Genomic DNA, 230,686 nt, shown 5'->3' with positions numbered 1-230,686 from the left:
TCCATGCTCTGGCCGAAACGGTCCATTTCCTCGCCAAATTGATCCATGTTCTGGTCGATGTAGATGCGGCCGTTTTCATATTGTTGATTCAATTCTGCTGCCACATATTCATCAAGGTGGATCAGCTTGCCGATCGCTCCCGTCAACAGCACCAGCCCGAAAACGATCAGGGCGTAGCCCCAGCTTTTATGCAGTTTCATCGTACTCCACTCCTCCGCTTCTTTCCGTTTGTCTCTATAGACGACGCCCGGCGGAGATACCCTTCATTTTTATGAAAAAAGTTTATCGCCCAGCAAAAACCAAAAACCCTCCGGATCAACCGGAGGGCGGAATGATTTCTTCAACACCGATGTGCTTGGCGATCAGATCCCAGACTTCTTGCTTACCGAGCCCCGTGTCCGCAGAGGTGAGGATGATCTGCGTGCCGGGCAAGACCTTCAGCGTGTCCCTGATGATCTTGATATGTTTCTGGTATTGGCCCCGCGCTACTTTGTCCGCCTTGGTGACGACGATCGCATGCGGGCGGGCGTAGTGGGCCAGGTACTGATACATCTCCACGTCCTCTTTCGACGGCGCATGGCGGATGTCGATCAGTTGCATGACCAGTTTTAAATTCTCCCGCTTGTCGAGGTAGGTGCCGATCATCTTGCCCCACTGGGCTTTGACATCTTTTGGCACCTTAGCAAACCCGTAGCCGGGCAGGTCGACAAAATACAGGTCTTCGTTCAGCAGGTAGTAGTTCAACTGCTGGGTTTTCCCCGGCGTCCCCGATGTGCGCGCCAAACCGCGGCGATGCAACAACCGGTTGATCAAGGAAGATTTCCCGACGTTGGAGCGGCCTGCCAGCGCTACCTCTGGCAGGTCGCCTTCCGGATATTGATCCGGCTTGACGGCGGAAATGATAAACTTGGCATCACGAATCATCATTTGTTTTGCACCAACGCTTCTTTCAACACTTCGTCCATATGTTCCACGAGCACAATCTGCAGCTCATTGCGGACCGTTTCCGGAATGTCTTCAATGTCTTTTTTGTTTTCGATCGGCAGGAGCACTTTCTTGATCCCTGCGCGATGGGCCGCCATGGACTTCTCTTTGACGCCGCCGATCGGCAGGACATGGCCGCGCAAGGTGATCTCGCCGGTCATCGCGACTTCGCGGGACACCGGAACGCCGGTCATCTGCGAGATCAGGGCGAGGCACATCGAGATGCCCGCCGACGGACCGTCTTTCGGAATCGCGCCTTCCGGGATGTGCAGATGGATGTCATTTTTCTCCAGGAAGTTCGGATCGACGCCCAAAGCTTCCGAACGCGAGCGGATGTACGAGAACGCCGCTTGCGCCGACTCTTTCATCACGTCACCGAGCTGGCCGGTCAAAGTCAGCTTGCCTTTGCCCGCATAGGTGGTCGCTTCGATGGAGAGCGTCTCCCCGCCGACAGCCGTCCACGCCAGTCCGGTCACGACGCCCACTTGGTCTTCCTTCTCCGCCAGGCCATGCCGGAAGCGCGCACCGCCGAGATAGTCGGGCAGGTTCTCCGGCGTGATCGTCACGTGTTCCGCTTCGCCGGACACGATCTGCTTCGCCGCTTTGCGGCACAGCGAAGCGATCTGACGCTCCAGGTTGCGCACACCCGCTTCGCGGGTGTAGCCGCGGATGACCGCATAGATCGTCTCGTCGGTGATCTCCACCTGCTCCGGCTGCAGACCGTGGTTCTCCAGCTGTTTGATCAGCAGGTGGTTCTTGACGATGTGCAGCTTCTCCACCTCTGTGTAGCCGGACAGCGAGATCACTTCCATCCGATCCATCAGCGGCTGCGGGATGTTGTGCAGCACGTTGGCGGTGGTGATGAACATGACCTTGGACAGGTCATAGGGAATTTCTATGTAATGATCGCTGAACGTGTTGTTTTGCTCCGGGTCGAGCACTTCGAGCAGCGCCGACGACGGGTCGCCGCGGAAGTCGGACGTCATCTTGTCGATCTCGTCGAGCAGGAAGAGCGGGTTGTTTTCGCCTGCCGTCTTCATGCCTTGAATCACACGGCCCGGCATCGCGCCGACGTATGTTCTTCTGTGCCCGCGAATCTCCGCTTCATCGCGCACGCCGCCGAGCGACACGCGGACGAATTTGCGGTTCAGCGCCTTGGCGATCGAGCGCGCCAGAGACGTTTTGCCCACTCCGGGCGGTCCGGCCAGACACAGGATCGGGCCTTTCAGCTTTTTGACCAGCTTCTGCACGGCCAAGTATTCGAGAATGCGCTCCTTGATCTTGTCGAGGCCGTAATGCTCCTCGTCGAGAATCTCTTCCGCGCGCATGATGTCGATGTCCTCTTCGCCTTCTTCTGTCCACGGCAGGGCCAGAATCCAGTCGATGTAGGTGCGGATCACGCCGCCTTCCGCCGAGGTGGTCGGCATTTTCTCCAGCCGGTCGATCTCCTTCTCGACTTTCTCGCGCACTTCATCGGGCAGATTTTTCTTGGCGGCCAGCTCGCGCAGCTCTTCCGCTTCACCGCCACGGCCTTCCTTATCGCCCAGTTCCTTCTGGATCGCTTTCATCTGTTCGCGCAGATAGTATTCCTTCTGCGTCTTCTCCATCTGCTTGCGGACGCGCTGGTTGATCTTGCGCTCCAGCTCCAGCACTTCGCGCTCGTCAGACAAGATCTTGAGCAGCCGCTCCAGACGCTCTTTCACATCGACCGCTTCCAGAATCTCCTGCTTGTCGTTGATCTTCAGCGTCAGGTGCGACGCGATGGCATCGGCCAGACGGCCCGGCTCGTCGATATCGGTGACGGCAGCCAGCGTCTCCTGCGTGATCTTCTTGGAGATCTTGATATATTGTTCAAACTGGTGCAGAACTGCGCGCATCAGCGCTTCCGTCTCCGGGTCGTTGTCGGCCGGCTCCGGCAGTTCCTCCACTTCGACGACATAGCATTCGTCCGTCTGCACATAACCGCCAACTTTGGCCCGGTTCAAGCCTTCGACGATGACGCGCATCGTGCCGTTGGGCAGCTTGAGCATTTGCTTGACTTTGGCGACAGTGCCGACATCAAACAGATCTTCCGGCTCCGGGTCATCAATATGAGTTTCTACCTGCGAGACGAGGAGGATCAGATTTTCGCCAACCATCGCCCGTTCCACCGCTTTGACCGATACTTCCCGACCCACGTCAAAGTGCATGACCATGGTGGGATAGACGATAAGTCCGCGCAGCGGCAACAGCGGAAGGGTGCGCTTCGTGCTGATACCCATCGTGTTCACCTCCATCACATGAAAAAGAAAAAAGTACCTGCTTTTGCTAGTATGCCAATTGTACCGTAAGGCATGTTGTTTGTCTAATCCTGACCATTAAAAAACCGTGCTTTGTTCCCTTGCATGCAAAAGCGGGGAGTTCAACAGCTCCCCACGTATGCATGTTGTGTATTCTATGGCGCTTGCTTCGACATGTTGACCGAAGGAACGGTGAGCAGATTGGCAGGCGCGGGAGCAGCAACCGCGCTTTTTTCCGAAAGCTCTTCCGGCATCAGCGACAGGTCGATCACCTGCTCGATGCGCTCGACCGGGATGATCTCGACGCCTTCAAACGTTTTGAAGATGTCCTGCCAATTGTCTTTCGGAATGACGACGCGCGTCGCTCCGGCCTGCTTCGCCGCTTCGACTTTGGCGATCACCCCGCCGATCGGCTTGACGAAGCCGCGAATCGAGACTTCGCCGGTCATCGCCACGCGGTTGTCGACCGGGATGCCTTTGATCGCCGAGTAGATCGCCGTCGCCATCGTGATGCCTGCCGACGGGCCGTCGACCGGGATGCCGCCCGGGAAGTTGACGTGCAGGTCATAGTCGAGCGGATCGACATCCAACGTCCGGCGCAACACGGTCATCACGTTTTCGACCGAGCCTTTGGCCATCGACTTGCGCCGGGTGCTGCGCGCGCCGCCGTTGGTCTGCTCCTCTTCGACGACGCCGGTGATGTTGATCGTGCCTTTGCCTTTTTCGGAAGCGTAAGTCGCGGTGACTTCGATCTCCAAGAGCATCCCCATGTTCGGACCGTAAACAGCAAGTCCATTGACAAAGCCGACCTGCGGCAGGTCCGGCACCTGTTTCTCCGGGCGCGGCGAGATCTGTGAACAGTTGATCACCCACTCCACATCGGCGGTGGCGATATGTTTGCGCGATTCGCCAAGCGCGATGCCGGCCGCCGTCTGCACCACGTTGACCGCTTCGCGGCCGTTGGTGGCGTATTTGGCGATCGTCTGTACAGCGCCTTCTTCGATGTCGAACAGAATCTTTTTGGCGGCGGTGGTGACGATCGATTTGATCTCCTCCGGCTTTAAGGCGCGGAAGAAGATCTCCACGCAGCGCGAGCGGATCGCCGGCGGAATCTCATCGGCCGTGCGCGTCGTCGCGCCGATCATGCGGAAGTCGGCCGGCAGACCGTTTTGGAAGATGTCGTGAATATGGCTGGGAATCTGGTTGTCTTCAGACGAGTAGTAGGCGCTCTCGAGGAACACTTTGCGGTCTTCGAGCACTTTTAACAGCTTGTTCATCTGAATCGGGTGCAGCTCCCCGATCTCGTCGATGAACAGCACGCCGCCATGCGCTTTTGTGACGGCCCCCGCCTTCGGCTGCGGTATGCCCGCCATCCCCATCGCCCCTGCCCCTTGGTAGATCGGGTCATGCACCGAGCCGATCAGCGGGTCGGCAATGCCCCGCTCGTCAAAGCGGGCGGTGGTGGCGTCCAGTTCGATAAACTTGGCGTCTTTGCCAAACGGCGACACCGTATTTTTTTTCGCTTCAGACAGCACGAGCCGCGCGGCAGCCGTCTTCCCGACGCCAGGCGGTCCATAGATGATGACGTGCTGCGGGTTCGGGCCACAAAGCGCGGCGCGCAATGCTTTAATCCCGTCAGCTTGCCCGACGATCTCTTCAAACTTGGCCGGGCGCGTCTTTTCGGCCAGCGGTTCGGTCAAAGCGATCGCCCGCAGCTTGCGCAGTTTCTCCAGCTCTTTTTTCGATTCGCTCTCAATGGCGGAGCGGTTGTTCTGCTGGGCTTTTAACTGGTTCCAAAAATAGAGCCCGATGACAACGGCAAAAAACACTTGCACCAGACTCAGGATCATGGTGAAACTCATCGTTTAGGTACCCCCCTCAACTTCACGATCCGTAGCATTGGATTTAGTATGTCCCCAGAAAAGCCAAGTAAAACCTTTGCCGACATGAAAAAGAACCGACTCCAAAGGCTGGAATCGGTTCTCGTGGAGCGGCCGTTTAGGCCGTTTCTTCTTGTTTGGTTTTGCCGTCTTGCGTGATCAAAGAGGGCGCAATGCCGTCGGTGATCGACTCTTTGGTGATCACGCATTTGACCACATCGTCGCGGGACGGCAGGTCGAACATCACGTCGAGCATCGTCGACTCGATGATCGCACGCAGGCCGCGCGCACCGGTCTTGCGCTTGATCGCTTCTTTCGCGATCTCTTCCAGCGCTTCGTCGGTGAACTCCAGTTCGACATTGTCCATCTGGAGCAGACGGTTGTACTGCTTGACGATCGCGTTCTTCGGCTCGGTCAAGATGCGCTTCAGCGCTTCGATGTCGAGCGGTTCGAGCGCGGTCAGCACCGGCAGACGTCCGACGAATTCCGGGATCAAGCCGTAGCGCTGGAGGTCTTCCGGCATCAGGCGGGCCAGCACGAACTCACGATCATCCTTCTTCTGGTCGGTCTGGCCAAAGCCGATCACCTTTTCGCCCATCCGGCGCTTGATGATCTGCTCCATGCCGTCGAATGCGCCGCCGCAGATGAACATGATGTCTTTCGTGTCGATCTGGATGAACTCCTGGTGCGGATGCTTGCGGCCCCCTTGCGGCGGCACGCTGGCCGTCGTGCCTTCCAGGATCTTGAGCAGCGCCTGCTGCACGCCTTCACCCGATACGTCACGCGTGATCGACGGGTTCTCCGACTTGCGGGCGATCTTGTCGATCTCGTCGATGTAGATGATGCCCTTTTGCGCTTTCTCCACATCGTAATCTGCCGCTTGAATCAGGCGCAACAGCACGTTTTCCACGTCTTCCCCGACATAGCCCGCCTCCGTCAGCGAGGTTGCGTCGGCGATGGCGAACGGAACGTTCAGGATGCGCGCCAACGTCTGAGCGAGCAAAGTCTTGCCGCTCCCGGTCGGGCCGATCAGCAGGATGTTCGATTTGGACAGCTCGACTTCTTCGTTCTTCGCTTGCGTGTTGATCCGCTTGTAGTGGTTATACACCGCAACTGCGAGCGCCTTTTTCGCCTGATCCTGGCCGATGACGTACTGATCAAGGATATCCCGAATCTCACCCGGCTTCGGGATGTCCTTCATCTCAAACTCTTCCTCTTCGCCAAGCTCCTCTTCGACGATTTCGTTGCATAGCTCGATGCATTCGTCACAAATATAAACACCTGGTCCGGCGACCAGTTTGCGCACTTGGTCTTGGGTCTTGCCGCAGAACGAACACTTCAGTTGCCCTTTGTCATCATTGAATTTGAACATTGTAACCCTCCCTTACGTAAAGTGCCCCGCGACACCCTGACAACTGCGATCAAGAACTCGCATTATGTATTTTGGAAAAACAAGGCACCTTTATGCAAAGTGCCTTGTTTCCTCCAGAACCTATTGGTACTTCGATATGTGGGAACTACTCAACTTTCGCAGATTCAACGAGTACTGCGATCGTCTTGCGAGTTTTGATATCGTTGTGCAGGTTGGACAGACCCGGATCACGCGCTTCGAGGATGCTCTTCACGCGCTCCACTTCCATCTTCGCGGAAGCAGCGATTTTCTCCAGCTCTGTATTGATTTCTTCTTCGGTCGCTTCGATTCCTTCTGCAGCGGTGATCGCTTCCAGAACCAGACCGGTGCGGACACGGTTAACCGCTTGACCGCGGAACTCGTCTTTCAGGCCTTCGGCAGTTGCGCCGGTGAACTGAACGTACGCGTCAAACGGAATGCCTTGCTGTTGCAGACGCTGTTTGAAGTCGTTCATCAGGAATTCGATCTCGTTGTCGATCATCGCTTCCGGAATCTCGATCGTCGCGTTCTCAACCGCTTGGTTGATCACCGCTTCTTCCACATACATCTTGGAGTCGTGCTCCGCTTTTTCTTTGAGTTTATTCTCGATGTCAGCCTTCAATTCGTCAAGGGTGTTGAACTCGGAGATGTCCTTGACAAACTCATCGTCGAGCGCCGGCAGCTGCTTGCGCTTGATCTCGTTCAAGGTCACTTTGAAGACAGCCGGCTGGCCAGCGAGGGTCGCGACATGGTACGCTTCCGGGAAGTTGACGTTGATCTCCTTCTCTTCGCCTTTCTTCATGCCGACGATCTGGTCTTCGAAGCCCGGGATGAAGGTGTTGGAGCCGATTTCGAGCTGGTAGTTGTCCGCTTCGCCGCCTTCGAAAGCTTCGCCGTTCACGAAACCTTTGAAGTCGATGCTGACGAGGTCGCCGTTTTCAACAGCAACGCCGTCTTCCGCTACGACGATGTCAGCGTGGGAACCTTGCAGGTTCGTGAGCTCCGCATCGATCGCATCAGCCGTTACGGTGAAGTCTTTCTTCTCGACGGACAGGCCTTTGAAAGCGCCCAGTTCAACTTCCGGCTTGACGATGACGGTCGCCTTGATCACAGCGGTCTCGCCTTTGCCGAATTGGACAACATCGATCTCCGGACGGTCAACCGGCGTAATGTTCGCTTCGTTGACTGCAGCCGTGTAGGCTTCCGGTAACAGGATGTCCAGCGCGTCTTGATATAATACCTCAACGCCAAAGCGGTTTTCGAAGATCTGGCGCGGCACTTTGCCTTTGCGGAAGCCCGGAACTGCTACGGTCTTCTGCGCTTTCTTGAATGCTTTGTCGAGCGCGGAGTCGACTTGCTCTGCGCCAACCTCGAATTCAAGAACGCCGACGTTCTTCTCTATTTTTTCCCAATTCTTAACTACTACTGCCATCTGTGAATCCTCCCTTGAATCAACCAATGCGGAAAACGCTGCCTTGTATGTAGTACTGTGGCTTGTCCACGCATGTTTTCAATGTAGATTGATACAACCACTACATTATATCACAAATGGAGATAAGTTCAAACACAAAAACACCCCCATCTTCGCGACGGGGGTGTCCTCTTTCTGGAAGTATACCGTTGGCTGGGGTGGAAGGGATCGAACCTTCGCATGACGGAGTCAAAGTCCGTTGCCTTACCGCTTGGCGACACCCCAACGGGAGCAAAAATAAAAAAATCAATGGGGCGACCGAGGGGAATCGAACCCCCGAATGCCAGAGCCACAATCTGGTGCGTTAACCACTTCGCCACGGCCGCCATTGATGGCGTCCCAGGAGGGATTCGAACCCCCGACCGACCGCTTAGAAGGCGGTTGCTCTATCCAACTGAGCTACTGAGACAAGAAGATATGGAGCGGGTGATGGGAATCGAACCCACGCGACCAGCTTGGAAGGCTGGAGTTCTACCATTGAACTACACCCGCGCATGTTGAAGAAAACGTGTCGCTCTTGCGGCGACGAAAGTTAGTATACAACAAAACGAATCGGAAAGTCAACACTTTGCACCAGGAAACTTACGGAAGAAAAAAGACCGCCGACGGGTGATGTCAGCGGTCCTATCGTATCGAAAAAACATGCTCCATGTCAAAGGCGGGAATCGGCGTGCCATCGAGCGTATAGAACGAAAATCGGCCCTGAATCCCCGCTTCTCCCGCGCAAAGTTCCAATACGGCATAGGTGCACACCGTATAGCCGCGCGGAACGGACAGGCTGCCCGGATTGAGAAACACGCAGCCGTCCTCGACAAACAGGACCGGCGTGTGCGTATGCCCGAACACGGCGAGCTGCACGCCCTGTTCTGCCGCCTTGTAGACGAGCTGAAGCGGCGACGTTTTGACGCTCACCGTGTGCCCGTGCAAAAGCAGGGCCGGCACGCCGTACAGGTCGAGCGCCTGTTCCTCCGCGGCACTGCCGTACGGATCGCAGTTGCCGCAGACGGTCACGGCATTGGGATACTTCCCGTCGAGCACATCCTCCGCATGGTCACCGGCGTGCAGGAGCAAGTCATAGCCGCCCAAGCGTGCCTGAACCTGCGCGATCACCTCGTCGATCCGGTCGGTTCGCCCATGCGAATCGGAGAGGATCAGCACACGGTAGGTTCCGCTCATTCGCCCGGCCCTTGCTCCGACTCGCTCACCGCGCCGTCATGCCCTTCCATCTTCAGCATCTCGATCATGCCGCGCAGCGCTTTCGCCCGGTGCGAGATGGAATTTTTTTCTTCCAATGAGAGTTCGGCCAGCGTCTTGCCGCGCTCGGGCAGCACGAACAACGGATCGTAGCCGAATCCTTGCGTGCCCCGCCCGGTGTGCAGAACTGCGCCTTCGAGCGTGCCAAACGACACCAGCGTCTCCTGCCCCGGTCGGGACAGCGCGATCGCCGAGACGAAACGGGCCGCCCGGCTGTCGTCCCCGATGCCGGTCAGCTCCTGCAAGAGTTTCGCGTTGTTTTGCTCGTCGGTCGCGTGTTCGCCGGCAAAGCGCGCCGAATAGACGCCGGGTCGACCTTGCAGCGCATCGACTTCCAGGCCGGAGTCATCGGCCAGCGCCGGCATATGATACGCTTTGGCGATCTCCTCAGCCTTCTTGATCGCATTGCCGGCAAAAGTATCCTTGTCCTCGACGACGTCGGGCGCGTCCTGCGGCACCGCTTCGACATGCCAGCCGAGCTCGGCGAAAAAGTGTTGAAACTCTTTGACTTTGCCTTGGTTCTTGGTGGCAAGAAGAAGTTTGGTTTGAATCTGTCCCATCTCTGACCTCCGATTGCTCCCCTATGTAAAAAGCCGCTTAGGCGTTTTGCAGCGCATTTTTGGCGATCAGACCGGTGATCTCTTCGCCCAGCACCTGCTTTTGCAGACTGATCCATTGTTCGTTGCCGATCTTGCCCAGCGCAAGCATCTGCTGCAGTTCATCCATCGAAAACGTCGCTTCTTCGCCCGTGCCTTGCAGCTCGACAAAGCGGCCGGCGCCGGTCATCACGATGTTCATGTCAACATTCGCCGCCGAGTCTTCCTGATAGTTCAAGTCGAGCACCGCCCGGTCGCCGACCATGCCCACCGAGACCGCCGCCAGAAAATCGGTGATCGGCAACGTGCTGAGCGACCCTTTTTCCACCTGCTTATATAACGCATCCGCCAGCGCGACAAACGCGCCGGTGATCGATGCGGTGCGGGTGCCGCCGTCCGCCTGAATCACGTCGCAGTCCAGCCACAAAGTCTTTTCGCCAAGCGCTTTCAAGTCGACGATGGCGCGCAACGCCCGTCCGATCAGACGCTGAATTTCCATCGTGCGTCCGCCGACTTTGCCTCGGGACGACTCGCGCTGGTTGCGGGTGCCGGTCGAGCGCGGCAGCATTCCGTACTCAGCGGTGATCCAGCCCGTGCCGGAGTTGCGCAGAAACGGCGGAACTTTGTCCTCCACAGTCGCCGTGCAGATCACTTTCGTGTCGCCGACAGAGATCAAGACCGATCCTTCAGCATGTTTGATGTAATTGCGTTCAATCGTAATCGTGCGGGTTTCGTTCGGTTGACGTCCGTCCACTCGCATTCCTTGAAGACCTCCCCTGGTTCCCATAAGATACTCTGATAGCATAACCTTATTTTCCCGTTTCCACTACCCCAAACTTTGGCAAACAAAAACCAACGAGACGCTGAGATCCCGTTGGTTTGTGAGGTTGCCCGGCTTACAGCTTCTGCTCGTTGATCGTCTTGGGGATCATCACCGGCTGGGTCAGGTCGAGCCCAACGCCTGCTTTCGGCGCTTTTTCGCCCACGGTGAATTTGACTTTGTCCACGTCGGCGTTCGCGGCCACCGACAGCGCGATCGAGTTGACGATTTTCTGCGTGCTGCCGCCGTCTGCCGCCAACTGCGAGGCGAAGTCGAGCGTCGCCGTCTTCTCCGCCACCGCCGACTTGTTCAGCTTGAGCTCCGGCGAGACGACCGGCTCCAGCGCGTCGCTGTTCGGCCCCTTGGCAAGCTCTGCGAGCGTCAGTTCGATCATGTTCTGATCGGCCGCTTTCGGCACCATCCGGGTGACCGGCACGAGGTAGGAGAAGTTGGAGTCATTGCTCTTGCCGGCAAAGTACAAGGTCAGCGCCGTGGCGTTCGACGGCGAGAGATTGGACGTCATCTGCAGGTTGATGCCGTTCGCACGCGAGATCGGGTCGCCGACCGGCGTGCCGTTTTTCATTGTGTTCACAACATGACCCTCGATCATGAACTGGACTTTGTTGATATTCTCCAGCCCGGTCAGGCTCCAGACCACCGCGTCGACCATCGCCTGCTCGTCGGCACCCGATTTCAGCTCATTGACCTCTTTGGTAAAATCGACGTTTGCCACGCCTTCGTTGATCGAGATGCCGCGGATCTTCGTGCCTTCGGGCAGCAAGTTGCGAAAGCCGGTGCCGACGAGCGCCGCATCGCCGCTGCCGCCGGCGATCATATGTTGCATCGTGGCGTGTGCCACTTGGTTGGTCTGTTCCATCTTGATGTTCAGCGGCACGACGAAGCCGTTCTGATCGGCGACATACACCGTCGTCGGCATCACCTTTTCCGCGACTTGACCTGCTCCTTGTGAAGCGCCCGGAGCCGAAGTTTTCTCCGGAGTTGCCGAACAACCCGTTGCCGCAGCGATCGTCACCGCGAGGACACCGACTAACGCCAGTTTACGTTTGCGCATATTTCTTTTGTCCTCCTCCAAAATGGATTCTTGATACATGTATACGAGCCCTTGGAGGAGATATGCTTGTATTTTGTCCAACCGGATCAGGGGCCTAAGACGATCCCCGACACTTCGATTTCCCGCTTCAGCCAGCGCGAGCCGACGCGCTGAAAATAGGCGGCGTCGCCGGTGGTGAAAAAGCGATGCTGCGGCGTCGGATTGTCATCGCTTAGCAAATGCTTGAGCTGCAGGATCGTGCTCGCTTCCCGCGCCGTCTCTTCGGCAGACGAGATCAGTTTCACCGATTCCCCCATCACTTCGCCGATCAGCGGCGCAAGCAGCGGATAGTGGGTGCAGCCGAGGATCAGCGTGTCGATCCCTTCCTGCTGCAGCGGAGCCAGATAGCTCGCCACCAGCTCGCGCGCTTCCGGCGCGTCGGTGCGGTCCTCTTCGACCAGATCAACAAACGGCGGACAGGACTGGTTGACCACATACAGACGCGGGTTGAGCCGGTGGATCTCGCGGCGGTAAGAATCGCTTTTGATCGTCACATCGGTGCCGATGACACCAACGCGCTCCGTCTGCGTCGCTGAGATCGCCGCCCGGCTGCCCGGCGCGATCACGCCGAGCACGGGGATGTTGTAGCGGGTGCGGGCTGCCTCCAGCCCGGCTGCCGTCGCCGTGTTGCAGGCGATGATGATCATCTTTACGTCCTGCTCGGCGAGAAAGTCCATGATTTGAAACAGGTAGCGCTTCACTTCTTCCGGCGCACGGGAGCCGTACGGACAGCGCAGGTTATCTCCGACGTAGACGATGTTCTCCTGCGGCAGTTGCCGCAGGACTTCCGAAGCCACCGTCAGTCCGCCAAATCCGGAATCGAGCAAGCCGATCGGTTGTTTTGAGGTCACGAAAATCTTCCCTTCCTGGTACCAGCTCGTTGCCGCAAATGAAAAAGCGCTTTCCAGGGCCGCATGATCTGGAAAACGCTCGACTTCTATGGTCAATCGCTGATATGATTATAGATTTCTTTTAACGAAGCCACGAGCGGCTGCAGGTCTTCCGCTTTCACAAATTGCAGCGCGTTGCCCAAATGCTCACGGCGCTTGGCCAGCACGCGCTCGATCAGGTCGGTGCCTTTCTCCATCATATGCAAGCGAACGACGCGACGGTCACTCTTGTCGCGCACCCGTTCCACCAGTTGGTTGCGTTCCATCCGGTCCACAAGGTCGGTCGTGGTGCTGTAAGCCAAATGAAGCTTGGAACTGAGTTCGCCGATCGTCAAGTCGCCGAATTCATGCAGGTAGACCAGCGCATCAAACTGCGGCGGCGTGATGTTAAAATCGGACAATAACTCTCGTCCTCTGCGTCGAACTTCTTTGGAAATCTGGCGCAGGACAAGCTCGATCTCATGAACGAGATCTGCATGGATCTTTTGCTCTGGCATCTATCGATCCTCCCGTGGATACTACTACCAACCTATTTTATCATAGAGCGTACAGAAATAAAACCCTGCGCAAATGCGCAAGGTCTATTCGGCAAAGTGGCAAACGCCCAACACATGGCCGTCCGGGTCGCGAAATTCAAACCAATCCACGTCATCATGAAACATCTCGCTCAACGTCACGCCGCCGTCTTTCAACTTCTGATACGCCGCTTGAATATCAGCCGCGTACAGGTTGAACACGCAGCGCGCAGACGGGCGCACATCTTCCCCTTCCGCCACGGCGCACAGCGTCAGCGGCGTCTCACCACCGGCGATGTCGAGCGCCGCATACCCGTTCACCTTCCAGCGCTGTTTCATCCCCAAATGCTCGGCATACCACGCGACAGATGCCTCCAGATCGCGCACCGGCAGAAAAACGGTATCGATGCGTTTGTACAACTCCGACATGCTGACAACCCCTCTCCTACAAGTTTCACTTCAATTGTCGTCTCGCGAACAGCACCACCCCGCCGAACAGCAGCGCGGCGAATCCGAACAGATCGCCGATCACCGTCATCGCCACGACCGAACCGGCTGCGAACCCCCCGCCTGCAGGGAGCGGAAGACCAGCAGCGCTTCAGTCGACGGAGCGAACGCACAGCCGAGCGAAGCCAGCAGATACAATAAGATTCCCGGCAGCAGCACATATCTCCTGCCTTTGTGGTCGGTCAACGGTCCTTAGATGATCTGCACCACCGGCAGAATCGGCGTGTAGATCGTCTGCGTAAACGGGCCGAGTAAAGCGGCCAACGCGACGAGATACAAGTTCACACGATGTTTCACCACATCCCGCCTTTTTTCGCCTGCAAATAAGAAAGCTCCCCGACATGTTCTCCGGGGAGCGAAAGATTAATGCTGTGTATCATTGTACACATCAATGACATGCTGCACCAGCGTGACACCTTGCGACATCGCCGCACCTCCGCCAAATGCGCCGCAAACGCCGATCGTCTCCAGCACCTCCTGCTCAGAGGCGCCGTTGGCCAGCGCGGCGTGCGTGTGGTACATGATGCAGTATTCATCCTGCGCGTTGACCGCGATGCCGAGGGCGATCAGATGCTTGTTCTTCTCGGAGACAGCCCCTTCCTGAAAGCAGGCGGAGGTGAACTCCATATAGGCGTGTCCCACTTCCGGCAATCTGTCGGCGAAGTGGCCCAGCCCCATTTTGTATTCGCGAATCGAATCGATGACGTAGGAGCGGTATTCATGTTCTTCCATGGACGGCTCACCCTTTCCTTTGGATCACGACGTTAGTGTGAGCCAAGATGCAGGAGGGTATCCCACTTCTCGTCACCGGGCACAACCGTCCAGGCCGCGACATTCTGCAGCCTCTGCTGCCACGCCTGCAGGCGCCCCGCGACGTCCGCATCGGGCACCTCTTCCAGCGTCACGCAGATCGAGGTGTAGGTGTTGCTTTGCCCGCTCCCGCCGATGATCCGGTCATGCGCGTCTTCCATAAAAGACTGATAAGCCGCCCGATCGCACCAAAGTCCGGCGATGTGCGCTTCCAGCCCCGCGTCCGTCTTCCAGCCGCCGAGCTGGCCGCAGAAACCCTCTGCGCCGCGCAACTGCGACCACGTTTCCTGCGCTTGCGAAAATGCGGCCTGCTGCTTCGGCTCAACCTGGCAGACCATCCACTTGATCAGCATGATTCCGCTTCCCTTCCACATGGCGTACCGCCAATAACGCGACGAGTCCGGTCAGGATCGTGCCGGTGCCGGCGATGGCAAACACACCGCCCGTGCCGATCCACTCGGCGACGACCGCTCCTAATGCAGGCGCTGCGAACATCGACAGGTTGGAGATCGAGTTCGCCGCTCCGGTCACCCGCCCGATGATGTTCGACGGCGTCTCTTTCTGCAAAACGAATCCGTACGGTACGGCCGAACCCGCTCCGATGAAGCCGACGGCGAAGAACAGCGCCACCCACATGGCCGGGTGGCTGGGGATCAGATGGAAGGAGCCGAGCGCCAGCGTGAGAATGGCGATCCCGCTGACCGCTCCGGTCACCGCCATCATCCGGATCGGCCTGGCGCTCCAGAAGCTCCACTGCCCGACGACCAGCGTCCCGAGCACCGTGCCGAGGCCGACCGCACCAAGGAAGATTCCGAAATACTCCTCCGGCATCCCAACCTCTTTACCCCACAAGACGAGCAGTCCGTCATAGAGGAAGATCAGGAAGAAGCGCACCGCCATCAGCGTGATCGCAGTCGCCAGCACGCGATTGGCACCGATGAAGCGCAGCCCTTCCCGGAACTGTTTCCAGAATGCCGACTCCTGCTGGCCTGCCTTCTCCTCCGACGCTTCTTCGCCAATCGCTTTTGGCATATGCGGCAAGCGCATGAGGAACAGCATTGAGCCGAGGAACAGCGCCGCTTCCAGCAGGAACACAAAAGACGGTGACGATGCGGCGATGATTACGCCGCCAAATACCGGTGCGGCGACTTTTGTCACGTTCAGGGACAGCTGCGACAGTGAGCTCGCCTGCAAGAGCACCGCTTCCGGCACCAGCGTGCGGATCGCCCCTTGGCGCGCCGGATCAAACATGGCGGAGAACAGCTCTTTTAAGAACACCAGTGCCAACAGCACATAGAGATTCGGCGCGACCACAAAGCCGAGCACGATCAGCATCCGCAGGAAATCGCAGAAGATCATCAGCCCTTTGCGGGGCAGCCGGTCTGCCCACACGGCGGCAAACGGCCCGATCACCACCCACGGCACCCCCATCACGATCGTCAGCGCCGCCAATTCGGCAGCGCCCATGTTCCAGGTGTACGCCACCAAAATGCCCAATGCCAACATGTCCAGCCAAGTGCCGAGGTCTGAAAAAAGTTGTCCCGCGAACAGCATCCGATACGGACGATGCTGCAGCGGGGCGAAGATCGAAGTTTTGCTCATACGCCGCCTCCTGCTACTTTCGATTAATAAACAGCGTACATGCCATCGATTGAATTCGTCAACATATTAAAACGCGGCCAGCAGCTCGGCGAGCACCTGCTGCGGTGTGAGCGACGACGGATGCGGCTGTGACGCTGTGTTCAGGAAGGACAGCACGACCGGGTAGTTGCGACCTGGGATCGTCGAGAACGGGGACAGTTCCTTGGCCAAGGTCCACGTGCCCGCCGCCTGTTCCTGCTCCTGCAGCCGCGCCACCGCCGCTTCCAGCGCCGGATGACCATAATAATAGCCGTTGGTGCTGCCGGCGAATCCGAAGCCCGGCGCGCGCCATCTCTGCTCCGTATCGGCCCACATGTAGCCCGGGTACCACAGGTCGTAATAATGCCCGTCTGCCGCTGCCGCCGAAACGAGGTGCACGGCGTCTGGGTCGAACTTGCAGCGCACCGCCGGCTGCAGCCAGACCGTGTCGGAGAGCGGCTCATTGAAGCCCGGCACCCGGAGCGCTTTTTCCAGATCGGCGGCGACGAGCGCGTGGGGCAGCGCGTAGTGCACCAGCCGCTCCGATACCTGCACCCGCTTGATCTCGCCCGCTTCGACGCGCGCGAGGGACGCCTGCAGCGCCGCCAGACCATCCTTTGTCTCGACCGCCTGCTCCGGCTGCTCGATCAATTGAATCACTTTTTCAAAGCAGCGCTCATAGATCGTGCGGATGTCTTCCTTCGCTTCGCGCAGCTGGTTCATATACAAGGTCAGCCCTTGGAACAAAATCTGCGCCGGACGCTCCCCATAGCCCCAGAAGTCGCCCATCTCCGCCGCCCGCACGATCGTCTCGCGGTGTCGCAGGGCAAACTCCGCATGCACCAGCACAAACACGGCCAGCACCCCGTCCGCATCGAGATGGTTGTTGATCGCCAAGTCCCAGCCGTCGGTCGACTGGCCGGCGACGAACTTCATGCAGATCTCCGTCGACGTATCGGCGCGGTATCGTTCTGGTGTGCGGTTCGGAATCCAGTGGCTCAGCTCCAGATCCACCCCGTCCCGGTACGTCTTGTCGGCCGATCCGTCGGCAAAGATCGTCTTGTTGCTGGACGGACGCTCCGTCTTGCTCCCAATGATAAAAAAGTTTGGAATCACCATGTTTCCCTCCCTGAATTTTCCTTGGTTTCATTATATAGCTCACTTAATATACATACAATACTTTTTGTATAATAAGTCCACAAAAAAAACCCGCCTCAGCGAGGGCGGGGTCGTTGTGCCTGCAAAAATCCGATCACCGTCGCCGCGAAACGCTCCGGCTCTTCGAAGCGCGGGACGTGCGAGCTGTCGGCAAAACAGGCCACCTGCGCATGCGGCACCGCCGCTTGAAACGCTTCCAACTGCTCCCCGCCGAACACCCGGTCATGCGCACCGCAGAGAAGCAGCGTCGGCTGCACGAGCTTCGGAAGCTGGGGCAGGAGCGATTGAAAAACGCGCCCCTCGGCCAACAACTGCGCTTCCACTTCCAAGCCGCGCTCCCAGAGCTCCGGGGACAGGAACGATTCGGCCCGCAGGCGGTGATAGTGGTGTTTGTCCGGGTGGTGCAGATACAGGGAATGTGCGCGTTTTCCGAGCGCGCGCAGCGCCTGCTGGCAGCCTTTCCACAGCTTGGCCGGGTCGGTCTCGCCGATCAGCTTCCGGCACTTGGCCGCCTGCGAACGTCTGCCCATTAGCTCCAATTCCAGCGCCGCTCCCTGCAGCAGGGAACGGGCCGTCAGACCTAGGTCGAACGTCGGACATTCCAGCAGCAGGCACTCCACCCGTTCCGGGTAGGTGATCGCATACAGCGCGGCCAGCCAGCCGCCAAAAGCATGCCCCAGCACCGACCAGCGGTCCAGTCCCAAGTGGACGCGCAAGTCTTCCATGTCCTGCAGCAGGCCCTGCACGGTGACCTGCTCGCCGGGACACAAGGGATCGGAGCGCAGCACGCCGCGCCGGTCGGGTGCGATCAGCCAGACTCCTTGCGACAAGCGCTCCCCCTGATCATGCACAAAATCATACGAGCCGGCGCCGCCCAGCCCTCCATGCAGATAGAGCAGAGGCGGCGCGTCGAGCGGTCCAACCATTTCCACGTAGAGGCCACTTCCGCGTAGTTGAACCTTTTCGTTCATCGATCATTCCTCCCGGTCGAATCCCACGCTGTCAAACCAGTTGCCCTGCCGGTAATTCTGCAAGGCTCTTCGCACATATGGAATGATATTGTCCGGCAAGTCGTCCCATGCAAACCAGCGCAGGTCGTCGCACTTGTCGGGCTCCATGTTGCGAATCTGACCCGTCCAGCGTTCTACCGCCACAAAAAAGTCGACCCGCTCGTCATTGGACAGCCGGTGCATCACGCCGACCACCTGCACGTCCTCGGGCACGATCTCCACGCCCGCTTCTTCCCGCGCCTCGCGGATCGCCGCCTGCCTGACCTCTTCCTTGCCGTCGATATGCCCTGCCACCACGCTGTAGTTGCCGTCTTCGTAGCCGGTGTTGGCCCGACGCAACAGCAGCACTTCCCCCTCGCGCACGAAAAAGATATGTACCGCCGGAATCAATGTGAATCGCTGCATAAGAACCCCCGCTCCACGTTCCAAGTCGTTGTGTCGATCACCGACAGATCGGGCAATTGGATCGACCGCCAGTCCTTTGGTCCCAGCCGCCGCCCGAGCAACCGGGAGTACAGCACCGTCAAGATCCGCCCATGTGAGACGATCGCCGTGTCCTGCCCGTTCGACCTGGCCACGATGTCCTGCACCGCATGCGCGATGCGCGCTTCTGCCTCGTGATAAGGTTCGAACGCGGGGTCTGCTGTCCCACCTTGAAAATAAGCCCCGACCCGCGACTGAAATTCCTCTTGGCTCAGATAACCAGCATCGAACGCCAGCTCGTGCAGGCCGGCATGCTCTTTCATCACCAGCCCGGCTTGTTCGGCGATCACGCGGGCGGTGCCGACCGCTTTCGGCTCCGGCGAGTGCCAGATCGTCCGCACCTTCGCCCATGACTCGCGGGCTGCCAACTCCCGGGTCGAATGTACTCCTGCTGAGGACAGTTGCCACAGATGAGCCGGGACTTTCGGGTCAATTTCTACTTGCGCGTGGCGCACGACGTACAATTTGCTCATGTCTTACCTCCTAAAGAAAAACCCTGCTCAAGCCACCGAGCAGGGCGTCAAAATAAAATCATGCAGGAGAGCGTCAGATTTGCAGTTCTCCGAGTCGTACCAACTCAACCACCGCTTGCGAACGACCTTTGACGTTGAGCTTTTTCATCACGTTGGAGATGTGGTTGCGTACCGTCTTCTCGCTGATAAACAGCTTCTCTGCGATGTCTTTTGTTGTTTTGTCCTGTACCAGCAGTTCAAATACTTCACGCTCACGGGTGGTAAGTAGGGATTTTCCTCGTGCGTCCTTGCCCGCTGTCACTCTCGATCCCTCCTTGCTCGGGTCATGAATACAAGGTCCAGGGATGTTGGGTTCGGTGCTGTTCCCAGCCCGATCAGAGGTTGGTGCAGTGTCTCGAACTATCCTATACAAATCAGGGCGGTTTGGTGAAACAAACCGCACGCTATGCGATCAATAATTTGATTTCTAAAATGCCCAGTTCTTGCAGTTCCAGAGGCACCATATAGGCGATCTCCTGCATCGGCTGCACAAGCGTTTCGCCCATCTGCACCTGCGGCGGGGTGATGTCGATCGCCATGCCGTTGTTGGAGAGCTGCATGCAGGCATTGCCGCTGATCATGTTCGCCAGTTCCGCGACGGCGCTTTGGCTCATCTCGTCAAATTGGCTCAATTCAAAGCCGCCCATCATCGCCGAAGCGATCTTCAGCGCCATCTCCGGCGCCAAACCGAAAGCGACTTGTCCATCGACATCGCCTTTTAAGTCGATGCGAATCCAGACGTGATGGGTATGCAGGTCCGGGGCTGCGGTCGCGACCGTTCCCGGCGTCAGCGCAACAGTGGTCATCATTTGCAAGACCTGCTGTGCAGATTCCAGAAAAGGCACAATGATCTGTCCATGCATGAAACAATCTCCCCTTTATATGGTGGGCTATGTCGTACTGGCTTTCAGCTCCGAATTTTAAATTCTCTAATTTTTACTATTATAAACTGTTAGACCCCTTTCGACAATCCCTGACTTCTTTAACGACAAAAAAAGACCACCCCGGAGGGTGGTCTTACCGCATGGTTTAGCGCTTCAGCCAAGACGAGATGGCGTGGCGGTTGACCGCCCCGTTCATCGCAGCGATCGACGTGGTCAGTGGAATGCCTTTCGGGCACACCTGCACGCAGTTTTGCGAGTTGCCGCACTCGTGAATGCCGCCGGTGCCCATCAGAGCTTCCAGACGGTCTTCCTTGTGCATTTCGCCGGTCGGATGCGTATTGAACAGGCGAACCTGCGAAATGGCAAACGGACCGATGAACGAGGTGCGCTCGTTGACGTTCGGACACGCCTCGACGCACGCGCCGCAAGTGAAGCACTTGGACAGCTCGTACGCCCATTGGCGGTCGCGTTCCGCCATGCGCGGACCCGGACCCAGGTCATACGTGCCGTCGATCGGCACCCATGCTTTGACTTTCTGCAGGGCTTTGAACATGCGGCTTCTGTCGATGACGAGGTCGCGGACGACCGGGAACGTGCGCGCCGGCTTCAGGCGGATCGGCTGCTCGAGCTGGTCGACCAGCGCCGAGCACGCTTGCCGCGGCTTGCCGTTGATGACCATCATGCACGCGCCGCAGATTTCTTCCAGACAGTTCGATTCCCAAGCGACCGGTGCGGACTGCTTCCCGTTCGTGTCGACCGGGTTGCGCTGGATCTCCATCAGGATTGCGATCACGTTCATGTTCGGACGGTACGGTATGCGGAATTCCTGCGTATACGGCTGGCTGTCCGCACGGTCTTGACGTTCGATGATGACTTGAATTTCTTTTTGGCTCATGCGAGTCTCCCCCTTTCGTCGCAGTATTAGTTCTTATCGACTGCGTAGTTGCGCAGACGCGGCGGAATCAGCGATACGTCGATGTCTTCGTACGAGATTTCCGGGCCGTTCGGCGTCCAGGTCGCAATGGTGGACTTGAGGAATTTCTCGTCATTGCGGTCCGGGAACTCCGGCTTGTAGTGCGCGCCGCGGGACTCGTCGCGCATCAGGGCGCCGACAGTCATCACGCGGGCCAGTTCGAGCATGTTCCAGAGCTGGCGGGTGAACGGTGCCATCATGTTCTCCCAGCGGGACTTGTCGGCCATGCCGATCTTGTGCCAGCGCTCCATCAGCTCTTGGATCTTCTCGTCGGTCTTCTTCAGACGGTCGTTGTGACGAACAACAGTTACGTTGTCGGTCATCCACTGGCCGAGTTCGCGATGCAGCGCATACGGGTTCTCGGTGCCTTCCATCTTGAGGATCGATTCGTATTTTTGCTCCTGCTTCTTCGCAGCCGTCTCGAAGATCGACTTGTTGACGTCAGCAGAAGACTTCTTCAGGCCTTTGATGTAGCGGACTGCGTTCGGGCCGGTCACCATGCCGCCGTAGATCGCGGAGAGCAGGGAGTTAGCGCCGAGGCGGTTCGCACCGTGGTACTGGTATTCACACTCGCCGGCTGCGAACAGGCCCGGGATGTTCGTCATCTGGTCGTAATCGACCCACATGCCGCCCATCGAGTAGTGAACGGCCGGGAAGATCTTCATCGGAACTTTGCGCGGGTCGTCACCGGCAAACTTTTCGTAGATCTCCATGATACCGCCAAGCTTTACGTCGAGCATTTCTTTCGGAATGTGCGAAACGTCGAGGTAGACCATATTTTCGCCGTCGATGCCGAGGCCAAGGTCGACGCAGACATGGAAGATCTCGCGGGTCGCGATGTCACGCGGCACGAGGTTGCCGTATGCCGGGTACTTTTCTTCGAGGAAGTACCACGGTTTGCCGTCTTTGTACGTCCAGACGCGGCCGCCTTCGCCGCGCGCCGACTCGGACATCAGGCGCAGCTTGTCGTCGCCCGGGATCGCGGTCGGGTGGATCTGGATGAACTCACCGTTGGCGTATTTTACACCTTGCTGGTACACAGCGGATGCTGCGGTGCCGGTGTTGATGATCGAGTTGGTGGAACGGCCGAACACGAGGCCCGGGCCGCCGGTCGCGAGGATGACAGCGTCACCCGTGAAGGAGTGCATCTCCATCGAGCGCAGGTCTTGTGCCACGATGCCGCGGCAAGTGCCTTCCTCATCGAGGATCGCCTGCACGAACTCCCAGCCTTCGTACTTCTGCACGAGGCCTTGGGACTCGAAGCGGCGCACCTGCTCGTCGAGCGCGTAGAGCAGCTGCTGGCCGGTGGTTGCGCCTGCGAATGCGGTGCGGTGATGCTTGGTGCCGCCGAAGCGGCGGAAGTCGAGCAGACCTTCCGGTGTGCGGTTGAACATGACGCCCATGCGGTCCATCAGGTGGATGATGCCCGGTGCCGCATCGCACATCGCCTTGACCGGAGGCTGGTTCGCGAGGAAGTCGCCGCCGTAGACGGTATCGTCAAAGTGTTCCCACGGCGAGTCGCCTTCACCTTTGGTGTTGACCGCGCCGTTGATGCCGCCTTGGGCACACACGGAGTGAGAACGTTTTACTGGTACTAACGAGAACAGATCGACCGGAATCCCGGCTTCGCAAACCTTGATGGTCGCCATCAGGCCCGCAAGGCCGCCGCCGACGATCACAACACGTTGGTTGCTCATTGCGTTTCCTCCCTTAGGCTAACTTACGCTACTGCGTCGCGGAAAGCGATCAGAGCAGATGTGCCGACTGCGGACAGCACGATGAACAGACCCATCAGCACATACGCGGAGACGCGTTGCGCGCGCGGGCCGACCGTGACGCCCCAGTGGATGAAGAAGCCCCACAGGCCGTTTGCCAAGTGGAACACTGCTGCGATCGTGCCGATGATCATGAACCAGAACCCGACCGGGGAGCTCACGATCTGCACGACCATGTCAAAGGACGGAGCATCGCCTGAGAAGCGGGTCGTCCACAGATGCCAGATCACAAAGATAAAAGTGAATACGCCGGACGTGCGCTGCAAGACAAACATGAGGTTGCGGCCCCAGGAATACTTGTTCGCGTTGTAGCCCGAAGTATATGCGACATACATGCCATAGACGCCGTGATAGATCAACGGCAGGAAAATGAAAACGAATTCAATAAACGGCAAAAACGGCATGGTCTCGAGCACGCCCACCTTGTCGTTAAATGCCTGCTCGCCTTTCGTGGCGAACGAGTTGATGGTCAGGTGCATCACCAGGAACAATGTGACCGGAATGACGCCGAGCAACGAGTGCAAGCGGCGAAATAAGAACTCTCGGCTAACTTGTTTGTTGGCCACTTGTCGATCCTCCTTCCAAGATACCTGTGAACGAACGAATTCACAGTCGGTGTTTTCTCTTTTCTCTCCGTACTCCCCTTATGACGATGCGATAAGGCGCCCCCCTTTGCTTCCTTTGACCGTCCCGTCCATGACCCGGAGGGGCTCGGGCGGCCGAATCAACGCAACATAAATTGTACTGTTTTAGTAGAAGTAATGTCAAGAAACTGTCAAATGCGACAAGTTCCTACGCAGTTGTCAACTCTCACCTATTCAGATTGCGCGATTCGGCCGGCTTTTACGCATAACGGGCGTTCGTTTCGTATCCCGAAGCTTCTGCCTCCCATTTTACACCTGTCTTGATTTCCCCTTCAACGTTCAAAAGAAGCGTCGACAGCGGCTCAGCGACGATTTGCGAGCTATATTCGACCGTACGGTGCACTTGCTCTTCCGTAACTCCCCCTAACAGCCACGCATGGTGCAGGCCATCGGCTGCAACGGCCGTGCGGTAGTCGGCGACCAGACCGCCCGCCGACTCGACCGCGCGCTGCACAGCCAGAGCCAGCTCCTGTGCCTGCTCGGGACAGGAAGTCAGGGACAGAAAGTAGCAGCCGGTCTGCTCCGGGCGTTTCGCGGCTGCGGCCAGCGGGCGCTTCCAGCTCGGGCGGCGGATGGTGTCTCCTTGGGTGAGCAGGGCGGTCAGGTCTTCGATCACCGCGCTCGCCGTGGGAAGCTCGCCCGCCCCGCGGCCGATCAGGGTCAGGTCGCCGACGACATCGGCGCGCAAGGTGACAGCGTTGAACACATCGCCTACGCGGGCCAGCGGATGAGCGGACGGCAGCAAGCGCGGTTTGACCGACAATTGCACCGCCCCGTCCTGCTCTTGCACATGGCCGATCAGCTTGACCGCATAGCCCATCCGCTCGGCGAGCAGCAGGTCGTGACCGGAGATCGCCGAAATGCCCTGGCGGTCGATCGCCTCGACCTCGACACAGGCGTCGTAGGCGAGGTTGGTCAGGATCGCCAACTTGTAGGCGGCGTCATATCCTTCGACGTCGGAGGTCGGGTCGGCTTCCGCATAGCCGAGCGCCTGCGCTTCGGCCAGCACCTCGGGGAAGCTGCGCCCCGTCTTCGTCATCTCGGTCAGAATGTAGTTGCTCGTGCCGTTCAAGATGCCGGAGATCTCATGCACGCGGTTGGCAGTCAGGTAGCCTTGCAGCATATGAATGACCGGAATGCCTCCGGCGACGCTCGCTTCGAACAGCAAATGGACGCCGTTTTGCTCAGCCAATCGCAGCAGCTGTGCGCCGTGTTTGGCCATCAGCTCTTTGTTGGCGGTGATCACATGGCGCTTACTGGTCAAGGCGGCTTCGATGATCTCTTTGGCGGGATGGATGCCGCCGATCACTTCAATATAAATGTCGATCTGCTCATCGCCGAGCAGCTCCTGCGGCTCCAAACACAGCACCTTGTCATCGATCACAAAGCCGCGCTCCTTCTCACGGTCGCGGACGAGGACGTTGACCACTTCCACGGCACAGCCGGTGCGCTCGAGGATCGTCACTCTGTTTTTCAGCAAAGTCTTATACACCCCGCCGCCTACCGTGCCCAGTCCCAGCAAACCTACTTTTACCTGTTTTTTCATGTCAATTCCCTCCCGTTTCCGCCAAGAATTCTTCGATCAGCGCGCTCAACTGCTCGCCTTCCACCAAAAAGGCGTCGTGTCCGTACTCCGAGTACAGCTCGCGATAGGTGACGTTTTTGCCCAGTCTGGCCAGGCGTCTCGCCCAAGACCTCTGCTCCTGCGGCGGATAGAGGTGGTCGGTGTCGATCCCGACCCACAGCACATCCGCTTCGATCCGCTTCAGCGCTTCGATCTCTCCGCCCCGCCCGCGTCCGATGTCGTGCAGGTTCATCGCTTGGAGCAGGCAAAGGTAGGAGCTTGCATCAAAACGCCCGAGCAGCTTTTGCCCCATGTGTTCGAGATAGCTTTCGATCTGAAACACCGTCTCGCCAAGCGGCGCTTGCGGATGTTTCACCTCGCGCCCGAAGCGCGCTTCGAACAGGTCAAAGGAACGGTAGGTGATCATGCCAATCTTGCGGGCCAGGGCAAAGCCGGCCGGGCCGCCGATCAGGATCGCTTCACGCATGACGTGGTTGTAAGCGATCGCCAGCGCCGAGAGCTTTGCAGACGCCGCGATCGGGGCACAGCGGCGCACGAACTTCGGATCGCTGACCGCCCATTCGATCGCCTGCAACCCGCCCATCGAGCCGCCGAGCACCAACTGCAGGCAACGCACGCCGAGCTGCTCCAGCAAGCGCTTCTGCGCCGCGACCATGTCGCGGATGGTCACCGTCGGGAACGCCGGGCGCGTCTTGGGCCCGGTCGAGCCTGCACAGCCGCCGAGCACGTTCGAACAGACCACATAATACCGATTGATGTCCAAGACCTTCCCCGGTCCGATCAGCGGCGCCCACCACTGGTCGGCCTGCGCATCTCCGGTCAAGGCGTGGCAGACGAGAATCGCATTGTCGCCGCGTTCGTTAAGCGTACCGTACGCCGCATACGCGATCTCCACATCGGGCAGCACCGCCCCGCTTTCCAATTCCACTGCGCCAATCTGCAGCACGCTCATCGTCCCGCTTCCTCCTTTGTTTCACCGATCCATGTGCCCGCTCCGGCATGGAACGAGGAGCGCACCGTGACCGGCACCCGATTCGCTTTCGCCGTCTCCACCGCCCGGGGATGGAGCACCACCGCGCCGCCGGTCGCCAGCTCCAGCATCTCTTCATAGCTCAGGCGATCGATCATGCGGGCGGTCGGCACGACGTTAGGATCGGCGGTGTAGACCCCATCCACATCGGTGCAGATCTCACACAGCTCCGCCTTCAAGGCGGCCGCCAGCGCCACCGCAGAAGTGTCCGAACCGCCGCGCCCGAGCGTCGTCGGGTCGCCGGCCGGGTTCACGCCTTGAAATCCGGTCACGATCACCACCCGGCCGGCCTGCAGCTCCGCCCGGATGCGGAGCGGGTCGATGCTCAGAATCTGCGCCTCCCCGTGCAAGTCTTCGGTGCGAATCCCCGCCATCGCACCGTTCAGGGACACGCTGGGCACGCCGAGCGCTTGCAAGGCCAAGGCGAGCAAGGCTGCCGAGACCTGCTCCCCGGTCACCAGCAGCATGTCGAGCTCGCGGCGACAAGGCTGATCGGTCAATTGCCCGGCCAGCCCGAGGAGTTGATCTGTCGTATGTCCCATCGCCGAGACCACAACGACCGCTTCATAGCCGTTGCGCACCGTCTCCTGCACGCGACAGGCTGCCTGCCGGATCTGCTCCGGCCCGGCAAGCGAGGTGCCACCAAATTTCTGTACGATCAATGCCACGCTGTGTTCACTCCGTTTCCTGTCACAGGGGCAAAACAAAAACCCCCGCTTCAAATTGAAGAGGGGGTTCCATTTATCGGACTCCGCACCTCTTATCTGTCAGACTCTAAAAGTCTGCTGGATTTAGCACCTCTTCGCTTGTGTCGGTACACAAACGAGGTTGCCGGGCTTCACAGGGCCAGTCCCTCCGCCGCTCTCGATAAGAGTTGATCTATTGAGTTGTCAAACAAGATTTTCTATATCTTACTATGCCAAAAAACGGCTGTCAATTCCTCTTTTACTCATTCCCGCTCAAGCCGGACACGATGGCCGTCTCGGCGCTGTCCAGACCGAACGTCGAGTGCAGCACCTGCACCGCTTCATGGGCGTGCGCTCTGTCGATGACGCAAGAGACTTTGATCTCCGACGTTGAGACCATCTTGATCCCGATACCCGCTTCCGCCAACGCGCCAAACATCTGCGCGGCAACGCCCGGATTGGAGATCATGCCGGCACCGACGATCGACACTTTCGCCAGATCTTCTTCCATTTCCAAACCGGCCCCGCCAAATTCAGGCAGCAGGCTCTCCAGCACCGGAACGGCCGTGTCCAAGTCGCCGTGCTCGATGGTGAAGGAGATGTCAGACACCCCTTCATGCGCCACCGACGTGACGATGATGTCGACGTTGACCGACGCTTCCGCCAGCGCGCGGAAGATTTGATGCAAGTTGCCGATGCGGCTCTTCACGCCGACGAGCGACACCTTGACCACGTTCATATCGTGGGCGATGCCACGCACGATCATTCCCTGTTCCATCTGAGCTTCCTCCTCGACCAGCGTCCCGGTGTTTTTGTTAAAGCTGGAGCGCACCATCAGCGCCACGTGATATTGTTTCGCAAACTCCACCGCCCGCGGATGCAGCACCCCGGCGCCGAGGTTGGCGAGTTCAAGCATTTCGTCATAGGAGATGCGGTCGAGCTTCTTCGCCGCCTTCACCACGCGCGGATCGGTCGTGTATACGCCGTCGACGTCGGTGTAGATCTCGCAGAGGTCGGCGCCGATCGCAGCGGCCAGCGCCACCGCCGTCGTATCCGATCCGCCGCGGCCAAGCGTCGTGATGTTGCCAAGCTCGCTCATCCCTTGGAATCCGGCAACGATCACCACCTGCCCCGCCTCCAGTTCACGGTGAATCCGCGCCGGGTCGATGCCGGTGATGCGCGCCTTGCCGTGCACCGCTTCGGTGCTGATGCCGGCCATGCCTCCGGTCAGCGAGACGCTTTGCAGTCCGAGCGTCTGCACCGCCATCGCCAGAAGAGCGATCGAGATCTGCTCGCCGGTGGTGAGCAGCATATCCATCTCGCGAGCCGACGGATTCCCGGTCAGCTGTGCGGCCAATCCAATCAGATCGTCGGTGGTGTCTCCCATCGCCGAAACGACGACCACCACTCGGTTGCCGGCTTGTGCAGTCTCCGCCACCCGGCTCGCCACGCGCTTGATGCGCTCCGGGTTGGCGACCGAAGAGCCGCCATATTTTTGTACGATCAACGCCACTGTTTCTCCACTCCCATTCTTGAATTTTCGGGAACTTCAGTCTCACAGGACGGAGAGTCACGCAAATAAAAACAGCCAGTAGAAGGATGTCCTTCTATGGCTGCGCATAGTCGTGGTGATCCCCTCTCTCCCCCGAAATGTGAGATAGTACTCCACACAGGCGTTGGGTCGCTCCTGTGTGACAGTTCTGCATCTCTTAAATGCAGACCCAGCCGTGCGCCTTCCGTGAACAGGCCCAGACTTCGGCGATGATCCCTTTCCCATAGCGGTTCCCAGAGCTTCTCGGGCTCTCCCCGCGGTACTGATGATGCAACGCGCCTCTACTCACCTCATAAGAGATGAGATTTGTAATCTTAAATTGTTTAACTGCCCCTCATTCTAACACAGGGTCTAAACTTGTGCAAGATAGGCAAGAATTTCTTTCGCCAACTTATCGCCAATGCCGATTTTGCGAAACTCTTCGACCGGCGCGTTTTTGATCGCCGGAAGCGACCCGAAATGCTTGAGCAGCTCTTTGCGGCGCTTTTCGCCGACGCCCGGGATGTCGTCGAGGATCGAGCGGATCGCATTCTTCCCGTGCTGCTGGCGATGGAAGGTGATCGCAAAGCGATGCACTTCCTCCTGCACGCGGGTCAGCAGATAAAACGCCTGCGAACTGCGGTCGATCGACACCGGCACAGGGTCGTGGCCGAGGAACAGCTGCGACGTGCGGTGCTTCTCGTCTTTGGCCAGGCCGCAGACCGGGATGTCGAGGCCGAGCTCGTCTTCGAGCACTTCCAGCGCGGCGTTGATGTGCCCTTTGCCGCCGTCGATGACGATCAGGTCGGGCAGCGGGGAATTTTCTTTGAGCAGACGGGTGTAGCGGCGGCGCACCACCTCTTGCATCGAGGCGTAGTCGTTCGGGCCTTCCACCGTCTTGATCTTGTATTTACGGTATTCCTTTTTGTTCGGACGTCCGTCGTCAAAAACGATCATCGCCGCCACCGCATCGGTGCCTTGGATGTTTGAGTTATCGAACGCTTCGATCCGGCGCGGCGTCGGAATCATCATCACTTCGCCGAGCTCTTCGATCGCTTTCACCGTGCGCGACGTGTCGCGGTCCATCAGCTTGAACCGCTCATCCAGCGCGATGCGGGCGTTTTCGTTCGCCATGTCGACGAGCTGCTTTTTCGAGCCGCGCTGCGGGTAGCGGACTTTGACCGAAGTCAGCCACTGGCCGATCAGCTCGGTGCCTTCGCCTTCGCGCGGCAGGAGGATCTCTTGGGGCAGGTCGTGGTTGTCGATGTAAAATTGGGCGACATACGAGAGGAAATCGTCCATCTCGTCGCCGTGGTAGTGGAAGATCTCCACCGCGCGCTCGATCATCTTGCCCTGGCGCATGTAGAAGACCTGCACGCACATGTATTCTTTATCGGCGTGATAGCCGAACACATCGCGGTCGACGTTGTCGTGCAAGTCGACCTTCTGCTTCTCCATCACGCGGTCGATCTGCGCGATCTGGTCGCGCAGCTCTTTGGCGCGCTCAAAATTCAGATTCTCCGCTTCCTGCATCATCTTGTCCTGCAGGTTCTTCTTGATCTCCTCATGGCCGCCGTTGAGGAATTTGGAGATCTCTTTGATCATGCCCGCATACGTCTCCGGCTCGACCGGATATTCGCATGGAGCGACACATTGGTTGATGTGATAATACAGGCAGACTTTGTCTTTCAAGGTCTTGCATTTGCGCAGCGGATACAGCCGGTCGAGCAGCTTTTTCGTCTCCGTCGCGGCGCTGGCGTTCGGGTACGGGCCGAAGTATTTGCCCTTGTCCTTTTGCACGCGGCGCGTGATCTCCAGCCGCGGATGCTCGTCGGCGGTGATCTTGATATACGGGTACGCCTTGTCGTCCTTCAGGTTGATGTTGTAGATCGGCAGGTGCTTTTTGATCAGCGTGCCTTCCAGCACCAGCGCCTCGACTTCCGTGTTGGTGACGATATATTCGAAATCGGCGATGTTCGAGACGAGCAACTGGGTCTTGCCGGAATGCGCGCCGTTGAAATAGGAGCGCACGCGGTTCTTCAAGACTTTGGCTTTCCCGACGTAAATGATCTCGCCGTCGTGGCTTTTCATCAGGTAGACGCCCGGTTTGTCGGGCAGAAGCTTCAGCTTTTCACGAATCTGTTCGCGAGTGTCCATAGACCTCCCCCCTCCTCATCCCTACATCATACCACAAAAAAAGCACCGCCTGTGCGCGATGCTTACAGATGCGGCCTGATCGTGTCGAGCAGGGCCTTTTTCGATTGGAAACCGTGGATTTTCTCCACCGGCTTGCCGTTTTTAAAGAGCACGATCAGCGGAATGCTCATCACCTGAAACCGCGCAGCGAGCTGTCCGTACTCGTCTACATTGACTTTCATGACCCGGAGCTTCGATCCGAGCTCCCGGTCCAGCTCATCGAGAACGGGGGCCAGCATCCGGCACGGGCCGCACCAGGGCGCCCAAAACTCCACAACTGCCGTTCCTTGCGCGATCAATTCGTTAAAATTCGAATCGGTGGCATTTTGAATCGCCATGAGGGTCCCCCCATCTCCATTCGCAAAAGCACGTATGTGCAGAATCGATTTGTATCCATACTATATGTGGTTCTCAACCATCATACCACAAACTTATTACAGCGAACCGACAGAGAGAGGAGTGGTGACATGAACCATTTTTTCCAAGAGCAGGTGCTGCCGATGCTGCACAAACTGCTGCCCTACGGCGAGCTCGGCCCGCGCGTGGAAGTGCGCCAGACCCCCAACCATGTCGTCGTGCTGGCGGAGGTCCCAGGACTCAGGCACCCGGAGCATCTCGATGTGCGCGTGCAGAGCACGATGATCACCATCCGCGGTGAAGTGACCCGCGAACTGCCGGAAAAGGAAGGAGATGACCTGTTTTACAGCGAGCGGATGTACGGCAAATTCTCCCGCTCCGTGCCGCTGCCGGTCGCCGTCGTGCCAGACCGGGTCGAGGCGAGCTATCAAGACGGCATGTTGCGCGTGAAGATGCCGAAAGACTCGCTGCAGCCGGGCACGCATGTGCCTGTCGATTTTTCTTAATTCTTCGCTCGTATCCATTTCTTTGAAACGAACAAAAATCCCTGCCCGAATTTACGGGGCAAGGATTTTTTTCTTGCGCTTCAGATCGGCGCGCTGGCGGATGCCGCCGATCTGCTCCGGGGAGAGCAGCCGTTCAAACGAGCGAAAGGCCGCCAGCTGGAAGCCGTGCTTGCGGGCCAGCGCATCGATCTCGCGCACCTGCTCCACGCCGATCGAGCGCCCGAGCGTAAAGCATTCATAGCGCCCTTCCAGCGCGAGGAGCATCGTCTCCGCCATGCAGGCGTAGACGATCCCGTGCGGGAGGCCAAACGAAAACGGCTTGCCCTCCCAGCCGCCCGGCACCTCGACGAGGCCGCCTTCGATGACCAGCACGTCGTCGCGCTCCGCCGCCACCCGCCGCGACACATCGCGGGGGCGCGCCACATCGCAGACCACCGCGCCCGGCTTCAAGTCTTCCGGATGGATCAGCTCTTCCGCCGCTGAGGACACGGCGAGCACGATGTCCGCTTCCCGCACCGCCTCGCGCAGGTCAGGCTGAATGTCGGCGAGCACGGCGGACTCGGAAAAAATCAGCCCGGCCAGCCCTTCCAGCTTCTCCTCGTTGCGTGCCGTCAAAATCAGCCGACCGACCGAGGCCGCCATCATCCGGGCGCAGACCGCGCCGATCGCCCCGGTTGCGCCGACGACGCAGAGATTGGCGCGACCGAGGTCGATGCCCATCAGTCCTGCCGCCTGACAGGTCGCCTGAATCGCCGTGGCGACCGTATAGGAATTGCCGGTCGTCACCGGGATCGACAACTGGCGGGCGACGCTGATGCCGGCGTCCCCGACGACCGAAGTTAAGGCGCCAAGGCCAATGATCTGCGCCCCTTGCCGCTCCGCTTTCTTGCAGGCGGCGATGATTTTGCGCAGCACAAACGGCACGGGCAGGTCGAGCAGCTGGCGGGAGGTCAAGGTGGTCGCGACCAGCCACCCTTCCGCTTCCGCCCCGCGCACGCGGATGTTCTGCATGTGCTGGGCGTTGATCGGCGGGGCGTGTTTCAGAAACGACTCCACCCACTCGCTGGAAAAACGGTCGACCAGCGGATATTTGCGCGCCACGTCACGGGTGTCAAACGGGTGAATCACAAAGCCGAACTTGCCCATCTACTTCCTCTCCGTTTCACAGCGCGACTTGATCGCGCGCAGCATCGCTTCCCCGTTTTGGCGCAGTTTCAAAGTCGCGACCGGGTTGAGCAGGGAGGACAGCATCGGCACACCAAAATCAAAATCGACGACGAGCGTCACTTTGCACTGCCCGTCCGCCTCTTCCACGCGCCACTCCCCTTCGAACCGCTTCAGGTCGCCGCTGACTTGGCGGTAGGTGATGCGGCCGTTGCCCGGGTCGAATTCATCGCGCTCCAGCCAGCGGAAATTCATGCCGGAGATCGAGGTGTCCCACGAGGTGACCGTCCAGCCCTCGCCTTTCTCGACGACCTCCAGCTTGTTCAGGGAAGGCATGAAGCGCGGATAGGATTCCATATCGGAGATCAGACCGTATACGCGGCTGCGCTCTCCGGCGATCAGTTCGCTCACTTCCACACTCGGCATGTCCCTTCACCCCTTTCTAACGAAATTTGCAGCTTTACGAGATTTGCAGCTGCTGAACCCCCGACTGCAGCGCCGCTTCCAGCACCTGCACGACCTGATCGATCTCGTGCTGCTCGATCACCAGCGGCGGCTCGATGCGGGTGACGCTGAGGTTGTTCAGCGCAAACGCCGTCAGCACGCCGCCGGCGATCATCTCGCTCAAGATCAGCCCGCCCAGCGCATCGGACGTGAACTCAAGCCCAATCAGCAAGCCGATGCCGCGCACCTCTTGGATCGTGCCCGGATAGCGCTCCTGCAGGCCGCGCAACTTGGTCAGCAGGTACTCGCCTTTCCACGCCGCCTGCTCCTCCAACTTTTCGGAGACCAGCACGTCCAGCGCGGCGTTGGCGGCCGCGCAGGCCAGCGGATTGCCGCCGAAGGTCGAGGTGTGCAAGAGCGGCGCCGCTGCATACTGCTCATAGAGCTCCGGGCGGGCGACCACCGCGCCGATCGGCATCACGCCGCCGCCGAGCGCTTTTGCCAAAACGAGGATATCCGGCACGACCCCGTCATGCTCGACGGCGAATCGTTTCCCCGTGCGGCCAAGCCCGGTCTGCACTTCATCGGCGATGAACAGCGCCCCGGACGCATCGCAGATCGCCCGCACTTGCTGCAGGTAGCCCGGCGGCGGCAGGATCACGCCCGCCTCGCCCTGCACCGGCTCCAAAATCACCGCCGCCGTCTCTGCATCGACCCGTTGGCGCAGCAGCTCGGCGTCGCCAAACGGCACATGCAAAAAGCCGTCCAACAGCGGCTGAAACGGTTCGCGGTACGTGTCTTTGCCAGAAGCGGACAGCGCGCCGAACGTCTTGCCGTGAAAACCGCCGATCGCGGCGACGATCTTCTTGCGCCCGGTGCTCAGGCGGGCCAGCTTCAGCGCCGCTTCCACCGCTTCCGCTCCCGAGTTGCAAAAGAAGCTGTAGCGCAGGTCGCCCGGCGTGAGCTGAGCCAGTTTTTCGGCCAGATCGGCCATCGGCTTGGACAGCAGCACTTTGCTCGCCAGCGGCATCCGGTGCAGCTGTGCGGAGACCGCTTCGAGAATTCTCTGGTTACGATGCCCAAAGGAATAGGCGCCATATCCGCCGACACAGTCAAGATAGGTCGTCCCGTCTGTGTCGCGCACGCGGGAGCCGCGCGCTTCGTCCTCCACCTGTGCCAGCCCCATTACGCGCAGCAGCCGGGCCAGGCCGGGGTTGATAAATTGTTCATACTGTTCGATCACGCGATCTCTCATCGGCGAACTCTCCTTTTACTTGCGGGTGTCGTCACGCGGGTGCAGGATCTTGGGACGCTTGGTGTTCCATTCGACAGGCGAGCGGAACAGCACGTGCACCAGCGCGTTCCAGTTGAACGGCACGAGCGGCCAGAAGTACGGCGTATCGAGCGACTTGGTACGAATGAGCAGGACCAGCCAGAGCACGATGCCGGCGATGAATCCAAAAAAACCGAAGATCCCGGTGATCACGAGCAGCCCCAGCCGCACGAGCTGGTTGGCCAGCGACAGTTCATAGCTCGGCGTGGCGAACGTGCCCATCGCAGCGATCGCCGTGAAGAGGATGACTTCGTTGGAGAAGAAGCCGATCTCGATCGCGACCTGCCCGATCATCAAGGCGGCGACGAGACCGAGCGCCGCGCCGAGCGGATTTGGCGTATGCACGGCGGCCATGCGCAGCATCGCCAGCCCGATCTCGGCGAAGATCAGCTGCCAGAACAGGGAGATCGCAAGTTGCTGCTCCGGAATCGTAAATTCGAAGAAACTCGGCATAAACGTCTGGTTCATCACCTGCCCCATCCAGAGCGGACTGAGCAGGATCGAGAACAGGATGGCGAGAAAGCGCAGCCAGCGCACATAGACGCCGATGATCGGCTTCTGGCGGAACTCCTCGGCGTGCTGCACATGATGGAAAAAGGTCGTCGGCGTGATCATCACGCTCGGCGAGGTGTCGACATAGATCAGGACATGCCCTTCGAGCAGATGCACCGCCGCCACGTCGGGGCGCTCCGTATAGCGCACCAGTGGATACGGGTTCCAGTTGCGGCCGAACATCAGCTCTTCGATCGTCTTTTCCGCCATCGGCAGACCGTCGATGATGATTTCTTGGAGCTTGTTTTTGATCAATTGGACAAGGTCGGGATTGGCGACGTCTTCAATGTAGGAGATGACGATATCCGTTTTCGAGCGCTTGCCGACCTGCACGTACTCCATGCGCAGCCCCGGGTCGCGGACGCGGCGGCGGGTCAGGGCGGTGTTGAAGATCATCGTCTCCACAAATCCGTCGCGGGAGCCGCGCACGACCCGTTCGAGATCCGGTTCGGCCGGACCGCGCGCCGGATAGGTGCGGGCGTCGATCGAGATCGCTTTCGTTTCCCCGTCGAGCAGAAAGACGAGCGGACCGGAGAGGACGGCCGTCTTGACCGCTTCCAGGTCCTCGACGATCTCGACTTCGAGGTAGCCGATCTGCGTTTCGAGCAGTTTTTTGATCACGTCGCTGGTCAGCGCATCTTGCGGAAGGTTGGCCAGATGCTCCATGATGCGGTTCATGATGTCGTCTTTGGCGAAACCGTCGACAAAATACAACGCGAACCGCTTGCCGCCGTATTGCAGCTCCCGGCAGATCATATCGAAACTTTTTTTCACGCCCAGCTCTTGGTTCAGAATGTCGATGTTTTGCTGAATCTCGGTGTTGAGGGCGCGCTTTTGCGGAGTTTCGACGATGTCAGGCACGGGCAGCACCTCCTTTGTGCTTTCCAATACCCACCAGTATGAACCTTGGATGAAGCGGTTCAAACATGGGAACGCTACTTTGCAGAATTGGAGGTGTAGATCATGGAAAAGAAAGGCAAGCGCAAATGGTTTCGCAACTATGAGCTGGAATATGTGCAGTCGGTGAGCAACACGCTGGTGCCGGAAGAGTTTCCGGAAGGGCCGTACGGCGCATCGGTGTTTAATGACCAGCCGCTCGGCAAATCCACGCCGTGGGAGCCGGGCCAGCAGACCAACAATCGCTTCTTCGACGAGAACCCGGCCTTCACCGACGAAATCGCCCATCCTGACAGCGCCGATCTTCCCGATCTGTAACAATAGAAACAGCCCTGCTCCGAAGCGAGCAGGGCTTTTAGAATGGCCTGTGGAATTGGGATCATCAAAACAAGCTCTGGCCTGTTGAGCGCCCGAGCTTGTGAGGATGATGCGGCTTACTTTTTCAGTTTTGCTTTCAGCGCTTCCAGTTCCGCATCGATCTCCGAAGTGTTGTTTTTGTTCAGCTCGGCGAACTCGCGGTCGAGGGACTTGCTGCCCGACACTTCATTCGAAGCTTCGGCTTCCGCTTCGAGCTGGAGCACTTTGTCTTCCATGCGGGAGAAGCCTGCCGCCGCGTTGTTGGAGCCGATGCCGGAGAGGGTCTGGTTGATCTGCTTTTGCGCCTTCGCCGCTTCTGCACGGGCTTTCAAGGTGTCTCGCTTGTTTTTCATTTCGCCGAGCTGCTCTTTCATCTCGCCGAGCTTGCCGCGCAGGCCGTCGGCCACCGTTTTCGCGCTCTCGTACTGCGCTTTGAAATCGGCCGCCTTTTCGGCCATCGCCTTTTTGTCGACCAGCGCGCGGCGCGCCAGGTCTTCATTGCCCGCTTCCAGCGCCTGCAGGGCTTGCGCTTCACGCTTCGTCGCGAGCTCTTCCGCTTCGAGGTACTGCTGCTGCAGCTTTTTCTCCACCGCAATCTGCTTGGCCACCGCCGACTCAGCGTCTTGGATGTCTTCTTCCATGTCGCGCAGATATTGATCGAGCATTTTCACCGGATCTTCCGCTTTGTCGAGCAATGCGTTGATGTTTGCCATCGTCAAATCGCGCAGTCGTTTAAAAAGGGCCATCTATTTCTACCTCCCAAGAGTATGGATACCTGCTTTTGCTATATAGTACGGATCAACCAGCTCCGTGGTTTCACCCATCTTGCAAATATTTTTCCAAAAGCGACTTGCAAAACAAAAAGCATCTCTGCCCAAGTACCGGCAGAGATGCTTTTTGGTGCGCTTAGTCTTCCATCGTCGACAGGTCGCCGGTCGGCAAGCCCAGTTCCCACGCTTTCAAGACGCGGCGCATGATCTTGCCGGAGCGCGTCTTCGGAAGCTTGTCGCGGAACTCGATCTCGCGGGGCGCGGCGTGGGCGGCGAGGCCTTTTTTGACGAAATCGCGGATCTCTTCGATCAGCGCGTCAGACGGCTCGTAGCCTTCGCGCAAGGCGACAAACGCTTTGATGATCTCGCCGCGCAGCGGGTCCGGCTTGCCGATGACGCCCGCTTCGGCGATCGCCGGGTGCTCGACGAGCTTCGATTCGACTTCGAACGGGCCGACGCGCTCACCCGACGTGTTGATCACATCGTCGATGCGGCCTTGGAACCAGAAGTACCCGTCTTCATCTTTGTACGCCGAGTCGCCGGAGATGTACCACGGCTGGAGTCGGAAATACTCTTCATACTTCGCCGGGTTGTTCCAGATGCGGCGCATCATCGACGGCCACGGCGCGCGAATCGCCAGGTTGCCCATCGTGTTCGCCGGCAGCTCGTTGCCCGCATCGTCGACGATCGCTGCGTAGATGCCCGGGAACGGCTTGCCCATCGAACCCGGCTTCATCGGCATCGACGGGTAGTTGGAGATCATCTGCCCGCCCGTCTCAGTCATCCACCAGTTGTCGTGGATGCGCTTGCCGTACACTTTCAAACCCCAGCGCACCACTTCTGCGTTCAACGGTTCGCCGACCGACAGGATGTGGCGGACGGAGGACAGGTCAAATTTTTTCACCAGATCATCGCCCGCGCCCATCAGCATGCGAAACGCCGTCGGAGCGGAATACCAGACCGAGACGTTGTAGCGCTGCAGGGTGTTGTACCAGTCTTCCGGCGAGAAGCGACCGCCGCGGATGACGTTCGTCACGCCGTGCAGCCACGGACCCCAGATGCCATATGCCGTGCCGGTCACCCAGCCCGGGTCGGCGGTGCACCAATAGATATCGCCGCGCTTTAAGTCCAAGACCCACTTTGCAGTCTGGAAGTGCTGAATCATCGCGTTATGTACATGCAGGACGCCTTTTGGCTTGCCGGTCGAACCGGACGTATAGTGCAGCACCAGCCCGTCTTCGCGGTCGACCCACGCGATCTCCAGCTGATCGGACGCCGCGTCCATCTCCTGCTGGAAATCCACTTCATGCGCCGCCAGCTCGCCTTCTGCTCCGACCAAAAACACGTGCTTCAGCGCCGGCAGCTCGGCAACCGGCACGCGGTCTTTCAATTTCGGCGTCGTGATGATCGCCACCGCTTCCGCATCTGCCAGGCGGTCTTTCACCGCCGCTTCCATAAAGGCTTCGAACAGCGGACCGACGATCGCTCCGATCTTCACCGCCCCCAGCAGCGCCGCATACAGTTCCGGGGAGCGCGGCATGAAGATAAAGACGCGGTCGCCTTGCTTCACGCCGTATTTTTTCAACACGTTGCCGAACTTGTTGGACAGCGCTTTCATTTGCGCGAATGTATAAGACTCATCGCGAACCGGATCGCTGTAATAGAGGGCGATGTCGTCGCCGCGTCCGCTTTCCACATGGCGGTCGATCGCTTCATAAGCAGCGTTGACGTTGCCGGTCGTGGACCAGCTGAACTCCTTCTCGACTTCTTTCCAATCAAAAGCGGCGTAGGCGTCCTCATAGTTTTGCAGGTTGTAGCCGGTCGTCATCACGTCGATCAGCTCTTGGTGTTGTGCATCAGACATCCTCCGATCCCTCCTTCGTCTCCAAAATATTCGAAATTCGCATTCATCTTGTTGCTACACATTGTAGCACAAGTTAACAAAGTGCCACAACGAATAGTTTTCCTCTTTCTAGTAGATTCTATGTAGATTGTATGTGCGGCTTCGACAAAAAATTATTGTATAATTGGAGACATCAACGGAGGTGAATCCTTCCATGGAACATCCCAAGACTTACTTCAGCAAGACGGTCGCCACTGCGGGCGGCGAACTGATCATCGAAGGTCCGGTCGAGCCGGAGCGGCTGGCCGCTTATGAGTTTCACGAGGGCCTGTCCGCCTTTCGCGTGCCGGAAAAACAAAAGCAGGCGGTGATCGGCATCGCCGGGCTGCCGGAAGGGCGAATCATCATCGCCCGGCATGGCTCGGTCGTCGCCGGCTATGTCACCTACCTCTACCCCGATCCGATGGAGCGCTGGGCGGAGGCGCAGATGGACAATCTGATCGAGCTTGGCGCGATCGAAGTCGCCGCACCGTACCGGGGCAGAAGCGTCGCCAAAGCGCTGCTCGACATCTCGTTTCGCGACGACGCGATGGATGATTATATTGTGATCTCAACCGAGTATTACTGGCACTGGGATTTGGAAACCACCGGACTGAGCGTCTGGGATTATAAAGAAGTGATGAAAAAGATCATGGGTTCGGTCGGGATGGAGATGTTTGCGACCGATGACCCGGAGATCACCTCCCATCCGGCGAACATGCTGATGGCCCGCATCGGATCGCGCATCGATCTCGATGCGATCGAGAAATTCAACGAGGTTCGCTTCAAGAACCGCTTCTTCTATTAAGCAAGTATTTCGCGAGTACTAGCGAGGGAGATGACAACATGCTCGTAGAACAGATCATGACTCGTGACGTGGTGACTCTTGCGCCCGACAACACCTTGCAGGAAGCGCTCGACATCTCGCGCCGCCACCGCTTGCGGCATCTGCCCGTGGTCAAGGACGGCTTTCTCGTCGGCCTGATCTCCGACCGCGACCTGCGCGCCGCCGCGCCGTCCAGTCTGGACCAGGCGGGCGATAACTCGATCCTCTGCGACGTGCGGGTCGAGCAGTTGATGGTCAACGAGGTGATCACGGCGCATCCGCTCGATTTTGCCGAAGACGCCGCGTCGCAGATTTACAAGCACTTCATCGGCTGCCTGCCGGTCGTCAGCCAAAACAAGCTGGTCGGCATCGTCACCGAGCGCGACGTGCTGCGCACCTTAGTCGAGATGATGGGGGTCAACGCTCCGACCTCGCGGATCGAAGTGGAAGTGCCCGACAAGTCGGGCATGCTCGCCCAGATCTCCGACCTGCTGCGCGCCCGGCGCATCAACACATCGGCCGTGATGGTCTTCCCCGGCGGAAAAGAAGGCTACAAGACGATCGTCTTCCGGATTCGGACGATGGACCCGCGCGGCTTCATCCAAGACATCGAAGCGGCCGGATACCGCGTCAAGATGCACCCGTGCGCGGTGACAGACGGCGAGGTGTAGCGCATGGCTGGAAACGGAAACAGCGCGTTTGTGTACAGCGACGCGTTTACCCGGTATAAATTTACGGAAGACCATCCGTTCAATCCGAAACGCTTGGAGATGACGCTCGATCTGATCCGCACGCTGGATCTGCTCGATCCCGGCCAGATCGTCACGCCGCGCCCGGCGACGTTTGAGGAGCTGGCCCGCGTGCATGACCCGCGCTATCTGGAGGCGGTGATCGCCGCATCGGCAGCCGATGCCGACCCGGACGATTTTGCCCGCTGGGGTCTGGGCACCGAGGATACGCCAATCTTCACCGGGATGCACGACGCCACATCGCTGATCGCCGGCGGAACGCTGGTTGCAGCCGAACTGGTGATGTCCGGCGCCGCTCGCCATGCGCTGAACATGGCGGGCGGCCTGCATCATGCGCGGCGGGCGGAGGCGTCCGGATTTTGCGTCTACAACGACATCGCCGTCGCCATCGCCTATCTGCGCGAAACGTACGGCGCCCGCGTCGCGTACATCGACACCGATGCCCACCACGGCGACGGCGTGCAGTGGATCTTCTATGAAGATCCGGACGTGTTGACGCTCTCCCTGCATGAGACGGGCAAATACCTCTACCCCGGCACCGGCGAGATCGTCGAGCGCGGCGAAGGGCGCGGCTACGGCTATTCGCTGAACGTGCCGCTGGAAGCGTTCACAGAAGACGATTCGTGGATGAACGCCATGCGCTCCGTCGTCATCCCGACGTTGCAGAAGTTCGCCCCCGACATCATCATCCACCAGAACGGCTGTGACGCGCACCACTACGACCCGCTGACCCATCTCTCGGCGACGACGCGCATCTACCGCGAGATGCCGCAAGTCACGCGGATGCTGGCCGAAGAGCTGTGCGACGGGCGCCTCGTCGCTGTCGGCGGCGGCGGGTATGACATCTGGCGCGTCGTGCCGCGGGCGTGGACGATGCTCTGGGCGGAGCTAAACGGCGACCCTTTGCCGGAGCGCGTGCCGGACGCCTGGCTGTCCCGCTGGCAGAGCGAATCGCCAGATCCTTTGCCCGCGCACTTTATCGATCCGCCCGGCAGCTTTGAGCCGATCCCCCGCCGGGCGATCATCGAAGAGAAGAATGAAATCACCGTGCGCCGAGTTCTTAATGGAACTCCACTTCTGTTTTGACAAATCACCATTAACGGCCCCTTGCTGATTATTTGGATTTTTTTATCAAGGGGCTGTTTTGTTTGCAGGATTTTTTAATCTGTTATCGAATGGAGTTTTATGCAAGCGATTGGGGGGTCTTGCAAATGTTGCTGGAATATCTGCTTTTTGCTATCTTAACGTACGCTGCCTACAACATGTACTACTATGTTCCGGTTGGGAATCACGGCAACTTCCGCGATGACGGGCACATTTTGTGCTGGATCGCCGCCTCCTTGATTGGCGGCTGGCCGGTGCTGTTGTTCTCGGTGATGATTTTGCTGGTTTTGTACTCTTTGGAACTGTACAAACACGGCCTGCCGTACAAGCCGAAGAATTTACTTTTGTTTATCACCCAGGCAGTGACGATCTACGAGGTATCCCATTTCTTAACGGAAACGGTGTTTTCCTTAGACAATCCGCTGGGCATTTTTCCGGCGATGTTTCTGACGCTCTGCATCACGCAGCTGGTCACCGTCGCCATGTCGTCCTGGCTGTTTCGCGTGTCGCTGCGCGTCGGCGGCTGGAAACGCCAGCTGCTCAAGTTCAATCTGATCGACTCGCTGTACTTGAGCCTGTATTTCATCTGCGCGGCGTACATCGATACGCTGGGAGCAACCTGGCAGCTCAGCTTGCTGATGAACGGCACGATCATGTGCGCGCTGATCGGACTCTATTACTGGCGCACCGTCGGCATCCTGCAGGCGCAGACCGTCCAGAAGAAGATCCTCGAAGTCGAGGCGCTGAACGCCCAGATCACCAAAGCCAATCAGCAAGTGCTGCTCGCCTTCGCGTCGGCGCTGGAGAAGCGCGACCCGTACACGGCGGGCCACTCGGAGCGCGTCGCCCACTATGCGGTGCAGATCGGCCGGGAGCTGGGGCTGTCCGAAAAAGACCTCGACATCATCCGTCTTGGCGGGCTGCTCCATGACATCGGCAAGATCGGCATCCCGGACAGCGTGCTGATCAAGCCGGGCAAGCTGACCCAGGAAGAGTATGACGTGATGAAACAGCATCCGGTGATCGGCGAAGAGCTCCTGCGCGGGGCGACGCTCGACGATCTGAACGCCGAAGAGCGCGAGAAGATGCTGGAGATCGTGCTCTCCCATCATGAGCGCCCCGACGGGCGCGGCTATCCGCACGGCTTGACCGAGGCGGAGATCCCGCTGTTCGCCAAGCTGACATCCGTCGCCGATGCTTTCGACGCGATGACGAGCAACCGCGCCTACCGCAGCGCCATGCCGGTCGCCAAAGCGGCGAGCATCCTCGCCGAAGGATGTGGCACGCAGTTCTGGCCGCCGGCGGTGGAAGCGTTTTTGCGCGTGTTGCAGCGGGAAGCGCAGATCGCCGAAGCGGCAGCCGCACGACAAGAAAGCACCTGACCATAAGGTCGGGTGCTTTTTTTTGTTTACGGATTGCGCACGCCGAGCGCTTCGTCGTAGTGCTGGACGATGCTCTCCAGCGTGTTCGGACCGACGATACCGTCGACGACGAGGTCTTTGTCCGCCTGAAAGGAGCGCACGGCAGCCGCCGTATTCGGGCCGTACAGCCCGTCGAGGTCGCCTTTGTAGTAGCCGAGGCTCTGCAGCATGCGCTGCGCTTCGATCACATCGTTGCCATAGGGCACGCCGATGCGCAGGATGCGGGACGTCTGCGCTTCGCCTGTGATTTTGACCAGCGTGCCGATCGGGACCAATTCATAGAGCTCATCCACGTCTTTGTTGTACATCCGCACACAGCCGTGCGAGACGGCTTTGCCGATCGAATACGGATTGTCGGTGCCGTGGATGCCGTAGCCGCCAAACGGGATCGACAGGCGCATCCAGCGCGTGCCGAACGGGCCGCCGGGATTGAGCGCCTTTTGGGTGATCTTCCAATCGCCAAGCGGTGTCGGCATGGTCATGGTGCCGACGCCGACCGAGTACGTTTTGACGAGATGGGCCGATTTGTATAGGTAAAGCACGAAGCGCTCCGTGTCGATCTGGATGCGGTACTCTCCTGCCTGCGCGGCGTTTAACTGCACGCCCGGCTCGCTGATGCCGATCGCCGACCACGTCTCCGGGCCGACCACGCCGTCCTGCTGCAAGCCTTGCAGCTCTTGAAAGCGCCGCACCGCGTCGAGCGTCATCGGTCCGTACACGCCGTCCGGCGGGTCGTACATCAACCCGAGCTCCACGAGCCGCTCCTGCAATGCAGTCACATCCGGGCCGCGCAGATAGGGGCTGACGAGCCGCAGGAACCGCGACGCGTAGATCATCAACTTCTCCCCCTTCAGGTCGTCTCTCCACTGCTCCGTACTACACTATGCCTCCCCGCTGCACCTCATGCCAGCCATGCATACTCCTACCGCCATTGGGAACATTTTAAAGGAACCCATTTAACGGCATACCTGCAAGTGAAAGGAGATTCAACCATGGCACAAAGCACCTCCCTCACCGCTGCTTCCCCTTTTCCCAAAGGCAGCCTGACGGTGAAATTTTTCTTCTACACCGCTCTGTTTTACTTGCTGGCCAGCATGGTGTTAGGGTTGATTGTCGCCCTGAAGTCGGTCAATCCCGACTTTCTGACCGGCTCGCGGTTCTTCCAGGAGTATTTCCAATACGGCAGGCTGCGTCCTGTGCACGTCAACACCGCCGTGATCGGCTGGATGACCACCATGTTCTTCGGCATCACGCTCTACGGGGTGCCGGTGCTGTGCAAAACGCAACTGTACAGCGAAAAAGTTGGTTTGTTCACCGCAGCGTACTGGAATCTCAACTACATCGTGGGCGCCGGCTCGATCCTCGCCGGCTATCAGACCGGTGTCGAGTACGGCGAGATGCCGTTGCTCTTTGACATCGGGGTCGTGATCTGTGTGGCGCTGACCTTATGGAACTTGTTCATGACGGCCGTGCACCGCAAGGAGCGGGTGCTGTACGTCTCGCTCTGGTATTGGATCGCGTCGGTCATGTTTCTCGCCATCGTCTACATCGTCGGCAACATCCCGGCCGGCTGGGCCGGTCCGGGATCGGCACAGATGAACTATCAGTACTTTTACATGCACAATATCATCGGCCTGTGGATCACGCCCGTCGGAGTCGGCACCTTGTATTACCTGCTGCCGAAGCTGACCCAGCGCCCGATCTACTCGCACAAACTGTCCCTGATTGGCTTCTGGACGATCGCCGCGTTTTACGTGTGGAACGGTCCGCACCATCTGATCAACGGGCCGATTCCGTTCTGGCTGATGAAGGCGGGGATCATCCCGTCGCTCTTGCTGCTGATCCCGGTCTGGTCGGTGCTCGCCAACGTGGTCGGGACGATGAAGGGCGTCTGGTACAAAGTCTCGCAAAACATTTCACTGAAGTTCCTGATGACCGGCACCCTGTTCTACGGGCTGGCCTGCATCCAAGGGCCGTTCCAGTCGCTGATGGGGCCGCACGCGATCCTGCACTTCACCTATTGGACGGTCGGGCATGCACACATGCCGCTGTTCGCCGGCTTCTCGCTGATCCAGTTTTCCGCCTTTTATTACATCCTGCCGCGCGTGGCTTACCGCCACATCTACTCGCGCGCACTGATGAACTGGCACTACTGGCTGTCGGTGCTCGGGTTTGTCATCTTCGCCTTCGCGATGTGGACGGCAGGCATCATCCAAGGCTTCGAGTGGATGGACGGCAAGCAGCTCGGCGCGTCGTTTGTGGAAATGATGGAATCCCTGCACATCTTCCTGATCTCGCGCGCTGTCGGCGGGACGATGATGTTCCTCGGTCAGGTCTTCTTCGTCTGGAACGTGTTCAAGACGGTGACAGCTGGCCGCCACGTGACGGCGGACGACGAGATCTTCATGAAGACATCCTAAGGAAACGAGGTGTACGCACATGGCCAATGATGCTGAGAAAAATCCCGGCATTTTGCTGATCGGAGCTGCCCTGCTGGTGATGATGGGGGTGATCGGCACCCTCGTCCTCCCCTATTTTGATGAAGGGGTCACGACCCCTACCCAGACCGCCAAGCTGAAAAACTACCCGACCGATTCGGCGGAAGCGCGCGGCCGGCATGTCTACATCCGCGAAGGTTGCAACTACTGCCATTCCCAGCAGGTGCGCCCGGTACGCGCCGACTCCAAGCTGGGCCCGGTCTCCTTGCCCGGAGACTACTACTACGACCAGCCGGTCGTCACCGGCACGATCCGCACCGGGCCGGACCTGATGTGGGTCGGCCAGCGCTACTCGGCCGACTGGCAGCACGCCCATCTGCTCAACCCGCAAAAGATCGGCGGGGCCGGCTCGATCATGCCGAAATACACGTTTCTAAGCAAACAAGATCGTGACGATCTGGTCGCCTACCTGTTGAGTTTGAAGCCCGCTCCGCAAAACAAAGACTGAGCAGGCCGCTGAAGGAGGAAGATACGATGAACACTGCAGCCTGGCTGCTGATCGCCGTCTGCCTGTGCATGACATGCGGGGCGGGACTGATGATCTGGTGGTCCTATCGGGACGGGCAGTACGAAGATGTGGAAGGCATCAAATACCGCATGCTGCAAGATGAGTTCGTACAAGACGAGTATTGATCTTGAGAAAGGAGGGGCACGCACATGGCAGACCCGCGCGATCCCAACGATCAAACGAAGGATTCCGCCGGCAAGTTCGCGGAGGACCCTGAACAGCAGTCGCCCCAGACCCCGGCGCCAACTCCGCAGTCACAAGTCTTCATGAGCGACGAAGAAGTGGAGACGCACCAAGACAAAGGCCACTACGACGTCGTCTCCGATATCAAGATGGGACATGCCAAAGTCCCGACATTCCTGAAGTTCGTCTACGCCGCCCTCGCCTTTTGGGGCTTGTACTACGCTTTGTTCGCCGCGCCGACCGATGACCGGATGCAAGCGGCGCCGTCCACCGAGCCGTCGGTGGAGGCGGGGGCGGACACGTTCGCCACGTCCTGTGCGGCATGCCACAACATCACCGCCGAGCGCAAGATCGGCCCCGGTCTGGCCGGAGCGGCCGGGCGGCTGGGCGATGACGGTCTGAAGCAGGTGCTGCACAACGGCCGTCCCGACAAAGGGATGCCGGCGCCGCCCAGCCTCGGTCTGAACGACAAGCAGGTCGAGTCGCTCTTTCTCTACATCAAAAGCTTAAAGTGAGGTGAACGGGATGGCACAGCACGTGTTCGGTCTGTTTGAGACGCAGGAAGCGGCACGGGCGGCGATCTCCGCCCTGTCCCCGTATGTCCCGCAGGACAAAGTCTCGGCGATCTCCAAAGCGGACCAACTGCCCGACTATGTGGAACAGCAAGTCGAGACGGATAACATCATCGACGGCACCTTGATCGGCACCGGCATCGGGGCGGTGCTCGGCCTCACCGCCGGGTTCGCCACCGCCCTTTATCCGACGGCAGGCAACCTGCTGATCACGCTCGGCCCACTGGCCGGTGCGTTCTACGGCTCGTGGAGCGGAGGGATGGTCGGGGCGCTGGTCGACATCGGCATCTCCCCGCCCAACGCCCAGCACTATCATGATCAAGTGGCGCATGGCAAGATCCTGCTCACCGCCGAAGTGACCGATGACAACCGCCAGATGGTCGAACAGCTCTTCCAGGACCACGGCGCCGATTCGGTGCTGGTGCGCTGAGGCGGACCATTGCCAGATGCGTAAGGGAGTGGTACGTTAGAAGCGATTCTGACAAAAAGGACGGTTGCTATGACGTACCGCACGCTCAAGATGTTCAGCATTCTGCTGCCGACCTTTTTGATCGGCGGCTTCGAATACATCCGGCACGATTATCTGCTCGATGTGATGACGATGGAAGAAGGCAATCTTTACATCACGATCCTGACCTTGATCTTATCGTTTCTCTTCGCCACCTGGATGTTCCGCATGCTCGAGCGCATGAACGCCCGCCTCGCCGAAGAACAGGCCAAGCGCGCCGTGTACGAGGAGCGGGAGCGCCTCGCGCAGGAGCTCCATGACGGCATCGCCCAGACCCTGTTTTTCCTGAACGTGAAATTAAAAAAAGGCCGCCTCGACGAAGCGAGCGCAGCCGTCGCCACCATCGACCAGCAGGTGCGCCAGGCGATCTTCAACCTCCGCGCCTTGCCGGAAGAAGGCAGTTCGCTGCGGCTGCGGCTGGAAAAGTGGCTCGGCGACTTCACCACCTTGACCGGGATCGACGTCACGCCGCGGCTGGGGCTGCCCGATGACCGTTTTACCGCGACGGAGCAGGTGCAGCTGTTCGGCATCATCCAAGAGGCGTTTGCCAACATTCGCAAGCACTCCGGCGCGAAGCAGGTCGACTTGACGCTGCAGGAGACGGCGACAGGCGGCTGGCAGCTGGCGATCACCGATGACGGGCGCGGGATCGCCGCTCCGCTGGAAGCGCGCCAAGGGTATGGCCTGACGATGATGCAGGAGCGGGCACAGAAGCTCGGCGCCGATTTCGACATCACCGGTACCCCGTCAGGCGGGACGCAGTTGCTGTTTACTTCATGCAAAGGGAGGCTGGGACGATGACCTGCCGCGTGCTGATCGCTGACGATCATCCCTTGTCCCGCGACGCCGTGCGAACGCTGCTCGAAGGCGTGGAACCGTTCGAATTGATTGGAGAAGCAAAAAATGGGCAGGAGGCGGTCGAGCTCTGCGCCGAACTGTCGCCCGACCTCGTGCTGATGGACATCAACATGCCGAAGTTGAGCGGGTTGGAAGCGACCCGCCTGATCAAGAAGGCGAACAGCGCCGTCAAGATCGTCATGCTGACCGTGTCGGACGATGTGGCCGACCTGTTCACGGCGATCCAATACGGGGCCCAAGGCTACCTGCTGAAGAACCTCGACCCGGACGACTGGATGCACTACCTGCACACCCTGCTCGATGAAAACGGCGAGATCCCCCGCGAGATGGCCGGCCGTTTGATGCACAGCTTCCGATCGGAAAAAGCGCCGAACGAGCCTTCGCCTGCCGTCCTGACCGGGCGCGAGCGGGAGATCCTGGCCTGCGTCGCCGGCGGCGACACGAACAAACAAGTCGCCGAGCGGCTGGTGATCGCCGAAAACACCGTCAAGAACCACATCAAGAACATTCTCGACAAATTAAGCCTCGACAACCGCGTGCAGCTTGCCGCCTATGCGGTGCGGCACGGATTTCAACGGGAAAAGCCATGATCTGTGAAAAGATCATGGCTTTTTTGTCGATACTGAAGCTATTTAAGAGAACCAGAGTTTGAACAGTCCGTCGGTGACTCCGACGCCGTACATGTAATACACGCCAAAGACTGCGGAGAACGCGCCGGTCGTGCGGATCAGCACGCTGTGGAAGCGCGGTTTGTCCTGCGTCATCAGGAACGGAACGGAGATCGCCGTCGTGAACAGCAGCATCGACAAGACCGTGCCGAGGCCAAAGACCAGAATGAACGACATCGCCTGCCAGACGGTGTCCACCGTCTCCAGCGTCAACAGCAGCATGGCCGCACTGCCAGCCAAACCATGAACAAAGCCGATAAAGACCGATTTCAGATAGGAGACGCGAGGATGTGGATGTTCATGAGCGGATACCTGTTCATGCGAATGAAAATGATTGTGTTCCACGCCGCCGTGGGTGTGCGAGTGGGCGTGAATCTTGCGCTTGCGGAATTGGAACACCGCGTTCAGCCCGAGGTAGACGAGCATGATGCCGACCGCAAACTCCAGCGTCATCGCCAGCGTTTCCGGAATTTCATTTTTCATCAGCATGAGCAGCAGGCCGACCACAAACAGGGTCGCCGTGTGGCCAATGCCCCAGAACACCCCGGCCAGCGAAGCGCGCCACAGCTTTTGGCTTTGCGATGCGATCGTTGACACGGCAATGACATGGTCCGGTTCAATCGCATGCTTCATCCCAAGCAAGAAACCGAATGCGAGCACAGAGATCAATTCTATTTCCATCATCTCACCTCTTTCGGTTTCATTTTCCATCGAATGGAGGTTTCCGTCAATCCATCTATCTGAAAATGTTCACAAAGCGGTAAAGTCCGTTCACAAAGATAGCCCGATAGAGCCATACAGACCCCCGTCCCTCGCACGTATAGTAAAGTCATACCGATCACACATACGAAATGGGATGACGCCATGAAAAAAAGCGCGCTGCTCGGGTTGTGCCTGCTGTTTCTCTGCTTGTTCACCACCCCGGCCTTCGCCCATGCCACGCTTGTGCAAAGCACGCCTGTGGAAGGGGCGGTGCTGAAGCAGAATCCGGGCACGGTGAAGCTGCTGTTCAGCGAAACATTATCCCCCGAACTTATCGAGCTGAACCTTTATAACTGGGAGGCGGAACGCATCGAACTGCCCCCGCCCCAACTGACCAAAGGCAACGCGGCCGAAACGTATGCCGAGCTGCCTTCTGATCTCGAGCCAGGCAGTTACCGCCTGCGCTGGTCGATCATCTCCGAGGACGGCCATCTGATCAACGGCGAATTGTCATTTGCGCTGGGACATGTCTCCGCAGACATCGCACCGATCGCGGAAGACGGCACTCGCGAGAACAAGACGGTCGAAACGCTGCACGTGGTCGCGCACGACGGGGCCGAAAGCATGGTGCTGATCGCGACGGGACTTTATCTCTTGTCCCTGTACGCCCGGCGCATGGAGGTGCCGCAGGCGTCCGACCTGCTCGGGCGCTGGAAGAAAATCGGCTGGGCACTCTTGCTGCTCTTGTCGCTTGGCGAGCTTATCACCACCCTGATCATGCTGGAAGAAAATGCGTTGCAACGCGTGTTCCTGCAGGGCGAGTTGGGCCTGTTGACCGAAACGCCGTTTTTGGTGATGGTGCTGTTGCAACTGCTGCTGCTCGTGCTGCTCGCCGTGCCCGGCATGATGAAAAGCTGGCCGGCGCTGCTCTTCACGCTGCTCACGCTGAACATGGCGCAAAGCGGACATGCGCTCGCCATCGAGCCGGTCTGGCTGGCGCTGGCCCTGCGCATGCTGCATCTGCTGTCGATCGCGCTGTGGCTCGGCGGGCTGCTCTATCTGCTGCTGCTCTGGCGGCAACTCCTTGAAAAAAGCCGCTTCCGCTCCTTCTTCCTGCGCGTGTTTCTCGGCTCCTCGCTGCTCGTCGCCTTGTCGGGCGTGCTGATGGTCGCCGTGCAGACCGACTGGAGCGCAGTGCTGGCCGCCGGGACGTTGTGGAGCGGGCTGCTGTTCAGCAAGATCAGCCTGATGGCCGTCATGCTGGCGCTTGCGCTCGTACAATCGCGGCGCTGGCGGAAAGATGCGGCAGGGCTGTCTTACCCGCTGCTGCGCATCGAATGGATCTTTGGCCTGCTGGTGATTCTGGCGGGCGTTGGCATGAGCATGATCGCCTATCCCTGACTTTGAGGAGGAATTATCATATGAAAATGAAACAGATCGCTGCTGCTGTGATCACGACTGCTGCTTTTACACTGCTTGCGGGGACCGCTTCTGCGCACGTCACCGTCTGGCCGAAAGAGACCAAGACGGGCGCTTATGAAAAATACACCGTGCGCGTGCCGGTTGAAAAAGAGATCAACACCACAAAAGTGAAAGTCGAGTTCCCGGCGGGGATGAAAGTTTCCACCGTCAAGCCGATCGCCGGCTGGAGCTACGAGTTTGAAAAAGATCCCGAAGGCGTGAACAAAGCGATCACGTGGACCGCTCCGGCAGGCGGCGGCATCAAGCAACATGAGTTTGTCGAGTTTGAATTCGTCGGCGCCAACCCGAAAGAAGCCGGGGAGGGTACGCTGGTCTTCAAGGCATATCAGACCTATGCGGACAACACCGTCGTCGAGTGGGCCGGCGCGCCCGACTCAGACAATCCGGCGTCTGTCACCACCCTGACCCAGGCGGCTGCCGGCGAAGACCACCACGGCGGCACCAGCGGCACCGGTACGGAGCACAAACACGGCGAGGAAGCGTCAGCCGGTGAGCAAGCTGCTGAGACCAGCACCAGCAACACCTGGCCGTTCGTCCTGTCCGGCGCTGCCCTGCTCGTCGCCTTGATCTCCCTGTTCCGCAAACGCTAATATCAGCAAGAGCCCGGCGAAGACCGCCGGGCTCTTTTTTGCATGCGCACGTATTTGCCTTCGCGCCGCTGTAAGCGCCGCTGCGAGCATGGCTCGTTGGCTCCACACCTCCACGCAAAAAGCCCTGACGCGGCGGCCAGGGCTTTTCATATCCTACACTGTTACTTCGCGTTGACCGTGTCCTTCAGGTACCCGCTCTCACGAAGCTGGTTCATCAGCGTGCTGAACTGATTCAAGTCGAGCTGCTGCTTGGCGTCAGACAGGGCGACCGCCGGCTCGTTGTGCGCTTCGACGATCAGGCCGTCCGCTCCGACCGCAAGCGCGGCTTTGGCGATCGGGAACATGATGTCTTTGCGCCCCGTCGAGTGCGACACGTCGACGACGACCGGCAGATGCGTCTCCTGCTTCAAGATCGGCACCGCCGAAATGTCGAGCGTGTTGCGCGTCGCTTTCTCATAGGTGCGGATGCCGCGCTCACACAGGATGATCTGATCGTTGCCGCGCGACGCGATGTACTCCGCCGCGTAGAGCAGCTCTTCGATCGTCGCCGACAGCCCGCGCTTCAGCAGTACCGGCTTGCGCACCGAACCGGCCGCCTTGAGCAGCTCGAAGTTCTGCATGTTGCGGGCACCGATCTGAATCACGTCGAGAAACTCGCAGGCCATTTCCACATCTTCCGGTGCGACGATCTCCGACACGCAGACCATGCCGTGGCGCTTCGCCGTCGCGCTCAGGATCTTCAGTCCCTCTTTGCCCAGGCCTTGGAAATCATACGGCGAGGTGCGCGGCTTGTACGCGCCGCCGCGCAGCAGCAGAATGCCTTCGCCTTGCAGATGCGAAGCGACCGCTTCCATCTGCCCTTCCGTCTCCACCGAGCATGGCCCGGAGATGATCACCGGATTTCCGGCGCCGATCGTCAGCGGTCCGATCTGGACGACCGTATCCTGTGATTTGTTCTTGCGGGAGATCAACAGCGACTTCTTCTCCTCTTCTTGCAGCCCAAGCGAGGCTTGGAAGATCTGCTTGAACAGATGGCGAATCGTATCATCCGGGAACGGGCCCTTGTTCGCTTCGACCACCTTGTCCAGCATCTCCTTCTCACGGATCGGGTCGAACCGCTCCGTCCCCTTGCCGCTCTTGAGCAGACCGATCTCCGACACCAACTCGGCGCGGCGGTTCAGCACCTCCAGAATCTCGAGGTTCACCTCATCCAACTGCGCACGCAATTCCTCAAATCTCACTTTGCTCATGCTCATCTCACTCTCCTCAGCTCATAAGTAGATCAAGTCAAATATTATTCTACACCTTTTGCGCGAGGCTGGAAACCACCTTTTCGAATGCGGCAAGGAAGCGCTCATTCTCTTCCGGCAGCCCGATCGAAACGCGCAGATAGCCCGGAATCCCGAGCGCAGTCCCGCTGCGCGTGATCACCCCTTCGCGCAAAAGAGCGTCAAACAGCTTGTTGTCATCCAGTCTGGTATCAAAGATCAGGAAGTTCCCTTGGGTCGGCACCACATCATATCCGAGCTGGCCGAGCCCGGCCTGCAGCTGTGCGAATCCTGCCCGGTTCAGCTGCCGCGACGCTTCCACGTGCTCCGCATCGTCCAGTGCGGCCACCGCGGCGACCTGTGCCAGCATGTTTACATTGAACGGCTCGCGCGTGCGGTTGATCGCATCGAGCACTTCCGAACGGCCCAGCACGTAGCCGAGGCGCAGTCCCGCCAGCGCGTACATCTTTGAGAACGTGCGCATGACAAGAACATTGTACCCCCGCTTCAGGAAATCAATTCCTTGTGCAGTATCGCCCTCAGTCACGTATTCATTGTACGCTTCGTCGAGAATCACCAGGACGCGGGACGGCACCCGGTCGAGAAAGCGCTGCAGATCCGCCTCGCGGAGGTACGTGCCGGTCGGGTTGTTCGGCGAGCAGAGATAGAGAATTTTCGTCTTCTCCGTCACGGCGTTCAGCATCGCTTCCAAGTCGTACTCAAAACCGGCAGTCAGCGGCACCGCCACCGTTTTGGCGTCCATCAGCTGCGCGCCGAACCAATACTGCGAAAACGACGGTGACGGCACGACGATCTCATCGCCCGGATGCAAAAACGTCTCCGACGTCAGCTTGATCAGGTCGTCCGACCCGTTGCCGACGAGAATCTGCTCCGTAGGAATGCCTGTATTGGCACTCAGCGCTTCTTTTAAAGAGACCGCGCCGCCGTCCGGGTAGCGGTTCACATTCGCCACCGCTGCCAAGATCGCCGCCTGCGCCTTCGGTGACGGGCCGAGCGGATTTTCGTTCGAAGCCAGTTTGGTGACATCGGTCAAGCCAAACTCCCGCTTCACGTCGGAGATCGGTTTGCCCGGGCTGTAAGGCTTGATCGCAAACAGATTTTTCCGCACGTTGTTCAAAATTTCTTGTGACATGAACCGATGCCTCCCGAACGCTGTTTTCATGCGTGAATTTCATGGTAGAATGAAGGGGAAACTTGTCAGCTTTTGTCTGGGCTTTCCTACTGCACCACGTCAAAGTGACAAATTTTAACCCTGATTATAGCACATAAAAAAACCATTGACAATAGAAGTGTCCTCACAGAAAGGTGTGCTTTCCTCTTGCTTACAATGACCGATTTTCTCGCTGCCCGCGCCAATTTACAAGGCGTCATCCACAACACGCCGCTCGACTATTCGAAGACGTTTTCCGACTTGTCGCACAACCAGATTTATATGAAGCTGGAGAATTTGCAGAAGACGGGCTCGTTCAAGATTCGCGGCGCGTTCCACAAGATCGCCACGCTGACCGAAGCGGAGCGCCAGCGCGGCGTGATCGCCGCATCGGCGGGCAACCACGCCCAAGGCGTCGCGTACGGCGCGAATAACGCCGGCATCCCCTGCATCATCGTCATGCCGGAAGCAGCGCCGCTCTCCAAAGTCGAAGCGACCGCCCGCTACGGCGCGCAAGTCATCCTGCACGGCAGCAACTACGACGAAGCGTACGCCAAAGCGCTGGAGCTGCAGCAGGAGCGCGGCATGACATTCGTCCACGCTTTTGACGACCCGGCGGTGATCGCCGGACAAGGCACGATCGCGCTCGAGGTGCTGGAGCAACTTCCCGACATCGACGTGCTGGTCGCGCCGGTCGGCGGCGGCGGCTTGATCGCAGGCATCGCGCTCGCCGCCAAGCTCGCCAAGCCGGACATCACGATCGTCGGTGTGGAAGCGGCCGGCGCCGCCTGCATGAAGACCTCGATCGACCAAGGCGAGATCGGCACGCTGGAGACGGTCGCCACGATCGCCGACGGCATCTGCGTGCGCCGCCCTGGCGACATCACCTACCAGCTGACCCAACAGTATGTCGACCACATCGTCACCGTCGAAGAAGAGGAGATCGCCCGCGCCATGCTGCTCGCGATCGAGCGCAACAAGCTGGTCGTCGAAGGGGCTGGCGCGACCGGCCTCGCCGCCGCGCTGTACGACAAGCTGCCCTTCCGCGACAAGAAGACGGCCGTGCTGCTCTCCGGCGGCAACGTCGATGTGAACTTCCTGTCGCGCATCATCGAGCGCGGCCTCGTCGAAGCGGGACGCTACCTGCGCATCAACACCACCGTGCCCGACAAGCCGGGCGTGCTGCAGGAGATCCTCGGCATCTTCGCCACCGAGCGCGCCAACATCATCGGCATTCAGCACCACCGCATGGGCTCGCGCGTAATGCTCGGCGAAGCGGAAGTGGAGATCGACATCGAAACGCGCGACCATGCGCATCAAGACCGGATATTGAAGCGCTTGCAGGAAAAAGGCTTCTCGGTCATCACCCGATAATCTTTTTGGAAAAGGGGGTCTTGACCTTGACCCAGCACCACTCGCAGGATGAACAGATCTTTGCACTCGACATCGGCACGCGCACCGTCGTCGGCCTCGTCGCCCGCTTCAACGGCGCCGGGCTGCTCGAAGTCGCCGCCACCGTGGAGAAGGAGCACGTCACCCGCGCCATGCTCGACGGGCAGATCCACGACGTCGCCCTCGTCGCCGATGTGATTCGTCAAGTCAAAACGGAGTTGGAGCGCACGACCGGCCCGCTGCGCAAAGTAGCAGTCGCCGCGGCCGGACGCGCTCTGAAAACGATCCGCACCCGCGTCGACCGCGACATCCAAGGCGAGCGCGTCACCCGCGACGTCATCCTCGCCTTGGAGCTTACCGCCGTCCAGCAGGCGGAGCGTCAACTGCAGGAGATGGCGCCCGATGCGGCCCGCTATCACTGTGTCGGCTACACCGTCGTGCATTACCTGCTCGACGACAGCGTGATCGGCTCGCTCGAAGACCAGTTCGGCCTGAAAGCGAGCGTTGAGATCATCGCCACCTTCCTGCCCCGCGTCGTCATCGACTCTCTGCAGATGGCTTTGGAGCGCGCCGACCTCGAGATGGCGGCGCTGACTTTGGAGCCGATCGCGGCGATCAACGCGCTGATCCCGCCGTCGATGCGCAAGCTGAACCTCGTGCTCGTCGACATCGGCGCCGGCACGTCCGACATCGCCTTGACCGCCGAAGGCACCGTCGTCGCCTACGGCATGGTGCCGGTGGCGGGCGATGAGATCACCGAAGCGCTGTCGCAGCGACACCTGCTCGACTTTCCGGACGCGGAGCTGCTCAAGCGCCAGTTGATGACCGAGGAGCAGGTGCAGTTCTCCGACGTGTTGGGCATGGAATACGACCTGCCTGCGCGCGATGTGATCGAGTCGATTCAGGAAGAGGTGCGCAGCCTCGCCACCCAGATCGCTTATGAAGTGTTCAAGCTCAACCACAAAGCGCCCGCCGCCGTCATGCTGGTCGGCGGCGGTTCGCAAACCCCGATGCTCGCCCCGCTGCTGGCCGCCGAGCTCAAGCTGCCCAAGGAGCGCGTTGCGATCCGCAGCACCGATGCGATCAAACAGCTCGCCGCCCAGCACGAAGCGCTCTCCGGCCCGCAGGCTGTCACGCCGATCGGCATCGCCCTGGCTGCCTTGCAGCACCCGGTCTCCTCGGTGGCGATCCGCGTCAACGGCAAGTCCTTGCGCCTGTTTGAGTTCCGCCAGATCACCGTCGGCGACGCGCTGATCGCCGCCGATGTCGACATCCGCAAACTGCACGGACGCCCCGGCCTCGCACTCAGCATAGAGGTGCAAGGCGAACTGAAAGTGATCCGCGGCACGCTCGGCACCCCGGCCCAACTGCTCTTGAACGGCCAGTCGGCCAAGCTCGACGATGTCATCCAGCACGGCGACGAGCTGGAAGTGCTCGGCGGCGTGTCCGGGGAAGATGCGTCGGCCGTGATCGCCGACATCTTGCCTGCCCATCTGCTGCCGGAGCCGCTGACCGTGTTTTTCCGCGGCCAGGAGCACATGCTCCCGGCCCGCCTGCTGATGAACGGCGAGCTGGCCGCACCCGACACGCCGGTCCTCGACCGCGCCAAGATCACCGTCGAACGCCCGCGGACGGTGGAGCACGTCCTGCAGGCGCTGCCCGATCTCGAAGCATGGGAATTGGAACTGCTCGACCGCCCGCACGGCTTTACGGTCACCCTCGACGGCGAAAGCGTCACCTTGCCCCACCAGCCGTATGAACTGCTGCTCAACGACGCGGCGGCCGCGCTGGAGACGCCGGTGCACAGCGGTGACATGCTGCAGTTCGGCCCGGCGCCCGACCCGATCTACAACGTGCGGTTCTTCTATGACGAGAGCCTGCATCCGGGGCTGACGATCGGCGTGCTCTGCAACAACCGCCCGATCAACCTCGAAGGTCCGCGCCCGCCGATCTACGTAAACGGCAAACCGGCATCGCTCGACGACCTCGTCCGCGACGGAGACACGCTGCTCTTCAACCGGCAGCCGCAGGGCGGCGAAACGGCCGAGACGCCGGAATGGCAGCCGGTGCTGAGCGACCTGTTCCGCTACATCCGCATCGAAGACGAACGCCCGCCCGGCGCGCTCGACCTGAAGCTGACCGTCAACGCGCTGCCGGCGACCTTTCTCACACCGATCAAACACGGCGACCTGATCATCATGGAGTGGGTCTGATCAGAAAAAGCCCAATCCCTCAGCTAGCGGAGGGATTGGGCTTTTTCACTGTCCATGTTGCTGTTCAGTTGCACCTTCCAGTCGTCGACGTGCGCATTCAAATAAAACATGAATCCCACGCCGACCAGACCGCCTAGCAGGATGAAGTACAAGACCCCTTTTTCAATCGGTCGCATTCTGCGCTTCTGTTCGGCTGCCATCGAGATGTCCTCCCGTTTCCTTGCTGCGCAAAATCAAATAGGAACTTACCAGAATTAGGATGCCACCAATCCAGGTTTCCATACTCGGCGCTTCGCCAAAAAACAGGTAGGCAAACAAGATCGCGCTCACCGGATCGAGATAGCCGAGCACCCCGACGTGCTGCACTTTCACCCGGTTCAGACCGAGGAAATAAAGCGTCAACGCAAGCGCCGTATGCACCAAGCCGATCGTCACCATCACGCCGAGCGACGGGAGCGACGGCATTGCCATCCCCTGCCACAGCACGTAAGGCAGCAGCACGAGGGTCGCCGTTCCCGTCTGCCAGAGCACGAGCGTGTGCGCCTGCATCCCGGTCACTTTTTTCCCGGAGATCGTCACCATCGCGTAGAAAAACGCGGCGGTTAAGCCCGAGAGCATGCCGAGCAGATGATCGCCGCCGACTTCGCCGAGCGGGTTCATGATCAGCGTCCCGAGGAAGGCCATCCCGACAAACAAGAGCGTGCGCCGCTCCAGCTTTTCTTTTAACAAAACGGGGGCGAGCAGCGTGACCAACACGGGTGCCACATAGTAGGACAGCACCGCATTGGCCAGCGACGTCATCTGCACCGCCTGAAAGAAGAAGATCCAGTTCAAAGCCAGCACCACACCGCCAAACATCACCCACGCGTATTGCCCGGCCGCTTCCTGCCAGGCTCGCTTGAGCCCGCCGCCGCGCACGGCCTGATACAAGCCGAGCACCACACAGGCGGACAGCACGCGGTACAGCACGATCACCGTCGCCGGCTGGTCGGCCCAGCGGCCAAAGATCCCCACGCTGCCCCAGATCAGCATCGCAGCGACCACAAACACGTATCCCATCCTCGCCTGCTCCTCTCCACGCCAAACGCTTGTCCTGCAAAAACCATGTCCCCTCAAAACGCATCCGATAAAAAACGCCCCGCCGCACGGACGGGACGCTTTAGTTCAGCTCAGAATCCTGCGGGCGCACCTCATGCGCCTGGCAGCTCGGGCAAATGCCGTAAAACTCCAGCCGGTACGAACCGACCGCATAGCCAAGCTCAGCCAGTTCCGGCGTCTCCAGCGCTGCTTTCGGCGGACAGGGCACGTCGCTTACCTTGCCGCAGCCTTCGCAGACCAGATGCGCGTGCTCCGAGTCGTTGCCGTCATAGCGGCTCGACATGTCACCGTAGGACAGCTCGCGGATCACGCCAAGCTCCTTCAGACGGTGCAGGGTATTGTAAACGGTCGCCATGCTGATTCCGGAAAACTCCTGGCTGACCTGATGATAAATCTGTTCGGCTGTCGGATGTTCGTGCGTCTCTTTCAAATAACGCAGGATCATCTGCCGCTGCGGTGTCAGACGCACGCCGCGAGACTTCAGATCAGCGAGGGACTCTGTAAACGAGCTTCTCAGCATCTCGCTTCACCTCACCAGTATGTGAATTCTTATAATAATTCCATTGTACCAGATAAAGCAGCTCCAAGAAAAGAGCCTGCACACCCCTGTGCAGGCCCTTTCATGCATATGGAATCATGTGACTTACGAAGCGTGATCTTTTTGGTACGGCGCGCTTTGCGCACACGACGCACAAGTTCCATAATACTCCAAGCGATATGAAGACACCGTAAATCCGGCTTGTTGTACATTCTTGGTGAGTACCGCCTCTTCCGGCGGAGATGCGATGTCCAGCACTTGGGCACAATGTTCACACACCAGGTGTGCATGCTCCGAATCGTTGCCGTCGTAACGGCTGGAGACATCTCCATACGACAATTCGCGGATTACCCCTAATTCCTTGAGCATGTTCAAGGTGTTGTACACAGTCGCCAGCGAAATGCCCGGAAACTGTTCCCCTATTTTGTGATACACTTGCTCGGCTGTCGGATGCTCCTCGGTTTCTTTCAGATACTGCAGAATGATTTGCCTCTGCGGTGTCAGACGAATACCGCGGCCTTTCAGATCAGCGAGCGACTGACTGTAGCTCTTCCTTTTCATTTAGATCCCCCTCTTTCTCTCTCGTGCAACACAAAATATTGCGATCACAAAAGATAACCCCATCCACTTTAAATTTTACTAACTATGAAAGCGCTTGTCAATTGAGAATCGTCGTAATCCTATTAGAATTCAATCGATTCTTCCAAATGGACAATAAAAGAGTTAAAAGCGGAAGGCCGAGCAAATAGAAGGCATACGGAAAAAAAGTCATCGTCGCGATCCCCATCGCGGCCGAGCATAAAATGCCGTGCAGGTTCCACGGAATCAGCGCCGAAGCGACGACGCCGGAGTCGCCGAGCGCCCGCACCAGCTCGCGTGGCGGCACCTGCAGCCGGTCATAGACCGGGCGCAAAGCGCGGCCGGGCACGATGATCGCCAAAGCCTGGTTGCAGGCGAGCAGCGCCATCGACACCGACAGCAGCATCGAGGAGACGATCAATCCGAGGTAGCGCTCGATGCCCCCGAGCAGCTTTTGCAACAGGGTCTGCATCATGCCGGTCGCTTCCATCACCCCGTTTAACATCCCGGCGCAGAAGATCAGGAGCGCTTGATTGAGCATCGGCCACACCCCGCCGCCGTGCAGCAGCGAGTTGCCGCCCTCGCGCAGCTCAAAACCGAACCAGACGGCGCGCAGCACCGCCGCGACCGACTCGCCCTGCACCCAGATCGCTAAGACCGCGCCGGTCACGATGCCAAGCGACAGGTTCCAGTGGATCGGCACCCGCAAAGCGGCGAGCAGCAGCACCATCGCGGGTGGGAGCAGCACGAACCATGGCAAGTCGTACTGCCCGGTCAAGGCGCTGACCAGCGGCGTGTTCTGCGGATCGGCCGGCGCCCCCGCACCGGCGCCGTGCCCGAGCCAGAAAAAGAGCCCCGTGCAGATCAAGAGCATCGGCAGCCCCGTCGACAGCAGCGGCTTGTAGTTGTGCTCCGGCTTGGTCCCCGTCATCGAGGAGAGCAGATGAAATGCGCCGGACACCGGCGACATCCGGTCGCCGACCATCGCGCCGGAGATCAAGGCGCCGCCGATCAGCCCCGGCGAGATGCCAAAGACCAGCCCAAGACCTGCGATCGCCGCCCCCATCGTCGACAAGGTGCCGACCGACGATCCCAGCACGATCGACGTGCCTGCGGTCAGCAAAAAGGCCATCACCACGAGGTATTCCGGCTGGATGAACTGCATGCCGTAATAGATCAGCCCCGGCACCGTGCCCGAGATCAGCCACGACGAGATCACGCCGGCGATCAACAGCAAGATGCCGATCACAAGCAGCGTGCTCTTCATGCCCTGATACGTCCCGCGCCAAACATCCCGCCACGAAAAGCGGTGGGACACAGCGATCGCAACCGCCACACCCCACCCCAGTAACAACGCCAGATACAACGGCAGCTCCAGCGCGTAGATGCACAGCAACAGCCCGCCGATGCTGCACAGAAACGGCAGCGCTGCCAGGCCAAACGCGAAGCCCCCTCCTGCCCGTTCTTCGCCTGTGTTCATGAGCCGGACACACCGCCCGACAGGATAAAGCGCATCGCTTCTTCCGGCGACACATCGAGAATCTCCACATGCTCCTTCGGCACGAGGAACGTCACGCCCGCGACCTGAAACGTCTGCGGCACGTAGATGGCGATGTGGTCGACCAGATCGTCGCTCAGCTTGCCCACATTTTCGCTGGTGATGAAACCGAGCATCTTCATCGGGTTGTTTGGCAAGGTGACGAGCGCCACTTTCGAAAACGACTTTTTCTCGCCGACGAACGACTCGATCGTCTCGCGGATCACTTTATAGAGCGTTTTGACAAACGGAATTCGCTGCAGGATCGACTCGACGATTCCGATCAGTTGCGCACTGAACCAGTACGTGGTCAGCCAGCCGACCAGCGTAATCAGCACCAGCGTGAGCAAAATGCCGAATCCCGGCACGTACACGTCGCCGATCTTCTCCCGCAGCGAGTTCCCGAGCAGGCTGTCGAGAAACTGGAAGCTTTGCACCACCACGTAGATCACCAGACCGATCGGCACGATCGTCAGGATCCCGTTCACGAAAAATTTTAATAAGCTGCGCCACATGTTGCGCTCTCCTCCTCCGACTGACTCTGTTACCAGTTTACCGAAGCAAAGTTTTCGAGTAAACTAAAAACAGCAGTGGAAACGAGGTGCAACATGGACGTTAAATTACTTGCTGCCTTGATGCGGTCGCAAATGGTGTCTCCGCTCGGCACATCTTCAACAACAACATCTGCCGCCAGCACAGATTTCTCCATGCTGTTTGCTGAACTGCTCGCCGGGATGAACACTTCCGCAGGCGACGACAGTTCCGCAGCCGATGCGGCACAGCGCTCGCTCCGGCTGCCGTTTGCGCTGGGTGCAACCGGCCAGCTCGGTCCTTTCAGCACCCGCTTTGGCGCTTCCGATTATGACGGCCTGATTCAGGACGCCGCAGAGCGCTACGGCGTAGATCCACAGCTGGTGCGCGCAGTCGTGCGCCAGGAGTCCGGCTTCAACCCCTATGCAACGTCTTCCGTCGGCGCAGGCGGCCTGATGCAGCTGATGCCCGGCACCGCGAGCGGACTTGGCGTCGAGAACGTCTATGATCCGGCCCAGAACCTCGACGGTGGCGTCCGCTATCTGAAACAGATGCTCGACCGCTACAACGGCGATGTGGCGACCGCTTTGGCCGCGTATAACGCGGGCCCCGGCAACGTCGACCGCTATGGCGGCATTCCGCCGTTTGGCGAAACGCAGCGCTATGTCCGGAACATCCTGAGCAGTTTGCAAACCGTATAACACTCACCGCCGCAGCTCATCAGGGCTGCGGTTTTTTCATACCCAAAATAGGCGCGCCTGCTAGACGTTTGTCTTGTACAAAAATTGCCCTTTCCGCATGTACTATCACTGTAAGACGGCACCACTACTACAACCACAAACACCTAATGGAGGGATGTAACATGTCAGGTCATGCTGGAGGTTATGGTTTTGGGGTATTTGGTGGCTACACCCGTTGGGCGGTCGTGTTTTTGATCATCTTCGTGCTGTTCTTCCTGCTCGTTCCGGGTATTGACGGCGCATACTAAGCCGAAACCTAATAAGGCGCGCACGCAAAACGTGCGCGCCTTTTGGCGTGTATGCTGCTACAGGTAGTAGAAACCGATGCCGATGATCACATAGGCGCCAAGCGCCATCGCGCCTTCCAGCCAGTTCGACTCGCCGTCCTGGGCGAGGAAGTTGATCAGAAAGACCGCCAAGACCATCGCCGCCAGCTCCGGCCATGTGAAGACGAGCGTCATCGGGTTGCCGAGGATCAGCGACAGAAACACCAGCACCGGGGTGACGAACATCGCGATCTGCAGGGAGGAGCCGACGGCGATCTCCAAGGCGAGGTCCATCTTGTTGCGCCACGCCATCAGAATCGCCGTGGAGTGCTCAGCCGCATTGCCGATGATCGCGACGATGATCACGCCGATAAACACTTCCGACCAGCCGAACTGCTGCGACACCGCTTCAATCGTGTGGACGAGCAGCTCCGATTCGTACGCGACGGCCGCTGTGGCCAGCGCGAGAACCCCGACCGCTTTCCCGACGCTCCATTCCGCCTCCTCTGCGTGCATATCCTCCGTATAGTTGAACAGGCTGCGGTGCGTGACGAGGGAGAAGAACAGGCCGAGCAAATAGAGGACGATCACGACGATCGAGACGCCGATCGAGATCTTGATGTCGTCTTCGCTTGGGTGGGCGAGCCCGAAGATCGCCGGAATGACCAGCGCGATGACCACGCCGAGCAGCATCATCGCCGCGTTGGTGCCTGCGATCGTGCGGTTAAACTTTTGCTGCGGGTATTTGATGCCTCCGATCAGCATCGACAGCCCGGCGACCAGCAGCAGGTTGCCGATGATCGAGCCGGTAAGCGATGCCTGCACCACCCCGATCAAGCCCTCGCGCAGCGCGAAGAAGGCGATGATCAATTCCACCGCATTCCCGAACGTCGCATTCATCAGACCGCCGATCTTCGGGCCGCTGTGGATGGCGATGCTTTCGGTGGCGCGCCCCATCACCCCGGCCAGCGGGATGATCGCGGCGCAGGCGATCGCAAACAGCGCCACTTCGCTCCAGTGCATCAATTTACCGATCACGCTGAGCGGAAGCATGATCGCAAGCAGAATCAACATGAGTCTCTGCATCGTAACATTCCTCCTCAATCGGCTACTGAACTGAGTCTGGCAAGAGGCTTCTCAAAATGCAAAACTACCCATCCCGAGTGCCTCTCACCCATTTTCTAACCTTTTATATATAGAAATTTACTTCGGGCACGAAAACGTATATACTGTTCATAATAGTTCCGGAAGGGTGAACGTTTATGTCCAATCAAGAGACCAACACCCGCAAAACGATCATCACGATCCTGCGGACCGAAGGCCCGATGAGCGCGGGCGATCTGGCCGAACGCATCGGGATCACCGAGATGGCCATTCGCCGTCACATCGCCACGCTGGAGCGGGACAATTTGATCTACCCGACCACCATCCGCCAGCCGATGGGACGCCCCGCTAAGGTGTATCAGTTGACGGAAGAAGCGGATGATCTCTTTCCCAAGAATTATCATTCCCTGATGCTGGACATTTTAGAAGACATTGTCCGCGTCGACGGGGAGGACAAGATCAAGGCCATTTTCGACCAGCGCGAAGATCGCCTGTCTGCACAATTGGATGAAATGCTCGCCGGCAAATCGCTGGAGGAGAAGGTGCAGACGCTCGCCGAGATGCAAAACAGCAAAGGCTATCTCGCCAAATGGGAGCGCAAGACAGACGGCTCCTATGAGATCGTCGAGTACAACTGCCCGATCGCGCAAGTTTCGAAGGTCTATCCTGAGACCTGCGCCTGCGAGACGAACGTGTTTCGCCGCGTGCTCGGCACCGATGTCAACCGCTCGCAGTGCCTCGCCGAAGGCGGCAGCTGCTGCGTGTTCAAGATTCACCAGATCGAAGAACCACAAGCTTAACATTCCGCCGCCCTTGATGCGCTCTGCAGCTGAGAGCGCATTTTCTCCGAACGTTTATTTCGTCTCACGAACGTTCTGGTGGCGGCAGCAGGCAGATCGACTGGATCAGCAACTCTTTGTTCACCCGCTTGAAGCGTTTGATCTCGCGCTCCCGGCGCAAGGCGCTGCTGAGGTCCGGCTGGACTTCCACATAGCGCAGTGTGAGCGGGCCGCGTCCGCGCGTGTATTTCGCGCCTTTGCCCTTTTCGTGGAGGAGGATGCGCTTCCACAGATCGGGTGTGATCCCCGTGTACAGCGTTCCGTCCCCGCATTCTAAAAGATATACGTAGACCATACAATACCTCAGAACTTTGACTTTTTACTCGCAATTGTCCAAATGTTAGCATAAAGGAAGATGATGATGAAAGAATTTATTACACTCAAAGAATTTTTCATCGCGCACAAAAGTTCCTTTCTCCTCGGCATCTTCTGGGTCTTTTTTGTCGACGTGATCGGCTTGATCACACCGAAAATGCTTGGATTGTTCGTCGATGACCTGCGCGGCGGCGGGCTGGACCGCTCCGGCATTCTGATGTACGCTGCGATCATTTTTGGCGCGGCGGTGTTCTCCGCCCTCGCCCGGTATTATTGGCGCATCTACATCATGGGGAACTCGCGCAAAGCGGAAGTCTATCTGCGCGACAAGTTTTATCAGCATCTGCAGAACTTGTCCCCGAACTACTTCAACCATCACAAGACGGGCGACCTGATGGCGCACGCGACCAACGACTTGGGCGCGATTCGCCAGGCGCTGGGGCCGGGCTTTCTTTCCGCGGTCGACCCGGCGTTCGTCCTGACCTTTACGCTGATCATGATGGTCTACACGGTCGGCTGGCAGCTGACCTTGGCGGCGCTGGCGCCGATGCCGTTCCTCGCGCTGATCGTCACCTTGTTCGGGCGGGTGATCCATCGCCGCTTCGGAGAGGTGCAGGCGGCATTCGGGTCGCTGACCGACCGCGTGCAGGAGAACTTCGCCGGCGTGCGCGTCGTCAAGTCGTTCGTGCAGGAAGAAAAAGAGATCAACAAGTTCACGGCGGAAAACAACGAGAACTTCAAAGCCAACCTCAACCTGATCAAAGTCAACGGCATCTACAACCCGATCGTGCAGCTGGTCACGGCGCTGTCCTTCCTGATCGCGCTGTCCTACGGCGGCATCCTCGTCGTGCGCGGCACGATCTCGCTCGGCGACTTCGTCGCTTTTAACACCTACCTCGGCCTGATGACCTGGCCGATGATGGCGATCGGCTGGGTCATCAACATGTGGCAGCGCGGGGCGGCTTCGATGAAGCGGATCAACGAAGTGCTGCACACGCTGCCGGAGATCTACGACGGTGAAGAGGCGCGCCATGACAAGACCGACCTCGAAGGCAACATCGAGTTCAAGAACCTCACCTTCACCTATCCGGGCGCTGAGAGACCTGTGTTGAACAACATCAACATCTCGATTCAAGCGGGCAAGACGGTGGCGATCATCGGCCGCACCGGCTCGGGCAAATCGACATTGATGAACCTGCTGCTCCGCCTGTACAACGCGCCCCAAGGCGCCTTGTACCTCGACGGTGTGGACATCACCCGGGTGCCTTTGGCCACCTTGCGCGAAAACATCGGCTATGTGCCGCAGGAGAACTTCCTGTTCTCGAAGTCGATCCGCGACAACATCGCTTTCTCCGGTGCGGCGAACGGTCACACGCAGGAACAAGTCGAAGCGGCAGCCGCTTTGGCGCAGGTGCACAGCAACATCGTCGATTTCGAACACGGCTATGACACCATGCTCGGCGAGCGCGGCGTCACGTTGTCCGGCGGCCAGAAACAGCGCGTGTCGATCGCCCGTGCCGTGATCAAGAACCCGAAGATCCTGATCCTCGACGACAGCCTGTCTGCCGTTGACACGCACACCGAAGAAGAGATTCTGCTGCGTTTGAAGCAGATCATGCAAGCCCGCACCTCGCTGATCATCGCGCACCGCATCTCGACGATCAAAGACGCGGATGAGATCCTCGTCCTCGACGAAGGCACGATCATTGAACGCGGCACGCACGACCAGCTGCTGGAGCTTCGCGGCCTCTATTTCGAACTCTATCAGAAGCAACTGCTCGAAGACAAAATCGCAGCGAACGACTAGGGGGTGACAGCATGTCGAACATCCATGAAGAAGAAAAATTAGAGAAATCCTATGACGGTCGGCTGATGCGTCGCCTCCTCGGATATGTGAAACCGTATAAATACTGGATGCTGCTTTCGATCATCCTGCTCCTGTTGATCACCGTATCCGATCTGGCACGCCCGTACCTGATCAAAGTCGCGATCGACGATCACATGAACGTGTTCCATACGGAGTTTGTCGCTTCTTCCCCGGCCGAATTGCCGGACGAGGAACATTACAGCTTCCAAGGCCAGGTGCTGGTGCGGGAGAGCGATTTCGAAACACCGCCCGCCGACCGCGAGCGCTACCGCATCGAAACGGCCGCGCAAGATCAGTATGTGATGGTGGTTGAAAACGCAACCGGCGCTGAGACGAACCGCATTCCGATGAGCGCCGCCGAAGTCGACTTGTTCAAAGACACCGAGATCGACGCGCTGGTGGCGATCGGCCTGATCTATCTGGCCCTGATCCTCGGTTCATTTGTGCTCAACTACGTCCAGACGATCGTTCTGCAATGGACGGGGCAGCGGATCATCTTCAACATCCGCCAGCAATTGTTCTCCCATCTGCAAAAGCTGTCCCTCGCCTTCTTCGACCGCAACCCGGTCGGGCGTCTGGTCACCCGCGTCATGAACGACACGGAAGCGTTGAACGAAATGTATTCGAACATGCTGGTCACGCTGTTCAAAGACGTGTTCCTGCTGCTCGGCATCATCCTGATCATGTTCCAGACCAACGTCAAGCTGGCGTTGATCTCGATGGCCTGCGTGCCGTTCGTGATCATCGTCTCGCAGATCTACCGCCATTACGCCCGTGTCGCCTTCCGCGACACCCGCGTCAAGCTGGCGCAGATCAACGCGACGCTGGCCGAAAACATCTCCGGGATGCGCATCATCCAGATCTTCCGCCAAGAGAAGCGGATGCATCAGGAGTTTGAGAAAACGAACGACGAGTATTTCAAAGCGAGCTGGCAGGAGCTGAAGACGTTTGCGATCTTCCGCCCGTCGATGGAACTGTTCGCGCAGCTCGCCTTGGCGATCCTGATCTGGTACGGCGGCGGCAAAGTGCTCGACAACGCCCTGCAGATCGGTGTGCTGTACATGTTCATCAACTACACCCAGCAGTTCTTCCAGCCGATCAACGACCTGTCGGAGAAATACAACATCCTGCAGTCGGCGATGGCCTCGTCGGAGCGCTTGTTCCAACTGCTCGACACCGACGATATGATCAAGAACCCGGCCCAGCCCCAGCCGTTCCCGAACATCAAAGGCCGCGTCGAGTTCAAAAACGTCTGGTTTGCATACAGCGGTGAAAACTGGGTGCTGCGCGATGTGTCGTTCACGATCGAACCGGGCGAGACGGTCGCTTTCGTCGGTGCGACCGGGGCGGGGAAAAGCTCGATTCTCAACCTGCTCTCCCGCTTTTACGACATCCAGAAAGGCGAGATCCTCATCGATGGCGTGAACATCAAAGACGTGCGCAAAGAAGACCTGCGCCGCGCGATCTCCGTCGTGCTGCAGGACGTCTTCCTCTTCACTGGCACGATCCGCGACAACGTTCGCCTGCAGGAGCCATCGATCACCGACCGGCAGATCGAAGAGGCGGTGCGCTTCGTCAACGCCGACAAGTTAATCAACAAATTACCCGGGAAATTAGACGAACCGGTCTTAGAGCGCGGTGCCACCTTCTCGGCCGGCGAACGCCAGCTGATCGCGTTCGCCCGCGCCTTGGCGTTCGATCCGAAGATCCTCGTGCTCGACGAAGCGACAGCCAACATCGACACCGAGACGGAGAGCCTGATCCAAGACGCGCTGCAAAAGCTGACCCAGGATCGAACGACCATCGTCGTCGCTCACCGTCTGTCCACGATCCAAAATGCCGACAAGATCATCGTCATGCACAAAGGCACGATCCGCGAAATGGGCAACCACCAAGCCCTGCTCGCCCAAGGCGGCATGTACTACAACCTGTACCAGCTGCAATACAAAGAAGACTTCGAACACGAAGCTGCCGCGGCCCTGTCGCCGGCGGAAGCCTAACTTTCTAACGCCTCTGCCTGCTGCAGAGGCGTTTTCTTTTTGATATGGAATCGGGCTTCAGCCCAAAACGAAAGACACTCCCTCACGGAGTGCCTCCACTATTCCCCTCGTTCTTCCCGCCGCGCCGCTTCCAACTGCATCCGGATGACCCGGCGCAGCGGGTCCTCGGGCAGGGTCACCACAGCGTCGCCTCTGACTTTGGCCTGGCAGCCAAGGCGGTATCCGTCCTGGATCTGCCGCGCGGACAGCATCCGCGACTCCGTCTTGGTCGGCGGGTCGAGCTGCTTGGTCGACTCCACCTGCAGCTTGCACGTCCCGCAGGCTCCGTTCCCGCCGCATTTGCTCGGCAGCACCGCTTTCGCCGCGCGGACGGCAGCCAGAAACAGCACGCCGTCGCGCACGTCCACCGTCTTGTCGTGCGGAAGCACCTTGACCTTACTCATCCGCTTCCTCACCATCCAGAAACTCCGGCGGCACGACTTCAGGAATCGGCGTCCCGTCCTCCAGCCACAACTGAATCGGCTCCACCCCCAACTGCTTCACGTCTTCCCGCTCCATCTCCACCACGTTCGGCACCCGTTCCAGACAGTCGTCCACATAGGCGAGCACCCGCTTCACATCCAGCGCCCGAAACTCCGGCGCATACGGCATCAACAGCTGCCGCGCGCGGGTGAGCAGCTGCCGAAATCCGGCCGTGTTGCCCGAATTGAGATGATACAGCCCGACGGCCAGTTGAATCAGCCCTTTATAAAAATCGATCCGGTCGCTGTGCCAATATCCTTCCAGCACCTCATGCGCTTCAAAATAATCCACTTCATTCACGTATTTCAAAAACAGCAAATACTCCATCGGATGTTCATGTGTCGCCATCAGCATTGCTCCTATCTCTTCCCCGCCGCAACTTCGGGCGTTTGACAGGGTTTCCGTCTGTCCCCGTGTCCACATATAGTATAACCAATTGACAAACCACAGGAGGTTCCCATGAGACGAAACCCTACTGCCGATCTTTCCACACTTCGCTTCAGGGCCAAAGATCTCCTGCCATCGACCTCCCTTTTGCTGTATGGACTCGACAACACCCTGTTCAAAAAATCACTCCAGAGCATCCAGCGCCAGCAAGGCGTCAGCATCGACTGCCTGCTGCTCGCCGATGATCCGTATTATGATCCGGGAGCACTTTCGCTCAAACACTGGCCCGACCGTTTCTCTCTGCGCGTGCTCACCCCCTCCATTCCCTGCGGCAAATCCCGCCTCGTCAACCTCGCCCTGCCGCACATCAACGGGCGCAATGCGCTGGTCCTGCAGGCGGGTGACCGCTTCGAGCGCGGCGAGATCGCCCTGATGGAGAAAAAACTAGCCAAAGCCCCTTCCCGCACCGTCGGCGTCTACGGCGACCTTGAACTGTGGGAAAACACCCCGCAAGGCGACCGCGTGATCCGCACGGTGGCCGGTGCCAACACCCGCTCCAAAACGCGCTTTCTCAGCCGCTTCAAAAAAGAACACCGCACAGCCCCGCCGCTGCTCCCGGCGAAACTTTTAAAATCGATCGGCTATCCGACTTCCTATCCCGGCGAAGGCTTCCTGCTCGCCGACGCCGCGTTTACCTTGTCCCTGTTGCGCAGCGGCACCCTCGACCATCACCCTGAGCTTTGCATCCGCCGCTATGCAGCCAGCGAGCCGGCCCTGTTTCAAAAAGAGGACGAACGGCGCATCTTGAATGTGCTGCTCCGTCAAACGGCGAAAGACCTCTCGCAGCCCCCGCACTGAGCTTTGAAAAACCGCCTGGCCCTCGCCAAGCGGTTTTCTGCTGTTACAAGCGTTTTCCAAACACATAAAACTCGTGCTTTTTCAGATGCGGCCCGGCAAACGAGCGCTGAATCGCCCGCATCAGCTCAGTCGAGGCCCCGGCCAGTTGGATCGATACCCGCTCGACCGGCTTCGCTTCCCGAATCGCACCGGCTGCTGCTGCCAATCCGCCTGCCGTCGTCGCCGCGACCAGCTGCAGGATGCGCAGCTCCTGCCCCTGCACCGCGTACAGAGCGGCCGCTTCCATGTCCCCGTCCGCACCTGCCAGCACGCAACCGCCGCGCTTTTTGCCGCGGATCAGCTCCTGCAGCAGGCTGCGGTCGAGCGACACCGTCTTGCGAAAATCATCCGGGCAGGTCACCGCCGCAAAAGACGCCTGATAGCCGACCTGCCCTTCCAGCCAGGCCAACACATCCTCCGCATCGTCTGCGTGCGCTACCTGGCGCAGCCGGGCCAGCCCGAGCGCCGGCTTTTGCGCGAGCCGGTTCCATCTCGTCCACCGCGCCCACTCCGTATAGCCGCGCACTCCGCCCATCATCGCGTGCACGCGCACATTGCCGGGCAGCGTGTTCAGCCGCACCACCTCTGCGCCTTTGGCCAGCACCTGACGATCCAAATAGTCGGCAAACGCGCCGCCGACGCCGCTCCCTTGGGTGTTCGGACCGATGCGCATCCATTGCAGCCAGCAGTCCTTCGGACGCGGGAAGACCGCCTGGCAACAGCCGACGATCTCGCCTTTGAGCTCCGCGACATACCAGCCGTCCGGTTCCCGTCCGAAGCGCCGAGTCATCCGTGCGACGCGCTCTTTGGGCGGGCGTTTCGTAAACAGGCCCGCCATCTTCGGCACATCGGCACGGTCCGCTTGGCGAAACGTCAACTCGTCCACAGACTCCCCTCCTTTGCCGCTCACCCTATCAAGCTATGGCAGAGCAGAATCCTTCGTTCCTTATAAAAACTCAACACGGCAACATCAGTCATTCTTACCCCGATTAAAAAATCTAGTTCAAAACTCCTAGGAAGTATAGTAAAATAGTAGTACCTTACGATTCCTTGTTCTACCGTCAGGAGGATTTATATTGTGAAAATGCTCTCGTTACATGAACTGTCCGAAGCTCATAAAATCGCCCGTCCGATCTATGCGCCCGACCAGTCGATACTGCTGAACCGAGGTGCATCGGTCAAGCTGGCATACAAACAACGTTTAGAAGCGTACGGCATCCTGTCCGTCTATGTCGAAGATGAATTCTTGGGCACGATCGAAGACATCGATCCGGTCTCCGATGTAGTCCGCCAAGGAGCGACGCGCATCGTGCAGCTGGCATTCGATCTGGCAGCCGCGAAGAAACCGCTGAACATCGACGAGCTGATCCGCGTCGCCAACCAGATCACCGACGATCTGCTCGCCAACCGCGGCTGCATGGTACAGTTCACCGACATCCGCTCCAGCGCCGCTTACCGCTATGCGCATTCGGTCAACGTCTGCATCCTCGCGACGCTGACTGCGATCGGTCTTGGCTATGATATGCTGCGCGTGAAGCAGGTGGCGATCGGGTCGCTGTTGCACGACATCGGCTATGCGCTGACCGATAACCCGCTCGACCATCCGATGGAAGGCTTCAACCTCCTGCGCCGCTACCCGATGCTCCACACCCTGTCGGCTGCCGTCGCCGTCCAGCACCACGAGCGCATCGACGGATCGGGCTTCCCGCGCAGCTTAAAAGGAGACGCGGTGCACGAGTATGCGCAGATCTGTGCCCTCGCAGACATGTACGATCACCTGACCAACGCCGAAGACGGGACGCACGTCCTGCCGCATTATGCGCTGGAGAAGATCATGTCGGAGTACACCGGCTATGACCAGAAGATCATCACCGCGTTTGTCCGCAACATTGCACCGTACCCGGTCGGCACGTCGGTGCGCCTGAACGACGGCCAGGAAGGCAAAGTCATCGCCGTCCCCAAAGGGCTGCCCTTGCGCCCGGTCGTCAAGCTGTTCGCAACATCCGAACTGATTCATCTGCTCGATCATTCTACCTTATTCGTTACGGAAGTCATTGAAAAAGTACCGGTTGCCAAATAAAAAAGGGGCGTGCCTAGACGGCACGCCCTTTGTAGTATGCGATGGAGTGTGTAAACGTTTTCATCTTGCGCAGACAATTACGCGCTCAAAAAGTTCAGGCACACATACCAGTCATATTCTTCTTCGGTCCCGTGGGACTCAAGTTCGCGATAGTACGAAACAAATTCGGAACTGGACATGCCAAAGCGCTGTTCGCATTCTTGCACATACGACATCATTTCTTCACGCTTGCGAGCCAAATATTCCTGCATTCCGGAAATCCCCTCCACTAATTCGTTCAATCCCTGAGATAAGTATATCACATTCTATGCAGACCAGTCGATATATGACATACTAAATATTTTTCCAGTCACACTGTGCCCAACCAACCCATACAATGCACCAAAAGGAGGTCTTGGCGATGCATCATCTCCTCCAGGAGAATTATTACCTGCGGCGGCGCGTGGAGGAATTGGAGCGCGAGAATCAGCACATCCGGCTGATGCTGGCGGCGAAGACGCTGGTGATCGACAAGATCGAGTTCAATTTCGACAAGATCAGGATCGACAATCTCAGCGGAGCCTTGCAGATCGGCATGACGCATTCGGCAGAAGTCAACTCCAACACCACCCACCTGCCCAGCCTGTCCAAAGGCCCGGTCTTTCGCGTCTAGTCACCGGTCAGCAAAAGCGGCGGCCCATTCTGGACCGCCGCTTTCCCGTTCTATTTCTTCAAAAACTGCCCGACCATCCGTGCGATCGAGTCCATATCCAGCCCCATCCCGTCCTCTGCGCTTCCGTCTGCACCGTTCGACTGCGATTCAGCTGCTCCGCCTGGAGCTCCGTGTGCCTGCTGCTGTCCCGAAGGCATCCCCAGCATCCCAGGTCCGCCCTGGCCTCCAAAGCTCTGCGGGCCACCCATGCCTTGCAGACCACCCATTCCTGGCAGGCCTCCCATACCTTGCGGGCCTCCCATGCCTCGCAGACCACCCATGCCTGGCAGGCCTCCCATACCTTGTGGGCCTCCCATACCTTGCGGGCCTCCCATACCTTGCGGGCCTCCCATGCCTTGCGGGCCTCCCATGCCTTGCGGGCCTCTAAAGCCCTGGGGACCTCCAAATCCTTGCGGCGCGCGCATCGCAGGCGGCTGCATCCCTTGGCGTTGCCCGTAGGGCATCTGCGGAGCTGGCAGCCCGCCGCTCGAATCGGAACTTACCGACTTGCTCTTGTTCATCGCCCCCGACAGCATTTTCTGAATCATGCCCTTCAGCATATCCATCACCATCGGGTTCTGCAGGATCATCGTCAAAAACCCGCCGTCCAGCACTCCGGCCGGCAAGATCGACGTGCGCACCACTTCTGAAAAGTGGGTCATCAGCCGCAGATACTCCTCTTCTGACAGCTTCAACTTCGCCGCTTCTCCGCGGATCAGCTGCCGCAGTCCTTCATCGAGCACCCACGGCTTCCGCAATGCAGACCGGGCCGGCTTTTTCCTGCCTTTGCTCGTTCCTGTCCGCTTTGGCACCTCTCCCCCTCCCCTCTAACAAAAGAACCGAGAGGCACACCCCTCGGCTCTTACGTTTCCTTTCCAAAGCTTAATACGCTTCCGGCATAAGCAGAATGAACAGCACGAAAATGATCAGGAATACGATCGCCCAGCGAGTAAAGCCCCCAAACATCCCGTATCCACCGTAAGTTACACCTTTTCCAGACATCGAAATTCCTCCTTTTCAGTTGATACTCCATCCTACTCACCTACTCCGCTTTTTGCAGGGGACAATCACCCATGCCCGTCTAAATTGGGTGCATGCCCTCCCCGGCAGGTGTATAATGAACAGGAACACTCGACCACCAAAAAGGAGGCGCACAACATGCCGTTTGTACATATCGAATGGATGGAAGGCCGCTCGCTCGAGCAAAAGCGCGAACTCACCAAACGCATCACCGATGCGGTCGCCGAGATCGCCGGCATCCCGCAAGACCGCGTCCACGTCTTCATCAAAGACATGAAAGCGGACGAATACGCCGTCGGCGGCGAACTGATCATCGACAAAAACAAATAGCTGCCCGCAGCAAAAAGCCCCTGCAGATCTGCAGGGGCTTTTCCATAATGGTCAAATCGCCGATCAAATCCATCCGCGCTTGCGAAACAGCTTCAACATCCAGTATGTCATCCCCATCAAACAGCCGAAGATGATCACCGTCGAGAAGTACGAATCGCCAAACGGGATCGGCACGTTCATCCCGAAGAAGCCGGTGATAAACGTCAGCGGCAGCATGACCGTCGAGATGACCGTCAGCATGCGGATCGTGTCGTTCGTACGGGAAGTGACAAGCGAATAGTAGGTTTCCAGCGCCCCGGAGATCAAGTCGCGATACGACTCCACCCCGTCGGAGATGCGCTCCAGATGGTCCACCAAGTCGATGTAATACGGAATGTTCTCTTCATCGATCTCAAACGAATAACGCCCGTTCACATTCGCAAAGATCCGCTTCTGCGGCTGTATCACCCGCCGGATCAAGACGATGTTACGTTTCAGGGCCAGGAACTCCTCGGTGATCTCATGCACCGGTTCCACGTAAATTTCATCTTCCAACTCATCAATCCGTGCCGAAATGCGCTCCAAGATTGGGAAATACTCGTCGGTGATGCCGTCGACCATCGAATACAGCAAAAAGTCGGGACCGCGGTTCATATAATGATGGCTGCGCAGCGAAGCGGCGGCGATGCGCCCGATCGTTTGCAGCGGTTTCTTGTGAATCGTGACCAGATAGTTTTTGCCGAGGAAGATGTTCAGCTCTTCCGTCGAAATCTCAATCTCTTTCTCCTCATCGTAACGCAGCGCATGAAAGACGAAGAAATAATATTGATCGTCATCATCTTCATAACGGTCAACTTTCGAGCGCGGGCTGTCGTGCAGGCAGTCCTCGATCGCCAGCGGGTGAAAGTCAAAAATGTTGCCGACATGCTTGAGCTCTTCCGCCGTGCAGTTGTAGAGGTCAATCCACAGCAGATTTCGCGTATCCTGCAACAGTTCGGCTCTGCGCGTCAAGTCGACATCGTGGTACATCTTGCCCTCTGCATGGTTGTAAAAATAAGTCTTGATCATAGCGCAGCCCTCCCCACACTTCCGAATCTGAGACAGGAACCGTCTGGATTCTACTACTTTGGATTATAGGTTTCCTGCTACGGCACGTCAATCTTCCCGTCTCTACAATATGTCCGGGCGCCTGCGGAGGTGCCTCCCTTTTCCGCTAGTGAATCATCCCCGTCTGCAGAATCGTCACGTTCACTTTCACGTCGATCTTCGCCTCGGCATACTGTTTGTACCACGTCTCCTGCTCCAACACCGGCACAAACCCTTTCGACCGGTACAGCTCCCCGAGTCCGAGCGGGTCGGACTGAAAGTCTTTTTGCAGTTTATCCATGACATGCTGAATCCGCTCCTGCAGATTTTGCTGAAAGGTCTGTTCCAGCTTTTTCACCACCGGCATCTGCTCCAAGTCCTGGAAACCGGTGTATTCGGTGATCGCACCGCGAATCGTCACGTCAAAATGAAACGACGGCTTCCCGTTCGCTTTGGCGACTGTCAATTTGCGGCCGATGTCCATATACATCATCACCGCATGCGCCTTCTCGCCGTTGCTCGTCTTCTCCTGCACCTCCACATCGAGTTCGCCGATCGACTTGCGCCCTTCCATATAGGCCAACAGCCGGGCCTCTTCCGCTTTGATCCTTCCGACCATCTTGTCGTTGTGAAATACCGCCACACCGTCGACGATCACATCTTCTTTGCCCAGCCGCAGATAGGGCAGGACCGGGTCTTTCCCAACCCCGTAGGCGTCGTGGATAAACAGGTGCAAGTTGGATTTCGGGATCGTATTCTCTTCCATCTCCTTGCGCATCATCCGGTAGAGATACAAGTCGATGCTCGGCTTGTCCGGGTAGCGCTTTTGAAAAAAATCCCGCGCCTCGCCCTGCACCACCGCCAGATGAATCTGCGATCCGATCTCCGCGTCTCGAAACAGGGTGTCCGATATCGGCAAGAGCCCCTTTCTCGCCAAGTCCTCCCCGTACAGCACAGCGCGGATCTGTCCCGAGACCAGTTTCCGCTCCGACTGGCGGGACATGTTGAAACGCAGCTCTTTCGAAGTATGTCCGGTCGCGGTCAGCACGTCGATCTTCTCCCCGCCGGTCTCCGTAAAGTTCGGAATCACATAGGTGCCAAACAAAATGTCGCCATCCTGCAGATCAAAGCCGACGGCCGAGATGACGCCAAGCTTCTCTAGAATCCGCTGCGACGTCTGCGACTGACAACCGGTCAAAAACAGCGACAGGGCGAGCAGGGCGGCCCGTTTTCCCTTCATGGTGCGGTTCCCCCTTTTTTGCGGAACAGGACGGCGAACAGCCAGAGCAGGGCCGGCAGCACGACCATCACCGCCATGCCCGTCTTGGACAGAATGTTGAGGTAGAAATTGATCTCGATCCGCCCCGCGATCCGACTTGAGAGAATCAGCGCGCCCAAAAAGAAAGCAGCGTATAAATAGATTGCTTGGAAGCGAAACACCTTTTGCACCCCTTCCATCCCGGCCCAGAGATAGGTGCTGCACGTATTGACGATCTGCACAAGCCAGATGGCGATGATGATCGTTTCAAAGCGTTCAATAAACGGGATCTGCACGTGTTTGAACATCGTAAGCAGCGGCCAGATCGTCTTTTTCAACTGATCATGCGAGAAAAACATCAGCGTGGTGACCGCCGTTCCCGTGTACATGAGCGTTACACCCCACGAAGCGATCGAAGCGGCCGGCAGCACATCCTTTTTGTACGTGATGTACGGATAATAGACCAGCAACAGCTCTGTGCCGAGCAGGGACAGGGCGGACAACATGCTGCCTTGCACGATGCTGGTAAGCCCGGTGCTGCCGATCGGCAACAAGTGCGACACCGTGCCCTCCGCAATCGGAAAATAGTTCATGAAAAAAATCCAGACGGTGAGAAAAAACGTGGCGATCGCGTACCGCCCCAGCAGTTGCAGACCCGCATAGCTCGCATAGATGATCGGCAGGAGGAACAGCACGGTCAACACCCACACCGGCATCATTGGAAACAGCCAGGCGTTGACCAGTTCAACAAACGTGCGCAGCGTCATCACCGTGGCGAACAGGCAATACGCCGCAAACAACAGCGACAGCAAACCGCCCAGCCACCGCCCGAACAACCGCCGAAACACATCATATAGCCCGTAGGAACCGAATCGCTTCAAGAGCAGCCAGATAAACAGGATCCCGATCTGCGGATAGAGACCGGAGAGCAGAATAGCAAGCGCCGCGTCATGGTTGCTGCGGTCGGCGACAAAACGTACCAATCCCAATACCCCGACCCCGATCGGAACGGTGTGCAGCAAAAACAACAACTGGATGGAATTGATCCGCTTATGCGGTTCTGCCGAGCCGCCTGCCGCCATCTTCTACCCCTCACTTTCGCTTCATCGATCCTTGCTCTTTCTTCAATCCCCGCCGCGCTCGTGTCAACGCCGGACGGCTGGACAGCATCTGCGTGGGCAGCCGGATCAGCGTGTCCTTCAGATCGGCCAGCCGCAGCGGCGCAAACGGCGTCATATACGGCGCTCCGAGCGACGACAGGTTGAGCAGATGGATCAGCAGCAGGTTCAGGCAGACCATCATCCCGACGAAGCCCCACCAGCCGGCAAAGAGGATCACCGGGAAGCGGATCACCCGCACCGCGTTGCTCATCATGTAGGACGGCGTCACAAACGACGCCAGGGCCGACAAGGAGACGATGATGATCATCACGTTCGAGGTCAGCCCCGCCGTCACCGCCGCCTGCCCGATGACGATACCGCCGACGATGCCCATCGTCTGGCCGACTTTGGTCGGCAGCCGCGCGCCCGCCTCGCGCAGAACCTCCAGGGTCAGTTCCAGAAACATCGCTTCATACAGCGGCGGAAACGGCACCCGGGCCCGCGACATCGCGATTGTCTTCAGCATGTTCGCCGGAATGACCTCATAGTGAAACGTCAAGACCGCCACATAGATCGCCGAAAAGGTGATCGAGACGAACACGCCAAAAATGCGGAGCAGCCGGACCAGACTGGACGAAGCCCAACGGTTGAAATAGTCCTCCGGGGAATGAAAGAATTCAATAAAGGCGCTCGGCCCCATCAACACATACGGCGTGCCGTCGACCAGCACGATCACTTTGCCGTCGATCAGGGCCGACACCACGCTGTCAGGGCGCTCCACCATGTGGAACTGCGGAAACGGCGACAACGGCTGGTCGTTGATCAATTGCGCCAGCGTCCCCGAGTCGAGCAGCGCATCTGTGTCGACCAGTTTGATCCGCTCCCGCATCTCCTGCAAGTTCTTTTCGTTGACCACGCCATCCACCGACAGCAAGGCGACCGTCGTATGGGTCAGCGTACCGATTTTGTGCGTTTCGATGCGCAGCTGCTCGCTTCTCAGCCGCTTGCGAATCAAGGAGAGGTTTAACTCCAGCGACTCGTTAAACGCCTCTTGCGGCCCGATGACGATCGATTGGTTCTCCGCGTGCCCGACGTTTCTGCCGACCACATCTTGCGTCTTAAAGCAGACGAACCCGTCTTGGCCGGGCAAGGTGACCAGCGTCCAGCCTTCGAGCAGTAAGGCCAAGGCTTCCTGCAGATGTGCCGTGCTTTTTTTCTGGCCCATCGCAAACTGGCCGGTGTGAGAGAACTTTTGCAGTTGTCCGAGCAGGTCGCGCTGCAAGAAGTCGAAGTTGATCATCGTTTTGACATAGAGGATCCGAAAGGTCAGATTCTGAAAACGGAAAGACTCGCTGATCAGATCGGGCGGATTCCCCAACGCCTGCATCACGCGGCGGATGTTCTCCTGACCGTCGCTGCCAAACGGAACGTCCGGCACATCCTGTTCGCCGCGCTGCGTGTTCATGCCTTGACCTTGGAGCCACTTGCCAAGCAGCGACGTCAGTACCTTTTTCATCCAGACCCTCCTTTTCTTTCCCTCTAGTGTTCAACAGAAAAAGCCTGAGCATACGCTCAGGCTTTCGTTCGATTCAGATGAAGGTTACGCAAGCTGCAGATCTTCTTCTTCCACCGCTTGTAAGCGGCGGACGGCCAGCCTCGTCACGCGCAGCGAATCCATCTCCGTGATCGTAAACTGATAGTTGTCGACCGCGACTTTCCCGCCGACAAACGGAGTCTGGAACTGCGCATAGATGAAGCCGCCGATCGTGTCCACCTCTTCCGATTCGATGTTGAGGTGGAAGTATTCGTTGACCTCGTCGATCAGCATGCGCGCATCGATCGACACGTGGTCGCTCTGCTCTTCGATGAACGGACGCTCTTCGTCAAATTCGTCCTGGATCTCGCCGACCAGCTCTTCGAGGATGTCCTCGGTGGTCACGATCCCCGCCGTGCCGCCGTATTCGTCGATGACGATCGCCAGCTCAGAGCGGTTCTTCTGCAAGATCTTCAGCACGTCTTTGATCGGCATCGACTCCGGCACGGTAAGCGGCTTGCGGGCGATCGTCTCCAGCGAGATGTCGTCGCGGCCGCTCAGCGCCACCGCATAGAGGTCCTTGATGTGGACGATGCCCACGATGTTGTCTTTATCTTCCAGGACGAGCGGGAAGCGGGTATGCTTCTCCGAGTCCGCTTTTGCCAAGTTGTCCTTGAACGGACGGTTGATATACAGACAGCTCATGTCTGTGCGCGGCACCATGATCTCGCGGGCGACGCGGTTGGAGAAATCAAATATATTGTCAAACAGAGTGCGTTCAGTTTCGTCGATCACACCGCTCTCGTGACTTTGCGTCACGATCATCCGCAATTCCTCTTCATTATGCGCCAGCTCCGCGTCAGACGCCGGACGGATGCCGATCAAGCGCAAAAACGCGTTGGCCGTCCCGTTGAGCATCCAGATGAACGGAAACATCAGCTTGTAGAAGAAGATCAAGGGGCCTGCCGTCCACAGCACCGTGCCTTCGGTGCGCTGGATCGCCAGCGACTTCGGCGCGAGTTCGCCGAGGACGATGTGCATGAAGGTGATGATCGAAAACGAGATGATGGCCGATACCGTATGCAGCATGGCATCACTGAGACCAAAGCCGTCAAACCAGAGGACGAACACTTTCGATAACGTTCGTTCCCCCACCCAGCCGAGGGCCAGCGACGAGATCGTGATCCCCAGTTGAGTTGCTGACAAGTACGCGTCCAGCTTGTCGGTGATGCGCTGGGCAAAACCCGCCCGTTTGTTGCCTTCCAAGACCAGCTGTTCAATCCGAGTTGAACGCACCTTGACCATCGCGAACTCCGCCGCGACGAAGAATCCGTTCAACAACACAAGAACGATGATCAACAGAAAGTCAAAAACTGAAGTACTGCCGCCAAAAGGGTCTTCCAAAGTTAGGCTCCTGACAATACGTACACGTACGTCAGGAATCCACCTCCCAGATTATAATTTGTCAAGCCTCAGTATAGCACAGACTACCCTTTTCTTCCACCTGCCATATTCCCACCATATGCGCCATCCTTCAGCAAAAATGCCGATAAAAGAAGAAGAGAGGCTTGTCACGTTGTCAGGTTCGTCCGCACTTGCTATAATTGGAATGGTTTCATGTCCAGAAACCAGAGAAGAGAAAAGCAGGAGGTAACAACCATGGCTATGATCGTTAACGCTTTCATCGAAATCCCGACCGGTTCCCAGAACAAGTACGAATACGACAAAGAAAACAACCGTTTCATGCTCGACCGCGTGCTGTTTTCCCCGATGCACTACCCGACCGAATACGGTTACATTGAAAACACGCTGGCTGAAGACGGCGACCCGCTGGACATCCTCGTGCTGACCACCTTCCCGACCTTCCCGGGCTGCGTGATCGAATCCCGCGTTCTCGGCGTGCTGATCATGACCGACGACAAAGGCAAAGACGAGAAGCTGCTGGCCGTTCCGACCCAAGACCCGCGCTTCGCGAACGTACATAGCCTCGACGATGTGGCGCCGCACGTGTTGAAAGAGATCTCCCACTTCTTCCAAGTGTACAAAGACCTCGAGAACAAGACTGTCCAAATCGACGGCTGGGAAGGCGTAGAGACCGCTCAGCGCCTGCTCGACGAAGCGACTGCCCGCAACAGCAAATAAGCTAAGCAAACAAAAATCCTGAGCGGATTCCGCTCAGGATTTTTCTGTACGGCTTAAGCGCCGAACATCTTGAAGCCGCGAGTGACGAGCGTGCGAATCGTCAGCGACGCAGCCAGCGCACCGCCGATCACGCCGACGCAGAGCAGGATCTCGCCGCCGCCAACATCAAAGCTGCGGGACACGAGGTAGTAGCCGACCAGTGCGACCGCCACCACAGTGGACGTCCACGGGAATTTTTTCGTAAACATATCCATGATAAACGAAATCCCAAACGACGCGATCAGGAACAAAAGCATCAATACGACGAACATCGCCATAAAATATACACCTCATCTACACAGATTGCATGTCTCATTGTATCATTTGGTCAAGAGAGGAGCAATAAGCCATGACCAAACAACGCATCGTCTCCATCTGCCCGAGCAACACCGAACTGCTCGACGCGCTGGGCCTGATGGACCTCGTGGTCGGCGTCGACGATTACTCCGACTGGCCGGCCGAAAAAGTGAAAGACCTGCCCAAGCTGGGACCCGACCTGAACATCAACATGGACCGTCTGCAGGAGCTGCAGCCAGACCTTGTGATCGCTTCGCTCTCCGTGCCGGGCATGGAGAAAAATGTGGAGCGCCTGCAGGAACTGAACATTCCGCACCTCGTGCTCAATCCGAAGTCGATCGAAGAGATCTATGCGGACATCGTGACGCTCGGCAACGTCTGCGGCGTGCCGGAGCGCGCCGGGCAAGTCGTGGCGGAGCTGCAGGCGAAAGTCGCACGCGTGCAGGAAAAAGCTGCCGCGCGCAAGCACGCGCCGAAGCTGTACTGGGAATGGTGGCCGCGCCCGATCTTTACGCCGGGTGCGCTGAACTGGCTGACCCCGATCTCCGAGCTCGCCGGCGGCAGCAACCTGTTTGCCGACAAGCCGGGCGATTCGTACACCGCCACACACGAAGAGGTGATCGAGCGGGCGCCGGACTTCATGTTTGCCGTCTGGTGCGGCGTGCACGCCGACAAGGTGAAGACGTCGATGATCACCGAGCGCGCAGGCTACGCTGCGATCCCGGCGGTGCAGAACGGGCGCGTGTACGTCTTGGAGGAAGGGCTGTACTGCCGACCGTCCCAGCGCCTGTTTCAAGGCCTGGAGGAGCTGGCAGAGCTGCTGGATACCGAACTTTCCTAGAGAAGGAGTGCAGGAGCGTGGAGGACAAACGCGGCAACATCTGGCTCGCCGTATCGGGCCTGGTGATCAATGAGGCCGGCAAGTGCCTCGTCGTCAAAAAATCATACAGCGCAACCAAAGGGCTCTGGACGTTGCCGAGCGGGTTCGTCCGTGCAGATGAGACGGTCGACGCGGCCGTAGTGCGGGAAGTCCGCGAAGAGACCGGGCTCATCGTCGAGCCGGAAGCGGTCGTCGCCGTGCGCACCGGCGTCCTGCGCAAAGGCAAGCACGACACCTTGCTCGTGTTTCGCGCCCGGCTGCTCGGCGGCACTGTGACGCGCTGCGAGCGCGAACTGCTCACCGTCGACTGGCTTACCCCCGAGGAGATCGCCTCCTCCCCCGACTCCACCGAGTTTCTCGCCACCCTCATCCGCGACGTGCATAACACCGCCGGCCTCCAGCCCCGCCCCATTTCGCACACTCGCGATTACGGGTATTCCGAATACAAGATCTTCTTTTAAATACAAGGGCCCTTGCCTCACCGCAAGGGCTCTCTTCATGCGCATTTCGTCATGCGTTTCCCAGACGCCAAAAACCCCGGTTTTTACCGGGGTCTTGTTTACGCTTTTTATTTCGAAACCGGGTTGTTCTCGTTCTTCTTCAGCTCGCGGCGCAGGATCTTTCCCGTGGTGTTCTTCGGAAGCTCTTCCAGAATGAACACTTCCTTCGGCACCTTGTAGGCGGTCAGCACCGCTTCGCAGTGTGCGATCAGGTCGGCTTCGGTCGAAGCGTCTTCCTGTTTCAGCGCGACGAATGCGCGGACTTTCTCGCCGTAGTTGGCATCCGGCACGCCGACGACAGCCGCTTCCCGCACGTTTGGGTGGCGGAACAGGACTTCTTCCACTTCGCGCGGGTAGACGTTGAACCCGCCGACGATGATCATGTCCTTCTTGCGGTCGACGATCGAGAAGTAGCCTTCCTCGTCCACCGTTGCCATGTCGCCCGTATACAGCCAGCCGTCACGCAGCGCCAGCGCCGACTCTTCCGGACGCTTCAGGTAGCCGACCATCACGTTGTCGCCGCGGCAGATCAGCTCGCCGACCACGCCCGGCCCAACATCATTGCCGTTCTCATCGACCACGCGCGCTTCCACGCCCGGGATCACGACGCCGATCGTGCCCGGCTTGCGCGGACGGTCGAGCGGGTTGAAGGTGACGACCGGAGACGCTTCGGACAGCCCGTAGCCTTCCGATACGATCACGCCAAACTTCTGTTCAAACGCTTCCAATACTGCCACCGGCATCGCCGCGCCACCGGAGATCGCCAAGTTGAGCGACTTCAGCTCATCCGCCTGTACCTCCGGATGCTGCACGAGGAAGTTGAACATCGTCGGCACCCCTGCAAACATCGTCGCCTGATGCGCCTGAATCGCTTTCGCCGTCTCGGTCGGCGAGAAGCGCGGCATGACCAGAATCGTCGCCCCGCGGTACAGCGGCGCGTTGAGGCAGACCGTCATGCAGAACACGTGGAACATCGGCAGCACGGCGACCACCATGTCTGCTGCGCTCATGTTCAGGAAGTCGCCGATGTTGTTTGCGTTCGAGCACAGGTTCTGATGTGACAGCAGAGCGCCCTTCGGCTGGCCCGTCGTGCCCGACGTGTACAGAATCACCGCGATATCGTCAGGCGTCGCCTCGACAGTCGGCACCTCGCCGCCGCTGTTCAGCACCTCACCAAACGCCGATACGCCTTCCATCTCCAGCTCCGCGCCGACCAGAATCACCGCTTTGCACGTCGGCAGCATCTGCAGCACTAAGGGAGCCAGCGGGGCCATCTGTCCGACGGCGATGACAGCTTGTACACCGCAGTCGGCGAGGATGAACTGGATCTCGCCCGGCGTATACAGCGGGTTGATCGGCACCGCCACCGCGCCCAGACGCACGATCGCATAATAGGCGATCACAAATTCCGGCGAGTTGCCGAGCAGCAAAGCGACGTTCGAGCCTTTGCCGATGCCGAGCTTGGCCAGGCCGGCCGCAAAACGGTCAACATCTGCGTTCAAATCGCGGTACGAGATCTTCTGATCCAGATAAAGCAGTGCGGTCACATCCGGCGTTTTCTCTGCAGTTTGCCGCAAATTCGTACTCAAATTCACAGGGATCACCTCTTCGCCTCAAGATTTCCAACCAAACAGTCGGTCGATTCTGGGTAGTACCTGCCGCAAAACTTGCGCGACAGGCACGAGACACGATCAGCGATGTTTAAATTTCGGTTCACGCTTTTCCAAAAACGCATTGCAGCCTTCCACAATGTCTTCCGTCTGGAATACCTCATCCAGCAGTTCCGCTTCGTACAGCACTCCGCTCGTCAGGTCCATCTCAAGCCCCTTATCGACCGCTTTCTTGATCCGCGAAAGCGCTGTCAAGGTCCGCGTCGCCAGCACGTTTGCCATGTCCAGCGCGCTGGTCAGGACTTTGTCGTCCGGGACGACCTTATTGACCAAACCGATCTGCCATGCTTCCTGAGCGGTGATCGGGTCGCCGATGAACATCAGTTCCTTGGCTCTCCCTTCGCCGACCAGACGCGGCAACCGCTGTGTTCCGCCCGCGCCCGGAAACAATCCGAGCTTGATCTCCGGCAAGCCCAGCTTCACACTTTCGCCGGCGATGCGAATGTCACACGCCATCGCCAGTTCCAGTCCGCCGCCAAGCGTCACGCCATTTAAGGCAGCTATCGTCGGTTTGGGCAAGAAGTCCAGCCGGTTATAGGTGTGGAAATGCTCAAGCGCCATCTTCTTCGCTTCCCCGCGCGCCATCTTGGAGGGGAACTCCTTGATGTCCGCGCCGGCGATAAACGCGCGTCCGGCACCTGTGACGATCAACACCACCACTTCTTCGTCATGCTCGACCTCGGTCACGCATTCGCGAATTTCCAGGCCGACTCTTTCACTGAGCACGTTCAAGGGCGGATTGTCGATCGTCAAAATGGCAATCCCGTTTTCTTTCGTCAAGCGGGTGAATGCTCGAACACTCATCTCGTGCAGTGCCTCCTACACGCCGTCCCCATAATAACGGCGTTATAATGACTTCTACACTACCGATATGAGTTCCTTCCGGTTTTTATACTAGGGAGTCATATTTTCTAACTTTTCTTTCGATTAGTGTTCCAGCGCATGAAATAGATGATGAGAAAGACAAAAGCTGCAAGCACAGCGGCCCCAAAAGATACCTGAACTGCCAGATTTACCCCAAACCGACCGTACAGCCAGTACGTCAGCTCCCCCAAACCTACGACCGGGACTGCAAGCAGCCACGTCGGCACCGCCTTTTCATTCATGACACCCTGTCATCCTTTGCAGAAAAAGTTATAGTTTCTGATTATTATTTTCTGACAATCTTTCGACAATGACAAGCTCTTTTCGCAAGGAAAGTTCTGTGGATTTGGCTTTACAGGGTCTGGGTTAAGACTTATAATCCGTATATGGATACTTGGAATTAAAATTCGAGTTGAGTTGACCGAGAAGGAGTGAGTCCAGTTGGCACTGAACAAAGAAGAACAACTGAAACTGGAAAAAGACGGCTTAGATGTCCTTCACGATATTCACCGCTACGCCAAAGAAGGGTTCGAAGCGATCGATCCGGGCGATTTTATCCGTTTTAAATGGTATGGCATCTATCAGCAAAAGCCGAAGACCGATCCGTACTTCATGATGCGCGTGAAAATTCCGGGCGGCATGCTGACCTATGAACAGGCGGTCGTCGTGGCGGAGCTCGGCAACAAGTTCGGCCGCGGCCTCGTCGATGTGACCACCCGGCAGGCGATTCAGTATCATTGGCTGCAGATCCAAGACATGCCGGAGATCTTCGACCGTCTGGCCGCAGTGGGCATGTCGCCGATCCAGGCGTGCGGCGATGTCGTGCGCAACGTCATCTCCTCCCCGGTGGCCGGTCTTGATGCGAAAGAGCTGTTTGACGTGCGCGACCTCGTGTGGGCGGTGGAGCAGAAGTTCCTCAGCAACAAGGAATACTCCAACCTGCCGCGCAAGTTCAAAATCTCGATCGCAGCCGACCCGCGCGACCTCGGCCACCCGGAGATCAACGACCTCGCGCTGGTGCCGGCACGCCTCGGCGATGAAGTCGGCTACCACATCCTCGTCGGCGGCGGCCTGTCTGCCAAGCCGCACATGGCGCAGAACCTGAACATCTTCGTGCGCCAGGAAGAAGCGCTTGAAGTGATCGAAGGCGTGGTGAAAGTCTACCGCGAGCACGGCTATCGCGAGAAGCGCAACCATGCCCGCATCAAGTTCCTCGTCGCCGACTGGGGCGCAGAAAAATTCTGCGACGAGCTGGAAGCAACGCTTGGCAAGACCTACACCCGCGGTGGCCAGCGCGTGCAGGAAGACTGGAACGGCGCATACCTCTACGGGGTGCACAAGCAGAAGCAGGACGGCCTGAACTTCGTCGGCCTGTCGCTGCCGGTCGGCCGCATCACCGCCGACATCCTGCTCGAGTTCGCCCGCGTGGCGAAGCAATACGGCAATGGCGACCTGCGCACCACCAACACGCAAAACATCATCATTCCGAACGTGCCGGATGCCAACGTGGACGCGCTGCTGCAAGAGCCGATCCTCGCGCAGTTCACGGCAACTCCGCCAGCGTTTGTCGGCCATGCGGTCTCCTGCACCGGCAACGAGTTCTGCAACCTGGCGCTCGTCGAAACCAAAGTGCGCATGAAAGGCATCGCCGAATACCTCGACGCGACCTTCCCGGACTTTGGCGCGCCGATCCGCCTGCACGTCAACGGCTGCCCCAACCAGTGCGGCCAGCAGGCGATCGCCGACATCGGCCTCGCCGGCGCGCTCGTGCGCCGCGACGGCAAGATGGTCGACGCCTTTGACGTCTCGATCGGCGGCGGCTTGGGCGCAGGCGCGACGTTCAACCGCAAAGTCGCCCTGAAAGTCCCGGGCGATCAAGTGCAGTACACGATCGAAAACATCGTGCGCTACTACACCGAGCACCGTCTGGCAGGCGAATCGTTCCGCGAATTCGCAGGCCGCGTGGCCGATGAAGAATTGAAAGCTTATCTGGAAGCGGCAGCAGCAGTCTAAGCCCGCCCTTCCCTGCTGAAAACGGCCCTCCCTGCGGAGCGGCCGTTTTTTTGTTACAATAACACCGAGGTGAGCACATGATTCGGATCGTAGCCGTAACCAAGCAGCACGAGCTGCTGAACAACCTGACCCTGCAAGATCTGCACCGCGCGGACCTCGCCTGGTACTGGGTCGATTTTTCCACGCCGACCCAAAGCGAAGGGCTGCTGCTGCGCGACCATTTCCAGTTCCACCCGCTGGCGGTGGAAGACTGTTTTCATTTTTTGCAGCGACCGAAGATCGACCATTTTGACGATTATCACTTCTTTGTGCTGCACGCCTTGAATCAGATGACGCTCAATTCGGAAGAGATCGACCTGTTTGTCGGGCCAAACTTTCTCGTCTCGTTTCATATGACCAACCTGCGCGAAGTGGAAACGGTCTGGGCCCGGGTGCAGACCGACGAGAAGACGCATCAGCGCGGGCCGAATTTCATCTCCTATCTGATCATCGATACCATTGTGGACAACTACTTCCCCGCCGTGCAGCAGCTGGAAGATCAGCTCGACGTGCTGGAGGACAAGACGCGCCAACAGTCGACCCGCTCGCTGATGGATCAGGTCTTCGAGATCCGCACCGACCTGCTGGCGCTGCGCCGGACGATCGTGCCGACGCGGGATCTGCTGTACCGGGTCTTAAATGCGGAGCAGTTGGAGTCCTTACGTCCGCAGCGCGTGTATTTCAGCGACATCTACGACCACCTGCTCAAGCTGGCCGAGATGATCGATTCCAACCGCGAGCTGACGGCCGACATTCGCGACTCGTATATGTCGCTTTCTTCGAACCGAATGAACTCGGTGATGATGATCCTGACGGCGATCACGACGATCTTCATGCCGCTGACGCTGCTGACCGGCATCTACGGGATGAACTTCGACTTCATGCCAGGTCTGCATGAGCAAAATGGGTTCATGATCATGATCATCACGATGCTCGGCATCGGGGTCGGCCTGTTCCTGTTCTTCCGCAGCAAAGGCTGGTTCGACTGAGCACTCAGAGCAACACAAAAATCCCCCTCACGCACACTACCTCATCGGTAGCTTTTGTCAGGGGGATTCTGTCGATTCCACGAACACAGGGTGGCGCGCTGGCTCCGGGCCATCGCGCCATCGACTACAGCATCCGCTTTTGCGCGAAGAGGAAGTCGGTCAGCTCGTTTTTCAATTTCTCCAGCTTCTCGTTCTCCTTCTTGGTCGCCTTGTACAGATGCTTGTTCTTACCAACGCCGAGCTTTTCCAGTTCGGTGCCGGTCTCAGACCAGCGCTGGGCTTGACGTTTGAGTTTGGACATCTCGCGCTGGTTCTCGATGATCGAGTGCTGCAGCGCTGTGTGGATCTGCTGAATCTGGTCGGTCGACAGCTTCAGCGTCCAGTGATCCTCGTCGATCGGTGTGATCTGCAGGTCAACCACATACTCCTTCTTGCCGTCCGGCAACAGCGGATTGACCCACTTCTCCTCATTCTTCAGGTCATCAGACATCCTGGACACCTCCCTTTAAAAAACTCCCTCCAATACTTGTTGGAGGGAGTCATGTGCGATCTTACTCTTCGTCCCAGTCTTCGAAGTCTTCTTCGTTCAGGCCGAGGTTCTTGCCGGATTTCTTTTGGTAGTCGAGCAGAGCTGCTTTCAGCGCTTCCTCTGCCAGTACCGAACAGTGCATTTTCACCGGCGGCAGGCCGTCCAGTGCGTCTGCGATCGCACGGTTGGTCAGGTCCAGCGCTTCGGAGATGGTCTTGCCCTTGATCATTTCGGTGGACATCGACGAAGTTGCGATCGCCGCGCCGCAGCCGAACGTCTTAAATGTTACATCTTCGATCATGTTGGTTGCATCGTCGATCTTCAGGTACATCTTCATGATGTCCCCGCACTTCATGTTGCCGACTTCGCCAACACCGGATGCGTCTTCGATTTCACCTACGTTGCGCGGGTTGGTGAAATGGTCGATTACTTTATCGCTGTACATAGTAGAATTCCTCCTCAGGATTGGTTTTGAAAAGCGGGTGTTACGTGATCGGCAGACCCTTTTGGAAACGCTCCCACACCGGCGACATCGCGCGCAGGCGGTCTGCGATCGGCTTGAGCTGCTCGATCACATAATCGATATCTTCTTCCGTGGTCGACTTGCCCAGGGACAGGCGCAGCGAACCGTGTGCGGTGGTGTGGGTCAGACCCATCGCCATCAGCACGTGCGACGGATCGAGCGAGCCGGAGGTGCAAGCAGAACCGGAAGAAGCTGCGAAGCCCTTCATGTCGCAGGAGAGCAGGAGCGCTTCCCCTTCGATGTACTCGATCGAAACGTTGACGTTATGCGGCAGACGGCCTTCGCGCGGACCGTTCAGGCGCGTCTCTTCGATGTTGTTCAGGATGCCGTCGATCAGCTTGTCGCGCAGGACGGACAGGCGAGCAGACTCTTCTGCCATCTCAGCAACAGCCAGCTCGATCGCGACAGACAGAGCGACGATGTTCGCTACGTTTTCGGTGCCCGGGCGCAGTTTGCGCTCTTGACCGCCACCGTAGTACAGCGGCTGGGTGCGAACGCCGCGGCGCATGTACAGCACGCCGATGCCTTTCGGACCGTAGATCTTGTGGCCGGACAGGGCGAGGAAGTCGCAGTTGATCGCCTTGACGTCAACCGGGATCTTGCCGACCGTTTGCACGGCGTCGGTGTGGAACAGGATCTTGCGCTCACGGCAGATCGCGCCGATCTCTTCCACCGGCATGATCGTGCCGACTTCGTTGTTGCCGTGCATGATCGACACCAGCACGGTGTCATCGCGCAGCGCGTTCTTGAAATCTTCTACCGACACGCGGCCTTCCGCGTCCACCGGCAGATAGGTGACCTCGAAGCCTTCCTTCTCCAGCGCCTTGAACGCATCCAACACAGCATGGTGCTCGACGACGGAGGTGATCAGGTGGTTGCCTTTTTTCTTGTTCGCACGCGCGCCGCCAACGATCGCCAGGTTGTCAGCTTCGGTGCCGGAACCGGTGAAGACGATCTCTTTCGGGTCGGCGTTGATCGCCTTGGCTACCTTCTCGCGCGCTTCTTCCATCAGTTTGCGCGCCGGGCGTCCAAATTGGTGGATGGACGACGGGTTGCCGTATACCTCTTTGTAGACATGCATCATCGCATCGAGTACTTCTTGGCGGACCGGAGTGGTCGCCGCATGGTCCAGATAGACTTTACGCAAAACTGTCATCTCCTTCACGACTATGTGTGACTGTGGTTGCTGTTTCTCTTACTCGGCAGATTGCTTCTGCGTATAGAGTTTGGCGCTGCCTGTGACGATATCATAGAGCGTGATGTCGTCCAGCACGGCAACCATCGTATCTCGCAATTTCTCCCAGACGACCTTGGTCGTGCAATACTCGGTCTTCGAGCAGCAAAGCTCTGCGTCCTCCTCGGAGGAGTGCAGACACTCAACCGGCGCAATTTCGCCTTCCAGCACTTTTACGACCTGGCCGACGTTGATCTCCTCGGGGGCCCGGCCCAGCCGGTAACCTCCGCGGGCACCGCGTACACTGGTGACAAGCCCCGCCTTGCGAAGTTCTACGAAGATCTGCTCCAGATACTGCTCTGGAATCTCTTCGGCAGAAGCGATCTGCTTAATCGGCGTAGGACCTCCGTCCGCTTTTTGCGCGAGGTAGGTCATGGCCATCAAGCCGTAGTGACCGCGCGAAGAAAGCTTCAATGTACGCACCTCCTTAGACAAGCAGATATCCGCTTACGCATACCCTCTGTAATCTTGACTGTTTAGGTCAGGAATATGTGCAAAAACAAATCAGGACTTCGTCGAGCGATAATCCTGATTGATTTGATCAACATTATTATAGGCATGGGGCCGACACGATGTCAAGGCTTCCCACCCCCATTTTGCACCGCTCAAGACTCGTCTTTTTTCCGGTTGTCGATGATGACAGGGGCGGCCACGACGGGTGCCTGTCCGGTGCGGTTTTCATAGCGCATCAGCTTTTCCACCGCCGGTTCGGCGAGCAGGTCGATCTCGCGCTGAATCTTGCGCGCCAGATCAAAACGGCCTTGCCCTTCCAGAAACTTGCCGATTTCCCACAGGTCGTTGTAGCGTTCGATCTCCTCGCGTCCCAACAGCCCGCGCACTTGTACGCTGATCGGTCTCATTCAAGCATCCCGCCTTTCGCTTCCAGTGAAAACAGATCGAGCTGGTCGGTGATGAGCGGCGCCCGCTTCACCGGCTGCCCGAGCAGTTCCATCATATCAAACGCATTTTGCACCGCATAGTTGGAAAAGTTGTTGTTCATCAGCACGTGCACGCGCTGCGCCTGCCCGGACAGCTGCTGAATCTTCGGCACCCACTCCGCCAGCTCCTCCTGCCGGTAGTGGTAGCGAAACCGCTCGCCGGCATGCTTGGCGTCTTTGATGTACCAGGTCTCCTCGTTGCGTCCGTGAAAGCGCAAGAGCGCAAGCGACGGTTCTGTCACTTCTGCCACCGCCGGGATCGAAGCGTCGCCGATCTGCGGCTCATCGACGATCGTGTTGACGATCTCTTCGCCGCGCAGAAACTGCAGCGTCTTCGCCCGCATCTCGCCTTCGAACCACGAGCGGTGGCGAAACTCCACCGCCAGGGTCAGGTCGTGGAAATAATCCCGGCAGACGCGCAGATAATCGACATGTTCCCGATTCAGCACGAACCACGGCGGCAATTGAAACAGCAGCGCCCCGAGCTTCCCCGACTCCACCATCGGCTGGATCGCCTGCCGAAACTGCGGAAACAGCTCCGCCCGCTCCTTCGGCCCCCGCGACCGCTCGTGGCCGGTCATGCCCTTAAACGCTTTCATATTAAACGTAAAGCCGGGCCCGGTCGTCGCAGCCCAGCGCTCCACATACTTCGGATTGGGAATGGCGTAAAAGCTGGAATCCACTTCGACCAGCGGAAAATACCGCGCATAGTATTCCAGCCGTTCATTTGGCTTGACCCGTTTCGGATAAAAATCTTCATGGTCGCCCCACGCACACGTCCCGCACAGCACGGTGGCCACAGCCGTCACCTCCCTGCCTGCATTATAGTGGAAAAAGGGGCCGGGGCTCAACCCGACATCTGCTGCATTTCGCGCATCAGGGACCACTGTTCGCGCGCCATGCGCACGTACTTCGGCAGCGCCTGTTTGTCGCTGATCACCTGATTAAAATATTGGATCGCTTCCTTCTGCTCGCCCATGCGGCGGTGCAGTTCGCCGAGCAGATAGGTCATCCGCCCGTCGGTGTCGATCGTGCGGTCATTTTCATACGCATAGGTGTAAAAATCGAGCGCATCGCGCAAAAAGCGCTCTTCCTGCCCGTGTTCCCCCAGCTCCCGGTACAGCCACGCCACCTGCAGGCAGAGGCCGCCGACGGTGCGCTCCGGCTCGTCCATGAACTGCGCGCAGAACACGGCGAGCTTAAACGAGACCACAGCTTCCATGATCGAGCGCAGGCTGCCGTACTCGCGGGGGACCCAGCGCGAAACAACATGCTGGCGGTAACGTTCGCGCTTATACGCCGTAATCTTCGGTTTTGTCTTGTCCAGAAACGCATATCCGCACTGGCCGCAGACATTGACCGCATAGTAATTTGGATTCACATCTCTATAGATCGCGTAGAAGTCACCTTCCACCTTTTGGGTTTTTACGTGTTTGGATAGGACTTTTTTCGTGGTATAGACATGAGTACATAGCGGGCACGTAATCTTCCGGTCATAGAACGCATCTGCCAAAAACATGACGATATCATCCCCACTCATAAAAATTAGGACTTATGTCCCTATAGTCTCATGAATGGCAGCTTTCGACAATATACTCTTCTCGTTGACGTGCGGCAGGGAATTGTTTTCTGTACAGAGATCGCGTATAATGAGAACAAATGTTCGTTATCGTAATATTGTACTCGTCCGCAGTCACACTTTATGTATAGGGAGCGATCGAATCGTATGAACCGTGGAAACAAGCTTTGGGAAGGTCACCGCATGATTCTGCCTGAACACCGCACCCGTCTGTTGGAACGGGAGACGCAGCCGTACTCGGCGCCGGTCATGACCGAAGACATGCAGGAGGAGATCGAAATTCGGGTTCAGGAAGCGATGATGCACCGCAAAGCGCTGCGATTTGTCGTCGGCGAGTCGGACGGCGAGCACACCGTGGAAGGCCGCGTCGTCGCCTACAAGCCGGATACGCGAAGCTTGCAGATCTGCAACGAATGGGGCAAGTTTCTGCTCCCGATCCAAAACATCGTGCGCGTACTTTAAGCCACACATACCAAGCGGCCTGCCGAGTCACCGGCAGGCCGCTTTTTCCCGTTTTTATTCAGTTACCGGCTTGTGCGCGGCAAATCCATACAGCATCGCTACCGACGCCTGCAGCACCCAGTTCGCCGCGAGCAGTTCCACCGCCAGAGGAGGCACTTGCGGCGGGTACCAGCCTTCCTGCGTCTGGATCGCCAGCCCCGCTTCCTCCAGCAGGCGCGACAGCTCCCACGGCATCAGCATGTTATGCGGCACCGCCTCGCCATACAGCCGCCGGAATGCCGACTGCCGCGGCCGCGTGTACGGGCCCAGCGTCACGGCAACGATAATGCCGCCCGGCTTGACCACGCGCGCCATCTCGCGGACGATGCCGGCCGGATTGGCCGACCACTCCAGCGACGTGCAGGCGAACACCGCGTCAAACGAATCATCGGCGAACGGCAGCGGGTCGCATTCGCTCACACAGCACTCCACCCCGCGCCCACGCGCCAGTTCCGCCATCGCGGGCGACTGCTCCACGCCGACTGCCGCATAGCCCCGTTCCAAGAGCCGCCGCGTGCTGACCCCCGTCGCGCAGCCCACGTCCAGCACACGCCCTGTCTCTGGCACCATCCGGCAGAAAAACTCCAGCACCGCCCGCCGCGGCCCTTGCTCCCAATCCCGTTCCGTCCCGGCTTCCCATTCCTCCGCATGCCCGTTCCAAAATTCCACACTGCCCGTTGCGTCTGCCATGATCTTCCTCCGTTCTTTTCCCCGTATTCTCTCTCATGTTATACTAGCAACGACAGTCTTTGAAAGGAGTAGATTCCCGATGAACCAAAAGCTCGTCCGCACCATCTCCCTCGTCCTCGCGATCGCAATGCTAGTCTCGCTCCTCTATTCGATCACCTACAGCCTGCTGTAAGAGCAGTGTGATAAAAGCAAAACCGCCTGCCCTGAGAAGGGACAGGCGGTTTTTTTATCGTAGATTAAACAGTTGACCCAACAAGATAATCGCGAGAATCAAACCTGTAAACGTGAGCAGTATTTTCAGTGCGTACCAAAGTCTCGCTCGCACATCAACTCGTTGAGAGGGTGAAGATTTTAGATAAAGAACGATGTACCCACTTGTAAAAAGTATTCCAAACAGGATAAACGATCCAACTAATACAGTCTTTATCACTTCTCTCGGGAACTCAAGATACATCAGCACTAACGTTGCCGCCAATCCGAAGAACATCAGAATGGACGAAGAGCTTAACAAGTAATAACGTGACTCACCCTTGATCGCCTGATAGAGGACATATCCTCCACAAAGGACGCAGGTACCAATGATAATAGACGCAACCAGCATTCGTTACTTTCCTCCCTTCTGCCTTCCCCTTACCACGTAACACCGAACGTCCCCATTACCTTTCGTGCACCATTAGAGAAAGTCAAGTTCGGATTGTATGTGGTGACGGCCGTATAGGCGACAGCAACGACGACTCCGGCAGCAACCGCTGCGGCAACTGGAGTTAGGAACGTGAATACCGTAGCCGCCACGACCATTGAGATCCCAGCTACCGCCACATTGTTGATCACACTGTCAAGAAAATTGAAATTAGCCTTATCTGCAGCAAACAGATAGTCTAGTCCAATCCCTAAACCAATCCCTGTGCCGGAAACGGCGCCTACCGCTTTTTTCACGACATTTTTGGGGATATACTGCCTTTTGCTCATTGCAAAGTCCATACTCTTATATGCCCAAGTCTTCGTCTTTTTCAACGATTCATCTTTCGCAGCCGCCCACCCTGCACCAACCGCTGGGGTTACTTTGCTCCCCAAATTGGTTGCTACAGCTCCCCATGAAGTAGAATTAGATGAAGTATTGGTGCTGGGAGCGACATACCGTTTTTCACTGGAAGAAACATTGCTGCATGCCGCAATTTCGTCTGCCGGGCAACTGATGAGACCGCTCGGGTCAACAAAAGCAACCGGATTGTTTTCCGCATAAGCAAAACTGTTTAATCCATGCTGATCTCCCACGCGTACTGTCACTGGATCCTTTGAAAGGAATCGCCCAATTACCGGATCATACATGCGAGCTTTCAGATCATATTTCTTGATCGTACTATTATACCAGTAACCTGCATAGCGGTACGGGTTTAACTTTCCGATGTTCACACTGTTGTCCAGTGACACCTCATGGTTCCCCCATGCATCGGTGTACTTATACTCGGCCACTTTTTTACCGGAAGCATCCGTGAGGAACATCACATTGCCATTTTTGTCATAGTGGTACCAGTATTGGTTGCCTTTAAACGTGATAAACACTGGACGGTCATCCTGATCATACGTGAATCGGAACGTATCGACCGGTGTACCGCTGCTGTCAAATTTCTTATAATAAGCCACCAAGTCTCCATCATAGTGGAACTCATCTCTCGAACCATCTTGATACGAGATTTCAGTAAGACGGCCAAACGCATCGTAATAGAAGAGAGTGGTATTGTCCGTTTTCAACTCTTTTGCCAAAGAAATTTTATTTAGCGCGTTCCACCGATACTCAAACGTGCCGTCATTGATCACGTTACCGTCCTTGTCATATTGGTACAGCTTGTCCCCAGCCTGCACCAGACGATTCTTCTCAGCATTGTAAACGTAATTAGTCTCCGCCCCGTTGACGGTCATCTTGGTACGGTTGCCTAACACATCATAGGCATACCCAATCGTCTGTTGATCGGAATGGGTCTCTTGCAGCAGTTGCCCTTCCGAATCATAGACATAATCAACCGACTTAATAGCACCGTTTTCATCTTGTTTGACATTGGTCACCTGACCTAATTTGTCATACTGATAATTGACTTTATAAAGCGGTGCACCATACTGTTCCATGACGATTTCAGTGAGACGTCCTGCAAAATCTCGTTCATAATAAGAAACTGTACTGTTACTGTGATACACCTTTCTTTTCTTTCCGGATTCGTCAAACAGGAACCATGATTCATGACCGCCATCCTTCAAACCTTTCGGTTTGCCGGTGCTGTCATAGAGATACTCGGTGGTCCATTCACTTCCGTCCTTATGGTGTACAACAGCCTTGGAACGGCGTCCTGCATCATCGAAGCTGTTCGCAACATAAGAGGATGCCGTCGGTTCGGCAACTTTGGTCACCCGATTCATGTTGTCATATGACAAAGTGGTTTTCCCTGTGTCATCGCCATAGCTTGTCAAGTTGCCATTAAAGTCGTACGTAAATTGATACGTGAGAGGATTGATAGAATGGTAATCGCCAACCGTCAAACTCTTGACTCGCCCAGCCATGTCAAAATCTAAATCGTTAAATCTTCCGTCAGGAGTTTGGATCAATGACATACGGCCCACTTCATCCGACTGATACACCCACGTATTGCGGTTGGTAGTCCCACTCTGGGATACTTTTTCAGTGTACGATTTGATAGTATTCAACTCACTGAAAGTGAACTCGATCGGTTTTTCACCGTTCGGGTCAGTGATCGACTTCAAGTTTCCGTTTGCGTCATATTCGTAGCTAAACGTTTTGTTCACTTTGGCATTTCCAAGTTGCCCTTGGTACGGGAAAGTGTACGTTTTGATGCGTCCCGTAACATCATAGTTGTACGAGAAACGATGATTCATCGGATTCAATACCGACTTAACCTGCCCGTTGTTTTGATCGACTTCAAAGTCAGTTCGGTTATCGAGCGGGTCGACCATATTCCAAGGATAGTTGCCATTGTAATTGAATTCGGTTGCGAACTTCCCTTCCTGCAAACGCACATTGTCAAAATAAGCTTTGCCAGAGCCCGATTTTACCCGCAAGCCCACCTTGATCATTGCCGCTTTGGGGGATTGCGGAATACCGCCGGTAAAGGACTCCGGGTAGACGACCAGACTGACGCGCTTCCAGTTCGAGGTTCCGGTTATCGGAGTCGTCTCTACGATCCCGCCAAGATCATTTCCGTTGCTGTCGTAGCCTTTTATGAAAATAGTGGCTTCTGAAGTAAGATTCGCCGTTTTGATATAGCCGACTACTGTGTACGGGTTACCGTTTGTCGGAACTTCCTCATCATTGAGTTTCAACTCCATGACATCGCCCGTTTTCGCCGTTACTTCCAACGCTTTCTCCCCGGTATAGACGTCGCCCTCCGACACTCCGACCATTCGCACCTGTTTCTCAAAGTCTCTGCGTAACGACTCTTTTTCAGGCGGCACGCTGACATACCAGCCATCCGGTAGACCCGTGTTATCATAATCATACTCAAAGGAAGTGTTGCCGATATAGTTATACTGCGAGATCGTCGAGGAAGTAGTATTCAGTTTGCTCAACTTCACCTCGTCAAACAAAGCATAAGAGCCGTTCGGCATCTTGCTGAAAATCAATTTGATACCTACATGAGTAAAATCAACAGGGGCTACGACCACCTGGGATCTTTGTTGCCATCCGCTGACCGTCTTTGTAAACGGAATCGAAACCTTTGCCGGTTCGCTGTAAATATCAGGTTTGTAAAACACGAGCTGCATTTCCCAAGCGCCTGTCGAAGCAGCCGCACCAACCTGTTTTGACCAGCCGCTCAAATTGAGTTTGGTGCCTTTGCTACCCAGCATGATCAGATTTTGCTCCACGTATTTCTCAACCGCCGGGTCGCCGTTGATCTTTTCAGAAGCGATCCCTTGTATCTTATCCGCGTAGTAAATCGAGATGCCCGGCGGATTCGTAACATACGGATACCACCCGTCGGCCAGATTCGTTTTGTCAAAATCATGATCGAAGCCGGAGTTGACATTAAGAATGTTGTCCGTACGCCCCGTTCCGCCCTCAAAGATCAAGTTGTCAAACCACGCCTCACCAACACCGCCACTATTTTCTTTTGCAAACACTTCAAGCTCAGCAGTCGTTGCCCCTTCCGGCGCTTCAAGTAAGGTGGATTTTTTCATCCATTCACCAGCAGTTCCTTCAGCCTTGGTATACAGGAGACCCGTTTGTTTGGACAATACGGTGGCACCGTTTTTAAAAGTGACCCGCAGTTCAGCCGCTGTGTTCACCCCCGCCTTGATACCGCCACTGATACTGTACGTCATCTTCGATGAGACCGGGATTGGATATTTCATGAAACTGTATGCTCCATCCGTACCTACTGCCTTCAAATGCAAGGACTTGTATCCACCTAATTTAGTGGACCTGTCCACTTCAATCACTTCGCCCGCCTGCAATACAGGGAATGACCAATCATACGGAACCGTGTCGGAACCTCTATCATGTTCAAAACCACTGTTTGAGACATAGTTCTCCGCAAGACTCAACGGAGCAGTGATTGAAGTCAGGTTTCCATAACTGTCATAACCCCGCATCACCGTATTGCCTACACTGTCAGTAGAGTCGAGGGGATTGTTGTTGCTATCGTACGAAATCCCGTTGACGCTGTTCATCGGGTCTTTGTAATTGATTAAATTGTTGCTCGTATCATAATTAAAAAGCGTCTCTTTGCCGTCCGGCGTTGTTATCTTTTGCGGTTGTCCGCTTTCCGTATAGGTCATTCGAGTCGTGTGTTTCGTTTCTTCATCAACTTTCAAATGGTTAGGTGCCTTCATCTCAACAAGCCAGTTGTTTGTCGACCAAGTGTAAACGGTCGTAGCTCGTTCTGTACCGCTAATAATAACTTCCTTCTTCGTCAAGTTACCGTTGTCATTCACGTGATAACGGGTCTCAGCGCAATAATTGGGATCATTATTGGTCGTGCCGCATTTTTTAAATTTGGCGGTTACAATTCGGGGAGTAACGGAGGTGTCATAGGTATATGTCTTTACGACATCAACACCGTTAATCTTTTTTGATACCTCTGTAAGTCGATCGTAAATATCATACGTAAACACTGTACTGTTGCCGTTTGGATCTGTGATCGACTTTAGTCGACGGTTGGTCGTATCTGCCTGGCCTTGGTCATACGTATAGCGAGTAGTTATCGTCTGTGTGCCCGCAGCATCGGACAATGTAACAGAGGCTAATGCCCCACCTTGGGTGCTGTCATAGCCGTAAGTTGTTTTCCGTCCGCTCGGTTCGGTCACTGTACTAACCTTACCACCAGTTCGTTGAACAGTTGTCAATCGACCGGACGCATCTTTGATTGTTAACATAGTCCAGTTGGAATCATTCGAATTATACGTGTACGTTGTTGTCTGCCGATTCGAGTCGGTGATCTTTCGCAACATCTTGTAGGTACGATCAAAGTAATACACAATGTTATCCGGGGTAGAAATTTCCCAGTACTCATTGCCGCGATTTAACGCAAGTGAAACACCTGCGGGTGGTACATAGGAGTCCTCAGGACTGTGCGAGCGGTTAAACACATGACGAGTCCCGGTATTATCAAGGAACGCAACAGAGCCAAACAACTCCCAGACACGCATATCAAGATCGGACAGCCAGTTTGGTCCGAACATGCCCTTCTCTGTCGTTTGACGACTGTTATAGCTTCTGTTGAGCGACACAACCACACCACGCCCTGGAATCGAGACATCCGTCTCACTCAAATACAAATTTCCTTTGAACGGACTGACTCCGTCTTCTGTATACTCCCAGAAATGGTTCGTCCCTTCAGGGTCGACCCAGTACTCCATCGTCAAGACCGGACGGTACGCAGCGCTGGTGTTGTCGTTAGCCGTAAAGCCTACGTTTTCCTGCGTCCCTGCCGTCAGTTGGAGCCCCCAGTTGTCTAATTTGCCTTCGTACCATTTTTTCACAGCGGACGTGATGTTAAATTCGCTCCAGCCCGCAGCAGCAATGCCTTTCGTGGTCACCTTTTGCCCTACGGACGGGCGCGTGTTCCACGTGATCGCAGAGGCCGGCCACCAGCCGGAGGTCACTTCGTAAACATCGACGTTGGTTGTCGTGGTCTTCGTCAGGTAGTTATACAGCTTCATCTTTGCATCCGTCACGCGCGACCCGTCCGGCAAGCCTGGCAGCGGGAAAAGGATGTAGGATTGCGTCTCGCCATAGGAGGTCGTGTTACCGACATACATGTGCGATGCAGTGTTGTACGCGATAGTCGGGTTATTGCGGGAAGCGAACGTGTCGGAGATGCGAGTCTCGTCCATCATCGTCATGTCGGCCGTCGGGTCGATCACGACTGGGAACTCGCGCTCTGGCGCTTGCAGCCACGCCTGATCCGCTTTCAGTTCAAGCAGCAGTTTGTCGCCTTGTTGGCGAATCGTTTGCGTCACGCTGTCAGAATGTTCTTTTACATTGTCACTTTGCGGCAAATCGCCGCTTTCAAACATAAACGGCTTAGGGAACTCAAATGCAAACTTCGAAGTGTCCGCATATTGGATTTCGATCGAGCCATCTTCTTTTGCAACATATTTCAAGTTGTTCAGCTTCAGCTCAAACAGATAAACAGAGGGAGCGTCTGCTTTTTTCAGAACGAGTTCTTCTTTGACCACGTCCGACTCAACCGTATAGACAAGGTCGGTTTGTTGAAACGCGTTGGTGTAGGTGATCATGTTATCTTTCACTACACCCGCCCCATTGCCGATTCCGAGCGGAAGCAGCTCCATGGAGGCATTTTCCAAGTTCAGTTGCATGATCGAGCCCGTGTTGGCGCCGCCTGCGAACTGTGCATCAAAACGGTTGGCTTTGTTTTTGTATCCGAAGCCTTTTTTGTTAGACAGGACAAGCGAGTTGTCGATGTCCAGCCACTTTTTCGTGCCTTTGTCTTGATAGAACATGCTGTTTTTGCTAACTTCAACTTCGAAGTAGCCGTCATCTTTGAGGAAATGTTTAGAATTGGCAGAACGCCATTCGGGGATTTCCACCTTCTGCCCTTTAGTCGGGCGGTCGGGGAACTTTTTCTTCGGCAGTTCTTTCGGTATGGCTGCTTCTGCAGTGTCGGTACCAGTAAACAGACTCAACACCGAGTAAGGCGCCATCGGTGCCAGAACAAGTGCAAGAGTAAGAAGAGGAATGAGGACATAGCGAATCAATCGAAATTTGTAAATTATATTCACAAAAATCTCCTTCCCAAACATTGTTTGAAAAACCTTCACAAGCATATCGAAATAATTGTGAAGATTAAACGAACGCATTTTGGGAATACAGGAGATAATAGCCTAACAGGAAAATGATTTCCAAGTGTTCTAATATCATTCCCCCCTACAGCTTCTTGTATAAAAAAATTTTACATACGCTGCTTTTGCTTCAACTGGTTCTGGCAACCCCAATCCCCCCCAACCCACCTCCCAGCCACTCATTTTGCCAATCTTCACAATCTCCCAACCCTTTTTTACAAGACGTATACCCGCCCTCCAAAACGCCTGCCTGCTTTTCCCTTACGCTAGAAGAGACAAAACTTTGGAGGGATGGACTTACATGGAAAACATGAACCGTCGTAAATTTTTATCCTATCTCGGCACCGGCACCGTGGCGCTGGCTGCGGCGTCTTCCGGCCTTGGCGTATTGACCGGGCAAAAAGCGCAGGCGGCGACGGCCGACCATCTGTTTGGATTTAAGACGAATAAAGTATCCGGCTATTTCAATCCGATCCAACACTCCACCGAAGATAAACTGCTCCTCCCGAAAGGCTTCCAATATACAGTCGTCGCCGCATACGGCGATGTGATCAACGCGGCCGGCGACACGTTCGGCTACAACAACGACTACACCGCGTTCTTCCCGATCAACGGCCGCAATTCTGACAAAGGCCTGCTCTGGGTCAACCATGAATACACCAATCCGATCTGGGTCGAAGGCCCGGCTGGCCAAGGCGGCTACAGTGCCGACCAACTCAAAAAGCTGCTCTACAACCAAGGCGGATCGATCATCGAAGTCTACCGCGATGGCGACGGCGCTTGGAAAATGGACAAGAACTCCCAATATGCCCGCCGCATCACCGGTCTCACCCCGTTCCAGCTGACCGGCCCGGCCAAGGGGGCGAAAGCGGTCGGCGGTGCCTCCACCGTGCAAGGCACGTTCGCCAACTGCTCCGGCGGCGTCACGCTCTGGCACACCGTGCTCTCCTGTGAAGAGAACTTCGAAAGCACCGCCGAAGCGGCCAAGCTCAACCCGACTCACTACGGCTGGGTGATCGAAGTCGACCCGTTCAATCCGCAATGGGCGGTCCGCAAGCACACCGCGCTCGGCCGCTTCCACCACGAGAACTCCGCGATGGGCCTCGCTGCCGACGGCCGCGTTGTCGTCTACATGGGCGATGATGAAAAAGACGCCTGCGTCTACAAATACATCTCCAAAGGCAAGTTCGACGCGTCCAAAGACAAAGCCAACTCCGCGCTGCTCGAAGACGGCACCCTCTACGCGGCCAACTTCAAAAAAGGCGCCTGGGTCGCGCTGACCCTCGACGCCGTGCAAAAAGCGCTGAACACACAAGGCTTCAAAGTGCCGTCGCTGATCTCCAAAACGGCCGACCAGCTCAAAGCGCAGTTCCAAACCCAAGCGGACGTGCTCGTCTACGCCAGCGAAGCAGCCCTGATCCTCGGCGGGACTCCGACCGACCGCCCGGAGGACGTGGAGATCTCGCCGTTCGACAACACGATCTTCATCGCCCACACCAACAACGACAACCATGGCAACATCCACGGTCACATCACGCGCTTCTTCGAGAAGGATAACGACCTCGGCGCGCTGGAATTCGACTTCGAGATCTTCGCAGCGGGCGGCCGTCAATCCGGCTTCTCGGCGCCGGACAACCTGACTTTCGACAGCAACGGCAACCTCTGGACGGTCACCGACATCTCCGGCTCCTCGCTGAACAAAGGCGTGCACACCCACTTCGGCAACAACGGTCTCTATGTCATCCCGACCGTCGGCAAAAATGCAGGCGAAGCGATGCAGTTCGCCTCCGCTCCGGTCGAATCGGAACTGACCGGCCCGTCCTTCACGCCCGATGAGACCACCCTGTTCCTGTCGGTACAGCATCCGGGCGAGCAGACCAAAGAGGTCAACAAGCCGACCTCGATGTGGCCGCACCGCAAAGGCGACTCCCAGCCACGCCCGGCGGTCGTCGCGATCACCGGATTCAAACTGTAGGAGGCTGATCCCATATGCTCACCAACATCGGCATCCCCGGCCTGATTTTGATCATCGTCCTCGCCCTGATCGTCTTCGGCCCGTCCAAACTCCCCGAGCTCGGCCGCGCGTTCGGCAAAACGCTCTCCGAGTTCAAAACGGCCACCCGCGGTCTCGTCGGCGGCGGCGATGACGACGACAAGGAGAAAAAAGAAAAGCTCGCGTAACCGCAATAAGACCCTGTCATCCGACAGGGTCTTATTTGTACAAAGCACCAAACGACAGACCGATCAAAAGACCAAATCCGACGACGTCGACAACGCCCGTTCCGAATGTTTTCAAGACGATCAGCAGGACAGCAATCGCCACTACCCCGATGACCAGACTGAGCCCGGCTTTTTGTTTGAATTTCACTGCTGCCTGCCCTCCTCCTGTGTTGATTGCCTTTTCTAGGGTGCCCAAAACAAAAAAGACCCTGTCACCTTCCGACAGAGCCTTTTTTACTGGAGCTTATTGAGTTTTCCCATCCTGCGCCTTCTTCTGCTCATGCAGACGAATCCGGCGCGCGACCTGCTCGTAATACTCATCCGTATTTTTCTCGCCGTCTTCCCACTCCGGATCATCGCGGTACCGCTGTTCCAGCCACGGATCGGCATAGAGATGATAGCCGCGCTCCTCCCAGAAGCCCGGTACATCCTCAGCGACGAATTCGATCCCGCGCACCCATTTCGCGCTCTTCCAGAAGTACAGATGCGGCACGACCAGCCGCAGCGGCCAGCCATGATTCGGCGTCAGCGGCTCCCCGTCATGGGAATGAGCGAACAGCACATCGTCCATCAGCAGGTCGGTCAGCGGGAGGTTGGTCGTCCAGCCTTCCTCCGCATGGATCACCACAAACTTCGCTTCCGGCTGCACTTTGACCAGGTGCATCACATCGCGAAACGACACGCCGTCCCACGTGTTATCCAAGCGCGACCAGGTCGTCACACAGTGGATATCCGACTTCGAGCGGTACGCCGGCAGTGCGTTCAACTCGTCCCAGTTCAGCACCTTCTCCTCTTCCACAAGACCAAAAATGCGAAACTCCCACGTATCCAAATCGATCTGCGGCACCGTCCCGGCGTGCAGCACCGGCCACTTCTCGGTCAACGTCTGCCCCGGCGGCACGCGGTCCTTGCTGTCTTTCGAATTCATCCTCGTCTCACTCCTTGCCACACTTGCCTCGTCTTTCCTTTCAGCGTATCACAATTCGCTGTCGCCCTCAAATTGCTGGCGGTACAAGCTCGCATACAGTCCGCCCTGCACCAACAGCTGCTCATGCCGTCCCGCTTCCACCAGCCGCCCGTCTTCCAGCACCAAAATCTGATCGGCTGCCAGAATCGTCGACAGGCGGTGCGCGATGACCAGCGAAGTGCGGGACTTTTGGCTCATCAGCTCTTCCAGCGCCTGCTGAATCTCATGCTCCGAATGCGAGTCGAGCGCCGACGTCGCTTCGTCGAGGATCAGAATCTTCGGTGCCTTCAAAATGACCCGGGCGATCGCCATCCGCTGCTTCTCCCCGCCGGACAGCTTGTGCCCGCGCTCGCCGACGATCGTGTCATAGCCCTCAGGGAGCGAGACGATCAGGTTGTGGATGTACGCCGCCTTCGCCGCCGCGACCACTTCCTCATCGCTGGCATCCGGCCGCCCGTAGCGCAGGTTGTCGCGGATCGAGGCATGGAACAAAAACGTCTCCTGTGTGACCATGCCGATCTGCTCGCCGATCGTCTTCAGCTCCAGATCGCGCAGATCATGCCCGTCGAGCAGCACGCGCCCCTCCGTCGGGTCGTACAGACGCGGGATCAGGCTCGATACGGTCGTCTTGCCCGAACCGCTCGGCCCGACCAGCGCTACCACCTGCCCCGGCTCGATGACGAACGACAGGTCGCGCAGCACGTCCCGCTCCGCCTGATAGCGGAACGTCACATGTTCAAACGCCACCCGCCCCTGCACATCCTGCAGCTTCAGCGCATGCGGCTTCTCCTTGATCTCAATCGGCAGATCCAGATACTCAAACAGACGCTCAAACAGCGCCACCGATCCCAAGATGTTGACTTGAATGTTCGCCAGCGCCGCCACCGGTCCGTACAAGCGGTTCAAAAACGCCGTAAACGCGATCACCGTGCCGATCGTGATGTCCTGATCGATCACCAGATGCCCGCCGTACCAATAGATGATCGCAGGTCCCGCCGTCGAGATGATCGACACAAACATGAAGAACCAACGCCCGATCATGCTCTGCCTGATCTGCAGCCGCATCAGCTCTTTGTTGATCCCTTCGAACTTGCGCAGCTCGTCCTCCTGCCGCACAAACGCTTTCACCAGCAGCGCCCCGGAGACGGACAGCGTCTCCTGCATCAGGGACGACATGTCGCCCATCCGCTTCTGCGTCTCTTTTTTCGCATTATAGTTCAGCTTGCCTACCCGCCGCGTCGGCAGAATGAACAGCGGCAACAGCAAGATCGAGACCAGCGCCAAGCGCCAGTCGAGCCAAAACATCGTGACCAACGTGGTCACCGAGATCAGCACATTGTTCAGCGACTGCGCGATCGTATCGGTCACCACTTGCTGCAGCCCGTTGACGTCGTTGTTCACCCGCGACATGATGTCGCCCGTCTTCGTCGAGGTGAAAAAGCGGATCGACATCTGATGCAGATGGCGATACATCTGATTGCGAATGTCGAACATCACGCCTTGGCCGATCCGCGAGTTCAGATAGGTCTGCATCACGCCGATCAGACCTTGCAGCATCGCCGCCAGCACCATCGCCACGGCGAGGATGTTCAGCATCGACAGGTTGCCGTCCGGAATCGCCGTGTCGACGATCCATTTGATCAGCAAAGGCTGCAGCAACCCCAGCCCCGCCGCCGCCAAGATGCAGAACACCACGCCGGCAAGCAGTTTCCAATAGGGCAGAAAATACCGGTAGATCCGCACCAGCGACTCTTTTTTCAACTCCGGCTTCTTGCCGTTTTGTCCCCAATCGTAGTTCGTATAAAAACGTCCCATGACCTGTACCTCCAATACCACCATCTTATAACAAAAAACTTATTACTAGGTGCTAATAACAAGTGATATAATGAGGGTACAAAATCTCGCCAATGAGGTGATCTCCTATGTATAAAACCAGAATCGCAGGCGTCGGCTCCTATATCCCCGAAGGACGGTTGACCAACCACGACCTCGAGCAGATGGTCGAGACGAGCGACGACTGGATCGTCACCCGCACCGGCATCTCTGCGCGCAGCATCGCTGCGCCTGACCAGTATACTTCGGACCTCGCGTTTCTCGCCGCACAGCGGGCGCTGGCAGATGCCGGCCTGACCGCCGAAGACCTCGACATGATCCTCGTCGGCACCGAAACGCCCGACCATCCCTTTCCTTCGGTGGCCTGCCAGCTCCAGCACCGCTTAGGCTGCCGGGCGATCTCCGCCGTCGACTTGCACGTGACCTGTGTCGGCTTCCTCTCCGCGCTGGAGACGGCCGATGCGTTCATCCGCTCAGGCAAATGCCGGCACATCCTCGTCGTTGGCGCCGACAACCTGTCCCGCATCACCGACTATACCGACCGCACGACCTGCATCCTCTTTTCAGACGGCGCGGGCGCCTTTGTCGTTTCACAGACGGCCGACCCGTCCCATCCCGGCATTCTGCACACCGCGACACATGCCAACGGCGAGCACTACTTCTCCTTGTACCAAGAGCGCGGCGGGTCGATCAAAATGGACGGGCGCAAGATCTTCAAGCTGGCCGTCACCGCCATGACCGAGACGACCAAACAAACGCTGGAAGCAACCGGAAAGACCATCGCCGACATCGACTGGCTGATCCCGCACCAAGCCAACCAGCGCATCATCGATGCGGTCGCCGAGCACTGCGAAGTGCCCAACGAAAAAGTCATCTCCACCATAAAATACCTCGGCAACAACTCCTCCGCCACCATCCCGATCGCCTTCGACCTCGCCCGGCAGGACGGCCGCATCAAGCGCGGCGACACCCTGCTGCTGACCGCATTTGGCGGCGGTCTGGTCTGGGGCTCGGCGCTGCTCCAGTTTTAGTTCGATATAAAAGATAAAAGCACATAAATATAATGGCCGAATCCACGACTCTTTTACCGCAAAAGTCGTGGATTCGGCCTTCTGTTTCTCAACTGCGCACCTTGCGCTGTAGCATTATTTTATTTTTGCGACCGTCCGACATCAGACCGAGCGGCGAATTCGCTTTCGGCTTGATTGCCAGCAACGTCCAGGCAGGGCAGCATCAGCCCGATGCCGATACTGCCGATGATCAGCACGCCGAGCAGCCAGTAGATCTGGTTGTACAACGCCCCGATCAGCACACCTGTCGTCATCCGTTTCGCTTACAAATAATATGGCATATCCCCTTGCTTTTTCAGCCAATCCGCGCTCAGCAAGCCCATCATCACCTGATCGCGGTGTCCGTTCATCGTCCACATCGCGTCCCGGCGCACGCCTTCCACCGCAAAGCCGCATTTTTCATAGCAGCGAATGGCGCGTTTGTTGTCGGCAAACGTGTCCATCGAGATCCGGTGCGCCCCGTAGCGGGTGAACAGCATGCGGATAAACTGTTCCAGCGCGTCCGTTCCGTAGCCCTTGCCCCAAAAGGCGCGATCGCCGATAAACATCCCGATCGTCACATTGCGGTTGATGCGGTTAAAGTCCCGAAACGAGATCTGCCCAATGACGACCTGCTTCCCGTCCTTTTCCGCCTCGATCACAAACACGCGCGACGACCCCGAAGCCTTCTGCGACTTCACCATCTCCTCGATCTCCACGCGCGCATGCATCGCCACCCCGAACCCGCCAGACGCCCAGAACATCACTTCCTCATCCATCCGAAACCCATACAGCGCATCCACATCCCGCAATTCCACAGGTCGCAAAGTCACCATCTCAGCACATCCCCCTTTCAATTAGCCTTTATATGGTAATCAAACTCCACAAGCTTGTCAAATCCAAGTCGCATCCCAAAATCAAAAAGCCAGCGCTCTCAGCACCGGCTTTCCTTACCTAAGAAGATCCATCCGATCCAAACAAGCGTCCTCCTTCAGTCGCTCCAGCACCAGCCCTAAATCTTCTCAAGCGCCTGCTCCAAATCACGAATCACATCCGCGACATCCTCGAGCCCCACCGACAAGCGGATCAGCCCATCGGCGATCCCCATCTCCTGCTGTCTGACCTCGGCCGGGATCACCGAGTGGGTCATCGTCGCCGGGTGCTGGATCAGCGTCGTCGTCTCGCCGAGACTGACCGCCAACTTTGCTACTTGAACATGGTCCATCACCGTTCGCCCCGCCTCCAGCGACTCCACTTCAAACGAGATCATCCCGCCCGGCCCCGTCATCTGCTTCGCCGCCAGCTCCTGCTGCGGGAAATCGTCCAGCCCGGGGAACCTCACCCGCTTCACCTTCGGATGCCCTTGCAAAAACGCCGCCACCTGCTGTGCATTCTCACAATGCCGCTCCATCCGCAAAGGCAGCGTTTTCAGCCCCCGCAAGATCAGCCAGGCATCCATCGGCGACAGTACCGCCCCGATGTCCTTCAGCGTCGACATTCGCACCTCATCCAAAAATGCCTTCCGCCCCACCGCGACCCCGGCGATCAGATCCCCGTGACCGCCCAGATACTTCGTCGCCGAATGCACCACCACATCACACCCGTGCGCCAGCGGACGCTGCAAGTACGGCGTCAGAAACGTATTGTCCACCACCACCTGCGCCCCCTGCTCATGCGCCACCCGCGCCACCATCTCCAAGTCGACCAGCTTCATCGTCGGATTGATCGGCGTCTCCACATACACCACCTTCGTCTCCGGACGCATCGCCCGGCGCACCGCCTCTTCATCCGCCAAGTCTGCCAGCGAGAAATCCACCTTGAACTTCCGCTTCAGCAGCGACAAAAAGCCATACGTACACCCGTACAGCCCATCCGAACAGAGCACATGATCCCCCGACTCCACCAGCGCGAGGAGCACCGCCGAAATCGCCCCCATCCCCGACCCGAAGGCAAGCCCCGCCTCCCCGCCCTCAAGCCCGGCCACCGCAGTCTCCAGCGCCTGCACCGTCGGATTGGCGATCCGCGAATAGATCATCCCCGGCTCCTCCCCGGCAAAACGCGCCCCGCCCGCCTCCGCCGACGGAAACACGAACGTCGAGCTCAGATAGAGCGGCGGCACCAGCGCACCATACACATCCTTCTCCACACCGTCCGGGTGAATGCTTCGCGTCGAAAACCCTTTTTCGTCCTTCTTCACATTCATCGCCCCCTTTCTGGCAGTCTATGAAAAAAAGAGCGCCCGCGTACTTCCCCCCCTGCAAACGACAAAAAGCCCCGCGACGTCTACGCCAAAGGGACTTTTTTCGACTCCATCAATCTCTTCAATTTCCACAGCGACCACTTCGTGACCAGCAGCATCACCGGCTGCATCAGCCACGGATCGAACAAAAAGCGCCACGGCTGCTTCAGCTCAAACCGAAACGCCGTCCGCACCACCGTGCCTTCACCATCGCGCAAATACGTCCACGACCCGGCCCCGGCTGCCACCGGCACACCATGCGCCTTGATCAGTTTGACCACCGTCTGCCGGCACGGGGTCACCGCCAGATACTCCATCTCAAACGAGTAGGGCAGCACCAGCCGCCCGGCCGTCACAAACTGCGCGCCTTTCGTCGGCAAGCCGTCCTTGGTGAACCGTCCGCCCGTGATCCGAAAATCCCACTCCCCGCGCCGTGTCGGGTCCTGCATCACCCGCCACACCGCTTCCACAGGAGCGTTGATCTCCACCTCACACGTCACTTTTGCCATGGCGGTACCGGCTCCCGAGCCGCTCTTCCAGCTCCGCGCGCAATTGATCCGTATCGGCCACATGGGTCAGCGCGAGAAACTGCCCTCGCTCGTCCCCTTGCTGGATCTCCAGGCCTTCTGCCAAACGCCGCTCCTTCGGGTGATACACCACCGTCATCCCCTGCCACGGGTACACCTTCGAAGGCAACAGTCTGCGCTCCACGACCAGTCCCTCCTCGGCAACGCGCACCCCCTTCAGCACAAAATGCCGCATAAACAAAAGCCCGAGCAGCAGCACATAGAGCAGCGCCAACACGACCGCTTCCTGAATCGTCTGCTGTGCGAAGATCATGTACAGCACCGGCAGCGTCAACACCAAAAGCAGCCAGCCCATCTTGTTCTGATACCGATACAGCATCTCCCAGTCCTCCCTTTCTCACAGAAAAACCGCCCCGGTGCCGGTGCGGTTCTCCTCCTCAACCTGTATGTATTAGTCGCGTGCCGGGTGATCCACTTCCAGATCGCCGTTGCACTCTACTTGGCAGCCCAGACGATGGCCGTCATCGATGCGGAACAGCAGGAAGTCGATCTCTTCCTCGGTCGGGTCGTTGAGGTGCTCTTCGCCTTTCAGGATCTTCACGGAGCATTGACCGCATTCTGCGTTCATGCAGCCCCATTCCATCTCGATGTGGCGCTTCTTGCACTCTTCCAGCAGGTTCGCGCCTTTCGCAACTTCCATCGTTACCGTTTCATTCGTTTCTTCCAAGTGAATGGTGACTTTCACCGTATCTGCCATGGTATCGGACCTCATTTCTCTCTGGTTTCAAGCCTAACACCTTCCAGTTTACCAGTAAAAAAGGGATTCTGCCACTCTGAGCGAAGTAGATACACGATTCTAACAGAAAGAAGTTGAAAAGATGAGCATGCCCTTGCTGAGCACCATTCCGCCCGCCTATCGCGTCCGCCGCAAACGGAACTGGCTGCGCGTGAGTTTGACCATCGTCCTTATTTTATTCCTTTTGCTGCCTCTGCTCTCCGGCTATGTCACCTGGAGCCTGACGCATCCCGACCGCCGTCCGATCGAAGTGACGCCGCAAGACATCGGCGTGACCTACGGAGACATCGAGTTCACCTCCGCCGATGGCACCCCGCTCAAAGGCTGGTTCCTGCCCGCTGCGAACGGTCAGACCGACCGCCTGATCGTCTTCGCCCACGGCTACTCTGGCAACCGCGTTGCCGACAAACCGTCGCTGCCGACCGCCAAAGCCCTGACCGAAAACGGATTCTCCGTGCTGATGTTCGACTTCCGCAACCACGGACTTTCCGGCGGCGACCTGACCACCGTCGGCTTGAATGAAAAAGAAGACCTGATCGCCGCCGTCCACTATGCGCAGGAACAAGGCTACGGCACCAACGGCATTGGCTTGCTCGGCTTCTCGATGGGTGCCTCGACCGCCCTGCTCGCCGCGGCCGACCTGCCCGATGTCAAAGCGCTGATCGCCGACAGCCCATTCTCCGACCTGCGCCCGTACCTCAAAGAAAACATGCCGCACTGGTCGCACCTGCCCGACTTCCCGTTCACCAGCCTGATCCTCTGGGAACTGCCGTGGCTGATCGGCCACGACCCGTCCGAAGTCTCCCCGCTGAAAGCGGCCCAGCTGCTGACCACCCGCCCGATCCTCTTCATCCACGGCGGCAAAGACGACGCGATCGACCGCGCCCATTCCGACAAGCTGATCACCGCGCTGGCTCCCAACCAGCCCGAACTCTGGTCGGTCGAACCGGCCAAACACGTCGGCACTTGGGAGCTCGACCCGGTGACCTATATGGACCGCGTCGTGTCCTTTTTCCAGCAGCATCTCGGCGACTAAAAAAGCAGCCCGCAGGCTGCTTTTTCTTCTGTCTTCTTATCGAAGCACGATCGGCACCGATTCACCAGGACCTCCTTTGCCCGACTGAATCCGCTCGCTCCCGAGCATCTCCAGCACCCAGATCTCCACTTGGCCCTCCGGATTCTGAACCTGCAGTTCGACCTCATAGCCGACCTGTCCGTTCGCCCGTTTGAACATCCGCTCCGCTTTCAGAAACTTGTACTTCCCGGAAGCCAGCGCCTCCACCCAGCGATCAAACGGCTGAGGCGGCTTGTTCGAAGGAGTCGCGAAGAACGCCGCTTGTGCATAGTCCCATCGATTCTGCTCCAAATACTTCATAAACTCGCCCGCTTTGACCGGCGTGCTGGCCAAGCTCTGCTTGTTCGCCCCGGTGATCACCTGATCGACCGCGCTTGCGCCAAATTCGCCGTTCGCAGCCGCCGCTTCCGGCGCTTTGTTCGGTGCCAGCAGTACCAGCACCAGACAGCCTGCGACCACAACACCGGCCGCTGCGACCGCCCGTTTGTTCCGCCACACCTTCTTTTGTTGACGATAGAAACCCGGGTGCTCCAGCCGCTGCTGCAACGTGTGTGCAAAAAACGAAAGGATCAGCACCGATACGGCCAGAAACGCACAAGGTGCTGCCACCAGCCATTGATAGCTGTTAATATACTTGATGCCATATGCGATCAGCGCACCCCATTCACCGGTCGTCGACAACAAGATGAAGTCGATATGCGTCTTCTCGCCCAGATGAAACGGTTCGCTTCCGCCGACAAACACGCTGAGCACCGCCAACTGCCCGATCAAAAACATCACCTGTACCAGTTCCGTCACGAACCCGTACAGCAACTCCGGCCGCAGATGCGGCACCAGATGCCGCCAGACGATCCGGCTCGTCGACGCCCCCAGCGTGCGGGAAGCGCTGATAAATTCCTTGTCGCTGAAAAATTTCGCCCGGTCAGCAAACTGATCGGCCAGCGGAAACACGCCCGCCCCGACCAGCATGATGAACACCGCGAGTTCAAAAAACTGCACGCGCGGGTCGTTCGGCAACAGACCCATGTTGATGTACAGCATCCCGGCCAGCTGATACAGCGCCGTGAACAAGATCAACACCGCCGGCACCGAAGTCGTCACGATCTGCAGCACCCGCACCACGCCGCGCAGCCGGCCCGTCGCTCCGCTGTACAGTCCGAGCGGCACCGCGAGCAAAAAGCGCGCCGCCGTCACCAGCAAGCCGAATCCGATCGAATATTTCGCACCGTTCAACAGCAGGCTCAGCATGTCATACCCGCGATGATCCGTCCCCAACCAGTGTTCACCGCTCGGGGCGAACGGAGGCGCGACCAGCTGCTTTTTGCCGTCGATCACCTGTTCCGCCAGTTGAATCTTGTCGCTTTCCCCGATCGCGCTCGGCATCAGATAGCTGCCAAACAGCGTCACCACCACGAGCAGAAGCAGCAGCGTCCAAGCCAATCCATATTGAAACCGCATCCCTTTCAACGTCATGCTACTTCCCCTCCTTTAGGGCAAAAGCCCGGCGGTGGCGCACCCAAGTGACCCGCATCCCGTTCTGCACCATGCTACTTCCCCTCCTTAAAAGCCACAGCCCGACGGTGGCGCACCCAAGCGATCAGACCGTTCGTCACCAGCGTAAATACCGCCAGAATCGCACACGTTACCGGCAGCGACGACACCGAGACCACCCCTTGCGCAAACGCGTAGCCGCCTAAGCCAAACGTCCAGGTGATCACTTCTGCCGCCACCATCGACGTCACCGCGACCAGGACCATGCGCGGCAGCACGGCCAGCAGATCCTCCCACGTATTGCGCAACAGATGCGACAGGACGACCATTGGGCGGGTCAACCCTTTGGCGTAGGCGGTCCGCACATACGCCTCCTGCCACTCGCGAGCGAAGGCCAGCCGCAGCGTCCCATACAGGATCGCCCCCGGCAGCATCGCGATGCCGAGCAGCGGGATCAAAAACGGCGTCCGATCCTGAAATTGCAGGGCCACGATCAGCGTTTTCCCCGCCTTCTTGTCGATCATCACCGCCGCATACTGGATCATCACGATCAAGAAAAAATCGGGCAGCGACAGCAGCAAGCGATTTAGCACATCCAACACCTTGCCCAGCCGCGGCAGCAGCACCGCGAGCAGCACGATCAACAGACCTCCGGCAACCGCCAGCACAAACGCCGGGATCAAGTACGAAAACGTCCGCTTCACCATTGCGCCCAGATGCTTCTCCAGCGGTTCATTGCGCGGATAGATCTCCGTCTGGAACGTGATCTCCCCCAGTTTGCCTTGCGAGTAGGTATCCAAGGAGCCCTTGAGGGCCATCCCATACCGTTCCCAATCAAAGCTCGGAAACTTCGGCACGGCCAGCGTCAGATCGATCTGCCTGTCCATGCTCAACAGCCGCTTGTACTCCCGTTCCTCCGCCTCCGGATAGCCGACGATCAGGCCCGGCTCCTTCTGGATCAGCGTCAAACCCGGATAGCGGGCCACGATCTCTTCCGCTGTTGCTCCCGGCATCAGCGTGACCTGCACCCTGTCATGCGCGACCGCGTCGATCGCATAGCCCAAGTTGCTGACGAGCCAGATGCCTGCAAGCACGCAGACGACGAGCATACATCCTTTGACAAAACGAATGATCATATGAGATCAACTCCCTATAGCACCAATTAATTCCAATATAGCACAATAAAAAAGATGCGTTGAGAATATTTCCTCAATTCGCATCTTCTGTAAACAATTTGTAATCTCTTTGTAATTGTGGAGTTTAAGGCTAGTCCAAAATATAGACATCCATCGCCTTGCGTCCAAACAGGGTAGCCGAGTAATAATCCGGATGGAACAGATCGACTCGCAGATTCTTAATCGCGCCGCCCGTGTCGCCTGCGATCCCGTAGCCGTAGCCTGGAATATACAGATGCGAGCCGAGCGCAATCTGTGCCGGGTCGACGGCGACCATGCCGACGCGCGGCATGATGCCCGTGTACGCCGGGTTGCCCGAGTACGTGTAGGCGGTTGCTTCTGTCGCTTTTTTCGTGTGGTAGTTCAGCCCCATCCCGCCGCGCGACGAGATGTTAAACACATTCCCCGGCTTCGGCCGCTGCACGATCGAATGGTAGAGGAACGTCGCCACTTCCTCGCGCGTGGCATAGCGCTTCGCCTCCACTTTGCCGCCCGAGCCGTGAATCAGCCCGGCGTCGGTCGCATAAGCCACCGCTTTCACCGCCCAGGACGAGATGCTCCCGCGATCGCTGTAACCGGCGACGGCGCGGGAATAGGCGGTGTAGCTCATCTTGCGCGCCGTCTCCGATTCCTTGCCGAGGGCGCTGACCGTCATTTTGATCATCTCTTCCCGGCTCAACGGTTTATTAGGTTGGAACACGCCGTCGGCCGTTCCACTCGTGACGCCCAGCCGATAGGATAGTTCCGCGTAGGTGGTGTACCATTCTCCCCGCGGGACGTCGCGAAACACTCCTTTATAAGGGTCTGTCAGAGGCAGCTTCTTGGCGTTGATCAGCATCGCCGCAAACTCAGCCCGCGTCACCTGCTGTTTCGGTCGGAACGTGCCGTCCGTAAAGCCTTGGATGATGTGGTTGCTGTACATCGAAAGAATTTCATTCTTGGCATACGAGTTGTCAATATCACTGAATGGGTTTCCATTTGCCGCCTCCGAGGTCTGTGGCAGCGCCAGAAAAGCGATGGCTGCCAGCGCCAGCAAAGGCAATGCTTTGATGATTTTCTTCATGATCTCCTCCTGCTTGCTTTCTCCCTGTCTCCCCGTGCACATGTACAAAGTTCGCAGATCGGGCCGTGTTTCTGTCTCCTACTTTCGACTTATTTCGACAGACCCCCTGCTCGAAAAACCGCTCCTCTTTTTGGCAACGCGCCTTTTCGTGTATAATGGGGAAGTAAGCAGCAAGCACATAACGAAAGGCAGTGACTACATAATGAAAAAAGCAATCATCGAACTCGAGCGCGGCGGCGTCATGGAATTCGAAATGTTTGACACCCATGCACCGGGCACCGTAGCCAACTTTGAAAAGCTGGCGAACGAAGGCTTCTACGACGGCCTCAAGTTCCACCGCGTCATCCCGGGCTTCGTCGCTCAAGGCGGCTGCCCGCAAGGCACCGGCACCGGCGGTCCGGGCTATACCATCAAGTGCGAAGTAATCGACAACCCGCACCAGCACCAGCGCGGCGCGCTGTCCATGGCTCACGCTGGCCGCAACACCGGCGGTTCCCAGTTCTTCATCGTGCATGACCGCAAGACCACCGCTCACCTGGACGGCAACCACACCGTGTTTGGTCAGATCATCTCCGGTGAAGAGTTCATCGATGGCATCGCGCAAGGCGATAAGATGAAGTCTGTGAAGATTGTAGAGGCGTAAGTTGAATCCGACATAAAAAGAGCCGACTTCTCACCGAAGTCGGCCCTTTTTCCGTCTGCCTACAAACTTTTCAAAACCTTATCAATTTCTATCTTCTCTTTCCCTGCAAACTTACGTTGCAGCCAAAACAAGTCCATATGCTTCGCAAATCGATCGGGAGCAATCGTCACAACACCTTTATTGCTCACATCTTCAATACGAAATTTCCCTTGAACAGTACCGACAATCGTATAGGGGTCACCGGGGTAACCATCTTTCAGGAACACAATGTACCGATTTCCTTTTTTCATCACCGGAGACCCTTCAATTGTGCTTTCCACAAAAGGTTCCGACGCTCGTGGCTTCCCATCGGATCGCATTTCGTTCCCCTTCGATTTTGACATATCAATGACTCCTCCGGTTTCCGAAATCTTAACCGTTTTCAGGCTTGTATCCCCTTTGTAAAGAGTCTTGATGTCTGCTTCCGACCAAGTAAGAACTGACGGCGGATTTTCCGAAGTATAGATTGTCTCCTGGTCTTTAATTTTCACTTCCGCAACTATAACAGCCCGCTCATACATACTTTCCAATGTATCAAACGTTTCCATGCTAGCAGATCCCGCAGCAATGGGGTATTGCGTTTCCTTAACAAACTCAAAGTCACTCGAAAGAGGACTCACGATCTCTTTTACCTTTACAATTACGCCTTCATCCTGGCCAGACATAAAGACCGTAAGTCCAATTGCTCCAGCCAGTAAAATACCAGCGCCGATTTTTGTCGCCTTAGAAATCATGTAATGTCTTCCCTCCATAACAACAGAGTTTAATAGAGTGTACCATAAAGTTTCCGCACACCATCAATTTCGTCCGACGTTGGTTCTCTTTGAGACAGAGAAGATTACCAAATCCGAGTTCAGCCGGCATTATTCGAATACCGCGTCCACATTCGTACAAACAATGCTTGCATCTTCCAATAGCGCACGAGATAGCAAAAAAAAGCCGGGTTCTCCCCAACCGGCTCACACCTTCGGCCCCAAAAACCACGTGTAATGCACCAGCATATTCTCCGTATCCCTCGACCCGATCACAAAATACCGCAAATACAGACTCCGCCCGCGATACTCCCCGACCTCAAGCAGCTTCTTCTGATTCGAGATCCCGTTCGGCTCGTCAAAATTCACAAACGTCAGCAGTACTTCCCACTCATTGATTTCTTCAAGCTCCACCTCCCGCTCGCAATTGCGTTTATCCTGAAACGTAAATCGTACAGTCAAAGCTCCGTCCCCATCGTCAAACTCAAACACAACGGTTTCTTCATGCAGTGCATGCAGCGACCCGCTCTCCAACACTTCCAGCCCGTCTACTGTCAGGATCATGTACCCGCTCTTCCCTTCTGCCCAATCTATCATTCTGTTACATCCTATTCCCTTTATCCCGAGCCTATGACTAAACAAAATGAACAGTAGATTTGTTGATTTCCGACACCACTTCGATTATTGGCGGTTGAAGCTACACCTGTAACCTGCTAAAGCTCTCATTCGATTTGCTTCCTACCACATCCCCACGGTAGACTAGAAGTACTTGCAAGAACGGAAGGAGATAGGAAGATGACCACAACTTCGATTCCCGTTTACATACTGACCGGCTACCTCGGCGCCGGCAAAACCACCCTTTTGAAAACCCTGCTTCGCCACATCAAAGCAGAGGGACGCACCCCCGCCGTGCTGATGAACGAATTCGGCTCGGAAAGCGTCGACACCCTTCTCCTGCAAAATTCCGCCGTCCCCGTGATGGATCTGCTCGAAGGCTGCGTCTGCTGCACCCTGCGCGGCAGCCTGTCAATCACCCTGCAGCAGATGGTCGTGCAGTACAAGCCCAACGTGATCTTCCTTGAGACCACCGGGGTAGCCTCTCCTGTCGACCTCGTGGAAGCGCTGGTGGAGCCAGAGTTGGCCGATCTTATGCACCTTGCAGGGATCTACACCCTCGTAAGCGCGAAACGCTTCCCCCTGGATCTCTCTCCGGATTCACTCGATGCGAACGAGCGGACGATGATCCAGCAGGTGCAGTACGCCGATGCGATTCTGGTGTCCAAAACCGATCTGGTGAAGCCCGAGCACTGGGAGGCGTTGCAGAAGGTGCTGCAGGAGTTGAACGGGGATGCGCCGCTGCTGCAGGTGTATAAGGGCGAGGTAGATGCAGTGGAACTGCTGGGAGTGCGAACCACGCCAAAAGAGAAGCCCTCTGCCAAGCCCAAAGGCATTTCCCGCCGCACTGTGGGGCAAGTGAAGGCGACGACCCGCGAGCGGACGAGCTTTGGGAACTTGCAGACGTTTACTTATGAGTTTGAGGGTGCGGTGGATAAGGAGAAGTTCTTCGATTTCTTGCGAGCTCTGCCGGACAACGTCTTGCGTGCAAAAGGGTTCTATAAAGACGCCGAGCACGGCATGCTGCACGAGTTCCATTACGAGCCTGGGGCACCGATGTCGGCTATTGTGGATGTCGATGGGAATGGAAGGGCGTTTGCGGTGTTTATTGGGAAGGATTTGGATGAGGCTGGGATTATTGAGCAACTCCAAGAATGCAAAAAAGACTGAGTTCGTTTACTACGAACTCAGTCTTTTCATTTTCTACTTTGGAACTGTTATTAGCTCGTATCCAATAATCCCCGCCCCAAACAGGACGAAGAGACCAAAAACCGTCCAGAACGCCTTACGGGAAGCGGTAAAATAGAGTACAACCAGTATCAAAGCAGCAATCAATATTGGAATCCCGATTACCAGATAGAGCCAGAGAAGCATCATCATTTCTTCTTTTAGGGTAATCCCGAGAAACACGGCGAGGACTGTATAGGCCAAGGAAACGACTGACCAAAGTATCAATGAATGTTTCATTTACACCTCCTGCCAGCGGAATGAGCCTTAAAACTTTGATGTTATTCAATCCCATAAGAAGATAGATCCTCTTTCAAAACGTAATGTCTGTTGTTGTAAGAAATATGAGTTACCTCTCCTTCCTGATAGACTAGAAGATCGGCCGTGGTTTGCTTTTTATTGTATTCCAATCCTTCAGGTGAGGTAGATAGAACAATTTTATACGGGAAAGTTTTGGGGAGTGGCTCTTCCACAGACAATTTCGCTTTAGAAAGAGTCAATATGATACCACGGACATTCTCTCCCTTAATATCTGCAAGGGACTCCAAAGTGTTGTTCCCGACTTTAAAAACTTGGACATGATCGAGATAGTCGAATTGCATACCAAATGTTTGATTTATTGCGACTTCAAGGTCCGATTTGAGAGGTGAAGGATCGCTACATCCAAACAACAAAGCTGCAAGTGCAATTGCCAGAACAAAATTAATTCTCATTAGCATCAAAAATCCCCCCTAATAAGAAATATGAAAGAGAGTGGACCTCCACTCTCTTTCAACTGTAACTTAGCAATAATTTTCGTGCCACCATTTACATAGGATGCCCAAGATAATGTGGGCCAGATGTAGGAGTCAATCTCCGGATTCGGTTCTGGAACCTGAATAATTATTTATACTGAATTCGAATCGACAGTTCATATTCAACGGACTATCAAATTTCGCCAACATTCCATAGTTGTTAGTCAATATCCCTATGAGGATTACACTACTAAAAAAGCAGTTCCTGGGGAATAAAAAACCCGTAGCACTTTGTGCTACGGCTAAAATCATTTTGCTATGATATGTGGACCCGGTTCAGGGAGTACCTCAGCAGCGTTCGTTATAGAATGATCCACACCTATAAACAAAACTCCAACTAACAGACAAGCAAGTATCAACTTTTTCATTTCTTATCATCTCCCCCGGTCGTGCAAATCTTTGTAAAGCAAATTCCGTCTTCGTTCCACTTTATATGCCGCTTCGAAATTCCCCAGACGATGATAAACGTCCCCTACAATGTCAAGCGATTCAATCTCTTCAATAATTACCCCAATTATACCAAATAATTCGGCCGATTTTAATGCATATTCAATGCACTTCGCATCGTTGCCCTTGATAGAATAAAACTTCGCCCAAGTGCGTAATAAAGAGGCTTCTTCAACAGTCCTTTGGAGTGAATTTTGATTGATCTGCTCGGTCGCTTGATCTAACAAGTCCTTCGCTTTCTCCAAATCGTTTGTAAACTCAATCTCTGCGATTTTAGATATTGCTAGTACGTAATTCCTGTAATCCCCCTCAGTAAAATAAAAGTTTGCACACTCACACAAATGAGCTAATGCTTTCTCCGTGTCTTCTTTGAGCGTTACAAGGACCGCAATGTTATGTTGCACCTGCATAGATAGGGAGGATAGATTTAGAAACTTATATAAATGGTATGCATCACTAAAAAGTTCGGAAGCTCGCTTATGCTGGTGTGCCGTATTATACGCTTTTGCTTGTACAAACATTGTATCTGCTAAATGTCTAATGTCTTGCGACCGTAAATAGTAGTCACCGGCTTTCTCAAAATAAAAAAGAGATTGTTGATGCAATCCTTTCATGCGCAAAACTTTCCCAAGATTGAAGGAGATTTGCGCAGCTAACTGGTCAAAAATTGCGAACTGGAATGTTAAATCGAAAGCTTTCTGATAGTTATAGTAAGCTGGGGTAAGCTCCTGCTTCTGTAGATGGACGTTTCCGATTCGTTTTCTGATTAATGCTAAAGTATGTACGTTATCGTAATTGACACTCTCCAAATGAGTAATCAATGGCAATAATAATTCCATCGTGTCATCATATTTCGTTTGCTGGTGCAGGCTTTCTGCTAAGTCGATGGTAATATCGATTGAGTCCACTTGTGAAATACCGGGCTCTTGATGTAAAACGATCAACAACTTTTCAGCCTCGATAGATTCCCCTATCTCCAAATAAACCTTTGCTAACTTATGGCGATTCACAACCTCCATCTGATCAATTTCATCTTGAACTAACACGTGGAGCGGCACCTGTAACTTTTTTGCTATATGGGTAAGCAGCTCTACAGAAGCGGTATTCTTGTCGCGTTCGAGTTGGCTGATCATTGATATTGTCACAAAACCATCAGCAACATCCGATTGACTCATACCTTTTTCTAATCGAAGACGACGGATCTTCTCTCCTAATGATTCGACCTTGATTTCTTCCATGCGCACCCCTCCTAACAAAAATATACACAGTCAAAGATACCATATTTTGATTTGCTATGAAATAAATAAGATTGCAAATACGCAAATAAAACCTCTTTGATCTTAGAATGACAAAAAGGGTATTGAGAGTAGTTCTTCGTAAAGTTAATCTATAGAGAGCTGCTGTTATAATTTTGTCTACACAGAGCAAGAGGAGAGTACTCACACATGACCGTTTACGATAACTCTGGGCTATTCGAAGAATTGAAACAAAAAGGAAAATCTTATCCTGAGAATAATAAATCGAATCCTCTACACCCCAAAGCATATGCTGATGCTCTGATTCAACAGATCTCAACCGAGATCGGTCAACGCCTCTATAAACTAGCCGAAGACTCTAACTACGATCAAATGTTTCAGTTAGTCACCACTCTTAAACAGCAACTTAATGAATCTGTAACAGAATACGACCTGCCGCTGCAATCGATCCATTATAGTAATGAAGACCGCTTTATTCCAGACTACTCAGATATGTTCCTCACAACTTCGCAGCTGATTACAAACTATGGAGTCGGGAAGCGAAACTTATACAAAACTATAAAATTTGAACTGCAGTCCACCGATCGTGCCGATCTTATGGTCAGTTTTATTCGATGGAAAGGTTTGCAATTGCTCTTGCGACCATTTGACCAGCTTCTCGCAAACAAGAAACCGATTCGTGTCTTAACCTCAACGTACCTTAACTATACAGAGCCAAAAGCCCTTGAACGACTTCTCGAATTAGAGAATGTCGAAGTCAAGATTTTCGATTCTGGGCATAAATCTTTTCACACAAAAGCGTATTTGTTTAGTCGCAACTCAGACTTAAGCACAGGAATCATTGGCTCCTCCAATATTTCGCGCGCTGCTTTTGTGGACGGATATGAATGGAATGTTAAACTCCCTGACCTTCCACATATTCCGATATATTCAAAAGCATCCAAAGTCTTCGAAGAAATGTGGAATGACCCCCGTGCCATTCCTGTTACACCATCACTTTTAGAAAGCTACAAGATTCAATATGAAGCTGGAAAAATTGCCTCATCTCGAAGAGAAAAATTTAAACCTTTCGAAACACCACTTGTCGCTGAACCATCCGCCCAATATGGTGAACAACTCCATCGTAAAATTGAGCCTAATCTGATGCAACAAAAAGCCCTAGCAGCACTCCAAAACACGCGAAAAGACGGAAATGACAAAGGCGTTGTCATTGCCGCTACCGGCACAGGGAAAACGTATTTGTCCGCGTTTGATGTTCATCAATTTCAGGCAAAACGCATGTTATTTCTCGCTCATCGCGACGAGCTTTTAATGAATGCCCAAGAGACCTTTGCGGAAGTTTACGGTTCATATGATCTTTTCGGTAAACTTACAGGAACTGAAAAGAATCTTCAGAAACCGTTCTTATTCAGCACGGTTCAGACCATGCATCGCGCTGAGACATTGGCCCAATTTCCCCACGACCATTTCGACTACATCATCGTGGACGAGTTTCACCATGCACAGGCCGAAACATATCGGAAGGTACTTGATCACTTCCAACCGATGTTTTTACTCGGATTGACTGCAACACCCGAACGCATGGATGGCCGAGATGTGCTAGCATTGTGTGACTTTAATGTCGTCTACGAGATACGTCTACATCAAGCCTTAGAGAATGAACTTCTTGCTCCCTTTCATTATTTTGGACTGAATGACCCAACCATAGATTATAACGAGATCGAGCAACAGAATGGCTTTTTTGAAGAAGCCTCTCTCGTCCATGCTCTTAAGACAAACGAACGTGTAGAGTACATTAAAGATATGATCGAGAAATTCGGGTACGATGGGGACCGACTTGTTGCACTGGGCTTTTGTGCAAATGTTGACCATGCAAAGTTCATGACAGACGAATTCAATAAAATTGGCTATCACGCAGCCTGCTTAACCGGGAATGATGACCCCAAAGCGCGCCAGAAAATCATCGCGCGATTGGAAGACGACCATGACCCACTGCAGATCATTTTCACCGTTGATATCTTTAACGAAGGCATTGATATTCCAAAACTCAACGTACTTCTCTTCCTACGCCCTACGGAGTCTGCAACTATTTTTATTCAACAGTTAGGACGTGGACTAAGAAAAATCGACGGCAAAGAATACGTTACTGTTTTAGACTTTATTGGTAACTACAAGAAATCTTTTGTTGTTCCACTAGCATTGTCAGGACAAACAAACCACAGAGCTTTTGATCGTGAATCCTTACGTAAGGCAGTAGAGAACGAGTTCTCTGAACTTCCGGAGGGGTGTTACGTGGATCTTGAAGAAATATCTCGTCAACAAATTCTTGAAAAACTAGATCAAGTACGTATGAATAACATCCAATTGCTGACCGACTTGTACTTTCAATTTAGAAAAGAACTCGGTCGTTCCCCAGAACTAGTGGATTTTCTCTACAACGAGCAAGCACCTAGCCTTTTCTATTTTGTAAGAAGGTTCGGTTCATGGGTGGAGACTAAGAAACGTATGAAGGATCTAAATGAGTTCGACTCCGCTTTGCTGGAAGATCATTTGGCGCTTCAGATCATTCAGCGTCTCGAAAGGATGTTTCCGTTAAAGTGGCCGTATGAATTCATCATTTTGGAACTCGCGTTTCAACACGAAGAAGTACAAGTGCCTCAAGTGCTTACTGAATTACAGCGTCGTTTCCGAGTCCCTGTTACCGCTGAACAACATAAACCATATGTTGTTCGGGCGATGGAAAGATTGTCTGAGGAACAATCCAAATTCAAGTGGTCGTTCGGTCGTGTGTTGAATGATACGTTCAGCCTTGAAGAGCCAATCAAGCACGCAATGGATTCAGAAAGGAACGGGAAATATATCAGGGAACGATTTAATTTCGGGCTTACTGAGTTTAGACGAACTCACCGCCCAGAGCTAACTCTTAGTAACCAGAATGGCATCATGCTCCATCAAAACTACACTCGTAGTGATCTAATGTTCCTGTTTCAAGTCACGGTTACAAAAAGTTCATGGCGTGAAGGCGTTAGACAGGTGGGTAATAATTATCTTCTCTTTGTAACTCTAATTAAGGATGAAGGAACTGCAGATCATCTTAATTATGAGGATTACTTTATCGATCAACAGAACTTCCATTGGCAAAGTCAGCCTAAGACTACCCATAAATCTAAAGTTGGACAAAATTACATTCACAATAAAGAAAGAGGCATACACATACATCTTTTTGTACGTAAGTTCGCAAAAATGCATGGTATGACTCTTCCCTTTATGTATCTTGGTGAGATGGACTATGTCAGTAGTCATGGTGACAAACCGATGAATATCAAGTGGCGACTTCAATCACAGGTACCAGATGAGATTTTCAACGATTTGATTCGATAATTGATCTACAATAAATCTTCATTGACCAAACGATCAAGAGTCGGCAAATCAGCGGGGGCCCAGTTAAGAGAACTCAGTTCACTTTTTGAAAGCCAAGTGAGTTTTTCATGCTCACTGGCTTTCGGTTCCCCATGCACAATTGTTGCAAAGTATGTGATGAGGCGCACCACAACGGTTGGATACTCATGTGTTGCGTCAACTACAAGATCACCGACCTCAATCTCGCAATCTAACTCTTCTTTGATCTCTCTAACCAAGGAGTCCTTGGGATCTTCCCCCTCTTCAATTTTCCCACCAGGAAATTCCCAAAGACCCGGTAAAGACATATTTTGAGAACGAAGTGCGCACAGCACTTCTTTTTTTTCATTCACAATTATGGCACCAACTACATCCACTTTTTTCATACAGCTACTTCCTCCCGTACTTCATATTTTTCATCACTATCATTTGTAGCATAAACACTTTCTCTTTTCCAATCCGATGCGACTCCCATTTCATTGAGTTCTTTGCTAAACTAAAAATACTTTGGTTAAGAGAGGTAATTATGGATACAATCACCCATACCTTATTCGGCGTCATTATGTATCGCTCTGTAAACAAAATCGAAATGTCTAAGGAATTAAAGCGTTCTCTCCTATTCACCTCCCTCGTCGGCAGCCAAATCCCCGACATTGATGTCATCTCGCAATTATGGGATACACAAGGCATGTATCAAATGTGGCATCGTGGTATCACACACTCTATTTTCATGGTGCCGATTTGGGCTCTGCTCTTGTCCTTGATCTGCTTCCTAGTATGGCGTACCAAGGACAAAAGAATCTTCTTCCTAGGGCTACTAGCAGTCTTCATACACGACACATCAGACATATTTAATGCTTGGGGAACTGGATACTTTGAGCCCTTCTCACAGGCACGACTGACCTTTGGGACGATCCCGATCATTGACCTGACGATCTGGGCATTCATTCTCGGTGGGTTTATCTTCTCGCGAGTTCGGAAGCATATCGCGCCGCATAAAGTCTTCAAAGGGGTTTGGTGCCTGATCGCTGCGCACATCCTCATCCAGTCCGTACAAGGGTACGCGATCTATCAGTCCGTGGATGATCCGTATGAGCAGGTGGCGTTATCGGCTGAGTTCGTACCGTGGAACTATCAGGTGATTGGGAAACGCGGGGATGTGGTTGAGATTTTGGATGCAACATTATGGAGTGAACCCAAGTTGGTATATACACTTCAGTCATCGACAAAATCGAACTTAGATGAACTGTTTAAGAAAAATCCTGCTGCTAAAACGCTACATCAATGGTCTCCTTTTGTTGTAATCGTTGACGATGAAAAGCATTTGGGGATTTACGACCCTCGTTTTTATCGGAATGGGCAATCTTTTCTTTTCGAATCTATCGAGAAAAATACCAAAGGGGCAAAATAAATGTCTATAGTAAGGGATCTCCCCAATTATTTCAGAAGTTTTGCTGAAGAATTAAACACAACGAAGAATAGGGTTCGAAACTTAATTGGAGAAACGCATTGGGCGTCGGATGGGTCACACAAAGAGGCAATTCTGCGTGAAACCTTGCGGAAGTTTTTACCTAGTAAATACGAGATTGGCTCAGGCTTTATTATCGACGACTCAGGAAATTCTTCGAGTAAACAAATCGATATTTTGATTTATGACAATGCATCGCCAGTAATTTTTAGGTCTTCCGAATTTGTAATCGTACCTCGACATTATGTCAAAGCTGTGATCGAAGTAAAGACAGACATTTACTACAAGACTCAAAGAGAAAGTGCATTTGAAAATCTGTACTCTGCCCAAACTATACTGAACGATGATACTAATGATGTATACACAGCAATTTTTGCATACGACTATAAAGATATTGAAACAAAAAGTATGCACGGTGTTAGTGAGCATATCGTTACTCGAATATCAGAGTTCTACATAAGAAAGTTCGAAGAACTAAACAGCCGTTCTACAGTTTCAAAAGAAATGTTCTTACGCAAATACTCTCTGTCTTCTTTCTGTATAAACCAACAGTTGTACGGCCTCCACTGGAAAAATCAACGTCATCCTGAGTTCGGTATCTACAATACTGAAGAAAAATCGTTTAACTTCTTCGTATCTAACCTACTAAACACAATGGATAGTAAGGTTTCAGGAAGACTTTGGTATCCTGATGAGAAAGAATCAAGAAAGTTCTTGAAAAGAAGTCTACTCTGAGGTGATAAAGAGATGACATCAACAAAAAAATCTGCCCTCCTCATCGGTGCCAGCGGCCTTGTAGGTGGTCATGTGCTGACCCAGCTCCTGAGCAACGATACATACTCCAACGTAACCATCTTCGTCCGCAAGCCCCTGCCCCACTCGCATGCGAAGTTGGAGCAGGTCGTGGTCGATTTCGACAATCTCTCGGCTTACAGCGAACACTTCAACGTCAACGATCTCTTCTGCTGCCTCGGCACCACGATCAAGGTCGCCAAGACGAAAGAAGCGTTCCGCAAGGTCGACTACACCTACCCGCTTGAGCTGGCACGTCTCGCCAAGGAGCACGGTGTAGACAAATTCCTCATCATCACGGCGATGGGTTCAAACGCGAAGTCTTCTATTTTCTACAACCAAGTCAAAGGCCAGGTGGAGAACGACATCCGCGCCCTTGACCTCCCTTCGCTGCACATCTTCCGCCCTTCGCTGCTGCTCGGAGAACGCAAGGAGTTCCGTCTGGGTGAGCAGTTCGGGGCGGTGGTATCGATAGCGCTCAAACCGCTGATTCCAGCCAAATACAAGCCCATTCACGGGCGCACAGTGGCGGCTGCGATGATCGAGGTGGCGCAGACTGGACAAAGCGGGGCGAACATCTATGAGTCAGATCGGATCGCCGCACTCGGGAAGTAAACGCTTGCAGCGACTATGCACCCCATCAAAAAAAACCAAAAGCCAAACTTCACGCCCCTCGCGTCAAGTTTGGCTTTTCTCCTCTCCCCCCTTATAAGGCTGATCTTTCTTCCGATCCACATACAGCCCTCCATCCTCTTGCGCTTCCGCATAGAACACCGCCTTGTACGTCGGGATGCCTTGCTGCTGCAACTGCTGCTCCAGCCACTTTTCATCTCTCTTGATCGTCTCTAGGTTATGGGTCAGCAACTGCCCATCCGATACGACCTGCACACCAAAAGGCGCGGGATTGGCGCGGCCGGTTACGATGTCGTGTTTGGAGGCGGGCAGGTGGTTGGTCTTTTTCAAAATGCTGAGCTGGCCGTCGGGCTCCAGGATGGCGTAGTCGACCTCTGTTAGCGAAAAGATGTGTTCTTGGCGGAGGAGCATAGTCAACTCCTCTACGTTCATCTTTTCTTTACGCAAGGACTTCTCCAAAATCTTACCTTCTTTTATCACCACGGTCGGCTCGCCTTCAAGGAGCAGGCGGATCTTGCGGGACTTTTGGGCCAGCATTTCCGTACCGTAGGAAAGACCTCCCCAGATGAACATGGTGATGAGGGCGTAGTGGAACTTAACCAGCGGGTTAAACGCGACGTAGGCAGCGCTGGCACCGAAGGCGATGCTGGAGATGTAGTTGAAGGCGGTGATCTGCCGGATCTGCTTCTTGCCGAGCAGTCGGGACAGGAGAAGCAAGGCGACAAACGCCGTGATGGGCCGGTAGAGCATTTCGAGGCTCACAGGGAATCCCTCCTTTTCCCTTACTCTTCCCCCAGTGCCAAATACTACCCGCCTTGCCAGTATCTTAGGCGGTCTGCACCATTTACACCATTGGCATCAATTGCTAAGATGTTGATTGGCATAAAACTTTACTTATTTCCCGAGGGGAGACAACCACCTACAATGGCAAAGAACCGCTTCAAGCTTTTGACATCCGCAGCTGCGACTGCTGCCTTGATTGGTACGCTGGTGAATCCGGTATCTGCTGCAGGAAGCACTGCATTCAAAGATATCTCGAACAGCTATGCGCAGGAAGCGATCCTGTTCCTGAATGAATATGAGATCCTGATGGGCGTGTCGGATACGGAATTCGCTCCGACCAAGAAAATGACCCGCGAGCAGTTCGCGACGATGCTGGTGAAGGCACACGCGCCGAATACCGCGGCGAAGAGAAACATGGTGTTCGCCGACAACACCAAGCAAACGGAATGGTACTACAACTTCGTGCAAACGGCTTATGATGAGAAGATCATGAGCGGCGTCGGCAAGAACTCGAAAGGCCAGGACGTGTTTGGTGTCGGCCAGACGATGACTCGTGAGCAGGCGATCGTAGCGATCATGAACATGTTCGGATTGAACGAATTCGTCGATCCGCAAGCAACCCCGGACTTTAAAGACGCGGGCAAGATCTCGGATTGGGCAAAAGGCTATGTGGCGCTGGCGCAAGAGATGGGCATCGCGTTTGGCACCGGCACCGGCAACTTTGAGCCGAAGACGGCGACGACTCGTGAGATGGGTGCGCAGATGCTCTACAAGACGACGATGGAATTTGTGCAGCACAGCACGTTTGTGAACATCGGCTTTGGTGGTTTTGAGAACATCACCGCTGGCAAGGAAGCGCAGTTCACCGTTTCGGCTGCAACTATTAACGTTCCTGAAGAGATGGCGCTGCGCTACCGTGCAACCCTCGTCGGCAAAGATGGAACTCCTGTTGCCAACCAGACGGTCTCGTACCAGACCGAACTGGGATGGCTGTCCTTTACCACCGACGCAAACGGCGTGGCGTTCTTCGGCCCGGAAGCAGGCTTCAAGCCGGCTGAGATCGGTCTGGAGAGCGAAGATGGCATCACCACCAACTTCAAGACGACGATGGCAAACGCTGGCGACTACACGCTGAAGGTGGCGTTTGTAGACGCTGCGACCCGCGAAGTGCTCGGGGTGGAGTTCACGAAGGACTTCACCGTTGCTGCGGCGGCAGCTCAGGCGGACGACACCACTGAAACTGGCCTCAACTAAGCACCAAGACCCGCCCTCCACGATTGGAGGGTGGGTTTTTTCTTGGCTTCGTGCTACTCTATAAGCACTGTGACCATTTTTTCGTTGAGCGGAGGAATCCAGATATGAAACAAGCTGTACGTATCGCCCTGCTGCAGATGGACATCGCGCTGGGGCAGCCGGAAGCCAACTTTGCCAAGGCGTCCGAATGGATTGAAAAGGCAGCCGCACACGGCACCGACCTGATCGTGCTGCCGGAGATGTGGAACACGGCCTACTCGCTGGAGAACATCCGCGACATCGCCGACCAGGACGGCGCCAAGACGCGTGAGGTGATCGGCGGGCTGGCTGCCAAGCACGGTGTGAACATCCTCGCAGGCTCCGTCGCGGACGTGCGCGGGGGCGAGGTGTACAACACGACGTACCTGTTTGATCGCACCGGGGCTGTCGTCGGGGACTACTCGAAGATGCACCTGTTCCGCTTGATGGATGAGGAAAAATATCTGCAGGCGGGTGATGGGGTGGGCCGCTTTGCGCTGGACGGGGTGGAGATCGGGTCGATGATCTGCTACGACCTGCGCTTCCCGGAGCTGTCCCGCACGCTGTCGCTGTCCGGGGCGCAGGTGGTGTTCATTCCGGCGGAATGGCCGCATCCGCGCCTGAACCATTGGCGCCATCTGCAGATCGCCCGCGCGATCGAGAATCAGATGTTTGTCGTCTCCTGCAACCGCGTCGGCCGCACTGGGGACACGGAGTTCTTCGGCCATTCGATGGTGATCGACCCGTGGGGCGAAATCCTGCTCGAAGCGGATGAGACGGAAGGCATCCACCATGTGACGATCGACCTTGGCGTCGTGCCGGAGATTCGCAGCCGGATCCCGATCTTTGAAGACCGCCGCCCGGAGCTGTACCGGCAAAAATAGACAACTGGTAACGCACCGAATGGGACGTGCTTGCATCTCCTAGTAGTAGGGGGTTCGGACAAACTTCCCCCGGTGAGGAGGTGTCGTCATGGGCACTTTCGGTACCTACACCCGTTGGGCAGTGGTGTTTCTGATCATCTTTGTTCTGTTCTTCCTGCTCGTTCCGGAATATGGGGCTTCCACTGGTTGCTAACACCTGCCAACCTGCAAAAGACCTCCCCTGCATCTGCATGGGAGGTCTTTTGGCTGTTCGGTCCGCTCGTCGTCAACTTACAGCAGGTTGTGCCACTCTTTGTTCTGCGCGATCTCTTCGTAGCACTCCGCACACAGCTGGCCTGCGGTGTCGATGTAGTTGCGGCGCTGGTAGGACGGCGTTTCCGGCTCGTAATCCGTTTCGGCTTGGCACAAGACACATTGTTCGTGATGTTGAGACATGTTGATTCCCTTCCTTTCATATCTTAAATGTTATTACTGATTATACAGAATTCTCCGCAAAAAACAAGCGGAATTTTCTGAAAAATAGGTGAATGATTGGCTACCATTTTGTGAACGTTGCCCCTGTTGCTGCTCTCCCTGATAAGATTTGTATTTTGTCCCTTGAATATGCAAAAAAGGGCTGATGGCTCAGCCCTTTTTCAGGTTGGAAATCACTTTGTCTGCCATGGCGACCCCCTGCCCGATGCAGTCCGGGATGCCGAGGCCGGTAAAGCCTGCTCCAGCGAAGAACACGCCCGGCAGTTCACGCTCGGCTTGATCGGTGAAGGTCTTGACGCGATCGAGGTGGCCGACGGTGTACTGCGGCATGGAGCGCTTCCAGCGCGAGACGATGGAGAACGCCGGTTCGGCCGTCACGCCCATCGTGGCTTGCAGATCTTTGCGCACGCGGCGGATGATCTCTTCATCCGGCTCTTCGACGATCGCTTCGTCGCCGCCGCGCCCGACGTAAAAGCGCATCAGCACTTTGCCGTCTTCGGCGGTGTGCAGCCATTTGCTCGACGTCCACGTCGCCGCCGTGATCGTGATGCCTTCTTTCTTCGGCACGACGAAGCCGCTGGCGTCGAGCGGGAAATCGATCACGCCTTTGTCAAAGGCAAACACGACGGTCGCCACCGAGACGTACGGAACTTGGTTGAGCTGCGTCTTCGGCGAGAACGAAGCAGGCAGGATGTTCGCCGCTTCGTAGTTCGGCGTGGTGATGATCACCGCGTCCGCATCGAGAGTGTTGCCGTCCTGCAAGCGCACGGTGTAGCCGCCGCCTTCCTGCTCTTCCAGCTTCTCGACGCGGGTGCTCTTGCGCACTTCGGTGCGCTTGTAGGCCGCTTCGAGGCTTTCGATCAGGCGGGCCAGACCGGTGCGGAAGGTGAGGAAGACGGAGTTCGGCAACGGGCGCGCTCCCAGTTCCGGTTTTTGCGCGGTGTTCGCTTGGGCTGCCTTGGCTTCTTGAGCCTGGGCGAGCATACCGCGGATCAGCGAGCCGTATTTCTGCTCTAAGGTCTCGTACTGCGGGAAGGTCGCCCGCATCGAGAGCTTGCGCAGATCACCCGCATAGATGCCCGCCAAAAGCGGCTCGGCGAGGCGGTCGACCACTTCGGTGCCAAGACGGCGCTCGAGGAAAGCGCCGAGCGACTGGTCGCCTTGATGAGTGCTCTTCGGCTTGATCAGATCGAGGCCGGCGCGCAGCTTGCCGCCCCAGGACAGCAGGGTCGTGGTCGCAAACGGCATGAACTGGGTCGGTACGCCGATATTCAGGCCCTGTGGAATGCGGTGCAGCTTGCCTTGATGCAGGATGTAGGTTTTGCGCGCGTTCGGGTTGGTGCCGACCAGTTCCCCGTCGATGCCGAGCTCGCGGCAGAGCGTGACGGCTGCCGTCTTGCGGGCCAGGAAGGAATCCGGGCCCGCTTCGATGACGAATCCGTCGCGGCGCACCGTCTGCACTTTGCCGCCGAGCTTGTCGTCCGCTTCGAGCAGGTAGATCTGCAGGTCGATGCCCTGTTCACGCGCTTTTTGTTCAAGGTAGTAGGCGGTGCTCATCCCGGTGATGCCGCCGCCGATGATTACGGCCGTTTTCACCTGTTGTTGTTCCATCCCATTCATCCCTTTTTGACTTGTTCGAGCACGGCGGTCGCAACCGCTTTCAGGAAGAGCGGTTCGTCGTTGGGGCTCGCCACGCGGACAAGCTTCATGCCGAGTTCGTCAGCCAGTTGTTTGGCTTCTATATCGATGTCATATTGCACTTCGAGGTGGTCGGAAACAAAGCCGACCGGGCAAACGATGATCGAACGCACGCCTTGGGCATGCTGGTCGCGAATCACGTCGAGGATGTCCGGTCCCAGCCATGGCTCCGGCGTGCGTCCGGCACTTTGCCAGCCGGTGAACCAGTTGCTGTGCCCGATCTGCTCGGTCACAGCGCGACCGGTCTCCTCGATCTGCTGCGGGTACGGGTCGCCCATCTGCAAAATGCGCTCGGGCAGCGAATGCGCCGTGAAGACGACCGGCACGGTCGGGCGCTCGTCGGCCGAAAATTCGGCGAGGGCGGCGGCGACGCGCTGTGCGGTGGAATCGAGGAAGAGCGGCTGGAGGTGCCAGCTTTCCACATAGCCGATCTGCGCAGGTCCACCCCATTTTTCACGGGCTTCTTCGGCGCTTTTGATGTAGGTGCCGATGCTCATCGTGGAGTAGTGCGGCGCCCAGACGACGCCGACCGCTTGCTCGATGCCGTCCTGCACCATCTTCTGCACGGTCTCCTCAATAAACGGATGCGCGTGCTTCATGCCGGTGTAGACGCGGTATTCGGCGTCCGGGTTCATTTCGTTCAACGTTCGTTCAAGGCCTTGCGCCTGTGCCGCTGTGATCTCGTTGAGCGGCGAAAGTCCGCCGATCGCTTCGTAGCGCTCGATCAGCTCTTGGAGCTGGTGCGGCTCCGGCTTGCGTCCGCGGCGGATGTGGGTGTAGTACGGTTCGATCTCAGCGACGGAGGACGGAGTACCGTACGCCATCGCCAAGATCCCGATCACCTGCTTGCTCATCCGCGCAGCCTCCCTGCCGAGTATTCATGGATAAACGCGGTCAGTCTGGTCACGACATCCTCCGGCACTTCCGGGAACAGGCCGTGGCCGAGGTTGAAGACGTAGCCGCCGCCATGCTGGAGGCCGAGGTCGATGATGCGCTTGACTTCTTCCTGCAGCACTTCGAACGGCGCCAGCAGGTAGACCGGGTCGAGGTTGCCTTGCAGGGCGAATTTGTCGCCGACGCGCTCGCTCGCCACGTTCAGCGGCACACGCCAGTCGACGCCGACGACGTCGATCGGCAGCTCTTTCCACAGCTTGAGCAGATGGCCGGTGTTGACGCCGAAGTAAATTTTCGGCACGGGCACGTCGCGCAGGCCTTCGAAGATGCGCTTCATGGTCGGGAACACGTAGTATTCGTAGTCGCGCGGCGACAGAGCGCCGATCCAGGAGTCGAAGATCTGGATCGCTTGTACGCCCGCTGCCACTTGCCCTTTCATGTAGGTGATGACCATGTCGCCGAGCTTGTCCATCAGGGCGAACCACACGTCCGGCGCAGCGTACATCATGCGCTTGGTCTTGTGGTATTCGCGGGACGGACGACCTTCGACCATGTAGGACGCGAGAGTGAACGGCGCGCCTGCGAAACCGATCAAGGGAACTTTCAGTTCGTTCCGCAGAATGCGGATCGTCTCCATCGTTTTCGGCAGGTCTTCTTCCGGCTGGATCGGGCGGAGCGCCTGCACGTCGGCCAGTTCGCGGATCGGGTTGTCGATCACCGGTCCGACGCCTGCGACGATGTCCACATCGACGCCCATCGGCTTGACCGGGATCATGATGTCGGAGTACAGGATCGCCGCGTCGACGTTGTGGTCGCGCACCGGGGAGATCGTCACTTCGGCGCAGAGGTCCGGGATCTCACAGATCTGCATCAGGGAGTGTTTTTCTTTGATCTTGCGGTAGGACGCTTGGTAGCGGCCCGCTTGGCGCATGTACCAGACCGGCACATGGTCGACTTTCTCGTTGCGAATCGCTCGCAGAAAGGTATCATTATAGGTCATTGTCGTCACCCAGTTTCATCAGAGATATGTATAGGAATAAAGAAACAGCATAATTTGGTCATTGTCATTCTAGCGCAAGTATCTGGGAGAATCAAATGAAGGAATTGTGTCACAACAGAAACGGACACCCTTAGAGTTACAGGGTGTCCGTTTTTTAGGAACTTATGTCGATTAGTAGCGCTCCACCACGAGTTTTGCTTGGGTGAATTGCAGCAGGTAGTCGTAACCGCCCGCTTTGGAGTCGGTGCCGGACATGTTGAAACCGCCGAACGGTTGCACGCCAACGAGTGCGCCGGTGATCTTGCGGTTGAAGTACAGGTTGCCGACGTGGAAGTGTTCGCGAGCTTTCGCCAGGTTGAAGCGGTCGTTGGAGAACACGCCGCCGGTCAGACCGAACTCGGTGGAGTTCGCGATTTCCAGCGCATCGTCGAAGTCTTTCGCCTTGATCACAGCGAGCACCGGGCCAAAGATCTCTTCTTGCGCGATACGCCCGTTGCGGCCGTCAACGTCTGCGATGACGGTCGGCTCGATGAAGAAGCCGTTGCCTTCTGCTTTGCCGCCGCCGGCGAGCAGGCGGCCTTCGCCTTTGCCGATCTCGATGTAGTTGAGAATGTTGTTGTACGCGGACTCGTCAACAACCGGGCCGAGGCCGATGTTGTACTCGTGAGCCGGACCGACGGTCAGCTGCTTGGTCATTTCGACAACGTGGCCCAGCACTTCGTCATAGATCTCTTCGTGGATGATCGCACGGGAGCATGCGGAGCACTTCTGACCGGAGAAGCCAAACGCGGACGCGACGATCGCTTGTGCCGCTTCTTTCGCGTTGACGCCTTTGTCGACGACCAGTGCGTCTTTGCCGCCCATTTCCGCGATGACGCGCTTCAGCCAGATCTGGCCTTTTTGCACTTTCGCAGCGCGCTCGTAGATGCGGATGCCGACTTCTTTGGAGCCGGTGAAGGAGATGAAGCGGGTCTTCGGATGATCGACGAGGTAGTCGCCGATCACCGCACCGGAGCCCGGAACGTAGTTGACAACGCCAGCCGGGAGACCTGCTTCTTCAAGCAGCTCGACGAATTTCGCAGCGATGACCGGGGTCGGAGTCGCCGGCTTCAGCACGACGGTGTTGCCTGCGACGATCGCTGCTGCGGTCATGCCGGCCATGATCGCCAGCGGGAAGTTCCACGGCGGGATGACGATACCGACGCCGAGCGGGATGTAGGTCAGCTCGTTGTCTTCGCCTTCCATGCGGGTGAGGTTCTGGTCTTCGGAGAGGCGCACCATTTCACGTGCGTAGAACTCGAGGAAGTCGATCGCTTCTGCGGTGTCCGCATCCGCTTCGCCCCAGTTCTTGCCTGCTTCGTACACGAGCCAGGAGGAGAACTCGTCCTTGCGGCGGCGCATGATCGCCGACGCGCGGAGCAGCACGCGAGCGCGCTCTTTCGCCGGAACGCCCTTCCACCATTCGAAGGTGGTCAGAGCTGCCTGCATCGCTTCTTCCGCGTGCGACTGGTCAGCTTTGGAGACGCGGCCGATCACTTGGTCTTTGTTGGACGGGTTGATCGAAACGGATTTGCCTTCAGTGGAGATGCGCTTGCCGTTGATCACGAGATCGTAGTCGCGGCCCAGCTGGGAAGCGACGAGATCCAGTGCAGCTTCCATCGAGCGCTTGCGCTCCGGATTGCTGTAATCGCTAAATGGTTCGTTTTTGAAAACGTTAACGCCCATCTTCAATTCCCCCATATGTATGTATTGGTGGTTTCATTCCATTAGTAATTGTATCGGAGTTGAATGGGGGAAGCAAGTTTTTGCTTTCCCCCGTTGATGCAGATTAGAAGATGATAGGCAGCAGCGGGTAGGGATAGATCGGCGGCGGCACAGGCGGGAACAAAGGTGGAAACACGCCGTAGACGGGCGGAAACAGAGGCGGGATCGGCGCTGGGAAAAATCTGACGTGTTGCGTGCGAGCGGTGTATTGCCGGTGCGGATAGTGGTAAAGTCCGACCGGGAGATGAAGAAAAGGGCGCGGGTATGGGACTCCGTAATAGGGCGAAAACGGGACCGGCTGCAGCGGGTATGGCAGCGGTTGCGGGACGAGCTGCGGGTTGCCGAAGATCACGGGCGGCACCGCGCCGGGCGGCGTGGTGATCACCGGGCCGATCAGTGGTTGACGATCTTGTTGGCTCATCAGGGCGGATCTCCCTTCCGGATGCGTTGTATCGGGACATCTACACAATATGTGACAGGTGTCCTGACTGCCCTTCCCCGCCGTGAAATTGGGCTCGACACAGATTCGACAAATCTTGCTTCACGTTTCGGATTTTGTGCTATACTAATTGAGAACTATTGGTTAGAAATGTTTATAACCTTTTGAAAAAGTGGGGTCGATTTCATTGTCATTGAGCCGCAAGATCGTACTCTCTGTCGCCGGCAACAAGCTGGTCAGCGGGTTCATTAAAAAATATGGCATGCGTCTTGGTGCAGCTCGCTTTGTGGCCGGTGAAACGTTAAAAGAAGCGATCGAACAGGTTCGTCTGTTGAACAAGGACGGGCTGGTGGTCACACTGGACCATCTCGGCGAGTTCGTGTTTGATGAACGGGAAGCGTTTGCTTCGACTCAAGCTTGTCTGGACGTGCTCGATGCGATCCATGAAAGCGGCGTCGATTCGAACATGTCGCTGAAAATGACATCGCTGGGTCTGGACTTGAGCAAGGAACTGTGCATGAAGCATATGCGCATGATCCTCGACAAGGCGCGTGAACTGGACAATTTTGTCCGCATCGATATGGAGGACTATGCGCATATTGATGTGACGATGGAGATCTTCGATGAGCTGAAGCGCGAGTACGGGAAGCACGTAGGTCTGGTCATCCAGGCATACCTGTACCGCACGGTGGATGACATGAAGCGTCTGGAGACGGAGTTTGATTCGATGAACTTGCGTCTGGTCAAAGGCGCCTACCTGGAGTCGCCGAAGGTGGCGTATCCGGATATGGCCGATGTGAACAAGAACTATCTGAAGATCATTGAGATGCATTTGCTGTCCGGTCACTATTCGGCGGTGGCGTCTCATGATGATATGGTGATCAACTGGACGAAGGAGTTTGTGAAGCAGCACAACATTCCGAACGAACAGTTTGAGTTCCAGATGCTGTACGGGGTTCGTCCGGAGACGCAGCGCGAGTTGGTGCGTGAAGGGTATACGATGCGGGTCTACGTTCCTTACGGGAATGACTGGTATGGGTACTTCTCGCGACGGATTGCGGAGCGTCCGGCGAATGCGCTGTTTATTATCAAGAACATGTTCAGGAAGTAGAATGCGAAGAGCCTGTCCCGATGGGACAGGCTCTTTTTTTTGATTGCTGGCAGCCAAGATCAGTTGTTGCCGGTTAGTTTGCGGATGTCGAGGAGGTCGTGGAGATGGGCTTCGGAGATGCCCCGTTCCTTGGCGACCTCGCGGACCGTTTTGTTGGTTTTGTAGGCGGTTTTGGCGATGTCTGCCGCTGTGTCGTAGCCGACGAGCGGGTTGAGCGAGGTGGCGAGGGCGGTGCTCATCTCGGCGTAGTGCTGGCAGCGCTCGGCGTCCGCTTCGAGGCCTGTGACACATTTTTCGGTGAAGGCGCAGATGCCGTTGGCCAGGATGTGGATCGCCTGCAGCAGGTTGTACGCCATGACGGGCATCATCACGTTGAGCTCGAGCTGGGACTGCCCCCCGGCCGACGCGATGCAGGCGTCAAAGCCGATCACCTGGTGGCAGATCATGTTCATCATCTCGGCCATCACCGGGTTGACTTTGCCGGGCATGATCGAGGAGCCGGGCTGGACGGGCGGCAGTTTGAGCTCGGCGATGCCGGTGCGCGGACCGGAGGCGAGCAGGCGCAGGTCGTTGGCGATCTTGTTGACGGTGATCGCCAAGGAACGGAGCGAACCGCTCACTTGGATCGCCGCTTCCGGGTTCTGGACGAATGTGAAGTAGTTGTGCGGCGGGACGAAGCCGAGACCGGTCTCTTCGCCGATGAAGCGGATCGCGCTTTCGGAATACTCCGGGTGGGCGTTGATGCCGGTGCCGACCGCGTTGCCGCCGAGGCCGATCTCAAGCAGGGCGCGGGCCGTCTTCTCCAGCTGGACGCGGCGGTTGGCGACCGCTTGGGCATAGCCGGCGAACTCTTGGCCGAGGCGGATCGGGACGGCGTCTTGGAGGTGGGTGCGGCCCGATTTGACGATCGGATCGAACTCTTGCGCTTTCTGGGTCAGCGCTGCTTCGAGCCGCTTGAGCACAGGCAGCAGATCGTGGTAGATCCCTTCCATGGCCGCGATGTTCATCGCCACATGGATCGTGTCGTTGGTGGACTGGGCCATGTTGACATGGTCGTTGGGATGGACTTTGCTCGTGTCCCCTCGCCCGCCGCCGAGCAGTTCGGACGCCCGGGAGGCGATGACTTCGTTGGCGTTCATGTTTTGCGACGTCCCCGCCCCCGCCTGATAGACGTCGACGACAAATTCACGGTCGAAATCGCCGTTGATCACTTCCTGCGCCGCGGAGATGATCGCGTTGGCGATCTCGGTGTCGAGGTCGCCGACGTCGCGGTTGGCGCGGGCGGCGCAGAGTTTGATGATGCCTTGGGCGCGGATGAAGCGGCGCGGCAGGCGCAGGCCGGAGATCGGGAAGTTGTGCTTGGCCCGCTCGGTCTGGGGGCCGTAGTAAGCATCGCTCGGCACTTTGACTTCGCCGAGCGAATCGCGGGAGATGCGGAACTGTTCGCTCATGCTCGCCCCTCCTCTTGGCTCAGGATCAGGTCGGCCGCTTCGGCCAGCGTAGACACGCTGTAGTCGGCCTTGGCGTATGGCTCGCCGATAAAAATGGTCTTGGTGCCCGCTTTATGGCCGGCGTGGACGTCGGTGTCGCGGTCGCCGACCATGTAGCTTTTGTTGACGTCGATGTTGTATTTTTCGGCGAGGTCGAGGATCATCTTCGGCTCGGGCTTGCGGCACGCACAGTTCGCTTTCGGCTTGTGCGGGCAGTAGGCGATCTCGTCGAGGATGGCGCCGTCCTGCTTCAGTTCGCGCTCCATTTTGTCATGCACGGCACGCAGGTGTTCTTCTTTCATGAAGCCAAGGCCGACACCGCCTTGGTTGGTGACGACAAATACTTTATAGCCCGCGTCGTTCAGCTTTTTGATCGCTTGGCCGACGCCGGGAAACAGGATCAGATCTTCGGGCGTGTTGACGTAGGTCACATGGTCGTTGATCACGCCGTCGCGATCGAGAAAGACTGCTTTGTCTGCCATTTCGTGGCTCCCTCCTTCAACCTGTAGGTTTCCCCCAACGCTTGTGCGTAGTCCCTCTTTTGTCTGGGTACGCTAAAGCTGACAGAATCAGTCAAAGGAGGGAATGCTGACAGATGGCAATGAATGCGAAACGATTGATTGGCGCGGCTCTGGCTCTGGCTGTGGTCCTCACTCCTCTGACCGCGTCGGCGAACCCGGACAAGATGAGCAAAGGCGAACACCGGCAGTTGCAGGACTTGACGGAGAAAAGCGGAGGCACGATCCAGATCCGCTGGGATGAGCAGCACGGGACGCCGAGCTTCATCTCCGGCAAGCTGTCCAAACCTCTGAAAGGCGAACCGATGGAACAGGCGCTGAAGTTTATGGACACGGTGAAAGCCCTGTACCATTTTGATTCGGCGAAAAAGACGTTCCGCCTGCGCAAGGTGCAGAAAGACGAGCTGGGCATGACGCACGTGCGGCTCGCACATATCTGCAACAACATTCCTGTCTGGGGCGATGAACTGATCGTTCACATCGACAAGGACGGGGTCGTGCGCTCGGTGAACGGGGAATTTACGCCCGATCTCAGCAAGAATACGGAACGGATTCAGCAGCCGCAGCTGAACTCGGACACGGCGATTGAAAAGGCGCTTGCGGACGTCAAGCCGAAGCAGCAGGACGGGAAACCGACCGCCGCGCTGTTCTACTTCCCCTACCCGGAGCCTGATGTGGTGACGCTGGTCTATGTGGTGACGATCCGCGACATGTCCGTCCCGGCGGAGTGGAAAGTGTTTGTCGATGCGATGAGCGGCGATGTGGTGCACAAATACAACAATCTCAAGTTTAAGCAAAAAGGCAGTTGACAACCCATATCTTTCTCACTATACTTCTCATTAATCAAACACAGCAAGCGTTGATGAGGACCTGTAGACTGGAGCTCTCGTGTCAGAGAGCCGCCCCTTGGCTGGGAGGGCGGTACGATCTCTTTCGTCGAAATTTCGCCTCGGAGCTTTGCTTTTGAACCGCTTTCAGGGAGCTGCGAATGCTCAGGGAGCCTAGTAGAGAGTGACGGCTGGTCACCGTTACCCGACCGAGTCTTAGAGACTGGATGAGTCCGCCTTTCGCGAGAAAGCCGGAGCAGCTGAGTGGTACCGCGAACTGTCGCCTCAGCATCGAACTTACTGTGTGAAGTTCGGTGTTGGGGCGTTTTTGATGTTTGCGCGGCCCGGGCTTCGTCCTGTGTCTCCAGACTTGTTGAGTCCGCCGTTCCGTGAGGAGGCGGAAAAGCTGAGTGGTACCGCGATCCCTCGTCTCAGCAGCCCTGTGCATGTTTCTGTGCGCACGGTTGCCAGACGAGGGATTTTTGTGTACGCAAGTTGAGAGGAGCGTATGAACATGCAGCAGATCGTAGCTTATCTGGGGCCGGCCGGCACCTTTACCGAGGTGGCAGCCCATCACTTTTTCGCCGGACAAACCGCCCGCTTCGATCCGTATCCGGCAATTTCCACCGTTTTGGATGCCGTGTCGGAAGGCCGGGCGGACTATGCGGTCGTCCCGATCGAGAATTCGATCGAGGGCAGTGTGACGATGACGATGGACTGGCTGATCCATCAGGTCGACCTCACCTTGAAAGCGGAACTGACTTTGCCGATCGCCCAGCAGCTGGTCTCGGCAGCGCGCCGGGAGCTTCCCGACATCAAAAAAGTGTATTCGCACCCGCAAGCGGTCGCGCAATGCCGATTGTTCTTGCATCAGCATCTGCCCCATGCGGAGATCGAATACACTTCCAGTACGGCAGCCGCCGTGAAGTCGATGATGTCGCAGCCGGACCAGCCGTGGGCTGCGATCGGTACCCGCCTCGCCCGCACCCTGTACCGGGCGGAGTTCTTGCGGGAAGATATCCAAGATCATGATCACAATCAGACCCGGTTCGTCCTCGTTGGCACGGCCGACATGCCCCTCTTGCGACTCCCGCAGGCGGAGCAGCCGAAGACCACTTATGTGATCAGGCTGCAGTCCGATTACCCGGGCGCACTGCACCGGGTGCTGTCCGCCTTTGCGTCGCGGCAGCTCAACCTGACCAAGATCGAATCCAGACCGACGAAAAACGAGCTCGGGAGTTACTATTTTATCCTCGACGTCGAACGGTACGCCTCCGATGAAGAGCTCGCGGCAGCCGTTGCCGAAATTGAACGGCTCGGCTGTGCCGTGCGTTGTTTTGGATCGTATCCGGCTTATCGGCAGGAGGCAACACAAGTACCCGTAAAGAAAGGGGCACGATAACATGCTCGATTGTGTCAGCATCGAAGAAGTCCGGGATTGCATCGATCGGATCGATGATCAAGTGGTGCGACTGCTCGCAGAACGCAGCCACTATGTCCGGCTGGCCATGAAGTTTAAAAAAGACGCTTCCGAAGCAAACGTGCCCAGCCGCAACCAAGAGATCCTCGCACGGGTGCAGCAGCTCTCCGCCGCCTATGACATGGACCCCGGGATCACCAAAGCGGTCTACCGGACGATGATCGAACAATTCATTCACATGCAACAGCAGGAGCTGTCCACGCAGAGAGACGAACACGGACAGGAGCGTCCGTCCAACTTTTGAAACCAAGCGGCTGTATCTGCTGCAACACAGAGCCTCGCCAGGTGACGATTATACCCGCTCGATCATCAAAGCGAGGCCCATGCCGCCGCCGATGCAGAGTGTGGCGATGCCGCGGGTGCGGCCTTGATGGTGCAGTTCGTGCGCGAGGGTGGTGACGATGCGCGCGCCCGTCGCGCCGACCGGATGGCCGAGTGAGATGCCGGAGCCGTTGACGTTAACGAGACTGCGGTCGAGACCGAGCAGTTGCTCGACGGCGATGTATTGGGCGGCAAACGCTTCGTTGATCTCCCAGAGGTCGATGTCGTCAATGCTAAAGCCAGTCTGCTTCAGCAACTTGTGAACGGCCGGCACCGGGCCGTAGCCCATCAGTTCCGGTTCGACGCCGGCGACAGCGCCGGCCACGATCTTCGCGATCGGCTTGACGCCGAGCGCTTGGACTTTTTCTTCCGACATCAGGATGACCGCACAGGCCCCGTCGTTGAGGCCGGATGCGTTCCCGGCCGTGACGCTGCCGCCGTCCGGCTTGAAGGACGGGCGGAGCTTGGCGAGCTTGTCGGCGGAGATGTCGGCGCGCGGGTGCTCGTCGCGGGCAACTTCTGCCGTTTTGCCGCGGCCGAGCGGCACGGTCACCGGGACGATCTCTCGGTCAAAACGGCCGGACTCGATGGCAGCCAATGCTTTCTGGTGCGATTCGAGGGCGAGGGCGTCTTGCTCTTCGCGGGTGATGTTGTATTTTTCAGCAAGGTTCTCCGCCGTGTGGCCCATCATGTCACCGGAAAGCGGGTCGGTCAGGCATTCCCAGACGGTGTCATAGACGGTGCTGTGCTGCAGGCGCTGACCCCAGCGGTTTTGCTTAAGCACGTACGGCGAGGAGGACATCACTTCGACGCCCCCGGCCAGCACGATGTCCGCATAGCCGGTCTGGATCTGCTGCAGGCCGGACAGAATCGCCTGCATGCCGGAGCCGCATTGACGCTGGATGGTGTAGCCCGGCACGGTGTTCGGGAAGCCTGCTTTCAGCGCGGCGGTGCGGGCCGTGTTCGGCTCGTCGGTGCGCTGGATGCAGTGCCCGAGGATCACTTCTTCGACCAGCTCTTTTTCGATACCGGCCCGCTCGACCGCAGCGGTCAACAGCTGAGCGGCGAGGTCGGACGGCATCATGTCTTTAAAGGAACCGCCAAACGACGCGATGGCGGAGCGGACGGCGGAGACGAGGTACACAGTTTTCATCAGGATCTCTCCTTTTGGGTGTGATCAACAGCAGGCGGCGATCAGATCGATCTGGCCATCCCTCTTTGTCAAAGTTGTCTGGGTATTGCGTGTACTTCTATAGTATTCTTTTAGACTGATGAGTTCAATATTTTTCAAAGAAGACGCGGTCGTACTGCAGACCGAAGCGGCTGACCGGTTCGCGGCGGGTTTCGGTGAAGCCGATGCGCTTGTAGAAGGCGACGAGCCCGGTGAGCAAGCCGGAGGTGAACAGGGTCAGTTTGGGATAGTGTTCACGGCGGGCGATCTCGCCGGCGTGGTCGATGAGCGTGATGGCGAGGCTCCTTCCTTGGTGGTCGGGGTGGACGCCGAGCATGCGCAGCATGAGGCTGTCGTCTGTCGCTTCGAGCAGGACGGCGGCGATACACTGCCCCGCTTCCAGCGCGACGAGCCAGCGGTTGCCTGCTGTCAGCTCTTTTTGAATCATCGGGAGTCCCCAGAAGTTTTCGTCCGTTTCGTAAGCTTCCGTGTAGGTGCCGAGGTTGATATAGAGCTTGCGCCAGGATTCTTTGATGACATGGGCGAGTTCCGCTTGCTGCTCCGGCGCAAGTTGGCTGAGGGTGGAGATAATCGTCATATTCATAGTATCAGCATACGAAAGGCCTCGACCGAAGTCGAGGCCTTTTTCGTGCAGGCGGGATTGGCTGATGTCCGGCTTGCTATTTCGTTTTGTCGCCGTCCGTCAGCTTTTGGCTGAGCGCTTCGGCGCGCGGGAGCTTGTCGTCGACAGAGCGGGCGCCGTAGCGCTCTTCCATGTAGAAGTCGGTCAGTTCCTGCATCGATGCCTGCAAGTTCGGCTGGGCCGTGGCGATCTTGTCGATGTATTCGCTGGCCGTCTCGCCTGTTCCGCGCGTGTAGCCTGCCTTTTTCATACTGAGCAGGAAGCGGCGGTACGCTTTGCGCATCGGGGTGAGGTTCCCGCTGGCAAGAACGGCTGCCGCTTGGCCTTTTTTCGGCTTGGCGGTGTGGATGAACTCGCGCATCTCGACGATGCCGACCGCCGCCTGCAGCTGTTGGGCGCGCTTCATGCGGCGCAGGAAGTAAATGATCAGGATCAGCAGGCCGATCGCAGACATGACGAACAAGGTGGTCTCGTTGAAGAGGTGCGAGCCGTCGTCGGTGAAGAAGAATTCTTCCGGCGGCGGTTCGCCGTTCGCTTCTTTCATGTCTTCGATCTTTTGCTTCGTGCCTTCCGGGTCGCCGTACGCTTTGAGCAGGTTGACCAGGTACTCGACCACGTAGCCAACGTAGTAGAAGATCGGCTCGACGATGGTAAGCACGATGCCGACCAGCCAGCGCACGACCGGCACGCCCAGCGTGTTCATGATCCATCCAGCGACCAGAATGAAGCCGATAAAGAAGACGGGCAGATTGTTTTGCAGTTTTTCCATCCGGGTGTTCGCACCTTTGACGCCGCGCTCCATGCGCGAAGCCACAGATAACGCCGTCATGCGCAGGAAGAGGAAGAGTACGAAAAAGGGCACCATTTTCGACTGCCAGGACGTATCTTCCCCGAAGAATACCGTATAAAGGATAAAACCGACGATCAATTGCAGATCGAGCTTATATTGGCTGAGCAGCGACTGGCGGATGTAGCGCATGTCGTCGACCGTCTGGCTCATCCGCAGGAGCAGGAACACGCCCAAGCCACCGAAGATCAACAACGGCACCAGCAGCTGCGACGCGTCGATCCAGACCATCGCCGCCACGCCGAGCGCCAGTGTCACCGCACCTCCGATCAGGAACTTCTGCCGTTCGGCGAGCTCGTTGCGGCGGTAGATCAGCATGGCGACCAGGAGCAGCGCCGCCGCCGTGCCCGCGAAGGCCGGGAGATAGTGGGTGCCGGTCGGGATCAGGCCGATCAGGATCGTGAACATCGTCGTGACGGCCAGCGCCTGGCTGGCCAGCCCGTAGAGGATCACTTTGCGGTATTGCTTGTTCATGCGGACACCTCCTCGCTGTCAGCCAGCTCTGCCAACTGCTCGACTTTGGCGTGCTCGACGTGCAAAGGCAGCACCGGGATCGACGGCGCGAGGCCGTGCAGGGAGTCGGCGACCGTGTCCAAGGCGATCAGCAGCAGCTGATGCCCTTCGGCGCGCAGCATCTCGATCTCCAGCGCGATGTTTGCATCCCAGTACGGGGTGATCACGACCAGCGTCGAGCGGTTGTGCAGGCGTCCGCGCAGACTCTGCAGCACATCTTCGAACGGGGCGTTCGGCTTGTAGGACAGGTCGCCGAGCGCAGCGAGCATCGCATCCATCTGGCCGGGCAGGTTTTGCAGCGGGACGCTGAGCGAACCGGCGCCCGACCAGGAGGCGTTGGTGTAGAGGCCAAACGGGAAGCTCTGCGCTTCGGCGTCCTGGAACAGCTTGGCCGCGATGCGGCACTGCTGCTCGACCACTTCGCGGATCGTACCCCACCAGAAGGTCGCGAAAAACTGCACGTTCATCACGACGTAAAAATCGGTCTCCGACGTGGTGTCGAACTGCTTGACCATCAGCTCCCCTGTCCGCGCGGTCGCCCGCCAGTGGATCGCTTTGTACGGGTCGCCTTGCATGTAGGAGCGGATGCCGATCAGCCGCGAAGCGTCTTCCTGGTACCAGCGCACGACTGAGCGTTCACCGACCAGCTCCTGCAGGCGCAGGTTGACTTCAAAATCGTCGGCGATGCGCGGGCGGACGAGGATGCGGCCGAAGATGTGAATCTCTTCGAACATCCCTTTCAGCCCGATGCCGTCACCGTATTGGATCTCCGCTTTGCTCAGGCGGTGCATGCCGCGCTTGACGCGGATCTTGTGCATGCGCTGGACTCGCTGTCTCGGGAGCAGGAAGGTACGGTAGGCCACCTCTTCCTTTTCCTGATCGCCTTCGATCACGCGCAAGGCGGAGGGCAGTCCCATCAGCAGCTCCAACCAGGGGATCGGCAGCCAGGACGTATTTTCCAGCACCGTCCAGACTTCGACCTCCTCCCCGTCGTAGATGATCGCGTCGTCGATGCGGATCGTCAGCTTGATCTTGCCGGCCGTGTAGCGCTCCCACAGTTTGGAGTAGCCGTAGACGACCAGCACTAATGCGACGACCCAGATCAGCGCGCTCATCTCGCCGCAGCCGGCGCTGCATCATCTTCGACCGGCACAGTCGCGTCGTTCAAAATATCGTTCAGCACATCGTTTGCAGTCTTCTGCTTCATCCGCATCGAGGAATCGAGGACGAGGCGATGCGCGAGCACTTTCGGCGCGAGGTATTTGATGTCATCCGGGATCACATAGTCGCGGCCGCGGATGACGGCAAGCGCCTGTGCCGCCGCGCCGAGCGCGATCAGGCCGCGCGGGGAGACGCCAAGGGCGATGCCCTCCCAGTTGCGCGTCTTGCGGATCAGCGAGATCAAGTAATCTTCCACCTCTTGGGTCATCTTGACGAGGCGGACTTCCTCCTGCACCTCGATCACGTCTTCCGGCGTGACGACCGCTTCCATCGCCGTGCGGGCGGCTTCTTGGCGCGACAGGCGGAAGATCGTGCGCTCTTCTTCGTGTGTCGGATAGCCGAGCGAGATGCGCATCAGGAAGCGGTCGAGCTGTGCTTCCGGCAATGGGAACGTTCCGTGCGACTCGATCGGGTTCTGTGTTGCGATCACAAAAAACGGCCGATCCAGTTTGCGCGAAACGCCGTCCGAGGTGATCTGCCCTTCGGCCATCGCTTCGAGCAGTGCGGACTGAGTGCGCGGGATGGCGCGGTTGATCTCATCGGCCAGCACGAGCTGGGAGAACAGCGGGCCTTCCCGGAATTCGAATTCGCCCGTCTTCTGGTTGAACACCGTGGTGCCGACCACATCGGACGGCAACAGGTCGGGCGTGCATTGAATGCGGGTGAATTTGGAGCCGATGCTGGCGGCGAGCGCCTTGGCCAGCACCGTCTTGCCGACGCCCGGCACGTCTTCGAGCAGCATGTGGCCGCCCGAGAACAGGCCGACGAGCAAGAGATCGAGCGTTTCTTCCTGGCCGACGATCACTTTGCCGACCTCTGTGCGGATTTTCTGTGCCACTTCGTTGATTTTTTTTGTCATGACGATATCTCCCCCATTGCGGTGAACTACTTTCCTGTTTGGATTATATAAAATTTATCGAATATTCTGCTAGTGGTTTTCCATTTTGTTACTAAAACGTTATCTTTTTGTCATCTTGTCGAAAAAAAGCGGCCTTATCGCAGGCCGCTCATCTTTTCCAGTTGTACGAGGATCGCTGCAATATCGTCGTCACCGTGTCCATTCGCTTTCGCCGCCAGAAACGTCTGGTGCGCCGCCGCCGTCGCCGGGAGGGACGCTTCCGCCTGCCGGGCTGCATCGAGCGCGAGGCCGAAGTCCTTCTCCATGTGCTTGAGCGCAAACGCCGCTGCGAAGTTGTCGTCTATGATGTTTGGAGTTTTCAAGGCGATGATCGGCGACGCACAGGCGGTGACGCCGACCATCTCGAGCAGGGTCGCGCGGTCGAGGCCCGTTTTCGCGCCGAGCACCAGCGCTTCGGACAAGCCTTGCATCGTGATGCCGAGCAGCATGTTGATCACGAGCTTGGCGTTGGCGCCTTGTCCGTTGTCGCCAAAGTGAAACGACCGTTTGCCGAGCACGTCGAAGATCGGCAGGTGCTGCTCATACAGCTCGAACGGGCCGCCGACGAGGATGACCAGCGTGCCGTCGGTGGCCGGTTTGACAGAGCCGGAGACGGGCGCGTCGAGGAAGCCGACGCCTTGTTCCTGCAAGCGGGCGGCCGCTTGGCGGGACGCTTCCGGCGCGATCGTGCTCATGTCGATCACCGACTGCCCGGCGCGGACGCCGCGCAGCAGGCCCGTTTCTCCTTCCAGCACCGCTTCGAGCGCGGCCGAGTCGGAGACCATCGTGATCACGACATCGACCTGCTCGGCCAGCGCTTTCGGCGAGTCGGCGAGCTTGGCGCCCTGCTCCACAAAAGGTGCGGCGGAAGACGCCGTGCGGTTGTAGACGGTGATGTCATATCCTGCGTTCAGCAGGTTGGTCACCATCGGTCGGCCCATGTTGCCAAGGCCGATCCAGCCAATTGTCGGCAGCATCAGTTCACGCCTCCTTCGCCCGGATATGTCGGTTGCGCCACGAGCGGCATCGTGTTGCGCTTGTGGGCGCTTAGCTTGTACAGCCGGTCGATCTTGGCGATCGTCTCTGCGTCGCCTTCGCCCGTGCAGAGGTAGGTGTCAAGGTCCTTGTAGGTGATGCCGATCTCCGCTTCGTCGGTGTGACCTTCCCACAGGTCGGCGCTCGGCGCTTTCGTCACCAGCTGCTCCGGCATGCCGAGGTGCTTGGCGACGAGGTAGATTTCCGCCTTGACGAGGTCGCCGAGCACGGAGAAGTCGCCTGCCGCATCGCCGTATTTGGTCTCATAGCCGATCGCCGTTTCCGACCAGTTGCAAGTGTTCGCCACGCGGTAGCCGAGCAGGGCGGCCATCCAGTATTCGGCGTTTTTGCGGAAGCGCGGCTTGAGATTGCCTTTGACGAGCGGGTTGTCCTGCCCGGTGCGCATCTCGCTTGGCAATGCTTCGGCGCATTGCGCCATCACGCCGTGGAACTGGTTGACGATCTCGCTGAAGTCGACTTCGAGCAGACGGAAGCCATATGTATCCGCAACCAGCTTCGCATCGCGGTGGTGCACGGAGCTCGATTCGGCGCCCATCCACAGCCCGACGACGCTGTCCGCGCCAAGCGCGCGGGCCGCCAAAGCTGCGGTCACCGCCGAGTCGATGCCGCCGGACAAGCCGAGCACGACGCCTCCACCGCCGGTGCCAAGCACCTGGTCGCGGATAAACGCTTCGCGATTCGCAATCTCTTCGTCAATTCTCGCTTCGAACCCACGCAGATGTTCTTCCATGCGCAAACTCATGTTGTCTGTCTCCTTTTGCCATCAAAGTATTGGCTTCATTGTAACACAGTGCAACAAAAAAGGCTGTCGCATTTCACGATCGCCTTCGTGCCCTTCAATCTACAAAAAAACCGCTGACCCATAATGGATCAGCGGTTTTGTCGGTTAGCGAATGATTAGTCTTCCCACTTGATGGATTCGGTCGGGCAGCCATCTTTCGCGTCGAGCGCGTCAGACAGGAGCTCTTCCGGAATTTCCACGAAGCCTTCGAGGCCGCCTTCGAGCTTTACGAATGCGTAGCCGTCGTCGTCGGACTCGTATACATCCGGTGCAGTGCTGTAGCAAGCACCGCAAGCGATGCAGGTATCTTTGTCAACAAAAGTTTTAGCCATGACAATACACACTCCTTCTTATCTTCTGTGGTAGATTATAAACCAAATTCGGGCAACGTGCAATGCGAACAAACACAGAAATCCCCTGTCCTATTGTGTCACAAAAGGGAAGGAGTGAAACATATGCAGGAGTAGATCGTTCATTCTGCTATTTTCAGCACTTTTTGCCTGTATCGAAGTGTGTAGTTGTAGTATAACACACAAGAAAGAGATTGAGAATCATTTTCAACGAAAATTTCTCCCCAATCCCCTGCCAATTTTTAGAGGAATTTGTTGGTCCACGTGTTTAAGCGGTAGGTGCCGTCCTTCAGCACTTCCACTTCATAGCTGGAGATGTGCGGGCCGTGGAGCAGGTTGTCGTCGTGATCCTGCTCGATCACCCAGATCCATTTGCCCTTTTTGGTGAACGTCGCGGCCTGTTCCGGCTGGAACACGCCAGGGTGGCCGCCGCGGGGGATGATCACCACCTGTGTCGTGCCGCCTCGGGTCTGTTCTTTGAAGAACTCCTCGGTCAGCGTCTGGGCCAGCGGCAACGAGTAGCCTTTTTTGCGGAGCTTTTCGGTGACTTCAGGTAGCGTTGTGACCTCTTGCACCACGCCGTTGTCGTTGGGCAGGACGTAGCCGGTCTTCGGGTCGGTCATCCGGGCCAGCTTCTCGCGAATCTCCCCCTTGGTCTGCTCTTCTGTCTTCTCTGCGACAGGCGCTGGGTTGGCTGCACCGCCGTTGGGCTCCGGCGTGGTGCCTTGGCCGCCCGTTTCGCCTTGGTTGCTCGCCGGCGGCGGTGTCGTCGGCGGCGGACTTTCCGTTTTTTGCGCGCACCCGACGAGCAGCCAGGCAGCTGCGCACAGGGCAAGCATCGTTTTGCGCATCGTACAGCCCCCTTCTCTTTTTGTACATACCTATGCAGAGAAGGCCGAAAAAAGGTACAGGCCGGGCAAAAAGAGACCACTGCAGCAACCTGCAGTGGTCTCTTGGGAGTGTTATCGGTGTTCGTCGCGAACGTGCAGGCGTTTGATCGTCTGCCATTGTTCGAAATTGTGATGCTTGCCGGTCGCCTGGTCTTCCTGTTTGCTGTCGGCGGCAAGGGCAGGCGTGGCAAGGGACAACAGGCACGCAAGTGCGGTCAGTCGGAGCAGAAATTTTTTCATTGGTGTTTTCCTCCATGGCTTTCTGCCCCTAGCATGCCCCAAAAGGCTTACTGTTCATGCACCGTCACTTGATCTCCGAGGCGCAGTTCGCCCGCGGCGGTCTGCTGCACTTGGAATTCATAGACCTTTTCTTTGACGATGATCACACCGTTCGAATCTTGCTGCTCGATGGCGACCGCGACCCTTACAGACTTGTCGGTGCGTTCGTTCAAGTAGATGTCGCCAAAACCGGCGATCGCGCCGCTCGCCTTTTGCGCAGCAAAATAAGCGATCACCTTCTGGCCGAGCAGACCGGGCGCATACGGGTGGATCAGGCGCGAGATCTGCACCGGGTGCCATTCGCCTTGACGCGTCTCCGCCAGGCGGACCCGGTAGGTGGTGTCGCCTTGCATGACGGTGATGGTGTTCAGCTCGTTCGACTGGGAGACCATCGCATTCGCCGCAAAGCCGAGGTCGGTCAGATGGCGGTAGACGACCTGATACGGGTCTTTTGCCCAGGCGTTTAGCTCCGGGGCGTTCTTGTAGACGCTGGCGAGCTTGCGGTTCAGCGGCGCTTCGGGCGGGATTGTACCGGGCGCCGGGCCGAACTGAACGCGGTTCGTTTCGATCACATTGCCGTTGGGATCGGTAAACGTGATCGTCTTCTCCCCGCTGTCGTCATCGTCAAATCCGGCGATGCCCCAGATGCTGACATTGCTGGTGTCGTCCTGTTTGGGCTCGTCATCTTGCGCGATGATGACGGTGACGTTGTTGCCGTCGACCTTGACATTGGTCGGCTTGGAGTCGACCGTCACGACCACCACGCCGCCGCGTGCAGACTCGGCATCGACCTTCTGCTTCTCGACGACCACGCCGGTCTGATCCTGCACTTTGCCGAGGTCGTTCTTGGAGACGGCGGCGACTTGCACGGCCGGCTTGGCCTTGACCTTCTCCTGCTGGATCAACTGCGGCGCGGTGTTCTTGCCCGCTTCCGTCGTGCCGGCCAGGCCGGCCGGAGCCGGATCGTTTTGCACGGCCAACGGCTGCATGACCTGTTCCGGCTGCGGCTGCGGCGTGGCGGTCAGCTCCGGATTGAACAGGCCCCACGCATTGGAGAGCCCGACAGCAAGCACGAGCGCGGCCGCTGCGGTGAGCCCCGGCCAGAAGTAGGCGGGACGGCGACGCTGCTTTTTCAATACTTTCGGCAATTCCGGCTCCATCATCGTCACGAAGCTTTTCTCCGGCATCACCTTCGGCAGGCTGCCAAAGGCGGCTGCGAGCTTGCTATAATCTTCCCGTTCCCGGCGGCAATCGTCACATGATGCGGTATGCGCCTCCAACAGCTCCAATTCCTGAGCTGTTGCTTCCCCGTCCAGCTCAGCCTGAATCAGTTCGCGATATCTGTCATGTGTCATTCTTGATCACCTCCATAGAACAGCGATTTTAATTTCTCTCGTCCGCGAAACAATCGGGTCTTGACCTGAGCTTCGGTCAACTCCAGCACTTCGCCGATCTCCTGATAGGACATCTCGTGCACGTGGCGAAGCACGATCACTTCGCGGTAGTTCTCGGGGAGCGCAGCGATCGCCCGATGCAGGCGCTCCTCGGTCATCTTCATCTCCACCTGCTGCTCGACGGACGACTCGCTCGACTGCAATCCTTCGTCCAGTTCAACGACCGTCAGCCGCTTCTTGCGAAGCTGTTCGCGAAAGGTGTTGACCACGACGCGGTGAATCCAGCCGCGCAGCGAGCCCTGTCCCTGATACTGCCCAAGTGAACGGCAGACTTTCCAAAGGCTCTCTTGTGTGATGTCTTCTGCATCTGCCTTTTTGCCGGTCAGGTAGTACGCCGTTTGGTAGATAAACGGTTCGACCGTACGCAAAAATCGGGACAGCGCATCCGGACTGCGCAGTGCGTCTGCCACGATCTCTTTATCTTGCATACGTCTTCCTCCTTATGTAATACGATGTTGAGTACGGGATAAAAGTTTCATGCGTACGTAACAATTCCGCACAAAAATTCGTTCTCCTGCAAATGGAAACGGCCAACCTCCTCAGAGGCTGGCCGAAAGATCGATCGGACAGACCCTCCGGAGTCTGTACCTCGGGAGGGTCTGGGCTTAATGCAGATGTTTATCGTGTTGTGCCGTATGGGCGAGCAGTTCCTGAAGGCGCCGGGTCTCCGCGTCCACCGGATTGAAATCGGCGGGGCGGATCACTTCCCAGCGCGGAAAGAGGTCGCGGCGCACCATTTGCGAAGGGGTCAAATTGTTGTCCGGCTGCATGCGAAACAGCTGCTGGATCGCCGCTTCGTCGAAGTTCTGCGGGAGCTGTCTCATTCTTCGCCCCAGACGACGAGGTCGTCCGCTTCTTTGTCGCTCGCGTCTTCATGGCTGAAGCCGCCGACTTTCATCAAGGAGACGAGCAGCTCAGCCATGTCGTGCGTCGCCGAGTTGGGATTGTCGGTCGGGTGATCGAGCGGCACTTGGATGCTGCCTTTGATCACATAGGTGTCCTGACCGATGTGCCCAACCGGGGTCAAGAGCGAGATGCTCAGGGTGCCGGCGATCGATTTGACGTTCTCCACGATCTCTTCATCGGTACGCTTATTGAGGCTCGGCACATGAATCATGTAGGCGACGTGCACTTCGTCTTCCGCCTGCTGGCAGTCGAGATCGCACCACGGGCTGTTTTCATCGAGCAGGTCGAGCCGGGCCCGGATCTGCGTGCTGAGGTCGCCTGTCACCGAGCCAAGCGGCAGTTCGAGGCGGGAACGGACGACGGTGACGGGGGCCATCTCGTCGAGAATATCGATAAACATCTTGATCCACGTTTCGTACATAGAAGAAAGACCCCTCCCTTTTCGGTCATAGATGGGTACAGGGTAAGTATCTTTCCTGCGTACTCCCTCTATACGGAAAAAAGGACGGGACTTTCTGGGTCACTTTATTTTTTGCTGTGCACGAGTTTGAGGTGTTCTCTGCGCAGTTTGCGCTCGGTGTCTTCCGGACGGCTCAACAGGTGGTCGGCGCGGCCGCGCATCATTTCCCGGGTGCAGTCGATCTGCTCAATGGCCACCGTCAAGTCGACAAAAGTGCGGATGAACTTGCTCGTGTCAAGTTTTAGAATTTCGTGGCGCTGGTCAGAAATCTGTTTTGAGAGTTCGCACAGCTGCGCGACTTTTTGTTCTAAGCTCTGTGTCATCGCGGTACCTTCCCCAGTTGTTCTTACTATAAAGGTACGATGAGTTGACTGGGCAGATCAATCATCTAATATTTCCAGAGCTGTCGGCACAAGAAAAAGACGGCGCTAGGAAGCGCCGCCCTGATCAGGTTGTGACATGTCGATCTGACCGTTTCTGGCGGCCATTTCGGCTTCTGCAAAGCGAATCATCTTGCGTACCATTCCTCCGCCGATCTTGCCGACTTCGCGGGTGGTCATCTCACCCCAGCCTTTTTGCTGAATGTCGTCGTCAAGTCCGAGTTCTTGCGCCACCTCGTACTTCAGGTGTTCAAGTGCCTCTTGCGCGTTTGGATTCAGCACCCGTCGATGATTGCTCATCAGACGCCACCCCCTTATGGCGTAGCGTGTGCGGGCAGCCACGTTTTGATGCGCAAGGCGTTGTGGCGGGAGATGACTTCGATCGCCCCTTGGCGGTCGGTGCGCCAGATGACGGCATTTGCCTGCTCCAGCTGTTGAAGCGTCGAAGGGGCGGGGTGGCCGTAGCGGTTCTTGGCGCCGACGGAGAGGATGGCGTGGCGGATGGTGAAGCCGGGCGCGCTCGCGTTTTTGCTGCCGTGGTGCGGGACTTTGAGCACGTCGACGTGCCGGAGTTGCGCGGTGGGCTGTTCGGCGTCGGCGGTAAAAAGGAAGGTGTGGTCAAGCGTGTGCAGGGAGAAGACGAGAGAGTTGGCGTTGGAGTCGGTAAGATCAGAAATTGCGGATGGCGAGCTTGCCGGGTTCCAGAATCGGGCTGTGATGCCGTCTTCAAGCGTGATGGATTGGCCGGCCCGCGGTTCGAGGATCGGGATGCGCTTTTGCCTGATCTGGTGGAGAAGCTCTTGGAAAAAGGGGCTCGGGTCGCTGCTGTTGGAGACGAGCACTTGGCCCACTGGAAAGTGTTCCAGCACAGCTGCAGCTCCGCGGATGTGGTCTTCGTCCGCATGTGTCAGCAGGAGCACGTCGATGCGGTCGATGCCATAAGAAGCGAGTGCCGGAACGACGACGCGCTTGCCTACGTCATAGTCGCTGCGGATGAAGCCGGGGATGCCGCCTGCGTCGATGAGCCAGACGCGGCCTTGGGGTGTCTGGATGATGGCAGAATCGCCTTGGCCGACATCGAGAAAAGTGACGCGCAGCGGCTGGTCGTGAACCAGCAGGGGCAGAACGAGGCAGATGGCAAGAATGGCGAGGCTTTTGGCCTGCTTGCGCTGTGCGAAGAGCCACCACCAGGCATAATAGCTGAACAGCCACCACAGCGGCGGCGCCTGGTAATTGCGCACGAGCCAGCGGGCTTGTCCTGCGTATTGAAGCGGAAGGATGAGCAGGTCGAGCAGCAGCCGCGCCACACAGGCCGGCAAAAATGCCGCGAGCGGATGAATCAAGCCAAGCAGCATGGTGAGGACGGCGAGCGGGACTAAAACGGTCAACAGCGGCACGATCAGGAGGTTGGCGAGCAAAGTGAGCGGAGTGAAGGCGGGGTAAAACGTGAGGACGAGCGGGATCGACATCAGTTCGGCAGCCAAGGTGACCGCGAGGAGTGTGGAAAGTCTGCCGGGGAACTTTTGGAACAGAAAGCGCAGCCGGTCGGGGAGCAAGAGCAGTCCGATCGTGAGGATCATCGTCAGCTGAAAACCGGGTTCGTACAGCGTCTGCGGATTTAGCAGCAGCGCGATCCATCCGGCCAGCGCCCATGAGGTGAACAGATCGGTCTCGCGCGCGACGAGGCGCGACACCAGCCAGACGATCGCCATCGTGCAAGCCCGCAGGACGGAAGGTCCGCCACCGGTGATGCCGCCGTAGAGCAGCACGAGCAGGATGCCGAGCAGGTAACGGTTGCGGTCCGATATGTGCAGGCGTTTGAACAGCGCCAGAAACGGCAACAGGATCATCGCCACATTTGCGCCTGACACCGCCAGAATGTGCACGACGCCCATTACACGAAACGAATCCATCGTCACGTCGTCGATCTCCGAGGTGATCCCGAGCACCAGCCCTGCGACCACAGCGCCTTGATCGCCGGGGAACTGTTCGTTGACCACGCGGAGCAGCTGCTGACGGATCGGGAGAAAAAAGCGTCCCTGCCATCCCCGGTCATCATGGCCGAGCAAGCGGTAGTGCTTCGCGTTCAGCGCATAATGAATCCCTTGGCGCGCATAATAAGACTTCGCGTCAAATGCGCCCGGATTCCGCGCCGGGGACGGCGTTTCCAGCACGGCTGAGATCTCCAGCACATCGCCGTAGCGGAGTGCCTGCTCGCGGCTTTGTTTGATATGCACCACAGCGCTCTCGCCGCCTGTCGTGTCCAATCGAAAGCGCCAGACCCCCTTTTTCCAAACGGGCTCTGCGGCCACTTTCCCCTGCACGACAACGTCCTGACCCACATAGGACTCCATGGCCGGGCGGTGTCCCCACTCGTAGCCGCACGCATAGAAAAGGCCAGCTGCCCAGGCGAGCGCGAAGGTTGGCGTCAACAGCAAGCCCGCTGTGGCTGCCATTCCCTGTTTGAGACGGCGCTTCAAAAGCGGAAGCGAGAGGCTGACGACAAGCACGGCAAGCAGCAGGCAGAGGACGAGCCAGCCATGCGCTGACAGCGGAACTTGAGCACAGCCGATTCCCGCTGCAAAAGCAAGTCCATGCAACAGAAGCGGTCTCCACCACATCGCTATTCGACGTAGACCTTGTCGCGGAGCCCGTCGATCAGTTTGGCGCTGAGGCCGGATACCTGTTTGAGATCGTCGACTTGAAAGAAACGGCCGTGGGATTGTCGGTGGTCGAGGATGGCTTGGGCGCGGATCGTGCCGATGCCGGGGAGGGTGTCGAGCTGGTCGAGCGTGGCGGTGTTGAGGTTGATTTTGCCGGCTTGTGCGGCACTCTGCTGGTCAGCAGCCTGCTTTCCTTCGGCCGGCTGGTCCGGTACAGACACTTGGCCACCGTCTGTGAGCGCCTGGGCGAGGTTGATCTCGTCGAGCTGAGCTCCTGCCTTGGAGCCGCCGGCCGCTTCGATCGCGTCGATCACGCGGGAGCCTGCTGGCAACTGGTACACGCCCGGCGAGTTCACAGCGCCTTTCACATGCACCTTGATCTTCCCTGCCGCCTGTGCGGGCTGTTGTGCGGGTTCCTGATCCAGCACCACGCCTTGAGCGGCCTGCAGGTCGTCTTGGCCTCCGTAGAGATAGACGCTTCCGGCGAGCAGGATGCCGATCAGCAACACCAGGAGCAGCGTGCGTTCTTTCTTTTGCATGTTCACAAGTTCTCTCCTCCTTTCTGGGCTTCCCGGCTTCTATTCGCCTCCTGCAAAATGTTTTCCTGCCGTCCGTCAAAGGTAGTCAGCGTCTGACAAAATCTTACCTGCATCCTGCTACCCCATCGCGCCAACCCTAACGCTATCACACCTTTGCCCGAGGAGGTCGACTCCGTCATGATGCTGGAAAAATTTATCCCGAGCCTTCATCTGCACACCATCTATGACATCGATTTAGACAAGCTGCAAAGCAAAGGGATCAAAGGCGTCATCACCAACCTCGACAACACGCTCGTCGAACAGGACAGCACCTACGCAAACGAACAGCTGACCTCCTGGCTGCAAAAGATCCGCGACCGCGAAATGAAAGTGGTGATCGTCTCCAACAACCGGGAGCTGCGCGTCTCCTCGTTCGCGCGGCCGCTTGGCATTCCATTCGTCTACGAGGCGCGCAAACCGTGGGGGCATCCCTTTTCCCGGGCCTTGAAGCTGCTCCACACCACCTCCCGCGACACGGTGGTGATCGGGGATCAGCTGCTGACCGACATCGTCGGCGGCAACCGGTCTGGCTTCTTTACGATCTGGGTCGATCCGATCTCGGAAAAAGAGGGCTGGCCGACGAAAGTAAATCGCTTTATTGAGCGCCAAATTTACAGCTATTTGAAGAAAAAGGGGTACATGCCATGGGACGATCACCTCTAGTGTGCTTGTAAGTCCTGCCTGTATGGGGTACAATGGTACGTGCCATTTTGATACGGAAAGAGAGGACTGCAAATGCTCACATCTAGCATGGAGGATTACCTGGAAAAGATCTATGAGCTGATGAAAGAGAAAGGGTACGCCCGGGTCTCGGACATCGCCTCCTCGCTGTCTGTGCAGCCGTCCTCTGTGACCAAAATGATCCAGAAGCTTGACGAAAAGAAGCTCGTCACCTATGAAAAATACCGCGGGATCGTCCTGACTCCGCGCGGCGAGCAGCTCGGCAAGCTGATGAAGCAGCGCCACAAGATGCTGGAGGAGTTCCTGCGCATGCTTGGCGTCTCGGAGCAGACGATTCAAAATGATGTCGAAGGCATCGAGCATCACGTCTCCCCGACCACGATGGACGCGCTGAACAACCTCGTGTTGTTCTTCCATCAGAATCAGGAGTGTCTGACCGAGTTTAATGAGTTCTGCAAAGAACTGGAGGATTTGAAAGAGGTAGACCGCGATAAACAGTGACCCCGGACGATGCCGGGGTTTTTTTCGTTCTGGACACACGCCTAGACGTTTAGCATAATAAGATGGTTAGCAGAAAGGAGTGAGCGGATGAAACGGAAAATCAGAGTGGGGATCGTCTTTGGCGGCATGTCGGGCGAACACGAAGTCTCCATCAATTCTGCTCGATCAGTCATCGAGAATCTGGATCAGAACAAATTTGAAATCCTCCCGATCGGCATCGACAAGGCGGGCACGTGGCATGTCGGTCTCGGCGCTTATCATGCACTGGGTGCGCCGATCCCGCCGCAACTGCTCACCGATGGTGTGCACGAGGAACAGCTGGCCGAGCTGGTGCCGGTGGCGCAAGGCGCCGTCCTGCCGATGCAGTCGGTCGGTGACATAGATGTGGTGCTTCCGATCCTGCACGGCCCGTTTGGTGAAGACGGCACGGTGCAGGGGCTGTTTGAACTGCTCAACCTGCCGTATGTCGGCGCAGGTGTTCTGGCGTCGGCCGTCGGCATGGATAAAGCGATGATGAAGAAAGTGTTCGCCGAAGAAGGGCTGAACCAGGCGCGCTATGAAGTGGTGCTGCGCTCGGCGTTCGAGCGCGAGCCGGGCGCGGTCGTGGAGCAGGTGGAAGCGTCGCTCGGGTATCCGTGCTTCATCAAGCCGGCGAACCTCGGGTCGTCTGTCGGCATCTCCAAGGCGAAGAACCGCGAGGAGCTGTTCGACTCGCTGCGCTTGGCGGCGAAGTATGACCGCAAGCTGATCATCGAAGAAGCGGTCGACGGCCGTGAGATCGAAGTCGCCGTGCTGGGCAATGAGCAGCCGGCCGCCTCGGTGGCAGGTGAGATCGTCTCTTCCGGCGAGGAGTTCTACGACTACAACGCCAAATACATCGACGGCGACTCGGTGATGGTCATCCCGGCCGAGCTGACGCCGAAGCAGTCGGACGAAGTGCGCGCACTGGCGCTGAAGGCGTTTCAGGCGATCGACGGCTCGGGGCTGTCCCGCGTGGACTTCTTCCTGTGCCGCCAGACCGGCGAATTTTTGATCAATGAGATCAACACGTTCCCGGGCTTCACGATCTTCTCGATGTATCCGAAACTGTGGGAAGTGACCGGGCTGCCGTACGATCAATTGCTGGAGAAGCTGATTGAGTTGGCGCTCGAACGGCATGAAGACAAGAACCGTGAACGATAAGACAAAAAAGCCACGCCCTGACGGCGTGGCTTTTTTGATGCATGGAAAAGCGGGCTGGGAGAGTTCCCAGCCCGCTTGCTTGACGTATTTTACAGACCCAAGAAGTGTTGTACGACTTTGCCTTCAGCGGTGTACAAGGTGCCGTCCGTGCCGAGGATATGGTGGCCGCGGGCGCCTTGGAGCTCGATGGCGTGGTACGGGTGCGGGAGCTTGGCGTCACCGCGGTAGAATGCCTTTTGCACGGTCGGGATCTGGACGGAGGCGTAGTTGCCTGCGCGCACCAGCGACTCGGCCAGCTTGATCACTTTCGCATAGCGGGTCGACGCCGCGCCTGCAGCAGCCGTTTCTGCCGCAGCTGCATCGACCGCTGCGTGGCCGCCTGCGGTGAGGTAGTTGTGGATCTCCGCCTGCAGGGCCGACAGATCTTCCATCGCCAGCAGCGCGGCCGGGAAGGTGTCGACCTTACCGCCTTCGACTACAAGGCGCAGCTCGCCGCGCTCTTCGAGCAGGGAGACAGCCTTGATCAGTTCGTCCGCGAGGGCAACATTCACCGCCGCAGCTTCGTTCGCTGCTGCCGAAACCGCTTTCGCAGACGAAACTTGATTCACGGCCGTTGCCGTTTTCTCAGCCGGGGCTTTCTTCGCTTCCGAAGCGGCTTTCGCGGGAGCTTTCTTCGCAGCCGGGGCTTGTCCGGCGCGCTCGTTCAGGATCGATGCCAACTGCTCGTAAGCGGCCGCTTCGATCTCGTACAAACCGCCTTTGACCTGCGGGGCGAACTTCTGCCCGGTCAGTTCTTGCAGTTCGTCACGGGTGATCCCGTTCTGTTTCGATTCCAGCACAACGTCATACGTAAACGGTACATGATATGAAAACTCACCCGTCTGTCCCGGGTAAGTCATCTCTTCAGCAATGACAACCGGCTCGGTCACATGACCAATCGCAAACACGGCGTTGGAGCCGCTGTTGGCCTTAGTTTCCAGCAACAGAACAGGACGAGTCGTCTGGCTGAGTTCCTGTGCTTTGTTCTCTTCTTTGAACGAGATCCGTTCGAACAAAGCGTCCCCCTTCTGACGCCAGACTTGTTTGATGTAGTAAGTATTTGATTCACTCATCTCTGCGTATTCCTCCCGGATTAACGAATTCCATAGCGTGACTAATTCTCTATACAAGTGCAAAATCCTTCAGGTAAATTCCACCGCGCGAAAAGAAAAGCCCGTGCAGATGCGCTCTGCAGGGGCTTCTCCCATGACTTACGCGATGACCAGGTTGACCAGTTTGTTCGGCACCACGATCACTTTTTTGATCGCCTTGCCTTCGATCAGGGCGTGAACTTTCTCCGAGCTCATCACCGCCGCTTCCACCTCTTCGCGGGTGGCTGCAGCCGGGAAGACCAGCTTGTCGCGGACTTTCCCGTTGATCTGGACGACATATTCGATCTCATCGAGCACCAGCGCCGACTCGTCGTATTGCGGCCAGTCGACTCGGATCAGCGACTCCTGCTTGCCCATCATCTCCCACAGCTCAGAGGTGATGTGCGGAGCAGCCGGGTAGAGCAGGCGGACCGCCGTCTCGATCGCTTGCGCCTTCAGCGCCGCATCCGCTGCTTCCGGATAGGCGTAGATCGCGTTGACCAGCTCCATGATCGCCGAGATCGCCGTGTTGAACTGATAGCGCTCACCGATGTCTTCGCTGACCTTCTTGATCGCCGCATGCATCGCCATGCGCATCTTCTTCTCCGCTTCACCGACGATGTTCGGCGTGCCGCCCGCCGCGATGATGTCGGCGTGCGACTCGACCAGACGCCACACCCGGCTCAGGAAGCGGTGCGCCCCTTCGATGCCGGTGTCGCTCCACTCCAGATCGCGATCCGGCGGCGCTGCGAACAGCATGAACACGCGCGCGGTGTCGGCGCCGTACTTCTCGATGATCTCTTCCGGCGAGACGACGTTGCCTTTCGACTTCGACATCTTCGCGCCGTTCAGCACGACCATGCCCTGGGTGAGCAGGCTTTCGAACGGCTCTTCGAAGTTGACCAGACCGGCATCGTACAGCACCTTCGTGAAGAAGCGGGAGTACAGCAGGTGCAGCACCGCATGTTCGATGCCGCCGATGTACTTGTCGACCGGCAGCCATTTGTTGACCGCTTCGGTGTCAAATACTTTCGTGTCATCCTGTGCGGAGATGTAGCGCAGGTAGTACCACGAGGAGTCGATGAACGTATCCATCGTGTCGGTCTCGCGCTTCGCCGCACCGCCGCAGGACGGGCAGGTCGTGTTGACAAATTCCTCGTTCGTCGCCAGCGGCGACTTGCCTTTCACGCCGAAGTCGACGTGTTCCGGCAGCAGCACCGGCAGCTGATCTTTCGGTACCGGCACGGTGCCGCAGGAGTCGCAGGAGATCATCGGGATCGGCGCGCCCCAGTAGCGTTGGCGAGAGATCAGCCAGTCGCGCAGGCGGAACGAAGTGGTCATCTTGCCCACGCCCATGCCTTCCAGCTTCTCGACGATCTTGACCAGCGCCTCGCGGTTGTGCAGGCCGTTGAAGTCGCCGGAGTTGATGAGCGTGCCGTCTTCGGTGATCGCCGCCGTCAGCGTTTCCGGCAGGCCCCCCGCCGGCTCGATGACGACCGGGATCGGCAGTTCGTACTTGGTCGCGAATTCGAAGTCGCGCTCATCGTGCGCAGGAACGCCCATCACAGCGCCGGTGCCGTAGTCGGGTAGCACGTAGTTGGCGATCAGGATCGGCAGCTTCGCGCCGGTCAGCGGATGGATCGCCGACGCGCCGATGTGGATGCCTTTCTTCTCCGCGTCGGTCGAGGTGCGCTCGATCTCGGACGCTTTGCGCACTTCGTCGACGAACGCCTTGACCGCCGCTTCGTTGTCCTGGCCTGCGATCAGCTTGCCGACCAGCTCATGCTCCGGCGCCAGCACCAGGTAGGAGACGCCGAACAAGGTGTCCGGGCGGGTGGTGAAGACGGTGACTGTCGCGTCGGTGCCGTCGATCTGATAGGTGATGTCGGCGCCGGTGCTCTTGCCGATCCAGTTCTTCTGCATCGTTTTGACTTTGTCCGGCCAGCCCGGCAGATTGTCGAGATCGTTCAGCAGGCGGTCAGCGTACTCGGTGATGCGGAAGAACCATTGTTCGAGGTCCTTCTTGACCACCTCGGTGCCGCAGCGCCAGCAGCCGCCGTTTTCCACCTGTTCGTTCGCCAGCACCGTCGAGCATTCCGGGCACCAGTTGACGGCCGCTTTTTTCTTGTAGGCCAGATCGCGCTCATAGAACAGCTGGAACAGCCATTGCGTCCACTTGTAGTACTCCGGCGAGCAGGTCGCCAGTTCGCGGGACCAGTCGTAGGACGTGCCGAGTTCCTTTTGCTGCTGCTTCATGAACTCGATGTTTTCGTAGGTGGAGACGTTCGGATGCACGCCATGCTTGATCGCGTAGTTCTCCGCTGGCATCCCGAAGGCATCCCAGCCCATCGGGTGCAGCACGTTGTAACCGTGCTGTTTCTTAAAGCGGGCGACAACATCGCCGATCGTGTACACGCGGACGTGGCCCATGTGCAGGCGGCCCGACGGATACGGGAATTGCTCCAGCGTGTAGTAATACGGTTTGTTCGGGTCGTTTTCGGTCGCAAAAGCCTTGGTTTCTTCCCAATGAGTTTGCCATTTTTGTTCGATGTCTGCAGGTACATAGCGTCGTTCGCTCATGTAGGTTGACCTCCTTTTGAGATGGCTGTTTGCGCAAAAGGGACGTGAAAACAAATAAAACCTCCCGCCCCCAGCGCTGGTTCGCTAGGGACGAGAGGTTAGGAGTAACATTCCCGTGGTACCACCCTAATTCAGTGCCCTCAGAAGCAGATCGGGCACTCTCATTAAAAGTCCTGTAACGCGGACGAGACGGCATCGGGTACTGGTAGTTCCCCGCTGCAGCTCCGAGGCGAGTTCATTCTCCGAAACGTACCGACTCGCACCACCCGTCGGCTCTCTGAAAAGTTCGTCGAACTACTATTCCCCATCAACGCCATTGCTTTCGACATAATGTTTCACTTGTTGTTTGTAGTATACGCATTCCCAATTCGTTTTGTCAACAAAGTACAAAATGAACTTTTGTGTTTTTTCAGGAGACATTAGTCTTTGAAATATGGAAAGAGTCGCGAAGCAGCTCCCAATGCGCTTCCAGCGTGCTGCCGTGGACGAGGCAGGAGATGCCGGCGAGACCGAGCTCCGAGACGAGGTGCAGCTTCGCTGCGATGCTGCGCACATCCTCATACCAGACTTCCCGCGTTTCGCCGACTTCATTCTTGTAGATGAACATCGGCGCCATCGCCCGGTCGTCCCACTGGATCTGCTTGGGCGGCAGTACCTCTTCGTCGCAGTGCCCGTGCAGGATCAGCGTCGGCAACTGGTCGGGCTGAAACGGCAGCGCCCAGTCGTAGCCGAAAAAAGGCAGCCCGAGCAGCAGTTTGCGGCGCGGCACCATCGTCAGCGCGTGCCGCAGCGACCGCTTGATCGGAGCCAGCGGCGCCAGCGCCATCGGCGGTCCATCCAGCCGTCCGAACTCTTCGTCTGCATTCCAGACCAGCCGGTCGACGTGATGGTTAAGATACGGCACGTCATACGCCCCGGTGCGCGGGTGTTCCGGTTCCTCGTGCTCATGCGCCGGCACGCCGAGATAGAGCATCCCGCCGGAGCGCCGCACGCGCAGCCCCAGCTCGCGGACAAAACCGTTGACCAGCGGGCGCAGGGCGGGCTTCAACTGCGGCAGTTCCAGATGCAGCCCGCGAAAGCCATGCTCCTGCATCACCGCGCGCAGTTCGGAGAAAAAGGCGCGGCGGCTCGGCAGATGGCTGAACAGCCGAGCTGCCGCCTCCCCGTCGGCCATCGTGAGCAAGAGCAAGTTCTCCGCCTTGGCCCGTCTCGTCTCGGCCAGCAGGCGGCGCGAAAGCAGCGGGGGCAACCGCAGCCGCCCGTCGCTCTCGGCGATGCCATAGGCGACAGAGACGGAGGAGACGCTGCCTGTCGCCTCATCCATCGTCAGCAGGTCGAGGTCTTCTTCTTGCACCTCCCAGCGCATGTTGACCTCGATCGTCTTCTTCTCCAGCACCGGCATCGGTAACGTCAAACAAACGCCCGGCTTCAGCGTCTCGCCCGTGACAAGATTGGCGGCGTGCAGCATCCGCTCCGGCATATGAAAACGATTGGCGACCTTTTTGACCGTATCGCCCGTTTGGACTTGATAGGTGAGCAGCGTGGTTGGCACGGGTGTCGGCACGAGGAGCGAGCAGCCCGGCACCAAGGCGTCGTCGACCCATCCGTTCGTCTGTTGGAGCCCCTTGGCACTCACCCCGTAGGCGTGGGCGATGCCGGGTAAGGTTTCCCCTTTTTTGACCAGATGTACAAACATGCCAGGCGTTCACCCTCTCCCTTTGGAGTACCCATAAGGTATTCGCCCAGAGAAAAAAGCGTGAAGGGTCCGGAAAACAGAAAAAGCGCCCCGAGCCAATCCGGGCGCTTTCCCTATTTTGCGACAAAAAAAAGGCGTTCTGCAGAATCTGTTGGCACGTCCCACCGAAAGTCAGCATATACTTCTACTGTTTGAAAACCTGCCGCTTTCAAGAGACGCTCCACCGTCCCGATGTCGTAAGCGCGTTGAACGTGGTATTCGTGAAACCTCCGATACAACTGCTCCTCTTCATCCTCCAAAGCAAAAAACGTGATGTCGTACTCGACAGTCGCCGTCGCTTCATCGAACCGGCTCTGCCAGAGGTAGGTCACGTCCTCACCGACTTCATAAAATACATTTTGCCCGAGCTTCTCGCGCAGCTTGTAGACGCTGTGCATGTCAAACAGAAACAGGCCGCCGGAACGCAGCTGTGTCTTGACGCGTTGGAAGATCTGCGCGAGATCGTCCTCGTCTGTGATGTAGTTCAACGAGTCGCAAAACGACACAGCCAGGTCGCACGCTTCCGGGAGGTAGAGCTCCCGCAGATCTTGACAGAGAAAACGAAGCCGTGAAGAGTGGGAGGAAAGCTTCGCTTCCGCCTGCGCCAACATATCCTCAGAGAGGTCGACGCCGGTCACTTTGAATCCCTGCTCATAGAGAGCGATGGAGATCGTGCCCGTGCCGCAGCCCAAATCGGCGATATGGCGCGGCATGAGCTCATACCGCGCCAGCGCCTGCTCCAAGAAGGTCATCCAAGATTCGTACGGGGCATCCTGCATCAACTGGTCGTAGAAGTAGGCAAATTCCCCGTAGCTTTGTTCGTGATCCTTCACCGGATGGTCCTCTCGTTACACAATGCTCAGCTGTTTCGCGTCCCCCCAGACGCGCTCCAGGTTGTAGAATTCGCGTTCCTCTTGGCGGAACACATGAACCACGACATCACCAAAGTCAAGCAAAACCCACCGTGCCTCATCATAACCTTCCATCGATTTGATGATGCTTCCTCGCTTGGCAAGTTTTTCGCGCACGCCATTTGCGATTGCTTGCACTTGAGTGTTGGAATTCCCGCTGCAGATTACAAAATAATCAGCGATCACCGACAGTCCTTGTATATCAAGAACCACCACATCATTCGCTTTCTTATCTGCGACAGCGTCAGCCGCATTACGCGCCAATTCCAAGACTCGATCGCTCATTTGCATGCCTCCTAAGTAAGTTTGGGACTACAGGTAGTACAGTATATTCGAGGTGTGGCATTAAAGTGTCCGCCTGTCCTTCAGCGCACGCCACAAATCGTTGCGCGCCACGATGGTCAGTGGAAAAATAGGCTTGTTTTTGTCGAGCAGGAAGCGAATCGTGTTGTCGAACGCGGAAGCCAGGGCCAGGTCGAGGTCCGCTTCCGCTTTTTCGCGCAGGTCGTGGACGGCCGGATAGTCGCGGCCCGCTTCTATGTAGTCTGCCAAGCACACCACTTTTTCCAGCGGTGTCATCCCGGCGCGCCCGGAGGTGTGATAGCGCACAGCATCTGCGATGTCTTCGTCTTCAAGGCCGAAGACATCGCCGAGCATCGACGCGGCGATCGGTCCGTGCAACATCTCCGCCACTTCAAAGAAAGCGGGGTCCACGCCCCGTTCCTTTGCCGTCTCGTACCACTTGTCGACCGGCCATTCCCGCGCATAGTCGTGAATCCACGCGGCGAGGCGCGCTTTTTCCACGTCGACGCCAAAGCGTCGGGCGAGCTGGTCGGCCGCCTCGACAACGCCGCTGACGTGCTGGAAGCGGCGCGGACTCAAGGTCTGACGAATGAGTTCTTTAATCTGGGATTCGTTCATACAACTTGTTCTCCTCACTATACCCTATGACCTTTTGGGGAACGAGATGCTCAACCGAAAGATTCTTTACGAGACGCTCACGGATCCATGTGGAGGAGATGTCAAGTCCCGGGATCTCCACATACTGAACGCGGCACGCCACTTCCGGATGGAGCGCGAGCGCCGTGCAGGCGCTGGTCTTCAGGTCAAAGCCCGGTCGCGTGACGGCGAGGACGGTCGCCAGCTCCATGATCCGGTCGACCGCGCGCCACTTGGGCAGGATGTGCAGGTTGTCCGCTCCGATGATGAAAAACAGCTCCGCCTCCGGGTGCTCAGCGTGAAAGTGCTCCAACGTGTCGACCGTAAACGACGGTCCCGGGCGATTCACTTCCCAGTCGCTGGCCGCAAACTGCGGCGCGCCTTCCAGCGCGAGTTGCACCATGCGCAGGCGATGCTCGCCCGCCGAGATCTTCTTGCCGACTTTCAGCGGATTCACCCCGGCCGGCACAAACAGCACCTTGTCCAAGCCGGCCTGCTCCAGCGCCACTTGCGCGGCGACCAGATGGCCGATGTGTACCGGGTCGAAGGTGCCGCCAAAGATGCCAAGACGCACCGTCAGCACCTCCTCTGCTCTCTTCGTGCTGCTGCAGGTTAGCGCGGCAGTTCGATCTGTTTGTTTTCTTTCGACTCCTTGTACAGGACGACCGTCTTGCCGATCAGTTGCACCAGCTCGGCGCCGGAGCGCTCCGCGAGGTCACGGGCGACGACGTTCTTGTCCTCTTCGCAGTTCTGCAGGATCGAGATCTTGATCAGCTCTTTCGATTCCAGCGCCAGGTTGATCTGTTCAATCATGTTGTCAGAAACGCCGCCTTTGCCCACTTGGGTCACCGGGGTTACGTGGTGAGCCAGCGCGCGCAGATGACGCTTTTGTTTTCCAGTCAGCATATGGTTCATACTCCTTCTTGTTCTGAGGCTTGGTACCAAAGATTGAGTATAGCACTTCTACAAGCAGGATTCCACCGTTTGCCGCATCACATCCACCGGCGCCCGCTCACCCGTCCAGAGCTGAAACGCATGCGCGCCTTGGTGCACAAACATGCCCAAGCCCCCGGAGACCACGCAACCGCGCGCTTTCGCCTCGTGCAAAAAGCGGGTCTGGCGCGGGTTGTAGATCAGATCGCTGACCAGTTGCCCCGCCTGCAGGCCCGCGGTGGGCACCGGCACGGCGTCGGTCTGCGGATGCATGCCAACCGGCGTGGTGTTGATGATCAGGTCGTACTCGGCAAGCTCCGCTGCTGCCTCTTCCATCGTGATGCCGTCTGCCGCTGCATGCGTGCGCAGATGCGCCGCCAACTCCGCCGCTCGCTCCTGCTGCCGGGCAGCGATCACGAGGCGCTCCGCTCCGTTCAAAGCCATTTGCACCGCAACCGCGCGCGCCGCGCCGCCTGCGCCGAGCAGCAGCACCCGCTTGCCTTGGATCTCGATGCCCGTCTCTTCCTGCAGGGCGGACAAGTAGCCGATGCCGTCGGTGTTGTAGCCGGTCAAAACACCTCCGTCGTTGACGATCGTGTTCACCGCCCCGATCAACTCCGCCTCCGGGGAGATCTTGTCGAGCAGAGGCAGCACGGCGACTTTATGCGGGATCGTCACGTTGACTCCGCGCAAGCCGAGCGCGCGAATGCCGGCCACAGCGTCAGGCAAGCGCTCCGGCTCGACCGCAAAAGCCAGATACGCGCAGTCGAGGCCAAGCCGGGCAAATGCGGCGTTGTGCATCTGCGGGGACTTGGAGTGTGCGACCGGATACCCGAACAGCCCCACGCACATTGTCGAACTGGAAAGCATGTCCATCTCCCCTTTTTCTTCAGTGTAATGCATAGAAAAAAGACCCGCAACCGCGGGTCTTCCGATTAGCGACGGAATTCCATCTGTACCATCATGCCGTTTTCATGGAACGAGAAAGTCAGATCGTACAGCTGGTAGTCGGACAGCTCCGGCTGCTCTTCGCGCACCGCTTGCACCTCATGGCGCAGATCGTTCATCAGTTGCTCAATGCGCAGTTCTTCGCAGCCCGACCCATTCATGACAAATCGTTTGATAAATCGACGGCGCTCTTTTGTCATCGTTTCCAAACAGATCCCCTCCGCCCTTTTAAGGTGTGTATCTAAGGTGTATGGGGAGTTATGTTGAAATATGACAAACGAACGCCCTCTGCTAGAACGGCAATTTCGACTGCTGCGTTAAATCAAGGCGCGGCGCGTGTGCACCTCAACGCCTTTGGGCACATGCACGACCACGTGCGTGTAATGCATGCCGCGCACGGTGATCCAGCCGAGCCCGGAGATCACGATGTCCTGCGGGTGGCCCGACTTCAAGGTGATCCGGTGCGGCACGAGACCGCGCAAAGAGTCCGGGCACGCGTCGCAGGGCGGGGTGAGCAGCGTGCCGAGATGGTTGGCGTACAGCTCGTCCGCCCGCTCCAGCTTCGTGCGGTGCACGTTCAGCTGGTTGGCCGCATAGACGGAGAAGCCCTGCTTCGGCCCCTCCACGTAGTCGAAGCGCGCCAAGCCGCCGAGGAACAAGGTCTGCTGGTCGTTCAGCTGGTAGGTCTTCGGGTTGATGTAACCTTCCGGCGTGATGTCGCGCAGCGATTTCGGGCAGACGAGGTCGGTCAAGCGATGCGTCGTCATGATTCCCGGCGTATCGATCAGATCGCCGCTGTGGTTTGGCAGATCCATCCGGATCGTCGACAGCGTGGTGCCCGGATAGCGGGACGTGGTGATCTCCGCGCCTTCTTCATGGCCGTAGAGATTCAAAAGGCCGTTGATCAACGTCGATTTGCCGACGTTGGCGGTGCCGACGACATAGACGTCTTTGTTGCCGATGCGCTGGTCGATCGCCTCTTTGACAAATTCGATGTTGATCCGCTTTTTCGCCGAGATCAGGATGATGTCGTCGACGCGGACGCCTTGTTTCTCGACTTCTTTTTTCAGCCAGAACTCGACGCGTTCAAAATTGGTCACCTTCGGCAGCAGGTCCGCTTTGTTGGCGACGAGGATGATCGGGTTCTTCCCGACGTATTTGTTGATCTCTTTTACCCAGGACCCGGCGAAATCGAACAGGTCGACCACTTTGACGACCAGGGCCGGACGCTTGCCGATGTCGCGGAGAATCTTCTGGAACCCTTCGTTGTCGAGCGAGACGGGCGCCACGTCACTGTAGTGCTTGATGCGGTAACAGCGCTGGCAGACCGGATATTCGCGTTCGATCACCGAATTCAGCGGGGCATAGCCCGGCTTTTCTTTTTCCTCGGTCTGGATGGCGATGCCGCAGCCGGTACAAGTCAAATCAAATTCAGACATTCGTTGTTCACTCCCAAGGAATCATTCCGCGGCGGCGCAAGATCGAAAACGCAACGCGTTCCATCGCGCGCAGCACTTTGGTGCCGATCCATTCTTTGTCGGCCACAGGCATGACGAGGATCGTATACATGTTCATGCGATTGCCGCCGAGCACGTCGGTAAACAGCTGGTCGCCAATGACGACCGTCTCTTCGCGCTTGGTGCCGAGCACTTCCAAAGCGCGCAGAAACGGCGCGCGCTTCGGTTTGCGGGCGCGGCCGATGAACGGGATGTTTAACGGCTTCGAGAACTTCTCGACGCGGTGGTCTTTGTTGTTCGAGACGACGCAGACTTTGATCCCGCGGGTATCGCGGACATGATCGAGCCATTCGATCAGCTTCGGCGTCGCGTCCGGCTCATCCCAGCGCACCAGCGTGTTGTCAAGGTCGGTGATGATGCCTTTGACCCCGCGCTGCTGCAGTTCATCCAGGTCAATGTGAAAAACCGACTCTACATAGAGATCGGGAATCAGTTGTTTTAACATTCTTGTTTTCACCTCAAAAGGGAATCCCGTTGTAGTAGCATTCCATCCACCTGTAGAGAATATCACAGAAGAGAAGATTCTGCCAATAAATCGGCCAAACGCGAAAAAGCCTCTGCTCCCGGCTCGAGGGAAGGACAGAGGCTTTTTCGTTTGTTGCTATACTGTTGTATTGTTTCTATTAGACAAAAGAACAAAGAAATCCTTTTCGACACGAATGGTAATTTTTTACCGAATTATCTCAGATTGGAAATGTGTTTGGTTAGCCAATTGACGGTTTCTTCCAACATTCCCAGCGTGATGAAATGGTTGAGCTTGGCAGACGTTAGTACTTTGTAGTCTAATAAAAACAAAAAGAAGCGGCCGTCGACAGGACGCCCGCTTCGGAACTCTAGAGTTAGGTATTAGATGTAGGAACGGGCTCCAAGATAACGTGCGCCCCAGTAGCCGCCGTTCAGCGAATCGACTTTGACGCCGTCCGAAGAGGTAGCGGAAACGAATTGGCCGTTGCCGATGTAGATGCCGACATGAGTTGCGCCCGGGCCGTAGGTGGAGAAGAAGACGAGATCGCCCGGTTCCGGAGCTGCTGTGGCGGAACCGCCTGCATACATGTCTGCGGCGATGCGCGGAGCTTGCACGCCATATTGCGCCAACACGTAGGTGACATAGCCGGAGCAGTCAAAGCCGCTCGGCGTGTTGCCCGCCCATTGGTACGGAACACCGACATATTTCATCGCCGTGTCGACCACTTTCGGGGTGGCTGGGCGAAGCTTGGCTGCTTTCGCTTCGATCAGCGGACCGGTGGTCGCGCCGACTTTGCCGTTTTGTTCAAGGCCGTTGGCCGCTTGGAACTTCTTGACCGCCGTCGCGGTGATTTCACCGTAGTAGCCGGTGTTCTCCGGATAGCTGAAGAACCCGAGCAGACGCAGGTCCTGCTGAAGTTTCGTGACGTCAGCGCCGGTGGAGCCGACCTGCAGCATCTGCGGTCCGTACGGAGCAGGCGCTGCCAGCGCGTCCGTTACCGCCAGCGGAGACATGGTGACGAATGTTGCCAGCAACAGAGTTTGCACAAAACGCTTCATATGATATGTAGACCTCCCGTAAGGCCTCCGAGGTTAGTTGACGGGTTCGGGTCGAGAGCAACCCTCCGCCCGCAGGCGGTTCACCCCAAAAATCTAAAATCTCCCCCGTACTGAAAATGTTTCAGATTCGGCCAATTTCTCAACATGGACAAGTCTACCATACAAATTGTCAGATTTCAATCAAATCACTAGATTTAAGCCTGCTCGGTGGTCAGCTAAAAAGCCCATCCGTTACCGGATAGGCTGTTCGCATGTGTCATAGAGCAGTCGACCGATCTGCCCCATCAGTCCATGCGCGTCTTTGCGCTCGATGATGTTTTTGCTAAACACGGAGACGGCAAACGTATTGCGCGGGAAATAGAGCAGCCCCATGTCGTGGTCGGTGCCGTTCACCCAGCCGGTCTTGTGCGCGCACTCCCAGAGTGGCAGAACGCCGACCGGGCCGTCCTGGGTCGGGAGCAGGCTCGGCAGGCCTTCGTTGTATTTTTGCTGTTTCATGATCTTGACCATCTCGGCACAGGCACGCCAGGAGACAACTTTGCCGTCGGCGATCAGCTTCAGCAGATGGGTCATGTCGCGCGGCGTGATCTTGTTGTAGTTTTCAATCTTGGCCGGGATGACGGAGATCTTGTTGTAAAAACCGCTCCCGGTCAGTCCCCATTCGGCCATCGCGTCTTGAATCGCCTGCGTGCCGATGCGGTCGATCAGGATGTTGGTCGCCGTGTTGTCGCTGTCGATGATCATCAGCATCGTGTAGTCGTAGATCGACAGCTCGAGGCCCGGGCTGAGATTTTGCAGCAGCCCGGAGCCGGTGACCATGTCTTCGGCGCGCAAGGCGATCTTTTCCTCAAAGCGCAGGTTGCCTTTGAACGCCTGATCGAACACCGCTGCCATGATCGGGACTTTGATGATGCTTGCGGCGTAAAACCATTCGTCAGGCTGATAGGTAAACTCGCTTTGCGATTCCAGATGGTAGATGGAGATCCCATACGTTCCGCGCGCTGCTTCGATCATTCGCTGCAAGGCGGGGGTCAGTGCTGCCAGCATGAACGACACTCCTCTCAAACTCTCTTACCTGTCTTGTTCTGCGGGTCGCGGCGTTCTTCCTGCACGCACATACTCGCTAATATCTTAACAAAACTCTGGAGATGCTAGATTCGATCGTTTATACTGGAACAAAGTGGAGGTGTATATCCATGGACGTATCCAGTGTGCAACAGGCGGTCAATCTCTGGGCGCTCAAACAGGCGATGGCGCTGGGCCAGTCCCAAGCTGCCGCGCCCGCTCAGCTGCAGATCGTCAACCAGTTGGCTGCGCTCGACCCGACACGCGGGCAGGCGATCGATATCCGGATCTAGCCCTTCCAGCAGAAAAGCCTGCCGCTCCTCTTGAGCGGCAGGCTTTTTCTGTGTTTACCCGTTCGGCAGGTCGTCACCCGGCTGGAGCAGCGGCGGGTTGATCTGCACGGTGTTCGGGTATTTCAAGCCCGCACCGGTGTTCAGCAGGAGCACTTTGTCGTTCTCGTTCAGCCAGTCTTGCGCTTTCAGCTGCTCGACGGCCGCATACAACGAGGCGCCTTCCGGACAGATGAACGCGCCGTCGAGGCTGGCCAGCGTCTGTTGCGCACGCAATGTATCTTCGTCGTCGATGGCGATCGCACAGCCATCCGTGTTGTAGACCGCTTCGAGGACGAGGAAGTCGCCGAGCGCTTTCGGCACGTTGACGCCAAAGGCGATCGTATCGGAGTCCGGCCAGAACTCCGACTCGCGTTTGCCTTCCTGCCAGGCTTTGACGATCGGTGCGCAGCCGCTCGCCTGCACGGAGACGAGGCGCGGCATTTTCTCGCCGATCCAGCCCATCGCCTGAAGTTCCTGCAGCGCTTTGTAGATGGCGATCAGGCCGACGCCGCCGCCTGTCGGGTAGAGGATCACGTCCGGCACCTCCCAGTTGAACTGCTCGGCGATCTCGTAGCCCATCGTCTTTTTGCCTTCAATGCGGTACGGCTCTTTCAGCGTCGACGCGTCAAACCAGCCGTTTTCGCCGACCGCTTTGCCGACGATTTTGCCGGCATCGGAGATCACGCCGTTGACGAGGTAGAGGTCTGCCCCGGAGACGGCCGTCTCGTTGCGGGTGATCTTGGGCGCATTTTCCGGCATCACGATGTAAGACTGGATGCCGGCGCGGGCCGCGTACAGCGCCCATGCGCCACCGGCGTTCCCGTTGGTCGGCATGGCCAACGTCTTCACGCCAACTTCTTTGGCTTTTGAGACGCCGACCGCCGCGCCGCGGGCTTTGAACGTGGCGGTCGGCAGAATGCCTTCATCTTTGATGTACAAGTTCGGCACGCCCGCTTTCGTCCCGGCGCGGGGAGCGGTGTAGATCGGCGTCATCCCTTCACCGAAGGAGACGATGTTTCGCTCGTCGCGCACCGGGAGCAGCTCTTTGTAGCGCCACAAGCTGGCCGGACGGGTAAGCAGGTCTTCTTTTTTCAGCATTTTGGCTGCCGCTTGCAGGTCGTAGCGGACGAGCAGTGGTGCGGCACACTCCCGGCAGAGCTGCTGGAGCTTGTCCGCATCATGGACGGTGCCGCATTTGGAACATTCCAGATGGGTCATCAAGCTGTTCGTGGTCATCGTTCAATCCCCCTTGTTTATCTCTTTATTCTAAAACAAGAAAACCCAGTAGGATATACTGGATTTTCTTGTTTTTTTATTTTCTTCGCGTGCGCTCACGGCGCTTGATGATCATCTCTTCCGCTACGATTTTCTCGGCGGCGTCGACCGCCTGTGCGAGTTCGGCGATGGTGGTTTTTTCAAAGAGGTCGCGCAGGTGGAGTTGAACCTCGAACTCGGTCTGCACGCGGGACACCAACTGCGTGGCGAGCAGCGAGTGTCCGCCGATGTGGAAGAAGTTGTCGTGGACCGAGATCTTGTCGAGCATCAGCAGCTCAGACCAGATCTGCATGAGATGTTCTTCCGTCGGCGTGGACGGCGCAACATATTCCGCTTCGCGCTGGCCGCGCTCCGGCATGGGCAGGGCTTTGCGGTCGACCTTGCCGTTCGGCGAGAAGGGCAGTTCGTCGAGCCGCATGTAGAAGCTCGGCACCATGTGGATCGGCAGGCGCTCTTTGAGCGCGTTGCGCAGTTCGGCAACCGGCACTTCGTCGCCGATGTAGTAGGCGGCGAGGTCGTTTTCCCAGACGCTGACCACCGAGCGGGCGACCGACGGATGCTCGTTCAGCACCGCTTCGATCTCGCTCAGCTCGATGCGGAAGCCGCGCAGCTTGACCTGATGGTCGAGGCGGCCGAGGTACTGCACGATGCGGCCCGGCAGCCAGCGCGCCATGTCTCCGGTGCGGTACAGACGCTCACCCGGCACGAAGGGGCTCGGCACGAAGCGCTCTTCGGTCGCGTCGGGACGGTTGTAGTACCCGCGCCCGACGCCGCTGCCGCCGATGTACAGCTCGCCGGCGATCCCGATCGGCTGCGGCTTCCCGTTCCGGTCGAGGACGTACATCCGCGTATTGCCGATCGGGCGGCCGATCGGCACGATCCCCGACCAGCGCGGATCGTATTCGCCATGCGTCGCTTCGAAATTGCTGGAGTCGATCGTCGTCTCGGTGATGCCGTAGCAGTTGGCGATGCGGACGCGGTCGCCAAAGCGCTCCAGCAGCGTGACATAGTCGGCCGCAGCGAACGCGTCGGAGCCGACCAGCACCAGCTTCAAGTCGCCAAGCGGCAGGTGGTGCTGCCAGATGTGCTCCAGCAGCGGCACGACCAAGCCCGGCGTGGCGTTGAGCAGTTCGACTTTTTCTTCTTGCATCAACCGGTACAGTCCGTCGAGATCCAGGCGGGTCTCGTTCGGGCAGATCACCAGCGCGCCGCCGGTGAGCAGCGAGAGGATCATGTCACAGACGAAGACGTCAAACGACATCGACGACACCTGCAGGCTGCGCGGGCTGTACGCGTCCATGCCATACTGTCCGGACCAGCTCTCACTGACCGTATGCAGCGTATCGTGCTGGATCATCACGCCTTTGGGCACGCCGGTCGTGCCGGAGGTGAAGATGATATAGGCGAGGTTATGCGGCTGCACGCTGCTCGGCGGGCAGTGTGCCGGCTCCGCTTCCAACGCCGCGGTGAGATCTGCCAGCTGCAGAACTCGGGCTTCCGTCTCCCACACCGTGTCCTGATCGGTGAGCAGGAGCGGCGGCGTGCAGACGCCAAGCATCGTGGCGATGCGATCCGGCGGATAGGTCGGGTCGATCGGCACATAAGCGCCGCCCGCCTTCAGTACGGCAAGCACGGCGGTGATCATCCACGTGGTGCGCTCCAGGCAGAGCGCGACCAGCGATTCCGGCGCGACGCCTTGCTTTTGCAGGTAGTGCGCCAGACGGTTGGCGCGCTCGTCGAGCTCGCGGTAGGTCAGGCGTTCTGTCGCCGTGATCACCGCTTCCGCGTCCGGCGTGCGGGCCGCTTGTTCGGCGAAGAGCTGATGGAAGCACTTCAGCTCGGACGGCGGCGCTTGGATCTCCGTCCACTCGTGGAGCAGTTGCTGCTCTTCTGCCACTGTGAGCAGCTGCAGGTCGACGAGCGTTGCATCGGGACGCGCGGCGATGTCTTGGAGCAACGTTTCGAAATGTCCGGCCATGCGTTCGATAGTGTCGGCCGCGAACAAGTCGGTGTTGTATTCGAGCATCGCCGTCAAGCCGTCTGCCGTCTCGATCATCGTCAGGCTCAGCTCGAACTTCGCCGTCTGGCTGTCGAGCGGCTCCGGCGTCAGGCGCAGTCCTTGCGCTTCCAAGGTGCCGCGCGGCGTGTTTTGCAACGTGAACAGGACTTGGAACAGCGGCGACACGTTCATCGAACGCTCCGGCTGGAGCTCTTCGACCAGCTTCTCAAACGGCACTTCCTGATGCGCATACGCATCCAGCGCCGTTTGGCGGACGCGGGCGAGCAGGCTGCGGAAGCTCGGCATGCCGCTCAGGTCGGTGCGCAGCACCAGCGTGTTGACGAAGAAGCCGATCAACGGCTCCACCTCTTCCCGACCCCGCACGGAGATCGGCGAGCCGACGAAGATGTCCTCCTGGCCCGTGTACCGGTAGAGCAAGGTGTTAAACGCGGAGAGCAGCGTCATGTACAACGTCGCGCCTTCCTGACGGCTGAGCAGGTTCAACTGTTCTGTCAGCTCTTCGCTCAGCGAGAAGGAGATGCTGGCGCCTTCGTTGGTCAGCACCGCCGGGCGCGGGTAGTCAGTCGGCAGCTGCAGGACGGCACGTTGACCGCCGAGCTGCTGTTTCCAGTACCCGAGTTCTTGTTGCATGTACTCTCCTTGCAGGCGCTCGCGCTGCCACGCCGCATAGTCGGCATACTGCACCGGCAGCTCCATCGGGAATGGCGTATTGCCTGCCGCATAGTCGCGGTAGCAGGCGGCCATCTCATCGATCAGGATGCCCATCGACCACTCATCGGTGATGATGTGGTGCATGGTGACAACGAGCAGATGGTCGTCTTCTGTGATGCGCAAGAGCTTCACGCGCAGGAGCGGTCCGTGGAGCAGATCGAACGGCTGCTCGGCCTCCGCCTTCGCCAGCAGGCGGGCTTCCGCTTCGTTGGCGACAGACAGCACCGGCATCGAAAGCGGCAGCGTCTCGGCGATCACCTGCTTCGGCTGGCCCGCGGCGTTGTGGAACGTCGTGCGCAGCGACTCGTGGCGGTGGATCACCGCCTGGAAGCTCTGCAAAAGCGCATCTTCATCGAGCGTCCCTTGCAGGCGCAGCGCGACCGGGATGTTGTACAGCGCGGTGCCCGGCTGGAGCTGGTCGAGGAACCAGAGGCGCTCCTGCGCGAACGACAGCGGCAGATGGCTGTCGCGCGGCACCGGCAGAATCGGGGTCAGCTCCGGCGCTTGGGAGGCGCTGCCACCCGCTTCGATCAGCGCGGCGAGCTCAGCGATGGTCGGCGCTTCGAACAAGGCGCGCAGCGGCAGGCGCACGTCAAACTGCTGATTGATCCGCGCGACGGCGCGCGTGGCGAGCAGCGAGTGTCCGCCGAGCTCGAAGAAGTCATCGTGCACGCCGATCTTCTCGAAGCTGAAGACCGCTTTGAAAATGTCGGCCAGTTCGGCTTCCAGCGGCGTGCGCGGCGCAAGGAAGGCCGGTTTGGCAGCCGGTTGCCGCTGCTCCGCTTGCGGCAGGTGGATCGAGCGCTTCGCAAACAGCCGCTCCGCTTCCCCGTCGGTGAACGGATGCAGGTGGGTCAGCTTGGCATCTGGCGCGTCGACGATATGCTGCAGCAAGCGTTCGAAGTGCTCGGCCATGCGGGCGATCGTCGCTTCGTCAAACAGGTCGGTCGCGTATTCGAACTCGGCGCGCAGGCCGTCTGCGCCATCGGCCATCAGCAGCTGAATGTCGAACTGGGCCGCTTTTTTCTCAACGCCGAGGCGGGTGAGCTTCAGGCCGGCCGCTTCCGCCGACATGCCCGGCATCTGCAGGCTCTGCGCACCGCCCCGGTGCGGGTTTTGCAAGGTGAACATGGTCTGGAAGATCGGCGAGTGGCTGAGGCTGCGCTTCGGCGCCAGCTTCTCGACCAGTTTTTCAAACGGCACGTCCTGGTTGGCATAGGCGTCGAGCGCCAGGTTCCGCACGCGCTGCAGGAGTTCGCGGAAAGTCAGCTCCGGCGAGAGCTCGGTGCGCATGACCAGCGTGTTGACGAAGAAGCCGATCAGCCCTTCCAGCTCTTTTTTCTGACGGTTGGCGATCGGCGAGCCGACGAGGATGTCGGTCTGCCCGGAGTACAGGTGCAACAGCGTCTTGTACGCGGTGAGCAGGGTCATGTACATCGTCGTGCCTTCCTGCTTGCAGAGCTGGTGCAGCTTCTGGGTCAGCTCGACCGACAGATGCAGCGAGTGGTGGCTGCCTTCGTGCGTGCGCTCTTGCGGGCGCGGACGGTCGGACGGCAGCTGCAGCACGGGCAGGTCGCCTTTGAGCCGCTCTTGCCAGAATGCCAGCTGCGCCTGCAGGCTCTCCCCTTCCAGCCAGTCGCGGTGCCAAACCGCGTAGTCGGAGAATTGCAGAACAGGCTCCGGCAGGTCAGGCTCCTGCCCGGCGGTGAACGCTTCGAAGTGCGCCTGCATCTCCGTAAAGAACACGCCCATCGACCAGGCGTCGGTGATGATGTGGTGGAAGACCGGTGCCGCCACATACTCTTCGTCGCTGATCTTGACCAGCTTCAAGTGCAGCAGCAGGTCTTGACTCAAGTCGAACGGCGTGTTGGTCACCTCTTCCGCGATGCGCTGCGCTTCAGCATCGCGCGCTTCGTACGGCAGATGGGTCAGGTCGATGACGTTCAAGGCGAATTTGAACGTGTCGGCCGGCTCGACCACCTGCATCGCCTGCCCGTCGCGGTCGATGAAGTTGGTGCGCAGACTGTCGTGGCGGCGGAACATCGCCTGCAAGCTTCGCTCGACTATCTCGAGATCGAGCTTGCCTTGGATGCGCAGGATCTCCGGCACGTTGTGCGCCACATTGTCCGGCTCCAGCTGTTCGAGGAACCAGAGGCGCTGCTGCGAGTAGGAGGCGTCGCGCTCCCGTTCGCGGGAGCCCGGCAGCACCGGCGCCAGTTCGGCCGTCGTGCCTTCCGTCCGGTTCTGCAACAGGCGCGCCATGTCGCGCAGGGTCGGGTTGTTGAACACGTCGCGCAGCGTGATCGTCAGGCCCAGATCGGAGATGATCCGCGAGACGAGCTGCGTCGCCAGCAGCGAATGGCCGCCGTGGGCGAAGAAGTCGTCTTGGACGCCGATTTTATCGGCGCGCAGCACTTCGCTCCAGATCGTGGTCAAGGCGAATTCCAGCGGGGTCGACGGCGGAACGTACGCTTGCTCGGCGCTGAGGCCGACGCCGTCTACTGCCGGCAGCGCTTTGCGGTCGACTTTGCCGTTTGGCGTAAGCGGCATCGCTTCGAGATGCACGAACGCCGACGGCACCATGTAGTCGGGCAAGGTCTCGCGCAACAGGGCGCGCAGATCGGCGCTCTGCGGTTCGAGTCCGTCTTCTGTGACCACGTAGGCGATCAGGTTGTTGTCGCGGGCGATGACGACCGCTTCGCGGATCGTCGCATGCTCGGCGAGGCGCGTTTCGATCTCGCCCAGCTCAATGCGGTAGCCGCGCACTTTCACCTGATGGTCGAGGCGGCCGAGGAACTTGACCGACCCGTCCGGCAGGTAGGCGGCGAGGTCGCCCGTCTTGTAGAGCAGGCCGTCGCCGTACGGATTCGGGATGAAGCGTTCTGCCGTCAGCTCCGGGCGGCCAAGATAGCCGCGCGTGACGCCGGCGCCGCCGATGTGCAGTTCGCCGCCGACGCCGACCGGCGCCGGTTGAAGCTGTTCGTTCAAAATGTACAGCGTGTAGCCGGTGATCGGGCGGCCGAGCGGGATGGTCGTCAAAGCTTCCGGCGCGGTCACTTCGTACACCGTCGCCCAGACGGTCGCTTCGGTCGGCCCGTACATGTTGAACAGGCGCGCGTCTGTCTCCGTCTTCAGCAGGCGGGCCAGCGCCAGCGGCATCGCTTCGCCGCCGAGCAGGATTTTATGCAAGCCGTGCAGAGCGCTGATGCCTTCCGGTGTTGCGGTGATCATGCCCATCAGCGACGGGGTGCATTGCAGCATCGTCGCGCGGTGGCGCACGAGTTGCTTTTTCAGCGAATAGTCGCTGAACGACACGCCCGCTTCGATCACTTCCTGTTCGGTCATCAGCACGACTTTCGCACCGCGGGTCAGCGTCCAGAACAGTTCGAGCACCGAGATGTCAAAGCCGATCGACGTGACGGCGAGCATCGCGTCCCCGGCCCCACAGCCGACCGCACCGTCCATGCCGAGGAAGAAGCGGTATGCATGGCGGTGCTCAACCATGACGCCTTTCGGTTTGCCGGTCGAGCCGGAGGTGTAGATGATGTAGGCGAGATGCTCCGGCTCTGCCGCGCTGGCCGGGTTCGGCAGTTCGCCCTCCGGCGTCTTGGCGGTGACTTGCAGCACCTGCGCCGCATGCGGCGGCAGTTGTCCGGCAAGCGCGGCCTGGGTCAACAGCACTTTCGGCGCGGCGTCTTCGATCATAAAGGCCAGGCGGTCCTGCGGATAGCTCGGGTCGAGCGGAAGGTAGCCGCCGCCTGCTTTGTGCACGGCAAGCAGCGCGGTCATCATCTCCGGCGAGCGTTCCATGTAAATGCCGACGAGATCGTCCGGGCCGACGCCGAGCGCCTGCAGTTCGCGGGCGACGTGGTTGGCGCGGTTGTTCAGGTCGCGGAAGGTCAGCTCGCGGCCTTCAAACACCAGCGCAGTCGCATCGGGCGTGCGTTCGACCTGCTGTTCGAACAGGCGGTGGATGCAGACCGCTTCGTCAGCAGCCGCGCCCGTGTTGTTCCAGTCGAGGAGCATGATCTGCTGCTCGGCTGCGCTCAGGAGCGGCAGGGTGGCAAGCGTCTGCTCCGGGTGTGCCGCGATGGCGGCAAGCAGGGTCTGGAAGTGCTCGATCATCCGGTTGATCGTCGCCGCTTCGAACAGGTCGGTGTTGTATTCCCACTCCCCGTAGAGACCGCTGTCCGTCTCGCGCATCGTCAAGGTGATGTCAAATTTCGCTGTGCCCGCATTGAGCTCTTTCGAATCGAGCGTCAGGCCCGGCATGGTCAGAGTGAGCGGCTGGTTCAGCATGTTGAACATCGCCTGGAACAGCGGCGAATAGGCGGTGTTGCGCTCCGGCTGCAGCTCTTCGACCAGTTTTTCGAACGGCAGTTCGCTGTGTGCCATCGCGTCGAGCGTGGTCTGACGCACGTTTTGCAGGAAAGCGCGGAACGTGGTGTCCGCTTCCGCCTGGCTGCGCAGGACGAGCGTGTTGATGAAGACGCCGATCAGGTCTTCCACTTCGCGCCGGCTGCGTCCGGCGACCGGCGAGCCGATCAGGATGTCGGTCTGGCCGGTGTAGCGGGCGAGCAGCGCCTTGTAGGCGGCGAGCAGCGTCATGAACAGCGTGGCGCCTTCTTGCGCGCTCAAGGTCTGCAGCGCGGACGTCACTTCGCCGGAGATGGTGAACGACTCGGTCGCCCCGGTGAAGGTCTGGTTGGCCGGACGCGGACGGTCGGTCGGCAGCGCGAGCGGTTCGATCGAGCCGCTGAGCTGCTCTTTCCAGTACACCAGATGTTCATCGAGCGCCGCCTGCTGCTCCGGCGTCTTCTGCCAATGCGCGAAGTCGCTGTATTGAATGGCAAGCTCGGCGAGCGGAGAAGGCTGGCCTTGGGAGAACGCCTCATACAGCGCGGCGATCTCGCGGATCAGCACCCCGAGCGACCAGCCGTCGGCGATGATGTGATGGATGATCAGCACGAGCACATGGCGGTCTGCCGCCGTGCGGATCGCCGTCGCGCGCAGCAGCGGGCCGTTTGACAGATCGAACGGCTGGCGGGCCAGGTCGAAGGCACAGCTGTTTTCGGCTGCGCTGCGCTCCGCAACGCCTACGCCGGTCAGGTCTTCGAGGCCGACTTCGATCTTCAGCTCCGCCGAGAATTCGACGACCGGTTGGCCGCCGGCCGCCTTGAACGTGGTGCGCAGCGTCTCGTGGCGGGCGATCACTTCGTTGATGCAGCGGGTGAGGATGGTCAGGTCGAGCTGCCCGTGCATCTCCACAGCGAGCGGAATGTTGTAGGCAGCTCCGCCCGGTTCGAGCTGTTCCATCACCCAGATGCGCTCTTGGGCGAACGTGAGCGGCACGGCGCCTTCCGGTCGGCGCGGGATCTGTGGCGCGGCCGGAACGGCGCTAGCAGTGCCGGAGACGACGCCGCCTTTGGCTTGGACGGCGGCGGCGAGCTCGGCTGCCGTCTCCGCTTCGAACAGCGTGCGCAGCGGCACGTCGATGCCGAAGACGCTGCGCAGGCGCGAGACGAGCTGCGTGCCGAGCAGCGAGTTGCCGCCCAGTTGGAAGAAACTGTCGTGGATGCCGACGCCTTCGATGCCGAGCAGTTGCTGGTAGATCGCGATAATCGCGCGCTCAAAATCATTGGTCGCTTCCACATACGCGGTCGCCAGCTGCGGGCGTGCATGGACGGCCTGGCTCGCCTGTGCTTGCGGGGCTGCCGTTTCGCCGGTCTGCTGCAGAGCATGCTGGGCTGCGGCCGCTGCTGCACGCTGCGGCTTGGCGTCGATCCAGTAGCGTTTGCGCTCGAACGGATAGGTCGGGAGCGGCACGCGCAGGCGCTGCTCATGCGTATACAGGCCTTGCCAGTCGAGCGGGACGCCGGTGAGCCAGAGCTGGCCCAGCGTGCCGAGCAGGAACTGCAGGTCGCTGCGCTTTTCGTACGACGGGCGCAGGGTCGGCAGCACGATGCGGTCGGCGAGCTGCTGAAGGGCAAAGCTGGTCAGAGTCTGGCCGGGGCCGATCTCCAGCAGCAGCAGATTCGGGTCTTCGCAGAGCGCTGTCACACCGTCGGCAAAGCGCACCGTCTGGCACATGTGGCGCGCCCAGTAGAACGGGTCGGTCGCTTCTTCGGCGGTGATCCAAGTGCCGGTGACGTTGGAGACGAACGGCGTGTGCGGCGCTTGCGGCTGGAAGCTCTGCACCAGTGCGGCGAACTCGCCGGCGATCGGTGCGAGCATCTGCGAGTGGAAGGCATGAGACGACTGCACGCGCAGGCAGGCGATCTGCCGTCCGAGCAGCTGTTGTTCCAGTGCGGCGACCGCTTCGGTCGGCCCGGAGACGACGCAGTGGTTCGGCGTGTTGATCGTCGCCAGCGACAGCGTGTCGCCGAGCAGCGGTTCGAGATCGGCCGGGCTCATCGGCACGGCGAGCATCGAGCCGTTCGGCAGCGCTTGGATCAGCTTGGCGCGCTTGGCGACGAGCGCCAGCGCGTCTTCCAACGAGAAGACCCCTGCGACGCAGGCGGCCACGTATTCGCCGAGCGAGTAGCCGATCAGCGCCTGCGGACGAATGCCCCATTCCTGCAGCAGCTGCGTGAGGGCGTATTCGATCACGAACAGCGCCGGATGGGCATATTCGGTGCGATTGAGCTTGTCCGCATGCGGGTTGCTCTCACCATCGCGGCGAAGCATTTTGCGCAGGTCGAAAGCGGGCGCAGACACGCTTGTCGGCTGGTCGGAGTCACTGTCCCGCTCTGCAGAGATTGCTTCAGGGTACAAGATGTCGCGCAGATCCAATCCCAAATGCGGCATCAGCAATTCGCTGCATCGGTCGACATGCTGCTTAAATGTCGGCTCCGTCTTGTACAGCTCCGAAGCCATGTTCACATAGTGGTCGCCCGTGCCTGCAAACAGGAACGCGACCGGGCGGGCCGGAGCCATCGGGTGACGGTAGCCGTTCAGCAGGCGGCGCGGCGGGAGGGTGTCGAGCACCTCCATGGCATCTTCGCGCCCGCTGACCACGATGGCGCGGCGGTGTTCAAACGAGCGGCGGCCGGCCTGCAACGTGTAGATGACATCGGCAAAATTCTGCTCGGGGTGCTTCTGCAGATGCGCTTTCAGGTTGGCAGTCGCCGCTTCCAGCGCCCCTTCCGTCTTCGCCGACAGCAGGAGCAGCTGTGCCGCGCGCGCTGTCGGACCGCTCACTTGCAGCGGCGCTTCTTCCAGCACGGCATGGGCGTTGTTACCGCCGAGGCCGAACGAAGACACGGCCGCCCGGCGCGGTTCTTCGCCGCGGCTCCAGTCGCGAAGCTGCGTATTGACGAAGAACGGCGAACGCTCCCAGTCGACCTTCGGATTCGGCCGCTTAAAATGCAGACTCGGCGGCATTTCCTCGTTGTACAACGACAACACCGTCTTGATAAACCCTGCCGCCCCTGCCCCCGCATCGAGGTGACCGATGTTGCTCTTCACCGAGCCGACCGCGCAGTAGTTCGTCGCTTCGGTGTGCTTGCGATACGCTTGAGTCAGCGCCGTCATCTCGATCGGATCGCCCAGCGGCGTTGCCGTCCCGTGCGCTTCAATGTAGGAAACGGACTCCGGATGCACATCGGCGATGGCCAGCGCTTCTGAGATCACGGCCGCCTGCCCTTCGACGCTCGGCGCCGTATAGCCGACTTTTTGCGAACCGTCGTTGTTGACCGCCGAGCCTTTGACGACCGCCATGATGTGGTCGCCGTCGCGCAGCGCATCGTCGAGGCGCTTCAGCACCACAACGCCCGTGCCGCTGCCCGGCACCGTGCCTTGGGCGTCCGCATCGAAGGCGCGACAATGTCCGTCCGGCGACGAGATGCCGCCTTCGACGTGGAAGTAGCCGTTTTTCTGCGGCACCGCCACCGACACGCCGCCGGCCATCGCCATGTCGCACTCGCCGTTGAGCAGGCTCTGGCAGGCCATGTGGATCGACACCAGCGCGGTCGAGCAGGCGGTGGAAACGCCAAGGCTCGCCCCTTTCAGGTTCAGCTTGTAGGCGACCCGTGCCGCCAGATGATCTGTCCCGTTGCCGATCAAGACGGGCATCTGCCCGACCGACGCCAGCACCTCTTGGTTCGGGAGCAGATTGAACAGCAGGTAATGGCTGAGCCCGGTGCCCGCGTACACGGAGATCGACCCGTCATACGCTTCCGAGTCATACCCTGCCGACTCCAAAGCCTGCCACGCCGTTTCCAAAAAGATGCGGTGTTGCGGGTCCATGATCTCCGCCTCGCGCGGGTTGATGCCAAAGAAGTCCGCATCGAACCACTCGATGTTCTCCAGCACTGCGGCCGCTTTCACATAGTTCGGCGCTTGCAGCATCTGCGGGTCGTGTCCTTCAGCGATCAGCTCTTCTTCGGTGAAGTGCGTGATCGACTCGACACCGTCGCGCAAGTTTTCCCAGAACTCCTGCACATCGTTGGCACCTGGGAAACGCCCGGCCAGCCCGATGACGGCGATGTCGTTGCGCCCGGTGCTCCGCGCCGCCTTGCGCAGCTCGGCGCGGTCCGGCTTCGCGCTGTCATCCGCCTTGGTCTGCTGGCTGAGGTAGTCGGCCAGCATGCTCACCGTCGGATACTGGAACATCTGCACCACGGTGATCTCGAAGGCATGCTCCTCCTGCAGGCGGCGATGCACCTGCATGATCAGCAGCGAATGTCCGCCGAGGTCAAAGAAGTTGTCATACAGCCCGACGCGCTCCACACCGAGCACATCCTGCCAAATCGTCGCGATCTTCTGCTCCAGATCGCTTTGCGGCTGCACGTACTCCTGCTCAGGGCGCTTCTCCGCCAGCACGAGGTCGAGCAGCGCCTTGCGGTCCGCCTTGCCGTTTGGCGTGGTCGGAATCTCCGGCAGGAACGTAAACGTGTTCGGCACCATATACGCTGGCAGCTGTTCTTGCAGACTGCGGCGCAGGTCTTGTGCCGTCACGCCCGCTTCGGCCACGACAAACGCCGCCAGCGTGTCGCCTTTCGCCATCACGACCGCCTCGCGCACGTTTTCCTGCAAGGCGAGCAGCGCTTCGATCTCGCCAAGCTCAATGCGGAAACCGCGGATCTTCACCTGATGGTCGAGGCGGCCCAGGTACTCGATCACGCCGTCCGCCAAGAAACGCACCAAGTCGCCCGTCTTGTACAGCTTGCCGTCGCCAAACGGGTTGTCGATAAACTTCTCCGCCGTCAGCTCCTGGCGGTTGTGGTAGCCGCGCGCCAGTTGCACGCCTCCGATGTGCAGCTCGCCCGCCACGCCGATCGGCACGAGACGCAAGCCCGCATCGAGCACGTACAGCTGCGTGTTCGCCACCGGACGGCCGATCGGCACGGTCAGCCGGGTGGTATCTTGCTCGCACGCCCAATAAGAAACGTCGATCGACGCTTCGGTCGGCCCGTACAGGTTGTGCAGCTCGACATGGGGCAGGCGCGAGAAAGAGCGCTGCTGCAGATCGAACGGCAATGCTTCGCCGCTGCAGAAGATGCGGCGCAGGGAGGTGCAGGCTTCCAGCCCGCTTTCCTCCACAAAAATCTGGAACATCGAGGGCACAAAATGCAGCGTGGTGATCCCCTGCGCTTTGATCAGATCGCGCAGGTAGGCGCTGTCCTTGTGCCCTTCCGGACGCGCCACGACCATCCGCGCGCCAAACAGGAGCGGCCAGAAGAACTCCCAGACCGACACGTCAAACGACATCGGCGTTTTTTGCAGCACGGTGTCGTCTGCGGTCAAGCCGTACTCGTCCTGCATCCACAACAGGCGGTTGACGACGCCGCGGTGCGGAATCATCGCGCCCTTCGGCTTCCCGGTCGAGCCGGACGTGTAGATCATGTACGCCAGATGGTCTGCCGTGATCGGGACGCCCGGGTTGGCCGTGCTGTCCTGCGACCAGTCTTCCGCGTCGACGGCGATCAGCAGCGCGCCTTTCACGACCGGCAGCTCCCCGGCTACCTTTTGCTGGGTCAGCACCACGTTCACTTGCGAGTCTTCCAGCAGGTACGCCACACGTTCCGCCGGCAGGGTCGGGTCGACCGGCACGTAAGCCGCTCCGGCCTTCAGCACCCCGTACAAGGAGACGACCAGTTCCAGCGAGCGCTCCATGCAGACGCCGACAAACGTATCCGGCTGCACACCGAGCTGCACCAAGCGCGAGGCCAGCGCATTGGCGCGCTCGTTCAGCTCGCGATAGGTGAGCGTCTCCCCTTCAAAGACCAGCGCCACTGCGTCCGGCGTCCGCTCCGCCTGCTGCTCGAACAGCTCGTGGAGGAGTGCATGCTGCGGATAGTCCCGTGCGGTCGCATTCCACGTCTCGACGACTTGCAGCCGCTCCGCTTCTGTCATCAGCGGCAGGTCGGCAATTTTTTGCGACGGATCGGCGGCGATGCCTTCGAGCAGCACGGTGAAATTGGCCGCCATGCGCGCGATCGTCTCCGCGTCGAACAGCTCGGACTTGTATTCCCAGATGCAGACCAGACCTTCCGCTTCTTCGACCATCTCTAAGAGCAGGTCGAATTTGACCCCCGGGCTCTCCAGCTCCAAACGGGTCACCTGCAAGCCAGGCAGCTCCAGGGAGGCGAGCGGCGCGTTCAAGGTAAACATCGTTTGAAACAGCGGTGTCGTGCTCATGTTGCGCTCCGGCTGCAGCTCTTTGACAAGCATCTCAAACGGCACTTTTTCATGCGTGAAAGCGTCGAGCGCCGTCTGCCGCACCTGCGCCAAAAACTCGCCGAACGTCGGGGCGCCGGACAGGTCGCCGCGCATCACGAGGTTGTTGACGAAGAAGCCGATCAGCCCTTCCACCTCTGCCAGATAGCGTCCGGCCGTCGGCGAGCCGACCAGGATGTCTTCCTGCCCCGTGTAGCGGTGCAAAAACACCTGATACGCGGCGAGCAGCGTCATGAACAGCGTGGCGCGTTCGGTGCGCCCGGATTCTTTGAGCCGCTCGGTCAGCTCTTTTGACAGTCTGACCTTCAGCGCCCCCCCTTTATCGGTCGGCTGTGACGGGCGCGGCCGGTCGGTCGGCAGCTGCAACACCGGCAGATTGCCGGCCAGTTTGTCCCGCCAATAGCCGAGATCCTCGTCCAAAAAGTCGCCTTGCAGCGCTTCCTGCTGCCAGTCGGAGAACTCCGCATATTGAAATTCCAACTCGGGAAGCGGCGACGCTTCCCCGTTTGCAAACGCCGTGTACAGCGCCTTCAGCTCGCTGACCAGAATCCCGATCGACCAGCCGTCCGAAATGATATGGTGCATCGTGATCAGGAGCACATGCTCCTGCTCGTCCACTTGTAAAAGCGTCGTCCGCAACAGCGGCCCCGTTTCCAGATCGAACGGGCGCAGCGCTTCCTCCGCGGTCAGCCGCTCCGCTTCTGTGCGGCGCACGGCGTCCGGCAACTGCTGCAGGTCGATCATCGGAAGCTCTTGTTCGCAATCCGCAAAGATTTTCTGCACAGGCTGCCCGTCCTCCAAGCCAAATACGGTGCGCAGGGACTCGTGGCGGTTGACGATCTCTTTTAACGTCCGCTCCAGCGCCTCCCTGTTCAGCACGCCTTCCATCCGGAGCGCTGCCGCTAGATTATATGCCGGGCTCCCAGGCATCAGCTGGTCCAAAAACCACAGTCGCTGCTGTGAAAACGAAACAGGAAATACATAGAAATCTGCCATCTCGTCTCGCCACTCTCCTTAATCAGGTTAAACCGAAACCTCAATACGAGGTCGTATCTCTCTGAATTTCAATACATATGATCTCATTTTATTATTTTACCACCAATCCGACAATGCAAAATAAATGGTCTTAACCCTTTAACTTCGAAAAAAGGCAACCAGCCCGCATCCGACAAGGAGCGGGGGCTGCCTTTCCAAAATTATCTTTTTCTAGCGGAACGCACGCGCTCGCGGCGCACGATCGGCGCATCTTGACTCGTTTCGGTCTGCTCCACGCATTGCGCCAGTTCGGCGATGGTGGCTTGTTCAAAGAGGACGCGCAGGGGCAGCTCGACCCCGAGCTCTCTGTGCACGCGGGCGATCACATGCGTCGCCAGCAGTGAATGTCCTCCGATGTGGAAGAAGTTGTCGTGGACGGAGATCACCTCCGGCTCCAGCTTCAACAGTTCCGCCCACAGTCCGGTCAGCAGCTTTTCGGTCGCCGTATCCGGAGCGACATACTCCCGCTTGCGCGCTTTTGCAAACGGCGCAGGCAGGGCGCGGCGGTCGATTTTACCGTTCGGGGTGAGCGGCAGGCGATCGAGCGGCACGATGTGCCCCGGCACCATGTAGGCGGGCAAGATACCGCGCAAGGAGCGGTAGAGCGCGTCTGTATCAAGATCGTCCCCGCTGTCCCCGACGACATAGGCGAGCAGCGTGTTGTCGCGGGCGACGACGACCGCCTCACGGATGCCGGACTGCAAGAGCAGCGCCGCTTCGACTTCGCCCGGCTCGATGCGGTGGCCGCGCACTTTCACCTGCTGGTCGAGGCGGCCGTGGCAGAGCACCGTCCCGTCCGGCAAGTAGCTGGCGAGGTCGCCCGTCTTATACAAGCGTCCGGCGCCAAACGGATTGGGGATGAAACGCTCCAAGGTCAGCTCCTCGCGCCCCAGATAGCCTTTTGCAAGCCCGAGGCCGCCGATGTGCAGCTCGCCTTTCACGCCGATCGGCACCGGCTGCAGGTGGCGGTCGAGGATGTACAGCTCATGGTTGGCGAGCGGACGGCCGAGCGGGATGGCGCTCTGGCCCGTCGCCTGCACTTCGTAGGCGGTGGCGTAGACGGTCGCTTCGGTCGGGCCGTAGAGGTTGAAGATGCGGGCGTTCGTCTGCGTTTTCAGACGGTCGGCCAGCAGCGGTGGCAGCGCTTCGCCGCCGAGCAAGATTTTTTGCAGTTGTTCGGCGGCTGTAAGCCCCGCAGCGTCTGCGGTGAGCGAACCGATAAAGGACGGTGTGCCTTGCAGCATCGTCGCGCAGTGGCGTTCGAGCTGCGCGCTCAGGGCGTACGGGCCGCTGCTGATGCCCGCTTCGAGAATCTCCCGTTCGGAGAGCAGCACCACTTTGGCGCCGCACGACATCGTCCAGAACAGTTCCGGGACGGAGATGTCGAAGCCGATCGAAGTCACGGCGAGCATCACATCCTGCTCGCTGCAGCCGACCGCCCGGTCCATTCCGGCGAAGTGGTTGACGGCGTTGCCGTGTGTGACCTGCACGCCTTTGGGCTGGCCGGTGGAGCCGGAGGTGTAGATGATGTAGGCGAGATGATCCGGCCGCACCGGGCTTGCAAGGTTCGGATAGAGTTCGTTTTGAGCCGCTTCCGTCACGGTCAGCAGTTGAGCGGCTGAGCCCGGCAGTTTGGCGGCGAGTGCAGGCTGGGTCAGGATCGCTTTTGGCTTGGCATCGGCGATCATGAAGGCCAGGCGCTCCTGCGGGTAGCCCGGGTCGAGCGGAAGGTATGCGCCGCCCGCTTTGTGCGCCGCGAGCATCGCGGTGACCAGCTCAAGCGAACGCTCCATGCAGATCCCGATGGGGTCGTCCGGGCCGACGCCCGCCGCTTGCAGCTGTGCGGCCAGCCTGTTGGCACGGTTGTTCAGCTCGGCGAAGCTGAGCTCCTCATCTTCAAAAACGAGCGCGGTCGCATCCGGCGTCCGCTCCGCCTGCTCTTCAAACAGATGATGCAGGCAGGCGTCCTCGCGATACGGAGCGCCGGTGTCGTTCCAGTCGCGAAGCATCAATTGCTGCTCGGCCGGCGACAACAGCGGGATCTCTTGCAACTGCCGATCCGGGCGCTCGACGACCTGTTCGAGCAGCGTTTGGAAATGGCCAATCATCCGGTCGATCGTCGCGGCGTCGAAGAGATCGGTGTTGTATTCCCACTCCCCGATCAGGCCGTGTTCCCGCTCGCTCATCGCCAACGTGATGTCAAATTTGGCGGTGCCGGAGTTGAGCTCGACCGTCTCCAGCGTCAACCCGCCCGGCACGGTCAGCTTCAGCGGCGCGTTCAGCATGTTGAACATGACTTGGAACAGCGGCGAGACGCCCATGTTGCGCTCCGGCTGCAGCTCGGCGACCAGTTTTTCGAACGGAAGGTCTTGGTGCGCAAAAGCGTCGATCGACGTCTGGCGCACTTGAGCCAGCAGATCGCGGAAGCTCATGCCGTCCTCGACCCTCCCGCGCAACACCAGCGTGTTGACGAACACGCCGATCAGCTCTTCCGTCTCGCGCAGGCTGCGCCCGGCGATCGGCGAGCCGACAAGGATGTCGCTCTGCCCGGAGTAGCGGGCGAGCAGCGTCTGGAAGGCGGCGAGCAAGGTCATGTAGAGCGTCGTTCCTTCGCGGGCGCTCACTTGTTGCAGCGCGTCAGAAAGCGGCTTGGACAGCGTGAAGCTCGTGCGCGCGCCGTTGTACGTCTGCACGGCAGGGCGTGGCCGGTCGGTCGGCAGCGCGAGCGGCTCGTGCGCGTCGCCAAGCTGCCGTTTCCAGTAGGCCAGCTGGCTGTCGAGTGCGGCCTGCTGCTCGGGCAGCTTTTGCCAATGGGCGAAATCGCCGTACTGCAGAGGCAGCCCGGTCAGCGGCGAAGGCGCTCCTTGCGCGAAGGCGGCGTAGAGCTTGGCGATCTCGGAGATCAGCACGCCGAGCGACCAGCCGTCGGCGATGATGTGGTGGATGACGAGCACGAGCATGTGTTTGTCGTCCGCCATACGCATCGCCGTGGCGCGCAGCAAGGGTCCGTTCGGCAGATCGAACGGTGCGCGGGCCAAGTCGGCGGCAAGGCGGACAGCTTCCGCGCGGCGCTCGTCGTCCGGCAGATCGCGGAGGTCTTCCACGCCGAGGGTCAGTGTAAACGCGGGCAGATAGGCGACAAAAGGCTCGCCGTCAGCAAATTGGAACGTGCTGCGCAGCGTTTCGTGGCGCATGATGACCTCGTTGATGCTCCGCTCCAGGATGTCGAGGTCGAGCGGGCCGGTCATCTCCAGTGCGGACGGGATGTTATAGACCGCCTGATCGGGCGCCAACTGCTCCATCACCCAGATGCGCTCCTGCGAGAAGGACAGCGGGCTTACCTCATCCGGGCGGCGCGGGATGCCGGACGATACAGCGCTTGCCACGCTTGGAGCCTGTACGGTCTGTTCCGCGATGATCTCGGCCAGTTCGGCTGCCGTTTCCCGTTCGAACAAGGTGCGCAGGGGCAAGTCGATGCCGAATGTGCTGCGCAGGCGCGACATCAGTTGCGTGCCGAGCAGGGAGTTCCCGCCGAGCTGGAAGAAGTTGTCGTGCACGCCGACGCCTTGGATGCCGAGCAGCTCTTGGAAGATGCTGACGATCGCCTGCTCTTCGCGGCTGGAGGCTCCGACATACGCGGTCGCCAGTTGCGGGCGGGCGTGGCCGGTCTCGAGTTTGGCAGTGGACGGGAGATCTTGTTCCCGCAACAGATGATCATCGGAAATGAGGCGGTTCCCGGCGCCTTGTTTCGCTTGAATCCAATAGCGTTTGCGCTCAAACGGATAGGTCGGAAGCGCGACGCGCAGGCGCTGTTCCTGCAGATACATCCCCTTCCAGTTGATGGGCACTCCGGCGAGCCAAAGCTGACCGATCGTGCTGAGCAGGAAACTGGTGTCGCTGCGCTTTTCGTACGCCGGGCGCAAGGTCGGCAGGACGATGCGGCCAGGGGACGATTGCAGTTGCAAGGCAAAGCTGGTCAACGTCTGCCCCGGCCCGATCTCCAGCAAGACCAGATCCTGGTCTTGGCACAGTTCGCGCACCCCGTCGGCGAAGCGCACGGTCTGGCAGAGATGGCGCGCCCAGTAGGCCGGGTCGGTCGCTTCCTCTGCGGTGATCCACGTGCCGGTGACATTGGAGACGAACGGCGTGTGCGGAGCTTGCGGATTGAAGCTTTGCACCAGCTTCGCAAACGGTTCTGCAAGCGGCTCCATCAGCTGCGAGTGGAAAGCGTGGGAAGTCTTGACCGGCAGGCAGGCGATGCCTTGGGCGAGCAGTTCCTGCTCCAGCTCTGCGACCGCCTCCTTGGTGCCGGACACGACACAGTGCTGGTGCGTGTTGATCGTCGCCAGCGACAGGCTGCCGCTCAGCAGCGGGCGCAGCTCTTCCTCGCCCATCGGCACCGCCAGCATCGCGCCTGCGGGCAGGTCCTGGATCATCTTGGCGCGCTTCGCCACCAGCGCCAGCGCATCCTCAAGCGAAAACACGCCCGCCACGCAGGCCGCCACATACTCCCCGAGCGAATAGCCGAGCAGCGCCTGCGGACGAATGCCCCATGCCAGCAAAAGTTGGGTCAGCGCATACTCGATCACAAACAGCGCCGGATGCGCATATTCGGTCTGGTGCAGCTGTTGAAGATCTGCCCCTTCCTCGCGGCGCAGCATTTTGCGCAGGTCAAAGGCTGGTGCAGCTTGGTCTTGCGGGCGTTCTTTCTCTTTTGTCAGCCCGCTTGGGATATCGTTTTGCTCCTGCTGAGGATAGAGCACTTTTTTTACATCGGTATCCAAATGGGGTTCCAGTATTTCACAGCACTGGTCGACCGCCTGTTTAAATACAGGCTCCGTCCGATACAGCTCGGCCGCCATCTCCACATAATGATCGCCTGTGCCTGCGAACAAAAACGCCACTTTGCGCGGGTGATCGGTCAGATCTGCCTGCCCTTGCAGCACTCGCCGCGGATGCAGGTTCGCCAACACTTCGACCGCATCCTGATGATCGGTCACCACCAGCGCGCGGCGGTGCGCAAACGGGCGTCGTCCGAGCTGCAGCGTGTAGGCCACATCGGCCAGCTTCTGCTCAGGATGCTGTGCCAAGTGCCGCTGCAGATTTGCCGTCGCCGCTTCCAGCGCCGTCTCCGTCTTCGCCGAGAGCACCAGGAGCTGTGCCGGACGCAGCGTCGCGCTGCTCGCCTGCAGCGGCGCTTCTTCCAAGATGGCATGCGAGTTCATCCCGCCCAGACCAAACGACGACACCCCGGCCCGGCGCGGCCGGTCGCCCCGGCTCCAGTCGCGCAGCTCGGTGTTCACATAGAACGGCGAACGCTCCCAGTTGATCTTCGGGTTCGGTTTGCGGAAATGCAGGCTCGGCGGCAATTTTTCATGCTGCAAGGCCAGCACCGTCTTGATAAACCCGGCCGCCCCCGCCGCCGCGTCGAGATGCCCGATGTTGCTTTTCACCGAGCCGATCGCGATGAACCGCTCCCGCTCGGTCAGCGTCCGGTAGGCTTGCGTCAACGCGGTCAGCTCGATCGGATCGCCCAGCGGCGTCGCCGTCCCGTGCGCTTCGATATACGACACGCTCTCCGGCTCCACGTCCGCTTTTTGCAGCGCTTTTAAGATGACCGCCTTCTGCCCGTCCACGCTCGGGGCGGTATACCCGACTTTGCGCGATCCGTCGTTGGTGACCGCCGAGCCTTTCAGCACCGCCAGCACGCGGTCACCGTCGCGCAGCGCGTCGTCCAGCCGCTTCAGCACCACGATCCCGGCACCGCTGCCCGGCACCGTGCCTTGCGCGTCGGCGTCGAACGTCCGGCAGTGCCCGTCCGGCGACGAGATGCCGCCTTCGACGTGGAAATACCCGTTCTTTTGCGGCACGGCAAGGCCGACCGCGCCGGCCAACGCCATGTCGCAATCGCCGTTGCGCAAGCTCTGTGCCGCCTGGTGAATCGCCACCATCCCCGTCGAGCAGGTCGCCGACACGGCATGGCTCATCCCGGTCAGGTTCAACTTGTACGCCACCCGTCCGACCATGTGGTCCGCCCCGTTGCCGATCATCACCGTATGCTCGCCGACCGATGCGGCCAGATGGCGGTTGGGCACCAGATTGACCAGCAAGTAGCGGCTCAGTCCTGCGCCGCCAAACACCGAGATGTCGCCGTCAAACGCTTCCGAGTCGTAGCCGGCCGTCTCCAGCGCCTCCCATGCCGTCTCCAAAAAGATGCGGTGCTGCGGGTCCATCACTTCCGCCTCGCGCGGGTTGATGCCAAAAAAGTCGGCGTCAAAATACTCGATGTCGCCCAGATACCCGCCGGCCTTCACATAGTTTTGCGCCTGCAAGACATCCGGATCATGGCCTTCCGCCAGCAGCTCCTCATCGGTAAACTGGCGGATCGATTCCACGCCGTCATGCAGGTTGCGCCAGAACGCCTCCACATCGTCAGCTCCCGGAAACCGTCCGGCCATCCCGATCACCGCGATGTCCTGACGCTCTCCTGCTGGCCTTGCCGTCCGCTCTGCCTTGCCGTCTGCACGCTCCGCTTGCCCTGATTCGATCCCGGAGGAGCGCTGTGCGCTGAAATGCTCAGCCAGCTCTTTGATCGTCGGGTACTGGAACAGCTGCACCACACTGATCTCAAACGCATACTTCTCCTGCAGCCTGCGATGCACGCGCATGATCGCCAGCGAGTGGCCGCCCAGCTCAAAGAAGTTGTCATAGAGCCCGACCTGCTCCACCTCCAGCACTTCCTGCCAGATCGCGGCGATCCCTTGCTCCAGTTCGCTTTGCGGCGGCACATAGGCCGCTTCCGGCACCGGGTTCACCGTCTCCAGCTTCAGCAGCGCCTGCCGGTCCGCTTTGCCGTTTGGCGTCAAGGGCAATTTGTCCAAAAAGGCGAACGACCCCGGCACCATGTACACCGGCAGCGTCTCCTGCAGATAGCGCCGCAGCTCCTGCGCGTCGGCCGCACCGGCCGCGCCGTCTGTCACCACATAGGCGGCCAGCGCGTCCCCTTTCGGCAGCACCACCGCTTCCAGAATGTGCGGATGCTGCGTCAAGAGCGCCTCGATCTCGCCAAGTTCAACCCGGAACCCGCGGATCTTCACCTGATGATCCAACCTGCCCAGATATTCAAACACCCCGTCCGGCAGCAGGCGCACCAAGTCGCCCGACTTGTACAGCTTGCCAGCGCCAAACGGATTGGCGATAAACTTCTCCGCCGTCAGTTCCGGGCGGTTGTGATAGCCGTACGCCAACTGCACCCCGCCGATGTGCAGTTCCCCGGCCGCTCCGAGCGGCACCGGCTGCAGATGCTTGTCCAGCACATACAGCTCCGTGTTGGCGATATGCCGCCCGATCGGCACCGTCTTGCGGTCGCTGTCCCGCTCGCAGAACCAGTAGGTCACGTCGACCGCCGCTTCAGTCGGCCCGTACAGATTGTGCAGCTCCACGTGCGGCAGCCGCGCAAACACCCGCGCCTGCAAATCGGCCGGCAACGCTTCCCCTCCGCACAAGATGCGCCGCAGCGACGTGCACTCCTCGATCCCTTTCTCCTCGGCAAAGATCTGCAGCATCGACGGGACGAAATGCACCGTCGTCACGCCCTGCTCCTTGATCACCTCGCGCAGGTAGGCGCTGTCCTTATGTCCTTCCGAGCGCGCCATCACGATCCGCGCCCCGACCATCAGCGCCCAGAACAGCTCCCAGACCGAGGCGTCGAACGACACCGGCGTTTTCTGCAAAATGCAGTCCGATTCGGTCAAGCGATACGTCTCCTGCCGCCATAAGATCTGATTCACAATCGCTTTGTGCGGCACCATCGCGCCTTTGGGCTTGCCTGTCGAGCCGGACGTGTAGATCATATACGCCAGTTGATCGGTCGTTACTCCAAGATCCGGATTGGCCGGGTTCTCCGCCGCGAAATCCTCCCGGTCGACACAGATCACCTGCGTCCCGTCCAGCACCGGCAGCCGCTCCAGCAGATACTCTTGGGTCAGCAGCACCCGCGCCTGCGCGTCTGCCAAAATGTACGCCACCCGCTCCGGCGGGTTGGTCGGGTCGATCGGGACATACGCCCCGCCCGCTTTGACCACCGCGTAGACGGCGACCAGCATCTCGATGGAGCGCTCCATGCTGACCCCGACAAACTCGTTCGCCTGCACGCCGAGCTTCAGCAGCCGCGATGCCAGGCGGTTCGCCCGCTCGTTAAACTCGCGGTACGTCACGCTCTCCCCTTCGAACACCACCGCCGTGCGGTCGGGCGTTCGCTCCGCCTGCTCTTCAAAGAAGACGTGCAGCGTCTTGTCCGGATACACCGTCACCGCGCCTTCGTTCCAGAAGTTCTTGACCTGTTGGTGCTCTGCTGCGGTCAGCAGCGGCAGCAAAGCCACCTGTTGCTCCGGCGCTTCGACGATGCCTTCGAGCAGCACGACAAAATTGGCGCTCATCCGCTCGATGGTTGCCCGGTCGAACAGGTCGGTCTTGTACCGCCATATAATCTGCATCCCTTCGGTCGCATCGATCACTTCCAAGGCCAGGTCATACTTCACCGACCGGATGTCCAGATCGACGTAGGACATCGACAGCTCGGGCAGTGCGAGTTGCGCCAGTTCATCATTTAACACAAACATCGTCTGGAACAGCGGCGACACGGTGACATCGCGCTCCGGCACCAGTTCCTGGATCAGCATGTCAAACGGCACTTCGGCGTGCTGATACGCCTCCAGCGCCGTCTTGCGCACCTGGGCCAGCAGTTCCAAGAAGGTCGGGTTGCCGCTCAAGTCGCTGCGCAGCACCAGGTTGTTGACGAAAAATCCGATCAGGCCATGCAGATCGCTCTGCTCCCGACCGGCGATCGGCGACCCGACCAGCACGTCCTCCTGCCCCGAATAGCGAGATAGCAGCACCTGATAAGCGGCCAGCAGCGTCATGAACAGGGTCGCCTGCTCCTTGCGCCCGGCTTCCTTGATCCCTTCTGACAGCTGCGATGACAGCTGCACATGCACATAATCGCCGGCATCGGTGCGATACGGCGGGCGCGGACGGTCGGTCGGCAGCTGCAGCACCGGCAGTTCGCCGCCCAGCTTGTCCCGCCAATACGCCATGTGCTCTTCCAGCACGCCCGACTCCAGATCGTCGCGCTGCCACTGCGAATAGTCTGCATACTGAATCGCCAGCGGTTCCAGCGGCGACTCCTCCCCGGCCGCAAACGCCGTATACAATGCGGTCAGCTCACGGATCAGGATCCCGATCGACCAGCCGTCCGACACGATGTGGTGCATGTTGACCATCAGCACGTGCTCTTGTGCGGCGAGCTTGTACAGCGTCGTGCGCAGCAGCGGTCCGGCGCTGAGATCGAACGGCCGCACCAGCTCTTCATGCGTCAACCGCTCCACCTCGGCGCGTCGCTCCGCCTGCGGAACATCGCGCAGATCGACCACCGTCAGCTCCTGATCGCGCTCCGTATGCACCTTTTGCATCAGCTGATTGTCCAGCATCCCAAACGTAGTGCGCAGCGACTCATGGCGATGCACGATCTCCGTCAGCGCCAGACGCAGCGCCTCCTCATCCAAGTCGCCTTCTATCTGAAGCACAGACGGCATATGATACGCCGAACTCCCCGGCAGCACGCCATCGGCCAGCCACAGCCGCTGCTGCGCAAACGAAACAGGAAATGCGTATAACACAGTCATCGTTACCCGCCCTCTCACTCAATTCTATTAATTGCAATGGATTAGTTACATTTTAAGATTAAAGACAACAAAAAAGCAACCGACCACGCAAACTGCTCCAGGGTCGATTGCTTCATTATTAAAAATCAGTCCTCCCGCTTCGGCCGCAATTCGTGCAGCAGCTTCGTCAGCGCCCGCTTTTCAATCCGCGACACATACGAACGCGAAATCCCCAACTCCTCCGCGATCTCGCGCTGTGTCTTCTCTTCTCCGTCCGGCAGGCCGAAGCGGCCGCGGATCACCTCTTGTTCGCGCTCATCGAGCAGGTTCATCCGCGAATAGATCTTCATCTTCTCCAGCTTCAATTGCACCTCGTCGATCACGTCGTCCGTGTCGGTGCCGAGCACGTCGATCAACGTGATCTCGTTGCCCTCTTTGTCCGTTCCGATCGGGTCGTGCAGCGAGACGTCTTTTCTCGTTTTCTTAAGCGACCGTAAGTGCATCAGGATTTCATTTTCGATACAACGTGCCGCATAGGTCGCGAGTTTAGTTCCTTTGTTCACCGAGTAGCTTTCGATCGCTTTGATCAGTCCGATCGTGCCGATCGAGATCAGATCTTCGCTGTCCTCACCGGTGTTCTCGAACTTCTTCACGATATGGGCGACCAGACGCAAATTGTGTTCGACGAGCACGTTGCGGGCATTCTCGTCCCCTTCGGCCATCAGCAGCAGATTTTTCCGTTCCTCATCTTCGGAGAGAGGCTGTGGAAACGCATTGTTTTTAATGTAAGAAACAAACAGCGTGATCTCTTTGAGCAGCAGCGCAACCGCGGTCAAAAACCCAGGCATCAGTCTGTCACCTCCCACTACGATTCGCCCCGCTGATCCACAGTTGGGCTAGTGTGTTTCAATATATGTGTGGGTGCTTGTTCACTGTGCCTGTACGATCGCCTGCAAACAGGATTTCTAACGGTTCGACAGCTTTTTAAGGGTTCGGCAGCGCATTGAAAATCTGCAAGGCGACCTGCTCCGTCGCACGGGTGCCCGTCGCGGACTCGGCCATCACGACGACGACGTACTTCGGCTTGTCGACCGGGCCAAACCCGGCAAACCACTGGTGGTTCGCGTTCGGGTCGCCCGTCTGCGCCGTCCCCGTTTTTCCCGCGACCGGAAACTGCGCTTTTGACAGGATATGCGCGGTGCCGTCCGGTGACGCCACCACTTCGCGCATCCACTTTTTCACTTGATAAGCCGCCTGGCGGTCGATCACCTGCTTGCGTTCCGCCGTGTCAAAATCTTTGTACAACAGCCCGTCCGGCGTATGCAGCGACTGCACGAGGCGCGGTTCGCGGGCCATGCCGTTGTTCGCGAAGATCGCCATCAGGTGCGCCGCCTGTAACGGGGTCGTGCGCACGTCCTCCTGCCCGATCCCGGTGTTGGCAAGGAAGCGGTCGGATGAACCCTCCTTCAGGAAAACGCTGCCCGGGTCTTCTCCGTAAAACTGCGACTGTGCACCGCTCGTCATCCCGACCGCAGCGCCCAAGCCGAATTTTTTCGCGTAGGTGTCGATCTCCGCACGACCGAGCTTCATCGCCATCTGGGCAAACGCCACGTTGCACGACTCGGCGAACGCCTGCTCCGCCGTCACCGTGCCGTGCTTGGTCCAGCAGTTCAAGCGGCCGTCGCCGATCTCGATGTAGCCGGGGCACTCGAATCGGTCGGTCGGCGAGACGACGCCCGTCTCCAAGGCGGCTTGGGCGATCACCGCTTTGAAAATCGAACCGGGGAAATTCGCCTTCAGCGCGCGGTTGACCGGATACTGGTCGCCGTCGACCGGCTTGGTCTGGTCGTAGTTCGGGCGCGAGGACATCGCCAACACGTCTTCTGTCTCCGCATCGAGCACGATGACCGCCGCTTTGTTCATCCCATAGCGGTCCATCGCCTGTTCAACGGAGCGCTGGATGTCGTGGTCGAGTGTCGTTTTGACCGACAGCGAGGGATTCTGCTCGGTCGATTCGCGGATGCCCAAGCCGTTGATCGGGCGGGCTGCATTGTCCGAGTAGTAGGCGATGGTGCGCGAAATGCCAAGCCCGCGCAGCTCTTCCTGATATTGAAACTCCAGCCCCATCTTGCCGATCTGCTCATCGAGCGGATATTTCCCGCCCCACGTATTGGCGACAAGGTTCGGATCTTCGCCCAAAAAGCCGACCGTGTGCCGGGCAAGCGAGAGATCGTCGTAGCGGACTTTGACCTCTTTGGCATAGATGCCGGTCAGGTTCAGCGCACGCACTTTTTCGGACTGTTCCGGGGTCAGCTTGACGACGCGCTTGTTGCCGCTCATGTCGGGCAGGCGGAGCAGGAACGGTTCTGTTTTTTCCTGCAGCGCAGCCAGCAGATGCTCGGTGCTGGTGTTAAGCAGCAAGGCCAGCTCGTTGATTTTCGGACGCTCCAAGTTGTGCTGCCAGACCGGCAGCACGACGATCCCGCTGATCTTGCTGCCGGTCAGCGACGCGCCGTGGCGGTCGAGGATGTCGCCGCGGCCGGAGTCGAGTTCGAATTTCTCCCGGCGCTGCTCGACGGCCGACGCGACCAGATCGTGGCCCTGCATGTCGTGCGCCGAGAACTGGATGTATGCCAAGCGGCCGCCGAGCGCCACGATCCCGAGCGTGCAAAAGGTGAGCACCAGAGCGGTGCGGCGTTGAATTTTACGATGCATAATCTCCATCAGCGTCACACTTCCTTTCCTTACCCAGTGTGACCGAAAATTATGCAAAAAAAACGGAGCAACCCTGTTAAGGGGTTGCTCCGGTCGTGGCGAGGACGCCTTTGACGATGTCGTTGACTTTCGCGACGAGAATGTCGATCGCGACGCGGTTCTGACCGCCTTCCGGGATGATCAGGTCGGCGTATTTCTTCGTCGGCTCGATGAACTGCATGTGCATCGGACGCACGATGCCCATGTACTGCTCGACCACCGATTCGATCGAGCGCCCGCGCTCTTTGATGTCGCGCAGGATGCGGCGGATGATCCGCACATCGGCGTCGGTGTCGACGAAGATCTTGATGTCCATCAAGTCGCGCAGCCGCTCATCTTCGAGTGCCATAATGCCTTCCAGCACCACGACCTGCTTCGGTTCGACGAGCTCCGTGTAGTCAGCGCGGGTATGCTCGGCGAAGTTGTAGATCGGCTTTTCGATCGCTTTGTTGTTCAGCAGCATGTGCAGATGTTCCAGCAGCAGATCGTTGTCGAACGCATGCGGATGGTCGTAGTTGGTCTGCACCCGCTCGGCCATCGTCAAATGCGACTGGTCTTTGTAATAGTTGTCCTGCTCGATCAGCACGATGTTCTCCGGATCGATGTTATGCGTGATCTCGCGGGCCACAGATGTCTTGCCAGAGCCTGTTCCTCCTGCGATCCCTATCAGCACCGGTCTGTGCATCTGTTCCTTCCCCCTTCTGTACTGCCTTACTACTTTTTAACCGAGAGGGACACCCCGTCCCCCAAGGGTAGAAACGTCGTCTCATAGCCTGGATGATGCGCGAGCAGTTCGTTGTATTCGCGCAGGCGGTTGACCATCGTGCGGAGCTTGTGCTTGACTTCCTCCTGGCCGCTGACCATGCCTTGGAACAAAATGTTGTCCGACAACAGCACGCCGCCCGTTTCCAGATGCGGGTCGAGCAGCTCCAGAAAGCGCGGGTATTGCCCTTTCGCCGCATCGAGGAAGACAAAATCATAGTGACCCAAGCCTCCGATCAGCTCCAGCGCATCCCCTTCCAAGAGCTCAATGCGATCCTGCAGCCCCGCCTTGGCAAAATTCGCCCGGGCTTCTGCGGCTCGCTCCGGGTCGCGTTCCATCGTCGTGATCTGCGCCTCGCAGGCGCCGGCCATCACGAGCGCCGAATAGCCGATCGCTGTGCCGACCTCCAAGATCCGGCGGGGCTTCGCAATCTTCAGCAAGACTTGCAGAAAGCTCACCGTCTCCAGATCGAGAATCGGCACAAAGCCCGCTTCCGCCCGCTGCTCCAGTTCCAGAAGCAAGGGGCTGCGCGCGGGCACCAAGCCGCGCAAATAAGCAACGAGTGTTGGATCGATCATCATGCAAAACTCCTTCTTCGGACACAAACAGATTCATGTTATCACAAAACCCATTCTCCTGTATAGGACAATGGGTTCTGCTGTTGATGATCAAGCGCCGCCCGGCCGGTCATCGCCCGGTTCGCAGGGTTGTCCTGCGACCATCGGGGCCTGAAATCCGTGCCTGAGCTTTTCCAGCTCATGCTCGCCGATCAAATAATCGATCACCATATCTTCGGGGGTAACTTGAACAGTCTCCTGCGCTTGCTGATTGTTCATGCTGGTTCCCTCCTTCGACGATAGGTGTAGTTTTCGCGTTCTGGAGGCAGATTATTTTACCTGTTCCAAGCGCCGCCGTTACACCGCTTACTGGCTCTTGGCGATGTTTTGCTGATGCTCGGCAAACGTCGTGGCAAAATAATGCTCGCCCGTGCCGTCATTTTTCGTGACGTAGAAATAGAAGTCGTGCTGCTCCGGATACAACGCCGCGCGAATCGCATCGCGCCCCGATGTGGAGATCGGGCCCGGTGGCAGTCCGTCGATCTGGTAGGTGTTGTACGGGGAATCGATCTTGAGGTCCTCAAACAGCAAGGTCTCTTTCGTCTTGCCCAGCGCATACTGCACCGTCGCGTCGATCTGCAGCTTCATCGGCGGGTTGGCTTTGATCCGGTTCTGGATGACGCCGGAGATCATCGGGCGCTCCTTGGCCACCTGCGCCTCCCGCTCGATCAGCGAAGCGAGCGTCAGCGTCTGGTGCAAGTTGAGATTCTGCTTTTTCATCTGCTCCTGCCACTCCGGGGTCAGGATCGACTCGGTCTGCCGCAGCATCATGTCGATCACATCATGGGGAGTCGCATTCTGGAAGATCTCGTATGTATCAGGGAACAGGTAGCCTTCCAGACGGTATTTCATCCCTTCGACCTGCGGAATGTCCTTCAGAAACGCGTAGTCGAACTTGCCGTTTTGCACTTCGTTCAGAAACGCCTGCTTCTCCACGATGCTCTGTTCGGCCAAGCTGTCGGCGATCTGATCTACCGTCAAGCCCTCGGGCACGGTGAACTGGGTGGTGCCGTATTTGACATCCCCATCGACCAGCACGCGGGCGATCTCTTCCATCGTCAGGCCTGGCTGCAAGTAGTATTTGCCCGCCTTGAGCTGGCCTGAGCTGCCTTTATACGCAAGATACCATTTAAAAAAGTTCGCATTCTTGATCAGCTGTTTGTCGACGAGCATCACGCCGATATCATGCGGCGACGCTCCCATCGGAATCTCCACTTCCATCGCCGGACCACTGTCCAAAGGCGGCTGAAACTGTTCTTCCACGTAGTAAAGCCCTCCCCCGATCAGCAGGATGCAAGCGGCGAAGACATACCACCACTTGTTCCAGCGCGAAGGCTTCTGCGCCGGCAGCTTCGGGGATTGTTTGTTGGTCATGAAAAACCTGCACCTCCACTCATTCCCCACTATTATACTGAATTCGACAAAGGGCGAAAAGCCCGCACCATGAGATGCGGGCAGACTTTCCTCTATTCCGACTGCTGATTGACGTTTGCGGCCAACGCTGCAAAGCCTTCCGCCATCACCTGGCCGACCTGTGCGGCCTGTTCCGGGCTGAGCGAGTCGAGGCCCTGGCGGTTCACCTGTTCGGACAGCCCGAGCTGTTCGAGCGCCCGCTGCTGCACCTCGTCCAGATGCAGGTCGACCTGGTTCGGATGATACGGATCGGGAATGTGAACGTTCCGGTTCATCACAACCACCTCCCTCGCGCTTAGGATTGCCCGCCGCCCGTCCGCCCATGTCTGGGAATGAAAAACAGGCGCCCCGTGAGGAGCGCCTGTCTGGTGTCTGCTACTGCAGGTCTTCGTCGCTGCCGCCTTGCTCTTCGAACAAGAGGGTGTCGTACTCTTCTGCGACCTTATCCCACTCCGCATCGTCTTCGATGTAGGCGAGGACATCGTTGCCTTCATCGTCCTTCTCCACGCGCAGGATCACCGCTTCTTCATCCTGTGCATCGACCGGCTGGAGGATTGCATACATCTTTTGGTCGACTTCAAGCATTTCCAGCACGTCAAACTCATGCTCCGTGCCGTCTTCATCGGTCAGGGTGATGCGTTCCGTTTGCACTTCGCTCATTCTTGGCACCTACTTTCCATGTTGTTGTCTATCTAAATAGCTTTGCAGGAAGATGGCCGCCGCCATTTTGTCGACGACGCCTTTGCGTTTCTTGCGGCTAACATCTGCTGATATCAGCATACGCTCAGCTGCCATCGTTGATAACCGCTCGTCCCACAAAACGACGGGCAAGCTGAATTTAGCCTTTAGTATCTCGGCAAACTGCTCGCTCAATTCACCGCGCGGCCCGATCGTTCCGTTCATGTTCTTGGGATAGCCGAGCACGATCGTGTCGACGTCATATTGCTTGATCAGCTCGCCGATGCGCGCGAGATCTGCGTCCTCGCTCTTGCGCGTGATCGTCTCCACGCCTTGCGCCGTCCAGCCCATCGCGTCGCTGACGGCGATGCCGATGCGCACGTCGCCGTAGTCGATCCCAAGCGTTCTGGTCATGTTCATCCTTGATCCCTCATATAGGCGCGCACCAGTTCTTCGATCAGCTCGTCCCGCTCCAGGCTGCGAATGATATTGCGCGCGTTGTTGTGGTTGGTGATGTACGCCGGGTCTCCGGAGATCAGATAGCCGGAGATCTGGTTGATCGGGTTGTACCCTTTGACGCGCAAAGCTTCAAATGCGATCAAAAGCGACCGTCTCGCTTCGCTGTCTTCCTCGCGGCCGCTGAACTTGATCGTGCGGTCAAACGACATATTGAACACCCCATTACGACTTCATTGTTTGCCTTGAGAGGCAACATTTTCCGCAAATCAGGAATCGGGACAATTATACGTCAATGCTTCATGTAGTGCAACACCACGTGCTGCAAAATCACTTTGCCCACCGCCACGACCGGGATCGCCAGAATCAGGCCGACGATGCCAAACATCTCGCCACCGAGCAGGAGGCCGAAGATGATCAGCATCGGGTGCAGCTTCAGCGTCCGCCCGATCAGGTACGGCCCGATCACGTTTCCTTCGAGCTGCTGAACGATCAGGTTGACGATCAGCACTTTCAGCGCCATGAACGGCGAGACCGTAAAGGCCAAGAGCAGCGACGGCGCCGCCCCGATAAACGGTCCGACATAAGGAATGATGTTCGTCACCGCCACGATCAGCGCCAAGATCACCCCATACGGCATCCCGACGATCAGATAGCCGATGTAGGCCAGCGACCCGACGACCATCGCGACCAGGAGCTGGCCGCGGATGTAGTTGCCGAGCGCTTCGTCGATCGAGCGGAACAGACGGATGATCTCCTGGCGCTTCTGGCGCGGGAAAAAGGTGATCACCGCCTTTTCCATCACCTTGAGGTCTTTCAGCATGTAGAAGACGAGAAACGGCACCACAAACCAGCCGACCGCCCCTTCGATCGTGTTGCCGGCCGACGCCAGCGTCTTGGTGATCATCCGGGTGACTTTGGACTCCAACGAGGTCAGGTTGGAATCGATCGCTTTGCGCACCGCGTCAGGCAGGCGCTTTTTGTCTTCGTTAAAGCTGTCCATCCAGCCGTCGAACTCCTCGATCAATTGGGGCAGGTGCTCGCTAAGCTCCCGCAATTGATCGATAAACAGAGGAATCGCGTTGAGCAGGACGACGGTGATCACCAGAAAAAACACGATGTAGATGATCAAGATGCTCGCCCCGCGCGGCACCCCGCGCTGATGCAGGCGCGCCACCAGCGGGTTGAGCAGATAGGCGATGATCACCGCGATCAGAAAAGGCGTCAGCACCGCGCTCAACACCGCCCAGAACAGCCGGAGCACATCGCGGAGCTCCCAGAGCAGGTACAGGCACGCGAGCAGCAGCAGCGTGACCAACAGCGTGTACAGCGTGCGGCTTCGCCGCCACGATTCCATGATGTGCTCACCTCCCGCCGATGTCAGGCAGGGTTAGTTTGCCCCAAAAAGTGAAAAAGCCCTCCATTTGGAGAGCTTTCCAAGCACTTTCTGCTCTGCTTGCGATCACCAGAGCGAAATCGCGATGTCGGCCAGCGTAAACACGAACGCCACCGAGGCCACATAGGAGTTGACTGTGAAAAAGGCGAGGTCGATGCGGCTCATGTCGTTTGGCGAGATGATGCGGTGCTCATACCAGAGCAGCCCTGCCACCGCCGCCACGCCGATCCAGTACACGATGCCAAGGTCGACGTAGAGCGGGACGAGCGCAAACAGCACGATCGTCAATATGTGCATCATCCGCGACAGGCGCAGGCCCCCGGCGATGCCAAAGCGCACCGGAATCGAGTGCAGCCCGTTTTTCTTGTCAAACTCCACGTCTTGACACGCGTAGATGATGTCGAACGCCGCGATCCACACCGCCACGGCACCGGCCAGCAGCAGCGACGGCATATCGAATGAGCCGGTCACAGCGATCCAGCCGCCCAGCGGCGCAAACGAGTCGGCGAGGCCGAGCACCAGATGGCAGGCCCACGTGAAGCGCTTGCAGTACGGGTAGAGCACGAGCACCGCCACCGCCAGCGGCAAGAGCGCGAAGCACAGCGGGTTGAGCATGTACGCGGAGACGCCGAGCAGGGCCAGCGAGCCGATGATGAACAGCCACGCCTCCACGCTCTTGATCTTGCCGCTCGGGATCTCGCGGTTCGCCGTGCGCGGGTTGCGCGCGTCGATCGCCGCGTCGATCACCCGGTTCAGCCCCATCGCGGCGCTGCGGGCGCCGACCATCGCCAAGGTGACCCAGACGAAGGTCATCAGAGGCGGCCAGGACTGTGTGGTGTAGTACGAAGCCATCACCATGCCGATGTAGGCGTAGGGCAGAGCAAAGATCGTATGTTCAAATTTGATCATCTCGAGAAAGAGACGAATCTTAGACATAAAGAAGCCCCCTATTGATCACATAGCATACTTCTCTATTACAGCGATCAAAAGGGGGGTTGTCAACCCATTTATGAACTTCCGGCCTGCGGGTGCGATCCGATCGTTTCACAAGATCGATCGAGATCGATCTTGATCTTTTAGGACTTGACCAGTTCGCCTTCCACTTCTTTGATCAGGTCTTTGCCCAGATACATCCGGATCGCGTTTTCCATCTCCGTCAAATTGATGTTCGTATTGCGGCACGGACCTTCCGGGCGCTTGTTGGCGATGGCGATCACCGGGATCGCCGCGCCGACATCCTGCACGCCGGCCATCAAGTCGCGCTCGCAAGCGACGGCGATCACGCCTTTGGGACGCTTCTCGGCGAGCAGTTGGCGCGCCATCTGGCCGCCGGCGCAGATGTGGAAGTCCACATCGTATTTGGCTGTCACCTTCTTGATGTCTTCGCGCGTCCCCTGATCGAGGCAGCGCGGCAGCAAGATCAGCAGCTCCTCGCGCTGGATGTTCGCCTGGTTGACGCTGGTCAGGCTGTTGCCGACCTGCAGAATCGAGTTGGACATGCGGTCTTTCGAAATGCCAAACAGGCTGGAGATCTTCACCGTCCACGGGATGATGCCGGACAGTGCGATGTGGCGCCCCTTGAAGAAGGGCACAAAATTCAGGCCGGTCAGCACCGTGGCGCCGATCAGCAGGAACACCAGGTCGACCGCGCCGAGCACCCCGGCCGCGCCCATCACGACGGTGCGCATCGCCCACTCCGGCAGCTCCATCAGCCGCGGCTGGACCAAGTACAGGGCCAGCCATCCCGCCACATTGAGCAGCGACAAGACGATCGATGTGAATCCGAGAAACACCCAAGGCGTCGTCTCCAAGTCGCCGTTGTTCTCCTCGATCTTGCCGGCCCAGCCGTCCCACGTATCCCCGAGCTTGCGGGGAGCAATCTTCGTTTCTTCCGCTTCTGCGGACGTCGTTTCGACGTTTGCCATTCCTTATCCCTCCTGCCACACATTGCCATGCTACTAGCATACCCGAAGCATTGCCGAGTTCATACGCCTCTGGCACCAACCTCGCCCAGCCCGCATATCGTGTGAAGAGTGTACATGTCAGAAGGAAGGAGCAAAAGGCGGTGCATCTCTATCTCACCCAACCCGGCGATACGCTGGAAGGCGTCGCTTTGCGCCACCGCGTGACACCGGAGCAGCTGATCACTTGCAACTCACTTCCCCGCTCGCCGTTCCTGCTGCCCGGGCATACGCTCATCATTCCTTCAGAGCTCGCCCTGCCAGGCGCTGAAGGTTATCATACCTGCCGAGTCGGACCCGGCGACACCTTGCGCTCGATCAGCAAGCGCACCGGTGTGCCGCTGACCTTGATCGCGATGTGCAACGTGCTGAGCGAAGAGCGGGTCGGCACCGGGGACATCCTGCTCATCCCCGACACCTCCGCCCGCAGCCCCGTGCCGAAAAAGCCGCTCGGGCTGCTCAGCTTCTCGCCGCTGCTACTGCCCGACGGCAGCCCCTGCCCGCTGACCTATCGCGGCCGGCGGGAGTTGCGGATCGACGCGGCCGGCAACGTGCGTCTGCCCTCCGCAGTAGCCGAGGCCACACCCGGCACCCGGCAGCTGCTGGTGTGCACGCTGGACGGGGCGCCGCAGATCCTGCCTGACGTCGCCAAAGCGCTGCTCCGCAGCGGCGATGCTAAACTGCGCATCCTCGACCAGCTCGCCCAAGCGCTCGTCCCGGCCGATGCGGACGGCGTGATCTTCGACTGGCCGGCGATGCGCCGGGAAGATGAAGCTTCCTATCTGCAGCTCGTAAAAGAAGCGGGCCGGCGGCTGCGGCCAATGGGCTTGCGCATCGGCCTGTACTTGAGCTCCGCTTCACCTCTTGGCAAACGCGCCTCCTTGCTGACCGAAGTCTGCAAAGGGATCGACCATCTGTTTTTCGAAGCGGTCCCCGGCGGCCGCCTCGCCGCTCCTCCCCCGCCGCTAGTCGGGACAGAAGACACCCGCCTCGCCTTGCAAAAAGCGCTCGAGTTCCTCCCGCCCGAGAAGCTCTGGCTCGTGCTGCGGCCCGCCGCCGTCTACGCTGAGCAGAGGCGTGCCGTTCAGGCGTTGACTCCGCACCGGGCGATGCAGCTCGCCTATGTGCACGGTTCACCGCTGCACAGGGATTCAGCCAGCGATCTGGCGTGGTTTCGCTGTCCGAACCGAGAGGGGGGACACTCTGTGTGGCTTGAAGATATGAAGAGTTTTGTCAGCAAGCTGGATATCCTGGAACACTTGAAACTGCAAGGTCTTGCGCTCTGGGAAGTCGGCGCTTATTTTCCGGAAGCTTGGCGCTATCTCTGTGAAGAGTATGAGACGCTGAACGAATAGACAAACAAAAAGCTCTGCTTCTCCAGTGGAGAGGCAGAGCTTTTGACTATGCTTGCGACAGGCCGAGAACCTGTTCGATCTTCGGCTGCAGCTTCTCAAAACCGCGGTCGCCCGCCGTGCGGAAGAACAGCTTGCCTTCCTTGTCGAACAGGAAGAATGCCGGAACATACTCGTTTTGGAATGCTTCGGCCATCTTGTGCAGGTTGTCGATCGCGACCGGATGCGTGATCCCGTACTTGGCGATGTCTTCCTTCACCTTCTCGATGTCGGTGTCCGCTTCATAGCGCGGGAAATGAACGCCGACCATCTGCAGACCGTGCTCTTTGTACTTGTCACGGTAGGAGATCAGGTCGTTCATCGTCTCGTGGCAGATGTGGCACGAGACCGCCCAGAAGTGGACGAGCACATACTTGCCTGTGAGATCGGCCGGAAGCAGATCCTGATGGAACCACTCGGTGGCTCCGGTCAGTTCCGGACGCTCAGAGCCTAAGCGCATCGGCATTGGTGACTACCCTCTTTCCGAATCTGGTGCTTACAGGGTGTTTTGACCCGGTTTCCAGTTCGCCGGGCACAGGCCGCCGGTTTGCAGCGCTTCCAGAACGCGCAGGGTCTCGTCAACGGAACGGCCCACGTTCAGGTTGTTGATGGTCGCGTGCTGTACGACGCCTTCCGGATCGATGATGAACAGGCCGCGCAGTGCGATGCCTTTGTCTTCGAGCAGAACGCCGTAAGCGCGAGCGCATTCTTTGGTGATGTCTGCGCCGAGCGGGTAGTTCAGCTGGCCCAGGCCGTTTTGTTCGCGCGGCGTGTTGATCCATGCACGGTGAGAGTGGATGGAGTCAACGGAAACGCCGAGGATTTCAGCGTCGAGATCGGCGAATTCTTGAGCGCGGTCGCTCATTGCGGTGATCTCAGTCGGGCAAACGAAAGTGAAGTCGAGCGGATAGAAGAAGAGCACCAGCCATTTGCCACGGTAATCTTCGAGAGTTACCGAGACATCAAGGGTCTCCAGGTTTTTCGTGGACAACATGTTAAAATTCGGTGCTGCGGATCCAACCAACGGCATAAATGTTACCTCCTCTGGGTATGTATGCTACCTTCATAATTGTAGACATACGAACGAATTTTAGCAAGAACTTACGGCTAATTTGTGAGCCTGATTACTCGCCCCTGTTATGAATTCCCTGCCCGCTAGGCAAACTATTCTCGAACAGGAGGGATTTGCGTGAAACTGCTGGTCAAATTGATGGTGATCTTCGCGACGATCTACGCGCTGGCAGGCATCATGAAAAGCGTCCGCGTCAATCCGGCGTTCACGTTTCTCGCCACGGCGCTGATCGGGCTGTTCGGCATCGCAGGCGACCGCCTGTTGCTGCCGAAGATGGGCCGGGCCACCGCGATCATCGGCGATGCGCTCTTGTGCGGCCTCATGCTGTTTGGCGCTTCGCAAGCCGTGTCCGGCCGCGACAGCCGGGTGACGTTGCCGTACATCGGGCTGGTCTCCGCTGCGCTCGGCGGTTTTGAAGGCTTGTTCCACGAATGGATCTATGACCGCGACGCTCACGAAGAACCGAGAGGGGGCCTGGTGCATTGACACGTGTCATCTGTTACGTCAACACCTGCACGCACTACATGGCGGGCGATCTGTGCGGCGCCCGCAACATCGACATCATGCATGAGGAAGAAGGCCGGATGTCGGCGATCGCCGACCAGACGATGTGCAAGACGTTCCACGAGGCAACTGGCATCACGTCCTACCTCGGCTCGGCCGACAACATCAACATCACCGGCACCTTGATGGAGTTGACCCTGCCCGGCCATCACCTCGACCCGACGATCGACTGCACAGTCGCTTCCTGCGTCTACTGGGACGAAGGCCGCCGCTGCATCGCCACAGCGATCGAAGTGACCGGCAGCCAGGCCAACGAGTGCCAGGACACCAACTGCCGGACCTTTGAGCGCCGCGAAGGGGGGATTGGACGGTGAACTCCCGCGAACTGGGCTATGAACTGACGCTCAAGGAGATCGACAACGAAGCGGTCTACGAGCCGCTCGAGCTCTGCGGTCTCTCCGGCCTTGGCATCGACCGCATGAAAAGCCTGCTCGACAACGGCATCCTCCCAAGCGACGATGCCCGCCACGTAAAAGGGCGCGACTTCCTGAACTGGGTCGACCAGAACGATCTGCCAGTCAAAAAGCAATAAAAAAGAGCGCCTGCGGGCGCTCTTTTGCTCACATGCCCAACTGAAGATCGGGCAGATCGAGATCCAATGACGGCTGTGGACGGTCTTCATAGGCGATCAACGAGCCGTCCTCCTCCACTTGAAACAGCTTCACTTCTTCTCCGGAGATGCTGAACTCCATAAAGCAGCCCCAGCAATAAAACTGGTGCGTGCCGATCTTTCCAATATCGCGGCAATTACAATGAGGGCAACGGGACATGGGTGGGTACCTCCTTAGAATTCCTCCGCCAGCTCCGTGTCGGCCGGCACCAGCAAGGTATCTTGTCCCACCATGATCTCCGGGTGGGCGTGCAGCACTTTCCGTCCTTCTTTCAGGTCGACCAGAAAGCCTTCCGATACCTCGTACCCCACTATTGTGTTCAGATTTTCATCCAAGTAAACATCTTCCACCGTTCCCAGATACGTGCCGTCCTGGGTCAGCACCTCTTTGCCGACAAACTGCACATCGCCTTGCACGAGGCTGCGGATCAGTCCGGTCTCATCGCGAAATTCTTCGATCTCGTTGTCCTGCCGGATCGTGATCGCATCCTGCCCGAGCGCATGCAGCTTCGCTTTCGGCAAAATTTTGCTCGCGGTCAGCACCGTCGCTTTGGTCAGCAAGAGCGAATGCAAGGTTCCTTCCGCCGAAAAAAGCACATCGCGCACTTCCCCGACATGCTCGCCCCGCGCCAGCTCCACCACCGGCAGCCCGACCAGCTCTCTCGCTTTCCTCATACGAAGCCCCCTTCCCGCATTATCGGCGCTGCAGGCGCAACACGACCTCCACCGTTTTTGCAGCCGCCGCCCGCACCTCTTCTTCCGTATTCTGTCCCGAAAACGAGAATCGTATCGCCGCCTTGACACATTCCTCCCCGAGCCCCATCGCGACCAGCACGTGCGACGGCTGCAGCGATCCTGACGTGCAGGCCGAACCGCTCGACGCCATGATTCCTGCCATGTCGAGGTTCATCAAGATCCGCTCCGCCGGCGCCCCCGGGAACGTCACGTTCAGGATCGACGGCACGGCCTGCTCCGGCGTGTTGACCTGCAACTGCTCCACGCCTTCTTGCAGCACAGACAGCATCGTCTCGCGCAGCTTCGCGATGTGCGCATAGCGCGCATCACGCTGCTCTGCCGCCCGCTCCACCGCTACGCCCAGGCCGACGATGCCCGGCAGGTTCTCCGTCCCGGCGCGGCGCTTGTACTCCTGCGACCCGCCGTGCTGTGTCGGCTTCCAATACAGCCCGCGGCGCACGTACAGCGCGCCGACCCCTTTCGGACCGTGCAGCTTGTGCCCGGAGATCGAGAGCAGGTCGATGCCGAGCGCTTCCACATCCAGCTGCAGCAGTCCCATCGCCTGTACTGCGTCGGTGTGAAAGATGATGCCGCGCTCGCGGGTCAGTCCGCCGATCTCACCGATCGGCTGCACCGCTCCCGTCTCGTTGTTCACCGCCATCACCGAGACCAGCGTCGTGTCTTCACGCAGGGCCGCCGCAATATCCGCGACGCGCACGATGCCGTCTGCGCCCGGTGCGACAAACGTCACTTCATAGCCCATCTCCTGCAGGAATTCATAAGTATGCAGCACCGCATGATGCTCGATCGTCGTCGTGACGATATGTTTGCCCTTGTCTTTGTAGCCGATCGCCGTGCCGATGATGGCGGAGTTGTCCGCTTCGGTGCCGCCGCTGGTGAAGACGATTTCGTTCGGCTTGGCGTTGATCGCCCGCGCCACCTGCTCCCGGGCGCGTTCGACGGCGCCTTTCGCCTGCCGTCCGGAAGCGTGTACGCTCGACGGGTTGCCATAGATGTCGCGGAAGTACGGCTGCATCGCGTCCAGCACTTCTTGGGATACCGGCGTCGTCGCCGCATTGTCCAGATAGATCACAGTGATCCTCCTCCTTACTGCTAGTATGACAAAAGGGTATGTGTTTTCCACATACCCAAGTGAGAAAAATCGATTTAGATGTAGAACATGATCGTGTCTTTGCCAAAGCGCTTCTTGTCGATCAGATCCTGCAAGGTGGTGCCGTCCAGCACTTCGTTGATCGAGCTGCGCACTTTCTCCCACAGCTCAGCCAGTTCTTCCTCCGGATCATCGACGATCGTGATCGGCCCTTCCAGCACGCGGATGATGTCGCCGACGGTGATCTCATGCGGCGCTTTCGCCAGCACGTACCCGCCGTACGCACCGCGAATCGACCGCACCAGTCCGGCGTTGCGCAAAGGCGCGATCAGCTGCTCCAGATAATGCTCGGACAGCGACTGGCGCTCCGCCACCGATTTCAAAGACACGGGGCCTTCCCCGAAATACATGCCTAAATCGATCATCAAGGTGATGCCGTAACGTCCCTTAGTGGATAACTTCATGCTTGACCTCTCTCCTCTCAACAAACGGTCCAACCACGCGCTCCGCCCATTTGATGCCCCACTCGGTCGGATGCCCGATCAGCAGGGAGAACAAAATGGTGCCAATGCCGAACGGTCCGCCGAGCAAGATCCCGACGAGCACGACCGCCACTTCGATCATCGTCCGCACCCAGCGGATCGCGAGGCCGGTTCGCTGATGCAGCGTCAGCATCAGCCAGTCGCGGGGACCGGCTCCCAATTTGCAGGCGATATAGATGCCCACGCCATATCCGGTACAGAGCAACCCGATTCCAAACTGCGGCCACTGCTGCCACCAGACGTCCGGCTCCGGAATCAAGTTAAAGATCAGGTCGCAATACAAGCCGACCAGTGCGATGTTTAACAGACAGCCGAGCGTCGGGCGGCTTCGCGCCAGCCAGCAGGCCAGCACGAGCAGAAAAATCCCCGACACCTGCTGCGCCGTGCCGAACGTCAGCGGGCTATGCAGGGTCAGCGCCATGTGAAACACATCCCATGGCGAGGTGCCGAGCCCGGCGCGCACGATGCTGACAAAGCCGACGCACATCACCAGAAAGCCGATGTTCAGCATGATCATGCGGCGCAGTTGAAACTTCCAGGAAGCTTCATACAAGACAGACCCGTTCGTTTTCGTTTCCAGTTGCAAGGTTATCCCCCGTTTCGCTTGCCTCGCCAATGCTGTAGTCGGTCTGAGATGATCTGTTCATAGCCGTTGCGAGTCGGCGCATAGAACGTGCGCCCGGCAAGCTCTTGCGGCAGATAGCTTTGCTCGACAAAATTCCCCGGGAAATCGTGCGGGTAGAGATACCCTTTGCCATGCCCGAGCTTGGCCGCCCCTTTGTAATGGGCGTCGCGCAGATGCATCGGCACATCGACCGAACTCCCGTCGCGGATCGTCTGCAAGGCGTGGTTGATGCCCATGTAGGCGGCGTTCGACTTCGGCGCGGTCGCCAGATAGGTCACCGCTTGGGCGAGGATGATCCGCCCTTCCGGCATCCCGATCATCTCCAGCGCCTGCAATGCCGACACGGCGACCTGCAGCGCGCGCGGGTCGGCATTGCCGATGTCTTCAGACGCCGAGATGATGATGCGGCGGGCGATAAACTTCGTATCTTCGCCTGCGTCGATCATCTTCGCCAGCCAGTACAGCGCGCCGTCCGGATCGGAGCCGCGGATCGATTTGATAAACGCGGAGACGGTGTCATAGTGCGCATCCGCATTTTTGTCATAGCGGACGACGCGGCGCTGAATCGACTCCGCCGCTTCCTCAACCGTGACGTGAACCACGCCGTCTGCAGCGGGCGGTGTGGACAGCACGGCCAGTTCCAGCGCGTTATACATCCGCCGCGCATCCCCGTCCGCATAGCGTGCGATGTGCTGGAGCGCCTCATCGTCCATCATGACATTGAGGTGCCCGAGCCCCCGCTGCGGCGTGGAGAGAGCACGCCGTGCCATCTGGATCAGGTCTGCTTCGCTGTGCGACTGCAGGCGGAAGATCTGCGAGCGGGACAACAGCGCGGCATTGACTTCGAAAAACGGGTTCTCCGTCGTCGCGCCGATCAGGATGACCAGCCCTTCTTCCACATGCGGCAGCAAAGCGTCTTGCTGCGCTTTGTTAAAGCGGTGGATCTCGTCGACGAACAGCACGGTGCGCTGGCTGTACATCGACAAGGCGTCTTTCGCTTCTTCGACCACCTTGCGAATGTCGGCGATGCCGGCCGTCACGGCGTTGAGCGAGCGAAACATCGACTTGGTGTGCCCGGCGATGATTTTGGCGATCGTCGTCTTTCCCGTTCCGGGCGGGCCGAAGAAGATCAGCGAGGTGAGCTTGTCAGTCTCGATGGCGCGGCGCAAGAGCTTCCCTTGGCCGATGATCGCTTCCTGACCGATCAGCTCGTCGAGGTTCTGCGGGCGCATTCTGGCGGCGAGCGGCGCGTTCTGCTTCTGTTCTTCCTGTGCCTGATAGCCGAACAGATCCAACGTTAAGCCGCTCCCTGCACAACGCGCCGGATCTTGACCAGCGCCTCATGAATCTGCTCGGTCGTCACGTCTTTGTGCGTGACAAAACGCACCAGTTCCGGGCCGAAGTCGCCGCAGAGCACGCCTGCGTCCTTCAGGCGGGACACAACTTCCAGCTCGCTGAGCCCGGAGTTCGCCACGTTGACGATGACGATGTTCGTGTCGACCGAAGAGACATCCATCTGCAAGCCTTTGATCTCCGCCAGCCCGTTTGCCAGCAGCTTGGCGTTGGCATGGTCTTCCGCGAGGCGGTCGACCATCTTGGTCAACGCGATCAGCGCCGGGGCTGCGATCACGCCGGCCTGGCGCATCCCGCCGCCCATGCGCTTGCGGATATAGCGGGCTTGTTCGATCGTCTCGCGGCTCCCGGCGAGCACGGAGCCGACCGGCGCGCCGAGGCCTTTGGAGAAACAGACCTGCACCGTGTCCACATATTGCGTGAACGCCGATGCCTTGTGCCCGGAGCCGACCACAGCGTTAAACAGCCGTGCGCCGTCCATGTGGACAGGGATGCCGTGGTCTTTGGCGATCTGCGACACGGCGGCCAGATGCTCCAGGGGCAGGATCGTGCCGCCCGCTTTGTTGTGCGTGTTCTCCACGCAGATCAGGCCGGTGCGCGGATGGTGGATGTTTGCGGTGCGAATCGCGCTCTGCACATCCTCCGGGTTCATCGCCCCGCGCACGCCGGGCAGGGTCTTCGTGTTGACGCCCGCATAGACGGCGTGGCCGGCGCCTTCGTACAAATAGATGTGCGACTCCTGCTCCAGAATGATCTCATCGCCAGGGCGGGTCAGGGTCTGGATGGCGATCTGGTTGCCGAGCGTGCCGGACGAGACGTACAGCGCCGCCTCTTTGCCGAGGATCTCCGCCGCCGTCTCCTCCAGCCGGATCACCGTCGGGTCGTCGCGCATCACGTCGTCGCCGACTTCCGCCTCAAACATCGCTTTGCGCATCTCTGCGGTCGGCTTGGTGACCGTATCGCTCCGCAAATCTATATACATGCTGTGCACGCTCCATTTCCGAGAAGATTACTTGCTTTTATTATAGTGCAATACCCCGAAAAAGCTACCTATTTTTACACGCGAAAAAAGCCATCCCGTCAGGATGGCTTCGCGAATCTGCTTAGGCGGTCACTTTGCTTTTGGCAACGCGGTTGATCACTTCCAGCGCCTTGTGAATGTCGGCGGTCGTGATGTCTTTGTGCGTGACGAAACGGATCTGCGTCGGGGTCATCATCCCGCCGAGCACCCCTTCGTGATAGCAGCCGATCACGAGGTCGCGCATCGTGATCGGGCTGTCTTCCTTCATCGAGAAGTAGACCATGTTCGTGTCGATGTCATCCACATCGATCTCCACGCCTTCGATGTTGGCGAGCCCTTCGGCGAGCAGTCTCGCATTGGCATGGTCTTCCGCCAGGCGGTCGACCATCTCGGTCAGCGAAACGATCATCGGAGCGGCCACGACACCCGCTTGACGGAGCGTGCCGCCGAGGCGCTTGCGCCAGTGGCGGGCCGTGTTGATCGTCTCTTTGTCGCCGGCGAGGATCGAGCCGATCGGAGCGCTCAGCCCCTTGGTGAAGCAGACTTGGACCGTATCGACGTATTGAGTGATCTCGCTGACCGGAATGCCCTGCGCGACCGCTGCGTTAAACACGCGCGCCCCGTCCATGTGCATGCGCAGGCTGTGCTCCTTAGCGATCTCCTGCAGCGCGGCGAGGTTCTCATTGGGCACGATCGCGCCGCCGTGGAAGTTGTGCGTGTTCTCCACGCAGATCATCGCCGACTTCGGATAGTGCGGATCGAGGAACGGACGGATCGCCGCTTTGACATCCGCCGGGTTCATCACGCCGCGCACACCCGGTATCTGACGGGGCTGGACGCCTGCGAGCACGCATTGGGCCGCGCCTTCGAGCATGACGATGTGCGACGACGCCTCGACGATGATCTCATCGCCGCGCTGCGTCTGAGAGAGGATCGCCACCTGATTGCCCTGCGTCCCGGAGGTGACGAGCAGCGCCGCTTCTTTGCCCAGACGTTCCGCTGCCATCTCCTCCAGCTTCAGCACGGTCGGGTCTTCGAACGCGTTCACGTCCCCCACTTCCGCCTCATACATCGCCTTTCGCATCGCTTCCGTCGGCTGGGTCATCGTATCACTGCGCATATCGATTCTCATCTTCTCACAAACTCCTTTGCCCGAAAATTTACTCTATTCTAGTTAAAACTATTATATCGGAAAAGGAGTTAAAAACATATAGTGAAATGAAAAATGAGTGATGGTATTTACCATCACTCAAATTATCATTACAGCACGGTCATGATCTGCGGACCGTCGGCGGTAATTGCGATCGTATGTTCATATTGCGTGGTCAAGGAGCCGTCGGCGGTGCGCACCGTCCAGCCGTCTTTTTCATCAAGCGTGACGTGATGCTTGCCGATGTTGATCATCGGCTCGATGGTGAAGACCATGCCTTCACGCAGGCGCGGGCCGCGTCCGGCCGGGCCGTAGTGCGGCACCTGCGGTTCCTCGTGCATCTTGCGCCCGATGCCGTGGCCGATGTATTCGCGCACGACCGAATAGCCGAGCCCTTCGGCATAGACTTGAATCGCGTTCGAGATGTCGCCGATGCGGTTGCCGACGACCGACTGCTCGATCCCTTTGAACAGGCAGTCATGCGTGACATCGAGCAGTTTCTGCGCCTCATCCGACACGTTGCCGACCGCATAGCTCCACGCCGAGTCGGCATGCAGTCCGTCGAGCAGCGCCACCATGTCGATGGTGACGATGTCGCCGTCTTGCAGCGTGTATTTAGTAGGGAACCCGTGGCAGACCACGTCGTTGACCGACGCGCAGGTCGCATACTGGTAGCCGTTGTAGCCGATCTGGGCCGGGACTGCGTTTTTGCTGCGCATGTAGGCGTCGACAAAATCATTGATCTCCATCGTGGTGATGCCGGGGCGAATCAGCTTTTTGATCTCGCGGTGGCACTCTGCAATAATGCGGCCGGCCTCGCGGATCACTGCAATCTCAGCTTGACTTTTCAATTCGATCACTTCAAAACACTTCCCACTGTATAGATTTTCTATCCGTTACTATATCATATGCCAAGACGCAGAAAAACCCGACTCTGAAAAAGAGCCGGGTTTGTCGATCATGAAGTCAAAGAACCCCTCGCAGCCGTGTTACCATTGTTTTGAACCCGCTCGCGCAGGTGGGTTGCCAGTTCTGATATCGGTAATCCGCCTCGACATGATGTCGGCGGCTCGCACACCCATCAGCGACTCTCGTGCATCCCTTGTAGGTAATGTTGGATCAAAACGAAAGACAATCACCAACATTGGAGGGTTCTTTGGATGAACAACTTCAATTCTTCTGACTTGATAGTAGCACATCCATTTAAGGAGTTGCAAGAAAATTCACTTAGTTCCCAGGAACTATTTTGTTTCTGTGTCTGCAGTCTCTTGCGTTTCTACGCCGGACAGTGCTTTCCCGCCCAAGGCGATGTGCAGGGTGTCGAGCTGCTCGGTGACGACCGGCGACGGCGCCTGGGTCATCAGGTCGGACGCGGACGACGTTTTCGGGAAGGCGATGGTGTCGCGCAGGGACTGGCGGCCGGCCATGATCATGATCAGGCGGTCGAGGCCAAACGCGATGCCGCCGTGCGGCGGGGTGCCGTATTCGAACGCTTCGAGCAGGAAGCCGAACTGCTCCCACGCTTCTTCCGTCGAGAAGCCCAGCGCCTGGAACATGCGCTCCTGGATCTCACGGCGGAAGATCCGCATCGAGCCGCCTCCGATCTCAAAGCCGTTCAAGGCGAGGTCGTACGCTTTGGCGCGGACGTTGGCCGGGTCGGTTTCCAGCAGGTGCAGGTCTTCTTCCATCGGCATGGTGAACGGATGGTGCGCTGCGACGTATCGGTTCGCTTCTTCGTCATGCTCAAGCAGCGGGAACTCGGTGACCCAGATGAACTTAAACACGCTGTCGTCGATCAGGCCGAGCTCGCGGGCGAGCTTGGAGCGCAGTGCGCCCAGCGAGTCGGCGACCACTTTCTTGCTGTCGGCTGCGAAGAGCAGCAGGTCGCCTTTTTGCGCGCCCGCCTTGGTGATGATCGCCGCCATTTCCTCTTCGGAGAAGAACTTGGCGATCGGCGATTTCACGCCTTCTTCCTGCACGGCGATCCAGGCCATGCCTTTCGCTCCGTAGCGCTTGACGAACGCTTCCAACTCGTCGATCTGCTTGCGGGAGTAGCCCGCGCAGCCCGGCGCCACGATGCATTTCACTTCGCCGCCGTTCTCGATCGCCATGTTAAACACTTTGAAGCCGGAGCCGCGCACCTGCTTAGTCAGGTCTTGCAATTCGAGTCCGAAGCGGATGTCCGGCTTGTCGGAACCGTAGCGCGCCATCGCTTCCCGGTAGGTGATGCGTGGGAACGGACGCGGGATTTCCACGTTCATCGTCGCTTGGAACACGCCGGTCATCATCTCTTCGATCATCTCTTGGAACTGCTCCATCGACAGGAAGGACTGCTCGATGTCGAGCTGGGTGAATTCCGGCTGGCGGTCTGCACGCAGGTCTTCATCGCGGAAGCAGCGCGCGATCTGGTAGTAACGCTCGAAGCCGGAGACCATCAAGAGCTGCTTGAACAGCTGCGGCGACTGCGGCAGGGCGTAGAATTCGCCCGGGTGTACGCGGGACGGCACCAGGTAGTCGCGCGCCCCTTCCGGCGTCGATTTGGTCAGAATCGGGGTCTCCACTTCGATGAAGGAGTTCTGGTCCATGAAGTTGCGCAGGTAGGTCGACACTTTCGAGCGGAGCAGGAAGATCTTCTGCATCTCCGCGCGGCGCAGGTCGAGGTAGCGGTATTTCAGACGCAGATTCTCATCGACATCGATGCCGTCCTGAATGTAGAACGGCGTGTTTTTCGCCGCGTTCAGGATCTCGACTTTCGTGACTTTGACTTCGATCTCGCCGGTCGGGATCTTCGTGTTGACCGCGCCTTCCCCGCGCTCCGCCACCACGCCTTCGACCGCGACTACATATTCGCTGCGCAGTTTGTCACCTTGCGCCATCAGCGTTTGGCTCGCCGGGCTCTCCGTCGGCTCGAACACCGCTTGGGCATACCCGGATCGGTCGCGCAGGTCGATGAAGATCAGGTTGCCGAGGTCGCGGCGGCGCTGCACCCAGCCGGTCAGGACGACCGTCTGGCCGACGTGTTCTTTGCGAAGTTCGCCCGCGCGGTGCGTGCGATACAGTGTTTGCTGTTCAGTCATGGTTGGTTCCCCCTGTTTAGCCGTTCAGGCTACTTTTTGCTTTGCACCTTTTCGATCAGTTCGGCGAGCGGCACGGTGATCTGCTCGCCCGTCGCCATGTCTTTCAGGTTGGCCACGCCTTGCGCCAGCTCATCATCGCCCAAGATCACCACTTGGCGGGCGCTGAGCCGGTCGGCCGCTTTCATCTGCGCTTTCATGCTTTTGCCGAGGTAGTCCTTGTCGGCGACGATGCCGGCGACGCGCATTTCCTGCAGAAGTTGCACGCAGTGCGTTTGCGCTGCTTCGCCAAGTGCGACGAAGAACACGTCGATGCCTTTTTGGATCGGCAGCTCCACCTGCTGGTTCTGCAGCGCGATCAAGGCGCGTTCGATGCCGACCGCAAAGCCGATGCCCGGCATCTCCGGCCCGCCGAGTTGTTCGACGAGGCCGTTGTAGCGGCCGCCGCCGGAGAGCGTGGAGCCGTTTTCGATAAACTCGAACGCCGTCTGCGTGTAGTAGTCGAGGCCGCGCACCATGCGCGGGTTGACAGTGTACGGGATGCCAAACGAATCGAGATAGCGGCAGACCGCCTGGAAGTGCGCGCGGTCTTCGTCGGTCAGGTGGTCGAGCATCTCCGGCGCGCCTTGCGTCAAGCTCTTGCACTTGTCAACTTTGCAGTCGAGGATGCGCATCGGGTTGCGGTCATAGCGGCTCTGGCAGTCGCTGCAGAGCTCCGCTTTCACCGGCTCGAGGTGGCTGCGCAACGCGTCGCGGTAGTTGGAGCGGCTGGCAGGCGAGCCGACCGAGTTGATCTCAAGCGTGATGCCGGTCAGGCCGAGCTCGGTGAAGAAGGTCATCGCCAGCGCGATCACTTCCGCGTCGACGCTCGGGTCGCTGGCGCCGAGCACCTCGACGCCAAACTGGTGGAACTGACGGTAGCGGCCAGACTGCGGACGCTCATAGCGGAACATCGGGCCGATGTAGAACAGCTTGGTCGGCTGCTGCGGCTGCGCGTAGAGCTTGCTCTCCACGAAAGCGCGAACGGCCGATGCAGTGCCTTCGGGGCGCAGCGTCAGCGAGCGCTCGCCGCGGTCTTGGAAGGTGTACATCTCCTTCTCGACGATGTCGGTCGTTTCGCCGACACCGCGTGCAAACAGCTCGGTGTGCTCGAAGATCGGCGTGCGGACTTCCGCCGTGTTAAAGCGGCGGCAGACTTCGCGTGCCGTCTTCTCGATAAATTGCCATTTCTCCACGTCGCCGGGGAGAATGTCGTTCGTGCCGCGCGGGCGATTGGTCATCATAGGGGACGTGCCTCCTCATACGTACTTGAACAGCTTGCGAAATCGAGAAAAGAAAAAAGCTCCCGTCCCTAAGCGCATATCGCTTAGGGACGAGAGCTGTGACTTCCCGTGGTACCACCCTATTTGAAGCTGCCAAAAAGCCAGCTTCCACTCGCCGGGTAACGTCCGGTCACGCCGCCCTGCTACCGCTCTTGCCGGCAAAAGTTTCGCAGGGGGTCCTCCAGGGGGTCATTCATCAAGGCTGCGCTAGAGAGACACTTTCAGCCGCGGTGTCTCCTCTCTGACTAGGCGGGTCCTCAACTACTGGGCCCTTTCGCTGGATCTCGTGGGATTGAATTAAGAGTAATCTTACTCAGCCAAGGATCGTCTGTCAAGCTTATTTTGCCCATCGTTGCGAAGTTTTATCAGCGGCAGAAGTCCCAGCACAAATAAAATTCCGCCGGCCGCCGTAAACCCGGCCGTCACCGTCAACAGCCCGAGCAGCGGTCCGGCCACCGCCACGCCGAGCGACTCTGAGCCGAACGACGCAGTCGCCCAGATGCTCTGGCAGGCCGACATGCGCGTCAGAGGCATCTGCTGCTGGATGATCGTCGTCACCGGAATGTCGGTCAGAAAATGGGCAAAGCCGGTCAGCCCGACCAGCAGGCAGCAAAGCAAGAGCGGCGGGGTCAGTGCCAAACCGCCAAACGCTGCGCCGTACATGAGCCAGCCCAGCGCAACGAGGGTGAGCAGCTTTAGGCGGGACAGCTGCTTCATCAGTGCGGCCGACAGAAACATGCCGACCGAGAAGCAGGCCATCAGCAGTCCGTACGCATCCCCTTCGCCGCCGAGCCCTTCCCCCGCCAACAAGGGCAGGCCGATCTTGATCATCCCGGCCGACGCGATCAGGCCGCACGAAGACAACAGGATCGCCGCCAAAACCGACTTTTCCCGGGAAATTTCCCTCCCGGCCGAGCGAATGTCTTGAAAGATCGTGCCGGCCGACCGCCCCGAAGTCTCGCGCTCCGCTTTTGGCAGCAGGATCAGCCAGACTGTCCACAGCGACAGCAGGAAGCTCGCCACGTTCAGCCACAGCATCACGTCCGCCCGCCCCCACGCCATCAAGACGCCGCCGAGCAGCATGCCGCCGACTTTGCAAATACGCTTGGCGCTTTCTGACAGCGCGTTGGCGAGCAGCAGATCTTCGCGCGGCAGCATCTGCGGCAGAATCGCCCGCAGCGAGGGATGAAAAAAGGCCCGGGCCGAGGTGAGCAGCGCTGCGACGATGCACACTTCCCACACTGCAAGGTTCCCGAGCCCGTAGCGGACCGCCAGATAGAGCACCGCCACCGCGCGCAAGGCATCGGTGACGATCATCGTCCGCTTGCGGTCCCAGCGGTCGACATAAGCGCCTGCGAGCAGCCCGAGCACGAGAAATGGCAGCGTCTGGCAGAGCACGAGCCAGCTCAAGGCGGCGGCCGAGCTCGTCATCTGATAGACCAGCCAGACGATGCCGACCTCGTAGATCGCATCGCCAAGCTGGGAGAGCACCTGCCCGGAGAAGAGCAGGCGGTAGTTGCGCACTTTTAGCAGATCGGCATAGCTAGCGGACAAAGCGCTTCACTCCCGGCATCCGGCGCAGCTCTTCCTTGGTGATGCCTTTTTGCACGAACATCAGCACGCCAAACACCGCCGCGCCGACCGCGCCGCCGAGCATGACGAGCACGAGGCTCGCGATGCGCGGCCAGGGAATGATCACATCGAGCGGAATCCGGGTCAGCATCCAGACGACGACGCCCATCACGACCGACGAGAGCAGCGGCTTGCCGAACAGCGAGTAGTACGACAGCGGGATCTCCGCCAAACGCTTCACCGCCGCAAAGTTCAGGCCGGAAGACAGCACATACCCGATCACCGCAGCCAAGCCGGCACCCAAGATTCCGAACTTCGGCACGAGGAAGATCAGCAGGATCAATTTCAAACCGAGACCGGCAAACATGTTGCGGATCGGCATGTACATATAGCCCATCGCCTGCAGGATATAGGCGCAGACCAGCTCATAAGACGAGAAGATCGCCATCCACGAGATCGCGGCGATCGTATCGGCCCCTTTCAGGTCGGTGAACAGGGCGATGTCGATCGGACCTGCCAGCACGTACAGCCCCACAGCTGTCGGGAAGGCGAAAAAGGAGGTCAGGCGAAACGCCATCACCACGCGGTCGTTGCGCAGCTTGAGGTTCTTCTGGGCGATCGCTTCCGAGATCGCCGGCATCAGCGACAATCCGATCGCCACGGCCAGCGACAGCGGCAAGGCGATCAGGCGCAAGGCGCGCGCCGTATACACGCCAAACTCGGACGTCGCCAGCTCCTTGGTCCAGTCGAAGCCGAACATCAGCAGGTTGGTGATCGTAAAAGCGTCGAGCATCTGCGACAGCGGCAGCACCATCGAGGACAAAGAGATCGGGATCGCCACTTTCAGCAGGCGACGCAACACGACCTTGTTCGGCTCCGAGGAGGCGCGCAGGTACTTTTTCCGATTCTCGCGCCTTTGCCTGACCACATGCTTGCCGAGATAGAGCAGCGAAACGAACGCCCCGAGCACCGAAGCGAACGTCGCCACCGCAGCCGTCACGCGCGCTTCAGCGCCCAGGCGGACGGCGATAAACACACCGAGCAGGATCACCGTCACCCGGATCAGCTGCTCGACCACCTGCGAGTTGCCGGAGACGGCCATCTCCTGATGCCCTTGAATGTAGCCGCGCATCGCCGCCAGCAGCGGCACGACGAGCAGCGCAAATGCCAGTGCCCGGATCGCCGTCGAGCTGTGATAGTTCCCCATCCAGATGCCGATCCAGCCGCCGAGCAGCATCAGCACAGCGAAGACGATCACCCCGGCCAACGCCAAAAACCGCGCCCCCACGCGGTAGATTTGATCCGCCCCCGCATAGTCGCGCAAGGCGTTTTTTTCCGAGACCAATTTCGAGATCGCCAGCGGCACGCCGGCGGTCGCCAACGTCAGCATCACCACATAGATCGCATAGGCGTTCTGGTACAGGCCCATCGCATAATCCTTCGCCATATTCTGAAACGGTACGATATAGACAACCCCAAGAATCTTCGAAATCAGACCCGCTGCAGCCAATGAAAGTGCGCCGGCTGCCAATCCCTTTTTTGCAGACATAACACGTTCCCCTACTTCGCCAGTATTTGCTAACTTCCAGTCTAACATAAAAGCAGATTTCACAAAAGAAAACCCCGTTCCACTACGAACGGGGCATCGCGGTCTCCGTAAACAGTTCGCGGAGTTTGTTCAGCTTTTTGTCGGTCGTATGATCCACCGAATCCACGTATGCTTTCGGTTCTTTGGCATTGTAGATGTGACCTAAGAATTCGCCCTTTTTGTACAGCTTGGTCGACGCGCCGCCGCCAAGCCCGATGATCGTCTGGCGCTCTTCCATGATCGCGATGTTGTAGATCGAGTCTTTGCCGCGCTGCGCGTAGCCGACATTTTCGAGGTTGCCCAAGATGTCTTTTTGCCGGTACACATAGTACGGGTGATACCCTAAGCCCCGTGCCCAGGCGGACGTCTCCTGCATCATCTGCCGGACGGCCTGCGTGTGCGGGATGTCGTAGGCATCCTTTTCCTTCGTCACGTCTGATGTGCGCTTGAACGACATCGTATGCACGGTGACCGAATCGGGCATCAGAGCTTCGATCCGGTCGCGCGTGTGGCGCACATCTGCCACCGATTCGCCGGGGAGCCCGAGGATCATGTCCATGTTGATGTTTTCAAACCCGGCCGCTTTGACCAGATGGAACCGCTTGTCGACGATGTTCGGCGTGTGTCCCCGCCCGATCGTTTTCAACGTCTCCGCTTTAAACGTCTGCGGATTGACCGAGATGCGGTTCACGCCGTACTTGCGCATCACTTCCACGCGCTCCGGCGTGATCGTGTCCGGGCGGCCCGCTTCCACGCTGAACTCGCGCCACTTGTCCGCGTCGGGAATGTGGCGGTAGAGCGCTTCAAAGACGCGGGTCAGCTCCGGCGCCTGCAGGGAGGTCGGCGTGCCGCCTCCGAGGTAGACGCTGGTCACCGGGATCGAGTATTCGTGCAAAAAGGCCCCGACCCGGGCAAATTCGCGCTCCAAAGCGTCGAGGAACGACGGCGCATAGGTCGCCTTGTCCTCCATCGAATAGGCCGGGAACGTGCAGTACGCGCAGTGTGTCGGGCAAAACGGGATGCCGATGTACAAGGAGACCTGCTTGTCGATCTGATACAGGTCGGGCATCGTCAAAAGCTGCACGTCGGCGATCTCTAGCAGCAGATCGATGCGCTCCGGCGAGATCAGGTACTGCTCCTGCAGTTCGCTGCGAATATGCGCGGCGCTCTTCCCTGCTTCGATCATGTTGTGCACGACCTTCATCGGGCGCACCCCGGTCAGGATACCCCACGGCTGGTGCTCACCGCTCAATTGCTCCAACACGTCGTGCAGCACCCACAGCACCGCCTGCTTGCTGCGCTTTTTCAGCGCCGTCTCGCCCGGCGGCGTGACGCTGCGACGGTGTTCGCTCACGTAGCGCGCGCCGCTCTGCTTGTCATACAGTTCGGCGCGGGCACAGACGCTGTTTTCTCCTTGCCCGGTCAGCCGAAGCGTTATATAGATCGCGGCCGCCTCCTGCTGATCGAAGACCACTTCGTCCTCTTCATAAAACAGGCGGGTCAGCCGGCTTGTTTCTCGCTGGTAATTCAGGTTGCCAAGATCGATGCTGATGCGCACAGACCGTCACCTCCAGATACCAGTGTACCCATCTGCGGGAGGTGCGTCCACTATTTTTGCATCTTGGCGCGCATGTGCTGCACTTCGCGGGAGCTGAGCGAAAATTCGCAGGCCAGTTCGACGTCTTCCATGTACTGCGACTTTTGCAGAAAATCGTGAAAATCGACGTTTAACAGCCGTCGGTTCGTGAAGGTTGCCACTTGTTGATGAATCGTTTTGCGCATAGGAAAAGCCCTCCTCGAATGTCGCATTTTGACTCTCTTTAGTCTTCCCTGTCGGATGCGAATCTAACGGTGTCGAGGGGCAGGATTTTACAAAAATGGTCGCGAAATGAACGCTCAGACAACGTGAAAAAGGGGGTCAAGGAAACTGTGAACAAGCGAAATCGGCTGATCGTTTTGGTGCTTTTGTTTAGTCTGATTTTTTCCTTGGCCGCCTTTGCGGAAGAGGGTCGTTTCGTCAAAGTCACCGCTTATGATGTGAACATCCGCAGCGGCGCCGGCACTGAGACGGCCGTAGTCGGCACGGCCGATTTTGGCGAGTCCTACGAAGTGATCAGCGCAAGCAACGACTGGTACCAGGTGCGGCTGGACAAAGGGCGCTCAGGATGGATACACGCCTCGCTCGTCAAGGAAGGGGCGCGCTTCGCCTCTTCGAACCCGACGATCCAGGTCGTCGAGGCGAAGGAAGCATCTGTCAACGTGCGCGGCGGGGCGTCCACGTCCTACGAGATCGTGACGACGATCTCCCCCGGCACCTTGTATCCGCTCCTGCAGCAGAGCGGCGACTGGATGCAGATCCGCCTGCCGGACGAGCGCACCGGCTGGGTGGCGAGCTGGCTGGTCACCC

General features: G+C 58.1%; 221 protein-coding genes, 4 tRNA genes, 1 other RNA gene, 1 pseudogene, 3 riboswitches and 1 other annotated feature (2 of these 231 cut by a window edge). Of the genes and pseudogenes, 57 read left to right on the top strand and 170 right to left on the bottom strand.

Annotated features, from left to right (window positions below; translation table 11 throughout):
- From EV586_RS13520 to trxA, 36 genes are all read right to left on the bottom strand, one after another.
- Positions 1-200, bottom strand: partial view of a DUF4097 family beta strand repeat-containing protein gene (locus EV586_RS13520; protein WP_132945638.1) — the beginning only. Its footprint begins 880 nt before the window's first position; 200 of the gene's 1,080 nt are visible here — the first part of the coding sequence; it begins with the start codon at positions 198-200; its stop codon lies off the left edge, out of view.
- A gap of 115 nt (positions 201-315) precedes the next feature.
- Entirely contained in the window at positions 316-927 is a 612-nt protein-coding gene (yihA, locus tag EV586_RS13515) for a ribosome biogenesis GTP-binding protein YihA/YsxC (RefSeq protein WP_132945637.1), read from the bottom strand.
- Positions 924-3,245, bottom strand: coding sequence for an endopeptidase La (lon, locus tag EV586_RS13510; RefSeq protein WP_132945636.1), 2,322 nt, complete (start codon positions 3,243-3,245; stop codon positions 924-926). Before lon ends, yihA begins: the two co-directional genes overlap by 4 nt.
- A gap of 173 nt (positions 3,246-3,418) precedes the next feature.
- Positions 3,419-5,125 (bottom strand): ATP-dependent protease LonB, encoded by a 1,707-nt coding sequence (gene lonB / locus EV586_RS13505; protein WP_132945635.1) that lies wholly within the window; start codon positions 5,123-5,125, stop codon positions 3,419-3,421.
- Between the two features lie 136 nt (positions 5,126-5,261).
- Positions 5,262-6,515 carry an ATP-dependent protease ATP-binding subunit ClpX gene (gene clpX / locus EV586_RS13500; RefSeq protein ID WP_132945634.1) on the bottom strand — a complete coding sequence of 418 codons (1,254 nt, stop codon included), beginning with the start codon at positions 6,513-6,515 and terminating at the stop codon, positions 5,262-5,264.
- A gap of 145 nt (positions 6,516-6,660) precedes the next feature.
- Positions 6,661-7,965 (bottom strand): trigger factor, encoded by a 1,305-nt coding sequence (gene tig / locus EV586_RS13495; RefSeq protein WP_132945633.1) that lies wholly within the window; start codon positions 7,963-7,965, stop codon positions 6,661-6,663.
- A gap of 189 nt (positions 7,966-8,154) precedes the next feature.
- Positions 8,155-8,229, bottom strand: a tRNA-Gln gene (locus tag EV586_RS13490).
- A gap of 25 nt (positions 8,230-8,254) precedes the next feature.
- Positions 8,255-8,330: transfer RNA gene (locus EV586_RS13485), tRNA-His, on the bottom strand.
- Positions 8,331-8,336: 6 nt separating this feature from the next.
- Positions 8,337-8,413, bottom strand: a tRNA-Arg gene (locus tag EV586_RS13480).
- A gap of 9 nt (positions 8,414-8,422) precedes the next feature.
- A tRNA-Gly gene (locus EV586_RS13475) sits at positions 8,423-8,496 on the bottom strand.
- A 132-nt stretch (positions 8,497-8,628) separates the two neighbouring features.
- Positions 8,629-9,180 (bottom strand): metallophosphoesterase family protein, encoded by a 552-nt coding sequence (locus EV586_RS13470; RefSeq protein ID WP_132945632.1) that lies wholly within the window; start codon positions 9,178-9,180, stop codon positions 8,629-8,631.
- Positions 9,177-9,818: an XTP/dITP diphosphatase gene (locus EV586_RS13465; protein WP_132945631.1), complete on the bottom strand. Its 642-nt coding sequence runs from the start codon at positions 9,816-9,818 to the stop codon at positions 9,177-9,179. The genes EV586_RS13470 and EV586_RS13465 overlap by 4 nt, the downstream gene beginning before the upstream one ends.
- Before the next feature lie 37 nt (positions 9,819-9,855).
- On the bottom strand, positions 9,856-10,614 hold the full coding sequence (rph, locus tag EV586_RS13460; protein WP_132945630.1) for a ribonuclease PH: 759 nt from the start codon (positions 10,612-10,614) through the stop codon (positions 9,856-9,858).
- Between the two features lie 136 nt (positions 10,615-10,750).
- Positions 10,751-11,746, bottom strand: coding sequence for a GerMN domain-containing protein (locus EV586_RS13455; RefSeq protein ID WP_165898594.1), 996 nt, complete (start codon positions 11,744-11,746; stop codon positions 10,751-10,753).
- Positions 11,747-11,832: 86 nt separating this feature from the next.
- A complete protein-coding gene (gene racE / locus EV586_RS13450) occupies positions 11,833-12,636 on the bottom strand; it encodes a glutamate racemase (protein WP_132945628.1) in 804 nt (267 codons plus the stop codon).
- Positions 12,637-12,728: 92 nt separating this feature from the next.
- Positions 12,729-13,172 (bottom strand): MarR family winged helix-turn-helix transcriptional regulator, encoded by a 444-nt coding sequence (locus tag EV586_RS13445; RefSeq protein ID WP_132945627.1) that lies wholly within the window; start codon positions 13,170-13,172, stop codon positions 12,729-12,731.
- 84 nt (positions 13,173-13,256) lie between these two features.
- Positions 13,257-13,619 carry a VOC family protein gene (locus EV586_RS13440; RefSeq protein WP_132945626.1) on the bottom strand — a complete coding sequence of 121 codons (363 nt, stop codon included), beginning with the start codon at positions 13,617-13,619 and terminating at the stop codon, positions 13,257-13,259.
- Between the two features lie 105 nt (positions 13,620-13,724).
- A complete protein-coding gene (locus EV586_RS21630; RefSeq protein ID WP_279388300.1) occupies positions 13,725-13,856 on the bottom strand; it encodes a hypothetical protein in 132 nt (43 codons plus the stop codon).
- Positions 13,857-14,060: 204 nt separating this feature from the next.
- Positions 14,061-14,429, bottom strand: a complete 369-nt coding sequence (locus tag EV586_RS13430) for a carboxymuconolactone decarboxylase family protein (RefSeq protein ID WP_132945625.1) — start codon at positions 14,427-14,429, stop codon at positions 14,061-14,063.
- A 32-nt stretch (positions 14,430-14,461) separates the two neighbouring features.
- Positions 14,462-14,860 (bottom strand): YdbC family protein, encoded by a 399-nt coding sequence (locus tag EV586_RS13425; protein WP_165898593.1) that lies wholly within the window; start codon positions 14,858-14,860, stop codon positions 14,462-14,464.
- Complete coding sequence (locus tag EV586_RS13420) at positions 14,829-16,109, bottom strand: MFS transporter (RefSeq protein ID WP_132945623.1); 1,281 nt, start codon at positions 16,107-16,109, stop codon at positions 14,829-14,831. The genes EV586_RS13425 and EV586_RS13420 overlap by 32 nt, the downstream gene beginning before the upstream one ends.
- A gap of 66 nt (positions 16,110-16,175) precedes the next feature.
- Positions 16,176-17,243, bottom strand: a complete 1,068-nt coding sequence (locus tag EV586_RS13415; RefSeq protein WP_132945622.1) for a DUF6687 family protein — start codon at positions 17,241-17,243, stop codon at positions 16,176-16,178.
- 98 nt (positions 17,244-17,341) lie between these two features.
- A complete protein-coding gene (locus tag EV586_RS13410; RefSeq protein WP_132945621.1) occupies positions 17,342-18,256 on the bottom strand; it encodes an alpha/beta fold hydrolase in 915 nt (304 codons plus the stop codon).
- Between the two features lie 3 nt (positions 18,257-18,259).
- Entirely contained in the window at positions 18,260-18,700 is a 441-nt protein-coding gene (locus EV586_RS13405) for an NUDIX hydrolase (RefSeq protein ID WP_132945620.1), read from the bottom strand.
- The gene (locus EV586_RS13400) at positions 18,682-19,251 is read right to left on the bottom strand and encodes a histidine phosphatase family protein (RefSeq protein WP_132945619.1); all 570 of its coding nucleotides are present in this window, start codon (positions 19,249-19,251) and stop codon (positions 18,682-18,684) included. Before EV586_RS13400 ends, EV586_RS13405 begins: the two co-directional genes overlap by 19 nt.
- Positions 19,252-19,324: 73 nt before the next feature.
- The gene (locus EV586_RS13395; protein ID WP_087458694.1) at positions 19,325-19,552 is read right to left on the bottom strand and encodes a helix-turn-helix domain-containing protein; all 228 of its coding nucleotides are present in this window, start codon (positions 19,550-19,552) and stop codon (positions 19,325-19,327) included.
- 142 nt (positions 19,553-19,694) lie between these two features.
- On the bottom strand, positions 19,695-20,153 hold the full coding sequence (locus EV586_RS13390) for a chemotaxis protein CheX (RefSeq protein ID WP_132945618.1): 459 nt from the start codon (positions 20,151-20,153) through the stop codon (positions 19,695-19,697).
- Between the two features lie 166 nt (positions 20,154-20,319).
- Positions 20,320-21,069 carry a succinate dehydrogenase iron-sulfur subunit gene (gene sdhB, locus EV586_RS13385; protein WP_132945617.1) on the bottom strand — a complete coding sequence of 250 codons (750 nt, stop codon included), beginning with the start codon at positions 21,067-21,069 and terminating at the stop codon, positions 20,320-20,322.
- Positions 21,070-21,095: 26 nt separating this feature from the next.
- The gene (gene sdhA / locus EV586_RS13380) at positions 21,096-22,844 is read right to left on the bottom strand and encodes a succinate dehydrogenase flavoprotein subunit (RefSeq protein WP_132945616.1); all 1,749 of its coding nucleotides are present in this window, start codon (positions 22,842-22,844) and stop codon (positions 21,096-21,098) included.
- A 23-nt stretch (positions 22,845-22,867) separates the two neighbouring features.
- Positions 22,868-23,488 carry a succinate dehydrogenase cytochrome b558 subunit gene (locus EV586_RS13375; protein ID WP_132945615.1) on the bottom strand — a complete coding sequence of 207 codons (621 nt, stop codon included), beginning with the start codon at positions 23,486-23,488 and terminating at the stop codon, positions 22,868-22,870.
- Positions 23,489-23,765: 277 nt separating this feature from the next.
- Entirely contained in the window at positions 23,766-25,112 is a 1,347-nt protein-coding gene (locus EV586_RS13370) for a homoserine dehydrogenase (RefSeq protein WP_132945614.1), read from the bottom strand.
- Position 25,113: 1 nt separating this feature from the next.
- Complete coding sequence (gene metX, locus EV586_RS13365; RefSeq protein WP_132945613.1) at positions 25,114-26,103, bottom strand: homoserine O-acetyltransferase MetX; 990 nt, start codon at positions 26,101-26,103, stop codon at positions 25,114-25,116.
- Entirely contained in the window at positions 26,100-26,849 is a 750-nt protein-coding gene (locus EV586_RS13360; protein ID WP_132945612.1) for an aspartate kinase, read from the bottom strand. The genes metX and EV586_RS13360 overlap by 4 nt, the downstream gene beginning before the upstream one ends.
- A gap of 89 nt (positions 26,850-26,938) precedes the next feature.
- Positions 26,939-27,055: riboswitch (SAM riboswitch) on the bottom strand.
- A 71-nt stretch (positions 27,056-27,126) separates the two neighbouring features.
- A complete protein-coding gene (locus EV586_RS13355; RefSeq protein WP_132945611.1) occupies positions 27,127-28,380 on the bottom strand; it encodes an aspartate kinase in 1,254 nt (417 codons plus the stop codon).
- 137 nt (positions 28,381-28,517) lie between these two features.
- Positions 28,518-28,711, bottom strand: a riboswitch (Lysine riboswitch).
- Positions 28,712-28,770: 59 nt separating this feature from the next.
- The gene (gene uvrC / locus EV586_RS13350; RefSeq protein ID WP_132945610.1) at positions 28,771-30,555 is read right to left on the bottom strand and encodes an excinuclease ABC subunit UvrC; all 1,785 of its coding nucleotides are present in this window, start codon (positions 30,553-30,555) and stop codon (positions 28,771-28,773) included.
- A gap of 62 nt (positions 30,556-30,617) precedes the next feature.
- Entirely contained in the window at positions 30,618-30,932 is a 315-nt protein-coding gene (gene trxA / locus EV586_RS13345; protein WP_132945609.1) for a thioredoxin, read from the bottom strand.
- Positions 30,933-31,061: 129 nt separating this feature from the next.
- On the opposite strand from trxA, the gene EV586_RS13340 reads away from it, so the two are divergent.
- Positions 31,062-31,457: an Hsp20/alpha crystallin family protein gene (locus tag EV586_RS13340; RefSeq protein ID WP_132945608.1), complete on the top strand. Its 396-nt coding sequence runs from the start codon at positions 31,062-31,064 to the stop codon at positions 31,455-31,457.
- Positions 31,458-31,508: 51 nt separating this feature from the next.
- On the opposite strand, the gene EV586_RS13335 is transcribed toward EV586_RS13340, so the two are convergent.
- Genes EV586_RS13335 through EV586_RS13320 form a run of 4 tightly spaced genes read right to left on the bottom strand, consistent with a single transcriptional unit; the run spans position 31,509 to position 35,811 of the window.
- Positions 31,509-32,603: a shikimate dehydrogenase gene (locus EV586_RS13335; RefSeq protein WP_132945607.1), complete on the bottom strand. Its 1,095-nt coding sequence runs from the start codon at positions 32,601-32,603 to the stop codon at positions 31,509-31,511.
- On the bottom strand, positions 32,604-33,047 hold the full coding sequence (locus EV586_RS13330) for a type II toxin-antitoxin system RatA family toxin (RefSeq protein ID WP_132945606.1): 444 nt from the start codon (positions 33,045-33,047) through the stop codon (positions 32,604-32,606).
- Positions 33,048-33,081: 34 nt separating this feature from the next.
- Positions 33,082-34,320 carry an aminotransferase class III-fold pyridoxal phosphate-dependent enzyme gene (locus tag EV586_RS13325; protein WP_132945605.1) on the bottom strand — a complete coding sequence of 413 codons (1,239 nt, stop codon included), beginning with the start codon at positions 34,318-34,320 and terminating at the stop codon, positions 33,082-33,084.
- A 15-nt stretch (positions 34,321-34,335) separates the two neighbouring features.
- The gene (locus EV586_RS13320; protein WP_243653036.1) at positions 34,336-35,811 is read right to left on the bottom strand and encodes a spore germination protein; all 1,476 of its coding nucleotides are present in this window, start codon (positions 35,809-35,811) and stop codon (positions 34,336-34,338) included.
- A 102-nt stretch (positions 35,812-35,913) separates the two neighbouring features.
- Between EV586_RS13320 and EV586_RS13315 the strand changes: the two genes are divergently transcribed.
- Entirely contained in the window at positions 35,914-36,165 is a 252-nt protein-coding gene (locus EV586_RS13315; protein ID WP_132945604.1) for a hypothetical protein, read from the top strand.
- A gap of 116 nt (positions 36,166-36,281) precedes the next feature.
- On the opposite strand, the gene EV586_RS13310 is transcribed toward EV586_RS13315, so the two are convergent.
- Both EV586_RS13310 and acsA read right to left on the bottom strand, forming a co-directional pair.
- Positions 36,282-36,950, bottom strand: a complete 669-nt coding sequence (locus tag EV586_RS13310; protein ID WP_132945603.1) for a PspA/IM30 family protein — start codon at positions 36,948-36,950, stop codon at positions 36,282-36,284.
- Between the two features lie 160 nt (positions 36,951-37,110).
- On the bottom strand, positions 37,111-38,802 hold the full coding sequence (gene acsA / locus EV586_RS13305) for an acetate--CoA ligase (RefSeq protein ID WP_481937764.1): 1,692 nt from the start codon (positions 38,800-38,802) through the stop codon (positions 37,111-37,113).
- Positions 38,803-39,031: 229 nt separating this feature from the next.
- Between acsA and EV586_RS13300 the strand changes: the two genes are divergently transcribed.
- The 4 genes from EV586_RS13300 (at position 39,032) to EV586_RS13285 (ending at position 42,917) form a co-directional block, all read left to right on the top strand.
- The gene (locus EV586_RS13300; RefSeq protein WP_132945601.1) at positions 39,032-39,664 is read left to right on the top strand and encodes a GNAT family N-acetyltransferase; all 633 of its coding nucleotides are present in this window, start codon (positions 39,032-39,034) and stop codon (positions 39,662-39,664) included.
- Between the two features lie 38 nt (positions 39,665-39,702).
- Positions 39,703-40,353 carry a CBS and ACT domain-containing protein gene (locus tag EV586_RS13295; protein WP_132945600.1) on the top strand — a complete coding sequence of 217 codons (651 nt, stop codon included), beginning with the start codon at positions 39,703-39,705 and terminating at the stop codon, positions 40,351-40,353.
- A gap of 3 nt (positions 40,354-40,356) precedes the next feature.
- Positions 40,357-41,517 (top strand): acetoin utilization protein AcuC, encoded by a 1,161-nt coding sequence (locus EV586_RS13290; RefSeq protein WP_132945599.1) that lies wholly within the window; start codon positions 40,357-40,359, stop codon positions 41,515-41,517.
- 125 nt (positions 41,518-41,642) lie between these two features.
- Positions 41,643-42,917: an HD-GYP domain-containing protein gene (locus tag EV586_RS13285; RefSeq protein WP_243653035.1), complete on the top strand. Its 1,275-nt coding sequence runs from the start codon at positions 41,643-41,645 to the stop codon at positions 42,915-42,917.
- 26 nt (positions 42,918-42,943) lie between these two features.
- Here EV586_RS13285 and EV586_RS13280 read toward each other — a convergent pair whose 3' ends face one another.
- Positions 42,944-43,792: a L,D-transpeptidase family protein gene (locus tag EV586_RS13280; RefSeq protein WP_132945598.1), complete on the bottom strand. Its 849-nt coding sequence runs from the start codon at positions 43,790-43,792 to the stop codon at positions 42,944-42,946.
- A 156-nt stretch (positions 43,793-43,948) separates the two neighbouring features.
- Between EV586_RS13280 and EV586_RS13275 the strand changes: the two genes are divergently transcribed.
- The 7 genes from EV586_RS13275 to EV586_RS13245 all read left to right on the top strand — a co-directional run bounded on the left by EV586_RS13275 (position 43,949) and on the right by EV586_RS13245 (position 48,673).
- The gene (locus tag EV586_RS13275; RefSeq protein ID WP_132945597.1) at positions 43,949-45,376 is read left to right on the top strand and encodes a cbb3-type cytochrome c oxidase subunit I; all 1,428 of its coding nucleotides are present in this window, start codon (positions 43,949-43,951) and stop codon (positions 45,374-45,376) included.
- Positions 45,377-45,395: 19 nt separating this feature from the next.
- The gene (locus EV586_RS13270; RefSeq protein WP_132945596.1) at positions 45,396-45,902 is read left to right on the top strand and encodes a cbb3-type cytochrome c oxidase subunit II; all 507 of its coding nucleotides are present in this window, start codon (positions 45,396-45,398) and stop codon (positions 45,900-45,902) included.
- A 26-nt stretch (positions 45,903-45,928) separates the two neighbouring features.
- The gene (gene ccoS, locus EV586_RS13265) at positions 45,929-46,087 is read left to right on the top strand and encodes a cbb3-type cytochrome oxidase assembly protein CcoS (RefSeq protein WP_132945595.1); all 159 of its coding nucleotides are present in this window, start codon (positions 45,929-45,931) and stop codon (positions 46,085-46,087) included.
- 24 nt (positions 46,088-46,111) lie between these two features.
- The gene (locus tag EV586_RS13260; RefSeq protein WP_132945594.1) at positions 46,112-46,660 is read left to right on the top strand and encodes a c-type cytochrome; all 549 of its coding nucleotides are present in this window, start codon (positions 46,112-46,114) and stop codon (positions 46,658-46,660) included.
- A 10-nt stretch (positions 46,661-46,670) separates the two neighbouring features.
- Positions 46,671-47,147, top strand: coding sequence for a DUF1269 domain-containing protein (locus EV586_RS13255; protein WP_132945593.1), 477 nt, complete (start codon positions 46,671-46,673; stop codon positions 47,145-47,147).
- 69 nt (positions 47,148-47,216) lie between these two features.
- Entirely contained in the window at positions 47,217-48,026 is an 810-nt protein-coding gene (locus EV586_RS13250) for a sensor histidine kinase (RefSeq protein ID WP_132945592.1), read from the top strand.
- Entirely contained in the window at positions 48,023-48,673 is a 651-nt protein-coding gene (locus tag EV586_RS13245; RefSeq protein WP_132945591.1) for a response regulator, read from the top strand. The genes EV586_RS13250 and EV586_RS13245 overlap by 4 nt, the downstream gene beginning before the upstream one ends.
- 42 nt (positions 48,674-48,715) lie before the next feature.
- Here EV586_RS13245 and EV586_RS13240 read toward each other — a convergent pair whose 3' ends face one another.
- The gene (locus EV586_RS13240; protein ID WP_132945590.1) at positions 48,716-49,432 is read right to left on the bottom strand and encodes a HoxN/HupN/NixA family nickel/cobalt transporter; all 717 of its coding nucleotides are present in this window, start codon (positions 49,430-49,432) and stop codon (positions 48,716-48,718) included.
- A gap of 183 nt (positions 49,433-49,615) precedes the next feature.
- Between EV586_RS13240 and EV586_RS13235 the strand changes: the two genes are divergently transcribed.
- Complete coding sequence (locus tag EV586_RS13235; protein ID WP_132945589.1) at positions 49,616-50,854, top strand: copper resistance CopC/CopD family protein; 1,239 nt, start codon at positions 49,616-49,618, stop codon at positions 50,852-50,854.
- Positions 50,855-50,874: 20 nt separating this feature from the next.
- Positions 50,875-51,525, top strand: coding sequence for a YcnI family copper-binding membrane protein (locus EV586_RS13230; protein ID WP_132945588.1), 651 nt, complete (start codon positions 50,875-50,877; stop codon positions 51,523-51,525).
- Between the two features lie 161 nt (positions 51,526-51,686).
- Here EV586_RS13230 and EV586_RS13225 read toward each other — a convergent pair whose 3' ends face one another.
- Positions 51,687-52,775: a bifunctional 3-deoxy-7-phosphoheptulonate synthase/chorismate mutase gene (locus EV586_RS13225; protein WP_132945587.1), complete on the bottom strand. Its 1,089-nt coding sequence runs from the start codon at positions 52,773-52,775 to the stop codon at positions 51,687-51,689.
- Positions 52,776-52,824: 49 nt separating this feature from the next.
- Positions 52,825-53,946: a histidinol-phosphate transaminase gene (hisC, locus tag EV586_RS13220; protein ID WP_132945586.1), complete on the bottom strand. Its 1,122-nt coding sequence runs from the start codon at positions 53,944-53,946 to the stop codon at positions 52,825-52,827.
- A gap of 186 nt (positions 53,947-54,132) precedes the next feature.
- On the opposite strand from hisC, the gene ilvA reads away from it, so the two are divergent.
- Together ilvA and EV586_RS13210 are read left to right on the top strand one after the other, a co-directional pair.
- On the top strand, positions 54,133-55,338 hold the full coding sequence (gene ilvA / locus EV586_RS13215) for a threonine ammonia-lyase (protein ID WP_132945585.1): 1,206 nt from the start codon (positions 54,133-54,135) through the stop codon (positions 55,336-55,338).
- A 26-nt stretch (positions 55,339-55,364) separates the two neighbouring features.
- The gene (locus EV586_RS13210; protein WP_132945584.1) at positions 55,365-57,569 is read left to right on the top strand and encodes a cell division protein FtsA; all 2,205 of its coding nucleotides are present in this window, start codon (positions 55,365-55,367) and stop codon (positions 57,567-57,569) included.
- 23 nt (positions 57,570-57,592) lie between these two features.
- On the opposite strand, the gene EV586_RS21180 is transcribed toward EV586_RS13210, so the two are convergent.
- From EV586_RS21180 to EV586_RS13185, 6 genes are all read right to left on the bottom strand, one after another.
- On the bottom strand, positions 57,593-57,769 hold the full coding sequence (locus EV586_RS21180) for a hypothetical protein (protein WP_165898592.1): 177 nt from the start codon (positions 57,767-57,769) through the stop codon (positions 57,593-57,595).
- Positions 57,732-58,628: a DMT family transporter gene (locus EV586_RS13205; protein ID WP_132945583.1), complete on the bottom strand. Its 897-nt coding sequence runs from the start codon at positions 58,626-58,628 to the stop codon at positions 57,732-57,734. Before EV586_RS13205 ends, EV586_RS21180 begins: the two co-directional genes overlap by 38 nt.
- Positions 58,629-58,728: 100 nt before the next feature.
- Entirely contained in the window at positions 58,729-59,187 is a 459-nt protein-coding gene (locus EV586_RS13200) for a Fur family transcriptional regulator (RefSeq protein ID WP_132945582.1), read from the bottom strand.
- 123 nt (positions 59,188-59,310) lie between these two features.
- Complete coding sequence (locus EV586_RS13195; protein WP_132945581.1) at positions 59,311-59,766, bottom strand: Fur family transcriptional regulator; 456 nt, start codon at positions 59,764-59,766, stop codon at positions 59,311-59,313.
- A 97-nt stretch (positions 59,767-59,863) separates the two neighbouring features.
- Positions 59,864-61,264 (bottom strand): Na+/H+ antiporter NhaC family protein, encoded by a 1,401-nt coding sequence (locus EV586_RS13190; RefSeq protein WP_132945580.1) that lies wholly within the window; start codon positions 61,262-61,264, stop codon positions 59,864-59,866.
- Complete coding sequence (locus tag EV586_RS13185; protein ID WP_132945579.1) at positions 61,261-61,836, bottom strand: DUF502 domain-containing protein; 576 nt, start codon at positions 61,834-61,836, stop codon at positions 61,261-61,263. Before EV586_RS13185 ends, EV586_RS13190 begins: the two co-directional genes overlap by 4 nt.
- Before the next feature lie 93 nt (positions 61,837-61,929).
- Between EV586_RS13185 and EV586_RS13180 the strand changes: the two genes are divergently transcribed.
- Both EV586_RS13180 and EV586_RS21625 read left to right on the top strand, forming a co-directional pair.
- Positions 61,930-62,553: a lytic transglycosylase domain-containing protein gene (locus EV586_RS13180; RefSeq protein ID WP_207893904.1), complete on the top strand. Its 624-nt coding sequence runs from the start codon at positions 61,930-61,932 to the stop codon at positions 62,551-62,553.
- A gap of 161 nt (positions 62,554-62,714) precedes the next feature.
- Positions 62,715-62,840 carry a hypothetical protein gene (locus tag EV586_RS21625; protein ID WP_279388298.1) on the top strand — a complete coding sequence of 42 codons (126 nt, stop codon included), beginning with the start codon at positions 62,715-62,717 and terminating at the stop codon, positions 62,838-62,840.
- A gap of 57 nt (positions 62,841-62,897) precedes the next feature.
- Here EV586_RS21625 and cax read toward each other — a convergent pair whose 3' ends face one another.
- Positions 62,898-63,944: a calcium/proton exchanger gene (gene cax, locus EV586_RS13175; RefSeq protein ID WP_132945578.1), complete on the bottom strand. Its 1,047-nt coding sequence runs from the start codon at positions 63,942-63,944 to the stop codon at positions 62,898-62,900.
- A gap of 176 nt (positions 63,945-64,120) precedes the next feature.
- On the opposite strand from cax, the gene EV586_RS13170 reads away from it, so the two are divergent.
- Positions 64,121-64,762, top strand: coding sequence for a helix-turn-helix transcriptional regulator (locus EV586_RS13170; protein WP_132945577.1), 642 nt, complete (start codon positions 64,121-64,123; stop codon positions 64,760-64,762).
- Between the two features lie 64 nt (positions 64,763-64,826).
- On the opposite strand, the gene EV586_RS13165 is transcribed toward EV586_RS13170, so the two are convergent.
- The gene (locus tag EV586_RS13165; protein WP_132945576.1) at positions 64,827-65,096 is read right to left on the bottom strand and encodes a GIY-YIG nuclease family protein; all 270 of its coding nucleotides are present in this window, start codon (positions 65,094-65,096) and stop codon (positions 64,827-64,829) included.
- A 66-nt stretch (positions 65,097-65,162) separates the two neighbouring features.
- Here EV586_RS13165 and EV586_RS13160 point away from each other — a divergent pair, with 66 nt between their 5' ends.
- The gene (locus tag EV586_RS13160) at positions 65,163-66,923 is read left to right on the top strand and encodes an ABC transporter ATP-binding protein (RefSeq protein ID WP_132945575.1); all 1,761 of its coding nucleotides are present in this window, start codon (positions 65,163-65,165) and stop codon (positions 66,921-66,923) included.
- Positions 66,924-66,934: 11 nt separating this feature from the next.
- Positions 66,935-68,983 carry an ABC transporter ATP-binding protein gene (locus EV586_RS13155; RefSeq protein WP_132945574.1) on the top strand — a complete coding sequence of 683 codons (2,049 nt, stop codon included), beginning with the start codon at positions 66,935-66,937 and terminating at the stop codon, positions 68,981-68,983.
- Between the two features lie 98 nt (positions 68,984-69,081).
- Here the strand turns inward: EV586_RS13155 and EV586_RS13150 are convergent, their stop codons facing one another.
- The gene (locus tag EV586_RS13150; RefSeq protein ID WP_165898591.1) at positions 69,082-69,426 is read right to left on the bottom strand and encodes a 2Fe-2S iron-sulfur cluster-binding protein; all 345 of its coding nucleotides are present in this window, start codon (positions 69,424-69,426) and stop codon (positions 69,082-69,084) included.
- Positions 69,419-69,853: a DUF309 domain-containing protein gene (locus EV586_RS13145; protein WP_165898590.1), complete on the bottom strand. Its 435-nt coding sequence runs from the start codon at positions 69,851-69,853 to the stop codon at positions 69,419-69,421. The genes EV586_RS13150 and EV586_RS13145 overlap by 8 nt, the downstream gene beginning before the upstream one ends.
- A 111-nt stretch (positions 69,854-69,964) precedes the next feature.
- Between EV586_RS13145 and EV586_RS13140 the strand changes: the two genes are divergently transcribed.
- Positions 69,965-70,750, top strand: a complete 786-nt coding sequence (locus EV586_RS13140; RefSeq protein ID WP_132945571.1) for a hypothetical protein — start codon at positions 69,965-69,967, stop codon at positions 70,748-70,750.
- A gap of 43 nt (positions 70,751-70,793) precedes the next feature.
- On the opposite strand, the gene EV586_RS13135 is transcribed toward EV586_RS13140, so the two are convergent.
- The gene (locus tag EV586_RS13135; RefSeq protein WP_132945570.1) at positions 70,794-71,675 is read right to left on the bottom strand and encodes a GNAT family N-acetyltransferase; all 882 of its coding nucleotides are present in this window, start codon (positions 71,673-71,675) and stop codon (positions 70,794-70,796) included.
- Between the two features lie 198 nt (positions 71,676-71,873).
- On the opposite strand from EV586_RS13135, the gene EV586_RS13130 reads away from it, so the two are divergent.
- On the top strand, positions 71,874-72,869 hold the full coding sequence (locus EV586_RS13130; protein ID WP_243653043.1) for an HD-GYP domain-containing protein: 996 nt from the start codon (positions 71,874-71,876) through the stop codon (positions 72,867-72,869).
- A 77-nt stretch (positions 72,870-72,946) separates the two neighbouring features.
- On the opposite strand, the gene EV586_RS21175 is transcribed toward EV586_RS13130, so the two are convergent.
- Entirely contained in the window at positions 72,947-73,120 is a 174-nt protein-coding gene (locus EV586_RS21175) for a hypothetical protein (protein WP_165898589.1), read from the bottom strand.
- Between the two features lie 149 nt (positions 73,121-73,269).
- Here EV586_RS21175 and gerPC point away from each other — a divergent pair, with 149 nt between their 5' ends.
- Entirely contained in the window at positions 73,270-73,521 is a 252-nt protein-coding gene (gene gerPC / locus EV586_RS13125) for a spore germination protein GerPC (RefSeq protein WP_165898588.1), read from the top strand.
- Between the two features lie 50 nt (positions 73,522-73,571).
- Here the strand turns inward: gerPC and EV586_RS21335 are convergent, their stop codons facing one another.
- The gene (locus tag EV586_RS21335; RefSeq protein WP_207893903.1) at positions 73,572-74,372 is read right to left on the bottom strand and encodes a hypothetical protein; all 801 of its coding nucleotides are present in this window, start codon (positions 74,370-74,372) and stop codon (positions 73,572-73,574) included.
- A gap of 298 nt (positions 74,373-74,670) precedes the next feature.
- On the opposite strand from EV586_RS21335, the gene EV586_RS13115 reads away from it, so the two are divergent.
- Positions 74,671-74,910, top strand: coding sequence for a 2-hydroxymuconate tautomerase (locus tag EV586_RS13115; RefSeq protein WP_279388297.1), 240 nt, complete (start codon positions 74,671-74,673; stop codon positions 74,908-74,910).
- Between the two features lie 63 nt (positions 74,911-74,973).
- Here the strand turns inward: EV586_RS13115 and corA (EV586_RS13110) are convergent, their stop codons facing one another.
- From corA (EV586_RS13110) to EV586_RS13090, 5 genes are all read right to left on the bottom strand, one after another.
- Complete coding sequence (gene corA, locus EV586_RS13110; protein ID WP_132945566.1) at positions 74,974-75,957, bottom strand: magnesium/cobalt transporter CorA; 984 nt, start codon at positions 75,955-75,957, stop codon at positions 74,974-74,976.
- 145 nt (positions 75,958-76,102) lie between these two features.
- A complete protein-coding gene (locus EV586_RS13105; RefSeq protein ID WP_132945565.1) occupies positions 76,103-77,215 on the bottom strand; it encodes a Ger(x)C family spore germination protein in 1,113 nt (370 codons plus the stop codon).
- Positions 77,212-78,315 carry a GerAB/ArcD/ProY family transporter gene (locus tag EV586_RS13100; RefSeq protein ID WP_132945564.1) on the bottom strand — a complete coding sequence of 368 codons (1,104 nt, stop codon included), beginning with the start codon at positions 78,313-78,315 and terminating at the stop codon, positions 77,212-77,214. The genes EV586_RS13105 and EV586_RS13100 overlap by 4 nt, the downstream gene beginning before the upstream one ends.
- A 10-nt stretch (positions 78,316-78,325) precedes the next feature.
- Positions 78,326-79,849: a spore germination protein gene (locus tag EV586_RS13095; RefSeq protein WP_132945563.1), complete on the bottom strand. Its 1,524-nt coding sequence runs from the start codon at positions 79,847-79,849 to the stop codon at positions 78,326-78,328.
- Positions 79,850-79,933: 84 nt separating this feature from the next.
- Positions 79,934-81,271 carry a hemolysin family protein gene (locus EV586_RS13090; RefSeq protein WP_243653034.1) on the bottom strand — a complete coding sequence of 446 codons (1,338 nt, stop codon included), beginning with the start codon at positions 81,269-81,271 and terminating at the stop codon, positions 79,934-79,936.
- Between the two features lie 255 nt (positions 81,272-81,526).
- Here EV586_RS13090 and EV586_RS13085 point away from each other — a divergent pair, with 255 nt between their 5' ends.
- Positions 81,527-82,009, top strand: a complete 483-nt coding sequence (locus tag EV586_RS13085; RefSeq protein WP_132945562.1) for an inorganic diphosphatase — start codon at positions 81,527-81,529, stop codon at positions 82,007-82,009.
- Between the two features lie 53 nt (positions 82,010-82,062).
- Here the strand turns inward: EV586_RS13085 and EV586_RS13080 are convergent, their stop codons facing one another.
- On the bottom strand, positions 82,063-82,326 hold the full coding sequence (locus EV586_RS13080) for a hypothetical protein (protein WP_132945561.1): 264 nt from the start codon (positions 82,324-82,326) through the stop codon (positions 82,063-82,065).
- A 71-nt stretch (positions 82,327-82,397) separates the two neighbouring features.
- On the opposite strand from EV586_RS13080, the gene EV586_RS13075 reads away from it, so the two are divergent.
- Positions 82,398-83,186: an ABC transporter substrate-binding protein gene (locus EV586_RS13075; protein ID WP_132945560.1), complete on the top strand. Its 789-nt coding sequence runs from the start codon at positions 82,398-82,400 to the stop codon at positions 83,184-83,186.
- 17 nt (positions 83,187-83,203) lie between these two features.
- Positions 83,204-83,686, top strand: a complete 483-nt coding sequence (locus EV586_RS13070; protein ID WP_165898587.1) for an NUDIX domain-containing protein — start codon at positions 83,204-83,206, stop codon at positions 83,684-83,686.
- A gap of 107 nt (positions 83,687-83,793) precedes the next feature.
- On the opposite strand, the gene EV586_RS13065 is transcribed toward EV586_RS13070, so the two are convergent.
- From EV586_RS13065 to EV586_RS13055, 3 genes are all read right to left on the bottom strand, one after another.
- On the bottom strand, positions 83,794-85,320 hold the full coding sequence (locus tag EV586_RS13065; protein WP_132945558.1) for a long-chain-fatty-acid--CoA ligase: 1,527 nt from the start codon (positions 85,318-85,320) through the stop codon (positions 83,794-83,796).
- Between the two features lie 96 nt (positions 85,321-85,416).
- Positions 85,417-86,199 (bottom strand): enoyl-CoA hydratase/isomerase family protein, encoded by a 783-nt coding sequence (locus tag EV586_RS13060; protein WP_132945557.1) that lies wholly within the window; start codon positions 86,197-86,199, stop codon positions 85,417-85,419.
- 107 nt (positions 86,200-86,306) lie between these two features.
- The gene (locus EV586_RS13055) at positions 86,307-86,501 is read right to left on the bottom strand and encodes a hypothetical protein (RefSeq protein ID WP_132945556.1); all 195 of its coding nucleotides are present in this window, start codon (positions 86,499-86,501) and stop codon (positions 86,307-86,309) included.
- 199 nt (positions 86,502-86,700) lie between these two features.
- Here EV586_RS13055 and EV586_RS13050 point away from each other — a divergent pair, with 199 nt between their 5' ends.
- Entirely contained in the window at positions 86,701-88,272 is a 1,572-nt protein-coding gene (locus EV586_RS13050; RefSeq protein WP_132945555.1) for a nitrite/sulfite reductase, read from the top strand.
- 77 nt (positions 88,273-88,349) lie between these two features.
- Entirely contained in the window at positions 88,350-89,300 is a 951-nt protein-coding gene (gene corA / locus EV586_RS13045; protein ID WP_132945554.1) for a magnesium/cobalt transporter CorA, read from the top strand.
- Between the two features lie 124 nt (positions 89,301-89,424).
- On the opposite strand, the gene EV586_RS13040 is transcribed toward corA (EV586_RS13045), so the two are convergent.
- The 7 genes from EV586_RS13040 to EV586_RS13010 form a co-directional block, all read right to left on the bottom strand.
- Positions 89,425-89,790 (bottom strand): hypothetical protein, encoded by a 366-nt coding sequence (locus tag EV586_RS13040; RefSeq protein WP_132945553.1) that lies wholly within the window; start codon positions 89,788-89,790, stop codon positions 89,425-89,427.
- A 61-nt stretch (positions 89,791-89,851) separates the two neighbouring features.
- Positions 89,852-90,274: a Fe-S cluster assembly scaffold protein NifU gene (gene nifU / locus EV586_RS13035; protein WP_132945552.1), complete on the bottom strand. Its 423-nt coding sequence runs from the start codon at positions 90,272-90,274 to the stop codon at positions 89,852-89,854.
- A gap of 40 nt (positions 90,275-90,314) precedes the next feature.
- Positions 90,315-91,499, bottom strand: coding sequence for a cysteine desulfurase NifS (gene nifS, locus EV586_RS13030; protein ID WP_132945551.1), 1,185 nt, complete (start codon positions 91,497-91,499; stop codon positions 90,315-90,317).
- A 48-nt stretch (positions 91,500-91,547) separates the two neighbouring features.
- Positions 91,548-92,000 carry an RrF2 family transcriptional regulator gene (locus EV586_RS13025; protein ID WP_132945550.1) on the bottom strand — a complete coding sequence of 151 codons (453 nt, stop codon included), beginning with the start codon at positions 91,998-92,000 and terminating at the stop codon, positions 91,548-91,550.
- Between the two features lie 191 nt (positions 92,001-92,191).
- A complete protein-coding gene (locus EV586_RS13020; protein WP_132945549.1) occupies positions 92,192-92,446 on the bottom strand; it encodes a hypothetical protein in 255 nt (84 codons plus the stop codon).
- Entirely contained in the window at positions 92,443-93,324 is an 882-nt protein-coding gene (locus EV586_RS13015) for a DUF72 domain-containing protein (RefSeq protein ID WP_132945548.1), read from the bottom strand. Before EV586_RS13015 ends, EV586_RS13020 begins: the two co-directional genes overlap by 4 nt.
- 47 nt (positions 93,325-93,371) lie before the next feature.
- Positions 93,372-94,043, bottom strand: a complete 672-nt coding sequence (locus tag EV586_RS13010; protein WP_165898586.1) for a DUF2225 domain-containing protein — start codon at positions 94,041-94,043, stop codon at positions 93,372-93,374.
- A 207-nt stretch (positions 94,044-94,250) separates the two neighbouring features.
- Here EV586_RS13010 and EV586_RS13005 point away from each other — a divergent pair, with 207 nt between their 5' ends.
- Positions 94,251-94,565, top strand: coding sequence for a YolD-like family protein (locus EV586_RS13005; RefSeq protein WP_165898585.1), 315 nt, complete (start codon positions 94,251-94,253; stop codon positions 94,563-94,565).
- Between the two features lie 54 nt (positions 94,566-94,619).
- Here EV586_RS13005 and EV586_RS13000 read toward each other — a convergent pair whose 3' ends face one another.
- Entirely contained in the window at positions 94,620-95,294 is a 675-nt protein-coding gene (locus tag EV586_RS13000) for a class I SAM-dependent methyltransferase (protein ID WP_132945545.1), read from the bottom strand.
- A gap of 630 nt (positions 95,295-95,924) precedes the next feature.
- Positions 95,925-102,566, bottom strand: a complete 6,642-nt coding sequence (locus EV586_RS12995) for a DNRLRE domain-containing protein (protein ID WP_165898584.1) — start codon at positions 102,564-102,566, stop codon at positions 95,925-95,927.
- A 340-nt stretch (positions 102,567-102,906) separates the two neighbouring features.
- Between EV586_RS12995 and EV586_RS12990 the strand changes: the two genes are divergently transcribed.
- Together EV586_RS12990 and tatA are read left to right on the top strand one after the other, a co-directional pair.
- Positions 102,907-104,580, top strand: a complete 1,674-nt coding sequence (locus EV586_RS12990; protein ID WP_132945543.1) for a PhoX family protein — start codon at positions 102,907-102,909, stop codon at positions 104,578-104,580.
- Positions 104,581-104,594: 14 nt separating this feature from the next.
- Positions 104,595-104,786 (top strand): twin-arginine translocase TatA/TatE family subunit, encoded by a 192-nt coding sequence (gene tatA, locus EV586_RS12985; RefSeq protein WP_132945542.1) that lies wholly within the window; start codon positions 104,595-104,597, stop codon positions 104,784-104,786.
- 31 nt (positions 104,787-104,817) lie between these two features.
- Here tatA and EV586_RS21170 read toward each other — a convergent pair whose 3' ends face one another.
- The 3 genes from EV586_RS21170 to EV586_RS12975 form a co-directional block, all read right to left on the bottom strand.
- Positions 104,818-104,973: a hypothetical protein gene (locus tag EV586_RS21170; RefSeq protein ID WP_165898583.1), complete on the bottom strand. Its 156-nt coding sequence runs from the start codon at positions 104,971-104,973 to the stop codon at positions 104,818-104,820.
- Between the two features lie 96 nt (positions 104,974-105,069).
- Entirely contained in the window at positions 105,070-105,753 is a 684-nt protein-coding gene (locus EV586_RS12980) for a sulfite oxidase-like oxidoreductase (RefSeq protein ID WP_132945541.1), read from the bottom strand.
- A 48-nt stretch (positions 105,754-105,801) separates the two neighbouring features.
- On the bottom strand, positions 105,802-107,607 hold the full coding sequence (locus tag EV586_RS12975) for an ABC transporter ATP-binding protein (protein ID WP_132945540.1): 1,806 nt from the start codon (positions 107,605-107,607) through the stop codon (positions 105,802-105,804).
- A gap of 107 nt (positions 107,608-107,714) precedes the next feature.
- On the opposite strand from EV586_RS12975, the gene EV586_RS12970 reads away from it, so the two are divergent.
- On the top strand, positions 107,715-108,656 hold the full coding sequence (locus EV586_RS12970; RefSeq protein ID WP_132945539.1) for a beta-ketoacyl-ACP synthase III: 942 nt from the start codon (positions 107,715-107,717) through the stop codon (positions 108,654-108,656).
- Positions 108,657-108,775: 119 nt separating this feature from the next.
- On the opposite strand, the gene EV586_RS21165 is transcribed toward EV586_RS12970, so the two are convergent.
- From EV586_RS21165 to EV586_RS12945, 6 genes are all read right to left on the bottom strand, one after another.
- Positions 108,776-108,949 carry a hypothetical protein gene (locus EV586_RS21165; RefSeq protein WP_165898582.1) on the bottom strand — a complete coding sequence of 58 codons (174 nt, stop codon included), beginning with the start codon at positions 108,947-108,949 and terminating at the stop codon, positions 108,776-108,778.
- 9 nt (positions 108,950-108,958) lie between these two features.
- Positions 108,959-109,510: a GNAT family N-acetyltransferase gene (locus tag EV586_RS12965; RefSeq protein WP_132945538.1), complete on the bottom strand. Its 552-nt coding sequence runs from the start codon at positions 109,508-109,510 to the stop codon at positions 108,959-108,961.
- 176 nt (positions 109,511-109,686) lie between these two features.
- Complete coding sequence (gene megL / locus EV586_RS12960) at positions 109,687-110,877, bottom strand: methionine gamma-lyase (protein ID WP_132945537.1); 1,191 nt, start codon at positions 110,875-110,877, stop codon at positions 109,687-109,689.
- 80 nt (positions 110,878-110,957) lie between these two features.
- The gene (locus tag EV586_RS12955; RefSeq protein WP_165898581.1) at positions 110,958-111,422 is read right to left on the bottom strand and encodes an SRPBCC family protein; all 465 of its coding nucleotides are present in this window, start codon (positions 111,420-111,422) and stop codon (positions 110,958-110,960) included.
- Positions 111,403-111,819, bottom strand: a complete 417-nt coding sequence (locus EV586_RS12950; RefSeq protein ID WP_132945535.1) for a hypothetical protein — start codon at positions 111,817-111,819, stop codon at positions 111,403-111,405. The genes EV586_RS12955 and EV586_RS12950 overlap by 20 nt, the downstream gene beginning before the upstream one ends.
- 72 nt (positions 111,820-111,891) lie before the next feature.
- Positions 111,892-112,197, bottom strand: a complete 306-nt coding sequence (locus tag EV586_RS12945) for a 2Fe-2S iron-sulfur cluster-binding protein (RefSeq protein WP_094236061.1) — start codon at positions 112,195-112,197, stop codon at positions 111,892-111,894.
- Positions 112,198-112,318: 121 nt separating this feature from the next.
- Between EV586_RS12945 and EV586_RS12940 the strand changes: the two genes are divergently transcribed.
- Entirely contained in the window at positions 112,319-113,272 is a 954-nt protein-coding gene (locus EV586_RS12940) for an alpha/beta hydrolase (protein WP_132945533.1), read from the top strand.
- A 36-nt stretch (positions 113,273-113,308) separates the two neighbouring features.
- On the opposite strand, the gene EV586_RS12935 is transcribed toward EV586_RS12940, so the two are convergent.
- The 3 genes from EV586_RS12935 to EV586_RS12925 form a co-directional block, all read right to left on the bottom strand.
- Positions 113,309-114,784, bottom strand: coding sequence for an ABC transporter permease (locus EV586_RS12935; RefSeq protein ID WP_132945532.1), 1,476 nt, complete (start codon positions 114,782-114,784; stop codon positions 113,309-113,311).
- A gap of 74 nt (positions 114,785-114,858) precedes the next feature.
- Positions 114,859-115,938, bottom strand: a complete 1,080-nt coding sequence (locus EV586_RS12930) for an ABC transporter permease subunit (protein WP_132945531.1) — start codon at positions 115,936-115,938, stop codon at positions 114,859-114,861.
- A gap of 130 nt (positions 115,939-116,068) precedes the next feature.
- Positions 116,069-117,040, bottom strand: a complete 972-nt coding sequence (locus EV586_RS12925; protein ID WP_165898580.1) for an S-layer homology domain-containing protein — start codon at positions 117,038-117,040, stop codon at positions 116,069-116,071.
- A 202-nt stretch (positions 117,041-117,242) separates the two neighbouring features.
- Here EV586_RS12925 and EV586_RS12920 point away from each other — a divergent pair, with 202 nt between their 5' ends.
- Complete coding sequence (locus EV586_RS12920) at positions 117,243-117,683, top strand: peptidylprolyl isomerase (protein ID WP_132945529.1); 441 nt, start codon at positions 117,243-117,245, stop codon at positions 117,681-117,683.
- A 59-nt stretch (positions 117,684-117,742) separates the two neighbouring features.
- Here the strand turns inward: EV586_RS12920 and EV586_RS12915 are convergent, their stop codons facing one another.
- Positions 117,743-118,456: a hypothetical protein gene (locus EV586_RS12915; RefSeq protein WP_132945528.1), complete on the bottom strand. Its 714-nt coding sequence runs from the start codon at positions 118,454-118,456 to the stop codon at positions 117,743-117,745.
- A gap of 225 nt (positions 118,457-118,681) precedes the next feature.
- Positions 118,682-119,071, bottom strand: a complete 390-nt coding sequence (locus EV586_RS12910; RefSeq protein ID WP_132945527.1) for a DUF6864 domain-containing function — start codon at positions 119,069-119,071, stop codon at positions 118,682-118,684.
- A 198-nt stretch (positions 119,072-119,269) separates the two neighbouring features.
- On the opposite strand from EV586_RS12910, the gene EV586_RS12905 reads away from it, so the two are divergent.
- Positions 119,270-120,259, top strand: coding sequence for a CobW family GTP-binding protein (locus EV586_RS12905; RefSeq protein ID WP_132945526.1), 990 nt, complete (start codon positions 119,270-119,272; stop codon positions 120,257-120,259).
- Between the two features lie 33 nt (positions 120,260-120,292).
- Here the strand turns inward: EV586_RS12905 and EV586_RS12900 are convergent, their stop codons facing one another.
- The 3 genes from EV586_RS12900 to EV586_RS12890 form a co-directional block, all read right to left on the bottom strand.
- Positions 120,293-120,556 carry a hypothetical protein gene (locus tag EV586_RS12900; protein WP_132945525.1) on the bottom strand — a complete coding sequence of 88 codons (264 nt, stop codon included), beginning with the start codon at positions 120,554-120,556 and terminating at the stop codon, positions 120,293-120,295.
- Between the two features lie 41 nt (positions 120,557-120,597).
- The gene (locus EV586_RS12895; RefSeq protein WP_132945524.1) at positions 120,598-121,035 is read right to left on the bottom strand and encodes a hypothetical protein; all 438 of its coding nucleotides are present in this window, start codon (positions 121,033-121,035) and stop codon (positions 120,598-120,600) included.
- A 449-nt stretch (positions 121,036-121,484) separates the two neighbouring features.
- A complete protein-coding gene (locus EV586_RS12890; protein ID WP_132945523.1) occupies positions 121,485-122,795 on the bottom strand; it encodes a helix-turn-helix domain-containing protein in 1,311 nt (436 codons plus the stop codon).
- A gap of 207 nt (positions 122,796-123,002) precedes the next feature.
- Between EV586_RS12890 and EV586_RS12885 the strand changes: the two genes are divergently transcribed.
- Positions 123,003-126,194, top strand: coding sequence for a DUF3427 domain-containing protein (locus EV586_RS12885; protein ID WP_132945522.1), 3,192 nt, complete (start codon positions 123,003-123,005; stop codon positions 126,192-126,194).
- A gap of 5 nt (positions 126,195-126,199) precedes the next feature.
- Here the strand turns inward: EV586_RS12885 and EV586_RS12880 are convergent, their stop codons facing one another.
- Entirely contained in the window at positions 126,200-126,598 is a 399-nt protein-coding gene (locus EV586_RS12880) for a (deoxy)nucleoside triphosphate pyrophosphohydrolase (protein ID WP_132945521.1), read from the bottom strand.
- A gap of 140 nt (positions 126,599-126,738) precedes the next feature.
- Here EV586_RS12880 and EV586_RS12875 point away from each other — a divergent pair, with 140 nt between their 5' ends.
- The 3 genes from EV586_RS12875 to EV586_RS12865 are packed head-to-tail and all read left to right on the top strand — an operon-like array spanning position 126,739 to position 129,087.
- Positions 126,739-127,623, top strand: coding sequence for a metal-dependent hydrolase (locus tag EV586_RS12875; RefSeq protein WP_132945520.1), 885 nt, complete (start codon positions 126,739-126,741; stop codon positions 127,621-127,623).
- Complete coding sequence (locus EV586_RS12870) at positions 127,624-128,415, top strand: DUF6602 domain-containing protein (protein ID WP_132945519.1); 792 nt, start codon at positions 127,624-127,626, stop codon at positions 128,413-128,415.
- Between the two features lie 12 nt (positions 128,416-128,427).
- Complete coding sequence (locus EV586_RS12865; protein ID WP_132945518.1) at positions 128,428-129,087, top strand: oxidoreductase; 660 nt, start codon at positions 128,428-128,430, stop codon at positions 129,085-129,087.
- Between the two features lie 63 nt (positions 129,088-129,150).
- Here EV586_RS12865 and EV586_RS12860 read toward each other — a convergent pair whose 3' ends face one another.
- Positions 129,151-129,867: a DUF421 domain-containing protein gene (locus tag EV586_RS12860; RefSeq protein ID WP_132945517.1), complete on the bottom strand. Its 717-nt coding sequence runs from the start codon at positions 129,865-129,867 to the stop codon at positions 129,151-129,153.
- 162 nt (positions 129,868-130,029) lie between these two features.
- Here EV586_RS12860 and EV586_RS12855 point away from each other — a divergent pair, with 162 nt between their 5' ends.
- Entirely contained in the window at positions 130,030-131,142 is a 1,113-nt protein-coding gene (locus EV586_RS12855) for an S-layer homology domain-containing protein (protein ID WP_165898579.1), read from the top strand.
- A gap of 104 nt (positions 131,143-131,246) precedes the next feature.
- Positions 131,247-132,044 carry a carbon-nitrogen family hydrolase gene (locus tag EV586_RS12850; RefSeq protein WP_132945515.1) on the top strand — a complete coding sequence of 266 codons (798 nt, stop codon included), beginning with the start codon at positions 131,247-131,249 and terminating at the stop codon, positions 132,042-132,044.
- Positions 132,045-132,314: 270 nt separating this feature from the next.
- On the opposite strand, the gene EV586_RS21160 is transcribed toward EV586_RS12850, so the two are convergent.
- The 6 genes from EV586_RS21160 to EV586_RS12825 all read right to left on the bottom strand — a co-directional run bounded on the left by EV586_RS21160 (position 132,315) and on the right by EV586_RS12825 (position 138,295).
- Entirely contained in the window at positions 132,315-132,479 is a 165-nt protein-coding gene (locus tag EV586_RS21160) for a hypothetical protein (RefSeq protein WP_165898578.1), read from the bottom strand.
- A gap of 189 nt (positions 132,480-132,668) precedes the next feature.
- Entirely contained in the window at positions 132,669-134,129 is a 1,461-nt protein-coding gene (hemY, locus tag EV586_RS12845) for a protoporphyrinogen oxidase (protein ID WP_243653033.1), read from the bottom strand.
- A gap of 5 nt (positions 134,130-134,134) precedes the next feature.
- Positions 134,135-135,070: a ferrochelatase gene (gene hemH / locus EV586_RS12840; RefSeq protein WP_132945513.1), complete on the bottom strand. Its 936-nt coding sequence runs from the start codon at positions 135,068-135,070 to the stop codon at positions 134,135-134,137.
- Positions 135,067-136,110: a uroporphyrinogen decarboxylase gene (gene hemE / locus EV586_RS12835; protein ID WP_132945512.1), complete on the bottom strand. Its 1,044-nt coding sequence runs from the start codon at positions 136,108-136,110 to the stop codon at positions 135,067-135,069. The genes hemH and hemE overlap by 4 nt, the downstream gene beginning before the upstream one ends.
- 171 nt (positions 136,111-136,281) lie before the next feature.
- Positions 136,282-137,835, bottom strand: coding sequence for an L-glutamate gamma-semialdehyde dehydrogenase (gene pruA, locus EV586_RS12830; protein WP_132945511.1), 1,554 nt, complete (start codon positions 137,833-137,835; stop codon positions 136,282-136,284).
- Positions 137,836-137,938: 103 nt separating this feature from the next.
- Positions 137,939-138,295 carry a hypothetical protein gene (locus tag EV586_RS12825; protein WP_132945510.1) on the bottom strand — a complete coding sequence of 119 codons (357 nt, stop codon included), beginning with the start codon at positions 138,293-138,295 and terminating at the stop codon, positions 137,939-137,941.
- Positions 138,296-138,500: 205 nt separating this feature from the next.
- Between EV586_RS12825 and EV586_RS12820 the strand changes: the two genes are divergently transcribed.
- Positions 138,501-139,424, top strand: coding sequence for a proline dehydrogenase family protein (locus EV586_RS12820; RefSeq protein WP_481937762.1), 924 nt, complete (start codon positions 138,501-138,503; stop codon positions 139,422-139,424).
- 59 nt (positions 139,425-139,483) lie between these two features.
- Here the strand turns inward: EV586_RS12820 and EV586_RS12815 are convergent, their stop codons facing one another.
- Together EV586_RS12815 and EV586_RS12810 are read right to left on the bottom strand one after the other, a co-directional pair.
- Positions 139,484-140,875, bottom strand: coding sequence for a class II fumarate hydratase (locus EV586_RS12815; RefSeq protein ID WP_132945509.1), 1,392 nt, complete (start codon positions 140,873-140,875; stop codon positions 139,484-139,486).
- A pseudogene (locus EV586_RS12810) lies at positions 140,872-141,411 on the bottom strand (D-glycero-alpha-D-manno-heptose-1,7-bisphosphate 7-phosphatase); the annotation flags it as partial. The gene EV586_RS12815 and the pseudogene EV586_RS12810, both read right to left, overlap by 4 nt.
- A 98-nt stretch (positions 141,412-141,509) precedes the next feature.
- On the opposite strand from EV586_RS12810, the gene EV586_RS12805 reads away from it, so the two are divergent.
- From EV586_RS12805 to EV586_RS12795, 3 genes are all read left to right on the top strand, one after another.
- Complete coding sequence (locus EV586_RS12805) at positions 141,510-142,241, top strand: PepSY domain-containing protein (protein WP_132945507.1); 732 nt, start codon at positions 141,510-141,512, stop codon at positions 142,239-142,241.
- A gap of 532 nt (positions 142,242-142,773) precedes the next feature.
- On the top strand, positions 142,774-143,661 hold the full coding sequence (gene pheA / locus EV586_RS12800; protein ID WP_132945506.1) for a prephenate dehydratase: 888 nt from the start codon (positions 142,774-142,776) through the stop codon (positions 143,659-143,661).
- 1 nt (position 143,662) lies between these two features.
- Complete coding sequence (locus EV586_RS12795) at positions 143,663-143,983, top strand: chorismate mutase (protein WP_132945505.1); 321 nt, start codon at positions 143,663-143,665, stop codon at positions 143,981-143,983.
- 48 nt (positions 143,984-144,031) lie between these two features.
- Here the strand turns inward: EV586_RS12795 and EV586_RS12790 are convergent, their stop codons facing one another.
- From EV586_RS12790 to EV586_RS12710, 18 genes are all read right to left on the bottom strand, one after another.
- A complete protein-coding gene (locus EV586_RS12790; protein WP_132945504.1) occupies positions 144,032-145,213 on the bottom strand; it encodes a thiolase family protein in 1,182 nt (393 codons plus the stop codon).
- 124 nt (positions 145,214-145,337) lie between these two features.
- Positions 145,338-145,835, bottom strand: a complete 498-nt coding sequence (locus tag EV586_RS12785) for a GNAT family N-acetyltransferase (RefSeq protein ID WP_132945503.1) — start codon at positions 145,833-145,835, stop codon at positions 145,338-145,340.
- Positions 145,836-145,911: 76 nt separating this feature from the next.
- The gene (locus tag EV586_RS12780) at positions 145,912-147,195 is read right to left on the bottom strand and encodes a DUF4129 domain-containing protein (protein ID WP_132945502.1); all 1,284 of its coding nucleotides are present in this window, start codon (positions 147,193-147,195) and stop codon (positions 145,912-145,914) included.
- Positions 147,192-148,349, bottom strand: a complete 1,158-nt coding sequence (locus EV586_RS12775) for a DUF58 domain-containing protein (protein ID WP_132945501.1) — start codon at positions 148,347-148,349, stop codon at positions 147,192-147,194. The genes EV586_RS12780 and EV586_RS12775 overlap by 4 nt, the downstream gene beginning before the upstream one ends.
- On the bottom strand, positions 148,346-149,314 hold the full coding sequence (locus tag EV586_RS12770; RefSeq protein WP_132945500.1) for an AAA family ATPase: 969 nt from the start codon (positions 149,312-149,314) through the stop codon (positions 148,346-148,348). The genes EV586_RS12775 and EV586_RS12770 overlap by 4 nt, the downstream gene beginning before the upstream one ends.
- Before the next feature lie 134 nt (positions 149,315-149,448).
- Entirely contained in the window at positions 149,449-150,330 is an 882-nt protein-coding gene (locus tag EV586_RS12765) for an NAD(P)-dependent oxidoreductase (RefSeq protein WP_132945499.1), read from the bottom strand.
- A complete protein-coding gene (nadE, locus tag EV586_RS12760; protein ID WP_132945498.1) occupies positions 150,330-151,151 on the bottom strand; it encodes an NAD(+) synthase in 822 nt (273 codons plus the stop codon). The genes EV586_RS12765 and nadE overlap by 1 nt, the downstream gene beginning before the upstream one ends.
- A 155-nt stretch (positions 151,152-151,306) precedes the next feature.
- Positions 151,307-151,522 (bottom strand): ferredoxin, encoded by a 216-nt coding sequence (locus EV586_RS12755; RefSeq protein ID WP_087458844.1) that lies wholly within the window; start codon positions 151,520-151,522, stop codon positions 151,307-151,309.
- Between the two features lie 260 nt (positions 151,523-151,782).
- A complete protein-coding gene (locus EV586_RS12750) occupies positions 151,783-152,391 on the bottom strand; it encodes a hypothetical protein (RefSeq protein ID WP_132945497.1) in 609 nt (202 codons plus the stop codon).
- Between the two features lie 111 nt (positions 152,392-152,502).
- Entirely contained in the window at positions 152,503-152,670 is a 168-nt protein-coding gene (locus EV586_RS21155; RefSeq protein WP_165898577.1) for a hypothetical protein, read from the bottom strand.
- 47 nt (positions 152,671-152,717) lie between these two features.
- Positions 152,718-154,064, bottom strand: coding sequence for an anti-sigma factor family protein (locus EV586_RS12745; RefSeq protein WP_132945496.1), 1,347 nt, complete (start codon positions 154,062-154,064; stop codon positions 152,718-152,720).
- On the bottom strand, positions 154,061-154,591 hold the full coding sequence (locus tag EV586_RS12740; RefSeq protein ID WP_132945495.1) for an RNA polymerase sigma factor: 531 nt from the start codon (positions 154,589-154,591) through the stop codon (positions 154,061-154,063). Before EV586_RS12740 ends, EV586_RS12745 begins: the two co-directional genes overlap by 4 nt.
- 177 nt (positions 154,592-154,768) lie before the next feature.
- On the bottom strand, positions 154,769-154,987 hold the full coding sequence (locus tag EV586_RS12735; RefSeq protein WP_132945494.1) for a hypothetical protein: 219 nt from the start codon (positions 154,985-154,987) through the stop codon (positions 154,769-154,771).
- The gene (locus tag EV586_RS12730) at positions 154,984-155,490 is read right to left on the bottom strand and encodes a hypothetical protein (RefSeq protein ID WP_132945493.1); all 507 of its coding nucleotides are present in this window, start codon (positions 155,488-155,490) and stop codon (positions 154,984-154,986) included. Before EV586_RS12730 ends, EV586_RS12735 begins: the two co-directional genes overlap by 4 nt.
- A gap of 104 nt (positions 155,491-155,594) precedes the next feature.
- A complete protein-coding gene (locus EV586_RS12725) occupies positions 155,595-155,852 on the bottom strand; it encodes a hypothetical protein (protein WP_132945492.1) in 258 nt (85 codons plus the stop codon).
- Positions 155,853-155,957: 105 nt separating this feature from the next.
- The gene (locus tag EV586_RS12720; protein WP_132945491.1) at positions 155,958-156,209 is read right to left on the bottom strand and encodes an alpha/beta-type small acid-soluble spore protein; all 252 of its coding nucleotides are present in this window, start codon (positions 156,207-156,209) and stop codon (positions 155,958-155,960) included.
- Positions 156,210-156,223: 14 nt separating this feature from the next.
- Positions 156,224-158,509 carry a DNA internalization-related competence protein ComEC/Rec2 gene (locus EV586_RS12715; protein ID WP_165898576.1) on the bottom strand — a complete coding sequence of 762 codons (2,286 nt, stop codon included), beginning with the start codon at positions 158,507-158,509 and terminating at the stop codon, positions 156,224-156,226.
- Positions 158,510-158,532: 23 nt separating this feature from the next.
- The gene (locus EV586_RS12710; protein ID WP_243653041.1) at positions 158,533-159,111 is read right to left on the bottom strand and encodes a ComEA family DNA-binding protein; all 579 of its coding nucleotides are present in this window, start codon (positions 159,109-159,111) and stop codon (positions 158,533-158,535) included.
- 177 nt (positions 159,112-159,288) lie between these two features.
- Here EV586_RS12710 and EV586_RS12705 point away from each other — a divergent pair, with 177 nt between their 5' ends.
- The 3 genes from EV586_RS12705 (at position 159,289) to EV586_RS12695 (ending at position 161,514) form a co-directional block, all read left to right on the top strand.
- Positions 159,289-159,813, top strand: coding sequence for a YqeG family HAD IIIA-type phosphatase (locus EV586_RS12705; RefSeq protein WP_347812675.1), 525 nt, complete (start codon positions 159,289-159,291; stop codon positions 159,811-159,813).
- Positions 159,814-159,885: 72 nt separating this feature from the next.
- Positions 159,886-160,332, top strand: a complete 447-nt coding sequence (gene mntR / locus EV586_RS12700; protein ID WP_132945488.1) for a transcriptional regulator MntR — start codon at positions 159,886-159,888, stop codon at positions 160,330-160,332.
- A gap of 87 nt (positions 160,333-160,419) precedes the next feature.
- The gene (locus EV586_RS12695) at positions 160,420-161,514 is read left to right on the top strand and encodes a D-alanine--D-alanine ligase (RefSeq protein WP_132945487.1); all 1,095 of its coding nucleotides are present in this window, start codon (positions 160,420-160,422) and stop codon (positions 161,512-161,514) included.
- Positions 161,515-161,603: 89 nt separating this feature from the next.
- Here the strand turns inward: EV586_RS12695 and EV586_RS12690 are convergent, their stop codons facing one another.
- From EV586_RS12690 to EV586_RS12625, 14 genes are all read right to left on the bottom strand, one after another.
- Positions 161,604-162,626 (bottom strand): hypothetical protein, encoded by a 1,023-nt coding sequence (locus tag EV586_RS12690; protein ID WP_132945486.1) that lies wholly within the window; start codon positions 162,624-162,626, stop codon positions 161,604-161,606.
- A gap of 138 nt (positions 162,627-162,764) precedes the next feature.
- Positions 162,765-165,224 (bottom strand): leucine--tRNA ligase, encoded by a 2,460-nt coding sequence (gene leuS / locus EV586_RS12685; protein ID WP_132945485.1) that lies wholly within the window; start codon positions 165,222-165,224, stop codon positions 162,765-162,767.
- Between the two features lie 83 nt (positions 165,225-165,307).
- Positions 165,308-165,544 (bottom strand) — a binding site (T-box leader).
- 89 nt (positions 165,545-165,633) lie between these two features.
- On the bottom strand, positions 165,634-166,920 hold the full coding sequence (locus EV586_RS12680) for a LysM peptidoglycan-binding domain-containing protein (RefSeq protein ID WP_132945484.1): 1,287 nt from the start codon (positions 166,918-166,920) through the stop codon (positions 165,634-165,636).
- A 113-nt stretch (positions 166,921-167,033) separates the two neighbouring features.
- On the bottom strand, positions 167,034-167,792 hold the full coding sequence (locus tag EV586_RS12675; RefSeq protein WP_132945483.1) for a class I SAM-dependent DNA methyltransferase: 759 nt from the start codon (positions 167,790-167,792) through the stop codon (positions 167,034-167,036).
- Positions 167,793-167,807: 15 nt separating this feature from the next.
- Positions 167,808-168,155: a ribosome silencing factor gene (gene rsfS / locus EV586_RS12670; protein WP_132945482.1), complete on the bottom strand. Its 348-nt coding sequence runs from the start codon at positions 168,153-168,155 to the stop codon at positions 167,808-167,810.
- A gap of 60 nt (positions 168,156-168,215) precedes the next feature.
- A complete protein-coding gene (gene yqeK, locus EV586_RS12665; protein WP_132945481.1) occupies positions 168,216-168,791 on the bottom strand; it encodes a bis(5'-nucleosyl)-tetraphosphatase (symmetrical) YqeK in 576 nt (191 codons plus the stop codon).
- Entirely contained in the window at positions 168,772-169,383 is a 612-nt protein-coding gene (nadD, locus tag EV586_RS12660; RefSeq protein WP_165898575.1) for a nicotinate-nucleotide adenylyltransferase, read from the bottom strand. Before nadD ends, yqeK begins: the two co-directional genes overlap by 20 nt.
- A 38-nt stretch (positions 169,384-169,421) precedes the next feature.
- Positions 169,422-169,715 carry a ribosome assembly RNA-binding protein YhbY gene (gene yhbY, locus EV586_RS12655; RefSeq protein ID WP_132945479.1) on the bottom strand — a complete coding sequence of 98 codons (294 nt, stop codon included), beginning with the start codon at positions 169,713-169,715 and terminating at the stop codon, positions 169,422-169,424.
- A gap of 57 nt (positions 169,716-169,772) precedes the next feature.
- Positions 169,773-170,612 carry a shikimate dehydrogenase gene (gene aroE, locus EV586_RS12650; protein WP_132945478.1) on the bottom strand — a complete coding sequence of 280 codons (840 nt, stop codon included), beginning with the start codon at positions 170,610-170,612 and terminating at the stop codon, positions 169,773-169,775.
- 65 nt (positions 170,613-170,677) lie between these two features.
- Positions 170,678-170,899 (bottom strand): hypothetical protein, encoded by a 222-nt coding sequence (locus EV586_RS12645; RefSeq protein ID WP_132945477.1) that lies wholly within the window; start codon positions 170,897-170,899, stop codon positions 170,678-170,680.
- A 108-nt stretch (positions 170,900-171,007) separates the two neighbouring features.
- The gene (yqeH, locus tag EV586_RS12640) at positions 171,008-172,129 is read right to left on the bottom strand and encodes a ribosome biogenesis GTPase YqeH (RefSeq protein WP_132945476.1); all 1,122 of its coding nucleotides are present in this window, start codon (positions 172,127-172,129) and stop codon (positions 171,008-171,010) included.
- 7 nt (positions 172,130-172,136) lie between these two features.
- Positions 172,137-172,652 carry a YqeG family HAD IIIA-type phosphatase gene (locus EV586_RS12635; RefSeq protein ID WP_132945475.1) on the bottom strand — a complete coding sequence of 172 codons (516 nt, stop codon included), beginning with the start codon at positions 172,650-172,652 and terminating at the stop codon, positions 172,137-172,139.
- A gap of 401 nt (positions 172,653-173,053) precedes the next feature.
- On the bottom strand, positions 173,054-173,731 hold the full coding sequence (locus tag EV586_RS12630; RefSeq protein ID WP_132945474.1) for a C40 family peptidase: 678 nt from the start codon (positions 173,729-173,731) through the stop codon (positions 173,054-173,056).
- An 8-nt stretch (positions 173,732-173,739) separates the two neighbouring features.
- A riboswitch (cyclic di-AMP (ydaO/yuaA leader) is annotated at positions 173,740-173,874 on the bottom strand.
- Positions 173,875-173,962: 88 nt separating this feature from the next.
- Positions 173,963-174,778, bottom strand: coding sequence for a serine hydrolase (locus EV586_RS12625; protein ID WP_132945473.1), 816 nt, complete (start codon positions 174,776-174,778; stop codon positions 173,963-173,965).
- A gap of 149 nt (positions 174,779-174,927) precedes the next feature.
- Between EV586_RS12625 and EV586_RS21150 the strand changes: the two genes are divergently transcribed.
- A complete protein-coding gene (locus EV586_RS21150; protein WP_165898574.1) occupies positions 174,928-175,089 on the top strand; it encodes a hypothetical protein in 162 nt (53 codons plus the stop codon).
- 54 nt (positions 175,090-175,143) lie between these two features.
- Here the strand turns inward: EV586_RS21150 and EV586_RS12620 are convergent, their stop codons facing one another.
- The 16 genes from EV586_RS12620 to EV586_RS12555 form a co-directional block, all read right to left on the bottom strand.
- Positions 175,144-176,364: a threonine synthase gene (locus EV586_RS12620; protein WP_132945472.1), complete on the bottom strand. Its 1,221-nt coding sequence runs from the start codon at positions 176,362-176,364 to the stop codon at positions 175,144-175,146.
- Positions 176,365-176,440: 76 nt separating this feature from the next.
- Positions 176,441-190,810: a non-ribosomal peptide synthetase/type I polyketide synthase gene (locus tag EV586_RS12615; protein ID WP_132945471.1), complete on the bottom strand. Its 14,370-nt coding sequence runs from the start codon at positions 190,808-190,810 to the stop codon at positions 176,441-176,443.
- Positions 190,811-191,010: 200 nt separating this feature from the next.
- Positions 191,011-200,532, bottom strand: a complete 9,522-nt coding sequence (locus EV586_RS12610; protein WP_132945470.1) for a non-ribosomal peptide synthetase/type I polyketide synthase — start codon at positions 200,530-200,532, stop codon at positions 191,011-191,013.
- Between the two features lie 125 nt (positions 200,533-200,657).
- The gene (sigK, locus tag EV586_RS12605) at positions 200,658-201,359 is read right to left on the bottom strand and encodes an RNA polymerase sporulation sigma factor SigK (protein ID WP_132945469.1); all 702 of its coding nucleotides are present in this window, start codon (positions 201,357-201,359) and stop codon (positions 200,658-200,660) included.
- A gap of 136 nt (positions 201,360-201,495) precedes the next feature.
- Positions 201,496-203,235, bottom strand: a complete 1,740-nt coding sequence (locus tag EV586_RS12600; RefSeq protein WP_132945468.1) for a peptidoglycan D,D-transpeptidase FtsI family protein — start codon at positions 203,233-203,235, stop codon at positions 201,496-201,498.
- A gap of 67 nt (positions 203,236-203,302) precedes the next feature.
- Positions 203,303-203,950: a uridine kinase gene (udk, locus tag EV586_RS12595; protein WP_132945467.1), complete on the bottom strand. Its 648-nt coding sequence runs from the start codon at positions 203,948-203,950 to the stop codon at positions 203,303-203,305.
- Between the two features lie 29 nt (positions 203,951-203,979).
- Positions 203,980-204,606: an O-methyltransferase gene (locus EV586_RS12590; RefSeq protein WP_207893900.1), complete on the bottom strand. Its 627-nt coding sequence runs from the start codon at positions 204,604-204,606 to the stop codon at positions 203,980-203,982.
- Between the two features lie 90 nt (positions 204,607-204,696).
- Positions 204,697-204,864: a hypothetical protein gene (locus EV586_RS21145; protein ID WP_165898573.1), complete on the bottom strand. Its 168-nt coding sequence runs from the start codon at positions 204,862-204,864 to the stop codon at positions 204,697-204,699.
- Positions 204,865-204,951: 87 nt separating this feature from the next.
- The gene (gene mltG, locus EV586_RS12585) at positions 204,952-206,019 is read right to left on the bottom strand and encodes an endolytic transglycosylase MltG (protein ID WP_165898572.1); all 1,068 of its coding nucleotides are present in this window, start codon (positions 206,017-206,019) and stop codon (positions 204,952-204,954) included.
- Between the two features lie 92 nt (positions 206,020-206,111).
- The gene (locus EV586_RS21140) at positions 206,112-206,333 is read right to left on the bottom strand and encodes a hypothetical protein (RefSeq protein WP_165898571.1); all 222 of its coding nucleotides are present in this window, start codon (positions 206,331-206,333) and stop codon (positions 206,112-206,114) included.
- 100 nt (positions 206,334-206,433) lie between these two features.
- Positions 206,434-206,718 carry a DUF1292 domain-containing protein gene (locus EV586_RS12580; RefSeq protein ID WP_132945464.1) on the bottom strand — a complete coding sequence of 95 codons (285 nt, stop codon included), beginning with the start codon at positions 206,716-206,718 and terminating at the stop codon, positions 206,434-206,436.
- A gap of 9 nt (positions 206,719-206,727) precedes the next feature.
- Positions 206,728-207,150: a Holliday junction resolvase RuvX gene (ruvX, locus tag EV586_RS12575; protein WP_132945673.1), complete on the bottom strand. Its 423-nt coding sequence runs from the start codon at positions 207,148-207,150 to the stop codon at positions 206,728-206,730.
- Positions 207,151-207,152: 2 nt separating this feature from the next.
- Positions 207,153-207,404, bottom strand: coding sequence for an IreB family regulatory phosphoprotein (locus EV586_RS12570; RefSeq protein WP_087458891.1), 252 nt, complete (start codon positions 207,402-207,404; stop codon positions 207,153-207,155).
- Positions 207,405-207,484: 80 nt separating this feature from the next.
- A complete protein-coding gene (locus tag EV586_RS12565) occupies positions 207,485-208,549 on the bottom strand; it encodes an AI-2E family transporter (RefSeq protein ID WP_132945463.1) in 1,065 nt (354 codons plus the stop codon).
- Between the two features lie 105 nt (positions 208,550-208,654).
- Positions 208,655-209,524, bottom strand: coding sequence for a UbiA-like polyprenyltransferase (locus tag EV586_RS12560; protein ID WP_132945462.1), 870 nt, complete (start codon positions 209,522-209,524; stop codon positions 208,655-208,657).
- A 140-nt stretch (positions 209,525-209,664) separates the two neighbouring features.
- The gene (locus EV586_RS12555; protein ID WP_132945461.1) at positions 209,665-210,513 is read right to left on the bottom strand and encodes a DUF116 domain-containing protein; all 849 of its coding nucleotides are present in this window, start codon (positions 210,511-210,513) and stop codon (positions 209,665-209,667) included.
- Positions 210,514-210,653: 140 nt separating this feature from the next.
- Here EV586_RS12555 and EV586_RS12550 point away from each other — a divergent pair, with 140 nt between their 5' ends.
- A complete protein-coding gene (locus tag EV586_RS12550; protein ID WP_132945460.1) occupies positions 210,654-211,904 on the top strand; it encodes a LysM peptidoglycan-binding domain-containing protein in 1,251 nt (416 codons plus the stop codon).
- A gap of 46 nt (positions 211,905-211,950) precedes the next feature.
- Here the strand turns inward: EV586_RS12550 and EV586_RS12545 are convergent, their stop codons facing one another.
- Positions 211,951-212,406, bottom strand: coding sequence for a redoxin domain-containing protein (locus EV586_RS12545; protein ID WP_132945459.1), 456 nt, complete (start codon positions 212,404-212,406; stop codon positions 211,951-211,953).
- Between the two features lie 30 nt (positions 212,407-212,436).
- The gene (locus tag EV586_RS12540) at positions 212,437-212,970 is read right to left on the bottom strand and encodes a peroxiredoxin (protein WP_132945458.1); all 534 of its coding nucleotides are present in this window, start codon (positions 212,968-212,970) and stop codon (positions 212,437-212,439) included.
- A gap of 159 nt (positions 212,971-213,129) precedes the next feature.
- Between EV586_RS12540 and EV586_RS12535 the strand changes: the two genes are divergently transcribed.
- Genes EV586_RS12535 through EV586_RS12525 form a run of 3 tightly spaced genes read left to right on the top strand, consistent with a single transcriptional unit; the run spans position 213,130 to position 214,108 of the window.
- Positions 213,130-213,498, top strand: a complete 369-nt coding sequence (locus tag EV586_RS12535; RefSeq protein ID WP_132945457.1) for a DUF2512 family protein — start codon at positions 213,130-213,132, stop codon at positions 213,496-213,498.
- Positions 213,495-213,890, top strand: a complete 396-nt coding sequence (locus EV586_RS12530; RefSeq protein WP_243653032.1) for a DUF1540 domain-containing protein — start codon at positions 213,495-213,497, stop codon at positions 213,888-213,890. Before EV586_RS12535 ends, EV586_RS12530 begins: the two co-directional genes overlap by 4 nt.
- Positions 213,887-214,108 (top strand): hypothetical protein, encoded by a 222-nt coding sequence (locus EV586_RS12525; RefSeq protein ID WP_132945456.1) that lies wholly within the window; start codon positions 213,887-213,889, stop codon positions 214,106-214,108. Before EV586_RS12530 ends, EV586_RS12525 begins: the two co-directional genes overlap by 4 nt.
- Before the next feature lie 28 nt (positions 214,109-214,136).
- Here the strand turns inward: EV586_RS12525 and EV586_RS12520 are convergent, their stop codons facing one another.
- The 16 genes from EV586_RS12520 to EV586_RS21135 all read right to left on the bottom strand — a co-directional run bounded on the left by EV586_RS12520 (position 214,137) and on the right by EV586_RS21135 (position 230,061).
- Positions 214,137-214,346 (bottom strand): hypothetical protein, encoded by a 210-nt coding sequence (locus tag EV586_RS12520; protein ID WP_132945455.1) that lies wholly within the window; start codon positions 214,344-214,346, stop codon positions 214,137-214,139.
- Between the two features lie 14 nt (positions 214,347-214,360).
- Positions 214,361-214,861 (bottom strand): PRC-barrel domain-containing protein, encoded by a 501-nt coding sequence (locus EV586_RS12515; RefSeq protein ID WP_132945454.1) that lies wholly within the window; start codon positions 214,859-214,861, stop codon positions 214,361-214,363.
- Positions 214,862-214,880: 19 nt separating this feature from the next.
- The gene (locus EV586_RS12510; RefSeq protein WP_132945453.1) at positions 214,881-216,014 is read right to left on the bottom strand and encodes a cysteine desulfurase family protein; all 1,134 of its coding nucleotides are present in this window, start codon (positions 216,012-216,014) and stop codon (positions 214,881-214,883) included.
- A gap of 74 nt (positions 216,015-216,088) precedes the next feature.
- The gene (gene cymR / locus EV586_RS12505; RefSeq protein WP_132945452.1) at positions 216,089-216,496 is read right to left on the bottom strand and encodes a cysteine metabolism transcriptional regulator CymR; all 408 of its coding nucleotides are present in this window, start codon (positions 216,494-216,496) and stop codon (positions 216,089-216,091) included.
- Positions 216,480-217,160, bottom strand: coding sequence for a YczE/YyaS/YitT family protein (locus EV586_RS12500; RefSeq protein ID WP_132945451.1), 681 nt, complete (start codon positions 217,158-217,160; stop codon positions 216,480-216,482). Before EV586_RS12500 ends, cymR begins: the two co-directional genes overlap by 17 nt.
- Before the next feature lie 2 nt (positions 217,161-217,162).
- Positions 217,163-218,494, bottom strand: coding sequence for a replication-associated recombination protein A (locus EV586_RS12495; RefSeq protein ID WP_132945450.1), 1,332 nt, complete (start codon positions 218,492-218,494; stop codon positions 217,163-217,165).
- Between the two features lie 2 nt (positions 218,495-218,496).
- A complete protein-coding gene (locus EV586_RS12490; RefSeq protein WP_132945449.1) occupies positions 218,497-219,534 on the bottom strand; it encodes a threonine aldolase family protein in 1,038 nt (345 codons plus the stop codon).
- Between the two features lie 121 nt (positions 219,535-219,655).
- A complete protein-coding gene (locus EV586_RS12485; protein ID WP_132945448.1) occupies positions 219,656-220,705 on the bottom strand; it encodes a threonine aldolase family protein in 1,050 nt (349 codons plus the stop codon).
- Between the two features lie 128 nt (positions 220,706-220,833).
- Positions 220,834-221,583: a type I methionyl aminopeptidase gene (map, locus tag EV586_RS12480; protein WP_132945447.1), complete on the bottom strand. Its 750-nt coding sequence runs from the start codon at positions 221,581-221,583 to the stop codon at positions 220,834-220,836.
- 109 nt (positions 221,584-221,692) lie between these two features.
- A non-coding RNA gene (gene ssrS, locus EV586_RS12475) (6S RNA) lies at positions 221,693-221,879 on the bottom strand.
- Positions 221,880-221,964: 85 nt separating this feature from the next.
- A complete protein-coding gene (gene aspS / locus EV586_RS12470) occupies positions 221,965-223,800 on the bottom strand; it encodes an aspartate--tRNA ligase (protein ID WP_132945446.1) in 1,836 nt (611 codons plus the stop codon).
- A gap of 29 nt (positions 223,801-223,829) precedes the next feature.
- Positions 223,830-225,080, bottom strand: coding sequence for a histidine--tRNA ligase (gene hisS / locus EV586_RS12465; protein WP_132945445.1), 1,251 nt, complete (start codon positions 225,078-225,080; stop codon positions 223,830-223,832).
- Between the two features lie 348 nt (positions 225,081-225,428).
- Complete coding sequence (locus EV586_RS12460) at positions 225,429-226,673, bottom strand: MFS transporter (RefSeq protein ID WP_132945444.1); 1,245 nt, start codon at positions 226,671-226,673, stop codon at positions 225,429-225,431.
- Entirely contained in the window at positions 226,663-228,240 is a 1,578-nt protein-coding gene (locus tag EV586_RS12455; protein WP_165898570.1) for a putative polysaccharide biosynthesis protein, read from the bottom strand. Before EV586_RS12455 ends, EV586_RS12460 begins: the two co-directional genes overlap by 11 nt.
- Positions 228,241-228,322: 82 nt before the next feature.
- On the bottom strand, positions 228,323-229,837 hold the full coding sequence (gene hemZ, locus EV586_RS12450; RefSeq protein ID WP_132945442.1) for a coproporphyrinogen dehydrogenase HemZ: 1,515 nt from the start codon (positions 229,835-229,837) through the stop codon (positions 228,323-228,325).
- A 50-nt stretch (positions 229,838-229,887) separates the two neighbouring features.
- Positions 229,888-230,061, bottom strand: coding sequence for a hypothetical protein (locus EV586_RS21135; RefSeq protein WP_165898569.1), 174 nt, complete (start codon positions 230,059-230,061; stop codon positions 229,888-229,890).
- A 147-nt stretch (positions 230,062-230,208) separates the two neighbouring features.
- On the opposite strand from EV586_RS21135, the gene EV586_RS12445 reads away from it, so the two are divergent.
- On the top strand, positions 230,209-230,686 hold the start of the coding sequence (locus tag EV586_RS12445; RefSeq protein ID WP_132945441.1) for an N-acetylmuramoyl-L-alanine amidase family protein. The gene runs 1,055 nt beyond the window's last position; 478 of the gene's 1,533 nt are visible here — the first part of the coding sequence; the start codon lies at positions 230,209-230,211; its stop codon lies beyond the right edge, outside the window.

The sequence above is a fragment of the Tumebacillus sp. BK434 genome (assembly GCF_004340785.1).
GTDB lineage: Bacteria > Bacillota > Bacilli > Tumebacillales > Tumebacillaceae > Tumebacillus_A.
This window is presented reverse-complemented; position numbering and strand designations above follow the sequence as displayed.

Coding starts and splice junctions, on each gene's coding strand:
- EV586_RS13285 (WP_243653035.1), top strand. CDS start 41,643: ATGTTGCTGGAATATCTGCTTTTTGCTATCTTAACGTACGCTGCCTAC.
- uvrC (WP_132945610.1), bottom strand. CDS start 30,555: ATGGACACTCGCGAACAGATTCGTGAAAAGCTGAAGCTTCTGCCCGAC.
- EV586_RS12765 (WP_132945499.1), bottom strand. CDS start 150,330: ATGCTGCCGACAATTGGCTGGATCGGCCTTGGCAACATGGGCCGACCG.
- tatA (WP_132945542.1), top strand. CDS start 104,595: ATGCTCACCAACATCGGCATCCCCGGCCTGATTTTGATCATCGTCCTC.
- EV586_RS12735 (WP_132945494.1), bottom strand. CDS start 154,987: ATGAGACAGCTCCCGCAGAACTTCGACGAAGCGGCGATCCAGCAGCTG.
- udk (WP_132945467.1), bottom strand. CDS start 203,950: ATGCACAGACCGGTGCTGATAGGGATCGCAGGAGGAACAGGCTCTGGC.
- EV586_RS12790 (WP_132945504.1), bottom strand. CDS start 145,213: ATGAAAACTGTGTACCTCGTCTCCGCCGTCCGCTCCGCCATCGCGTCG.
- EV586_RS13455 (WP_165898594.1), bottom strand. CDS start 11,746: ATGCGCAAACGTAAACTGGCGTTAGTCGGTGTCCTCGCGGTGACGATC.
- trxA (WP_132945609.1), bottom strand. CDS start 30,932: ATGGCGATTCAAAATGCCACCGATTCGAATTTTAACGAATTGATCGCG.
- EV586_RS12975 (WP_132945540.1), bottom strand. CDS start 107,607: ATGGGACGTTTTTATACGAACTACGATTGGGGACAAAACGGCAAGAAG.
- EV586_RS12565 (WP_132945463.1), bottom strand. CDS start 208,549: ATGGAATCGTGGCGGCGAAGCCGCACGCTGTACACGCTGTTGGTCACG.
- EV586_RS13330 (WP_132945606.1), bottom strand. CDS start 33,047: ATGCCGAGTGTGGAAGTGAGCGAACTGATCGCCGGAGAGCGCAGCCGC.
- EV586_RS13165 (WP_132945576.1), bottom strand. CDS start 65,096: ATGGTCTACGTATATCTTTTAGAATGCGGGGACGGAACGCTGTACACG.
- EV586_RS12570 (WP_087458891.1), bottom strand. CDS start 207,404: ATGTCGTTTGACCGCACGATCAAGTTCAGCGGCCGCGAGGAAGACAGC.
- EV586_RS13315 (WP_132945604.1), top strand. CDS start 35,914: ATGGAAAAGAAAGGCAAGCGCAAATGGTTTCGCAACTATGAGCTGGAA.
- EV586_RS12805 (WP_132945507.1), top strand. CDS start 141,510: ATGGCAATGAATGCGAAACGATTGATTGGCGCGGCTCTGGCTCTGGCT.
- sdhA (WP_132945616.1), bottom strand. CDS start 22,844: ATGAGCAACCAACGTGTTGTGATCGTCGGCGGCGGCCTTGCGGGCCTG.
- EV586_RS13390 (WP_132945618.1), bottom strand. CDS start 20,153: ATGCATGGACAGATCATTGTGCCTTTTCTGGAATCTGCACAGCAGGTC.
- EV586_RS12895 (WP_132945524.1), bottom strand. CDS start 121,035: ATGCTAATGAGAATTAATTTTGTTCTGGCAATTGCACTTGCAGCTTTG.
- EV586_RS13200 (WP_132945582.1), bottom strand. CDS start 59,187: ATGCTGAGAAGCTCGTTTACAGAGTCCCTCGCTGATCTGAAGTCTCGC.
- EV586_RS12890 (WP_132945523.1), bottom strand. CDS start 122,795: ATGGAAGAAATCAAGGTCGAATCATTAGGAGAGAAGATCCGTCGTCTT.
- EV586_RS12750 (WP_132945497.1), bottom strand. CDS start 152,391: ATGCGCAAAACGATGCTTGCCCTGTGCGCAGCTGCCTGGCTGCTCGTC.
- pheA (WP_132945506.1), top strand. CDS start 142,774: ATGCAGCAGATCGTAGCTTATCTGGGGCCGGCCGGCACCTTTACCGAG.
- ccoS (WP_132945595.1), top strand. CDS start 45,929: ATGAACACTGCAGCCTGGCTGCTGATCGCCGTCTGCCTGTGCATGACA.
- EV586_RS13370 (WP_132945614.1), bottom strand. CDS start 25,112: ATGAAAAAACAGGTAAAAGTAGGTTTGCTGGGACTGGGCACGGTAGGC.
- EV586_RS13290 (WP_132945599.1), top strand. CDS start 40,357: ATGGCTGGAAACGGAAACAGCGCGTTTGTGTACAGCGACGCGTTTACC.
- EV586_RS12825 (WP_132945510.1), bottom strand. CDS start 138,295: ATGAGCCAACAAGATCGTCAACCACTGATCGGCCCGGTGATCACCACG.
- EV586_RS13010 (WP_165898586.1), bottom strand. CDS start 94,043: ATGTTTTTGGCAGATGCGTTCTATGACCGGAAGATTACGTGCCCGCTA.
- hisC (WP_132945586.1), bottom strand. CDS start 53,946: ATGTCACAAGAAATTTTGAACAACGTGCGGAAAAATCTGTTTGCGATC.
- EV586_RS13055 (WP_132945556.1), bottom strand. CDS start 86,501: ATGAATGAAAAGGCGGTGCCGACGTGGCTGCTTGCAGTCCCGGTCGTA.
- EV586_RS13150 (WP_165898591.1), bottom strand. CDS start 69,426: ATGAGTAAGGTCAAGGTGCTTCCGCACGACAAGACGGTGGACGTGCGC.
- EV586_RS13270 (WP_132945596.1), top strand. CDS start 45,396: ATGGCCAATGATGCTGAGAAAAATCCCGGCATTTTGCTGATCGGAGCT.
- EV586_RS13085 (WP_132945562.1), top strand. CDS start 81,527: ATGGCTATGATCGTTAACGCTTTCATCGAAATCCCGACCGGTTCCCAG.
- EV586_RS12720 (WP_132945491.1), bottom strand. CDS start 156,209: ATGAGCAATCATCGACGGGTGCTGAATCCAAACGCGCAAGAGGCACTT.
- EV586_RS21150 (WP_165898574.1), top strand. CDS start 174,928: ATGGACGTATCCAGTGTGCAACAGGCGGTCAATCTCTGGGCGCTCAAA.
- sigK (WP_132945469.1), bottom strand. CDS start 201,359: ATGCCTGGGTTTTTGACCGCGGTTGCGCTGCTGCTCAAAGAGATCACG.
- EV586_RS12680 (WP_132945484.1), bottom strand. CDS start 166,920: ATGTTTGTACATCTGGTCAAAAAAGGGGAAACCTTACCCGGCATCGCC.
- EV586_RS13180 (WP_207893904.1), top strand. CDS start 61,930: ATGGACGTTAAATTACTTGCTGCCTTGATGCGGTCGCAAATGGTGTCT.
- rsfS (WP_132945482.1), bottom strand. CDS start 168,155: ATGAGCGATCGAGTCTTGGAATTGGCGCGTAATGCGGCTGACGCTGTC.
- hisS (WP_132945445.1), bottom strand. CDS start 225,080: ATGATGACCAATCGCCCGCGCGGCACGAACGACATTCTCCCCGGCGAC.
- EV586_RS13250 (WP_132945592.1), top strand. CDS start 47,217: ATGACGTACCGCACGCTCAAGATGTTCAGCATTCTGCTGCCGACCTTT.
- EV586_RS12625 (WP_132945473.1), bottom strand. CDS start 174,778: ATGCTGGCAGCACTGACCCCCGCCTTGCAGCGAATGATCGAAGCAGCG.
- EV586_RS12695 (WP_132945487.1), top strand. CDS start 160,420: ATGAAACGGAAAATCAGAGTGGGGATCGTCTTTGGCGGCATGTCGGGC.
- EV586_RS13430 (WP_132945625.1), bottom strand. CDS start 14,429: ATGGAAGAACATGAATACCGCTCCTACGTCATCGATTCGATTCGCGAA.
- hemH (WP_132945513.1), bottom strand. CDS start 135,070: ATGAGCAAGCAGGTGATCGGGATCTTGGCGATGGCGTACGGTACTCCG.
- EV586_RS21140 (WP_165898571.1), bottom strand. CDS start 206,333: ATGAACCGGAACGTTCACATTCCCGATCCGTATCATCCGAACCAGGTC.
- mntR (WP_132945488.1), top strand. CDS start 159,886: ATGCTCACATCTAGCATGGAGGATTACCTGGAAAAGATCTATGAGCTG.
- EV586_RS13140 (WP_132945571.1), top strand. CDS start 69,965: ATGAGACGAAACCCTACTGCCGATCTTTCCACACTTCGCTTCAGGGCC.
- EV586_RS13425 (WP_165898593.1), bottom strand. CDS start 14,860: ATGCTGATCAAGTGGATGGTCTGCCAGGTTGAGCCGAAGCAGCAGGCC.
- EV586_RS12795 (WP_132945505.1), top strand. CDS start 143,663: ATGCTCGATTGTGTCAGCATCGAAGAAGTCCGGGATTGCATCGATCGG.
- EV586_RS12490 (WP_132945449.1), bottom strand. CDS start 219,534: ATGTATATAGATTTGCGGAGCGATACGGTCACCAAGCCGACCGCAGAG.
- corA (WP_132945566.1), bottom strand. CDS start 75,957: ATGATCAAGACTTATTTTTACAACCATGCAGAGGGCAAGATGTACCAC.
- sdhB (WP_132945617.1), bottom strand. CDS start 21,069: ATGAGCCAAAAAGAAATTCAAGTCATCATCGAACGTCAAGACCGTGCG.
- EV586_RS13310 (WP_132945603.1), bottom strand. CDS start 36,950: ATGGCCCTTTTTAAACGACTGCGCGATTTGACGATGGCAAACATCAAC.
- EV586_RS13255 (WP_132945593.1), top strand. CDS start 46,671: ATGGCACAGCACGTGTTCGGTCTGTTTGAGACGCAGGAAGCGGCACGG.
- EV586_RS13470 (WP_132945632.1), bottom strand. CDS start 9,180: ATGAGCGGAACCTACCGTGTGCTGATCCTCTCCGATTCGCATGGGCGA.
- EV586_RS13190 (WP_132945580.1), bottom strand. CDS start 61,264: ATGAACACAGGCGAAGAACGGGCAGGAGGGGGCTTCGCGTTTGGCCTG.
- EV586_RS13225 (WP_132945587.1), bottom strand. CDS start 52,775: ATGAGCAAAGTGAGATTTGAGGAATTGCGTGCGCAGTTGGATGAGGTG.
- EV586_RS21155 (WP_165898577.1), bottom strand. CDS start 152,670: ATGAAAAAATTTCTGCTCCGACTGACCGCACTTGCGTGCCTGTTGTCC.
- EV586_RS12865 (WP_132945518.1), top strand. CDS start 128,428: ATGACATCAACAAAAAAATCTGCCCTCCTCATCGGTGCCAGCGGCCTT.
- EV586_RS21175 (WP_165898589.1), bottom strand. CDS start 73,120: ATGCAGGAATATTTGGCTCGCAAGCGTGAAGAAATGATGTCGTATGTG.
- EV586_RS12580 (WP_132945464.1), bottom strand. CDS start 206,718: ATGAGCGAAGTGCAAACGGAACGCATCACCCTGACCGATGAAGACGGC.
- EV586_RS12905 (WP_132945526.1), top strand. CDS start 119,270: ATGACCACAACTTCGATTCCCGTTTACATACTGACCGGCTACCTCGGC.
- yqeH (WP_132945476.1), bottom strand. CDS start 172,129: ATGTCTGAATTTGATTTGACTTGTACCGGCTGCGGCATCGCCATCCAG.
- EV586_RS12945 (WP_094236061.1), bottom strand. CDS start 112,197: ATGGCAGATACGGTGAAAGTCACCATTCACTTGGAAGAAACGAATGAA.
- metX (WP_132945613.1), bottom strand. CDS start 26,103: ATGAGCGTGCTGCAGATTGGCGCAGTGGAATTGGAAAGCGGGGCGGTG.
- EV586_RS13275 (WP_132945597.1), top strand. CDS start 43,949: ATGGCACAAAGCACCTCCCTCACCGCTGCTTCCCCTTTTCCCAAAGGC.
- EV586_RS13170 (WP_132945577.1), top strand. CDS start 64,121: ATGTCCAATCAAGAGACCAACACCCGCAAAACGATCATCACGATCCTG.
- EV586_RS12555 (WP_132945461.1), bottom strand. CDS start 210,513: ATGGCAAACGTCGAAACGACGTCCGCAGAAGCGGAAGAAACGAAGATT.
- EV586_RS21135 (WP_165898569.1), bottom strand. CDS start 230,061: ATGCGCAAAACGATTCATCAACAAGTGGCAACCTTCACGAACCGACGG.
- EV586_RS12885 (WP_132945522.1), top strand. CDS start 123,003: ATGACCGTTTACGATAACTCTGGGCTATTCGAAGAATTGAAACAAAAA.
- aspS (WP_132945446.1), bottom strand. CDS start 223,800: ATGACTGAACAGCAAACACTGTATCGCACGCACCGCGCGGGCGAACTT.
- EV586_RS13300 (WP_132945601.1), top strand. CDS start 39,032: ATGGAACATCCCAAGACTTACTTCAGCAAGACGGTCGCCACTGCGGGC.
- EV586_RS12740 (WP_132945495.1), bottom strand. CDS start 154,591: ATGCAAGATAAAGAGATCGTGGCAGACGCACTGCGCAGTCCGGATGCG.
- EV586_RS12855 (WP_165898579.1), top strand. CDS start 130,030: ATGGCAAAGAACCGCTTCAAGCTTTTGACATCCGCAGCTGCGACTGCT.
- EV586_RS12455 (WP_165898570.1), bottom strand. CDS start 228,240: ATGTCTGCAAAAAAGGGATTGGCAGCCGGCGCACTTTCATTGGCTGCA.
- EV586_RS12710 (WP_243653041.1), bottom strand. CDS start 159,111: ATGCAAAAGAAAGAACGCACGCTGCTCCTGGTGTTGCTGATCGGCATC.
- EV586_RS12990 (WP_132945543.1), top strand. CDS start 102,907: ATGGAAAACATGAACCGTCGTAAATTTTTATCCTATCTCGGCACCGGC.
- gerPC (WP_165898588.1), top strand. CDS start 73,270: ATGCATCATCTCCTCCAGGAGAATTATTACCTGCGGCGGCGCGTGGAG.
- EV586_RS13400 (WP_132945619.1), bottom strand. CDS start 19,251: ATGAGCAAATTGTACGTCGTGCGCCACGCGCAAGTAGAAATTGACCCG.
- EV586_RS13245 (WP_132945591.1), top strand. CDS start 48,023: ATGACCTGCCGCGTGCTGATCGCTGACGATCATCCCTTGTCCCGCGAC.
- EV586_RS13405 (WP_132945620.1), bottom strand. CDS start 18,700: ATGCAGCGATTCACATTGATTCCGGCGGTACATATCTTTTTCGTGCGC.
- EV586_RS13230 (WP_132945588.1), top strand. CDS start 50,875: ATGAAAATGAAACAGATCGCTGCTGCTGTGATCACGACTGCTGCTTTT.
- EV586_RS13240 (WP_132945590.1), bottom strand. CDS start 49,432: ATGGAAATAGAATTGATCTCTGTGCTCGCATTCGGTTTCTTGCTTGGG.
- EV586_RS21145 (WP_165898573.1), bottom strand. CDS start 204,864: ATGAACAATCAGCAAGCGCAGGAGACTGTTCAAGTTACCCCCGAAGAT.
- EV586_RS13205 (WP_132945583.1), bottom strand. CDS start 58,628: ATGGGATACGTGTTTGTGGTCGCTGCGATGCTGATCTGGGGCAGCGTG.
- EV586_RS12630 (WP_132945474.1), bottom strand. CDS start 173,731: ATGAAGCGTTTTGTGCAAACTCTGTTGCTGGCAACATTCGTCACCATG.
- EV586_RS12560 (WP_132945462.1), bottom strand. CDS start 209,524: ATGTCTAAGATTCGTCTCTTTCTCGAGATGATCAAATTTGAACATACG.
- EV586_RS13100 (WP_132945564.1), bottom strand. CDS start 78,315: ATGGCGGCAGGCGGCTCGGCAGAACCGCATAAGCGGATCAATTCCATC.
- EV586_RS12780 (WP_132945502.1), bottom strand. CDS start 147,195: ATGAACAAGCAATACCGCAAAGTGATCCTCTACGGGCTGGCCAGCCAG.
- EV586_RS13155 (WP_132945574.1), top strand. CDS start 66,935: ATGTCGAACATCCATGAAGAAGAAAAATTAGAGAAATCCTATGACGGT.
- EV586_RS13410 (WP_132945621.1), bottom strand. CDS start 18,256: ATGAACGAAAAGGTTCAACTACGCGGAAGTGGCCTCTACGTGGAAATG.
- EV586_RS12910 (WP_132945527.1), bottom strand. CDS start 119,071: ATGATAGATTGGGCAGAAGGGAAGAGCGGGTACATGATCCTGACAGTA.
- EV586_RS13160 (WP_132945575.1), top strand. CDS start 65,163: ATGAAAGAATTTATTACACTCAAAGAATTTTTCATCGCGCACAAAAGT.
- corA (WP_132945554.1), top strand. CDS start 88,350: ATGATTCGGATCGTAGCCGTAACCAAGCAGCACGAGCTGCTGAACAAC.
- EV586_RS12600 (WP_132945468.1), bottom strand. CDS start 203,235: ATGGAGATTATGCATCGTAAAATTCAACGCCGCACCGCTCTGGTGCTC.
- EV586_RS12980 (WP_132945541.1), bottom strand. CDS start 105,753: ATGAATTCGAAAGACAGCAAGGACCGCGTGCCGCCGGGGCAGACGTTG.
- EV586_RS13105 (WP_132945565.1), bottom strand. CDS start 77,215: ATGAAGGGAAAACGGGCCGCCCTGCTCGCCCTGTCGCTGTTTTTGACC.
- EV586_RS13340 (WP_132945608.1), top strand. CDS start 31,062: ATGAACCATTTTTTCCAAGAGCAGGTGCTGCCGATGCTGCACAAACTG.
- EV586_RS12815 (WP_132945509.1), bottom strand. CDS start 140,875: ATGAGCGAACAGTTCCGCATCTCCCGCGATTCGCTCGGCGAAGTCAAA.
- EV586_RS12955 (WP_165898581.1), bottom strand. CDS start 111,422: ATGGCAAAAGTGACGTGTGAGGTGGAGATCAACGCTCCTGTGGAAGCG.
- acsA (WP_481937764.1), bottom strand. CDS start 38,802: ATGACGACCGGCTACAACCTGCAAAACTATGAGGACGCCTACGCCGCT.
- EV586_RS13440 (WP_132945626.1), bottom strand. CDS start 13,619: ATGTCGGAGTTGTACAAACGCATCGATACCGTTTTTCTGCCGGTGCGC.
- EV586_RS21160 (WP_165898578.1), bottom strand. CDS start 132,479: ATGTCTCAACATCACGAACAATGTGTCTTGTGCCAAGCCGAAACGGAT.
- EV586_RS13185 (WP_132945579.1), bottom strand. CDS start 61,836: ATGTGGCGCAGCTTATTAAAATTTTTCGTGAACGGGATCCTGACGATC.
- pruA (WP_132945511.1), bottom strand. CDS start 137,835: ATGGGCGTTAACGTTTTCAAAAACGAACCATTTAGCGATTACAGCAAT.
- EV586_RS12705 (WP_347812675.1), top strand. CDS start 159,289: ATGATGCTGGAAAAATTTATCCCGAGCCTTCATCTGCACACCATCTAT.
- tig (WP_132945633.1), bottom strand. CDS start 7,965: ATGGCAGTAGTAGTTAAGAATTGGGAAAAAATAGAGAAGAACGTCGGC.
- EV586_RS12515 (WP_132945454.1), bottom strand. CDS start 214,861: ATGAGGAAAGCGAGAGAGCTGGTCGGGCTGCCGGTGGTGGAGCTGGCG.
- lon (WP_132945636.1), bottom strand. CDS start 3,245: ATGGGTATCAGCACGAAGCGCACCCTTCCGCTGTTGCCGCTGCGCGGA.
- lonB (WP_132945635.1), bottom strand. CDS start 5,125: ATGAGTTTCACCATGATCCTGAGTCTGGTGCAAGTGTTTTTTGCCGTT.
- EV586_RS12755 (WP_087458844.1), bottom strand. CDS start 151,522: ATGGCTAAAACTTTTGTTGACAAAGATACCTGCATCGCTTGCGGTGCT.
- EV586_RS12965 (WP_132945538.1), bottom strand. CDS start 109,510: ATGGTGACTTTGCGACCTGTGGAATTGCGGGATGTGGATGCGCTGTAT.
- EV586_RS12540 (WP_132945458.1), bottom strand. CDS start 212,970: ATGCCGTTGGTTGGATCCGCAGCACCGAATTTTAACATGTTGTCCACG.
- EV586_RS13235 (WP_132945589.1), top strand. CDS start 49,616: ATGAAAAAAAGCGCGCTGCTCGGGTTGTGCCTGCTGTTTCTCTGCTTG.
- EV586_RS13130 (WP_243653043.1), top strand. CDS start 71,874: ATGCTCTCGTTACATGAACTGTCCGAAGCTCATAAAATCGCCCGTCCG.
- EV586_RS13195 (WP_132945581.1), bottom strand. CDS start 59,766: ATGAAAAGGAAGAGCTACAGTCAGTCGCTCGCTGATCTGAAAGGCCGC.
- EV586_RS13295 (WP_132945600.1), top strand. CDS start 39,703: ATGCTCGTAGAACAGATCATGACTCGTGACGTGGTGACTCTTGCGCCC.
- EV586_RS12915 (WP_132945528.1), bottom strand. CDS start 118,456: ATGATTTCTAAGGCGACAAAAATCGGCGCTGGTATTTTACTGGCTGGA.
- EV586_RS13335 (WP_132945607.1), bottom strand. CDS start 32,603: ATGGGCAAGTTCGGCTTTGTGATTCACCCGTTTGACACCCGTGACGTG.
- EV586_RS12940 (WP_132945533.1), top strand. CDS start 112,319: ATGAGCATGCCCTTGCTGAGCACCATTCCGCCCGCCTATCGCGTCCGC.
- yihA (WP_132945637.1), bottom strand. CDS start 927: ATGATGATTCGTGATGCCAAGTTTATCATTTCCGCCGTCAAGCCGGAT.
- ruvX (WP_132945673.1), bottom strand. CDS start 207,150: ATGACCAGAACGCTTGGGATCGACTACGGCGACGTGCGCATCGGCATC.
- hemY (WP_243653033.1), bottom strand. CDS start 134,129: ATGGAACAACAACAGGTGAAAACGGCCGTAATCATCGGCGGCGGCATC.
- EV586_RS13260 (WP_132945594.1), top strand. CDS start 46,112: ATGGCAGACCCGCGCGATCCCAACGATCAAACGAAGGATTCCGCCGGC.
- EV586_RS13420 (WP_132945623.1), bottom strand. CDS start 16,109: ATGAGCAAAACTTCGATCTTCGCCCCGCTGCAGCATCGTCCGTATCGG.
- EV586_RS13000 (WP_132945545.1), bottom strand. CDS start 95,294: ATGGCAGACGCAACGGGCAGTGTGGAATTTTGGAACGGGCATGCGGAG.
- EV586_RS12730 (WP_132945493.1), bottom strand. CDS start 155,490: ATGTACGAAACGTGGATCAAGATGTTTATCGATATTCTCGACGAGATG.
- EV586_RS12930 (WP_132945531.1), bottom strand. CDS start 115,938: ATGATCATTCGTTTTGTCAAAGGATGTATGCTCGTCGTCTGCGTGCTT.
- EV586_RS12520 (WP_132945455.1), bottom strand. CDS start 214,346: ATGTCCCGTTGCCCTCATTGTAATTGCCGCGATATTGGAAAGATCGGC.
- EV586_RS12875 (WP_132945520.1), top strand. CDS start 126,739: ATGGATACAATCACCCATACCTTATTCGGCGTCATTATGTATCGCTCT.
- EV586_RS12620 (WP_132945472.1), bottom strand. CDS start 176,364: ATGACCACGAACAGCTTGATGACCCATCTGGAATGTTCCAAATGCGGC.
- cymR (WP_132945452.1), bottom strand. CDS start 216,496: ATGAAGTTATCCACTAAGGGACGTTACGGCATCACCTTGATGATCGAT.
- EV586_RS13445 (WP_132945627.1), bottom strand. CDS start 13,172: ATGCCAGAGCAAAAGATCCATGCAGATCTCGTTCATGAGATCGAGCTT.
- EV586_RS12590 (WP_207893900.1), bottom strand. CDS start 204,606: ATGATCGATCCAACACTCGTTGCTTATTTGCGCGGCTTGGTGCCCGCG.
- EV586_RS21180 (WP_165898592.1), bottom strand. CDS start 57,769: ATGGCAGCCGAACAGAAGCGCAGAATGCGACCGATTGAAAAAGGGGTC.
- EV586_RS12925 (WP_165898580.1), bottom strand. CDS start 117,040: ATGAAGAAAATCATCAAAGCATTGCCTTTGCTGGCGCTGGCAGCCATC.
- EV586_RS12690 (WP_132945486.1), bottom strand. CDS start 162,626: ATGAGTGAATCAAATACTTACTACATCAAACAAGTCTGGCGTCAGAAG.
- yhbY (WP_132945479.1), bottom strand. CDS start 169,715: ATGCTGACTGGAAAACAAAAGCGTCATCTGCGCGCGCTGGCTCACCAC.
- EV586_RS13465 (WP_132945631.1), bottom strand. CDS start 9,818: ATGGGACAGATTCAAACCAAACTTCTTCTTGCCACCAAGAACCAAGGC.
- EV586_RS13060 (WP_132945557.1), bottom strand. CDS start 86,199: ATGAGTGTTCGAGCATTCACCCGCTTGACGAAAGAAAACGGGATTGCC.
- nadE (WP_132945498.1), bottom strand. CDS start 151,151: ATGAGTTTGCGCATGGAAGAACATCTGCGTGGGTTCGAAGCGAGAATT.
- EV586_RS12995 (WP_165898584.1), bottom strand. CDS start 102,566: ATGTTTGGGAAGGAGATTTTTGTGAATATAATTTACAAATTTCGATTG.
- yqeK (WP_132945481.1), bottom strand. CDS start 168,791: ATGAACGAATCCCAGATTAAAGAACTCATTCGTCAGACCTTGAGTCCG.
- EV586_RS12635 (WP_132945475.1), bottom strand. CDS start 172,652: ATGTTAAAACAACTGATTCCCGATCTCTATGTAGAGTCGGTTTTTCAC.
- mltG (WP_165898572.1), bottom strand. CDS start 206,019: ATGACCAACAAACAATCCCCGAAGCTGCCGGCGCAGAAGCCTTCGCGC.
- EV586_RS13020 (WP_132945549.1), bottom strand. CDS start 92,446: ATGAGACCGATCAGCGTACAAGTGCGCGGGCTGTTGGGACGCGAGGAG.
- EV586_RS13095 (WP_132945563.1), bottom strand. CDS start 79,849: ATGAAAAAGGTACTGACGTCGCTGCTTGGCAAGTGGCTCCAAGGTCAA.
- EV586_RS12725 (WP_132945492.1), bottom strand. CDS start 155,852: ATGACACAGAGCTTAGAACAAAAAGTCGCGCAGCTGTGCGAACTCTCA.
- EV586_RS12485 (WP_132945448.1), bottom strand. CDS start 220,705: ATGAGAATCGATATGCGCAGTGATACGATGACCCAGCCGACGGAAGCG.
- EV586_RS12880 (WP_132945521.1), bottom strand. CDS start 126,598: ATGAAAAAAGTGGATGTAGTTGGTGCCATAATTGTGAATGAAAAAAAA.
- EV586_RS12545 (WP_132945459.1), bottom strand. CDS start 212,406: ATGCCGATGCGCTTAGGCTCTGAGCGTCCGGAACTGACCGGAGCCACC.
- EV586_RS12770 (WP_132945500.1), bottom strand. CDS start 149,314: ATGACAAAAAAAATCAACGAAGTGGCACAGAAAATCCGCACAGAGGTC.
- EV586_RS13080 (WP_132945561.1), bottom strand. CDS start 82,326: ATGGCGATGTTCGTCGTATTGATGCTTTTGTTCCTGATCGCGTCGTTT.
- leuS (WP_132945485.1), bottom strand. CDS start 165,224: ATGAGCGAACGACGCTATGTACCTGCAGACATCGAACAAAAATGGCAA.
- EV586_RS12920 (WP_132945529.1), top strand. CDS start 117,243: ATGAAAAAAGCAATCATCGAACTCGAGCGCGGCGGCGTCATGGAATTC.
- aroE (WP_132945478.1), bottom strand. CDS start 170,612: ATGCTTTCCAGTTCGACAATGTGCGTGGGGCTGTTCGGGTATCCGGTC.
- EV586_RS12745 (WP_132945496.1), bottom strand. CDS start 154,064: ATGACACATGACAGATATCGCGAACTGATTCAGGCTGAGCTGGACGGG.
- EV586_RS13325 (WP_132945605.1), bottom strand. CDS start 34,320: ATGAGAGATCGCGTGATCGAACAGTATGAACAATTTATCAACCCCGGC.
- EV586_RS12950 (WP_132945535.1), bottom strand. CDS start 111,819: ATGCTGTATCGGTATCAGAACAAGATGGGCTGGCTGCTTTTGGTGTTG.
- EV586_RS13040 (WP_132945553.1), bottom strand. CDS start 89,790: ATGTCTGATGACCTGAAGAATGAGGAGAAGTGGGTCAATCCGCTGTTG.
- EV586_RS13075 (WP_132945560.1), top strand. CDS start 82,398: ATGACCAAACAACGCATCGTCTCCATCTGCCCGAGCAACACCGAACTG.
- EV586_RS21165 (WP_165898582.1), bottom strand. CDS start 108,949: ATGACGACAGGTGTGCTGATCGGGGCGTTGTACAACCAGATCTACTGG.
- EV586_RS13145 (WP_165898590.1), bottom strand. CDS start 69,853: ATGGCGACACATGAACATCCGATGGAGTATTTGCTGTTTTTGAAATAC.
- EV586_RS12870 (WP_132945519.1), top strand. CDS start 127,624: ATGTCTATAGTAAGGGATCTCCCCAATTATTTCAGAAGTTTTGCTGAA.
- hemE (WP_132945512.1), bottom strand. CDS start 136,110: ATGACCTATAATGATACCTTTCTGCGAGCGATTCGCAACGAGAAAGTC.
- EV586_RS13280 (WP_132945598.1), bottom strand. CDS start 43,792: ATGATCTACGCGTCGCGGTTCCTGCGGCTCGTCAGCCCCTATCTGCGC.
- clpX (WP_132945634.1), bottom strand. CDS start 6,515: ATGTTCAAATTCAATGATGACAAAGGGCAACTGAAGTGTTCGTTCTGC.
- cax (WP_132945578.1), bottom strand. CDS start 63,944: ATGCAGAGACTCATGTTGATTCTGCTTGCGATCATGCTTCCGCTCAGC.
- nifU (WP_132945552.1), bottom strand. CDS start 90,274: ATGTACAGCGATAAAGTAATCGACCATTTCACCAACCCGCGCAACGTA.
- EV586_RS12615 (WP_132945471.1), bottom strand. CDS start 190,810: ATGGCAGATTTCTATGTATTTCCTGTTTCGTTTTCACAGCAGCGACTG.
- EV586_RS12610 (WP_132945470.1), bottom strand. CDS start 200,532: ATGACTGTGTTATACGCATTTCCTGTTTCGTTTGCGCAGCAGCGGCTG.
- megL (WP_132945537.1), bottom strand. CDS start 110,877: ATGAATGTGAAGAAGGACGAAAAAGGGTTTTCGACGCGAAGCATTCAC.
- EV586_RS12785 (WP_132945503.1), bottom strand. CDS start 145,835: ATGAATATGACGATTATCTCCACCCTCAGCCAACTTGCGCCGGAGCAG.
- EV586_RS12900 (WP_132945525.1), bottom strand. CDS start 120,556: ATGAAACATTCATTGATACTTTGGTCAGTCGTTTCCTTGGCCTATACA.
- EV586_RS13005 (WP_165898585.1), top strand. CDS start 94,251: ATGAACCGTGGAAACAAGCTTTGGGAAGGTCACCGCATGATTCTGCCT.
- EV586_RS12935 (WP_132945532.1), bottom strand. CDS start 114,784: ATGACGTTGAAAGGGATGCGGTTTCAATATGGATTGGCTTGGACGCTG.
- EV586_RS12850 (WP_132945515.1), top strand. CDS start 131,247: ATGAAACAAGCTGTACGTATCGCCCTGCTGCAGATGGACATCGCGCTG.
- rph (WP_132945630.1), bottom strand. CDS start 10,614: ATGCGAGTGGACGGACGTCAACCGAACGAAACCCGCACGATTACGATT.
- EV586_RS12775 (WP_132945501.1), bottom strand. CDS start 148,349: ATGAGCGCGCTGATCTGGGTCGTCGCATTAGTGCTGGTCGTCTACGGC.
- EV586_RS21625 (WP_279388298.1), top strand. CDS start 62,715: ATGTCAGGTCATGCTGGAGGTTATGGTTTTGGGGTATTTGGTGGCTAC.
- EV586_RS12970 (WP_132945539.1), top strand. CDS start 107,715: ATGTATAAAACCAGAATCGCAGGCGTCGGCTCCTATATCCCCGAAGGA.